Below are 230,686 nucleotides of genomic sequence, written 5' to 3' on the forward strand. Positions count from 1 at the left end.
CAAAGAATGGCACAAGAACCTGTATCCAAACAAAAAAATCTGGATAAAATATATGAATTGGTTGTGCTTAACCATACCTTTCTTTCGTCTTTGGCGTCATTCAGTACTTTTATCCAGAACAATCCTACTACTGAGGCTTCGTTAAAATTTAAAAATTTTATTTCTGAAATTGATGAAAATTTGGAGCAGGTACTTCATGCCTTAGAGAATTCAAAATCCGACCAGGCACCCATTGATCCCCATAACAATCAGTTCGCCAAGGAACAGCTTCCCTCCTTTGTACCCAAGAATATTGAACTTTCCTCTAGGGTAGACATAAAATTGGAGCGCGAACTTCAGGAAGCCCACTTGGTTACAGAACAATTGCACTGGCTATTTTCCTTAAGTGGAAAAATGTTAAGGCTGGTCTCAAAAATCGAGTTTGATTAGAAGATTCATAGAAGGTTATTAGTTACTGTTTGTTAATTAAATTGTAAAAATTGGGAATGGATAGCTACCTAATTTATACTTATCGGCTTCCTATGGAATTGATCCTTAGTAATAAGAGCACAAATTCTTTTTAAATCAAAATCTATGAATAATAGCCTTTCCATTGCTATTTAATGCATTTATGTATTTTTACATTTATGACCTTTTTGTTCACTCACATTTAAATTTTATGATCAAAAGAATTATTCTTACACCCTTTCAGAAATTCGTAAAAATAGAGAGTTTAAGTGGTATCCTATTATTTAGTGCTACACTCATTGCCATGATTTGGGCAAATTCCGGGTTTAGTGATTCCTACAATTCCTTATGGCAGTATAAAATTGGTGTCGGCTCTGAAACTTTTCAGCTTACAAAACCGCTTATTCTATGGATCAATGACGGCCTCATGGCTTTATTTTTCTTTCTGATCGGATTGGAAATTAAACGGGAGCTTCTGATAGGGGAACTTAACGGACTTCGAAAAGCAATGTTTCCTTTGTTCGCCGCAATCGGGGGAATGATCTTTCCTTTGTTGTTATTTCTTTTCTTAAATGACTCTCCCCAAACGGCCCAAGGCTGGGGTATTCCTATGGCAACTGATATTGCTTTTTCCTTAGCAATTTTGAAACTATTAGGGGATAGGGTTCCCCTAAGCCTTAAAATATTCCTTACTGCTTTCGCCATAGTGGATGATTTGGGGGCAGTAATGGTTATTGCCATTTTCTATAGCGGAGGGGTTGATTGGCTATTAATTTTATATGCATTGATTCCTTTGTTGATACTCTCTTTTATAGGGTTTAAGGGGGTCTATTCCAAGTACTGGACAGTAATTCTTGGGGTCATAATTTGGGTGCTTTTTTTAAAGTCGGGTATACATCCAACTATAGCGGGTGTACTTGTTGCCTTTACCGTGCCAATTCGGCAAAAGATAGATATGCAGTATTTTAAGGAGAATTTATCCAAAATCATGACCGGTATTGCCCAATCCAATAACGAGAATGTTCCTGTACTATCCAATGAACAAATAGGGCATATGGACGATTTGGAGGATTTGACCGATAAATTTACATCGCCCCTACAAAAATTGGAGCATCGACTTCATGGTTGGGTGGCCTATTTTATTATGCCCATTTTTGCCTTGGCCAATGCAGGAGTTGTATTTGGAACTAATATGGAATTGAATACTTCATTGATGATGAATATCGCTATAGCCTTGTTTTTGGGGAAATTGGTTGGTGTTACATTATTATCCTGGATAGGGATTAAATTAAAGATTGCTGTATTGCCAGAGGACATTAATTTCCTCCAGATTTCGGGAATAGCTATTTTGGCAGGAGTAGGTTTTACCATGTCCATTTTTATAGCCAATTTGGCGTTTGTAAGCAATGTAATATTTATTGATTCAGCCAAAGTTGGTATTTTAATTGGGTCTGTTGCTTCAGGTTTGGTCGGATATCTAATACTGCGTTGGAGTGGCGGAAAAGAAAAGGGCCACTAAAGGCCCTGTTTTAACTTAAAGATGTTGTAACCATATACAATGGGGTTTAGACAAATGCAGGCTGCTTCTTTTTCGCCTTTTTGGTTTTTAGTTTGTTGATCCAGATAAGGGTTCCTGTAATGGGCAAACTAGTGGCAATTAGGCAGGCAAGAAAGTAAATAATTTTAGAAAAGGTACCGTAAATAGTACCCAAATGTATGGGCTTGATCAAAGAGGCTATCTGAACGTTCAATGGCTTATTGGCAAAAAGTTCTTTATGTAGAAGGGTTCCATCCCTATCCAATATAAGCTTGTCGGTTATGACAGGTGAAAATCTGGAATTATTGTTTTTGGTAATGGTGTAGACCTCATTGTCCTTAGCCGGTATGGTAATAGTGGTCTCACCTTCATAGGCCAACTCCGCTGATGTAAGCTGTAGTATCTCCTCAAAGGTTTTTTGCGAGCTACCGGGCTCTAGTGCCGATTCAAACTGTGGACCACCACCGCGATTTCCGAAAACCTTGGTGCCCAATACCTTGCTGCCAGCGTCGCGATACCATTCAAAGGACCAAAATAGCCCGGTTAGCGACATGATGACCAAAAAGATACACGCATAAAATCCAAGTGTGTTGTGTAGGTCATGGTTTATCCGCTTCCAGTTTGCATTGAACTTAATTTTGAAGCCTGGCTTAAAATTCTTCCACTTCATCCTTTTGGGAAACCACAAGATAATTCCACTGACCGCCAAGAACAGAAAGATAAGGGTGGCAATGCCTACGATAGGTCTTCCTTCTTCGGTTTCCAACAATAACCACCTGTGCATTTTAAACATGGTCATAAAGAATCCGTCCAAATTGGATTTTTGAACTTTTTGGTATTTCCCGGAATATGGGTCAACGAAAAAGGTGGTGCCCCTTCTTTCCTTGGGTGAGGTTTTTATACTGAATTTAAAGGCTTCGTTCGTTTTTGCAGGGATGGTAACATTGCTTACGATTCCTTCCTTGGACAAAGATTCCGTCAGTTCCTTCATGGAAAGAGGGCTTCCCGTTGCATCGGCAACTACAAATTCTTTGGCAAAGAGCGACTTTAATTCCTCCTCAAAAGTTAATACCGTGCCACTTAAACAGACAAGGAATAAAATAATTCCACTGCCTATTCCCAACCAAAGATGCGCATCGTTTATAAATTTTCTGAAGGTATATTTTTTAGTTTTTTTGGACATGTTCGGGCTATTTTTTAGCTATTAAAGTGTATATCGTAATATTCCAGCAAAGGATCTAGGGTCGGTCTGGTTAATATAGCTGGTACGATAGGCGTTGTAACCAATTTGGTCAAAAACATTGTTTACCATTAGCCTAACATCCCAATGATGGTTGAACTTAAATCCTGCCTGAAGATTGGTCAAGGTATAAGCCTCTACATTGAATGGTTTTTCGTTGGGAACTATTCCCTGATGGGTAACTGCCCCGGACGACCAATCGTTGATAGGCCTTTCTCCAGTGTAGTAAACACCGCCTCCTAATGAAAGTCCTTGGAGCGGACCTTGAAATTTATAGTCCATATATACATTCGCAGTATGTTTAGGGGTGTTAAGTGGTGCCGAACCATAAACATAAGAGGTGTGTTCCTTGTACTGTGCATCAATGTAGGAATAACCGGCAACTGCAGTCAAATTTTCCAGTATACGCCCGGTAAGTTCCACCTCAACTCCCTGTCTTTGGTCGTTGCCACCTTTTTGGTAATAGCCCGTAGCTACCCAGTTCTCGTCGTATACAGGTAAGTTAATATTCTTATTGTTGATTTTAAAAAGGGTCAGGTTAAATCGCAGACGGTCGGCAAGCCAACTCGTTTTTACACCAGCTTCCAATTGGTCATATCGTTCATTCCCCAGAGCTTCGCCATTGACACTTAGCCGTGCAGCAGTTCTTGGATAGGCACTATTGGTGTAGGAGGCAAAAACGTTAATATTTTTGAAGGGATTGACTATGATGCCTCCCAGTGGGCTAAAGGCGTCACTTTTATCATTTTCTGTATCCGTAATGGTTTCCGTTGTACTATATCTGATTCCCAAAAATGTTTTGAACCATTCTGTCCAGGAAACCACGTCCTGTGCCACAAGGCCCAGGGATTTGCTTTCAGCACCTCCGGGATTCCCACTGTTGAGTGTTACATTGGGCAAAGTATTGGAATTGCTCTCAAAAACATTGATGGTGTCCAAGGCGCTAAGGGATTGACTAGTTGTACTATATTTTGAGGTTCTATAGTCGAACCCCACCTGAAAGGTATGATTGATGCTTCCAGTTTTAACATCATCACCAATTAGATCAATATGTAAAACACCATTATCATCGTTTCGGGTAGAGGTAGAGTAGCCTCTGGTGCGCAGATTGTATTGCTCCACATCATCTATGGAAACTACACTTCCAAGACTGGCACCTTTGTCGTCCAATTTTAAATGGGATTTATAAAAGGCGGTCTTCACAGTAAGTTTATCGTTCAAATGCCTGTCGAACCTCAGTGAATAGGTGGTATTTTTGGTAAGTGAACGGTCGTTTGCAAATCCTAGAAATTGATCTGTAGGCAGGTCATAAATGGCACTTACATCGTTGGAGGCCAGATTTACGGTTCCGAGATCGGGGGTTCTGCTATCGTCAAAATGATCAAACTCAAGGGTAATCTTCGTCCTATCGTCTATTTTCCATTGTAGGGAAGGATTGATATAGATGCGCTCGGAACTTACACCAGACCTAAAACTATCTGCCCGTTCCAAGGCACCATTGATACGGAAGGCTACAGACTGATTGTCATCTATAGGGCCATAAATATCGAAGGTAGGCCTTACCTGCCCAAAACTGCCGAAGCGTTGGGTAACCGTTCCCCCAAATTGGTAGATCGGTGTCTTGGTTACAATATTGATAACTCCTCCCGGACTTCCCAAATCTGTGGCAACCCCTTGGGTAATTGAAGCTGCGCCTTTTAATACCTGTATGTTGTCCACTCCCTGCATATCGGTCAAAATACCTACACCCCTAAAATCAGAATGGACCCTAACCCCATTCTTTAGGATGGGGATGCCTCTAAAACCTCGGGAGGACATACTCTCACGTTTGTTGCCATAGGTGGCAAAAGTATATACTCCGGGAACGTTTTTGGTAGCTTCTGAAATGGTAAGGGCACCTTGATTTGTTATTAGTTTCTCCGAAATGACCGATATACTCTGAATCTGTTCGTAAGGCTCCAAAGGAAGACGTGTAAGGGCCTCTATTTTATCTGGATGTGACAATCTTCTGCCAAATACTTCTACCTCGCTCAAAGGGTTGTCCATACTAAGCTTTATTACTTGATTATCGATATTGGCAGAGGATACGGTTATGGGAAATTTTATAGTCCTAAATCCTACCGAACTAACTTTAATTTGCCAATCCCCATAGGGTACTTCTGTTAGGGTATATTTTCCAAACTCATCGGCCATTCCACCTTTTTTTAGGTTTTCTATAAAAATATTGGCGAAAGGAACAGGATTGTTGTCACTGTCAAGTATAGTTCCGCTAACCGTCCCATAATTTTGGGCAAAAATGGAGGTGGCTATTAACAGATTGATTATTAGAAATAAATTTCTCATCTTATTTTAAATTAGACTGGTTATAAATAAGGTGCTAAAATAGAATGGAAATTTATCTTGTGCAAAACTATTTAGAATAATTTTAAATAAGAAATTGAAAATAATTGTTGAGGCCCTATTTTATGGGAATGGGCAACCGATAACATCCATACAGAAATTGTCAAATTCATCAACTCAATATAATTTTAAGAGTAATTCAACATGGGTTTCCAAAGGTAAGACCCAAAAAGAAGGTAAAGAAGATTAATAAAAAGGTTTAATCGTTAGCTGTAGGAATAAGGTCTATCGTGTAATTTTTGAAAGGACACAGCAAAGGAGAATCTCATATGTTCAGTATTCTGCAGGACAGCCTATAGTCCCCCAATGTTGAAACTTATTAATGGGATGGTAGTAGCAGACACCATTTTTTTTACCTTATCTTCTTGTAGGAATCTTTGGGAAAAGGAGTAGTCCTTTCGTTCCAACATAGCAAACATACTGGCATGGGCATTTTCCAAATACCTATTTAATCCTTCAAAAATGTCATCGTCAAATATCAGATCAAATTCCATTTTGTCATAAGCCACTTTTTGATATAGCATTTCTTTAAACCATTCCATCTGCTGACCACCGGCATATTCTGCACTGGTTGATATATGAACAACACTTATTTTAGAGTTGAATTTCTTAGCAATTTCCACAAGCCTATTGATGGCAAAAATGTCGGCCTGTTCAAAATCGGTGGCATAAACCATGCTTTGGAAATTTTCGAGGGTGAACATGGGCGGTACTGCCAAAACAGCGCAAGGAGCCTTTTTGATCAATGCTGTTGTTGCACTTCCCATAAAAAATTGCTTTACAGCACTTGTGCCTTTGGCCCCTAAAACAATGAGATCAATTTCAAGTTCTGTTGCTTTCTTCAAGATGTTTTGAACTACCGAAACGTTTTCTTCAACTATAAAATTAATATCGCCACCTTCCCAGGTATCACCCAGATGTTCCTTGCAAAACTCTTTCAGCTTGGATTTGTTTTCTATCAATAATCTTTTCTCCTTTTTTAAGTGGCTTATAGATACGGTACTCAGGGTTAGGGGAATATCAAAAACGTGCATTACAAACAATTTTGCGTCAAATTTTTTCGTCATTAGGTGGGCCAACTTTAAGGCAGCGACCGAATTTTGGGAATAGTCCGTTGCGTAGAGAATGGTTTTCATCATTTGCTGATTTCGATTTCTTTTCCCAAGCTACTGCATAAATTCCATGTTCAAAATGACCGTTGTCATGCATCACTTATAGGCACCTGATATATGTCATTTCCAAAGACCTGTGACTAAACTAATTTTAGGCTATAATCTTTAAAATTTAATATAATGGAACATACCGAAAGTAATAAGGACCACAAATATGTAAAGGACGGACCATGGTCCGAGTTGTATGTTTTAACGGAGCATTGGAAATCTGATTTGGAGTTTTATAAGGACGACCTGCGCTTTTTACACCATTTAATAGACAAATATTTTATGTGGATTACCAAGCCGGAAAATTTGGATATGGTAAAAGAACTAAAAGTTGGATTATTCGACCTAAAGAATAAATGCCAGGATTTATTGGAGAAAGTTCAAAGACATAGAACACAATTGGGTCAAATGGTGGAGGATTATAAGAAGGCCGATGCCAGTATAATAATTAGGGAACATGAACATCTTGAGGAGGAGGTTGCACATTTCGTAACATTGTTTCGCAGCAATAGGAAGGAGGCCTTTGCCATAACAGAATTTATAATTGATAGCGAGTCCCTTGCAAATTTGATGGACCATTGAACAAATACCTATGAGCTATAAGTATTGTTTATTTTTAATGTCAAAGGGGTAGATATGCGCATTGTATTGTTGTTGTTAATTATTCTACACGGCCTTATCCATCTGCTGGGTTTTGCCAAAGCCTTCCAATTTGGGGAGATGGAACAATTCACCAAGGAAATCTCCAGGCCCATGGGAATACTTTGGTTCTTGGCGGCCCTACTTTTTATAGTGACAGCATTTGGATTGCTTTCAAGAAAGGACTGGTGGCCAATACTTGGAATTGTAGTTGTGATTCTTTCACAAGGTTTAATTGTCACTACCTGGGCCGATGCCAAATATGGGACAATTGCGAATGTTATTATAATGGTGGTGGCCATTGTAGGTATGTCCAATTTGATATTTGAAAGAGGTTTTAAAGAGGATGTTGCTTCTGCCATGAACATAAAAGCCCCAACTCCTGAACTTCTAACTGAAGAGGATTTGGCTCCTTTGCCAATGTGCGTTCAAAAGTATCTGGTTTATGTAGGTGCGGTAGGAAAGCCTAAGATAAACAATGTTAAAATTGTGTTTAAAGGAGAAATGCGAGACAAGGGCAAGGATTGGTTCAAATTTACTTCGGAACAATATAATTTTTTCGTTTCGCCCAGCCGATTGTTCTTTATGAAGGCCCAGGTAATGGGTCTGCCCACTTATGGCTATCATAAGTACATAAATGAAGCGGCCAGCATGCAAATAAAACTCTTGTCCCTTTTTTCGGTGGTGGACCTTGCAGAACCGGAATTGTATCCCACGGAAACGGTGACCTTTTTTAATGATCTATGTCTATTTGCCCCAGCCGCTCTTATAGATGATAGAATAAGCTGGGAAACCTTGGATAACTTAAGCGCAAAAGCCACCTTTAATAACAACGGCACTATAATATCTGCTATTTTATACTTTAATGAAAAGGGACAGCTTGTTAATTTTGTTTCCAATGATCGTTATTCCGTTTCTGAAATGAAAGCGTTTCCTTTTTCAACTCCTGCAGGTAATTATAAAAATGTTAACGGCTACCAACTTCCTACCTATGGAGAAGCTACATGGCATTACCCAGATGGGGAATTCGTCTATGGAAAATTTGAGGTGGTTGATATTGCCTATAACGTTATTGACTAGTATTTACGGATTGTATGATTGGATAAGGAAAGGTTTTGGACAATAAAATGACCAGCGCATATGAAGGCAATGATATTGAATGGAGTAAGTAATTTAAAGGAAAATAGGAATCCTTTGACCATGGTAAATATTCCCGTTCCCGTACCTAAAGACATGGAAGTATTGATAAAGATTTCGGTTTGTGGGGTTTGTCATACGGAGCTGGATGAAATAGAGGGGAGAATAGCCACAATAGTTTTTCCTGTGGTACCCGGACATCAGGTGGTAGGAATTGTTGCTGAATTAGGAACTGGGACATCGAAATTTAAGATAGGAGATCGGGTAGGCGTGGCTTGGATTTATTCCGCTTGCGGCTTGTGCAAGTTTTGTTTGGATGGAAAAGAAAATCTTTGTGATCATTTTCTGGCCACGGGAAAGGATGTCAATGGCGGATATGCGGAGTACATGGCCGTTCCTGAAAAATATGCGCACAAGATCCCAGAATTTTTTTCCGATGCCGAGGCAGCTCCACTTCTTTGTGCAGGGGCAATAGGATATCGATCTTTACGGCTTGCACAATTAAAGGATGGTGACAATGTAGGACTTACCGGTTTTGGAGCCTCCGCACATCTTGTCTTAAAAATATTGAAGTATTCATACCCCAAGACCAAAATATTCGTATTTGCCAGAAAGGAGGAGGAACGGACTTTTGCAAAGGAATTGGGGGCGGAATGGGCCGGAGATACCTCAAATGCCTGCCCGGAGAAATTGGATGTTATCATAGACACCACGCCTGCCTGGAAACCCGTGGTGGAAGCTCTTGCCAATTTAAAAAAAGGAGGCAGGTTGGTCATCAATGCCATTCGAAAGGAAGGGACGGATAAAGGTTACCTACAAAATCTAAACTATCAAGACCATCTATGGATGGAGAAGGAAATTAAGTCGGTTGCCAATTTAACGGCCAAGGATGTTGAAGATTTTCTAATTTTGGCAGCTAATGCTTCCATTAGGCCAGAAGTTCAAATATTTTCCTTGGAGGAGGCCAATAAGGCGCTTCTTGAACTTAAAGAACGTCATGTTAAAGGAGCTAAAGTTTTGAAAATTGACTGATTAATGTATTTTGTCCACTTCCTTTTATATACAGATTCCATAATCTGATTTAAGCGGGTAGATCTCTATATATTTTGGGATTAAATCTTAATTTTGCCAGCTTATTGTTCGCAGTGGTTTTTTTTAATTTATCTATCACAGGACTACCTCAATTAATTTAATGGGCAAACTGTAAAACAGGGATTGAGTATGAAATTTAAGATCGATGGGTTTGTTCTGTCCATAATAGCTGTTATTGGTATAGCTTATATTTTTCCACAATGGGGTACGGCAGACAGTCGCGTTCCTATCGATACAATTAGTGCAATAGGAATTTCATTGATCTTCTTTTTTTATGGATTAAAATTGAGTCCCCAAAAATTAAAGGCCGGACTTAAGAACTGGAAGTTGCACTTGTTGGTGCAGGCATCTACCTTTTTGATATTTCCACTTATTGTTTTAACATTTTATCCGCTCATGAAAAATGAAGAACAGGAGACACTTTGGTTGGCCTTCTTTTTTTTGGCAGCCCTACCGTCCACGGTATCTTCCTCTGTTGTAATGGTCTCCATGGCCAAGGGAAACATCCCGGCAGCCATTTTTAACGCGAGTATTTCAGGTATTATAGGGATAGTGCTAACGCCAATATGGATGGGACTTTTTGTTCAGAATACCCAGGCAGATTTCGACTTCACGGAAATATACACAAAGCTTTTACTGCAAATTTTGGTCCCCGTCTTTTTAGGGCTTCTTCTGCAACGGTTTTTGGGGGTTTTGGCACAAAAATACAGTAGTCAATTGTCGCTTTTTGACAAGTCGATTATATTGCTCATTATTTACAAAAGTTTTGCGGAATCATTTGAGGCAAAAATATTCGGTTCGGTATCCCTTTTGGATTTGGTAATGCTTTTTATTGGGGTATTGGCCCTATTCTTTTTGGTGTTTTTTAGTACTGGAATTACGGCTAAAAAACTAAAATTCAATCTGGAAGATCAAATTACTGCCCAGTTCTGTGGGACAAAAAAGTCACTTGTACATGGTACTGTTTTTTCTAAAATTTTGTTTGGGAAGATGGCATCCATTGGAATTATTTTGTTGCCCCTAATGATATACCATGCTAGTCAGATTTTGATTATGAGTATTATAGCGGGAAAACTCGCACGCCGGAAAGCGGTAGGTTAGGGCTCTATATAGTGACTATGGTATGCATGGCCAATGTTATAGTAACTACTTCCAAGTAGCTTTGGTGCCCCAACTATTCCCTATCCGCCAATTGGTCCTTGCCCATAATTAGTTTGGACTGGTGCTCCTTGACCATACGGTCTATATCGGCAAGAATTTCTGGATGACTTGCTCCAATATCAAAGTTCTCTGATGGGTCTTCGCTTAAATTGTATAGGATTGGGATATCGTGAACTTCTTTTTCCCCAAATTGGCCATAAGATCCCTGGGTAATGTAATGGGCTTTATAATCTCCTAGTCGGGCAGCATATAGTTGTGTTCCCCTATAATAGAAAACTTCCTTTCGCGGGCTGGGTGTGTTCTTAAAAAGGGTGCCACTTAGGTCAAAACCGTCCATAACCCTGTCCTTGGGCAAGGGTACGCCGGCCAAGGCACTAAAGGTTGTGAAAAGGTCCATGGTGGTTCCCAGTTCGCTGACCACGGCCGGTTTAATGTTGGACGGCGACCAGAAAATGCAAGGCTCCCGCATTCCACCCTCCCAGGTCATGCCTTTTCCGGCCTTTAACAGACCGGCACTTCCGCCATTAATTCCGTAGGAAAGCCAAGGGCCATTGTCCGAGGTAAAGATTACGATGGTGTTTTTGTCCAATCCCTCTTCCTTTAGGGCAGCAATTATTTGTCCTATGCCATGATCAATTTCCTCCAATACATCGCCATATATTCCCCTTTTACTTTTACCCAAAAAATCCTCTGAGGCGAATAACGGAATATGGGGAAGATTGTGGGCCAAGTATATAAAGAAAGGATTATCCTTATTTCTTTTGATAAAAGAAATGGTTTCCTCTGCATATCTTTTGGTAATGGTATTTTGATTGGCAGGGCGTTCTATTATTTCCGTATTTCTTATTAAGGGCACATTAAAGTTTTCGGTGGGCAAACTCCCTTTAGATTCTTTGAAGGCCTTATAATCCCCCACAAAATCCATATCATTGGAGTAGGGGATACCAAAATAGTAATCAAACCCATTATTGGTAGGTAGGTATTCTTCCTTATGGCCCAAATGCCACTTGCCAACACAGGCTGTACTATAACCAACTTTTTTTAATTGTTCCGCCAAGGTAATCTCTGAGCTGGGTAGCCCGTATTTGGAGTCGGGGAACAACACCCTGTGCTTATCACTGGCCATACCACTTCTTACCGGCAATCTTCCAGTTAATAATGCCGCCCTACTGGGCGTACACACACTGGCACCTACGTAAAAATTTGTCCACTTTTGCCCCTCCGCGGCCATTTGATCCAGATGGGGTGTTTTAATGGTTGGGTGCCCATAGGTACCTAGGTCGCCATAGCCCAGATCGTCTGCAAAGATGATGATGAAATTAGGGGTTTTGCTAAGGTTTTCTTGGCCCCAGCCATTGCTGAAACAAGAGGATATTAATAGAAGGGTTAGCAAAGTTTTTAAATTTATGCTGGTTTTAAGCCACTGTTTCATCATTATTTTGGTTGTTGTTATTTGGATTTGAAGATAACAAAAAATGGCAAAGGAAGATTTAAGAACGCACAAAAGGTTTAAAAAAGGCGGTCCAATCTTTTTTTGGCGATGGCCATGTGCGTTATTTCCCCAAGCAGGTTTACTCCATCGATGAGTTTTGCAAAGCGCTGGTCATGAGTAAATCCTTTCTTATAGCGAAAGTATATTTGTTGGATGATTACTGCTATTTTGAACAGGCCGTAGACATAATAAAAGATTATATGATTTACTGTTTGTCCACTTTTTAGACTGTATTGATGCACCACCTCCTCCCGTGTAAGATTACCGGGAAGATGGGTCGGGGTAAGGTTTAGGGCCTTCATAAAGTCAGGGTCATTGGGGTTGACCCAATAGCCCAATGTGGTACCAAGATCCATCAATGGATTTCCTATAGTGGCCATTTCCCAATCCAGCACCGCATTAACTTTGGTCCAATCCTGGGAATCCAGCACCAAATTGTCGTATTTAAAATCGTTATGGATCAGGGAATAGTCTTTTGGTTCCTTGGGCATATTCTCTCCCAACCATTTCGCGGCAGCTTCAATTCTGGGAATTTCATCGGTTTTGGATTTGTAATATCGCCTGGTCCAACCTTCAATTTGACGTTGCATATATCCTTGGGGTTTACCAAAATCATCCAAACCTATTTCCTTTACATCCAGTTGATGAAGATCAACAAATGTATCTACAAAACTGTTCGATATGCCCTGCATCAGTACTTTGGAGGGAATCATTTCAACCGGCATTTTTGCCCTTAAAATAACCCCTTCCACCCGTTCCATCAAGTAGAAGGGGCAGCCTAGAATGGATTCGTCTTGGCAATAAAGTATTGGTGCCGGGACCTTACCGTAGTTGGGTTTTAAGGCCGTTAATATGTCGTATTCGCGCTTCATATCGTGACCGGATTTTATATTGGCACCAATGGGCGGTCTTCGCAATACATATTCCCTATTTCCCAATTGTACCAAATAGGTAAGGTTGGAAAAACCACTTGGAAATTGGGTAACTTTTAAATCGCCTTTGTGGGTAAAAAAATCTTGCAAATAGGATTGTAAATTCTCCATTTGCAATTCTTCCCCTTTACGGATGGTTGTGGATTTATCGTTCCATGGGTTCAACATAATTCTTAAATTCTGTATTCTTTTAAAATCTGTCTGGCCAAGCTGCTCTTATGCACCTCGTCGGCCCCATCATAAATTCGGGCAGCCCGTTCATGCCTATAGTAGAAAGCCAGAATGGTGTCGTCCGTTAGGCCTAAGGCACCATGGACCTGAATGGCACGGTCTACCACTTTTTGAAGCACGTTGGCACAAAAAAACTTAATGATAGAAATTTCCTTTCTGGTTTTATAAGCTCCCTGAGTATCAATTTTATGGGCAGCATCCTGGATCAATAATCGCGCAGCATTAATTTCGGCCCTGGATTCTGCAATCCAGTTTTGGATGGTCTGTTTATCGGCCAATGCTTTTCCATGTGCCAATTCCCTGGACACGGCCCGTTGGCACATTAGGTCAAAAGAGCGTTCACATATTCCCATCCAACGCATACAGTGGTGGATACGTCCCGGTCCCAATCGTTTTTGGGCAATGGTAAATCCTTCGCCATCTCCGCCCAATACATTCGTCAAGGGCACTTTTACAGTATGGAATTTAATTTCGGAATGACTTTCCCAGCCGTTACCTGCATGTCCCATTATGGGAATGTTTCTAATAAATTCCAGACCTGGGGTATTGATGGGGACAATAACTTGGCTTGCCTTTTTATGCGCTTCTGATGCTTCCGGATTGGTTACCAACATTACAATGGCAAAGGAGGCCCCATCAAAACCGGTGGTGAACCATTTATGACCGTTTATTATATAATGGCCATCCTTTTTAAAGGCCATTGTGCCCATATTTACAGGGTTGGAGCCTGCATAATCGGGTTCGGTCATGGCGAAACAGCTCCTAATATCTCCTGCTAGAAGAGGGTAGAGGTATGCCTCTTTCTGTTCCTTGGTCCCGAACTCGATCAATATTTCCATGTTGCCAGCATCAGGGGCCTGACAATTAAAACAATAATGTCCGTAGGGACTGGTACCTAAAATTTCGCTGATTTCCCCATGCTGGGTATTGCTTAGCCCTAAACCCCCGTATTCCTTTGGGACCTGGGGTAGCCAAAGTCCGCCGTCTTTTACTTTTTTTCGAAGTTCATTCAGCTTTGGTAATTTTTCATCCCAGCTACAATTTAATATCCAGGGTTCCAAAGGAAATAGTTCCTCCTTAACAAAGGCTTTTATCCTATTTTTTATATCGTCGAAATTCATTTGTTTAGTTTTTGGAAGTTTCGGTCTTTATATATAATCAGCTGGGGATATTTTTTGAATTCGGCAGCAACTGTAATAAAGTGTTATTTGCCTATAAATTTAGCGGGACGCTTTTCCAAAAAGGCATTGACACCTTCTGCAAAATCGCGACTCCCAAAAGTGGCAACTTGTTTTTCCGCTTCATAAGCAATGGTATCATATAGATCATGTCCCATGGCATAGAACATATCCTCTTTGGTAACACCAATAGCTAAAGTGGGCAGTTTGGCCAATTCATGGGCCCAATATTTGGCGGTTTTAAGCAAATCGGTATCGTCCTGTACCAATTTATTGGTGAGGCCAAGATCCAGGCATTCCGAAGCCATTATTTTTTTGCCTTCCACGGCTATTTGCAAGGCTTTGCTGTAACCCACCTGTCTTGCCAAAAGCCAACTGCCGCCACCGTCGGGGCCTAAGCCTATATTAATAAAGGCGTACAATAAAGCACTGCTTTTGGACATTACCCTAAAATCGCAGGCAAGGGCCAGGGAAGCTCCTACTCCGGCCGCAGTTCCGTTAATGGCCCCGATAATGGGTTTACGAAGGGTAAAAAGAGTGCGCATCAATGGTTGGTAGGTACTGGTAATATATGCCCTGCCTTCTTCGGGTGTAACTTGGCCGAAGACCGCCATATCCGCACCGGCACAAAAACCTTTTCCGGCTCCTGTAATAACCACTGCGCGAATGTCATCGTCCTTGCGGATTATGTTGATAGCGGCAGTAATTCCGTTCACGACATCGTCGGTAACCGCATTGTATCTTGACGGCCTGTTAAGGGTGATAATTCCAATATCGCCTTCCTTTTCAAAAAGAACACTCTCATTATTGTTGCTTTCAATTTTTTCTGGAGCGACCTTTTTAGGTGCCGAACTTGTTTTTTTACTATTTGGGTTTGCATAGGCTTGGGCAATAAACTCGGCTACGCAAGCCGGTTTTTCTTCCCCTTTAAGCTCAAATACAAGCTTTAATTTGTATTTGGCCCCGCCTTCAAAAGGGCTGAATTCCATTAAAGATACACGAGCCCTTAATAAGGCGCCCACAGGGGTGGCATTCATAAACCGCACTTTGTCCAATCCATAATTTACCCCCATCGCAATATCTTTTATCTTGAGGGTTTCAAAGCAGAATTTTGAGGCTAGGGAAAGGACCAAAAATCCATGTGCCACCGTTTTTTTATAGGGGGAATATTTGGCAGATTTTTCAGGATCCACGTGAATCCATTGATTATCGTCCGTTGTTCTGGCAAAGGTGTCGATCATATCCTGGGTTATAGTTATCCAATTGGATAGCCCCAATTCCTTGCCTAGGTAATGAGTCAGATCCGACAGTTGTGAAATTTCTGTGGAGTACGCCTTATTGATCGATTTTTCTTCTTCCATTTGGTTTGATTTATGTCCTTTTAAATAGTGTGGGATGTACTAAGCTTTGTCCAATGACTAATTGAAACCACCGGCAATCATATGCCCGCCATCGGCCGTAAAAACCGATCCAGTACAATAGCTGGAAGCATCAGAAGCCAAAAAACTGGCCAGGCCGGCCATTTCATCCGGAACGGCCATTCTTCCTGCAGGTAAATGACGGGTTACTTGATCCAATATTTTTTCGTTCTGCCATAGGGCCGAACTAAATTTGGTCTTGATGAGTCCTGGGCAGATGGCATTGGAACGGATTCCAAATTTGCCCCATTCCACTGCCTGTGATTTGGTCAACATGATCAAGGCCGCCTTACTAACACTGTACAATCCCAACCCAACACTTGGTTTCATTCCTTCCACCGAAGCAATATTAATGATACTCCCGCCTCCGCTTTTTTTCATAATGGGATAACATAGATTGGCCAAATGGAAAGGGGCCTTGGCATTTATGTCCATTATTTTGTCGAATAGGGCGTTCTCCATGGTGTCCAAGGGGCCATAAAACGGATTGGTGGCGGCATTGTTCACTAGGATGTCCACCCCTCCATAAGCGTTCATTGTTTCCTCAACCAATTTTTTTAATTGGTCTTCATCACCAACATGGCAGGCTATGCCCAAGGCATCGTACCCTTCCTTTTTTAAATTATTTGCCACTTGGTCTACGGCTTCTTGATTACGGGAACTAATGACCACCTTGGCTCCGTATTCGGCTAGACCTCTGGCAATGGATTCCCCAATACCTTTACTGGCACCGGTTACAATGGCAACTTTGTTCTTTAAATTGAATTTTTGTTTTACACTTGTTTGCATCCCACTGGTATTAATAATGTACTATTGGTATTTTGTATTTTCTTGGTTGTGCAATGGGCTTGTATTACATTGGCATGGCACCACCATTGGCATGCAAGGTATGCCCACTTATAAATCCGGCTTCCTTGGAAGCCAGGAAGAGATAGGCATGTCCCATATCTTCCGGGGTACCAATGCGTCCAACAGGAATCATTGAAATTCCTGCCTGTATGACATCTTGAGGCATGGAATCCGTCATTTCAGTTTTAATAAATCCTGGGGCAATGGCATTAACAGTAATATTGTATTTGCCAACTTCCCTGCACAGAGAATGTGTAAAGCCTACTATAGCAGCCTTACTGGCACTATAGTTGGTCTGTCCAAAGGCGCCTTGAAAGGCATTCACGGAGGAGGCGGAGATAATCCTGCCATAATTGGCCGTCTTCATATGGGGTACTACGGCTTTGGCGGTAATGTATAGGGAATCAACATTTACGCGCATAACTTGGTCCCATTCCTCACGACTCATTTTTAAAATAGATCGGTCACGAATTATTCCGGCGTTGTTAATGAGTACATCTATCTTTCCAAATTCGGAAATGACCTTGGCAACAGCCTTATCAACAGATTCTTGGCTGGAAACATCCACATTTTGGTAGAATATTTTACCACCGTTCTTAGCAATCCTGTCCGCGGTTTTTTGGCCTTCTTCCAGCACATCCCATAGGGCAACGGTGGCCCCCTCATTACAAAAGACTTTACAGATTCCTTCACCTATGCCTCTTGCCCCTCCGGTAATGATTACAACCTGCCCCTCTAGTTTTTTCATTTTTATTAATTATTTAACTGATTTTAATTCAGTAATTTAAAAAACTTTGAAGACAAACTCTAATGAAGTAACAAGTATTATTCTTAGGGGACAACAGTGGGAATTCCTTGTGGTAAACTGGATAATTAAAAGTTTGAAATTATTTATGGGTTCACTTTAAGCTACTATTAGAATGAAAATACCCTAGAAATCAAAGAACTTGATTCTAGGGTAGATGTTGTTTTAATTTTTAATCAGTTTTAGAACTGATACCTGATACCTAAGGCGATATCCAAATCCAGATCGTCCGAGTAGTCATCATTAAAACCAAGTTCTGGACGTATGTCCAAGGACAGCAAAAGCGGAAAATCAAAATTACACTCTATACCTATGTCACCTGCCACAAGGGCAAAGGCGCCATCTCCTCCAGGGGAATCGAAGGAGCCTATTCCTGCCCCTGCGCCCACATACCAGTTAAATAGTCCTTCTATTGGCATCACCCATTGATAGAGTCCAACCAATTTAAAAGCATCAACATTGTTGGAATCGCGCCAACCTAGATCAAACTCAAGTCTGTTATTGTCCGATACCGCCCTTTGATAGGATACTTCCCCTCCAAATCCGTCATTGTCTCCAAGCCTTAAACCTAGGGCGTTTTTAGAAATGGATTGGGCATTGGCGGCTACAATTGTCATTGTTACAACTGTTAAAACACTTAATATCTTCTTCATGATTATGACTGTTTTTATTTTTTACAAGAATAGATATTGTATGGCTACCGTATTGTCCCCATCAATATAAATTATAACTCCATTGGATTCATAGGCTTACTCTTTGGAAAAAGTCAATATTAAATGTGGTTGGAGCATTAATTAAAAATTGCATGCGCGTACTTTGTAGATAGTAGCTTATTTTTAATTTGATTATGGCCGACCGCAAACTGAAAAAAAGAATAGTTTGGATCATCACTGTTTCAGTAGTCCTGATACTGCTTTTGTTGACCATCCTACAATTGAGGGCCAAGAGTTATATTGAAAATTATCTGAGCCAACGAATACCGGATCATATGCATTTGACCTATGATCAAATTCAGGTAAATCTGATACGGGGTTCGGTAAGATTAACTGAGGTTGGGTTGGATATTTTGGAAAGGGATGCCAATTTTAGAAAAGCGGGGATGAGCCTCGAGGCTATTGACCTAAAGGGTATAGGCTTTTACCAAGCCATATTTGGAAACACAATAAGTATCCGTGAAATTCGATTGTTAAAGCCAATAACAGAATATTATCAAGGAGAACATCAAGTTAAAAACAATGGGATTGCAGCAACGGACAGTCCCATGGAAAGAACTTTGTCCATAGCCAAATTGTCCATTGAGGACGGCGAATTCAAGATTTTCGGAAAGGGCGGGGATTCTATAGTTTTCTCGGTGGAAAATTTGAATTTGTCCCTTGAAAATCTAAAATTGGATAAGGAAACTATAGAACTGGAAATACCATTTTCCTATGGGGATTACAATTTGAGTACGGGATTGGTATATGCGGATCTTGGACCATATGAGGCTGTAAACCTTGGCGGTATAAATATCAAGAACCAAGAAATGGAACTTAGTAATTTATACTTGAAGTCCAAGTATGATAAGATAACGCTTTCTAAAAAATTGGACAAAGAGCATGATTATATTGATTTGAAAATCCCCGAGCTTAGGATGGTCAATATGGACTTTGGATTTAATAAAGAGCGATTTTTTCTAAACTCCTCATCGTTGGCTCTCCAAAAACCAAAAATGGAAATATATCGCGACAAGCTTGTTCAGGATGACTATGAACAAAAAAAACTATACAGCCGTATGTTGCGGGAGTTGCCCATAGATCTAAATGTTTCGGAGGTTAAAATAAACAACGGATATATTGTGTATTCCGAATTGGTAAAAAGGGGTACAGTGCCTGGAGAGATTGTATTTGCCGATCTTGGGGCTACTATAGGAAATGTCTCCAATACTTATAAAAATGGAGAAAAGACCCAAATTAAAGTTATGGCCCAACTCATGGGTGAAGCCCCGATTGAGCTAACATGGAATTTTGATGCCAACAAGGAGAACGATGCATTTTATGTATCTGGCGTTGTCACAGATTTTAAATCCGAGAGCATCAATCAATTCTTAAGATCCAATCTCCGTACAGAGGCCGAAGGGGATGTACAAGAATTGTATTTTACAGTTAGTGGTGATGCAATTAGTTCTAGTGGCGATATGAAAATGAACTATGAGGATTTTCGATTTACCGTTCTTAAAAAGGATAGAATGGGAGTAAATAAACTGCTCACCTTCGTTGGTAATATTTTCACCAACGACGGCTCCAAAACGGACAAACAGGGCTACAGGTATGGGGAAATATATGCAGAGAGGGATAATACCAAATCATTTTTTAATTATTTATGGCTCAATGTAATGGACGGGATCGTCAACACACTTACCGGTGATGGCAAAAAGGAATAATTTACTCGATAATCGAGATTTTAATCTGCCTATCGGTAGACAGGCCTGCCTTTGTCGGTAGACAGGCTTGCCCCGAGGTAGTTTACTAGTAAGACAAAATCATACTAAAAATAGGATGGGACAGTCAGTTTTATATTCTTTTGGCTTGGTTCTACCAAAAATATGGGCATCATTTTAAAAGAGCAAAGCAAAAAATTGTTTCGATCAATGGTTCCGATGGAATGGCCTTAAATTGTTGTTATTAACAAAAGATAAAATCATTTATATATTATGGAAACAACACAAGCAACTATCGGAATAAAAAAAGACAATAGAAAGGCCGTAGTGGCCATGCTGGGCAAACTTTTGGCGGACGAGTATTTGCTGTATACCAAATTGAGAAATGCGCATTGGAATGTAGAGGGGATCGACTTCCATACCAAGCATGTATTTTTTGAGGAAGAATACAATAAAATAGAAAAAATTGTGGATGAGGTTGCCGAGAGAATACGTATGCTAGGTTTTTATTCCCCGGGGACTTTGAAGGAGTTTTTAGAGCTTTCACATTTGAAGGACGAAAGTCCAAAAAAGAACGATAGCGCTAGTTTTATGGAAGTTCTATTGGAGGACCATAATACAATTATCAAGTTCATTAGAAAAAGTATCAGTGAAAATGCAGAGGAACACAATGACGAAGGTACGGCCGATTTCATTACTGGAATCATGCAAATGCACGAGCAGATGTCGTGGATGCTAAGGGCTTCCTTGAAAATCTTTTAATAAGTAATTAGACACATTTACAACGTATTTGGGACGGCAGGAGATTTTCTCCTGCCGTTTTTTTGTTAAATAAGCTGTATATGATTATGGTTCCAAATCCAATAAATGAATATTCCCGCCAAAACTTTGACCAAGCTTGTTTAGCGGGAAAATATAGGTGGGCCAAAAAGTATGAATGTAGTATGAACAGGATTTAATAAACAAAAAGAGGCTGTCTAAAAAGTCAAGACAGCCTCTTTTTTATTCGGGTAGGTATCGGGGAACTATTCTCAAATACGCAAATTATGGAGGGGTTGAAATACTTTTTAGACGCCCTCGTGTAATTAAACTTAGCTATATATTAGGCTGTAACAGCTAACGAATTTTGATGGTCCTGATAATGCTTTGGACTACAATTGTATTTTTCTTTGAATATCTTGGAAAAATAACTTCTGCTAGTTAGGCCTACACTATACACAATTTCCGAAATATTGAGGTCTGTAGTTTTAATAAGATGTTCGGCAGTCTCTACCCTTACGTTCCTAATGTAATCTGTGACCGTTCTATCGAACAATAGTTTAAAACCTTCCTGAAGTTTGGCTGGTGAAAGACCGGATTTCTTACTTAGGTATTTAAGGCTGTATTGTATTTCAGGATAATTCTTGATAAAGCTGGATAGTTCTTTTATGTCATCCATCTCATCCTTGGTGAGGGATCCGAAGTTGTTTTTCGCATTCTTTTTATCCTCCTTATGTTGTTGGATTTCCATGGCCAAAATAACGTGCACAATACCTTTTATCAACAGATTTCTCACCAATCCCTTTTGGCTAATGGCACCCAACTGCTGCATTTTTTCGGCAATCTTTAGATTGTAGGATCCGGTATAGGCAAAAATATACTCCCCTGCTTTTGGTAAGAAGGTTCTTAACAACTGATTTCTCAGTAGATCGGTATTGTCATCATCTTGCTCAACTTCATGCGTGTCCACCATTATATTGGAAAGTTTAACAGCTTCATTTTTTCTAAAGAACAAAGTGGTATCCTGACTGGGGTCACAGGAAAAAATTCCCGTTTGGAATTGGTTCAGTAGTCTTTTTTCTCCTTTGATTCCGAAACTGTGGCTGATTTTTCCTTTAGCACAATACATAAAGTGAATAGGGTTGGTAATCGGCATGTTATTTATGAGAAGCATATCTTCCTTAAAGACAATGTCGTATTCAATAAAGGATATATTGTTCTTAAAGGAAACCCCGCTTATGACCCCGCTTACCAAATTATTGTGCAACTCTAGACTATACTCCTGTGGGCGAATTTTTAATTTTCCACCCAAGTCTTGTTGTAACTGATTAAATATGTTAGCTATATTGTTCGTTTTAAGATATACAATTTTCATGTTCCCGTTTTTTAGAATTATTACTTCATTTGTCTCTAATCACCCTGGTGATAAAAAGTACCACTGCAACTAGGAGTAGTAGATGTATCATTATGCCTATATCGAATATAAAAAAGCCTATAGCCCATAAAAAGAGCATTATAATAGCGACGATAATCAACATTTTCGACATTTTTTGTTTTATGATTATTAAAAGACCTCCTTGGTCTTCCGAATTAACCAAGTACTGAACTTAGTTGGATTTTAAATTGCTATTGGTCATGCCCAGGATAAAATTATCAGGGAGATCATAATTTTTGTTGTCATCGGCATCCAATGTCCAACTTTTGCCAATTTTTGAATTCAGTTGATATGGTTCAGTTGTCTTTTTCATGTTGGTTGTCTTTAAATTTCTAATTGTGTTTAACAAAGTTCGTTACTGAGGGTACCTTTTTTGTTATACAATTTTTGTATTCTGTTATATAATTTCACGAAATGGCCATTATTTCATTAAAAAAAGCAAGATTTTAATAGGTAGAATCAAAGTTTATGAAGAATAGTATTAGGTTTTATACTAGTATTTCCTTTAAATTTTAGTGAGTCCAAGTCCGGATATTTCTTCCAAAAGAACGAGTGGAGAGTTGGGACCAAGCTTTTAGTTAGACCTTGCTTTATACTGTATTAGGAATATGTGTTATGCAGAGGTATACCTATATCCAAGAGTGTACTTAATGCTTTTGGTTTCACTGTCAAAGTTAGCTGGGATCAGAATTGACTGTGAGAATATAAATAGTTTGGGAATTATGATTTGTCTAAACGGGTAAATAAATGTAAAAGCTAGCCCCTTTATTTACTTGTCCATGGGCCACAATATGCCCTTTGTGTTTTTCCACAATCTTCTTGCAAATAGCCAATCCTATTCCTGTACCCGAATATTCGTTTTTTTGATGAAGACGTTGGAACAGTTCAAATATTTTTTGGGCGTTTTCCTGCTCAAAACCAATGCCGTTATCCTTTACCGAAATGCAGTAATATTCCTTGGCTTTTTTATTAAAATCGTCAGGAATTGAATTGCGTTCCATTTTCTTGCAGGCGATTTCTATTTTTGGAGTATCTAGAATACTGTGATATTTAATGGAATTGGAAATCAGGTTGTTGAAGAGTTGCTCTAACTGAAAGGGGACACCTCTTACCTCGGGAAGGTCAGCAATAACAAATTCTACCCCGGACTCCCTGATCGGGGCCTCCAGATCTTCCTGTACTTTTTCCAGAACCAGATTCAGATCTACATGTACCAAGTCCTTTTTCTTTTTTCTAAGCCTTGAATAGGATAATAGGTACTTTATAAGGTTCTGCATACGGTTGGCAGAAGATTGTACTTTGCTAATGTATTGTGTTTGCTGTTCCGTAAAATAGGAGGAATCGGAATCTGTTATCCGAGAAATGAACATCTGAATTTTCCGTAACGGCTCCTGAAGATCATGACTGGCAATCCGGGTAAAGGATTCCAATTCACTATTAATGCGCTTAAGCTCTAAGTTCTTGTCTTTTAGTTTTTGTTCATTTTTTAGATCCTTGGTGATGTCCTTCACCACCCCAATAAATTCGTTCTTTAAAAAATGACCTGTATTCTGAAGGTGCTTTACTTTTCCGTTTTTGGTGATAACGCGATAAGTGAAATTACTGACTATTTTTTTCTCCAAGGCCAGATTTAGTTTTTCATCGTAAATCTTGAGGTCTTTTGGATGTACGAATGGCCTGTAATTTTGAGGTGCTGGAATAAACTCGTTTGGTTCGCAGTCCAATAACCTGAAAAAATTATCGGACATGGTAGCCTTTTCGGTTTCAATATTCCAACGGTAACTTCCAATTTTGGCAACAGCCTCCGCATCATTTAAAATGGAATTCTGCACCGTCAACTGTTCGTTGAGTTCCAATAAGCGTTGTTTGGCATTGATTATCTGGGTGCTGTCATAGGAAGTGAGGGTGATGCCATCGTCCAATTTATTTATTGTAGTGTTGACCCATACCCTTTTGCCTTTTAAAATATATTCGCTTTCATGCGTTTCAATGGTGCCTATGTTGGCACATTTTACCATTAGTTCGTATAATCCGGTATCATGAACAGAAGGATAGATTTTGGATATAGACTTTCCAATTACGTCCCCTACTTGTTTTCCGGTAAGGTTCTCACTTTCGGTGTTGGTAAATACATATATAAAATCTATTATTTTACCATTGGAGTCCCTTTCGGTAACAAGGTGGCTAACAGTGTTGCTAGTGCTTTCAAGGATATTGTTCAAGAATGACTTTGTTTCGGTCAAATCGCGATTTTGCTTTTCCAATTGTTCGTTCAAAACCCTTAAATTTTGCGTAAACTTTCTTTCCGATGTAGTATCCACCGAAGTAGTTAAAACTCCGTTCTCCATTTTTACGGCGGTGGTCTTGAACCAAAACTCCTTACCGTTATATTGAAAATGCTTTTCGAATTTACGGGTCTCCCCTTCATCAATAACTTTGGTCAATTCATCAAAAATGCCATTTTCAAAGTTAATGGGAACCAATTCTGACATTTTACGCTGCTCTATTTGGCTGGAATTTTGCCCAAGGACAGACTCTATTTTTTCATTGGTGAATACAATGGTAAAGTCTTTTACTGTGCCAGTGGTATTATATATTGGCTCAAAATAACTTATAATATTGTCTGTACTGCCCAAAATATTTTGAAGAAATTTCTCTGCTGTAGCCGTTTTTTTTCGCTGAGAATTGATCTGCAGAAATGAAATAATAAAGATAAATAACGCAAACATACCTAAGAGCAGAGTCATTAGGGGAGTAAAGAATATTTGCGATCTGTATTCTTCCTTACGCTTCGCGAGTTGTATCTGCTTTTCTTGATACATTTGGTTTCTGAGCAGATTTAGTTGGGTAATCGACTTTGAAACGTTTGTTATTTTTTCTCTATCCCTAGAAGAATAATTTGTTTTTTGAAAAGGAATGTTCGCTATAACCCTTAAAGAATTATAAAGACTGTCTTGCCAAGATTGGACCGATAGTAAAATTTTCTGTTGTACTGGATTGTCCTGGGTGAGTTCCCTTAGTTTTATAAAGGATTTCTGTACTTCGGGTTTGTAATTTTTAAAGGAAGAAATGCCCAAGGTATCATGGGACAGCAGATTTTTTAGCTCCGTGGATTGCATCTGGGCATAATAGGAAAAAAGTTGATTTATTTCCATATCCACTTCCAAAGTATGGGAAACCATATCTGCCGATTCTCCAAGCTGCACAATCTGCTTATAACTAATGCTTCCAAGGAACATGAGAAGGGCAATTGCCAAAACAAGGGAAACGGCAAGTACTTTTGGAGAGGATGTTATTTTTCTTTTTGGCATGCCTAAAATCCCTTTAGATCCTTAGTAAAAAATTATCCTTGTTCAAGGCCGAGGTATGGTATTGCCAATTGAGCTGTAAAACCTTTTCAATTGCTTGTTTTAGGGCCCCAAAGCTATTGGGCTTGTTAATGTAAATATTGGCGCCGTTCACAAAGGTCTCCTCAATATCGGCTTCAGAAGAGGAGGTTGAATATATGGCAACCAAAAGGTCCTGAAGTCTAGGGTGGTTTCTAATTTCATTGAGACATTGCATTCCATTTTTGATGGGCATATTTAAATCTAGAAATACTATTTCAGGTAAGATTACATTGGGCAGGGTCAAATAATCCATTAATTCTTTTCCATTGTTGAAAAGGGATAATTTGGTCTTAATTTTTATTTCGCTCATAGCTTCCTTGAATAATGTTCTATCATCTTCATCATCATCGGCCAGGGCTATGTTTAAGGTTTGTAGGGGCATATTTTGGCGGGGTTATTTTTGGTTTAAGGCTCTTTCTTTCCGTTTCAGGATTATTTTCTGAAAAGTGGAGGGAGTAAGTCCGGTCGTTTTTTTGAATTGAGCCGATAAATGTGATACACTGCTATAGTTAAGCTTATACGCTATTTCGGTTAAGGTTAGATTGTTTTGGAGTATTAAACTTTTGGCGAAATCTATTTTTTTTAAAATTACAAAGTTCTCGATTGAAGAGTAGGTAGCTTCAGAGAATATCGAGGACAAATAGGTATATGAATAATCCAGTTTTTCAGAAAGATAGGAAGAGAAATTATAAAGTTTAGGATTCTCCTCATCATTTATCCATTCGGAAATGGAATCTTTAATACGTTGAACCAAGGCCATTTGTTGATCATCCATAATTTCTATGCCATAATTTCCCAAGACCGAGGCCATTTCCTGTTCTTCTTCATTTGTAGGCCTTTTATCAAATTCAATTTCCCCAACACCATGAATGGTATAGTTCATTCCCAGGGCGTCCAGTTGTTCCTGTAGTACAGTTTTACAGATAAGGTTAAAATCAAATTTTAGATAGATTCTCATTAATTGCATATAATATGGGCCTGTAACATGGATTCCTATAAACTTGGAAAAACAATGTAGGCGTTATACACAAAGATGATGAATTTTTAATTTCAATTAAACTGCTCAGTGAATTTTTTATCAATTGTACACCTAATCGATATTATAGTTAAACTATACTACTAACTGTATCCTTCGCCCTTTTTGCATTCTGTGACATGTTCATAATGCCTTTTCCGTACCATTAGTTAACAAGAAGACAATTTCAGACCTTTCAAGCTGTAGCAGCTGTAATTGAGGGTATTGGTTTTTAGTTTGTTATATAGTTTTCTTCTGGAATTTCCTTAAAAAATTCAGCAGTTTCAATATTACTGGATGGACTATAATTGGCTAATACCGTTCCTTTACTGCCATCGTTCGTTTCCACAATATATAAGATTGACATGTCGGACGGATTGCTCATACCTTCGAAGCGATATTCCTTCAAAATGGTAACATTTTCAGGTGCGTACGCTATTTTTGTCTTCAAATCGATCAATTTCCTGTTATCTACCCGGTAGTTGCCATTAAATCCCTTTTTTTGATATTCATCAATAATTTCTTTTTCGTTCTTAGCAAAATCATTCTTCATTTCTATTATTTTTTAGATTAATAACGGATTATATTTTTAATTGAATCCCTGATAAAGGGTTCCCTGTTTTGAGCAACCAACAGTTATTGGTTTTACCCGCAACTTTCGGCTTTGTAGATGCTCAGATATTTTATGGATGAAATGAGAACGGACAAAATCCTCAGAGGAAAATGTCCGTCCATAACAAAATCTAACCAACCAAAGAGATTTTCTTAATTGTCGTCCGTGGCGTCATCTATTTCATCTCCAATTTCTTCCACACCTTCCTCAATGTCGTCACCTACTTGTTCTATTCCATCTTCAATTTTCTCACCTGCAGTTTTTTCTTCCCTGCAACTGCTAAAGGTGGCCAATGAAACAGTAAATAGAAGAGCGAATAAAAAGTATATTATCGATTTTTTCATTTTTATAGTTTTAGGATTATGTACGTAGTGTACTTAATATTGTTAAAGTTAATTTTTACTCGATAATCGAGATTAAAACCTGCCTGCCCGATTCGTATAGGCGGGCGTCGAAATGTTATTAGTAGTTTCCTTCAGATGCCTCAAGGGCTTGCCCAGAGGTAATTGACTAAGCTGTCTTTATTAGATCTTACTTCTTCCCGTAAATAATGATATTACAAAGAGAATCAAGAAAATAAAAAATAGGATTTTAGCAATACTGGCAGCTCCCGCTGCTATTCCCCCGAATCCGAAAATTGCGGCTATTATAGCTAATATTACAAATGTTACTGTCCATCGTAGCATATTATGTGTGTTTTTAAGGTTAATACTATCAACTGTCTTTTAAACAATCTCTATAACAAATCTCGGGATATTCAATCGCTTTGTTTAACGTAATCACGTTAATAGTTAACACAGATGGCTTTGTTGTAACTTGTTTTAATTCAATTGCTTGTAGGTTTTTCGAATTTGAAGTTTTCTGGAAAATCCAACGTACGTATTGGGAAGGGAATATTAATATTGTTATCGTCAAAGGCTTTCTTTATGGCTATCATCGCAATAGTTTTGGCCTTAAGTACCTCTAAGGAAGAGGTAGATTTAATCCAAAAGCGGGTTTCAAAATTTATGGAGCTATCGCCAAATTCTGTATACAGGAAAATTACTTCCTTGTCATTTTCTACGTTGTCAAAATTGGAGGAAATAGTCTTGCATACCAAATCCCGTACAAATTCCAAATTGGACGAATATGCAACACCGCATTTAAGGATTACACGGGATTGGGCAGTAGTGGAGAAGTTTCTTATTGGGTTCTCCAATACGAGTTTATTGGGAATATAAACCAAATTGTTGTCCGATTGTTTTATAGTTACGGCCCTTAGGTCTATATCGATTACCTCCCCCTCATAATCGTTGCTCTCTATCCAATCCCCAAATTTTATATGCTTAATATAGGACAGTACTATACCGGAATAGGTGTTGGCCAATGCCCCCTGCAATGCGAGACCTACAGCCAGACCTGCTACCCCTGCACCCGCTAAAATTGTGTTTAGGGTTTTGCTTAGATCCAAGATACCAAGCACCAAAAATAATCCTGTTAGAATGACCAAAACAGAAATTAATTTGGCAATTAAATTCTTCATGGATTTTTGTAAACTACTTTTATCCAATAGTTTCCACGTAAGTTTGGTGAAATATTTGGAAAGTAGAATTACGATGGTAAATACGAGCAGGGCTAAAACGATGTTGGGCAAGTTCACTATTAGACTATCTACCCAAGAAGCCAGTCTATTTATCATTTCTTCCCAGGCTTCGTCAATCTTTAAATCCATAACCGTACATTTAGTAGTTGTCCCAAAAGTTAAGAAGATTTTTAGGAATAATCCCATTATTATTACAGATACGGATATAATTGAAGTTGATCCAATAAAAATGGCTCCGATATTTAAGTGTATCGGAACCATTAATTAACAACCAACCTAACCATCTAAATTGAATTACAGCTGTAGTTCGCTGTAATTCAAAGAAGAATACGTTTATTCCCAAATATCCCCCGAAAATTTAGGTAAACCTGATTGCCATAATCGTCGTAGTGCAATCATCTTTATTTTTCTCTCGAGTCAAATTTATCGAAGGGGGTTAACATTTATGTGCTGTAATCTAAATAATATTAACTCTTATAGAAATAAGCATTTTTGGTGACAATTGTTGGTCTGTGCAATTCATTCAATTGTTTGCGCTATAATTTATTGGTATTGGGGTAGTCGTATAAAACGGATTAATTACCTTTAAACAACTCGTTAATTAATTCTACCATGTTTAAATATGCCATTAAAATATTGAAGGTGTTTTATCGTAGAGTGCTATTGAGTATTGCATTTTATCCTGTGCTTATTTCATTAGGGTTTTTTCTTTTGGCATTAATAGTATTGGAACTGGAAAGTTGGGAATTGGCCGAAACGCTCAAGGAACGGGTGCCTTATCTTTTTATAAAGGATTATGAAACAGCCCGTGCCATATTAACAACTTTGATTGGTGGCATTCTTTCTTTAACAGTGTTTAGCTTTACAATGGTCATGGTTGTACTCAGCCAGGCTTCCTCCAATTTTTCACCGAGATTATTGCCGAGTTTGGTTTCAAATAAAAGACATCAATTAATTCTTGGAGTATACATAGGTACTTTGCTGTATTGTATTATAATTCTAATTGTTCTAGGGGCCAACAATATTGAAACACATTCGGTAGGTTTCCCAACCATGTTGGCCGCAATTTCAGGAGTATTTTGTATAGGTTTGTTCGTTTATTTCATTCATAGCATATCCACATCCATTCAAATTCAGAATATTATAGATAACATATTTAGATCTAGTTCTAGATCTTTGGACAAGGATTATGAGGATTCCAGTAATTTAAAAGTTGGCTTGCAAGAATTTAGGATGGATGATTTTGAAACTATTTATTCGCATAAGTCGGGCTATTATAAAGGATTTGATAATTCCTTATTAAGCGATTCCTTGGTTGAACATTGCCATCAAGTTGAAATACTGCCATACGTTGGTAGTCATGTGTGGGAGGGAATGCCATTGTTAAAGGTTCAGAATATGATTGAAGATTGGGATTTGGAGGACCTTTTGTTGTGTGTAAATATTAGCAGCAACAGAAGCGATCACAACGAGGGATTTGATGGGGTTGTTAAATTGATGGAAATAGCAGTCAAAGCCATGTCACCAGGGATTAACGATCCGGGGACCGCTATTGACGCCATTAATAGATTGGCGCCACTACTTGTAAAAATTTTGAGATTTCCGAACAAAACATCGAGCTCCGTAAAGGAAGGCCAGATTATTATAGTTAGAACCAACGTTTCGGCAAAGGAACTAATGCAGGCAATTATTCAGCCAATAAGGTTGTATGCAAAAAAGGATAGTTCAGTTGTTCTTGCCTTGCTTGGGGCATTAAAATTTATGGAGCAAGATGTAAAGATTTCAAAGGAAAATAAGGAAGAAGTTCAAATGGAGCTACAGGCCCTAAAAATGGATATAGTGGATAGTATTGAAAATATTTATGATCGGGAAAGAATTGTGGCAATGTTTGAATAGAACCACTTTAAACGAGCAATACCACAAATAGTTAAAGTTATTGGGCTTTATCAATTGTACAAACCTTTTAACTTGCATTTTTTAATAATATAAAAATTCAATCGGATGGAATATATAGAGGCGGTAAACCCATATAACGGTAGGCCCTTGGATAAGTATAGAATATTTTCGGATAGTGATATAAAGTCGGTATTGGAAAAAGCCGAACTTGCTTTTGATAGTTGGAAAATTGAGAGCGTGGAACATAGGTCGGGACTGTTAAAGAAACTGGCCAAGACATTGTTAAAGAACAAAAAGTCCTATGCGGAGTTAATGACCAGGGAAATGGGAAAACCAATAAATCAGGGCATTGCTGAAATTGAAAAATGTGCATGGGCATGTGATTTTTACGCCAAGAATGCGGTTGGGTTTCTTTCTGACGATCTTATAGATACTGAGGCTGACGAAAGTTTTATAAGTTACGATCCCATTGGTTGTGTTTTGGCGGTTATGCCCTGGAACTTTCCATTTTGGCAGGTTATCCGATTCGCAGCACCTACGCTTACTGCCGGCAATACTGTAATATTAAAACATGCCAGTAATGTTCCTGGCTGTGCCGAAGCCATTCAGGAGCTGTTTCTTTCGGCAGGCTATCCCGAGGGCAGCTTTCAGTTTATTATTGCGGACCATCAACAGATTGAATCAGTCATAGGAAATTCTATTGTCCAGGGTGTAACCCTTACGGGAAGTGAGAGGGCAGGTAGAGCAATTGCGGCCCAGGCAGGAAAGCATTTAAAAAAATGTGTCATGGAACTAGGGGGCAATAATGCCTGTATTGTATGGGAAGATGCTGATTTGGACAAATATATGGACACCATGGTTATGGCCAGAATGCAGAATACCGGTCAAAGCTGTATAGCCGCAAAGAGATTCATAGTGGTTGAGGCTATATATGATGAATTTCTTATGAAATTTACCAAAAGAGTCCAAGCCCTTAAATCAGGAGATCCTTTGGATAAACATACAGATATAGGAGTAATGGCCAGAGAGGACTTGGCCAAAACCTTGGAACAACAGGTTGCGGATTCCTTGGACAAGGGGGCTCAAGTTAAGGTTGGAAATAAGAGGAACGCCGCTTATTATGAGCCTACAGTACTTACCGCAGTAGTTCCTGGTATGCCCGCCTTTGACGATGAGCTTTTTGGCCCAGTGGCAGCTGTGGTCAAGGTAAAAGATAGAAAGGAATCCGTTGTGATGGCGGCAAATTCTAAATTTGGTCTGGGGTCCATGCTGTTTACAGAGGATATAAAATCTGCGCGGAAAATAATTGGGGACATACCGGACGGGGCATTTTTTATCAATGAAATGGTAAAGTCCGATCCAAGGTTGCCTTTTGGAGGAACAAAGACATCGGGATTTGGTCGTGAGCTTTCCATGGAAGGGATATTGGAGTTTGTGAACAAAAAGACGGTCTATATTAGGAAATAGAATTTTAACTGGAATTTGCGAGGGTTACATATTATGGTCCATACCCCAACTATTTTTAAACGCGAATTGATTTTGGGGCATACGCTGCCGTTGGCTAATTTCTTTTTTCTGAAGTTTTTCGGGGAGATCATCCAGTTCCCCACCATAATAGCCCAGGGCAATTGCCGTTACAATGTGGAATTCTTCAGGAATATTGAAGATTTGTTGGGCTTCTTTATAGTCTAATCCGGCCATATGGTGCATGGCTATTCCCATATACTGGGCCTGTACTGTCATTGCACCCAGACCCATACCCAGGTCATGAAGGGCGTGGAAATTTTCTTTTCCCTTTTCGGTTTCTTTTTTATATGCCGTAAGCATTAAAAGGGGGGCATTTTTGGCCCATATCTTATTCGAATCTGTTAGGTTGTCCATAATTTTTTTATAGGCCTCTGAACCTTTTTCAGCATATAGGAATCGCCAAGGCTGCTGGTTATTGGAACTTGGGGCCCAACGCACAGCTTCAAAAAGTTGGTGCATATGTTGTTCGGTTATTTTTTTATCCTTAAAAATCCGAGGACTATATCGTTGTTTTAAAAGTGCAAATATTTCATAGTCGGAATCGGCAATGTTTTCTAGTTGAATTTGTTCCGGTGCTGTCATGATTTCTTTTTTTTAGCAATGTTTTATTAGTGAAACTCAATTTTGAGAAGTCAGTAAGACGTACTGAAAATTGAAAGTTGAACTAATCCCGCCTTTTTCGGCGGGATCTAGGTTCAATACCTCGACCCTTGGGTGGATTCCTATTATTGGGTTCAGGGCCTGCCTTTGTCAGACAGGCTTGCCCTAAGGTTTAATACCTTTTATTAATTGTTTTTTTTCATGAAACAACTCGGCTGCCGTAATAAATGATTCTGCTGAAGCAGCTTTTTTATTATGGCCACTCATTCTATGGTTTCGGGACTTGCTCTAGGGCTTAGCATAATTGTCTTCAAATTTTTATTAAATGGACCCTAACACAGCTCTGGTTTTACCAAGGGGCAATCTCTTAGGTCGAACACGGTAAACTAGTCTACTTTATTTCTAACTATTTTGATTTGTGTTTACCGCTGACAAAGGGTAATGTGTGCCTCTGATCCATTTATTTGTAGCATCCCTATAAGCATAGCCAACAAGGGAGTATAAACTGTGGAGGCTTTAAATATTATATCAATAATAATAAGTTATGGGATGCTTAATTGACTCAAAACCAATAATATTTGATTCTTTCCAAAATGGATTTTAGAGTTTTTTAGGGCTAATAACGATTTGCTGTGTTTATAGCTGTTGCAAAATGTCCAACAGGGATAGGGTCAAGGAAAATACGGTTGGTCACTAACGCCATAGGATTTCTATGGATAAACTCCTTGGGATTCCAGATTGACCGTGGTTAGATCCAAAATTTGCGTTTCATTCTTAGGAATCCGATAATAAAACAGATATACATCAATACGATCAGTGATAGGTGTATTCTTCTTATATGAACATATTCGTTTAATTGGTAGGTATAATTATAAAATCTGGAAGCCTTGATAGGGGCATAGCCCAGATAAAAAATTAAAAGCCCAATGCTTATCCATTTAATCCCGGTAAACCTATAGTCCAACTTTTTGGAGCTATTCCGGTGTTCCATGAAGAAGAGGATAATACATATCAAAATGGCAAAAGCTCCTGCCAAATAACTATATACCTGTGATTCTAGTTTGAAGCTTTGAAAAAACGGATTAATTAAGGAGACCAACAGATAATATATGGCAGCAAATATTATATATTTTTTATACTTTTTGTGGTCTATGTAGCTCCAATACACATAAAAAAAATAGCTAAAAAAGACCAAGTTGTATATATTGTAAATAATAACATTGTGCCTAATGAAGGAGGAAAAAATGGAAATATGGAATACCTCATAGTGCTTTGTAAAATAACCCAATAATTCTGTTAAGAAGGTGTACATTAAAAGTATTGGAAAATACTTTAATGGGGTAGTGTAATATTTGGGGTATTTAATTAAGGCTACTAATAAGGTTAGGGCATAGAGAGGTTGACTTGCATTCTCTAAAATAGTATCCAATATTTCCATTTTTGCTGCAATCTAGGGTTAATGAATCTTGTTAATCCTAGTGGTAAGGTGGTGGAACCATATTGGCCTCGTTCAACACTAGACTTTTATTTTTGACATTGAAGGGAGCAGGGGGTGCTGTTGGCATAAATGAAGCCTCGGATTTATTTTCCCCAGTTTGCTGCATCCTGTCCATGGCTTCATCTTTTTTTGGTTCCAAGTTATCAGTAAGCAAAATGGGGACATTTTTGCCATCGTCCTCTTCCCTGATATAGAACCCGTATTCCCGGTCGTTGTCCTTTACGGCAGGGATAATAAAAAATGAGTTTTGTTTCGGATGTTTTATTTCCCTACCATCTTCAAAGGTCTTTTTATCTGGATAATTGGAAAAATAAAAACGTAGGGAGGAAATCTCCACATTGGCCTTTTTAGCTTCTTGTTCAATATAGGTCATGTATTCCTTTATGGTATTGTAGTCATAATAGCCAAAGCGGGCCACGTCGAATTTCTTCTCAGGAGCAAGTTCATTTTCATATTTTTCAATTAAACCTACCCTGCGTTCGCCGTAGGCATCATACATGGTTTTTGCTTGTTCCACGCTAACAATCTGCTTTGGAGCGTTAATTTCCATAGGTTCAGGTTCTGTAACAGGTGTTTTTTCCTTTTTTTGCTCACAGGAAGCAAGGCCAAAAACAACAAGGATTCCAAGGCATAATTTTGCATGAATTCTTTTTAGGTTTTTCATAATTCAAATTTTTACAATTAGTTGTTAATTAAAGTAATTATTTAGTGGTAAGCGTTGGGGGAAAACACTTGTTAAATTAAATGTTAAAGTACTGATTATTGTACATCTAAAAAAATTGCTCAAAAAATAAATGTATTTTTCTTGGGGGTTGAAAACAAAAAAATCCCATCTGGTATTATAACCAAATGGGATTTTAAGTCTGTCCCTAATTTTTAGGGATTATGCATCTTGTGTTTATTGGTTCATGGTAAGCAAAAACTCTTCGTTGTTCTTGGTTTGCCTAAATCTTTGTTCAATAAATTCCATGGCCTCTACAGGATTCATGTCCGCTAAATACTTTCTCATGATCCACATTCTCTGAATGGTGTTTTCATCCAATAAAAGATCGTCCCTTCTTGTACTAGACGAAGTAAGATCGATGGCCGGGAATATTCTACGGTTGGATATTTTTCTATCCAATTGTAATTCCATGTTACCAGTTCCTTTGAATTCCTCAAAGATTACTTCATCCATTTTAGAGCCGGTTTCAGTAAGTGCTGTTGCAATAATGGTTAAGGAACCACCACCTTCAATATTACGCGCAGCTCCAAAGAAACGCTTTGGTTTATGAAGGGCGTTGGCATCGACACCACCACTCAAGACCTTTCCGGAGGCCGGTTGAACTGTATTGTAGGCACGGGCAAGACGGGTAATGGAATCCAACAGGATAACCACATCGTGTCCACATTCTACCAAACGTTTAGCTTTTTCCAAAACAATATTGGCAACCCTAACGTGTTCCGTCGCTTCCTTGTCAAAGGTAGAGGCAACAACCTCACCACGAACATTACGTTGCATGTCCGTAACTTCCTCTGGACGTTCATCTATCAAAAGGATAATTTGATAAACTTCTGGATGATTGGCAGCAATACCATTGGCTATATCCTTTAAAAGCATGGTCTTACCAGTTTTAGGCTGGGATACGATCATACCTCTCTGACCTTTTCCTATAGGACTGAATAGATCTATAATTCTTGTAGAAATGGTACTTTGTCTTTCCGCAAGATTGAATTTTTCCTGTGGGAATAAAGGGGTCAAGTGTTCAAAAGACACCCTATCCCTAACTATTTGGGGATCTATCCCGTTTATCTTATTTACCTTAATAAGCGGGAAATACTTCTCACCTTCTTTTGGTGGACGTACATTTCCAAGTACGGTATCTCCAGTTTTTAATCCAAATAATCTTATTTGGGACTGGGATACATATATATCATCTGGAGAAGAAAGATAGTTGTAATCCGAGGATCTTAAAAATCCGTAGCCATCCTGCATAATATCCAGGACCCCTTCACTTTCTATAATACTGTCGAACTCAAATTCCGGTTCTTTATATTTGTTTTTTAGGTCCTTATCAAAATTGCTGTTGTTTTTGTCAACATTACCTTTTTGATGGTGTGGATTTTTTTTATGTTGAGGTTTATTGGGTTGCGAAGTATTTTGCTGTGATGCATTTTGTTGTGGTGCACCTTTTTGAAATTCCTTTTTCGCCTGTACAGGATTATTGTGTTGGCGAGGTTTTCTTTCGCGTTTTGTATCCTCTTTTTTATCTTCAACCGCAGTGGAAGTTTCTTCTGGGGTACTCGATTTTTCTGTTGGTGCAACAGATTTCATCTCCGGTTTTCCGGGTGCGGGTGCCTTTGCTGCCGTTTCTTTTGGTTTAGACTTGATTATTCTGGACCTTTTGGGCTTGGCCGTACTGCTTTCTTCTGTAGTTGCCTCGGTTCTCTCTTGAACAATTTTTGGATTGGATGCTTGAACATCCAAAATTTGATAGACCAAATCGAGCTTTTTTAAAGTTTTAAATTTGGCAACATTTAGGCCCTGGGCGATTTCCTGAAGCTCAGGAAGCTTTTTTGATTTTAAATCTGAAATCTCAAACATTAAGTTTTGAATAAATTATACTTATTACGAAAATATGAAGTGTATGTTGTTCTTGTTTTTGGATAATAAAGGGAATGAAATCCCCTGTTGGTAAGTAATCTGACTTATAACGTAGCAATATTACAAATTATTTTCAATATTAGGGTGATAATTTTTAAAAAGACGCTTATTTTTGCCTCTCAATTGTATTAAAAAGCATGATTCAAAGAATTCAGACCCTTTATTTAATCGTAGTTATACTATTAGGTGCGGTTGTTCCGTTCTTTGTAAATCTATGGTCGGATGCTAGGGGAAATGAGATATTTGCGGAAAATGAAGTATTTGTTTCCATTGCTTTTTATGCCGTAGCAGTCCTAGGGCTGTTGGGGATAGTTTTATTTAAGAATAGACAAAATCAATTTGTTGTGAACAGATTGAATATGATATTGAATCTTTTTTTACTAGGATTTTTCGTTTACCGATCACTAAACTTATCCGGAGAGACTATTGTTTCAGAGAAGGGTATTGGGATGCTGATTCCTGTATTTTCTATCGTTTTTTTAGTCCTGGCCAACAGGGCAATAAAAAAGGATGAAGATCTTGTAAAATCTGTTGATCGATTGCGTTAAGCCTAACATCTTAGTAGTATTAGTGCGTGAACCCGGGGTAGTGCCCGGGTTTTTTTTGTATTGAAACTTAGGTTAAAAAAGGTTGCTTGCAACGAATTTAAAACTGTTGCTTGAGCTAATCCCGCTTTTTTTAGAGTGATATTGTATTTTGAGACTCTAGTATCACAGAAGTCACTTGCGAATCATCCCCTTTTGCCAAGCTCTATAATCTCCAGATCCTTGATATTTTCTTTGTCTATTTTAAACCTCAACATGGTGCGTACTTGATGAAAACCGTGAATTCCACAAGCTCCGGGGTTCATATGTAATAGGTTTAACTTTTTATCCCACATTACTTTTAGAATATGGGAGTGGCCGGAAATAAAAAGTTTTGGAGGATTCCTTTTAATCTCCTCCCTGATACGTATATTGTATTTGTTGGGATATCCACCTATATGGGTCATCCAGACGTCTACTTCCTCACATTTAAATCGGTTGTCCAAGGGATATTCCAACTGAATTTTATTTTCATCTATATTTCCGTAGACGCCTTTTACCGGCTTTATCTTTTCTAAGGTATCCATGAGTTCCAAATTACCAATATCCCCCGCATGCCATATTTCATCGGCCTCCCTGGCATATTTTAGAATTTTCTCGTCCATATGTCCGTGGGTATCGGAAAGAAGGAGTATTTTTTTCATGCGTTTAATTCTTTATGATTTCTTACCTAAAAAGCAATTAAATAATCTGGATAAACCTAAGGGGCCAACATTGGGGTTTTACAGCTGTAAACATAAGGCAATTGGACAAATGGACATAGTAATACTTTATGTCAATATTGTATTAAAACATTTCAGCTATCTGTTTTTCTCCATTAGAACAAGTATCTTTGCCAACTACAAAACTAAATTATTCATTTGAGATATTTCGTCCAATTTTCCTATCAGGGCAGGTCGTATCACGGTTGGCAAAAACAGCCCAATGCAATAAGCGTACAGGAGGTTTTGGAAAACGCCTTTTCCTTAATTTTACGGGAAACAGTGTCTTTGACGGGGGCAGGTAGAACAGATACAGGGGTCCATGCCAGGGAAATGTTTGCCCATTTTGATTCTGATGCGCTTTTTGAGGGAACGGAATTGGTTCATCGTTTAAACGCTTATCTGCCAGACGATATAGCCATTGTTTCTATTTCTAAAGTTTCTGCGGACGCACACGCCCGCTTCAATGCTACTGAGCGTACATACGAATATTGGATAGTGCAAAATAAGAATCCCTTTTTGGTAGATGGGGCCTATTATGTGAAATATCCGTTAAATATAGAGCAGATGAACAAAGCTGCAGCTATTTTAGTGGAACATAAGGATTTTGAATGTTTTTCAAAGTCTAATACCGATGTAAAAACCTACCTCTGCGATGTTAGAAAGGCACAATGGATTAAGGATGAAGAAAAGTTGGTTTTTACCATAAGTGCAGATAGATTTTTGAGGAATATGGTCCGTGCCATCGTTGGAACCCTATTGGATGTTGGTTTGGGCAAATCTTCCCATACGGACATGGAGTATGTTTTGGCCAGTAAGGATAGGGGCAAGGCCGGGGTATCGGTACCTGCAAAAGGATTATATTTGACATCAATTAAATATCCTAATAATATTTTCGATCACAATGGATAAGGATACAGGAAAAGCATTTGATTATAGATTGTTTAAGCGCTTGCTTAGGCATGTTAGGCCATATTTAATTACGTTTTATGGAGTCGCCATAGCAGCAATCCTACTCTCTGGGTTTGCAGTTTTAACGCCCATTTTGGTGGGGGAGATAGTTGACAATGCCATTACCAATAAGGATGGGCAAAAATTATTGACCTTGACCTTGGCCATGGTAGGGGTTTTGTTGGGCGAAGTTTTAAGTCAGCTTTATTTTAATTATTACGCTAATTGGTTGGGAGAATCCGTTATTAAGGATATTAGAATAAATCTCTTTAAACACCTTATGGGTTTTAAGATGAAGTATTATGACAATTCCTCCATAGGCGTTTTGGTTACCCGTGCGGTTACAGATATGCAAAGGATAGGTGAAATTTTTAGTGAAGGTTTCTTTGTCATCGTTTCCGATCTCCTTAAAATGTTGGTGGTGGCCATAGTAATGATCGTCACCAATTGGAAACTGTCTCTAATTGTATTTGCTGTATTGCCCATAATATTATACGCTACCAGACTGTTTCAAAAGGCAATGAAGGTTGCTTTTATTGAGGTTAGGGCGCAGGTTTCCAATCTAAATTCTTTTGTGCAGGAACGTATCACCGGAATGAAGATAGTACAGTTGTTTACTAGGGAAGAGATAGAGAAGGAAAAATTCAGGGAGATTAATGAGAAACACCAAAATGCCTGGTTAAAAACTGTATGGTATAACTCCATTTTTTTTCCGGTAGCTGAAATCGTATCCTCTATTACGGTAGGATTGATTGTTTGGTACGGGGGTCTGCAGAATGTTGCCAATATAGGCCAAGAGGAATATGGCACCATTTTCATGTTCATACTACTCTCAAGCATGTTGTTCCGTCCGCTTCGCCAAATTGCGGATAAATTCAATACCCTACAAATGGGAATGGTAGCTGCTAATAGGGTGTTTAAAATATTGGATACGGACAGCAATATTCAAGATGTAGGGACAATAGATAAAGACAGTGTCAAAGGGGAAATCGAGTTTAAAAATGTACGCTTTGGCTATTTGGAAAATGAGGAGGTACTGCATGGAATTTCCTTTAAGGTAAAGGCAGGAGAGACCATAGCCATAGTAGGGGCAACGGGAGCCGGAAAATCTACCATAATTAATTTACTCAATCGTTTCTACGAAATTAATTCAGGTGCTATTTTGATCGATGGAATCAATATAAGGGACTATAAGCTGAATTCTTTAAGGTCTAAAATTGCCGTGGTTTTGCAGGATGTATTTCTCTTTGCGGATACCATAGCCAATAATATTTCCCTAAAGAACGATGCCATAACCATAGAGCATATGGAGCATGCTGCCAAGCAAATAGGCGTCCATGAGTTTATTTCCAGTCTTCCCGGAGGTTATGCCTACAATATAAAGGAAAGAGGTACTATGCTTTCTAGTGGCCAAAGACAATTGATAGCTTTTTTAAGGGCCTATGTAAGTAATCCCAGTATTTTGGTATTGGATGAGGCTACATCTTCGGTAGATACCTATTCCGAACAGTTGATACAACGTGCAACGGAAAAGATTACCGAAGGGCGCACTTCCATTATAATAGCCCATCGTTTGGCTACAATTAAAAAGGCCGATAAGATATTGGTAATGCAGGACGGCTTGATGGTAGAGACCGGTACCCATAAAGAACTATTGAAACAAAAAGGGTATTATCAAAATTTATATGAGGCCCAATTTTTGGCCGAAGAGGTAGCCTAAGGTTTCCCTTAAGCTTATGCAGTTAAAGTAGGTCCGATTTTATTAGGCTGGAGAGCTCTTCCAAATCCTTGAACAATACAAATTCCCCATTTTTTATATAGGATATTAGCCCAGTTTCCTCACTTACAATGATGGCCAGGGCATCTGTTTTTTCTGTTATGCCTACCGCGGCCCTATGTCTAAGTCCAAATCGCAATGGTATGGAACGTTCATTGGAAACAGGGAGAATTACCCGGGTAGCCACTATAAAATTATCCTCAATAACGGCTGCACCGTCATGTAAGGGGCTGTTCTTATAGAAAATACTTTCCAGAATGGGCTGGGTTATTTCAATATACATTTTATCTCCGGTCGACTTAACAAAGTCCAAAGAATTATTTCTGGCAATAATGATGAGGGCACCAGTTTTGGTACTTCCCATTTTTTCACATGCTGCAACAATTGCATCTACATTGGTGCCTATGGTAAGTCCGTCTTCCTTAAGAAATTTAAAGTGTTTTAGAAAGTTGCGTTTGGAGGCCAAATTGGTTGAGCCCACCATTAACAGAAATTTTCTGATCTCTTGTTGGAAAACAATGATAAGGGCAATTAGTCCCACTTGCATAAAACCACCGACCATGCTACTGATCATTTTCATGTCCAAAACTTCGGTCAACTTCCAAAAGGCCCAAACAATAACGATACCAATAAATATATTAATGGCTACCGTTCCACGGACTAATTGGTATACATAATACATGAGTACAGCCACCAAAAAGATGTCTATAATATCTGTAACACTAAAATCTAAGAAGTTTAAAAAATCCAATCCTGTGGTTTTTGTAAAAATAGGAAATAAGCTATAACCTCAAATTAAATTCGAAAAAATGTTTTGGCTCTTTTTTGAACAATTTTTAAATAGCTTAGCATGAAAATTGGTTACAAATGATCCACGGAACCGTTAATGGCATTAAGCAATTGGATACATTCCATAGCCTCCTTAACATCATGTACCCTTAATATTTGCGTACCTTTGGCGAGCGCGTACATATGTAGGGCCGTACTGCCGTTTAAAGCATTTTTTGGATTGGTTTCCAGTAGTCTGTAAATCATGGATTTCCTACTGATACCGGTTAAAATTGGCAGGTCCATGGCGTGGAGCAAATTGAATTTTTTGAGAATTTCATAGTTCTGTTCCAAAGTTTTTGCGAATCCAAAACCGGGATCAATAATAATGTCGTTAATTCCGGCAGCCCGGGCCAAGGCTACTTTTTCCGAAAAATAATAGAGTATTTCTCCCAGAAGATTTTCGTAATTGCTCATGGCCTGCATAGTACTGGGAGTGCCTTTCATATGCATCATAATGTATGGTGCCCGGTGCTTCCCTGCTACTTCCATCATTTTTGGATCCAAATTGCCAGCGGAAATGTCGTTGATTATTGCCGCCCCAAGAGCCAGGCATTCATCGGCAACCCTACTTCTAAAGGTGTCTATGGAGATAAGGACGTTTGGGAAGGTCTTCAGCAATAGTTTTACAATAGGGATAATTCGGGCCAATTCCTCACTTTCATCAACGTATTCGGCACCCGGCCTGGAACTATATGCCCCTATATCTATAAAACTTGCCCCATTGGCCAACATAATTTCTACCTGCGCAATAATCTCCGTTTCGTCTTTGTATTTGCCACCATCATAGAAGGAGTCGGGAGTAATATTGATTATCCCCATCACTTTGGGAGTACTTAGGTCCAATAAATTTCCTTTGCAGTTAATGGTCATGTTTTTTATAAGATAAAGGGAAGTAAAACTTTTGGTAGTTAAGTTTAAATCTCGATTTTTGAATAGTTTAAAATTTTAAGCGAAATTTACACAAATTAGAAAGATTAAATGCATAATACTTCCGAGCAATACAATGCCGTCATTAAAATTTGTAGGGACCTTTTCCTGAAAAAGATGCAAGATTACGGTAGTGCATGGCGAATTTTAAGGCTTCCATCCCTTACAGATCAAATTTATATAAAGGCACAGCGCATTAGAAGTTTGCAGGAAAATGAAGTGCGCAAGGTGGATGAGGATGAGATTTCCGAGTTTATCGGAATTATTAATTATTCCATTATGGCCTTGATTCAAATCGAAAAAGGAATTGTTGACCAACCGGATCTTTCCGCTGAGGAAGCTGTTGCCTTGTTTGATAAGCACATTTCCATCACCAAGACCCTTATGGAAAATAAGAACCACGATTATGGCGAAGCCTGGCGGGAGATGAGGGTAAGTTCCCTTACAGATCTAATTTTGCAGAAGTTGCTACGTGTTAAGCAAATTGAGGATAATAAAGGAAAAACACTGGTCAGTGAAGGGATAGATGCCAACTATCAGGATATGATCAACTATGCTGTATTTGCAATGATACATCTTGGAGAAAAAACAACATCTTAATTCTATATTTTACTTAGGCTATTGAGGGATTATAAGTGATGATATCAATTAAATAATAAAAATCGGAATTGTATAGAATATGAAATATATAGTGACTTTGAGTCGTATTATTGTAGGCATTTTATTTATTATCAGCGGATTTATTAAATTGAACGATCCCGTTGGGTTTTCCTTTAAGTTGGAAGAATATTTCAGTCCAGGAGTACTGGATTTGGATTTTTTGATGCCCTATGCATTGGGGATCTCTATTTTTGTAGTAATCCTGGAGGTACTTTTGGGTATTATGTTATTAATCGGCTTTAGAGCCAGGATTACTGTCTGGAGCTTACTTTTGATGATCATTTTCTTTACATTTCTTACCTTTTATTCAGCATATTTTAACAAGGTTACCGATTGTGGCTGTTTTGGGGACGCCATAAAATTAACGCCTTGGGAATCCTTTACCAAGGATGTGGTTTTATTGGTGCTTATTGTTGTGCTCTTTCTGGGGGTAAAATATATTGGATCGCCTTTTGGTGATGGTTCCAAAAGACTTATTGTAGGGCTTAGTTTGTTGGTTAGTGCTATCTTTGCCTATTATGTGCTCCATCATTTACCGGCTTTGGATTTTAGACCTTATAAAATAGGTGCCAATATTGAGGAAGGCATGAGCGTTCCGGAAGACGCTCCGGTTGCCATTTTTGATTACAGTTGGAAATTTAATGTAGATGGAGAGGAAAAGGTAGTGGTTACCAATGGCGATTATCCAACTGTAGATGGGGAGTTTATTGGAGTGGAAACCAAGGAAATTCAAAAAGGATATGAACCTCCGATCCATGATTTCACCATTGAATTGGATGGTGAGGATATGGCTGCCTCCTTGTTACAGGAACCACAATTGGTTATGGTGATAGCCTATGATATGGCAAAGAGCAATTATCGCGCTTTTGCTGAGATAAAGGAGGTAACGGATAAAGCCATGAAGAACGGATATAAGGTTATAGGAATGTCCGCTTCAGGAAAGGATTATACCCAAAAATTGAAAAAGGAATATCAATTGGGTTTTGATTTTTATTTCACTGATGAAACCACTTTAAAAACAATTGTACGCTCCAATCCTGGGGTTTTGATTTTGGAAAAGGGTACCATTATTCAGAAAGTCCATTACAATGACTTGGAGGATCTGAAGTTTGAATAAATCTGAGGCAATGCCTCTAAACCTAAGTGCTTATTAGCCTTAATTATAATAAGGGAACAACATAAATTAGAATAAAAATGAGAAGTAAAATAGTAGCAGGGAATTGGAAAATGAACAAGGATTTAGCAGAAACAGAAGTTTTGTTGGCAGAACTTTCAGCTAAACTTCCAGATACCAAGGCAGAAGTAATGGTGGCGCCTACATTTGTGAATTTGAGCGCCGCGGTAGATAAATTAAAATCATCCAGTATCGAGGTAATTGCCCAGAACATGCATTTTGCCGAAAATGGCGCCTACACTGGTGAAATATCGGCCAATATGCTGTTAGGAATAGGGGTAGATACCGTAATTATAGGCCACTCGGAAAGAAGGGCATATTTTGGGGAGACCGATGAGATTTTGGCCAAGAAGGTAGTAGCTGCCTTGGCGAAGAATATGAGGGTAATGTTTTGCTTTGGAGAGGAATTGGAAGACCGTAAGTCTGGTAACCACTTTAAAATTGTGGAAAGCCAACTGAAAAATGCTTTATTTTCCTTGGATGCCTCGGCCTGGAGTAAAATTATCCTGGCCTATGAGCCAGTTTGGGCCATTGGTACCGGAGAAACCGCTTCACCAGAACAGGCACAGGAAATGCACGCTTTTATTCGTAAGACTATTACCAATGCTTACGATGCGGGTATAGCCAACAATGTCTCCATACTTTACGGCGGTAGTGTAAAACCAAATAATGCAGTAGAGATTTTCTCCAAGCCAGATGTAGATGGCGGTTTAATAGGGGGTGCTTCATTGGTTGCGGACGACTTTATTGCGATAATTAAAGGAATAGCATAAATAGCATAAGAAGCCAAGGATAAATATTTGGATTCAAATCCGGTGATAGTTATTTATTTACAAGGTTTAGCGGCAAATAAAATAATATAAAAGGCCCGTTGGAGTACCAACGGGTTCTTTTACTGTAAAAGGGTGTCTAATAAAGGTTTTTAACGAAATGTCGAATTCTATATATTTAGAGTATAATTTTAAGGTAACCCCCGTTCAACCCGCTTCGGATATTCTTATTGCGGAATTGGGAGAAGTGCAATTTGAAAGTTTTGTGGAAACGGAAGATGGGGTCCAGGCATACATTAAAAAGGAAGAGTGGTACCCAAATATTCTGGATGACCTACAGATTCTTTCCAACCCTTTGTTTAGTATTGATTATGATTTTTCGGAGATAGAACAGGAGAATTGGAACGCTACCTGGGAAAGTAATTTTAATCCTATTCAAGTTGGGCAACAGTGCGTCATTAGAGCGCCCTTTCATGAAAAGCCCAAGGTGGAGTATGACATTGTTATAGAACCGAAGATGAGTTTCGGGACTGGCCATCATGAAACTACCCACATGATGTTACAGCATATATTGGAACATGATTTTAAAGGGAAATCTGTTTTGGATATGGGAAGTGGAACAGGGGTTTTGGCTATTTTGGCGGCCATGAAAGGAGCGGCTGCCATAGATGCAATAGATATAGATAACTGGTGTTACCTTAATGCCATGGAAAATGTTGAGCGGAACAATTGCAACCATATTAATGTGTACGAAGGAACAGCCGACTTACTGGTAGATCAGCAATACGACATCATAATAGCCAATATAAATAGAAACATTTTGTTGGAAGATATCCCGACCTATGTGAAATGCCTAAAAAAGGGAGGTATATTATTTGTAAGTGGTTTTTATAAGGAGGATATTTCGCAGATTTCGGAAAGATGTAAGGAAGTAGGGTTAAAATTTGAAAAAAATCTGGAAAAGAATAATTGGGTTGCCGTAAAATACGTATTTTAGAAGGTATTAAAATTGAATTCTATGAGTACAAAGGAAAAAGTCTCGGAAGAATTACTTTTGGATGAGGAGACTGTAAAGCAAAATGAGATTGTTTTGTTCAATGATGAGGTTAATACTTTTGATCACGTTATTGAAACTTTAATAATGGCCTGCGACCATACTCCTGAACAGGCGGAGCAATGTTCCCTTATTGTACATTACAATGGTAAATGTACGGTTAAGACTGGGGAGTACAACGATTTAAAGCCTAGGTGTAGTAAGCTTTTAAAAGCTGGGTTAAGTGCCGAGATCGTTTAAACAGGAAATATAAACCAAAAAGCATTTCTTCTTTATTTTAACGAACCAACCCACTCTCTAATACAGAGAGCTGTTTGGCTTAAGCCCGTTACTATTAATTAGTGCTATAAAATGTGTAGGGCTAAGCTAAAATAACCACCAGTATTTTGGTCTATATGGCTTATTATATTAATGGGGCAATTTCTTCTGGAGTAGGCCGTAGGTAAAAGTGCCCAGTAGGGCAGCTGCAATTACAATAAACATACTAAAAACTCCTGTTCCCACTAAAATGTACATAGGTCCAGGGCAAGCACCCGCCAAGGCCCATCCAAAGCCAAAGATGGTACCGCCAAGAATATATCTTGCTACCCCTTTATCCTTTGGAACCAGATCTATCTCTTTGCCCTCAATACTTTTTACCTTATACTTCTTAAAGAGCCAAATAAATAGAACCCCTAGAAATACTGCAGACCCAATTATTCCGTACATATGAAAGGCTTGAAACTTGAACATTTCATAGATGCGGTACCAGGATACTGCTTCTGATTTCACCAGCACTATCCCAAAGAAGATACCTACCAACAAGAATTTTAAAAATTTCATTTTGTTTATTTTGTATATTTTTTACCGAAAATATTTTCTCCAGCCTTAAGTTTATTTGTTATTACAATAATTTATGAATCTTATGTTTAGCCTTGCATATTTATCGTGATCCAATTGAAATTTGTTTTTAAGATCCAAAAATTAAGGGTAGAATAAAAAAGGTCATTATAAGTCCACCTATAAAAAAACCTATTACGGCAATTAGGGAGGGCAATTGAAGGTTGCTTAGACCAGTTATGGCATGACCTGAAGTACATCCACCGGCATATCTTGTTCCGAAGCCAACTAAAAAGCCCGCAATGACCAAGATTGAAATCCCTTTTAGACTCAACACATTTTCCCAACTATAAATCTCTGGGGGTAGGAGGGTTTCCCCAACCTCATTAAATCCCAATGCATTTAAGTCCGAAATGGTTTCGACGCTTAAGGCAATTGCCGAACCATCCGATAAATATTGAGTAGCTATAAAGCCACCAAGAACCGCACCGAGAACAACGGTCAGATTCCAGCGTTGGGCTTTCCAATCGAACCGGAAATAGTCCGAATATTTTCCTGCGCCGCCAATGCTGCACAATGTCTGTAAATTGGACGACATCCCGAAAGTTTTACCAAAAAACACCAAAATAAGCATTACCAGGGCAATCAGAGGCCCGGACACATACCATGGCCAGGGTTGAAGTATATATTCCATATAATTTATTAAGATGCAAATATAAAGTTATCTAAAATTCTCTGTGTAACAATTGTTACACAAGAGATTTTGGAGCTTGCATTGTCAATTGTTTTTAGTTGAGGACTATTTCATCTACGAACAACCAACTTTTACCTCCTGGATTGGTATGCCAAGAAGGGTTCTTAAGTTGACTAATGACCTCCACTTTTACGAAAGTGGATTTGGTTGGGGGAATGTTAAGGTCGAAAAACTGGAACTTGGTATCGGAGTTGGGTTTTTCTGTCGGAACTTTTTCCGTATGGACAAGCTTGTAATTATTGCCATCCTGTGACACCCATACTTTGAAACCCGTCGGGTAAAAAATCCATTTCTCAGGAGAAGAAAATGCCCCGACCGATACCGTAGATATCAATTCTTCTTTCTGGAGTTTTAGAGTGGCGGCAAAACTACTGCCTTCATATCCTATCCAATTGCCGTCTACAAAGTTGCTGGTCCCTCTTTTTAGATCTATCAAAGTGTTTCCTCCATTTCCCTTGTATTTTTCGTTGGGCTTATTGTTTAGTGTAATGGAATTGGGCAGAATATTCGATTTTTTAAAACTGATGGTCTTAACGGGACTTAATTCCCAACCCGGTTTATGGCTAACAGCTTTGAGCTGGGTAGAGGCAGTCAATACAATGGGTTCTTTGTATCTTGTTGAAGTGGTGTCCGGTTCTGAACCGTCCAAGGTGTAGTAGAGTTCCACTCCCTTAAAAAAATAGTCCAAGGTTACTTCAATGGAATCCTTGAAGAAATCCGTATCTGCAATGATAGATGGTGCTTCCAAACTGGAAGGGGTAAATAGATCTTCGCTGATACTTACCACTGTTACACTATTATTTTTGTCGCTAAATTGATCCAGGGCTTTTTTGGTGATTTTGGAATTCCATGGATATAGAGTTTTTAAGCCACTAAGGTTGGTTAACTTTTCCAGACCCTTATCCGTAATATCCGTACCATAAATGTTTAGGGATTCCAAGTGTTTTAAATCCCCTATAGACTCCATGGATTTATCTGTGATCTTAGTATTTTGTAGCTGAAGTTTAGTGAGATTCTTGAAGGCAGCTAGATACGAAGAAATGGTGTCATTAAAATTGGAATTGCCCAGATTGAGTTCAACAATGTTTGCTGCATGTTTTTTTAATGCTTTTAGATCATCTTTTGCCAAACTTTTATTGCCGGACAGGTTTACTATCAAAAGTGGATTTTTTTCTGCCAATTTTGTGACAATAGGTCCGTTGATGTTTATAGAGGCCAACCAGTCTTCGGGAACCATGGTCACTTGTTTTGCAATAATCGCCCTAGTGGAGGTGTCCTCTTCCAATGAGTTTAAAATATCATTGATCTTTTCCGTTTTATCCAAAGTCCCGGCCACACAATCAAAACAGTTTTCATGACTTATCCACCATTCCAATAATTGAATTTCGGGACTGGTCAATTGAACTTTTCCATTTGGTGGCATATGGTCCTCGTCCTCCATGGGTAATTTAATATGGTGTATCAATCTTGGAGCTTGGTCCTTTTCCGCAATCAATAAACTGCCAGAGTCTCCCCCTGCAAGCAGTTGTTCCTTGTTGGTCATAATTAAGCCTCCCTTAACCTTATTAGGATTGTGGCAACTTACACACTTATCATCCAGAATTGGCATAATAATATCATTAAATACCAAAGCTTTGTCCACGTCCGTTATAACCATCTTTTTGGTCTTCTCATTTTTGTACAGATAGTCCTCTCCATGGGTCATGCTCCCGCCATAATGCCCTGTTAGTCCTAAGAGGCCCATAACACAAATAAAAAGGGGTAGGTAAATGTTTTTGGACCAGGGCTTGGGATACTTTTTAATAAAATATAGAAGGGTGCTGCCTACGGCCAAACCAACGGCCATCCAACGGTGCCTAAACAGCAAGGTCTCATCATAGCCCCCATCTTCACCCAATAACCAACCGCTGGCCACAGATAACACTGTAGTTGCCGCAGCAATGGCAAGGGTAAATTTGATAATATTGTTTTCCGTTTCGGAATCTTTCTTTCTAAAATATAGTTCCAATAGAAAGGCCAATACAAGAATGCCGATGGGCAGGTGTACCAATAGGGGGTGTAGGCGACCAAGACTTATAATCTGTAGTGTCATTTTTTGGTGTATAGGTTTAGGTTAGGATATCTTTTACAATATGGCCTTCCACATCTGTTAATCTAAACCTTCTACCTTGATATTTATAGGTTAATTTTTCATGGTCTATTCCCAATAAATGTAACATTGTAGCTTGGAAATCGTGCACATGTACCGGATCCTTTACAATGTTGTAACCAAAATCATCCGTTTCGCCATAGACGATACCAGGTTTAATACCTCCTCCGGCCATCCAAATCGTAAAAGATCTTGGATGATGGTCCCTTCCATAATTGGTATCTGTTAAAAGACCTTGGGAATAATTGGTTCTTCCAAATTCTCCTCCCCAAATCACTAGGGTATCTTCCAATAATCCACGTTGTTTTAGATCGGCCACAAGAGCGGCAGAAGCTTGGTCTACGTCTTTTGCCTGTTTGGCAATAGCCCCAGGAAGATTGTCGTGTTGATCCCAACCCATATGGTACAATTGGATAAAACGTACGTCCTGTTCCGCCAATCTTCTTGCCAAAAGGCAATTTGCGGCGTAGGTTCCTGGAATTTTAGCTTCGGGCCCGTACATTTCATAGATATAATCGGGTTCATTGGCGGTATCCATCACATTGGGGACGGAGGTTTGCATCCTGTACGCCATTTCATATTGGGCAATTCTACTCTTTATTTCCGGATCACCGGAATCCTGATAGTGCTTGTCGTTCAATGCCGCTAAATTGTCCAGCATTTCGCGTTTAACCTCCTTGGTAATGCCCTTTGGATCGTTCAGATACAATACGGGATCCTTGGCTGCCCTAAATTGAACACCTTGGTGCAGGGAATGTAAAAATCCATTGCCCCATAACCTTGTGTATAGAGGTTGTCCGTTGGGTCTTCCTGTACCCCGGGACAACAGGACTGTGAAAGCCGGAAGGTTTTCGTTTTCACTTCCCAAGCCATAGCTTAGCCACGATCCTATACTGGGCCTCCCAGGTTGTTGGGACCCTGTCTGAAAGAAGGTAACCGCAGGATCATGATTGATGGCCTCAGTATACATGGATTTTATGATGCATAGGTCGTCTACCATCTTGGCCGTGTATGGCAAAAGTTCACTTATGTGGGTACCGTTCTTACCGTGCTGATTGAAATTGAAAAGAGACCCTACCAGGGGAAAAGAATCCTGACCGGCAGTCATACCGGTAAGCCGTTGTCCATTTCTGATAGATTCCGGAAGATCTTCACCGCGCCTTTTATTCAAAAGTGGTTTATAGTCAAAAAGTTCCAATTGGGAAGGTCCTCCGCTTTGAAACAGATAGATTACCCTTTTAACTTTGGCCGGGTGGTGCAATGAATTTAAAATTCCCTTAACCCCTTCCAAGCTATCATCCTTGGTAAGTAGTCCATTTTCATCCTTTCTAAATAGGTTGGCACCTAAAAGGGATGCTAGGGCTACCCCACCTACGCCCAAGGCCGTTTTGCCTAGAAAGGACCTTCGGTTTAAAATCAAGGATCGTTCTTCTATAATTTTTTTTTCGCTCATGATCAACCCCTGGTTATAGTTTCGTCTAAGTTTAAAATGGCATGTGCCGTTAATGCCAATGCGGCCAATTGTTTTTTTGAATAGCTGCTATCTATTTCAAAATCTCCGATGGACAGATAGTCCTGTGGGTCTATGCCTTCTTCATCCACTTTTTGGAGCATACTATTGTAATAATTGTTCAACATGGACAGTTCTTCCTCATCCGGAGTTCTGGAAGTTGCCAGTTTGAAAATGTATTTTATTTGATCACCGATTTCTTTATTGCGATCTATGGCGTTTTTGGCAATGAGCCTGGACGCCTCTATGATTTGAGGGTCGTTTAATAATACCAATGCCTGTAGGGGGGTATTTGTTTCTTGCCGTTTTACCGTACATAGATCTCTGGATGCCGCATCAAAAGTCATCATACTTGGCGGGGGAACCGTCCTTTTCCAAAAGGTATATAGACTTTTTCTATAAAGATCTTTGCCAGTGCTGGTAATATAGGTGGCCGTACTGCCCCCTCCACCTCCAGTGGTTGCCTCCCAAATACCGGCGGGTTGGTAGGGCTTAACACTTGGGCCTCCCACTTCCGGATTGAGCAAACCGCTGATTTTCAAAGCTTGATCCCTTATGAGTTCTGCAGTTAGCCTTAATCTTGGGGCACGTGCCAACAGACGGTTTTCGGGGTCTAATTCCTGTAAATCTTTGGATACTTTGGTACTCTGTTGATAGGTAGCCGAAAGGGCCATATATTTTAATATTTTTCTTGTATCCCAACCTTCTTCCTTTAATTTGATGGCCAGAAAGTCCAGCAATTCGGGATGTGTTGGCAATGAGCCTTGATTGCCAAAATCGAAGGAAGATGCCACCAAGCCCGTGCCGAACATACGTTGCCAATACCTATTTACGGTTACCCTGGCAGTCAATGGATTGTCTTCATGGAACAGCCATTTTGCCAATCCCAATCGGTTTTTTGGATATTCCTCCGGGTAAGGAAGTATGGATTCGGGTGTATTGGGGTATACCTGTGTAGTGGGTTGGTCGTAAACGCCCCTGTTCAAGATATAGGACGGTCTAATTTCCTCCATCTCGTTCATAACCATTACGGGTACTTCCTTCATGGTCGATTTTTGGAGTTGAACAAAGCTCAATACACCATTTTTTTCCTTTTCTGTAATGGTCATATACGGCTTTGGAATTTTTCCAGCTCCCCCAGGGGTCAGTCCCAATTCATCAATATTGTTGAAGAAACTGAACAATTCAAAATGGTTTTTTTGACTTATGGGGTCATATTTGTGATCATGGCAGCGGGCACATTCAAAGGTTAGGCCCAGAAAAGCAGTTCCAAAGGTCACTGCCCTGTCCTCTACATACTCAATGCGATATTCTTCAGGTATTACCCCGCCCTCAAAAGTGATCTTATGATTTCTGTTAAAGCCCGTGGCAAGAACCTGTTCCGCATTGGCGTTGGGCATAAGATCTCCGGCCAATTGATAGGTCACAAATTGATCATAGGGCATGTTTTCCTTAAACGCGTGGATTACCCAATCTCGCCAAGGCCACATGATTCGTTCAAAATCGTCTTGGTATCCGTGGGTGTCCGCATATCGGGCAATATCCATCCATTCGGCAGACATGTGCTCTGCATAGTCTACTGTATTCAGAAGGGAATCTATAATTTCTTCATAGGCATTGGGAGAGTCGTTGTGCACGAAATTGTTTATCTGTTCCACACTTGGGGGTAAGCCGGTAAGGTCGAAGAACACCCTTCTTAGCAACTTTTCTTTTGTAGCTTTTTCATTGGGTTCCAAACCCTTTTGTTCCAGTTGGGATAAAACAAACTGATCAATTTCATTTTGTGCCCAGGTAGTATTGCTTGTTTTTGGTACAATTGGCTTTTCTGGAGCAATAAATGCCCAATGTTCTTTGTACTCCGCACCTTGTTCTATCCATTTTTTTAAAATTTCCTTTTCGTATTTGGTAACGGTAAGGTTGGATTCTGGCGGCGGCATCATTAAGGATTCGTCCGTAGTGTATAACCTATTGACCAATTCACTTTTTTCAACATCGCCGGGAACAATAGCGTAATGGTCTTTGTTTTTGCCCAAGGCCATATAGGCATCTTCGGCCGTGTTCAAGGATAGTCCGCCCTCTATGGCATTTTTATCGGGACCATGACATTTGAAACATCGGTCCGATAGGATTGGTTTTACATGAAAAGTAAAGTCTATTTTATCAGGAATTCGGCCGTTAATATCATTGTTAGCGGTCGTTTCGGAGGTTTGTACCCCAGTATTACAGCCATAAACTACTAAAACGGGAATGAATACCAATAGCGAATATAGCCCAGATAGGGATCGGGTAAGGCATTTACTTATGTGATGGGCTAACATTTGACTTTAGAAATTTTAATACCCTCTAAGTTAACGAGTTTACAGTTATTTAACGGTAAATTTCGACAAATGACAATCCAAGGTAGCTTAATGCAGCGAAAAAAAGGAAATTAAGTGTAATTATGACGGTTTATTCCAAATCGTCATTTAGAATTTTACTTTTTACTTCATTGAGGTAACTACGCCCAATGGTATATCTAATGCCTTGCACTTCCACACTGTTGCCCTCAATTGCGTCTATCTTATTAATGGCTATGGTATATGACCTGTGTATTCTGATAAATTTGTCCGCAGGGAGTTCTTCGGTAAAACTACTCAAGGTTTTATGAATGATATGTTTATTGGCTTTGGTCTTTATCCTGATGTAATCCTTTAGACTTTCAATGACGATAATATCATCCAAATAAATTTTTTGCAATTTTTTCTTATCAACCTTTACGAAAATGCTGGGATTGTCATTGATCGTATGCACTTCGTTTTTGGTAACTCCTTCCTTTAGATTAATAATTCTATTTACGGTCTTTAGAAACCTATGAAAAGGTATGGGTTTCACCAAATAGTCTATTGCCTCCAACTCAAAACTTTTAAGGGCATAATCTTCATGGGCCGTTGTCATAACTACCATGGCCTTGGAATTTACACTACCTAGAAGATCAAGCCCGGTCATTATGGGCATATTGATGTCCAGGAACACAATATCTACTTCATTTCTTTGTAAAAAAGTGGAAGCGTCAATGGCATTGGTGAAGGTTTGAACCAGCTCCAGTTCCTTGATCTGTTCAACATAGTTTTTTAATATATTGATTGCCAGGGGTTCATCGTCAATAATTATTACCTTAAAACTCATTTCACTTTTAATTTAAGAATAACGTTAAACATTTTGTCTTTTTCAAAGATGGACAAGTTGTAATCTTTGGGTTCGTAACCTAGTTCCAAACGTTTTTTTACATTGGAAAGTCCAATTCCCCCTACTTCTGGGTTTATTGGGTTACGCGATTTATTTTGTGGAATGTTGTTGCTGATTTCAAAATTTAGGACGTCATCAATAACTTCCAGATTTATTTTGATGTACATCTTGCCAATGTTTTTACTGGCGCCATGTTTAAAACTGTTTTCTATAAAGGGCATTAATAGCATGGGGGCAATACCCTTTCCTTCAATATCGCCCGAAATATTCATATCGATTTTTAAAGTATTGTCAAAACGGATACGTTCCAAATCGATATAGTTTTGGATACATTCAATTTCCTTTGTCAAATCTTGGTAGGGTTTGTCCGTAGCATATAGCAAATAACGCATTAATTCCGATAACCGGAGGACTACCTGAGGTGCTCTGTCCGATTTTTCCAATGTTAGGGAATATATGTTATTAAGCGTGTTAAAGAAGAAATGGGGGGAAACCTGCGATCTCAGGAATTTCAATTCAGTGGTCAACTGCCTTTTTTCCAGTTCGTGCAGTTTGCTGTTTTCATTTAACCAGTCCACCGTAATTTTTATGGCGGTTACGAACGACATCACATAAAGTTCTCCCAACATGGTTACTATGGCGTAATTCAAGGTGAGGCTTTCAACGTCTCCGGCTTCGGGCATTACGTTGTTGCTTACCAAATAATAAGTAAGGTTGAATTTAATCAATAGGCCTGTGAACAAGGAGGCCAGAAGTAAAAAGGAATAAGTGATATATCGTTTTGTGTAAACAAATTTTGGCATCAAAAAATAAATATTGAAGTATGCCAAGGCCATATGTATTGGGAATCCCAACAAGTTGGTTTTTATGGAATAGACAAAATCCTGGTGCAGATTTCCCCAGCGGAAAATATTGAATAGGATATATACGGCCCAAAAAATAATATGATGCCTGTAATTAATATTGAAATCACCGGAACTATTTCTGCCAAGTAATTTATGATTCAGGGTTTTGATTGGTATTAACATTGAAAACATTATTAAATTCTGAAAATTGGCGTTTGGCTTTACGGGCTGGTTGTTGGTCTAATTTTATTCCTCTTCCCGAAAAAAAATCAAATATTTAGTTCGGGAAAGCGAAATCCCCTTGTTGGTTTTTCTTTATATTTTGAATTACCGCCAATACAATCTTGAAAATTTGGGGAATTTATAAAAAAAATAAGAGTTGTTGTCCATGGGAGTGAAAAAACAGACGGCTGTGGTGTTTTTTTAACCTTTTAAAATTAGAAATCACTGCTTGATGAGCTTTTTGCTTCAATGTTAAAAAATAAAATTGAATGAATGTAATCGATATTGCAATTATAGTTGCCTATATAATACTGACCCTATTTGTAGGTATTTGGGTTTCAAAAAAAGCGTCCCAAGGGCTCAAGTCTTATTTTTTAGGCGGGAACAACATAAAGTGGTATTATCTGGGATTGAGTAATGGTTCTGGGATGTTCGATGTTTCCGGTACCGCCTGGATGGTAGGAATTCTATTTTTATACGGTGTAAAGAGTTTTATGTTCATGTGGCTATGGCCAATTTGGAACCAGATCTTTGTTATGATGTTTTTAGCCGTTTGGATTCGTAGGTCCAATATTATGACCGGATCGGAATGGATACTTACCCGGTTTGGCGACGATAGGGCTGGGAGGGCCTCCCATAGCATAGTTGCTGTATTTGCCATTGTTGCCGCGGTAGGCTTTATTGCTTATTTCTTTGAGGGTGTAGGTAAATTTTTGACCATTATATTGCCATGGGATATGGCTTTACATATAGGGGAGATGGTTTTGTTGAACTCCGAACAGTCCTATGCCATGATCATCATATTTTTGACCACGATCTATACCGTAAAGGGGGGTATGTTCTCGGTGGTAGCTACAGAAGTACTTCAATATATTATCATGGTTATAGCGGGGATACTCGTGGCTGGCTATGCTTTTTTTGCTTTCTCCGATGTAGAGATCAATTCGGTAATAAGCGCCGAATGGAAAAATGTATTCTTCGGATGGGAATTGGGAACCCATTGGGACAAGGAATTTCAGGCATTTAATGATTTGATCGATTCCGAGGGTTATAAGATGTTCGGGGCCTTGATAGGAATGACACTTTTTAAGGGTTTTTTTGCTAGTATAGCAGGACCTACCCCTAGTTATGATCTTCAGAGAATATTGTCTACCAGAACGGTCAAAGATGCTGCATTTATGAGTGGTTTCACCAATTTGGTGTTGTTTATTCCTAGGTATTTGCTTATCACCGGGATTGTGGTAATTGCCTTGGTGGTTCTAACACCGGAAATGATCGCTAACCCCGGGTTAACGGGTGCTGAGTTGGAGGTACTGCTTCCCAAGGTAATCAACTTTCATGTGCCGGTAGGAATAAAGGGCTTGTTGTTGGCGGGCTTGCTAGCAGCTTTTATGTCTACCTTCTCCGCTTTTGTAAATGCCGGTCCCGCTTATTTGGTCAATGATATCTATAAAAAATATTTTAGGCCGGAAGCATCGCATAAACATTATATTAAGGTGAGTCATATAGCGTCGTTTTTAGTGGTGATTTTAGGTGTTATTATGGGGTTTTTCGCAGATTCGATCAATTCGCTTACCCTGTGGATAACAAGTGCCCTGTTTGGAGGCTATGTGGCGGCCAATTTTTTAAAGTGGATCTGGTGGCGATTTAACGGCTGGGGATATTTTTGGGGTATGTTGTCCGGTTTGATCATTGCTTCCCTGCAATTTGTATTGGATAACAACAAGGCTAATTTTATGGAGGGTAGTTTATTGTACGATCTTTCCCATGTACACGCCATTTATCTTTTTCCAATTATTTTTGGGGTTTCCATGTTGGGATCATTTTTGGGAACCTATTTTAGTCCCGCTACCGACAAAGAAGTACTAAAGGCGTTCTATAAAAATGTGAAGCCCTGGGGTTGGTGGAATCCCGTTTATAAGGAATTGAAAGCAGAAGATCCCAATTTTCAAAAGAATAATGAGTTTTGGTGGGATATGATGAACTGTGCCATTGGCATCATTTGGCAGTCGAGCATGATAGTGCTGCCCATATATTTTATGATCAGGGATTATCCAAAAGCCATCATTGCTTTGGTTGTTTTTGGTATTACTTCCACAATTCTAAAATTCACTTGGTTGGATAAGGTTAGGAAAATACCCAATTAGTGTAAAATTGAAATGCCCTAGATTAAAACTATGAATAGTTTAAATTGGAGATAATAAAAGTTTAATTATAATTTATAAATTGAAATAAAGTGAGTAACATTCCATGGCAAGAAAGGCCTGCCCATAGTGCAGATGTAGTTTGGCGATATTCAGAGAATCCAGTTGTTAAGAGAGATGCAATTCCTTCTTCCAATAGTATTTTTAATAGTGCGGTTGTACCATTCAAGGATGGTTTTGCCGGGGTATTCCGTTGCGATAACAAAGCGGTGCAAATGAATATTTTTGCCGGTTTTAGTAAGAATGGGATAGATTGGGATATTAACCATGAGCCCATTCAGTTTCAAGCAGGTAATACCGATATGATCGAATCCGACTATAAATATGATCCCAGGGTAGTATTTATTGAGGATAGGTATTGGATAACCTGGTGCAATGGATACAACGGTCCGACCATAGGTATAGGGTATACCTTCGATTTTAAAGAATTTTTTCAATGTGAAAACGCCTTTTTGCCCTTTAATAGGAATGGCGTATTATTTCCAGAGAAAATAGACGGCAAATATGCCATGTTGAGTCGCCCAAGTGATAATGGACACACCCCTTTTGGAGACATATACATCAGTTATAGTCCGGATATGAAATATTGGGGGGAACACCGCTGTGTAATGAAGGTGACCCCTTTTGTGGATAGCGCATGGCAGTGTACCAAAATTGGGGCTGGACCAATTCCCATACTGACCGATGAGGGTTGGTTGACCTTTTATCATGGGGTTATAAATACCTGCAACGGATTTAGATATTCCATGGGAGCAGCTATATTGGACAAGGAGCGGCCAGATCAGGTGTTGTATAGAACCAAACCTTATTTGTTATCTCCTCAGACCAATTATGAATGCGTAGGCGATGTGCCCAACGTGGTGTTTCCATGTGCTGCATTGCATTCTATTGAAGAGGATAAGGTTGCTATATATTATGGAGCTGCGGATACGGTTACCGGCTTGGCCTTTGGACGCATATCTGAAATTGTAAAATTTACGAAGGAGAATAGTCTGTAATCCGTGTTTTTCCACACGGCCTGTACTGTTTAAACTGAAACCATAAAAATCAAAATATGAAGACCTCTATTTTCATTCAATCCAGAACATGCTCATTGGTGCTTTTGCTTTTATGCCTTGGCATTGCTACCATGTACGGCCAAGAGCTCGTGCCAAGAAACTACATTGCTTTTAAGGCAAGTGAAACACTGGCCATAGATGGGAAGGCGGATGATGCCTCTTGGCAAAAAGCACCTTGGTCACAGGATTATATCGATATCGAAGGAAAACTTATACCTGATTACGGGACCAGGATGAAAATGCTATGGGACAATGAGTACCTATATGTTTTTGCAGAAATGGAGGAGCCTCATGTATGGGCTACTTTAAAACAACGGGACACCGTTATTTTCTATAACAATGATTTTGAGATTTTTATAGACCCGGACGGGGATACCCACAATTATTATGAATATGAAATGAATGCCCATAATACATTATGGGACCTGTTTTTGACCAAGCCATATAGGAATCATGGCAAAGTGATAGACAGTTGGGATATTCAGGGGGTGAAATCGGCCGTAAGTATCGACGGAACCCTAAATGATTCCTCGGACACGGACAAAGGATGGACAGTGGAAATAGCTATTCCTTGGAATGTAATCACCGAAGCAAGCAACGGAGGCCAGGTGCCGGAGGACGATTTTTGGAGGATCAACTTCTCCAGGGTAAATTGGAAATTTGATCTAACGGATGGACGCTATTCCAGGAAAAAAGACGATAACGGCAAATTTATGCCCGAGTATAACTGGGTTTGGTCACCTCAGGGAGTTATAAATATGCATGAGCCCGAGCATTGGGGCTACGTATATTTTTCTTCCGAGGAAGCAGGTGGAAAGGCCAGTTTTTCAATTCCACAGGACGACTATATTAAATGGTATTTGTATTCACTTTACAGAGGAGTTCTACAAGGGAAAAAGGACGCTGAGAAGTTGGTGGCAATGCCCAAAACCATTTTTGAAAAGGCCATAAAACCAAGTCTGGACAAACATAGATTTGGATACAATATATGGGTAAAAAGTCCATTTACGGGAAAAATTTTGACAATCAAGGAAGATGGGGAATTCCGTAGTTTGGAAGAAAAGAAGTAAACCTTTCTTTAAAATATTAGAAGGGTTATTGGAAGAAGCAGTTTAAATAAAACTTAATCGGTTTCTAAATAATAAAGGAAGATAAATGAAAAAGATATTGTTTCAAGGGTTAGGGGTGTTTCTATTGGTTCTTGCCGTAGGATGTGGAGAGGAAAGCAAAACCATTTTTACGGAGAATGATATTAATATTGTTCCCAAGCCTTTGGAAATGAAATTGAACCAAGGGGCATTTAGGTTTACCAAGGACACAAAATTGGTAGCTGCCAATGATCAAACCCAGATCTTTGAGGTATTGCAAAATAAATTTGTTTCCGCGGCAGGATGGAATTTGGGAGTGGTAAACACGGCACCAAGTAGCAATTTTGTGCAATTATCTACAGATGTATCCTTGCCAGAGGAGGCTTACAACTTAAAGGTGACAGAGAATCAGGTGATTATTTATGCAAGTGGCCATAATGGATTTTTGTATGGTTTGGAAACCATTAGACAATTACTTCCAGTCGCCATAGAAAGTAAAAATGTTGTCAGCAATATGAATTGGGATATTCCCAATGTTGAAATCAAGGATAGCCCTCGTTTTAAATGGCGAGGTTTTATGTTGGATGTTTCCAGACATTTTTTCGATAAGGATTATGTTATGGAGACTATAGACCAATTGGCCTTTTTGAAAATGAACACCCTCCATCTCCATTTGGTAGATGACCAAGGCTGGCGCATAGAGATTAAGAAATATCCAAAATTAACTGAAGTAGGTGGCTTTAGAGTAGATCAAGAGGATAAGCCGTGGAACGCAAGATCAACACCAGAATTGGGGAAAGAGACGACTTATGGTGGATTCTATACGCAGGAAGATATTAAGGAAATAGTTGCTTATGCCGAGAGCAGGGGTATCACTGTAGTTCCGGAAATAGAAATGCCGGCCCACGTAATGAGCGCCATAGCTGCATATCCGGAGTTATCCTGTTTTCAAAAACCTATTATGGTCCCTTCTGGAGGGGTGTGGCCCATAACCGATATATACTGTCCAGGAAAAGAAACCACCTTTGAGTTTTTGGAAAACGTTTTATTGGAGGTGATGGAATTGTTTCCGTCCCAGTACATCCATGTGGGTGGGGATGAGGCTACCAAGACCAATTGGGAAAAATGTCCGGATTGCAAAAAGAGAATTCAGGTGGAAGGTCTTGAAAATGTTGAGGAGTTGCAAAGCTACTTTATTCGGCGTATGGAACGTTTTCTGAGCTCCAAAGGAAGGACCTTGCTGGGATGGGATGAAATATTGGAAGGCGGTTTGGCTCCGGGCCCTACCGTTATGAGTTGGCGCGGGGTAAAAGGAGGCTTGGAGGCCTCCGAAGCTGGTCATGATGTGGTTATGACCCCTAATTCACATTGTTATTTTGATTATTATCAAGGAGATCAGGATGCTGAACCTTTGGCTTGGGGAGGAAACCTGCCCCTGAGCAAGGTCTATCAATTCGACCCTGTGGTTGAGGGAATGAGCGAGGAGCAGGCCAAGCATGTTCTAGGTGGGCAGGCCAATTTGTGGACAGAATATGTTCCTACCAAAGCTCAGGCGGAGTATATGACCTATCCGCGTTTGGCCGCCTTGGCGGAAGCTGTTTGGAGTAGTAAGGATAATAGAAATTGGGACGATTTTTCAATCCGTGTAAGCAGTCTATTTCAAAGATATGGGATAATGGGAGTCAATTATGCCAAAAGTGCCTATCAGGTAACTACTGAAACTTCGGTCAATACTGAAAATGGTGCTATATCAATTGCCCTTAAATCAGAATTTTCCCAAGCGGATATTCGGTTTTCCCTAGATGGTAGTGATATTACTTCGGCCTCTAAAAAATATTCCGCTTCGGTAGATATTGATAGGACAACCAATATCAAAGCCCAGGTATTTAAAGATGGTGAACCTGTGGGTGCCATATTCGAGAAAACTATTAAATATCATAAGGCTGTGGGGAAACCTGTAACCTACATAAATAAATATCACGATAGTTATAAGGGAGCTGAGGATTTGGGGATGGTAAATGTAGTTCGCGGCTCCAAAAATTTTCACGATGGACAATGGCAAGGATGGTTAGATAACGATATGGAATTGGTAATCGATCTGGAATCTCCTACGGAATTGGAAAAGATATCCGTTGGTGCCTTGGAAAACCAAGGTTCTGGAATTTACTTTCCTATCCAAGTTGAGGTTTTCCTTTCGGATGATGGCAAAACTTTCAGAAGTGCGGGAAGCGTAAAACGGGAATATGCGGCAAACAATGGTTCGGAATTAAAGGATTTTGTGATCGAAATAGGGAAACAGATCGTTATATATATTAAGGTAAAGGCAACAAATTTGGGTACTGCGCCTACAGGAGGTGGCTCATGGGTGTTTATTGATGAGGTGGTCGTGGAATAATTTGAAGTCTTGGAAAAACACACCCTTAGCCTCCCGCTAAAAAGCCGGACAGGCACTCTCAAGAGGGGAATAGTAACGGTGATTAAAATATGAATCGTATTCCATGTGGAGTAGAATCTGGGAAGTAGAGATTTATTTCTTAATTCAATATTTCTTTGAAAATAATTGTAATAAATATGTTTTATTGAGAGGATAAACTTTATCAGTAGGGCACAGAGAACTCCCCTCTTGAGAGGGGTAGGGGGTGTGTGAATTTAAGATTGAAGCCTAATCAACATAGGCATAATTATCAAAAAAGAACAATGACATTACAACGTATAATATTATTAATACTGACAGTTTTTACCCTTGGAGCTTATGCACAAAAACAACCGGTAGATTTCGTGAACCCCTTCATAGGGACGTCAAATTTTGGGACTACCAATCCTGGGCCTATTGCGGTAAGGGGTATGGTTAGCGTATCCCCCTTTAATGTGGCTGGACCTAAAAATTTACCTTTGGAAAAAGACAGTCGATGGTTGTCCACGCCATATGTTCAGGAGAACACTTTTTTAACAGGATTCAGTCACGTTAATCTAAGTGGGGTAGGCTGTCCAGAACTTGGGGTAATTTTGGCCATGCCCACCGCAGGTGACCTTGAAGTTGATTATCTAAAATACGGCACCTCTTATTCCGATGAGGTTTCTAAAGTTGGATACTATTCCAATACCTTGGATGATTATAACATTAAAGTAGAGGCCACAGCAACAACTAGAGTAGGAGTAAGCAAGTATTTTTTTCCTAAAGGGGATGCCAATATTCTTATAAATCTAGGCTTGGGCCTTACCAATGAACAAGGAGCCTCTATCAGGGTAGTTTCGCCAACTGAAGTTGAAGGGGTTCGTTCTGTTGGTTCGTTTTGTTATTATAAGCCGGAGGAGGCATATCCGGTGTACTTTGTAGCACGGTTTTCCCGGCCTGCGGACGAATTTGGGGTTTGGAAAAAACCGACCACCTACAAAGGTGCCGAGGCAGAGTGGATGGGTTACAACGGAAAGACAAGGGTAATGCCGGGGTATGCCATGGAAGTTGTAGGCGATAGTATAGGTAGTTATATGAGGTATAATTTTAAAGAACCAACAGTAGTTGAAATGAAAGTTGGGATCTCCTATGTCAGCATTGAAAATGCCCGTGAAAATCTGGAAAAGGAAACATCGACGCGAAGCTTTGACCAAATTCTTGAAGAGTCCAAGAAAAATTGGAACCAATATTTGTCCAAAATTGAGGTAGAAGGAGGTGCCGAAGAGGATAAGATCAAGTTTTATTCGGCCCTGTACCATAGTTTAATACACCCCAGTACCCTAAATGATTATAATGGGGATTATCCCAAAATGAAAACCAGGGAAACTTTAAGGACCCAGGATACTAGATATACGGTGTTTTCTTTATGGGATACATATCGTAATTTGCATCAGCTTATGAGTTTGGTCTATCCACGGCAACAATCCAATATGGTGAAGAGTACGCTGCAGATCTATGATGAGAGCGGGTGGCTGCCAAAATGGGAGTTGAATGCCACGGAAACCACTACGATGGTTGGGGATCCGGCAGGTATTGTTATTGCTGATACCTATTTGAAGGGTATAAGGGATTTTGATGTGGAAAAGGCCTATGCAGCAATGGTCAAAAGTGCAGATCAGATTCAGGATAACCCCCTTCGCCCGGGACTAAAAGATTATTTGGAAAAGGGATATCTAACTACCAAAACAACCAATAGTGGATCTGTCTCTACCACTCAGGAGTACAATATTTCAGATTATGCCATAGCCCAATTGGCCAAGGCCTTGGGTAAAAAAGAAGATTATAAACGTTTTTCCCAAAGGTCCATTTCTTATAGGAATCTTTTCGACAAGGAATTTAATCTCTTAAGGCCTAGGAATGATGATGGATCATGGCTGACCCCTTATAACCCTGAAGCCGGAGCCAACTTTGTAAAAAATCTAGGATTCATTGAAGGCAATGCCTGGCAGTATTCATTTATGGTAACCCATGATACCAAAGGTCTTATGAAACTGATGGGCGGGGCAAAACCATTTACCAATAGATTGCAGGATGTCTTTGATAAGGGGCATTTTGATATGGCCAATGAACCGGATATTGCTTACCCCTATTTATTCAATTATGTAAAAGGTGAAGAAAGACGGACCCAGCAAATGGTTTCGGACTTGCTTGATACCTATTATAAGAATTCACCGGATGGACTACCTGGAAATGACGATACGGGTACCATGTCTGCCTGGGCCGTTTTTTCAATGATGGGGATATACCCTATAAGCCCTGCAAATGCAATTTATACCATAACAACTCCCCGGTTTAATAAGATAACCATACATTTGGATAGTGATTATTATCAACAGGAAAAAATTACTATAATTTCAAACTTTTCCGAGCACAACCGCTTTATTGAAAATATTAAGATCGAGGGAAAACCACACAAGGGATATTTTATAGGCCATGATGAATTGGTAAACGGAAAAACTCTGGAGTTGAAATTGAACAAATAGGTCAAAATCGCATTGAGAATGAAAATATTTAAGTCAAATTTCAGAATCCTAAGTCTCTTATTATTACTATTGATTTTCACCTCTTGTAATAGGGATGGAATTGAACTGGTTCATGATGGTCAGACAGACTACGAAATTGTTTTTATGGGCAATGCTACGGAGAGTCAGTATAAATCTGCCGAAATACTACAGCGTTACCTGAAAGAAATTAGTGGGGTAGAGTTGGAATTGGTAGATGAAAGCTCTCAGGATCTCAATAAGAATAAGATCTATTTGGGTAACATTGAGGGCGAAGATTTGAAACAGCAAGAAATTGCCATTCGGACAGAAAATAAGGACTTGTATATCTTGGGAGGGTCCGATAAGGCTACCAAATATGCCGTATACGAATTTCTGGAACGCTATTTAAATTGTAGGTGGTATGCTCCCGAAGTTGAAAAAATACCAGTTTCCAAAATTATTGATCTTCCTGCTTTGGACTATGTATATACCCCTGATATTACTACCAGAACGGTACATTCAAGATTGTTTTATGATAATCCTGACTATGCGGAACAGCAGAAGGTAACACAGGAATCCTTTCCTACCTATGTCCCCAGTGCCAGGGTACATACGTTCCACAAGTTTTTGCCCGAAGAAAAATTCTACAAATCACATCCGGAATATTTTGCCTTAAGGGGCGACCAAAGGCTGCCTACCCAATTGTGTTTGACCAATCCTGAGGTTTTGGCGATTGTTAAGGACTCGGTAGCTTCCTTGTTTGAACAATATCCACAGTCCAAGGTTATATCGGTGAGTCAGGATGATAACCAGCAGCATTGCCAGTGCGACAATTGTAGTAAAATTGATGAGGAAGAGGGTAGTGCGTCCGGTACCATGATACGATTTGTAAATGAAGTGGCGGCTAATTTTCCGGATAAAATGATCTCCACTCTGGCCTATCAATACACTAGAAAGCCATGTAAGACCAAGCCTTTGGAGAATGTATTGATTACACTAACTTCTATAGAATGCGACAGAAGTGCACCTATTGCAGAAAAATGTGCGGATTTTGCTAACGATTTAGTTGGATGGGGTAAATTGACCCAGAACATTAGGATTTGGGATTATACTACACAGTTTACCAATTTTTTTGCACCCTTTCCCAATATCCATACATTTCAGCCTAATATTCAATTGTTTCGGGACAACAATGCCAAGTGGGTTTTTGAACAGCACAGTAACAATCCTAGCGAACTTTTTGAACTTAGGTCTTATATAACTGCAAAACTACTCTGGAATCCGGATCAAAATTTTGATGCCTTGTTAACGGACTTTGCCTCAGGTTATTATGAGGAATCGGGCATTTATATAAAAGAGTACATCGATGAGATTCATGCCAAGTTAATGGAAGACAAGGATTTTTTTCTATTCCTCTACGGAGATCCATCAGAGGCATTTTCATCCTATTTAAGTCCGGAGATGCTTTCTAAGTATTCCCAACTATTTGATGATGCGGAAAAGGCAGTGGCCAAAAAACCCGAAATTTTGGCACGTGTAAAAGTGGCCCGCTTGGGGGTAGATTTTGCCGAATTGGAGGCCAGTAGGAAGAATTTTACGGACCGATATAGGCTTTTGATCCCTAATGATGAAGGTAAAAAAATAATAAATCCGTTGGTAACTACCTTACTGGATAATTTTAAGGCTATCACTGCCAAGAACAATATTACCTTAATGAATGAAATGGGTTTTACGGTGACCGAGTATTTGGCAAATTACATGTCGGCACTAGAGGTAATAAGAATGCCAAATGTTGCCATGGGCAAAAATGTGGTTACCAATACAAAGCCCAAAAAATATGCAAAGGAAGATCCCATGGCACTTACGGATGGGGCTTTGGGAGGAAGCAGTTTTTATGCCAACTGGTTGGGGTATGAGGGCAATGATATGGAGGTAGTGGTAGATTTAGGTGAGCCTATGGACATAAATACCATTTCCTTGGCCTTTTTACAGGTTACGAATCATGTTGTTTTTTTTCCCGAGAAGGTTACCTATTCTGGCTCCTTGGATAACGAGCATTTTGAGAATTTTGGAACTATTAATAATCCCTTTCCCTTAACCAAGGACAGCAAGGTCAACGACATTCAATTTTTTAAATTGAATTTTGAAAAAAGGAACACGCGGTATATTAAGGTGAGGGCTACAAATACACAAACACCCTATTGGCATCACGCTGCTGGATTGCCTTCGTGGATTTTTGCTGATGAAATAATAATTAATTAAACCCAGTATAAATGAATATAAAAATGTACAGATTAAGATCTCTTTTGATGCCGTTAACATTGACATTTATTTGTCAGTTAGTGGGTGCACAGGCCATTTACGAGGACGAGCGATATGTTCCCGAGACCGATCCCTTGGTACTTGAGAAATTGGAACAATGGCAGGATTTGAAATTTGGTCTTCTCATGCATTGGGGAACCTATAGTCAGTGGGGTATTGTGGAATCATGGTCCCTATGTCCCGAAGAATATGGTTGGTGCGAGCGGACCAAAGGCTCCAATCCCAGTGATTATAATACATATAAAAAGGAATATGAGGGCTTGCAAAAAACCTTCAATCCGGTGAAATTTGATCCGGATAAATGGGCCAAGGCGGCAAAGAATGCGGGGATGAAGTACGTGGTATTCACCACCAAGCACCATGATGGTTTTTCCATGTTCGATTCCAAATACACCGACTATAAAATAACGGATCCGAAGACCCCATTTTCCACTAATCCTAAAGCCAATATCACCAAGGAAATATTCAATTCCTTCAGAGAACAGGGATTATGGGCAGGAGCTTATTTTTCCAAGCCAGATTGGAATACCCCTACCTATTGGGATCCCTATTATCCTCCTAGGGATAGAAATGTTAATTATGAGCCAGAGGCAAACCCTGAAAAGTGGCAGTCTTATATAGATTTTACCCACAATCAAATTTTGGAATTGCTAACAGATTACGGCAAGGTAGATATATTGTGGTTGGATGGCGGCTGGGTGGCCAAAACACCAAAATCTGAAATTACCAATTGGTACGAGCAACAGTTGGTAAACAATGACAATGGGTATCTGAAGAATCGGATTGTTAATCAGGATATTAAGATGGATGAACTGGTAGTAAAGGCCAGGGAAAAGCAACCGGGGTTAATTGTAGTGGACCGTGCTGTTCATGGTAAAAATCAAAATTACTTAACACCGGAAAATAGGGTGCCGGAAAAACCACTTCCCTATCCTTGGGAATCCTGTATCATAGCTGGCGGTGGATGGTCCTATTCTTTCGATGCCAAGTACATGTCCGGACGGGAAGCCATTCACACCTTGGTGGATATTGTTGCCAAAGGGGGTAATTTGTTGTTGAATGTTGCTCCAAGCCCTGAAGGCGAGTGGGATGAAGGGGCGTATAAATTGTTGAATGAAATAGGGAATTGGATGTCGGTAAACAAGGAGGCCATTTATGGCACTAGATCTATGGCGCCATTTAAATTTGACAATGTTTGTGTTACTGCCAAGCCTGATGGTTCAGTATACCTCACTTATCTAGTAGAAAAAGGGCAGACTTCCCTGCCTACCGAGATTGTATTTCCAGATTTTAAACCAAAAAGGAGTGTTAAGGCGCAACTATTGGGGACCATGCAGAAATTGAAATGGACCCAAAAAGAAGATGGAATGGTTATTCAGCTGCCCAAGGATATGTCGGGTAAATTGTTGGATACCGAAGCATTTGTAATCAAAATTAAATAGTACAACAACTTTAACTTCAAGGGCTTATCCATTAAAAACATAAGTAGCCCCCTGTTTCATAAGAATGAATTAGGGGGCTACTTATTCGTAGGGCTGATAATGAAGTTGCGTAATATTATGCGAACATTGATACAATTTATGCTTTTGGAGATTATTTTTTTGCTCATTAATTGCGTTGTTCGGCTTTTGTCTTAAGTTGTTGGTCGAATTATTTTCTTCATTTAACTAATAATTGGAACATTTAGTATTTATTTAACTTTAGGGTAGCACTCTATAATTTTCAAATTAAACTAACTTAAAATTACTAGTATGATTAAAAAAATTCATTACTATTTTATGGTTCTGGCCATCTTCTGTGTTCAGGGATTAATGGCTCAGAATATTACGGTTACCGGGACGGTGACCGATGACCAGGGAGTTCCATTGCCTGGTGTAAACGTTGTGGAGAAGGGTACGTCCAATGGTACATCTTCCGATTTTGATGGTAACTATACTATAGTGGTTAGCAATGGGAATGGTGTTTTGGTTTTTTCTTCCCTTGGATTTTCCTCTAAGGAAATTTCGATTAATGGGCAGTCCACCGTTAACGTTTCTTTACTTGAAGATGCGGAACAACTTGGGGAAGTTGTGGTTACAGCTTTAGGTATTTCCAGGGAGAAAAAGTCCTTAGGTTATGCCATGACGGAACTCCAGTCTGATGAGATCAATACAGTAAAGAACTATAACGTAGCCAATTCCCTTGTGGGTAAGGTTGCCGGTTTAACGGTTAGTCAGTCCGGAGGCGTAGGTTCTGGATCTAGAATAGTTATTCGTGGAAATAACTCAATTACCGGTAGAAACCAGGCGCTTATTGTAGTGGATGGTATCCCAATCAATGATTCGGGTAACGAGTCTGGTGGTAGTGTATTCAATAGTTCTGTTTCCGGAGGAGGAATTACCGATATCAATCCAGAGGATATCGAATCGGTTTCTGTACTTAAAGGTCCAAACGCAGCGGCTCTTTATGGTTCTAGAGCGGCTTCCGGAGCAATTGTAATTACTACTAAGAGTGGTACACGTTCAAAAGGTATCGGAGTAACCCTTAATTCCAATATTACTGTGGAAAATCCTATGTTTTTGCCAGACTATCAAAATGAATATGGTCAAGGCACTAGTGGGACTGTATATCCGGATATGGGAAGTTTGGGAGGTTCTTCATGGGGATCAAGATTGGATGGTTCACCTGAAATTTATTTCGATGGTACAGAAAAACCTTATTTGGCCCAAGAAAATAATGTATCCGATTTTTTTGAAACAGGTGTTCAGAATATTAACTCCTTTGCACTTACTGGTGGCGGAGAGAAGTTCAACGCTAGGTTCTCTTATACCAATAACCATACAAATACTATTTTGCCCAATTCGGGACTTGAAAGCCATAACTTTAATTTAAGGGCAATGACAGATCTGACCGATAAATTGAGCTTTGATACCAAGGTGACCTATTTTACACAAAACCTTAATAATAGGATATCACTCGGTTCTGAAGGGGTTTTGGGTTATGTTTTTTATATGCCGCGTAACGTAAGAACTGCCGATCTTAAAAATTATCAAGTTGAAAATCCAAGCCTTTATGACCCGGATAACAATATTAGCGATTACGATGTTATTAGCTACACGGGTCAGGGAAATAGTACTGGAAACCCTTATTGGATTTTAAATGAGGATAGTAACAAGGAGTCAAGAAACCGCTTTTTAGGCTTGGCCAAGGTAAATTATAAGTTTAATGATTGGCTTTCCCTTTTCGTGCGTATGAGTGGTGATGTTACCAATATAAACAATGCACAGATAACAGCTGAAGGAAATCATTTTTCTCGATTTGGAGGTCTTTCTTTTTCGGAAACTAAGATTTCAGAATTGAATTCGGACTTTTTATTTACTTCCAATCTTGATATTACAGAAAAGTTGAATCTTTCGGCCAACCTTGGGGGTAACTTGTTTAAAACTTCTGCCCAGAGCATTGGTGTATCGGGGTCCCGTTTCAAGATACCTAACCGACATATTTTGGCTAATACCCAAGAGCAGACTACTAGCCACTCACCAAGTGCCATTAAAAAAGTAAATTCCTTATATGCAGCATTCAATTTTGCCTATGACGATTTTCTTTATCTTGATGTTACTGGAAGAAATGATTGGTCGTCTACCTTGCCAGAAGAAAATAGATCTTTCTTCTACCCTTCGGTTAACCTGTCGTTCTTGACGAACCGTTTTATCGATCCTGAAAGAAAGGTTTTGGACCTACTAAAGATCAGGGGAAGTTGGGCACAAGTGGGTAATGATACTGGAGCTTATCAACTTTCACAAACCTATCCTGTAAGTACGATCGGTTATTTGGGTTTAACTGTATTGGGTTTCCCAGATGTGAAATACAATCCAAATCTTAAACCGGAAAATGTGACTTCTTCTGAAATAGGTTTTGAGGCGCGGCTATTCCAAAATAGATTGTTTGCTGATTTCTCTTATTACAACATTGTTACCAAAGACATGATATTCAGGACTCCTGTTAATCCGGCTACCGGTTACAGTTTTTTCCTGGATAATTTTGGAGAGGTACAGAATAAGGGTATTGAATTACAATTTGGAGGTACACCTGTAAGAACGGATAATTTCTCATGGGATGTTAATTTAAATTACTCCAAGAATGAGAATACCGTAAACGAAATGATTCAGGAATTGGAAACAGTGACATTGAATACAACCAATAGCGGTAACGTGTCCATTAGAGCTCAGATTGATGGTGGTATAGGCGATATTTATGGAACGGTATGGGATACAGACGACAGTGGAAATTTATTGGTAAATGCCGAAGGATTGCCTATTGCCTCTTCGGAAACCGTATTGATAGGAAATTCACAACCGGATTGGCAAGGGGGAATTACCAATACGTTTACATACAAAAACTTGTCCATGCGCTTTTTAGTGGACGGAAGATTTGGAGGTAAGGTATATTCCGCCACTTCTGCATCCTTGGATGGTACTGGTGTTTCTGAAAGAAGTTTGGCCTTTAGGGAAGATGGTATTGTAGTTGATGCCATTAATACCGACACTGGTGCCCAGAATACAGTAAATGTATCTGGACAGCGTTATTGGGGAGCTATGTCAGGAATAGCTGAAAATTATATTTACGACCAAACCAATGTGCGTTTAAGGGAATTTTCTTTAACTTATAGTTTACCAAACAAGGTGTCAAAATCCTTAGGAGTAAATTCTGCTTCACTTGGATTAATAGGTAGAAATTTATTTTTCTTCCATAAAGATGCACCGGATATCGATCCAGAAGCTGTACTTGGAACTGGACTTAGTGGTCAAGGTATTTCACTCAACAACGTACCGACTATTAGAAGTATTGGTTTGAATTTTATTCTTAATTTCTAAAAAAAAACTATGAAAAGTATATTAAAAAAGATAGCCTTTATTTTTTTGGTGATTCTTGGATTTAACAGTTGTTCGGATTTTGACGAAATCAATGAAAATCCAAATGCCTTTACTTCGGATGAAGTGAGTGCCAAATTTTTTATGACGGAATTACAGATTCAGTTATATGCTCCAAACCGTTATCCTTATTGGAGGGCACAACTTATCCACGCGGATCGTTATGCCGGTCATTTTACCTTTGGGTTTAGCGGTAGTTGGTGGACAGATGCCTTGGGATATGATTACAATTCCGGTTATACGGATGCTGCATACGACTGGATGTCTGGGTATCTAGGTAAATTAAGTGGATTTATCAATTTTGTGAAAGAGGGTGGCGATCTTCAAAATGAGAAGTTCTATGCCATTGGGCTTATAATGAAGGGTCTATACTATCAAATGTATGTGGATACTTTTGGTATGGCTCCTTACACCGAAGCTTTCGATCCAGATAATATAACACCAAAATATGACGAACTATCCACCATTTATCAAGGGACGATTGCTGATTTGGATGAGGCCATGGCAATTATTGGAGATGCTGAAGTATCTGGAGAAGGGGTTGAATTGTTGACCAATAATGATCTTTTCTTTGGAGGTGATATGCAGAAATGGAAGAAATTGGCCAATACTTTAAAATTGAGAATGGCCTTAAGGGCTCAAGGGGCAGATGGGGCAACATTTGCGGAAGGCGCCATTGCTGAGGCTTTGGCAGCACCACTTTTGACCGCTTCCGATGAAAATGCATTGATGGAAAAGGATCCGGATATTAGCCAATGGGCCAACGCTGCCTATGGTGACGTATGGTGGAATTTTGGCACTGGTTCAAATTGGAATGTAGGTAAAACACTGATCGACTACCTAAGAAACAATAACGATCCTCGATTGACTTACTATGCAAAGCCGATAGATGGCGGGGATGTAGTCTTAACCCAGGATGCCGAAGGGGATTCTAGGGATCTATTTTCCAAGCATTCTGCTTTTATCTTGCAACAACTGGATGACGCTGGAGTGTCTTACACTTCTACTTCTGGGACTAAAACTGATGATGGGGTTACTATTGATACGGTAGGTATTTCCATAGCAGCAGGAGATTATTACGTAGGTCAGCCTACTCGCTTGAACGGATTTATCTATGGCCAGGTAAAGGAACAGCTATTTTCCAGACCGGCAGATATTGTAATTAATCCTAAAAACCAGGGTAAAGAGATTTTTCCTGAAGTGGTAATGACCGCCGCGGAAGGTAATTTTCTACAGGCAGAGGCAATTGTAAAAGGCTTGGCCTCAGGAGATGCCCAATCACTTTATCAGGAAGGTATTCGCCAGGCAATGGCCATGTGGGACGTGCCAGAAGGAGATATATCTACATTTCTAGGAACTGAGGATATGGCGCAATTGAACGGATCGGTAGACGAGAATCTTGAGAAGATTGCGATACAGCGATGGATTGTTTCATATACCGACGGTTTTGAAGCCTGGGCCATAGTTCGTGATACCGGATATCCGACTGAGTTGTATGAAGGAGTTAGTGATTTTGATATTTACGCAGCGGGAACTACCTTAAATGGTGCTTATCCCCAACGCATGCGCTATGGGAATGGTGCTTATAACACCAATGGTGACAATACAAATGCTGCACTACAACAACAAGGGCCAGATGTTCAGGGTACCAAACTCTGGTGGGCCAAATAGTAAAGTCATTTTTAGTTTGTTTAAATTTAAAGAAGAGGAGGGTTTGCCCTCCTCTTTTTTTTTGTGAAGTATTAAAGCTTGTATATTGTTAAGGTTTTTGCAGTTTCTTATTTCTTACTGCTGATATTATCCTTATCCGTATCACTTTATAGATATGTTTTCATTGGATAAAATCAAATCCGGTATCCAAAATCAAAAAATCCCATTACTATTATAATATTATTTTAACCTATAATAGTATTTTTTATACATTACTATCAAAATAGTATTTCGATTTACTACTAAAACGTTTTCGGAAAAGCGTCATTAGGCTTTCGGCAATTGTCATTAGTCGAATTAATTTCTTCACCTAGGCGGGAAAATCAAAATTTAGTAATTATTTAACATTGGGGGTAACTCCCTTAACATCTAATTAACTAACTAAAAATTATTAGTATGATTAAAAAATTTCATTACTATTTATTGCTGGCTTCATTTCTCGTTGTACAGGGAATGACGGCGCAGAACAAAACGGTTACCGGTACTGTATCCGATGATTTGGGCACCCCGCTACCAGGTGTCAACGTTGTGGTAAAAGGTACTTCAACAGGTACCTCTACAGATTTTGATGGCAATTTTTCCATTAATGTAGAAAACAATGCCACTTTGGTTTTTTCTTCTTTGGGTTTTACCAAAAAAGAAATAGCAGTGGGAGCACAGACTACTATTAAAGTTGTTCTTGAAGAAGATTCTGAACAATTAGGGGAAGTTGTTGTAACAGGATTGGGTATTACCAGGGAAAAGAAGGCCCTTGGTTATGCTACTGCAACTATTAGTGCAGAGGCTTTGACCGAAACTGCAACGCCCAACTTTGCAACTGCATTGTATGGAAAGGCTCCTGGGGTAAGTATAAATACCACTCCTGGTGGATCTACCAGTGCCTCCAACATTACTATCAGGGGGGTAGCCTCAATTACAGGTAGAAGTCAGCCATTAATTATTTTAGATGGTGTACCTATTAGGGATGGAGAAGTTTCCAACAACAACTATTGGGGAGACCAACGTTTAAGGGGTAATGGTCTTTTGGATATTAACCCTGAGGATATAGATAATATTTCCATTCTTAAGGGAGCATCTGCTGCAGCCCTCTATGGTTCTGAAGCGGTAAACGGGGTGGTTTTGATCACTACCAAAAGTGGTAAGAATAGAAAGAATGGTATGACCGTAGATCTAAGCTCTTCCTATAGTTTTGACAAAGTGGCTTATCTTCCAAGATACCAAACAGTGAGGGGGCCAGGTGCACCTTTGAACGTTTCTGACGGTGGACAGGATGCCGACGGTTTTATATATCATGATACGGATGGTGATGGTATAGCAGAAACTAGAGGAGTGTTAGGGTATAGTATCAACTTTGGACCAAAATTTGATGGGCAGCCAACTATTGGTTGGGATGGAATTGTAAGGCCTTATGAGGCTCAGGATGACCGCTATGGTGGCTTGTTCAACACTGCACACAATACAAGTGTTAATATGTCCATTACCAATGTTACGGACAACTCCAATTTAAGATTTTCGTATACCCGTCAGGATAACCAAGGTATCAGTATTGGATCTGAAGAGGAAAAGAATGTATTTAATTTAAATGCCACTTTTAAATGGGCAGACAATATGTCTACCGATGTAATTGTGAATTATGTGAATCAGTCCGTATTCAACAGACCTTATTCGGTAGACCGTTTAATGAACAACTTTACCGGTATGATGTCCCCATGGGATAGTGCCGATTGGTATTTGGATAGATATAAAACCAGTAGAGGGTATCGTTATGTTACAGGAACTGGTCAGAGTTTAACTCCAGAAGAAAATATTATTTATCCAGGATTTAAAGGAGATATTGCAGACTTCGTATGGAGGGTGAAAGAGAATCGTTTGGAAGAGCAAAGCAATAGGATCATAGGAACTATTACCAATAATTGGGATATAGCCACCGGTCTTAACTTAAGAGGTAGGATTTCAACAGATTTTACTAATAGAAGGTCCGAACAAAGTAATACTACCGAAAGACCATTGGCTTTCGGCAACTCTGGTGCGTTTAGCATGAGCAATAACAATTACAACTCTTTGTATGGTGAATTACTATTGAGGTATGAAACGCCAATTACAACGGATTTGACACTTGCCATGATGGCGGGTTATAATGCTACCAAGCAATCAGAATCCAATCTAAGCAGAGGAACCAATGGAGGTTTGAGTGTTGAAAACTGGTTTGATGTGTCTGCATCGGTAAACACTCCTAATTCTGGAAGTGGCCGTAACTCTATTGTAAAGGATGCATTTTTGGGTACTGTCAATCTTGATTACAAGGGGTACTTTTTCGTAGAGGGAACCATTCGTAAGGATAAGACCTCCACTATGAACCCAAACAACAATAGTTTTGTATATCCTTCCGTAAACTCTAGTTTAGTGCTTTCCGAGGCATTTGACCTACCACTTTTTATGAATTATTTCAAAATTCGTGGATCTTGGGGTATTGTGGGTAATTATCCTGATCCATATCAGGCCAACATCGCTTATAACCAGAATACTTTGGGATCTCAAGGCGGTAACCCGGTGCTTTACACAACCATCCCTTCCAGTTTTGGTAATGACGGAATTAGACCGGAAGAGAAACACGAGTACGAATTTGGTATGGAAATCAAATTTTTTCAGGGAAGGTTAGGTCTTGATGCCTCCTATTACAACGCCCAAGTTGTGGATCAGATCTTGCCATTGACACTTCCAAATAGCTCTGGAGCCGGTAATGTACTTACCAATATTGGAACCCTTAGAAACCAAGGTTTTGAATTTGGGGTGACAGGTACTCCAATAGATACAGGTTCCTTTAGATGGGATGCTATCGTAAACTTTGCCAAGAACAATAACAAGGTTGAGAAGTTGGCTCCTGGACTTGATGAATTGTTGCATGCAGATTATGATGGAAATGCGGCCCAATTGAAGTCGTTGGTAGGACAACCTATGGGGGATCTTTATGCCCACCCAGTAGCAACAGATGCACAGGGAAGAAGAATTGTGGATCCCAATGGAATGTACAAAGTAGATGCCGATAATATGGAAAAATTTGGTAACGCCATGCCAAAATGGACTGGTGGTGTTATGAACTCCTTTAGCTATAAGAACATTACCTTGGATGCCCTTGTGGATTTCCGTATAGGAGGCCATGTAATGCCAACAGCACTTAACTGGATGACCAGCCGTGGTCTAACAGAAGAGAGCACAAAGTTTATGGATACTGAAAGTGGTGGACTTAGCTATTACGAGGATGCCAGTGGAACCAGAATTCAGACAACTCCTGGTGCTACTGCAGGTCCTGGAGGAGAAGTGGTTTACCATGATGGTATTTTGTTGGATGGGGTTACCAATGATGGTCAACCTAACGATCAGATAGCTTCTGCAGCAGATTATTACTGGACCGTTTACAACTGGGGTGGACCTCAATATAGTCCAAACACCCGTTATGAACTATACATTAAAGAGAATACGTACTTTAAGATGAGAGAGCTTTCCATAGGCTACAAAATGCCAAGAAAAGTAATTGATAAGATAGGACTTAGTAAATTGCAATTCTCTGTTTTCGGTAGAAACTTGTTTTATCTATATAGAACAATTAAAGATATGGATGGGGAACAGACTACAGCTGGTTCTAGATGGTTCCAAAATGTTAATAATGTTGGTACCAACCCTTCAACCCGTTCTTTCGGTCTAATGGTAAGAGCTAGTTTATAATAATATAAATAAGAATTATATAAAAAGATATTTCATGAAAAAATTATCGATAATACTCGGTATAGTTATGGCCACGGCCATAAGCGGTTGTACTGAGGCAGATTTTAGCGAGAATTACGCAAACCCTTCAAAGGTATCTACAGCAACAGTAGAGAAGCAATTTGCTGGAATGTTGGTAGCCAATAAGGATTACGTACTTCCTGCCTATTGGAACTATTTTGTAGTATTAAGGACTACATTGACCAGATATACACAAGCTGTTGGTTGGATTAATACAGCTAATCAATATGTGCCTGGTGAGGCCGGTATTGGAGGACGTTGGGGAAATTACTATGATTTCTTGGCGCAATACAGGGAATTGGAGAAGATTTACAATAACCTTTCTCCAGAGGAGCAGGCAGATTTAAGGGTATATATGCTTACGGCCACTATTTACCTTTACGATCATACCCAAAGAGTAGTTGACCTACATGGTGATATACCATTTTCCGAAGCGGGTCGTTTGAGCCAAAATGGAGGTGATTATTTAAATTCACTACCTTCATATGATACTGCCGAAAGTATTTATACTACAATGTTGGATGGCCTAAAAGCCTTTTCAGACGAATTGAACAGCATCAATGTTAGCGCAGGAATCATGGTAGGGTTTCAGACCCAGGATTTTGTTAACGGAGGAGATTTAAGTGCTTGGAAAAAGTACTGTAATTCATTAAGGCTAAGAATGTTGACCAGAGTTTCAGGATCTTCTGAATTTCAGTCTAGGGCATCTTCGGAAATAGCTGCTATCTTGGCTAATCCGGGACAATATCCACTTGTGGAGGAAAATATCGAAAATATTCAGATCGATGTTGTTAGTTTGGATACGCCGATAAATTCCAAAGGTTTCAGAAGTGGATTGGAAGACTGGGACGGTAACTTGGCAGGGAAGGCCATGATCGATCATATGTTGGACAATACCGATCCTAGAATAAGAGCTATGTACGAGCCAGGAGAAAACGCTGGTGGTACCTATTCAGGCTTGGATCCATTGCTTGACGAAAATGATCAAACTACTTTGGTAGCTACTGGTACTTTGTCAAGATACAATCGTTCTACTTTAAGTAGAAATGAGTATTTCCCTGGGCTTTTGTTTACAGCTGCCGAAGTAAGTCTACTTAAAGCTGAATATTATTTGAATGCCAGCAATGATGCCATGGCACAAGCCAGTTATGAGGATGCTATTGAAAAATCAACCGAATTCTACTATGATCTTCGTGATTTGAGTGCCGATGGAACTGCAATAGATCTTGTTCCTACCAATGACACTGAAATTCAGGCTTATATTGACAGTGCCGATGTAAATTGGGACAATGCCACTACAGATGATGAGAAATTGTCTTTGATCGCAACCCAAAAATGGATACACTTTAGTGTGCTACAATTGCCAGATAGCTGGGCGGAACAAAGAAGGTTGAATTTACCTGAATTCGATTTCCAGGTAGATAATGCCAACGAACAAACATTGCCACCTAGCCGTTGGATTTACCCAAATAGTGAGCGTGTTTATAACACCGACAATTATAATACTGTTAGCGGTGAGGATAATTTGACCACTAAATTATTCTGGGACGTTAATTAAGGAATTGAGTTAGTTTTAATTTTGTTCCCTCAAAGCCCGATACAACATATGTATCGGGCTTATTCTTTTGGTATTAAGCCAAACCAATATGTAGTCCTTGGTGATGTATTAAAGCCTGGTTGAAAAGCGTAATGAGGTAGTGGCTGGTGATAAAATAATGGTTTAAAGCCTTGTTCGGCCAGCTATGATAATCGTTGAGTTGATAGTGTTGGAAGTTTTTTCCATGTATAGGTTTATGTATAAAAGAGTTTCTTTGAATAGTGCATTTTCAATTATTTCCCCATCATATTCTCAAAAAGAAAGACTCCGTTTTTATTGGCAATGACTACATCCGGTTTATGGTCCTTATTCATATCCTCAACCATAATATTCAGGCCGGCACCCGAATCATTGTCAATAATATGTTCTTGGAAATATGGAGCATTGTCGGGAGTAAACTCTAGGTAAAGTAGTATGGGAGCATCGCTGTCCCCGGCATCATTTCCGTTATGTGCCAAATATCTTTTTCCTGTAATTAATTCATTACTGCCATCTCCGTTTAAATCGGCCATAATAGTTGCATGGGTCTGTGCCGTTGTAGTGCTTATTAAATGGGTATTAAAGTTTTCCCCTTCTTGCCGTTCATGCCACCAAATGCCAAGGGCATGGGCCGAGGCAGTGACCACATCATTGTTGCTATCCCCATTGATGTCCAACACCTGCATATGGGAGCAGGGTTCGCTTATCTTGGTGGGTTGGAATTCCCAATTGCCACTAGTTTTATCGGTCTTGCCTTTAAACCATCCTTCCGCAATTAGGACATCATCAATTCCATCATTATTAACATCGCCTAGGCCAATACCGTGGGAAAAACGTTCAGTGCCAGGTACGTTTTCAGCACTGATAGGAAAACGCTTCCATTGCGTTTCTCCAGGATTCAGTGGTGCTTGAAGCCATACTATTTGTTTTTTTTCCACGTCCCCACAAAGAATATCCAACCTGCCATCTCCATCAATATCCACAAAACCTGGGGATTCGTTGGAGATGCCCATGCCCTCGGCAATAATATGTTTTTTCCATACTCCGGAATTGTTTTTCGGATTTTCGAACCAAAACCCTGGTTTTCCCGGGTAATCTATGATGATTACATCATCCCATCCATCAAGATTTACGTCCATACCCAAGTTCAGGAAAGATTCACAATACTCCTTCCATGGGTCAAAAGTACGTGAGGGTGCCATTTCATGACGTGTCCAATCAGGGGCTTCAAACCAGTAGTAACCTGCAACAATATCCATTTGGCCGTCCTTGTTCAAATCTGCCACAGCGACTCCTTCAGAAATAAAATCCCTTGTAAGAACGGTTTTTTTGAAATCTTTTGAGGTTTCGGTCTGGCCATAGGCCACCACAATACAGCCCATATATAAAATAAGTACACCTAAAAGCTGTCCAATAGTCTTAGTTGTTTTCCTTTTCATTTTATGGCCTGTTTGTAGTTCTAAAATTAGTTATTTTTAGTTGAAAATCCTTTACTATTGTTCACTTAATAAATTGTCAATGAGCATTATATGTGCCTGATTTCCTTTCTTGTCCCCATCTGTCAATTGTTCCTTGTAGTTTTTTAATAAATTTTTGGAATCCAAAGTATTCAATGCATCTATCCTTTGAAGCGTATAGGTTAAAATATTCGGAATCTGTGCTTTTTCCGCCAATTCAAGGGAACGCTCAGGGTCCAGGGGAATCAAGGGTTCGGTGGCGTACCATAACATTAAGGGCAGATTGTGATCGGCTACATCCTCACTTTTTTGAACTAAGGCCTCTAGAACTCTCCAACGAGTAGCGGGTTCCAAACGTAGCATGGCGGAACTTAGGTATAATCTGACTATGGCTGAGGCGTCGTTTTTGGCCAAGTCTACAAATCGGTCCAAAGTAGTCGGGGAAATCTTTTTATCCTCGGTCAACAACTGTATGGCCCAACTTCTAAGATATTCATTGTCGTTACTCAGTAAATGATTTAGTTCCTTTTCATTTATCCCTTGGGTAACATGTAGTGTCCATAGCGCCCTTAGTTTTCTGGTTACATCGGGATTGTTGGCCAGAATGTCCTTTAGGGCTTTATATACTTCAGGGCTACCGCCTCTTTCTTGCAGTATGGTCCTTGCCTGCCTTACAAAAAATTCGTTGGGATGTAATTGATAGTTGACCAGTTCCAGATCCGATGCTTTGTATAGATCTACCTGCACCCAGCGATCATTGTTATGGCTTATCTTAAAGATCCGTCCCAAGGTTTTGTCGTGTACATCTGGGTTGGAACTATGGCATTGGTTCTGATCGTACCAGTCTATGGCAAAGACAGATCCACTAGGATCGTACTTAAAGTTGAGCCATTGGGACCAAGAATCGTTCATCGCCAAAAAATCCTGATTATGGGAGCCAACATAACCGGAACCTGACCTTATGAGTTGGTCATTGTTAAGTTTAGATCCGTTGATGTTGTTCATAAAAATGGTATTTCGGTATTTTTTTGGCCAGGAATCTCCACCCAAATAAATCATGGCCCCGGCATGGGCATGACCGCCACCGGCTGCTGCCGACCTAAAATTGCCCGCATGGGGTCCACGGTCTCCCAACCAATGTACATGGTCGCCTATTGTTTTAATATCATCGTAAGTGTAGGGATTAAAATGTTCCCCGGCCTGCCGCTGGTATCGCGCGCCCTGGATTACATGATAGAGGTGTGGAATTACACAAACCGTTATAAAGGGATGTCCATAATCGTTAAAATCTATGCCCCAAGGATTACTGCTCCCTTCGGCAAATACTTCAAACTCATGTCGTGTTGGGTGATAGCGCCAGACCCCAGCATTGATCTTGGTTCTATTTTTGTCCGATGCTCCTGGTTTGCCAACATTGGAATGGGTAAAGACCCCTTGTACTCCATAGAGCCATCCATCAGGCCCCCAACGCAAATTATTTAAAACCTCATGGGTATCATCCAAGCCCCATCCGTCCAGTAATTTTTGAGGCGGACCGGCCGGCTTATCTTTTTCAGCATCAATGGGAATATACAGCAAATAGGGAGCGGCTCCCAGCCATACGCCACCCATACCTACTTCAATTCCGCTGACCAGATTTAAACCTTCGGTAAACACCTTTCTCTTATCCAATGTACCATCGCCATTGGTATCTTCAAAAATAAGTATTCGATCTCTCCCTTGGCCTTCAGGAGCCGGGGTGGGGTAGGTATGGGCTTCCACGACCCAAAGTCGCCCACGGGCATCCAAAGTAAAACTGATGGGGCGCACTACATCCGGCTCTGAGGCGGCCAAACTAATTTTAAAACCTTCGGGCATGGTCATGGCCTTGGCGGCTTCCTTACCGGAAAGTCCGGAATTTAGAATAGGGTCCAAAGGTGGTAGTACAATAATGTCGTCCTTATTCAATTCATTTGGAAAAAAGGGGCGAGAGGGATAGAACCTGAAGTCATCAAAATTTATATGTGCCCATTTATCATCTTTTATATAAGGAATTTGCGAAATACCTGTTTCGTTATCAATGATGCGGATAAAGATTTCCTTTTCCAAATAAGGTTCAAGTTCTACCACTACTGGTTGAAGGGTAGCCCTACCTTGGCCAGTAGAACTAAAGATAACCTTCTTGGTTTCTGCAAGGACTAATTCTACGCGGGTATCGGCCAAGGCACCTCCTGAAATCCTAAAGGAGGCATAGGGATGGGAGACCTTGAAGGGAATGGAATTTAATGTTCCAGTGAATTTGTAATTAGTGTTGCCCCCACTGCTTAGAAAATAATTGCCATCAAAAGAAATTTTAGCATCGGCTTCGTGTATGGGAGAAGGGTCTTGGTTATAGAGAGGTGTTTTAAAAGCATTGCCTGTGGCTGTCCAATCCAAAAGTGATCCCGCTTCAAAGCCCAGGTTGATTGGTTTATCATTTTTGGAGGGCAAGACTCCCGCGATTGTTGGTCCGGACAGATCTCCTTCCACTACTTCAAATTTACCCACCATTCCTGCTGCGCGATGTCCCGGTACTGTACAGAAATAAGTATCATTGTTCTTTGCCCAAAAGGAAATACTGGTGCTGGATCCTTTTTCCAGGAGAGTGCCACTCTTTATACCGAGTTTCTCCATGGCAATATCGTGGGTCATGGTTTCCCCGTTGGTTATTGTTATTCTAACACGATCTCCTTGGTTAGCCCTTAAGGTCGGGTTTCTGGTTCCGTCCTGGGCGAAATAGCCCAACATGGTAGCTTCCAAGGCATAGTCCCGGTCGATAATGGTGCTGTCCAGAACAATTTTGTCTGCAGTATCTTTTTCGTTTTTTGTTTTGCAACCTATCGTAAAGGCCATAAGGAACAATACAATGGAAGTATGGGTTAGTGATAATTGATTACTCATGGGGGTTATATTTAGAATGGTTGGTTATTTTGGCTGGGGTATGCTGTTTTATTTCAGTTCTTCAAGAATAATATCTTTAAAGGCAACCAGTGCTTTACCGTCACCGTGGATCTGAAGACCTATTAAGCCCGACTGTGGAATAGTGGTATCAGCTTCGGTATAATCAACCGTCATGTGACCATTGATGTAGAGGCGTATTCGTCGGTCTTCGGCCCTGATCTCATAATCGTTCCAGTCGCCCACCTTTATCCATTCGAGTACTTTTGTGGAATCTGGGGCCATCAACGTCTTGTTTCTACGGGATTCATCATAAAGGCTTGCCCAGTAGTTTTCTCCCCAATCGGCCTGATAGCCTGTCATTTCATAGGGTGGATCTATTAATCTTTTACTTCTAAATTGGATGCCCGAATTGATAAAACCTTCGTGCCCGGTTAATTTAATCTTTAGTTTCAGAATAAAATTGGCATAGGAACGCTCTGTGCATAGAAAATCATTGTGCGGGACCGTTTGGTCCAAAGAACCGCCCACAATAGTTCCATTTTTAATCCTCCATGTGGTTAGTGTATCTCCCTCCCAGCCAGCAAATGTCTTCCCGTCAAAAAGGGAAATTGCTTTCTTGTCGCTAGTATTTTTACATGCTATTATGAGAAGCAATAGGGCGAAAGAAGCTAAGAGTAAACGCTTCATAGAAATTAGATTTTAGTATGGCTCTTAAATTTCCCTTTAAATCACATATTCAAGGACATCATTAAGTTATGAATAATCCCGGTATTACAATGGTTCTAGTGCATTAAATAATAAAAATGTCCGTCCTCAGCTCCGATCAACAAATTAGGTTTCCCGTCCTTATCCCAATCCACCACGGTTGGACTGGTAGTATGACCGGCCAATTTGGTGTTGACCAAGTTGCCTCTTTTCTTAAAGATGGTATTTCCGTTGGTTTCCCCTATATTCTCGTACCATTCAATATTCTCACTATTGGCCAAAAGGTCAAGGTCTCCGTCCCCGTCCCAATCCGTGAATTGAATTTTTCTTCGGCCACTTCCACCGGCTTCCCGCTCCGTTAAGCGAAGCAAATCGTTGCCCATGGTGCCATCCGCATTTTTAAAGATGCGTTGTCCGGGTTTTAAATAAAGTTTACCTCGCTTTTTGAACCTTTCAAAAAACGTCAAATAACCCTCGTGATCCAACATAACCAAATCCATTAGTCCGTCCTTGTTCCAGTCTATGGCGTATGGTGTTGTTCTCCATTGGGTGGCCAATTCCTCTTTTTCTGGATTCCACCAGTTCCAAGCTGGTTTTGGAACCTTGTTTTTCTCCCAGGCCACCTTAACACCTCCCATTTTCATTAATTTGGGAGCGCCTGTGGTTCCAATATTTTTGTACCATTCCACTTTGCCAAAGATAGAATTCAGTACTATATCCTTTAGTCCGTCACCGTCCCAATCGGCAACTGTGAGTGTGGTATAACCCCATTTACGTTCGGCCGGACCTTGGATGGAACCGCTGTTTCCTGCCATTATCCTAATCACTTCCCCATCTGCTTCCAAATAGACAGGTTCTTTAAAATCGGGGTTTGTTCCCCCGTCCAAATTCTCAATAAAACCAATATAGCCAGCTGAATTGCCGCAAATCAAATCCTCGTCCCCGTCATCGTCCCAATCAACGCTGAACGGGGTAACCAAGGCTCCAAATTTTAGATTTTGGCTTTTCTGCTGAATGTATATGGGCGATTTAAAAATGGGCATATTCTCCTTTACGGTACCAGTATTTTCAATAAATACAACCCTCCCGTCTTCGTCACCCACCACTAGGTCGATGTGGTTGTCATTGTTCCAGTCTAGGGCCACGGGCCGCATCATTTCCAAATCCATTTCTAGTATACCGGATGCATTTTCCAGAAATCTACCTTTGTCGTAGGAGGGGTTTTCACGACTACCGGTGTTTTCAAAATAGGTAAATCGGTTTACAAATTCGCCACATATTATATCCAGATCCCCATCGCCATCAAAATCGGCCATATTGGGCGTAGTATTGCCGTATACGTCAATAGGTTGGTTTCCGGCCAATATTTTTCCATCGTTCCTATATTTTCCTTGGTCATTGGTCAATAAATATAAGTAACCCCTAAGGTCTCCATTGGTCCATTCCCCTTTTTCATTAAAGGCGTTATCCCAGCCATATTCACTCCAGTCATCTATACCAACGATAAGGTCCATATCCCCGTCATTGTCATAATCAACATATTTCCAGTCGCTAAATCGTTCTTTGTATAGATCCAGCAGTTCAGATGCCTGGTAAAGCCCAATAGGTCTGGTATATCCATATCTTCTGAAATTGTCATATTCCAAGCCCACTCCTAAGACCCTTGGTTCCCCATCTACATAGGAGATGGCCACGTTACGCATTCCGTCACCAATTTTAATAGGGGCATCAAATATGGGGTTTACGTTTTGGTCCTTGGTGCTATTCTTGAATAAAAAGGTGCCATTAAAGGGTACATCGGTACAGGAAATAATCAGATCTATGTCTCCATCTTGATCGTAATCCATGGGTAATGGGTTGGCCCAAAGTCCAACTGCCAGATCCTTGGTAGTGGTAGTGTCCTTGTATTGTAATCGTATTAATGTTTCGTTAGCGGACTGGCTGTAGGAAACAGTTGTACATGTTAAGAACATGAAAATGATTAATCGTTTAAGCATCATAGATGGATTTTGCTAAGTTTATTATAGTTTGATAGGTATGTGAATAAAAATTTCAAATTAGTGTTTATTTTTCAAATGACCAACACTATACAAAAGGTACCTTGTAGATGCTGGTCAATACCGGTGGATATCATTTAAAATTATAGGGAATTTTGAAATATACCTTCCGTCGACCCCGATATAAGGGGTGAGTAAAAAAAATCATTTTTTTGCCAAAAGTTTAGGGTTTAATTGTTTGATCTTTCCTATTTTTGCAATCTCATTTTCGGGATGTGGCGCAGTCCGGTAGCGTACACGGCTGGGGGCCGTGTGGTCGCAGGTTCAAATCCTGTCATCCCGACGAACCACCTTTCATGTGGTGGTAAAACACTGTTAATCAATTGATTTTCAGTGTTTTTAGTTTTTATGCATTTTCTTTGATATCATTTGATTTCATATAATATCAAGGGAAAAGGTGTAGAGTTCGGTTAATGGATTAGTAAGCAAGTTGTTGTAAATTTAGGTAGCATTAAAGGCTATTTATGGTCGTCTTTGCAAACAAGTTTTGTATAATTTAAAGGACGTGTATTATGCGCAGCAACAGCACTTTAGCAGTACTTATTTTTACCCGGGACATTACTTATAATCCCGAAAAACTCACTATTTATGCCCGGATTACCATCGATGGAAGGCGTGCGGAAATTAGTTTAAAACGTTACACCTCGGTGAATGTTTGGGATGTTTCCAAGGGAAGGGTCATTGGAACATCACAAAAGGCCCGACTATTAAATAGCTATTTAGATGAGGTATATGTGCAGATTATGGAGGCACATAGGCAATTACTCCAGGAAGGAAAGGTTATTACTGCACAGTCCGTAAAAGCAAGGTTTTTAGGTCAAGACGAACAACACAAAACATTGATGGAATTGGTGGAGTATCATAATAGTACTATGGTTTCGGTGTTGAAATATGGCACCATGAAAAATTACTATACTACCGAACGCTATTTAATAAAGTTTTTGAGGGATAAGTTCAATACTGCGGATATTAATTTGATACAACTGAATTACCGGTTTATAGTCGATTTTGAACAATATCTAAGAAATTACCGGCCTGAAAAGAAAAGGCGTACCTGTAGCAATAACGGAACGATGAAACATCTGGCAAGATTGATGAAAATGATCAACCTTGCGCTAAAATTGGAATGGTTGGAAAAAGATCCTTTCACAAAATTTAAACTAAATTTTCATAAGCACAATAGGTCTTATCTTTCAGAAAGAGAGTTGCAATTGGTTGAGGAAACTACTTTTAAAGGGGATGGATATGAGAAAGTTCGCAATGTCTTTATTTTTTCATGTTATACCGGCTTGTCCTATATCGATGTCAAGGAACTTATGCAGGAACAATTGGTAATGGGTATAGATGGTAACTATTGGCTGCATACTCAAAGGGCAAAGACGAATGAAATGGTAAAAATTCCATTACTTCCTAAAGCGATAGCCATTATAGAAAAGTATAAAGATGAAATGACTTGTATTTCAAATGGCAAATTACTTCCGGTGTTAAGTAATCAAAAAATAAACAGTTATTTAAAAGTGATAATGAAGGCTTGTGGTATACATAAGAATATTACTTTTCATGCAGCGAGGCATACTTTTGCCACAACTGTGACACTTTCTAATGGTGTGCCAATTGAAACTGTTTCCAAATTGTTGGGGCATACGAAACTTACCACCACACAAATTTATGCTAGAGTCCTCGAAAAGAAAGTAGGGGAGGATATGCACAATTTGATGTCCATACTCGAACACAAGGAGCAACAAAGAATCTTCTAAACCTATATAGATTTTGAATTGGTTGAATTCATTAAAGGTATTCAAAAACCGGTAGCGTAGCGTAGAAGGTTTGAATAGCAAGAGGGTAACACGCTAAAGCGGTGTTACGGTCGCTAAAATGTTGATTTACAGTATAATATTAACATATTAAATTTGAGGTATTGTCCTATTTTTAATGTAAATCCCCTCGAAATCCCTATAATCATTGAAGTTTTTACAGTAAATACTATCCTAGTGATGTTTTCCGGTCTTAAATGACTTGGCTCCTAATATCATATTGAATATTTTAGTCATTGGGTCAAAACCCTTATAAGTTCCTATTATATCTGGATCATTATGACCCAATCATCTTATTTGTACGTAACAGTATCTTCTTAAAATCTGTATAAAATTGTGGGTGATTAACCGTGTGCAAACGTTTATTATCGGATATTGGCTTAATTTTGGTATTGGCATTGTGCTCCTGAACAAAAGCACAATGCGCCCTAATTCGATTTTAATTATCGCTTATCCACCCGAACGCTATAAAATCGAATTAGGATCCATGCGCAGGTAAGTTATGGTAAGATTTGGGGTTGAAAAGGTTAATCGGTCAAAGGAAAAAATGAGCATAGTAGAAGATGAATCCATTTTTAAAAGTTAAATTATAAGTGGTTTTAAATGCACTGATTGATTGTTTAATTTGGGATTATCATTTTATTTCTAATATAATGAGCTGATATCCAGTCTTTACAATGAAGATATGTGTACAAATAATGGACATTTCATGTAAATATTTTTTACAGTAAAATGAAAATATTTTAAGTGCTTTGTTTGTAATAATCTGATTTTTTAATTACTTGTGTTCTTGGCATAATTTTGGGCCAAGAATCAACATTCTACGGATTTTTGTATTCAACCTCCAACGTTGACCAAAAGTCTCTTATGCTTACACATCTATCAAAAACTGGAATCATGTTCAAGAATTATCTAAAAATCGCATGGAGAACTGTTCTAAAGAATAAAATAAGCTCAGTAATTAACATAATAGGATTGTCCATTGGAATCAGTGCTTGTATGGCAATACTCATCTTTGTTAGTTATGAATCTACTTTTGACGAATATCACTCCAAGTCGGAACAGACCTACAGAGTGGTACAGCATAACAAGCTGCCAAATCAAACCCTATACTGGAACACTACGGCTTATCCTTTGGCAGAAGCCCTTAGAGACGATTTTCCTGAAATTGATCTTGTAACTCAAACATTGGGGCCTGTTAGCCAAGAATTCAGTATTGTCGACAATGAGACGGTTACCAAATTCGAAGAGCCCAAAGTCTTATATGTAGACACCTTCTATCCCAAAGCATTTGATATTAAATGGATATCAGGAAATCCTGATAGTGCATTGGATAATATTAATTCGGTAGTATTGACCGAAGAAATTGTCAAAAAGTATTATGGGGCCGACATTGAAAATTACGGGTCGATTTTGGGCAATACCATTTTATCTCTGGGGGATGATCCATTAACAATCACAGGAATCATAGAGAATGTCCCGGGGAATTCCAACCAGCGTTTTAATATGCTCATTCCTTACGGGTTTTTTAAGGCAAAAAATCCCGATATGGCTAGAAATTGGTCGGGGAACCATCAAGGAACGACATTTGTAGTCCTGCAAAATAGTGAGCTTAAAAAGACGCTGGAATCCAAAATCGGAACTTGGAAAAAAAAGTACCTCAAACCTTTAGATGATAACCGTATCTCCTATTTTCTACAACCCCTGACCGATATACATAATGAAACTTTGTATGGTAGCAATATCGGTGGATATGTTATGCCTTCGAACACCCTCTACATGCTCTCCGTTGTCGCCTTGTTCATCTTGATAATTGCCATCGTAAATTTCATCAATCTGCTGACCGCACAATCGGCATCGCGTTCAAAGGAAGTTGGTATACGAAAGGTTTTCGGTAGTAAAAAGGTAGATTTGGTATTCCAGTTCATTTTTGAAAATAGCATAGTCATACTTTGTTCGTTAGGTCTTTCTGTTGCTATTCTGAGTATTTCGCTGGATCAGCTTAATGAAAACTTGTCCGTTATCGACCTACAATTGACATTTGGTTGGGAACAGCTGGGCCTAATACTGCTGATTGGCTTTACAACTATTCTGTTAGCGGCAATTTATCCTGCATTTGTTCTTTCGGCATTCAGACCTATTCGAGCACTGAAGGACAAGATTAAGTTTTCAGGAAAAGATGGCGTTGGTGTGCGTAAGTCATTGGTTACATTCCAATTCGTAATTGTTCAGATTTTCGTTATTGCGGCCATTATCTTGGGGTCGCAAATGGAGTTCTTTAAAAATGAACCTATGGGTTTTTCGTCCGAGGCAGTTGTAATGACCCCTGCCCCGGAGTTTGACAAATTGGAGGTCTATAGGAACTCGCTCCTAGAAAGCAATGGGATTTCCAAAGTTTCCTTTGGTTCTGGACCTCCCATGGCCGTTGAAGGTCTTCAGATGGGTACCAGCTTTCGCCTTCCCCAGCAATCTGCAGAGGAAGCTTTGGATGCGGAAATAAAGATAGGGGACACGAATTATTTGGATTTTTATGATCTGAAACTTTTGGCCGGAAGAAATTTCACTACCAACAAGGAGGCTTTTGACGAGTTTATAGTCAACGAGACTCTTTTGAAGGCATATGGTTGGAATCCACAAGAAGCAATAGGTAAGAAAATCCAGACTAATGAAGGTCAGGCCACTATTGTCGGTGTTGTCAAGGACTACCATAATAATTCGCTTCAAAGTAATATATCCCCTTGCATTATTATGAATTGGACGTATTTTCTAAACCGGGCCTTTGTAAAGATCGGCAATTCCGAACCACTTGAATCCATAAAGGACAAATGGGAAAATACATTTACCTCTTCCGTATTTAGCTATAGCTTTTTAGATGATGCGATCAAAAAGGAATATGTTGTGGAACAATTAGTATTTAGCGGGTTTACCATTCTTTCACTTCTTGCCATATGTATCGGATGTTTGGGTCTTTTCGGATTGATATCCTTTATCGTTTCCAGCAAGAAAAAGGAGATGGGTATCCGAAAGGTATTGGGGGCAGGAATTATACAGATCTTTTCTTTTGTCGCCAAGGAATTCCTTCATTTGGTATTGTTGGCCTTTATTATTGCCTTACCCTTTGTTTATTACTTTGGAGCTATATGGCTGGAAAATTTTACCTATCATATCGAACTATCCGTTTGGATGTTTTTGAGCGGTGGTATTCTAACCCTAATTATTGCAATTATAACCTGTAGTTTTCAATCGTTGAATGCAGCTTGTGCTAATCCGATCAATTCCCTTCGGGAAGAATGAATGCCGTTCATTTTAGTCGCTTTGATAATTCGATTTTTAATACCATTTTGACCTTCAAATCATATTCTTTTCCCATTGTTATTGTAACCCTTCCCTCAATTTTTCCTCTCTATAATAAAGATTGAGGTCGTCCAAAAGTGCCTCTTCCCCTTGCGGTAATAACCTATTGGCAATTGTAAGTGCCTGACGGATATATTCCTTTTCATATCTTTCATTGATGTTATCGTACAATTCCGGGTCGATTGTCTTCATGGCTAAGTAAACCATGGCTCGGACGGTCAATACTAGGTCTACATGGTTATCTACATAAAAGAGACTTACCTCAAACTTGTTTTTAAAGAAGGAGTGGGGCTTTAATGTAGGGTGGTGATCCAGTGCCTGATACTTTAAGCTATTGATCAATTTTTCTTCGTTCGGGTTCATAGTTCATATTTATTCAGATGATTTTGTTTTGGCATTATCCAAACCGTTCAGCTTTTCGGTTACGTGGTCCATAAAATCCATTTGACTATGGGGCAGTATATTCAGGACCAGTTCCAATACCCTGCAAACGCTGTCATGTTTGGTTACATTTTGATTGTTTGGAGACAATAGCATTCCGTTCCCGTCCAAAGCAAATACACATACTTCCAGAAGGCTCGCTATGTTCAACAGCAGATCATTGTTATCCTTAACCTCCAAGAATACCTTATGATTTCCTAATGGATTACTAGGATCTTGCTTTAAAAGCTCCATAAGATTTTGGTGTACTTTATGGATGTAGTTCAGGGTTTTACTTCTTTTCTTTTTCATAGGCATATTTTATAGTTGTCATTAGGTTTCCCAATTGGGGAGCAAATTCCGGATCTTATCAAGGAATTCCATTTCCTCATAGGGTATCATATTGAGTATATACCCGAGTACTTCACGAATGTTCTGTTCGGGTTCTGGAACGACACTATTTGGGGTGCGTTCAGCATCCAACGCCGTGATGCATACCTTTAATAAACTGGAAATCATAAAGGAGGTTTCCAGATAGCCATCGGTGATAAGGTTTACGGTATAGAGTTCTTTTTTGGAGGGGTAGCGTTTTAAGGTATGATAATGTTCCTTGGCCAATTCCCTTATTTTATGCAAGATGTCTTTTTCCTCCGATTCCTGATGTTCCACTTGAGAAGTACTCTCATTAACAAACGTGTTTTCTTTGGTTGGTTCTCGATTTTCCAAATGCTTTCGGCATTCTTTATTTATTGCGTTTTGTTCACGTTTAATTATTTTCTTTCCCATAACTACCTTTATTGATTATTAATGAAAATCCTTGTCACCTTTCGAGGTTACCATCTATTCGTATCTATTATTAATACGTGAGTATAGAAATTCGTTACTAATGTATCTAAAATTGAACCAAATTCAAAACAAAAGTGTAATAATTTTATACAAGCGTATATACTTTCTAAATTTATGTAATCAAAAATTACATTTTAGATGACTAATTTGGGCTTATACTTAGCTAAAAAATCGATTAATAAGGCGGAGGTTGCCAGAAAAACTGGGTTGAGTAAATCTCGCTTGAGTCAATTAAGTTCTAATGAAACTACTAAACTACGCGCGGATGAGCTCTATTTGATTGCCTTGGCAATAGACATTGATCCTTGCGAATTATTGAAGGAAGTATTTAAAGGAATTAAACTACCTAAAGAGTGAAGACTGTTGGGCATAGATTTTTATTGTTTTATACCAATATAAGTATGTGGAATCCGAGTTTTACTAGATACTTTGAATATTCTGCATAGCATATGCATTCTTCTGAAATATAATTGTAAGGGGCTTGTAACAAGTAAATAATTTTAATTGTATAGGAGGCAATTATAATCTATCCTTTAATACATTGATTTGCTTGCTGTGTTTTTCAGGGTTTCTTCCCTTTAGTTTTTGTAAGTTCTGCAATTTCCATTGAACAGCAGGAAATTCTTTAAAATTGTATAGACTCCAATCAGGAGTAACATTTTCAAATTTCAATAGAAAATCTTTATCGGTAGCAGTCAAACTTTTATGGATGTTTTGAATTAGTAAATTCCGGGTGGCTTCAAAATCATCATATGTAAATGGTTCATTGCTCATTCCGTCGAATTGATTGGCTATCGCGGAACGCTGATCCAATAAGTTTGGGAACAACATTTCATATATAGGTCTCTTACTTGCTAAAAGGCAAAAAAGAAATCCTTTTTTTATTTCATCAGCAAACCCCTCATTTTCTAAAAGATATTTAACATCGAACAAATCCCTTGGGTGCTGACGGTCCAATGCAGCGCAAATTTTACCTCCATAGAGTTGCCCAATTGGTACCACATGAATGGAGCAATACGCATCAAACTCCGTTTGGGCTTTATCACACAATCCTATTTCTGTTGCCGGTGCTATTATGCCTCGCATCACTTGGCTTACCTCCAATTTTATTTGGGCTTGATTAGTGGCAATTAGGAGCTTGAGTTCCTTTTCTTTATGTGTTATTCGAGCATTTGGTATTATAGTTTCAATATTGGTTTTAATTCTCAAAAGTACTTCTGAAATATTAAATAAGGAAGTTTCCCTATCCTCCACAGGAATATAGGTTAAATCAATATCCACTGAAAGTCGAGGCATATCTCGAAGAAAGAGATTGATGGCAGTACCACCGTGAAGAGCAAAGTTATTTTCTTTAGCTACTTCGGGTAGTACGCTTAATAGTAATGAAACTTGGGATTTATAATTCTCCATTTGCTAGTTCAACTGGAACGGTTATTTTATATTTTGGGTCATAAACACCATTCTTTACGATACTGCGTTTTCCACTTCCCAAATTTATTTTATCTATGTTCAGATGTTTTACCCAGCTATGGTTGGCCTTTTCAGCTAGATACATAAATAGGCGGTTTACCTTGACAGAGGTACAGTTTTCCAATAAATTTTGGACAAGGTTGGGTCTTAGATTGTTTAACCCCTCCATTAGTTGGTAACACTCTACTAATTCCTGATTTTTTGGAACCAAAAACAGGCATTCCAACATAGCCCTTGCGGCACTGGACACTTTTATGGAGAATGTTTTGAGTTCTAGTTCAACAAGGCCTATATCAGCGGGTAGAAATGAAGAACTGTGATAATCCAATTTAACACCCCAGTCGTGTTTTATGCACCAGGTGGGCAGCTTTTCATGTTGTCCACCAAAAACGGTTACCTTATTTGGCGAAAGTTCCAAGTAATGGGATTTGCCTAGTAAGGATAAGGCCGTCTTACCCCCTGGATGAATATACAGGCCAGCTTGTTTTTGAAGGGCATAGATTGCCCCCTCGTAACCAACCTTGTCACCGGAACGTATCATGGCTCCCGTTCCTATAGAGGTAAACCAATCGCTATTTCGATAGCGTTTTTGTAGATCAAGGCTGTACCCTTGCTGTACCAGCCAAGAAGATAGGTACACTACACCTGAAGCATGTGTACTTAACAATTGGTTTATTTTTATTCTTTTATCGGTACTCACGGTACTAAATTAAGCTTTTTATTAAACTAATACACCAAATAGTTTAAAAATATTTCATTATAGGTACTTTTAGTAACGAAATTTAGTATTGAATAAACTTTTAAAATTTACTTGAACTGGTATTTTCGCAATTAAGATATTACCTTCCAATTTTATTGGTGTTATTTGATATAAAGAAAACACTTGTAAGCATTAACTTACTATAAAAATTAAACTTTATATTAGTAATCCTTTAGCAACTAAAAGAAAGGATTGTAATTCTTGAAAGTAAAATAATTAATTAAACTAATCACTGGTGGATATCAAATGACTGAACCTAAGCGGATTTCAAAGAGGAAATTTCTAAAAGAACTTAATGACTTTAAAAATTTAACCCAAAAAGAAAAGAGTGAAATTTTTCAGCTCGCGTGGGACTCGAGAAAATTTGAAATTGAGTTATACTGGAAACGAGCTGGCTATTTTTGGGCTTTTCAGGCATTGGCTATCGCCGGATACTTTACAATATCCTCTTCCAATGACTACCAAGAAAAAGTATATCATGAATTTTATAGCATCTGTTTAGGGTTAATAACTGCATTAGGTTGGTATTTAATAAATAAAGGCAGTAAATCATGGCAAAGACATTGGGAAAAAATAATAGATATTTTGGAAGATTATACTATAGGTAAACTCTATAAGACAGGTACAACCCCAACCACATTTTCCGTTTCAAAAATTAATGAACTTATTAGCTTATTTTTTACACTCTCGTGGTCTTTCTTATTTCTGAATCAACTTATAGAAAATCATTTAGCCAGTTGTTGGTCAAGCGATATGGATTTAAAGATTATAGTCCCTCTTACGATGGTCCTTCTGTTTGTATATTCAGCTTTTTGGGGCAAAGGAAGAGGTCGATTTGGAAAAAGGACAATTAAGTTTTATAGGAGAAAAATAAAGTTAAATTAAATGGAACATTTTTTTTACAAGGGAGAGGAAAACATTTTGCTAAAAGTTAGTGAATACCCGGAAAAGATAGGATTTGTTAGGAAGGAATTGTCTAAAATACTAGAAATAAGGAACTTATCTTTTTTGGTAGGTTCTGGCTGTTCCATTGGAAACAACGGTATCCCTACAATGCAAAAACTTGCGGATACTTTGTTTGTATCAAATGCAGAAAAAATAAAAGGTTTTTCAAAAATATTACAAGAACTATTATTCACAGATGAGCATAAAGCGATACTAAAGACACATAAAATAGATTATTTGAAAGAACCTTTTAGAAATAATCTTGAAACATTTCTTGGAACATTATATAATTTAAAATTTTATTTAGATCAGATTAAAAACGAAGCTGATTCCAAAGAGATTAATAAGGTCATTAAACAAACAAAAAATTTTATTTTATATCAATGCTTAAACGAAGAGAATAATGGTAAAGACTCTGCAGTCATTGATAACTATAAAAGCTTCTATCGTAAATTATCCCTTCGGGATAGTAATCTTCCAAAACCCAATGTAGTGACTACTAATTACGATTTATATTCGGAAAAGGCGATGGATCAATTGGGTATCTCATACACAAATGGATTTTCGGGATTTGTTGAACGTTATTTTAATCCATCTATTTTTAATTACGCACTAGCTGAGCAAATGGATATAAGTTCATTTAAGTGGAATATCATTGATAGTTTTGTTTACCTGTTCAAAATACATGGTTCGGTAAATTGGGTAGAAGTTGAGGAAACTTCTAAGTTGTTCAATGTTAAAGAGTTACAAAACATAACCTTCGACTACCTAAGTAGCCAGAAAAATGTAATGATTTATCCATCCCCTATCAAGCAAAATTCAAGTCTTGGTTCTCCATATTCAGACTTATTTAGAGAGTTCCAAAAAAGAATTGCGCAAAATCAAAGTGTTTTTATAACTATGGGATACAGTTTTAGTGATGAACATATCAACAATTTAATATACCAGGCACTGACCATACCTACTTTTAGACTAGTGGTATTTTGTAATACCCATTACCAAGCTGATGGGGATAATAAGGTGAGAATAAATATAGAAAAACTTAGAATGCTAAATGATCCTAGAATTTGGATTATTGGAAGTAATGATTCAGATAAAACACGTTCCGGTGAGAATTATCTTCATTATTTCAACACTATTGTTGATGATTTGTTACCGGATTGGAGTGAAAATAGAATTGAAACACAGAATACTAAAATAATTGAATTGATTAACAATTCAATTGAAATTAAATAGTAATACTTAATGTTAAGAGATGATAAACAAAGAGTAATAGGAAAGCTTATTACAATCAATTCTGAAAAATTCACCGTAGAGTTATTTAATCAATCTATCAACTTTACCATTAATGGATTTGATGATATTTATCAATATGCTCAGATAAATGGCTATGTTATCTTACCATATCAAGATTTTTATATAGTTGCTGAAATATATGGCGTTAGAGAAAAGGATGCTGATTTTAAATGGAAAGGAGAAAGGGAGCAAGTATTAAGTAAATCAAATTCAGTTAAATATATAGATATTTCTCCAATCGGTACCATTCAGGATAAGAGATTTAAGTATGGACTGTCTATTTTTCCTACTCTTTATTCAGATGTTTTGTACATTAAGAAGGAGGAGTTAGATTTAATTTTTGATGTGACCTACACTACAGAGCAAATTCCAGAAACAGATTTTACAAGACTAAAACTTTTAGAAGTTGGCAGTTCTACAATTTTTCCGGATTATAAAGTTAAGATTGACATAAATGGATTTTTTGGATCCCATTCTGCTGTTCTGGGAAATACAGGAAGTGGCAAATCCTGCACAATAGCTTCGATGATTCAAAATTTATTTCGAAAGGAAAGCTTTAGTGCGGTTGGAGCAACGTTTATTTTTTTTGATGTAAATGGAGAATATCATAAAGCATTCAGTCAAGTAGATAATATTGATATAGAGATTAAATACTTATCAATTAACGAAGTTAGGAATAAAACTAGTTTTAATTCTGTTTACGATGAGCTAAAAATTAACGATCGGATTATATATGAAGAATATAAATTACCTCATTGGTTTTTAAATATTGAAGAGTGGGCATTACTCCTTCAAGCAAGTGAAAAGACGCAACTACCAATACTTAGAAAAGCATTAGGGATAGCCTCTATAATATCTAATTTTGAAAACGGAGAAGAATATAATAAACAACTGAACTCAATTTTGGCAACTGCAATTGGTCAAGTATTGAGAGCAGATTTAGGAAGTCCTTCAAAACGAGATCGTATAGTTTCCATATTAAACAAATACAAAACAGATGATATAAATTTATCAAAGGCATTTAAATATTTTGATGAAGCTGGAAAGGAACACAGCCTAATTAAATATGATGACAGAAAACCACCCGTAGTCTGCACAATTGGCAATTGTTTAATGGTTCATTTTGGTGGACTAGTAGGAGCCGAGAACCTAATACAATATATAGAGAAAACTGATGACAGAGGATATCTTATTCTTGCTCCTCCTGAGGTGAAAATCCCTGAATTTTCTGATGACACCTATTTTTCCTTTGAATTGTTGGAAGATGCTTTGGATTTGGCAATCCTTCATGAAGAGGCTTATGGAAATAAGCAAATACGAGATTATTGTTCATCACTTATTACTAGATTTAAAAGTTTGAAAGCCAGAAGTGAATTTAAATTTTTAACTATTGCTGATAAGCAGGAAAACCAAAAAACGTATATAAACAATTTATTAGGATTAAGTACTAATGAAAATAAGAAAACACAAATTACAATTATTGACTTAAACTCTGTCGAAGATGAAATAGTTGAGGTTACTTCCTGTGTTTTATCAAGAATGATTTTTGATAAGCTAAAGAATTATAGTCCTAGAAATTCTTTTCCAGTTAATTTAATTTTAGAAGAAGCACATAGATATATATCAAATAATGAAATAACCTCTTTTGGTGATGCAAATCGAATTTTTGACAGGATAGCTAAAGAGGGTAGAAAGTATGGATTGTTTTTATTGATATCTTCACAACGGCCAAGTGAGCTATCCAAAACTGTATTATCTCAATGTAGTAATTTTGTTATTCATAGAATTCAGAACCCTGATGATTTATCTCAGATAAGACAAATGACGCCACATATCTCTAACAATATTCTAAGTCGATTACCATCTATTCCAAGACAACACGCGTTAGTATTTGGACAATCGGTTCAGATACCAACATTATTTAGAGTGTTGGATGCAAATCCCACACCTCATAGTTCTGACAATGATATTTCAAAAAATTGGTTTAAACCAAAACTTGTGGAATGAAATCAAGCAAATACAGTAATAACTCAATTGAGAATTTGAAAATCACCTATTATTTAGGGGCTGGAGCGAGCTATAATGCTGTGCCAATTTGGCAAGCTCAAAGCAAATCGATGATTCAAGTTGCAGACAATGTTGTTGGAGAGATAACTGATAAAGACTTAATTATTAAGGAAGATGGAAAACATCGGAATCTTTACAACGATAAAAAGCTTCTGAATATTTTCACAGGACTAAGAAAGTATGGTGAATTAGCAATGGAATATGGATCTATAGATATATATGCACGAAGGCTACATTTATTAGATAGAAAAGGTGAATTAAATGATTTAAAATTTTATTTGAGTATTTACTTTGATTTATGGGAAAATGAAATAGCACGTGGTAGGACTAAAAGTGGGCTAATTGAGAACAAGCAAGAGGTCTATACAAAAATTGATAAACGCTATTTCAGCTTATTATCGGTCTTATTAGAAAAGTGTGAAACTTTTCCAAAGTTGAACGAGAATGTATCGTTTATAAGTTGGAATTATGATTTGCAGCTCGAAAGGGCATTCGAGTCGTTTCTTTCGCAAAAAACTTCATCACTTGTTGAATTGAATGACTATTTCCATTTTATGGAAAGTAATCAAAGTTCATTCAATAATATTATTCATCTTAACGGATTTAGAGGAATGTTCAGATACCAAAAGAACTCTTATGAGACTGTTCAGGGAAAAAACTCAAAGAATCTTTATTCTTATTTAAATACTCTTATTGAGAATTATTCTGAGTTCAATAGAAGTATTATGGACTATCAAGACACAATTAAATATGCATGGGAAAAAGACTCAAAGAGCTTGGAAAATGCGAAAAAGAGAATGCATGAAACTAATATTCTTGTGATTATTGGATACTCTTTTCCTGCATTTAATAGAAAAATTGATCAAATTCTTATTGATGAGTTTGTTAAAGGAACCGATGTCAAAAGAGTTATTTACCAAGATCCAAATGCCAATGAGGATATTATAACTTCAATTTTTGGTGGTTCAGAAAATGTTAAATATGAAAAGTTAAACACAGAACAGTTTCATGTTCCACATGAATTTTTGTTTCCTAGAAGTACTAAGGAAATAATAATGTGAATGATGGAATTAATTGTGAGTAAGAAACGAAAAAGTGATTAGGAGGTTCGATTGACATAAATTGTATTAAATTTTTCATTAATTTTACGTTGTAAAAGACTCCAAAATAGGCTTTTAAATATGCCATTTTCAACCGAGTTAAGATATCGGTTAACCGTACTGAAAATTGAATGTAAGTAATTGATAATTAGCGTATTGAGATGTGGTTCTTAGGACTGTCATCCCGACCAAGCGGAAAAGTGATTTGCGAAAGTAGATCACTTTTTGATTTTCAGTGAGAGCCTATAATTTTGGTTCGAATCCGACCATTCTTTCAGAGCTCCAAGGTCCATTTAATATTTGGTATTGGGTTCTAAGTCAATATCTATCATATGCAACAGCTTAAAACCGGGTTGTTTTGTCCCTACACGGTCTAATGGTTCTAAATCGATGATTTCTTTTTCCTTAAATACCTTATATGGTGCTGGCTTTGTAAATCTGCCGCGATTGGAATCTTAGTATACATGCAGCTCCTTAAATCTTAAGCCGACGTACAATTGCTCATGAAAATTGGGATGGTATTCCTTGAATTTTGCCATTTGCTCTTCCGACAGCTTCGCAAAATATTGAGCATACATTTATTAAATATGGGCCCTGTTAATTTGGTAAACGCTACGTCATATGGCGTAGCAAAGTTATTTAGGTTACCCAAAACCATAATTTGATTTGTTTTAAGACTGTAAGTAAACCTTACAGCTCCATTTTCTAGTGCCGTTGTATTTTATTGAGCGGTCACCATGCCCACCAGAGCGACAGCAAATAGTGTAAAAAAAAAAGGGAGTAGAATTAATTCCACTCCCTTTTTCAATCTAACTTAAATTAATTCTCTAGCTTAATAACCTGGGTTTTGGGTAGTAAGTGCGTTGCCGCTTTCGTCTTTGCCTCCAGCATCGATTTGAGATTGAGGTATTGGCATATATTCATGCTTGCCTGCAACAAACGTAGCACCGGTTAAAAAGCCTCTGGCTATCTGTTCTTTTGCTAAATAGGTGTTTATAACATCTGCTGCTATACCCCACCTTACTAAATCAAAAAAGCGATGACCTTCGTGTGCCATTTCCAAACGACGTTCCGTTCTTAAGGCTATTGTAGCTTCTTCTTTTGAAGCAAAGGGATCATCATAGGTGTCGATCAAATAGTTGGCTGCATTTGCAGTGCCTTCGAGGTTTTGAATATAACTACCTGTTTTTGCACGCTCCCTTATCATATTTATATAAGTTCTTCCTTCTTCCAAATTCTCCAATTCTATTTCTGCTTCTGCTTTCCAAAGCAAAACATCGGCATATCTAATAATGCTATAGTTGGCAGCTGTTACATAAGGCCAAGATTGCAAATAAGCAGGATGATTTGCTGAGATTACTCTTTTCTTAGGTCCATATGGGCCATAAGTAGCTAGATCCCTGGCCCAACTTTCTTCATAGTTGATCTCTAAATCTTTGTAAGGAATCCCTGGTCTTCCAATGGTAACATCCAACCTTGGGTCAACATTATCACTTTCGGTAACATCATCATTTCCAATTATAGGCATTCCGTCAACATCTGTTTTATACGCATTTACCAAATTTTGGGAAGGACGTAAAAAGCCATATGCTGCATATCTTGGACCACCTGGAGGCATTAAACGATCACCTATAGACCCATTATAATTACTGGGTGAACCATCATTTATTGAATATTGAATGGCAAAAACAACTTCTTCACCATTGTCGTTTTCAGGAATAAATATTTCACTGAAATTAGGGGTTAAACTATAACCTCCTTTAGAAATAACTTCGTCTGCGGCATCACTGGCCAACTGCCATTCTCCCTGGTATAAATATGTTTTACTCAAGTATGCCCATGCAGCGTATTTGGTTGGTCTTCCTGGATCTGCCTGAGTTTCTGGTAATACGGCAATGGCTGCATTAAAATCATCTTCTATTTTTGTCCAAATTTCTTCAGGAGTAATTTGGGTGTTTGACAAGTAATTTCCATCCTCATCCGTATAGGAGATTCTATTGTAAAGTTTTTTAAGTTCAAAGTAAAAATGACCTCTTAAAAAACGCATTTCGGCAACGCGTTGCGTTTTGGTAGCCTCATCAAATTCGGTAGTATTTTTTAAGGCTTTTAAAACGGTATTTGCACGATAAACCCCTTCATAGAGTACGCTCCATTTTTGAACAACATCTATAATTTGTCCATCAATATTGTAAATCTCCATTCTGTGAATTTGGTTTTGGTCACCTGTACCGCCACCACCTTTATAGGCATCATCAGAAAGCACATCTCCAAAACTCCAGTTGGATGCTGGCGAGTTAAAAGCATTGGAGGCTTCATTACCTTGTCCATTTAATATGCTGTAAGCAGAGATTACCAAAGATTCTATGTTTTCGGGTAATTCAACCTGATCGTCCGTTAGCTCTCCAAATGGTTCTTTTTCCAAGAACTCATCGCTACAAGAGGCTAGTAACCCAATTAAGGCAAATAATATGATTATATTTTTCATTTTGTTATTTTTTTAAAAGTTGAAATTAAGACCTAATGTAAATGTCTGTGAACTTGGGTAAATACCTCTGTCTACACCAATATCCAAGTTACGGTCATCGGAATCGTAATTCTGTAATCCAATTTCCGGATCCAATCCTTCATATCCTGTAATGGTAAATAAATTGTAGGCTTCCAAATAAACTCTAATACGCGAAGCTTTTATTTTTTCAGCTACATTCTCTGGAAGGGTGTACCCCAATTGAAAAGTTTTTAAGCGTAAAAATGAACCGTCCTGTACATAATAAGAAGAAGGTCTAATATTGTTATTAGGGTCATTTAAAGAAACTCTAGCCAAATCGGTATTCGTATTTTGTGGTGTCCAAGCATTTAGAATACGATCATTCTTATTGTAGTTGGCCAAGTTGAAAAAATCAGTATAGTATCGCGACAAATCATAAATATCATTTCCTTGCGAACCTTGAAAGAACAATGTTAAATCCAATGCTTTGTAATTGGCCGTGAAGTTAATACCATAGGTGAAATCTGCGTGTGGAGAACCTATAAAAGTACGATCGCGATCATCAATAACATTATCGTTGTTGATGTCCTTAAATCTATAATCCCCAGCAACTGCACTCGACTGATTACTAGAGGCCGCTTCTGCATCGGAAGCAAAAATACCTTCTACTACATGACCATAGAACGAAGCTATTGGTTGTCCAACTGCAGTTCTTGAGGTACTCTGGTCAAAATTTACGCTATGTAAAACCCCAGGGTCTGTTTCTATGAAATTAATACCTTCTCCTAAAGACAATAATTCATTATCAATAACAGAGAAATTAACCCCTATATTAAAGTTAAAGTCCTTTGCACGGTCACTTTGATAATCTGCGGTAAACTCAAAACCTTTGTTTTCCATCTCGCCCACATTCTGCCATTGACCGCTATTTGAAAAACCTGCTTGATCTGGTGCCAAGGTTTTAAACAATAATAAATCTTCTGTGTTTTTATAAAAGTAGTCCGCAGAAAAAGTCAGGGCATCATTGAGAAAGCCAAAATCCAAACCAATATTGGTCTGTGTAGTTGTTTCCCATTTTAAATCGGGATTCGCAATTCTGGATAATGTAAAACCAGTTTGTGTGCTATTTTGAGCTCCATCAATGGCGTAATTGGAATAGTACGGATTACTGCAATATCCAGATAGTGTTTGGTAAGCAGGGATGTCCTGATTACCTGTTACGCCCCAGCCGGCACGTATTTTTAAGTTGGATATAACCCCTTCATTATTAAAGAAGTTTTCTTCGGATATTTTCCAGCCCGCTGATAGTGCAGGAAAAGTACCCCATCTATTATTTAACAATTTAGAAGTACCATCACGTCTCAAGGTAGCAGAAAACAAATATTTATTATCGTAGGTATAATTTAATTTACCGAAATACGAGAATAAGGAGTACTCTATTTTATCACCGCTATTCGTTTGTGTGCCTTGGTCACCTGCATTTAATATTCTAATGTTTAGTTCATTGGTAGGAAGATCATCAATAGAAGCGGTTGTAACTTCATATAGATTTTCTATGCTTTCAATCCCGACTAAGGCACTAAAATTATGTTTGTCGGCAAAAGTTTTTGTGTAATTCAAGGTATTCGACCAAACCCAGTCGAACTGCTTATTATTTCTGACAGATAAACTATTGATTACTCGCTGAGGATTTGGCTCCTTGTAAGTAGGACTAAATGATGTTCTGTCTGATGTAGTATAATTAAGTCCAAAATTAGTTTTGAATTTTAAGTCTTCAAAAAGTTGAATTTCGGTAAATACATTACCAAATACGCGTACCCTGTTTTCAATATTATCTTTATTTCGGTATAAATTACCCAATGGATTTTGGGTATCCGATAATGGATAACCAGTGAATTCTCCATTAATATCATAAACTGGAGCAATACTTGGAATTCTGAAGGCGTCGTAAACGGCATTGCCCAACAATGAATTAGTACTGGTGCCAACACTTTTGGAGTAGACAACGGTAAGGTTTTCGCCTATTGTTACAACATCATTGAACAATTTGTAGTCCGAATTTAAACGTGCGGTAATTCTACTAAAATCGGTGTATTTCAAGGTGCCTTCTTGATCAAAATAGCCTAAAGAGAACATACTATGCGACTTTTCACCTCCTTTGGCCAAACTTAGGTTGTAAGATTGAATAATGGCTGGATCAAAAATTTCGCCGACCCAATCCGTGTTGGCGGAAGGAATTGTATTTTCAGCATCCAAAAAATCAGGAATTACGGGTGTAGCACCGTTGCCATATATGGCATGGGCAGGTGTTATTCCATCATTGGCAAAACCTTGCCAATATACATTCCCATAATTTTCCGCACTTAAATTATTCGGTAAATTAGTAGTGTTCTGAATACCGGAATGCATGTTGATGGAAACTTTTGTTTCGTCAGATTTTCCTTTTTTTGTAGTAATGATCACAACACCATTTGCGGCCCTAGATCCGTAGATACTCGAAGATGATGCATCTTTTAATACTTGAAGGGACTCAATATCGTTAGGGTTGATAAGATTGATACCTGAAGTTGTAGGTACACCATCTATTACATAAAGAGGATCGTTATTTCGTATCGTACTATAACCTCTAATTCTAAGGCTGCTTGGGCCACCAGGAGAGGCCGAGCTTACCACGTTAACACCAGAAACCTGGCCCTGTAGCATATTGTCGACACTAGCAACAGGCTGGCTTACAACACCACCCATATCAACAATAGCGACGGCTCCAGTTAGATCACTTTTTCTTTCTGATGTATATCCTGTAACTACTACCTCGGATAATGCAGCGGCATTCTCCAATAAAGTTACAGAGATATTAGCCTCTCCGTTTAAGCTGACTTCTTGTGTGTTAAAACCTATATATGAAATGACCAAAACGGCATTTTCATCGGATACATCTATTGAGAAATTACCATCAAAATCAGTAGTAGTTCCGTTAGTGGTACCTTTTTCCATAATACTTGCACCTGGGAGCGGCTCTCCTAAATTATCTGTAATGGTACCTGATACTGTTTGTTGATACGCGCTATATTCAGCGTTTATAATATCGTTGTTTACATGTGCATAACTGTTGGAATATAGCGCAACGAATACTAGTAAAAACAACGAACCAATCTTTGTTCTTTGCGATTTTGAATACGAACATTTAATGTTCTGTCGAGGGTTTAGCATAATAAAAATAATAGAGTTTTGAATTTGTTTTTTTGTTTTGAATGTTATACTTCGCTGCCATATACTTCAGTTGTGTACTAATAAGTATAAAGGGCAAAAAGTACTTTGGGGTCCCAGTTTATCTGGAGAGTTTCACGTCATATTTAGCTCATTTAATTTTCAGGGTTTTTTTAAAAGCGCAAAATTGAAAATTTAAATGCGGGTTAAAAAGGACATTGTTATTGTTAAAGAAAGCTTAATAAATACATTATTAAAATTTAATATGGGAAGTGGTGGAATTGGACAAGCTTCACTTATTGGTTGGTTTGGTCTAGTGTGAATTCAGTAGAGAAATGGGTACTATGAACTGTTAAATCAAGTTAATAGGGAGGCTGTAGCCCTTTGTCTGGTAGGCAGTCTAAATCTTAGCTGTAAAAAATGAAAATAAACATTAGCTTAACATTGGCATCGAGTTTTAAGATTTATGGGATCAAAATGTGAGGAAGCAAGGGAAATTTGGAGAAGGTGCTTTCTGCCATATCAATTGATTCCATGCCGTGTAAGAGATCGGCTAAGCCCTAAGAATATATCTTCTTGATGGCATTAACAGATATCCTCCCTGTTAACAGCCCGACTGTTTGGCTTAATGCCATACCCAAATTTTTCGGCATAGTTATAGGTGAACTCGGCCCCAAAGAATAGGATCAGGCAGGAGTAGGAAACCCATAAGAGAATTAATACAATGGTACCAGCTGCCCCGTAGGTAGACCCTGGTTCTGCCAGTCCGAAATAATATCCCAGAGCCGATTTTCCCAATACGAATAGAAGTGCCGTTAAAACTGCGCCTATCTTCACCGAAGGCCATTTTACTTTGGCATCGGGAAGGTATTTGAACATAAGGCCAAAAAGTACCGATATTATGGCAATGGAAATCAGAAAATCAATTGTGTAGGCCGCATAGAGCAGCACATCGGGAAGAACCTCCCGTATAAAGTCGTTGAGGATCGATATGGCGGCCGTGACCATAAAACTGATGAGCAATAGAAAGCCGATCGCCAGGATGAAGGCAAAACTTAACACACGGTCTATGATCACTTTTTTTATTTTGGCCTGTGGGTCCGGTTTAATTCTCCAAATGGCATTCAATGAAATTTTTAAATGATAGACTACCCCGGTAGCTGCAAAAAGAAGTATGCCGATACCGATAATGGAGGATAGGGTACTTTTTTCTACGCTCTGCGTTTCCTCTATCATGGCCTGAATGGAGGTTGCAGCATCACTGCCAAGGGCCATTGAAAATTCGTCTGTAAGTTTTCCCTGTACTATTTCCGTTCCCCACACTGCCCCCACAAGATTTACAATAATTACTAAAAGGGCGGGCAGGGAGAGAATGGCGTAATAGGCCACAACCGCACTGGACCTAAAAGGGTCGTTGGACAACCATGACTTATAGGTGTCAACGATTAAACCAGGTAAGGCTTTTAAGGAAAATTGTCTGCTCTTATCTTTGCTCATGCTTATTTTAATTTCAACTGAAACTGCGGAGTAATCAACTTAATTCAAAGGGCAAATTTACCTTGACTTAAACCCATATATTTTTAACCCCGTTCCAATGGTGTTGCAACTTCTTTTTAAACGTGGATAATGAAGTTGCCGGCCGTTAGGTTGCGATTATCATAGGTATAGGTTTTGATGCATTTGTACAACAAGGTTTTAAGTTGGTTGAAGGAGCTGGGTTTTTTTAGATAGCAATTGGCCCCCATTTCCCGATATTTTCCAACTTCTTTTTTTTCGAAGCTTGTAGAATAGATAATGACCGGTATGGAACTGATACGCTCTGTTTCCCGAATTTTTGCTAAGCAATCCGCCCCGTCCATCAGGGGCATATTTATATCCAGGAAGATTATATCCGGCAAAGGTGTTTCCTTTACCACGAGCCTTCCCACAAGATATATGCCATCCCGGAAATTATAGATTTCACAGTTAATGGGCAATTCTGCCAATGCATCAGAGAAAAGTATTCTGTCCTCTTCGTCATCGTCGGCAAGATAAATTTTTATTTTTTTGCTTTCCTTGGTCATTGGTTTGGGTGGCATATTCAAAAATGATGTATTCAAGATAAAGCATTTTGTTCAATCTTAAAACCGTAATAGTCAATGAATTAAAAATTTATGCTTTGGCGTTATTTTTTCGGCATTGAAAAGGTCCCATTGCCCCATTGGTATAACAAATTATGGTCTACCCTTTATTCGCGGCAATATTAAATCCGATAGCGCAGCCCAAATTGCTATTTTTTAAATATGTTGAAGGTGAACTAAAAAAATAAAAAAAATGAATGTACAAGCGTATTTGGCATTTTCGGGAGACTGCATGAAGGCAATGAATTTCTATGCCGATTGTTTTAATGCCGAGATTACCAATAAACAAACTTATGAAGATTCCAAGATGGATATTCCAGAATCGTATAGGCGCAACTTGCAACATGCCGAGTTAAAAGGTAAGGGAATCCACTTAATGGCCTATGATGCTGCCCCGGATACACCGCTAAACAATGGAAATAAAATTCACTTGGCCATAGACATGGAAAATAGGGACAAAGCCAAGGAATTGTTCAGTAAGCTCTCCAGTGGGGGTCAGGTAAATCACAACTTTAGTGAAAAAGAGTGGGGAGCCATGTATGGCCGTTGCACCGATAAATTTGGAATTCATTGGATGGTAAATTGCAACCTGCAATAGAAGGGCCTACTAAAAAAAAACGGTAATCAATCCGATTATGATTTTCTTTTGAAAATAACTTGGTATATGAAAAAAGAAGAATTATTGGCGAAAGAATTGTTCAATGTGTATGCAATTGGCAAATAGGTAAGCCGTTACTTTGATGAAAGTGAAACTGGTTTTCTTTCCAAAAGAGTCCTAAAGATTCTAATTCAATATGTGAGGTTCTGCAAAACCAATAAAGAGCTGGTCTACAAAACTTTAAGAAATTTGGTCATTAACCCCGGAAATTCCACCGTTTCCATTGTACGGGAGATTACGGAAAACCTTCAAACAATTGCTACCCGGAAGGGGTGTGGCAATGAGGTAAGGAAGCTGGGCTATACCATGTCATTGAACCGTATTATAAGCTACCCTGAGGCCAATATTGATAATCTCGATTCTTGGAACCATGTTATGGTATAAAATCAACGTTTATTTTATAATTGAATGGGGTCCATTTGTATTTAATCCTTCTAGGGAGGATGCATAAAATATTGCATGGAGTTAATTTTCATATCGATAGCGATATGGTTTATTTTTTTTCTTAGCTAAATTGGTTACTAAGTGAAGGGGGGCGTCAACAGAATAATCAGGATATTATTTTGAAATGGACTATTGTATTCTTTATGCTGACTATTATAGCTGCTATTTTCGGTTTTGAGGTATTTCAACTCCTGTGGGCACCATAGCTAAAGGTTCTTTTCTTCGTTTACTTGATACGGGTAATTTATTATCAACCTAAAGCCTTAATTAGATGGATGCACAATCATTAAGAACCAGAGCGTTTATAGAGACTTATAAATTGATGCGATCCAAAAAAGGTGTGTTCAATTTGGGTACTGATTTTGAAAATACCCAAACCCCGGATATACAACCTTGCAAATTGGAGTATGATGAAGTTATGCCCCAGGCCAAAAACACCTTTTTAACGACATACGATCCACTTGAGAGTATATATTGATTGCCACTTGTAGTTGCGACAGGAGAACAGCATAAGACCCAAAATGCTACAACGCCCTTTTTGCTTTACAGTGCAATCTTAATATTGCAATAATTCTAAATTGTTAGCGGAATAAAACTAATATCCATTTTCGTCCACAGCAGGTTAATAGTGCAGCATATTTTAAACCTCGATTGCATTAATAAATTTAGCTATTGAATTACGTCCCGTTAATGGAATGGAATAACTTTAGATAGTTTGGAATCATATGGGCAGCCTCAGCTGAATATTTTATTCTGGACATAAATTTTAATAACTAAAACATTAAATTATGAGAAGCATACTTTGGTTGGTCGCTGTTATCTGTATTGTTATTTGGCTCTTGGGTTTCTTCGGTATAGTTGCCGGTATGGGAACCACTAATCTGATTCATATTCTTTTGGTAATCGCCATTATTGCCGTACTTTACAATATTATATCGGGCCGTAAGCCTCTTTAAAATTTTATTATATATTAGCTAGGAGCACTATATCCTTATAGGTGAGTTCCCAATTGGATATCCAATAATGCTGAAAGGCTAAGGTGGAGACCAAGCTGGGGAATCGATAGATTATGTATTTATAGAAATCGTAAGCTTGCGATTTGTTTTTGAATGTACTATAGTGTGGGATTATACCATACCCATGGATAATAAGGGTATTTGCTTAAATGATCAACTAGTAGATAATTACGATATAAAATCACTTTCCAACATAAATTGGCCCTATTTAATCTGGCAATAGAACTATGACGCAAATCAATCCCAAAGTAATCCGACAGGTATTTATCTTACTGCTCATAATTATGTTGGGAGGACTTATTTTTCAGGCAATTCTTCCTTATTTTTCGGGGGTTTTAGGGGCAATAACGATATATGTGCTTTTGCGCAGGCCAATGGAAAAACTTGTTGAAAAGGGATGGCACCCCAATCTAGCCGCTATTATCCTGCTCATAGGGTCTTTCGTATGTATTTTATTACCCATTTCAGGAATTGTGCTTATGCTGGGGAACAAGGTAGAGAGTGCCGTTCAAAATTCCGAAAAGGTGATTTCTGCCGTGGAAAACCAAATGGAAAAATGGGAAAACATGTTTGGATATGATTTTACATCCCAAATAGATGCAGGAGCCGTATCTACATGGTTGTCCAATAACCTTCAGGGCTTTGCCGGTGGAACCTTCAATATTTTTATTGCCGTCGCCATTATGTATTTCATGCTTTTTTATATGCTTACCAATCGTAGGGAATTGCGGGAATCTTTATTTGAGTACATTCCAATAAGCAAGGAAAATTTAAAAATAATAGGAGAGGAAGTTAGGGCTATGGTACGTTCCAATGCCCTTGGTATTCCACTAGTGGCCATGGCGCAAGGAATTATTGCGTTGATAGGGTTTTTGGTATTTGGGGTTCAAGCCCCCTTCTTCTGGGCGGTTATCGTTACCATTGGTTCTATGATTCCCTTTGTAGGTTCTTTGTTGGGAATCGTTCCAGTCTTTATATTGTCGCTCTCCGGAGGTAATACTTTTCAAGCATGGGGAATTTTACTGTACGGTTTTATTGTGGTAGGGGCTACGGATAACCTATTTCGACTTTTTGTTCTTAAAAAATTGGACAATGTACATCCGTTGATTACGCTGATCGGAGTAATTGTTGGAGTACCCATTTTTGGTTTTATTGGACTGATATTTGGTCCCCTTCTTATTAGTCTTTTCCTGATTATTGTACGAATGTATAAAAAGGAATACGCCAACGATAATAAGGAAAGGCTTTGATTTTCAATATAATTAGGTCTTTTTGAAACAGTTGGCTTCTTATTTTCCAATTAGCCTTTTATTTGCGTTAGTGACCGCGGCGGCATCCCCGCAGCAAAGCAAGGGATTAAGCCAAGGGCACGACCGACGAAGGAGGGAACGCCCAAAATAATTTAGCGAAACCCTATGGTAATATAATTTGCACCGATTTTGAGATACGGATTCTTCCGATTTTTATTAGTGAAACTCAATTTTGAGAAGTCAGTAAGACGCACTGAAAATTGAAAGTTAAACTAATCCCGCCTTTTTCGGCGGGATCTAGGTTCAATACCTCGACCCTTGGGTCGATTTCTATTATTGGGTTCAGGGCTTGCCCTGAGGTTTAATACCTCTTATACAATAAATTTTTTAGCTTCATTCTTTACAATTATTGAACAAAAAAACAACCCCCACAAGATTGTAAGGGTTGCTGATATGATATTTAAGCTTTTGAGTTCGACTCTATAGATTGTCGATCTCTTCTTTTAATTGCTCTTTTCTTTTTCCGGTCTTTTCTTGCAACCGGCCTAAGAATTCTTCAAACTTACCTTCTGAATAAGTTAGGTCATTGTCTGTAAGATCACCGTACTTTTGTTTGAACTTACCTTTGACTTGTTTCCATTTTCCTTCCAATTGATCACTGTTCATAGTATTTTTGTATTTATGGTCTGCAAAAAAAAGGCAGACAGGTTAATAATTCATTTTGAATAAAATTAGACCTAAATACCAATAGACAATAATTCAAAAGATTCCATTTTTGATCCATTTACTTGATAATGAATATTTTAGTATTTTATTAACAGGGTAGCTCCTTAAATTTTAGGAACCGTTAAAATGGGTATCCGATGGCGAAATTGAAGATGAGATTATTACTGCCCCCGTCAAAAAAAGGAATTCTGATACGTTCTCCTTCGGGCTGGTAGGGAACCTGTAAAGGAGAAGCTAAATCGAAGCGCAAGACAAAGCTTTGTATATCTACCCTTAGGCCCAAACCAAGGCCAATACCTAATTCCTTTGCCCAATCTGAGCCAAATTTTCCTTTGGCAAGCAATTCTTCGTTGAATTCGCGACTTTCTACAGATTCATCCTCTGAAATGTCTATTTCATTGGTCAACCATACGTTTCCGGCATCTGCAAAAATGGCTCCCTTAAAATAGGACCATATAGGAAATCTGTATTCCAGATTAGCCTCCAATTTTAGATTCCCAGACTGGTCGAAAAACGAAGAGGTGCCGTCTTCCACAGAATTGAAGGTGCCTGGTCCGAGCGATCTAATATTAAATGCCCTTACGCTATAGGGACCGCCAGAAAAGAATTGCTTTACAAAGGGTAGGGTGGAGGAGTTGCCATAGGGAATACCCCATCCGCCATAAAGTCTTGCCACCAGAGCCTGTTCTTTGGCCCATTTTATATAATACCGAAAATCAATATCGGCCTTGGCATATTGCGCATATTCAAGTCCAAAAATAGTTGTTTTTGAACCGCTAAGGAGATTTAAGGTGTTTCCGGCAATATCCAAATTTGTTGAGACGAAGATTGGATTTGTTTTATTGGGGTCTACCAATTCGTTATAGGTGAAGGTATAATTGAGTCCAGCAATGAACTGCTGCTCAAAACTTTGACTTAGAAAAGGATTATTTTCCAAAATGGCCGTAAATTCTTCCGTGGTATTGGAAAGGTTTACATAATTTACATTAATTGGATTGATTTCGTGATAAACAAATCTATTGGCATTCCAGGTATACCCAAAGGAGGTATTGAACGAGCTTAGGGTATATAATTTGCTTCTTTTCAGGAAATCCGTTCCCAAGCTTATTTTGGTTTTGGGTACGGCATATTTAAAACTTCTTGGCGAAAACGGAAGGAGGGAGGGTATTATGAGATCTATTTTCAATCCCCCTGCAATACTGCTTAGGCCAGTATTCTTTCCACCCGATAGCTGTGTCTCATAAGCGAAGTTTCCGGTTATGCCGAAGGTCTCGCCCCCTCTGAAAAGATTTCGGTTGTTGTAGGTTACTGCTAGCCCGGGACCGGCAAAACCATTGGATTTGGTTACTCCCTGCAATTCCGCACGAACCGACCTCTTGGTAAGGGGCGAAAGGTAAATGTCTGCGGACAAAGAACCTACACTATCGGTTGTTGAGGTATCTTTTTCATTGAATCTAATGTTTACGAATTTATAGGTACCTAGGGAGGATAGGCGATTACTGGTGAGGCTGGCCGTTCTTGAATTGTATTTATGACCTGGCCCGAATAAGATATAGGGCTCGAGTTTTTTAGGTTTAAAAAATTCTTCTTTCTGAAAAAAACTTATACCGTTGATCGTTGAGGTGCCGGGGGGAGCAAGGGTATCCGTATTGATCGAATAGTTGGGAAAAACGGAAATGGAATCAATAGTATAGGGAATTAGGGACTTTTTGGGAACGTTTTTTTTAAGCCTCAAAAAAAGATCGGACTTCTTGTTGTCATAGCGATTGGTGTCGACTTCAAAAATTAAAAAATCCGGATTAAAATTGTAATATCCTTTTTGTTTTAGTTCCTGGTCTATACGTTCCCTTTCGTATTTCATCAGTTCCAGATCGAAGCGTTTTCCTAGCTTAATCTCTGTTTGGGCCAGTGCCTTGGATATATCGTTATAAATTGGCAGGGAATCTTTATCCAACTTAAATTGTTCAAGGGTATAGGGTTTTTTTAGTTCCACTTGGTACTTAACCGATGCATGTTTTTGGGCACTGTCCAATTCGGATGTTGCTTTGCTGTAAAAAAAGCCACGATTGTCCAAACGGTTCAACATGAGTTGCTCTATACGTTGTGGATTTACATCGGATAAGTATACGGGTTCTTCTCCCAATTTTTTATTGAGCCATCGGTTTAAAAAACCTGGTCTTTTCTTCTGGGCTTTGTAGTGAAAGTATAGGCCTGGTCTTATTCCAAGGATTTTGGAATTTGGTTCAGGTTCAAGAAGGGTATGCAGTTCTTGGGAAACTTTTTTAGTGTTCCCTATGTCTTTATCGGCTTCAATGTTGATCTTGGAACCCGTATATAAAGCCTCCCCGTTAGGGATAAATTTACTTACACCGCAGGAATATAGACTTGCCGTTAATAGCAATATAAGCGTATAGTAATATGTTATGGTCGCCTTCAAAATTCTATTCTTTTTTTTGATCTTCCCTCTCCTTGTCCTCTGCTTTATTTGTCTCTTTCAGAGGGTTGAACAACTGACTAAACTTATTGAATTCCCTATTAAAAATAAGGGCTATTCCCGTGACGATCAATTGACCGTCTATAATATTTTCGTACTCGTTCTTTCTAAAGCCCCTTAGTCTATAACGCCCATCTTTGGTAAGTAAATACTCCAGACTTACGTTCCCAATTATTGGGGTTTCTTCTTGGCCTGATTGCGCACTCCCCTCCACATCCACAGCACTTCCTGCCGTTACCACCAGCCTGTCATCGAACAATTTTTTTTTCGCATTGATGTTCAATTGGGTCCGGTCCTGTGGACTATCTCCCTGGTAATCCGTAAAACTGTCCAAGTCAAAATCGACCTCAAATCCGGATTTGCCAAAAACCTTGTCCGAAAAGGCATTTATCTGCCCGGATAGGACCTTGTTTACATTGTCCCTGGCAATGGCCACCGTACCGCCACTACTACCATCGCTCCCGGAATCGGGGTAAAACCTATTAAGTGCCAACAAGGAAAAAACCTGTTTGTTCAACTCGGATTCTTGTTGGTTCAACTGTTGTACCCTACCGTAAACGGCTCCTCCAAGGGAGCCTTGTTCGTCTTCGGGCATATCCAGTCTAAAGGACAACTGCGGTTGCAACAATTCCCCTGCAACATTAAGGTATACCAAAAAGGGGAGTACTTGGCGGTATTTGTTGGTAACGCTTATATCTTCACCGGAAATAACGGAGGACATCAGGGGTGATGCCGAAGTTTCCACTTCGTATACCGCGGTTACGTCCAGTTTGGCGTCTGTTGGGTCGCCCTGCCAAACAATGGTACTACCAGGGTTGATTTCAAACCTTCGTTTTACCAGATTGTATAAGGAAGTCTCGTAATGCCCGGAATTTAGTTCGTACCGGCCCGATAGATTTGTTGAGCCGTTGGGTTCTATATTCAGATTTAGCGTAGCGTTTCCAGAAACTTTAAGGTTGTCACCAGTACGTTCATCTATGATGATATTAAAATCCGAATCGTCAGCGATTTCCAAAATAATATTGACGTACATTCCTGAAAAAAAAGCAGGGGTTTCTTCCTGTTCAATTCTGGTTAGGATGGCATCGGGATTTTCACGGTTTACAAAAAGAACTACTCCATCGCGCTCCTGTATATCCAATTGAGCTTTGGGGACTACATAGGTAATGTCTGTTATTTTTCGGACTCGGATCTTCCCTTCTATCACCGGGAGCTTTAAATAGCCTTTGACACTCAGGTCCAGATCAAAACTCGACTTGCCATAAAACAATTCGTTGTCCTCTTTGGTAGAGTTTAGGGCTTGAAATTGTTCGGCACTTAGGCTCAGATCAAATTTTGGATTTGTAAATTCTTCAGTGCCAATGGAACCATTCAAATTAAAATTACTGCCATTGGCGTCCGTAATCTGAAAATTGTCCATATAAATCCCTTTGTTATCAATTTTGAGGGTTTCATCGGAAATCTTAAAAACAGAATTCAAGGTAGCCACATTAAAATCGGTGTCCTTAAAATTGACGGAGCCGGAATACATGGGGGAAGCTGTTGTCCCGGAAACATCAATATTTCCGGAGAGCGTTCCATGGGAATCTTTCAAACTTCCCTGGGAGAATTTTTCTATAAACTGGAGGTCAATCCTATTTAGATCCAGATCCAAATTTAGTTGTGCACCAGTTTCGGATGCGGCATAATCCCCGTTGAGGTCAATATCTGCGCCCCCGCCTTTTAGGGCCAGATTAAAATCGTAGGTTCCATTGGTTACGGAATTGGCATTTAGACTTAGATTGCCAAGCGCATGTTCCAAAATTTCTAAATCGGTTACATTAAAATCTGCCACAATTCCGGTGGCTCCAAATAGATTTTCAAGGGTAAAATCCCCGTTCACAATCCCAGATGCCAAAGGCCTATCGGGGTTAAGCATGCCTATAAAGGTCTGTAGTCTAAATTGCTCAAAGTTTAGCCTAAGAGGTTTTTCCTCCGATTCGGATTCTACACTTACAAGGCTCAATTTTTGTGCATTTCTTTCCAAGGATACATTGTTGAATTCCAAAAAGTTTTCGCCAAAGGATATACGATTGTCCTCTGGAATGGTCCATTCCTTCTTATTAAATATTAATCCCAAGGGATTGATATGGAGTAGGGTGGTGTCCTTGGCCAAAGTTATTTCGGAAGCAATGTGCGTTATTTTTTCATTGCCATCATAAGAACTGAAATCCATTAATAATTTCTTACTGTCCAACCTGCCCTCCAATATGGTTCTTCCAAGGTCCACCGGATCGGCCAGGAGCTTGGCCAGACCTGCCTTAAAATTGAGATTGCTGGCATCTCCGTTTATAGAAAAGCTTAGACTATCCAGTGCCATGCCCTTATATCTGGCATAGGGTATTTGTAAGGCCGACACCAAGGTTCTTTTGGCCGCATCAAAATTTGCATGCGCACTAATGGAGTCTAATTGTTCCAAGTCCTTTAAAAATACCTTGGTGATAATGGAATTCGGAATCAATTTCATATCCATTTGTAGTTTTAAGGTGTCGGCAGGGGATGTATGTACTATTGAATCTTGAAAATAATTCTTAAAATATTGTTTTAAGGAAGTGTTTATGCTTTGGGGAGAACCGTTGGAATATAAATTCCCTGTTAGAAAATCGCTTATTATAGCAATCTCCGTATTTAGGGTGTCAATTTTGGATTTAATTTCCACTTCACCCATTTGGTATTGTTGCCCATCATATACGGCTACCCCATTTTTTACCGAAGCCCCCATTATAAAGTCTTTTGGGTTACCTATAAATTCAGCTTCCATTTCCAGCCCAGCCCTTATATTTTCGGTAGTAACCTCAAGGGCTTGAAGATCGGCACCAATTACATTTAGATTTAAGCTGTATTTAGAATTTGTGGAATCCAGATCTATAACTGTCTGGGAGGTGAAATTCAGGTTGTTATCTTTAAAATTGAGGTTTATGTTGCCTTTTCCGTCGCGGATTTTTCCATTGAGATCCAGCTTTGAAAAATCGTAATTTTTGAAGCTAAGCTGGTCGAATTTGGAATCTATTTCGGCGTTCAAGGTATTCAGGCTGCTGCCGCTTCCGGATGCATTTATAGTGAATGCCATGGTGCCCAGCTGATCATTTTGCAACAACTTGCCCAATTGTAGGTCGTTTACTTGAAGGTTGCCGTTGAAACTTATCGTCTCCAAATTGGAATAGTCGCCATTGATTTGGGCACTGCCTTCGGGAATTTTTACAAGGGCCTCCCCGGAGACGTTTGTTAAACTGCCCTTTGCCCGCGCCTCGACCACAATAGTTTTGGGCAATGAAATGTTCAGGTCCTTTTCGTTTACAAATAATTGTAGATCGGCAATGGTGGAGTTGGCCCTTAATGTTGAGATGTCAAAAGAAAGCGAATCGGGTTCAGTAAGCCGGAATAGGCGGCCTTCGCCAGTCAAGGCAGTATTGCTCCAGTTTAAATTTAATTCAGGCAAGTTCAAATCAGCCAAAGTGCCCTGTACACTTAAATTTCCATTAATGGGATGTTGTTGGCCAATGGTAAAATATTCATTCTGGGCAAGGTCGGGTTGAAAATAGAGGGCGTCCTGAAGTGCGAGTCTTATTCCGTTCAATTGCAGGTCAACCTTGGTGTTTTCTGGGAAATCTATCAGTTTTTGTATTGAAGGGTAGTCCAGTTTAAATTCGCCCGTTAAGGAACTTGAAGCAGTCTGCATTTTTAATCCGGAAATGGATGCCGAGGTATCATTTAAATGGGCATGCATAGCCATTTGGTTTAGAGCAAAGCCACTTTTTTCCACGAATGAAAACCGGTCTAACTTTAGGTTGATATTTTCAGGTTGATAATTGAGCTCCGTTGCGTTCAAAGTAAGATTGGACAGCCCTATATTGTTGGGGTTGAACTGCCCTACCTTTGATGGAGTGTTGTTTAAGAGGTATTGGACCGAATTGTTTTCGAGAGAAATTTTATCTGCCGTTAAGACGAAATCTGGCCATGAAAAGTCTGACTTTTTTGAGGCGATCGAGGTAGAATCAGTAACCTCCAGATCATCCCTTTGGAGTTGTAGGGAGAAGTCCGAGTTTTTTAGGGAGAGCAAATTTATGTCCACCTCGTTTTTTGCTAGATCTGCTTTGGGGAGATCCAGCTTGAATTCCCCCAATCTTACCACAGCCGTTATATTATCTGGAACGGAACTGTAATCCAATTGAATATTGTTCAAATTCAGGTCATTGACCACCAAGTAGGGAAGTGCAGTTTCGGGATCGTCCTGGGGAGCAAAGGCTTTGCTTTGTTTGTATTGGATTTTTGTATCCGATAGGGCCACTTGGTCCACCTCGTAATGCATGGTTTCAAGATCGGTCTTGTTGGCATCCAAATATAGCGTACCCAGTGTAAGTTTAGCCTCCAAGCCCGAAGCACTATCGTTATAAGATATCTTAAAGTCGGAAAAATCTAGAGTACCTATTTTCACCTTCATAGATGCTGCCTCCGGCTGTTGTGGAATGGAGTCTTCTGGGGCCAAGGCGTCAATGAGAAATTGGTAATTAAATTTCTCCGAATTGGAATTTCTAGCAATATAAGCACGTAAACCCTCCCACTTAACTGACTTTAAATTCAATTCATTATGGAAAAGCAGGGCTCTAAGAGGCACATTGGCCTCCAAGGTTTTGGAATAGAGTAGGGTATCCCCTTTTTTATCCTCCAGATATAATCCCTTCAAAAAAGCGTTCCCTGAATAAGTTATAAAAAGTCGGTCTATTTCAACCTTGGTATCGGTCTTGTCGGATATGTAATGTGTTACTTTGTTTACTATAAAATTCTGGGCCCATGGACTTCTAATGATAAGTACCAATGCGATAAAAAGCAAAGCAAGTACCAAAACAACTTTGGCGGCCCTTCTAAGAAATCGATATTTTGACTTGGTTGTTGTCATAGTTCGTAGCCCAAAGATCATCATTAGCGAAATAGAAAATGCGCTTTTACGACACTTATGCTAACTTATTAAATAAAATATACGGTTAAAGGGTATTAGTTCAAATATATTGGGCAATAATTGGCAGGTTTGGTTGATGGCTAAAAGCATATTGGGGCAAGATTGGATTTTATTGAGCCTGGATTTTTGGGGAAAAGGACCTATTCTTGTAATTAAAATGTAGGTGTAGAAATTATAAAATATATTTGCCGGCATGGAGCCGTAGTATTGGGGACAAAAAAAAGAATAGCGAAAAAAATAATATTAATTAATAGCGCGTAATTATATGGCATCAGGATTTTTTGCTTTGCTGGACGATATCGCCAGTTTAATGGATGATGTTGGGGCAATGACAAAAATTGCAGGTAAGAAAACGGCCGGCATTTTGGGAGATGATCTGGCGGTAAATGCCGAAAAGGCTTCTGGTTTTGTTTCCTCACGTGAAATTCCAGTGCTATGGGCCATTACAAAAGGGTCCATACTGAACAAATTGATCATTCTTCCCATAGCTTTTCTGCTCAGTGCTTTTGTGCCGGTTGCGGTCACGGTAATCTTGGTGTTGGGCGGACTTTATCTGGCCTATGAAGGGGCAGAGAAGATCTATGAATTTTTTGTACCCCACAAACACCTAAAGGAAGCGAAAGTAAAAACCTATTTGACCAAAAAAGAAATCTTGCTCTTGGAGAAGGAAAAAATTAAATCGGCCATTATAACCGATTTTATTCTCTCCGTAGAAATAGTAATCATAGCCCTGGGCACGGTTGTTCAGGAACCCATTTGGACCCAGGTAATGGTAGTCACCATAATAGCTCTGGTGGCAACGGCAGGGGTTTACGGTATAGTGGCGTTGATTGTTAGGATGGACGACTTTGGATTAAAGCTTATAGAGCTCAACGGTAAGAAGCACAGTATATCCGATTCTATTGGCAGGTTTTTAGTAGGAGCACTGCCTATAGTCATAAAAAGTTTATCGGTAATAGGAACCATTGCCTTGGTGCTGGTGGCCGGAGGCATTTTTGTACATAACCTGGAATTTCTTCATCATTGGCTAGAGGCCTTGCCGGCCATAGCGGGGGAATTTTTGGTCGGTCTGGTAATAGGTTTCCTTTGTTTATCGGTGGTAATGGCTTTTAAGAAGGTTTTACCCATGATATGGCCAAACCGCAAAATCGATCACAAATAAATACTGGTAAATATTCGATTTAAAACCAGGAAGAGGCCATTTTGCCGATTACTCCAAATTTGATTGCAGCACTAGATTATTTCTTAGCTCCATGTCCGATACCCATTGGAAATTAATTGGATACCACTGGTCCCTGGGGATTGATCCCTTTGAGGCTTGAACCATATTTCTTTTTAAGAAAACTTGATTGTTCTCCGAGAATACGTGCTGGGTTTCAATAACATCATGGCAGATGCAGCAAATGCTTTTAGTGTTATTTTTCATGTTATATATTCTTTTTATACCTATTCCTTCCCATATTAAAAATGCCTACTTTGACTCCTATTCCCGCGGAAAATCCGTTTATGTCCTTAATGGGGGCAAAGCTCTTGGCATCGTTGAATTTACTTGAAAATCGATATTTTATTCCAGCTTCCAATTGTAAGTACCTGGAAATGTTGAACAAGGCGTTTATCCCGGGTTCAACTATAAAAAAGGCCTGAGCGTTATCTTCAAATTCGTCCTCGTCAAAATCATGGTCGCTATAATTGTCATCTATATAGCCCATGCCGCCTGCACCTATCAACACCGGAAAAGAGAGGTTTACTCGGTGTTTACTAAATAAAATAGGTTCTAAATGTAGCCCTCCATAAGCACCGATAAGATCTTCGTCATACATGGATATTCCCCTATATACGTTTTGGTCCGAATAGAAGAAGGTGCCCACAAAACCTATTTCAAATTGTTGGTTGGCCACATAGGCCACTTTCAAACCTGTAAAGAAGGTGTCCTTGTCCTCAATTTCTCCATAGTGTGTAGTAAGACCTAAGTAGACCCCATGTACTACATTCTTTCGATCGTTAAACTCTACATAATCGCCAGAGGTGTCCTGGGCAAAAGTTGGAATAGTGAATCCCAATAAAAGGGGAAGTAAAATTACTTTGTTTAATTTCATGCTGTTTGATTTTTGATTGATGATGTTATAGTAGACAACAAATGCTGTAAAAAGTTGCATTTTTTTATACTTTTTTTTAAAGTTCCTTTAAAAGAATGACCCCTTTTTCACCTGTAATGGAAATGGAGCCCTGTTTGGAATTGCCATAGGTCGCTTTTATATCGCGTATTCTTTTTCCCTTATCTATCATTTGGGTTTCTACGTTTTCGAAGGTTTTTGGCAGGCGCAACAAGCCTTCTTCCAAGGTAGCATTAAACCTGAAGGAGAAATCCTGAACATTAAGGACAATTTCCGAAGATTGTTGCTGAATTTTGATCTTGGCATCGGCACTATGGATGTTCATTACTTTAAATTCCGCGATTTTCATGACCAGATCTATTTCATCATCCATATTCTCCAATGTTACGTTGGAGAATTCCAATGCCCCGTGTATGTCTTCCACGGCATCAATGGTAATTTCATCTTTGCTGGAATAGATTTCCAAGGAGGAAATCTCCTCCAAATCTATTGCTGAACCGCTACTGGTCAATCTTAGGTCCTTGGATTTACCAAGGGATAAACTGCCGTTTTTTAAATTTATACTGCCAAAGTTTATGTTTTTAGCCTTTAACTTGCCGTATTTTAAAGCGATGTCGGCGTTTTTAAGGTTTTTGTTGATCCAAATATCTCCATGCTGTACGTCTATTTTTAATTTTCCGGTCCAATCCTCCAGAATTACGTCACCAAACTTATTATTGATATCCACTACCGCATTGGCCGGTAAATAAATGGAATAGTTGATCTGTACATTACTTCGGTCAAAGTCGAACGGATTTGCCTTATTGAAATACTCCGCTAAAAAACCTTTGTTCTTTTCGGAAATTTCCGAAGTAATAGCCACAAAATCGGACATTGTCTTAATTCTAGGCTCAATACGATCCAATAGATTTTGTGCATTTTCCCTTTTTTTATGGGAAGTAACAATATCTACGGTAATCGCGATATTGTTCTTGGACCATCCGTGGATAGTTATGTTCCCATATTTGTTCTCTATTTGGAATTCTCCCGCATTGGTCATTTCAAAAGTCTCCGATATAGTTTTCGATACTCTTTCCTGGCCCATCATTAAATTGGCCATAAGGACCAAGGCTATGCATAATAGCGAGTTTTTACAAGGTGTATCCATAATCGTCATTTATCATTTTTGAATCGTTTATTTGCCTCAATAAGTTTTCTATGAGTTCAATCCTTTTTTTATAATTGCCAATAATGGCTTCAAGGACTCTTTCGTTGCCAAGGTTTTTTTTCATTTCCAATTTTAAAACTCCATATTCTTCATCCAATTCGTCCATAAACGATAGAAATTCATCTTTGTCTTCCTGGGATAGGTCGGGATGGTCTTTTACCAATTGTACCTGGTGCTGTACCAAGTTGCTATAATGCATATCAATGTCCAGAAGTTCTTGGGAGACCACGCTGTTCTGCCCGTCGGACTGGTATCCGCCATAGACCGTTATGCCTATTAGGGAAGTCAAAAGTAAGACCAATACAATACTGGCTGCCACACGAAATAACGGGGACTTCCATAATGGAACCACCTTTGGTTTCGTATTGGACAGTTCCGATTCTATTTTGGCCCACATTTTAGCTCTGTCCGCCTTGTGTTCATCGAACAATGCCTTGTTATCCCTTATATGTTTTTCAAAATAATCCATTACATTTCTTTTACAATTTCAAGTAACTTTTTCTTTGCCCTGTGGTACTGGGATTTGGAGGTGGATTTTGATATTTCCAATACTTCACCAATTTCTTCATGATCGAACCCTTCAATCAAGTATAGTTGTAGGATCTGTTGGTAACCCGGTGGAAGCTTTTTAATGCCTCTTTTCACCTTTTCAATATCTATCTCCTCTACATTTTCAATAGGTTCTTCAGTGAGATGGTATTCATGGTCCATCATTGGCACTAAAGGAATCCGTTTTAGTTTTAAATGGTTAATACTTCTATTGATGACAATTCGTTTTAGCCATGAACCAAATGTGCTCTCGTATCTAAAATTCTCCAAATTCTTAAAGGCTTCAACAAAACTGTCCTGCACGGTATCTTCAGCATCTTCCTTACTGCACAACATCCTCATACTAACATTGTACATAGCATCTACATATTGTTCGTACAATTGAAACTGTGAGTTACGGTCGCCCAACTTGCTCTTTTCAACAAGCTCCTGGTGTGTAAAACGGATATTGGTTTTCAACTAATAAAATGGTTTTAACGGTCAAATCAGGGGGGATTCAAAATAATAGACAAACAATGGTGGAAAAAGTTGCATCTATTTGGAAAAATATTTTTGTGCTCTATAATTTCATTCTTGGTCCTATACTGTACAAGGCCTTTAATAGCTGATTTTTTGGCTAAATAATCTTAGTCCTTGAAAATTGAATTTTTTTTTCGGGATCATGCAACCTTTATTTTTTTTGGTTGTCAATAGGCATATAATAATCATGAACATCCAAAATTGAAATCGAGTAATCAAAATAGCAATCAAGTCTTATTTATGTTAGGCAGTTAACTGTAAAAAGTGTTATAGCCAAAGATAGAGGTATGCCTAGGAGGTCCAAAAGGCATCTATATACAGGTAACGGATATACCTATAAATGCTGTTGGCCCTCATTAACTAAACCCAATATAGCTTCATGCCAAACTTAAACCCTAAAGAGAACGCCTCCTTAAAAATTAGGTTCGGATTTTCATTACGGAACGTTTGAAAGGAAATGAATGCACACTTTTGCCGCGGAATTATTGAAAGGATTTTGGCAGTCCCTTATTGAACCATCGGTTTATTGGGTTGGCCGTACCAGGGAAAAGACAATGTATACCTAGGCCAGAATTGTAATATGGATTTAGTCAGAGAAAAATAGATTTTAACCACTTAAACTATAAAGAGAATTAGATGTAGCAAAAAATTATCATGTAATCAGCAGAGGTACCCATTATACTTAGGAGGTTTATTCATCAATCAAAACTATAAGGTAACAGCATAGGGCTGTTTTGGGTACATAATCAAAAAAAAACGAACAATCAATAATGCAATAATCAAAGAATGAAAAATATTTTTCTAACATTTATAATATTCACCACAATTCTGTCTGCCCAGGAGAGGTATACGGTAAGTGGCACCATTACGGATGGGAGTAATGGGGAAACCCTTTTTGGGGCTTCTGTCTTTTTGGAGGGGACTACTATAGGTGTTACTACCAACGAATATGGTTTTTACTCTATCACCGCTCCAAAAGGGAATCACAATATTATTATTTCCTATATCGGTTTTACTGAATTAAAAAAGGGGATAGCCCTGGACAGGGATCAAAAATTGGATTTTGAAATCATGGAGTTTTCTACCCAACTGGATGAAATTGTGGTGACTGCAGAGGAACCGGAACGAGTTATCCTCAGAAAACCGGAGATGAGCGTTGCCAAACTGAACATTAAAACAGTGAGACAGATGCCGGTGGTATTGGGGGAGTTGGATATTATAAAATCCCTACAAATGCTTCCGGGAGTTACCAATAATGGTGAGGGCTCTAGTGGGTTTCATGTTAGAGGTGGTGCGGCCGACCAAAATTTGGTCCTTTTGGACGAGGCCATTATTTATAATACATCCCATTTACTGGGTTTCTTTTCGGTCTTTAATGCAGACGCAATCAAGGATATTAAACTTTACAAGGGCGGTATTCCTGCCCGATTCGGGGGAAGAACCTCTTCTGTTCTGGATGTACGTCAGAAGGATGGGAATAGCAAAAATTTTGCAATGACAGGGGGGATCGGAATTATTTCCAGCAGATTGGCCTTGGAAGGCCCTATGTTCAAGGAAAAGGGTTCTTTCTTAATTGCGGGAAGGGGATCTTACGCCCATTTGCTCTTGAAGGCTGCAGGGAAAGACAACAGTGCAAATTTTTATGATTTGAATTTAAAGACCAATTACAACCTTAATGAAAGTAACCAGCTCTTTCTTTCCGGATATTTTGGTAGGGATGCCTTTGAATTAGGTGAAAGTTTCAATAGCAGTTACGGAAACTTGTCGGGAAATTTACGCTGGAACCATATTTTTAACGATAGACTGTTCTCCAACCTATCATTAATCTATAGCAAGTACGACTATGATCTGGGTATTATAATTGAAGAGTTCGATTGGATTTCCTCCATAAACAACTACAATATAAAATATGATCTGAAGTATTATACCAGTGAAAAATTTAAACTGGATTTTGGGGCAAGTGGTATTTATTACGATTTTGATCCGGGGCAAATTCGGCCTACTTCAGAAACATCGGAAATCAATCCTTTGTCCCTGGACCGTAAAAAAGCCTTTGAAAGTGCCCTGTATATTAATGCGGAACATAAGCTAAGCGATAAGCTAACAGTACAGTACGGCCTTCGCTATAGTGCCTTTAGTCGTATGGGAGGACAGGCCATGAACGAATATGAGGATGATAAACCAGTGGTCTATAACCAATTATTCGGTATTTATGAAAGAGGTACGCCCGTAGGGGAAACCCCATATGGTAAAAGCGAAACTATTAAAACTTATGGCAATCTGGAACCAAGGGTTTCCCTTGCATATCAGTTGAACGATTTCTCATCCGTAAAGGCAGGCTATTCCCGTGCAGCACAGTATATACATTTACTGTCCAATACCACCTCGGTCACCCCTCTGGACGTTTGGACCCCTAGTGGCAAATTTGTAAAACCACAATTGTCGGATCAATTTGCCTTGGGCTATTTTAGAAATTTCGACGATAAAATGTATTCCATGGAGGTGGAAGCCTATTATAAGACCACGGATAATAGAATAGATTATATAGACGGATCCGACTTGATAGGGACAAATAATATAGAGACAGAAATATTGAGTGGCGAATCCAGGGCCTATGGGCTTGAATTTTTGGCTAGGAAAAATGAAGGTAAATTTACCGGATGGTTTGCCTACACCTTGGCAAAATCGGAACAGCGGACTCCAGGAGGCAATGCAGGAGGTTTGGGAATCAACGATGGTAAGTGGTACAATACCGCTTATGACAGGACCCATGATTTTTCCTTGACGGGGGCCTATGAATTAAATGAGAAATGGTCTTTTGGAACCAATCTGGTTTTTCAAACAGGGAGACCGGTTACTTATCCCAACGGTCAGTATACCTATGAAGACCAGTCCATTGCCATTTACTCGGATCGAAATTCCGATCGCTTGCCAGCCTATCACAGATTGGATATTTCGGCTACTTATAGACCCAATAGAAAACCTAACAATAGATGGAAAGGGGAGTGGGTCCTAGGTTTATATAACGTGTATAATCACAAAAACGCAGCTTCCATTTCCTTTGGTCAAAATGTGGATACGGGAGCCAATGAAGCCACCAGAACCGCAATTTTCGGCATTGTGCCATCAGTAACGTACAACTTTAAATTTTAATAGAAAATGAAGACATATATAAAGCTTGCAATTATTTCCATCCTTATCTCCTTTACTGCCTGTACCGATGTGATAGATGTTGAGGTGCAGACGGCAGAGGCAAGATTAACTATAGAAGCCTCCTTGGATTGGGAAAAAGGAACCTCAGGGAATGAACAAACTATTAAGCTTAGCACTTCTAGGCCCTATTTTGGGAGCCACACCAATTCCGGTGTAACCGGGGCCTCTGTAATAGTGACTAACAATGCCGACGGGGCAACATATGTGTTTGAGGACCAGAACAATGGGGACTATACCACTACATTATTTGTACCGGTTTTAAACGGGACTTATACTTTGGAGGTTATATATAATAATGAAACCTATACGGCTACGGAGAGATTAATGCCGGTAGTGGATATACAGGACCTGACCCAATCACGAAAAAAAGGTTTTAATGATGAAGATCTTGAAGTCAACATTATATTTACTGATCCCGAGGAGGAAGAGAATTTTTACCTCTTTAAGTTTAAGGAAAGGGACGATCTTTTGCCTCATCTGGAGGATGCGGATGACGAATTTTTTAACGGGAACGAAATTAGCTGGTATTTTGAGAAGGAGGAAGATAATAGCACGGATAAGATAGAGGCATTTGTTCCTGGAGATATTGTTGATATAGAGTTTTATGGCATCTCGGAACAGTATTCCAATTTTATAAGAATCCTCATTGAACAGTCTGGGGGTACTGGGCTTTTTAGTTCCACCCCAGTTCCCCTTAAAGGAAATTGTATCAATGTTAGCAATCCAGATAATTATGCATACGGATATTTTAGACTAACGGAGATGGTGAAAAAAAGTTATACCTTTCAATAACTTTGGTCAATTTAACAACAAGATGATAAAAGCAATAATTTTTGATCTTGATGGTACCCTGGTACATACGGAAATCTTAAAGGCGGAATCCTATGCCCAGGCCATTCAGATTTTGACCAAGGGGTCGGTGTTACAAAAAATGGTGATGGACAGTTTTGGGAAGTATATAGGGCTTTCCAGGGCTGGAGTTGTGGATGGACTTTTTGAGGAATACAAAAAGCCCTTATCGGAACATTTGGATGGCCTTGATACAGACACTGTAAAAGAACGGATTATTAAGAGCAGACTTGCCATATACCATCAAATGCTGAACGACAAAACTCTTTTATCAGGTCATTTTTGTAAGTATAACCTAGAGCTGCTGCGCAGAGTTCACATGGATGGCTTTCGAACGGTATTGGCCACTATGTCTCATTGCTTTGAGGCGGACAAGGTAATCGAGGCCATGGGAATCCGAGGCAAACTGGATTTGATCCTTACTAGCGTTGATATTGTCCAGGGAAAGCCGCATCCGGAGATATATCTCAAAGCCAAGGAATTGCTGAAAATTGAATCTGAAGAATGTTTGGTTATTGAAGATTCGTTAAATGGAATCAAAGCGGGACTTGCTGCAGGGATGAAGGTCTTTGCTGTAACCAACCACCTTACCAAAAGTCAGGTACATGCCGCAAATATACTTGCCCCTTCATTTATAGTAGATGACCCCAAGGAACTTATCAATAGGGTGTACCATTATATAGAGAAAAATCGTTAGTGCAGGGATACGGATTTGGAAAGGTGTTAAGGCCTGTGGTCAATGCAGGGTCTGTTGTAAGACCTCTTTGGTGGATTGCCGTTTAATTAGGCCTGTATCCAAGACGATGTCTTTATAAACAATGGGTTTTTTATTTTTTACTTGTTGCATTTCCTTGTAAAGTTGTTTAAAAGCAGCCTTACCCATTTCGTAACCTGGTTGGTCTATCGTGGTTAAACTTGGGGAAATTACGGATGACATAAACCAATTGCTAAATCCTACAACGGAAATATCTTCTGGAATTTTTACCCCTTGTGCATTAAATTCAGTTATGGCTCCAATGGCCACCATATCGGTATTTATAAAGATGCCATCTACGTCCTTGTGGTCTTTTAACAATTGGCGAGCGTTCATTTTTCCTTCTTCAAAACTCTGGTCTCCACATTGGCAGATGTACACCAATGAGGGATCATAGGGCATGTTGTTGTCCAATAAGGCCTTTTTGTAACCAAGAAACCGGTCAATGGAGTTTTGGGGCAGAAGGGCGCCTCTAAAATGGGCAATTCTTTTGCAGCCAGTATCTATTAAGTGCTGTGTTGCCGCATAAGCAGCCTGTCTGTCATCGATGATTACCTTAGAGCATTTTACTATTTTGGCAATCTTATCGAACATTACCAAGGGCTTATCCTGTGCAAGAACATCGGTAAGGTGATTATAATCGGCAGTGCCATTGGCAAGGGATATTAAAATACCGTCAACACGTTGTCTCAATAACAATTGGATCTGTTTTTTTTCCAATTCATAGGATTCATTGGACTGAAGTATGATAACCAGATATCCTTTTTTTTCTGCTTGGGCAACAATGCCCTTAATAACGCTGGAAAAAAAATGGTGTACAATTTCAGGAATTATAAGGCCAATGGTCTTGGATTCCTTGGTTCTTAGGTTTACGGCAAAGGCATTGGGCTTATAATTCAGAGTTTGGGCCAACTCTTTCACCAAGGCCTTGGTTTTTTTACTAATGTCCGGATAGTCCTTTAGCGCTTTTGAAACAGTGGTCACAGAAATATTAAGTTGTTCTGCTATTTCTTTTAAGGTAACAGGTTTCATCTTGAGTTTAGATTTATATTAAATATACTAAAAATTATAAAATCTAAAACGTTTTCGTTCATTTCGAAATCGTTTTCGTTAATCAATTTAATAATTAAAGCCAGTTTTAAATATATCTTACACCTAGATTGTTCCAATACATACTAAATATTGGAACTTCGAAATCGTTCAAAATCCCTTTATCAAATAGTCACTAACGAAAAGATGTTTGGTTGAATGGGATAGATTGTGAAAAGTTGTAAATAAATAGGTTGGAAACCATCTTTGCTTGATGGATTGGAAGGCTTAGGACGAAATATAGATTTTTTAGGTTGGTTGATTGTTTTTTCGATTGAAGTGTATTAGAGTTGATGTTTAGGTGACTAGGGTCAGCTCTTTTACTTTTCATCATTATTTCGTTTAAATTGATTCATGATATTCAAGGACTTTGTCCCATCTCAATGGGGATGACTTTTAAAAAAATCAAACAACATTGTCAGATGAAATGCATAGTTTTAGTAGGTTCTTTTAATTCAACATTATGGAGATAGCGCATATACTTTTAGGTGCTGTACCTGCTATTTGGATTGAAAGGATAAGCCTTAAGAAAGTTCCAATAAACTTTCTACATATTAAGAAAAATAGTATTTCTAACCTTCTTCAACAGACCTATGTTAAACAAACCTAAGTTAAGTTTCTGGCAAATTTGGAATATGAATTTCGGATTTCTGGGAATTCAGTTCGGATTCGGCCTTCAGCAGGCCAATATGAGTCCTATATACAGATATTTAGGGGCAGATGAGGCCCAAATACCTTGGCTGTGGCTGGCGGGACCCTTAACCGGTTTGTTGGTGCAGCCTATTATTGGAGCCATGAGCGATAAAACTTGGACCAAATTGGGGCGTCGGCGACCCTATTTCTTGGTAGGGGCCATTTTTGCGAGTATCGCCCTAATATTTATGCCCTATTCCTCTACACTTTGGATGGCTGCCGGATTGTTGTGGATTCTGGATGCCTCCATGAATATTGCCATGGAACCCTTTAGGGCTTTTATTGCGGATAAATTACCACATGAACAACGCACCCTAGGGTTTTCGGTACAGAGTTTCTTTGTTGGTCTGGGCCAGTTTTCGGCCAATATTATGCCTTGGCTACTTGGTTTATTGGGAATTATAACCCTTGGGGCATATGGCGAAATCGTAGAGCTGGAGAATGCCAACGGGATTCCGAATTTTATAAAATACTCCTTCGTCTTGGGAGCAATGGTCATGTTAGGCTCTGTGTTGTGGACCATTTTTACCACTGATGAATATCCACCAGAGGATATCGAAAAACTAAAGCGGGAAAAAGGAAGTGTGGCGAAAGTTTTTGTTGAAATAAAGGAGGCATTTCAGGATATGCCCAAAATAATGAAGCAGCTTTGGTGGGTCATGTTCTTTGTGTGGTACGGTTTGCCGCTAATGTGGCAATATCTTTCCTTGGCCATTTCACGCCACGTATTTGGTGCCGCATCACCGGAGCACCCGGATTTTGAAAAGGGGGCATTTTACGGGGGTATAAGTCTGGCTATCTTTAGTGTGGCCTGCTTTACAATTTCCTTTGCCATTCCTTGGATAGGAAAAAAATTGGGACATAGGTTAACGCATGCCGTTTTCCTGATGATAGGAGCCATAGGTTTTTTAACCATGCAAATTGCCACCACAACCAGCATGTTTTACATATGTATGTTTATGGTAGGTGTGGCCTGGGCGTCTATAATGGCGGTTCCCTATGTAATACTTTCGTATTCGGTACCCAAGGAGCGTATGGGGGTATATATGGGGATATTCAACATGTTTATAGTGGTTCCGCAATTTATAAGTATGGCTACAGTGCCGTTTTTTTATGATGCTTTGTTTCTGGGAGATCCAAGGAACGCCTTGGCTTTTGTTGGGGTATGTTTTATACTGGGGGCTATTTCCTGCTTCTTTATATCCAAGGATTATGCCAAGGTACAGGTTAACTAATTATTGGGTAAGTCCTTGAACCGTGGCTGATTTAAGGTAAGGGCATTTAAGATCTAGTTGATTACAAGAAAAATAAATTGAAAGATAATATGAGAAACATAGATATTCTATGTATTGGGGAAGTACTTGTAGATTTTATTGGGCATCAGACAGGGGTGAATATCAACGAAACTAGGGATTATCATAGATATTTGGGAGGTTCTCCAACCAATGTAGCCATGAATTCTGCCAGATTGGGACTAAAATCGGTATTGGTGGCTGCCGTAGGGAATGATGCCTTTGGGGAATATGTTTTTAAGCGGCTTGAAGAAGTAGGGGTCGATACAAAATATATCAAGACCGTAGAGGGCAAACCTACCAGTGTTATTTTTGTTTCGAGGACAGAAAGTACCCCAGATTTTATTCCCTTTCGCGAAGCCGATTATCGCATCACCCAAAACCAGGTCAATAAGCATATCCTTAAAGACACCACCATATTTCATACTACCTGTTTTGCATTAAGTAAAGACCCTGCCCAAACCACTATATTAAGAAAGGCGGAGGAAGCTTACAATTTGGGCTGTACATTGAGCATAGATGTAAATTATTCCAAAAAATTATGGGATAGTCAGGCCCAAGCACTAAAGGTGATTAAGGCCTACTGCAAGTTCGATCCTCTGGTAAAGATCAGCGAAGACGATATGCTAAGGCTTTTTGAGGAGGAATTGTCGCACGATGAAATATTTAATTTCTTTCATAGCGAAGGTGTGGGAACGGTATGCTTAACCTTGGGCAGCCGTGGGGTTAAATTATCGCAGAAAGGAAAAGGCATAATACAATTGCCAGCCATAAAGGTTGATAATGTAATGGATGCCACTGGCGCGGGAGACGCATTTTGGTCAGGTTTTTTGTTTGCCTATATCAAAGAAAAACCAATGGAAAAATGTTTGGAAGTGGCCTTGCAACTCGCAGCCCTAAAACTGCAGAACGTAGGCAGATTACCCGATAACATCAATATATTATCCGAACTTCTGTAATTCAAGAATACAAAAGGTAATTTAAACTTCCCAAAAATAAATGTCAAAAGAGATCAACGAAAATACATCAAACATTGGCAATGGGGTAATGCTGAATGCCTATCCCGATAGCATTGGCAACAATCTGCACGACCTGGTCAACATGTTGGAAAAACCGGAGTTTAAGGAGGTGTTTGACTTGCTTTACGTCCTGCCCACTTTTTTTAATAGTGATTTGGACAGGGGGTTTTCTATTGTAGATTACAATCTTAATAAGGATTTGGTTTCGGAAAAGGATCTAAAGGCATTGGAAAGCTTAAATATAGGGTTGAAGTTTGATATAGTTTTAAACCATTTATCGGTGGCATCTCCACAGTTTCAAGACTTGTTAAAGTACGGTGACGATTCTATATATAAAGATTTCTTTATCAATTGGAACGAGTTTTGGGAAGGCAATGGTAAAATGGGGGATGATGGCGTAATCATTCCCAAGGAAGAGTTTTTGTCCAAACTTTTTATGAGGAAATCCGGGCTGCCAGTTTTAAAAGTGGTTTTCCCGGACGGTACGGAAAGGCCCTATTGGAATACCTTCTATCAACATATTGGATATCATAAAATTGCCCCTAGCGCACTAAACAATTTAAAGGGGGTATCCCATGGGCAGGCTACCGCCGTGTGTGATTTGGTAAATGAAGCTATTGACGCAGATCTGGATCTTGACACCTTGAATTTTGGGGACTATAACCAATACAAAAGTGAGATATTGCAGATCGTAAAACGAAAGCCTTCCTATTTGGGACAAATGGATGTTAATGCAAAATCTCCCAAGGTGTGGGATTTTTACGAGGAAACCTTGGCAAAGCTAAAGGGCTTTGGCTGTAAAATTTTAAGGTTGGATGCCTTCGCATACCTCCATAAGGAAGTTGGTAAGACCAACTTTTTTAATACCCCGGGAACCTGGGAATATTTGGAACGCATTAGGCGGATAGCTCAAGAGAACGACTTAACATTACTGCCAGAGATTCACGCGGAATACGGACTACATTTACATGCTGAGGTGGCCGCGGAAGGCTATTATATCTACGATTTTTTCTTGCCTGGTCTCACCATTCACACCATAGAAAATGGGACCAACAAGGCATTGTTGGTATGGATCAACGAAATACTGGACAAGGGCTACAAAACAGTAAACATGTTGGGCTGCCATGACGGAATACCTGTATTGGATCTAAAGGGCAAGGAGGTTAATGGTATTTATAACAAAGGTTTGTTGAAGGACGCCGAGATAGAGGCAATCATGAATAAAATCATGGAGAGAGGGGGAAGGGTCAAAAACCTGTATGGAGCATCGGGTAAAAAGATTTCCTATTATCAGGTTAACGCCACCTTCTTCAGTGCCTTGGGTGAGGATGAACAAAAACTGTTATTGGCAAGAGCTATACAGCTATTTATGCCAGGGATTCCACAAGTGTGGTATTTGGATATTTTTGCAGGAAAAAACGATTATGAAGCTGCGGATAAGGGCGGCAGTGGGGGCCATAAGGAAATTAACAGAACAGGCTTGTCGTTGCAGGACGTTGAAATTGGCCTAAAAAAAGATGTTGTAATCGGTCAGTTGGCCATGATGAAGTTGAGAAATACGTCAAGGGCTTTTAAGGGTAGCGTGACAATTAATGATAGCCCGGAAAGTGGGTTGGACATAGTATGGAAAAATGGGAAGGAGTACGCACAATTGATAGCCAATCTAAAAACCCTTACTTTTACAATAAACTATACGCTGGATGGTATTGCCAAAAACATGGTATTTTAAATCTGGCAATTATTAAAATTATAAAGCCCTGAAAAAACCTGAAATCCCCCAAAACGAAGAGGAAAGAATAAAGGATTTGCGATCCTATTCCATCCTGGATACACTTCCGGAGTCCGATTATGACAATATAACCAAGATTGCTGCGGAAATATGTGGAACCCCAATTTCCCTTATTAGCCTAATTGATGATAAGCGCCAATGGTTTAAATCCCATCACGGTTTGGATGCCACCGAAACCCCTAAGGAATATGCCTTTTGTGGGCATGCAATCAATACCCCGAATGATGTATTTATAGTACAGGACGCCAGAAAGGACGAGCGTTTTCATGATAACCCATTGGTTACAGATGACCCACATGTTATTTTCTATGCTGGCGTACCATTGGTTAGTGAGGCCGGACTTCCGTTGGGCACTTTGTGCGTCATAGATCATAAGCCCAATTTGTTAAGTCAGAGTCAAATAAGTTCTTTGTCCGCCCTTTCCAACCAGGTGATCAATTTACTGGAACTCCGAAAAAGTAAGCAGCAATTGGAGAGGACCATAATGGAGCTGGAGGAAAAAAATGAGGGCTTGGAACGCTTTGCCGTTGTTGCGGCCCATGACCTTAAAACGCCTTTGATAAATATTTCAAGTTTGGCGCAGCTTTTTCAGAATCAATATAAGGATATCTTGGATAGTGAAGGTTTGGAAATGTTGGAAATGATTATTGGTTCTTCCGGGAATCTTATAGGGCTCATTGATGGTCTGCTACAATATAGTAAGTCCGAAAGTTTACTGCGGGAGGGGAAATCAGATATAGAACTACAGATGTTGAGAACCGATTTAGAGGGACTTTTCAATTATGATCACCAATTAAAATTGGTTTTAAAATCGGATTTGACCCAGATAAAAGCACATAAAACGGCGTTACATCAAATTCTCATTAATTTGATTACCAATGCCATTAAATACCATGATAAGGAGACCGTAGAAATTGAATTGGGAGTATCGGAATCGGATACCCATTTTCTCTTCTATGTCAAGGACAACGGACCGGGTATTGAAACAATTCATCAGGAAAGGATATTTAAAATTTTCGAGAAATTGGCCGCAACAGATAAATTCGGGGTTCGTGGAAATGGAATAGGTCTTGCAACGGTGAAGAAAATAGTGGAAAAATTAGGGGGAGCAATAAGGGTGGAATCAGATTTGGGAAAGGGAGCGAAGTTTATTTTTAGTTTGGAAAGGTAATTTTGTTGGGTTTGTATATTGGAAATTCGGCATTATTGGAAGCTCCAATATTTTTTGCAATTTAAGTTGCGCAGTAATTAATGATAATTGTATATTTGCAGCCGCTAAAGACAGAACTTGTCATAATTAGTGAATGGTGGCATAGCTCAGCTGGATAGAGCACCTGCCTTCTAAGCAGGCGGTCGAAGGTTCGAATCCTTCTGCCATCACCACCCGAAACCCTCAGTAAAAACTGGGGGTTTCGTTGTTTTAGAACTTTATGTAAAACAGTTAATCTTCCAAAATGTGCATACTTTGTGCATAGTTTTTTAATTTAACATTATTTTATTGTTTTTTGATGTCAATTGCACTGTTGTGAATGCAAATTGTTAAATATCAAGTTGTCCAATTGTTGTGTTCCTGGTTAGCTCAGGGATCAAGAACAATTGTTGTGTTTATGCAAATATTGTGGTTAATCTATAAAGGAAGAATTCTACGTTTTTGACTCCTCTGAATTGCGCTCTAAAAGCTTTTATTTTTGCATTGAATGATTCCGCCGATGCATTTGTACTCCTGTTTATAAAATAGTTCAGGATCGACCTATAATTGAGCGATATCGTATTAGCAATAGTATTGAAGGCCCTAAAGCCTGTGTTCTCTACGTCTTTGTACCAATGTGCCAGCTTTGTATATGCTGTTTGTATAGAAGTTGCCGTATTGAATATGTTCCTGAGCCCCTGTACCAGGTCGAAGGCCACCTTTATATCCGGATATTGGGCGAACAATATTTTGCTCCTTTCGGATTGGTTTTGCGTCCAATTGTTGGGCGATTTATAAAGGAGATACCTACTTCTGGCCAAGAGCTGTTTTCTAGTGTCCCCATTGCTAAATTCTTTTGGGACGAATGTCCCGTTCTTTGCCCTTGCTTGCTTTATCTGTTGGTTCTCCCGGTCTATGGCGTCCCACCTATGTTTGATGCGGATGTCCTGAAGGGCCTCCAGTGCCAGCTTCTGTACATGGAACCTGTCCGTTACCTGTATTGCTTTAGGGAAGCATTGTTTGGCGATGGTCTTCATGGAGTTGGCCATATCCAGGGTAATTTCCTTGACCTTGGCCCTTTTTTTGGCCGATATCTTTAGCAGCTGCTCTATGATCGGCTCCACCTTGGTGCCGGAGAATATGGCCACTATGGACCCTTTCCTGCCCTTGGCTTTTTTGTTGGTAATTATGGTGTAGAGCTCCCCCTTGGAGAGTGCCGTTTCGTCAATGGACAGATAAGGTCCCATATTCTCTGGGAATATGAGCCACTGTTTGGCATGTGGTCTCTCCTCCCATTGTTTGAACTCGCTTAAATAATCCCGAAACTGTCGCTGTAGTTTTTTGCCGTTGACCCCATAAAATCCGCCAATGGTATGGCAGTCATTAGCTTTGGTACTGACCAAGTACTTTTAAAAAAGCAGCGAACTCAACGGTCATACGAGTCCCCTGTGCCACTAGATCCCAATCTCTTTGCACGGCTTGGCCAGTGGCCTTGTCCAGCCAACGGCGGCGCTTAATGTGGAGATAAACTGACTTTCCCCTTAACGGAAAATCCTGGACGACGATCTCTTTGTGAAAACCATGGGCTATTAAAGTGCGATGTTTTTCCTCTTTCGGGGTATCTTTTTTTTCTTCAAAATATAAATGAAGCGCACCCTCTTGCATATTATGGGAGACTAGGTCAAAATGGGTCGTTAATACTTCTGGCAGTATAAACTTTAATAGGTCCAATGATAATTCCAATGCGATCGTTTTTCTGCAAAGATCTTATTCTATTTTCAATTCACACACAACTTTTAGGATTGATCCTAGCTCAGGCTCCTTAAATGGACTAATTTCCGGTTGAAATTTTCTTAGATGCCTATTATGGGATCAAGTACGATTTCTGGGTATTTGATATTTATGCAAACAACTGAGTCAATCTAAACAGGAAGAATTCTGTGTTTCTAACGCCTCTGAACTTTGCCCTGAATGCCTTTATTTTGGCATTGAACGATTATGTCCCGAAAGGACCGGAGCATTTAATATGTCTTACAGGTGATAACAAAACTTTTTTCTTAGGTATTTAAGTCAATATTTGAGTACTTTGTGTCTTTTATAGTATTAATTGCCACCTCCTGATTGATGTATTCGTAGCTTGTTTTCTGAGCAATCATGCCGTTGGACAATATTCGGTCCAAGTCCAGTCTCAGGAATGCTTAATGTATTGCTGGACATGAAAAATATACTGAACGATAGTTTTTGATCTTCCGAAGGAATCCTTATCCGATATAGAAATATTAAAAACCTGTATTTATCCGCTTAAGAAGAAATTGATGCCACTCTGTAAGGCCGGTGAAGGACCATGGATATTAACAGTATGGCACAAAACATTATAATTATATGGGTTTAATTCCCCACCCCTTGCCTCGATTTCAGGTAAAGTTTTCATTTAAAACAAAAATTTTATTACGCTAAATACCTTACTGGCTTGACAGAAGATTATTGGCTTTTATCTGAGCTAATAACTACATAAAACTTCTAAATGTTGTAGTGTAGATGCACAAAAAAATAAGCTCATGTTTAAATTCCAAATAGTTTTAGCCTATTTTAAGATTTTAGTAGTAAAAGTAGGGGTATATAAAAAGTTAAAGAGAAATGGCAGCCTTTTACCTAGCTTAAAAAGTTGTCGTTCAAAACATCTTATATTGATTAGTAATCTCCTACACCATTTTTTTAGTTTCGCTCCCAAACACGATTAACATAATCACCTCATATTTCCGACCTAATTTTTCCCTGAGAATTCCAAATGCCTTGGTGATTTGACCTTCCACCGTCTTTTTGGATACGTTCAGGTATTCAGATATTTCCATATTGGTCAGGCCTTCCTTTTTGCTCAAAAGAAAAATCTGTTTGCATTTAGGAGGCAATTCATGGATGGCATCGAAAAGTATGCCCAATATTTTTTGCTCTTGCATTTCATCCTTTTCTTCAACCGCCAACTCCAAGGCTTCTATATACTTTCTTTCGAGTGCCATTACGGCCTTGCCTTTTCTATACTGGTCAATGAATTTATTGTGAACGGATTTATAAAGGTAATTTTCCAAGGAAAAATCATGTTTAAGTTTATGCCTTTTTTCCCAGACCTGTACAAAGACATTTTGCACAATATCCTCTGCCATAAGATCGTCCCTAATCAGACTGTTGGCATAAACACATAGTCGATTGTGATAATATTCCACCAAATATACATAGGCATTTTCATTGCCTTTTTTCAAGTCTTCAATTAGAGTTGTTTGGTTTTCAAAATCCCACTTCATTTTACGATTTGGTTTTTATTGGTTTAAAATTATGGTAAATGTCAAAAAAAAATGTGAAAAAAGTAAGGGTTTCTTAATACAGCTTCGTATAAATGTGAATTGCATAACGAATGAAACCAAAAAAGGTACATAAATTAATAGCAAAATATATTACATCGTCAATTTCAGGTACGGAGTTGGATCTGTTAGAAATTGAACTGAAAAAGCCTTCAAACGATCAACTTTTTAACGATTATGTAAAATTAAATTATAGAATTGACCGCAAAATGAAAACCTATGATACAGATAAATCGAAACGCCTTTTGCTAGATAGAATTAAGAAGGATAAAGGCAATCGTGATAAGTTTAAATTCAGAAGTGTTTTTAGGTATGCAGCCATTATAATATTGTCTATGACTATAGGGTACTTTGTCAATGAAAAACTTGCCAATGAAGTCCCGTCAAATGAATTAGACCCTAAAGAGAACTTTATTACTTTAGAACGAGAAGATGGAAATATCCAAGTTATTTCCGAAGATGGCACTTCAGAAGTAATAGACTCAGAAGGCAATGTAGTTGGCTCCCAAGTAGGTAGCCAAATTGTATATACCAATTCAAACAAGACCATTTCTGAAGAACCTATATATAATACACTTCATGTGCCCTATGGCAAGCACTTTGAACTTAAGTTATCAGATGGTTCCGTGGCCTATTTAAATTCAGGCTCATCCCTAAAGTATCCTGTTGAATTTATTGAGGGAAAAGAACGCACCGTTTTCTTGACGGGAGAGGCATTTTTGGAAATAACAAAAGACACCGATCGTCCATTTATTGTAAATACCGATGATTTGGATATAAAGGTTTTTGGTACAAAGTTTAATGTTTCGGCCTATCCGGAAGATGAACTAAAGGAGGTGGTGTTGGTTGAGGGTTCTGTGGGAATGTATTCAAGAACAGAATCGGCGGATGACAATGAAGGAACTTTGCTTACTCCGGGCCATAAGGGGAGTTATGATAATGCACAGGGGAATATTACCACGGAACCGGTTGTTACCAGTATATATACTTCATGGGTTCAGGGGGTAATGGTATTTAGAAATATGACGTTCGAAAATATTCTTAAAAAACTGGAGCGACATTATGATGTAAAGATTATTAACAAAAATTCGAAAATAGCTTCGGCCGAATTCAATGCTAGTTTTGGCGACATGCCGATTGAAAGAATATTGGATTACTTTAAAGGGGAATACAATATTGATTATTCTGTAATTAATGAGAAGGAAATAATTGTAAACTAAACTACTAAAACTTAAATATATAGAGCCAATGAAGAACTAAAAAAAACCAAAAATCAACTTTGTGCCGACCTGGTAAAAGGTCATAAAAAAAATCGGAAAATGCGTCACCATTTTCCGATCGGTAGAAGTGATCAACATTTAAGTTTAACCACAATCAAACATTATAAAAGTATGAAAAAAATTCTTGACCAAAAGAGAAGGTCGTACCCATTGCTTAAACTCAGTTTAAAGATGAAAATCAGTATGTTATTCATGTTTTTGGTCTTGTTTACCATGCAGGCCAATTCATCCTATGCACAGCGTACGAAGATTACCCTAGACCTCAACAATGTAACGATCGAAAGGCTTATTGATGAAATTGAAAGCCAAACCGATTTTCATTTTGTATACCAGATAAAGGAAGTTGATCTAAATCGAGTTGTAAGTGTAAAAGCTAACAAAGAGCTCGTAACCAGTATTCTGAAAAGGATATTTGGAAATACAAGAACCACACACAATGTTGTGGATAAACAAATATTTCTAAAAGAACGTGGTGTTTCAGGGAGTACTGACAATTCAAAGCTCTTGCCTGGTTTCTATAAACTTCAATCCACGGTTTCTGGACAAATTGTAGATGACAATGGTGCCCCTTTACCTGGTGCAAACATCGTTGAAAAAGGAACAACCAATGGTGTTACAGCCGATTTTGATGGAAATTTCACTATAGAAGTTGCTAGTGAAAATGCCGTCCTGGTTGTATCCTATATCGGGTTTGCCTCCAAGGAAGTCCAGGTAAACGGACAGACAAGTCTTAGTGTAGTTTTAATGGAAAGTGCTGCAGGATTGGACGAGGTAGTATTAATAGGTTACGGTGAAGTTCGCAGAAAGGATTTGACTGGTTCCGTGAGTAAAGTTGGTGGGGCGGATTTGGAAAACCTTCCGGTAGCCAGGATAGACCAATCTTTGCAGGGAAGAGCTTCCGGTGTTCAGGTTTCACAAATTAGCGGAGAGCCAGGAGCGGCAACAACTATAAGGATACGTGGCGGAAATTCTATTCAAGGCAACAATGAACCGTTATGGGTCATAGATGGTGTTATCGTGGGGACCGACTACAATTTGAGCAATCTGAATACAAATGATATTCATTCCATAGATATTCTAAAAGATGCCGTTGCCGTTTCCATATATGGTACACGTGGCGCCAATGGGGTTATATTGGTAACAACAAAAAGCGGTGCCGGCGCTACTCCGGGTATACCCAACGTATCGGTTAATGCATATACTGGACTTCAGTCTATGGTAACCCAAGTAGATTTCCTTGATGGTCCCCAACATGCGGCCTATGCCAATGAGGATGCAGAATTTAGAAATGCCGCCTTACCGTTTCCCGATCTTGCCACTGTTCCCAATGTAGATTGGATAGATCAGGTAACACATACGGCCCCTGTGCAAAATATTGATGTATCCGTATCGGGGATTTCTGAAAATAGAAATATCAATTATTATGTGTCCGGGAATTATTTTGATCAAGAAGGTCTTGTTAGGGCCACAGGAATCAGTAAATATGTTTTCAGGACCAATTTGGATATTAAACTTTCTGAAAAGTTTAAAGTAGGAATGAGGGTAAATATTGCCAAATTGAAAAAGGAAAATAATAAATTCAGTTTGGATAACCTCTTTCTTTTCACCACTCCTACAAGAGCAATTTATGACGAAGAGGGTAATTATACGGCATTGGACCCGATCACTGATGGAATAGCATCGAATTATGAGGCGGATATACGATTAAAACAGGACCATAATTTGGAAACCAATATATTGGGGAACCTTTATATGGAATTCAGACCCTTCTCAAACTGGGTTTTCAAAACGACTTTTAGCCCCGAATTGAACAACTTTAAAAGAAATATTTTTAATCCCGGAGCCTTGCCCAACAATTTAATCGTTCAAAATGGAGGGAATGCCGAAGTGCGTAATTCTGTGAGAACAGGGTATATCAATGAGAATACCTTAACTTATAATAAGACCATTGGTCAGGACGACTACCTAACTGTTTTGGCGGGGTTTACCCTCCAAAAAACAGAGCTGGAGGAAAGCGTGGCGAGGGCATTTCAAATATCAAACGATGTTACGGGATATAATAATCTTGGATTTGGGTCCAATCCCACACGAAACGAAGTAGTTTCTGGTTATGATTCTTTTCAACTGGCCTCATGGTTGGGAAGAATAAATTATTCCCTGGACAATAAATACCTTTTCACGATAGTGGGGAGGGTAGATGGTTCCTCTCGTTTCGCCCCAGGTAACAAGTATGCATTTTTTCCTTCTGGAGCCTTCGCATGGAAATTAGCGGAAGAGGAATTTATTCAGGATCTTAATATTTTCAGCGAGCTTAAGTTTCGTACCAGTTATGGTAGATCTGGAAGTCAGGCAATACCTTCCTATAGGACTTTGGCTATTTTAAATGGTGCCAATACCACATTTAATGGGATAGAACAACCAGGAGTTGTTTTGGGAAGACCCGAAAATCCCGAATTAAAATGGGAGACTACCAAGCAGTTGGATATAGGTCTGGAAATGGGTTTCTTTAATAATCGACTATCAGTGGAGATTGATTATTACAAAAAAAATACCGAAGATCTTTTGCTCGATGCCCGATTACCTAGGCAAACCGGCTTTGTAAGCAAATTGCAAAACATTGGCAAGGTGGAAAATAAAGGAGTAGAGTTTATGGTCAATAGTGTTAACGTTTCAAACGACAATTTTAAGTGGACTTCATCTCTATCGTTATCTAGTAATAATAACAAGGTTGTAGACTTGGGAGGTGTTGATTTCATTAATCTTGCTACGCCTGCGCAACAGGGAGGAACCGGGGCGCGTCTTATAGTTGGCGAAAGTGCTCCTGTATTTACAGGGGTTCGTTATTTGGGAACATGGAAATCGCAAGAAGAGATTGATGCTGCTGGTCTAGGTGGTAGTCAAGATGTAGGTGGTCCCCATTTTGATGATACGAATGGAGATGGAGAGGTAAATGAAGATGACTTTGTGGTTTTGGGTAGTCCTCAGCCTGATTTCTATTACGGTCTTGGCAATACATTTTCATATAACAACTTTGATTTAGATTTTTTCTTTCAGGGTACCTATGGCAATGAAGTCTTCAATAGTCTTACCCAAACAGCATTTTTTGGCCGTTCGGAAACCACAAAATATGCTGAAACACTCAATAGATGGACACCTGAGAACCCAACTTCAGATATTCCAAGAGCGGGGGCTGTAGCCGCATTATCTGAAATATACAACAACTCCGCCATGATCGAAGATGGTTCCCATATTCGTCTTAAAAGTTTGAGATTGGGCTATAATATACCTGTGGATAATTTGGGCTTAAAGGGGTTTAAGGCAATCAATGTATATGTAACCGGAACCAATCTTTTCATTCTTTCCGATTTTAGATTAAAAGATCCGGAAACCAGTCAGTTTGATAGGGATCAGGAAAATCTTTCCATAGGATTCTCAAGAGGGCAATATCCCACTTCCAGAACAATTTCCGCAGGGGTTAAGGTAAATTTCTAAAAATAACAAGCTATGCATCATTTAGTAACAATATATAAGATTAAGAAAATGAAACAACATATTAATATTTTACTAATAGTCACGGTCATTACCTTACTTTTTGGCTGTGATAAATTTCTGGAGGAAGAACCTAGGGATTTGGCCTCACCGTCCAATTTTTTTAACACTCCTACGGAATTTGATTTGGCGATAGTGGGGTTGTATAATATATACAAAGACAATTCCCTACATGGAAAAATTGGATTAGACCGTTATTATGAGAACGGGGCCGATATAATTGGCCCCAATAGAATCTTTGGTCAGGTAGAACCAACGCAGGCCTATACCTTAAGTGAAAGTAATATTGGTGCAATAGACCAAGGAGCAGGTGCACCTTTAACTTGGCAAAACCTATATTCCATTATTCTTAATGCAAACACCATTCTAGAACAATTGGAATTGAATCAAACTTTAACGCAGGAGGAGAGGAACCTTTTTGAGGGACAAACTTTGTACTTACGTTCTTATGCCTATTACCATCTAACCAACCTCTGGGGGGACGTACCTTATTATAGGGACAATCTACCCATAAGTGAAATTCAGGTATTGCCCAGAGCGGATAAAACCATGATCAGAAACGAAATACTTGTGGATCTTCAAAAGGCACAGGACCTAATGCCCAATTCATTATCTGAAACGGACCAGGGAAAAGCCACCAAATGGGCCGCTGCCACAGTTATGGTAAAAATTCTTCTTACGCAAGAAAAATGGGAACAAGCACGGGATAAGGCAGTTGAGATAATTAATAATTCCCCACATGATTTATTGGATGATTACGCAGCCGTATTCGACCCCAACAACGAGTACAATGCTGAGAACATTTGGGAAATCGATTTTGTCCGGGACGTAAGAAGTAACGATTGGGTGGATCATTTTACCCCAAGGATCAGGGACGAACCTAAAGACCCCACACAACAGAATGCGCTGAGTGCTGCTTTGGGGGATAGAAGTGAAGGTTTCACCGGCTATGGCCTATCCATACCTTTACCGGGTTATGTCAATGATTTTCCGTTGGACGATCTAAGAAGATCACAGAATATAGTTACAGAATATCTTGGATTTGAGCTTAATTTCCCATACATGCCCAAAATGTGGAATCTGGACCAGGTAAATTCACCTAGGGGAAACCATGGGGACAATAAGATCATATTTAGATTGGCAGACGTGTACCTTATGGCTGCGGAAGCAGAAAATGAACTTAATGGCCCTGCTAGTGCCTACCAATACATTAATAAAGTTCGGGAAAGGGCCTATGAGCCAGACCAGCCATTGGCCAGTCTTACCCAGGAAACTTTCCGACAGGCTATTTATGACGAAAGGCGATGGGAGTTGGGCGGAGAAGGACACAGACGAATGGATTTAATTAGATGGGGGATACTTTTGGATGTGGTAAAAACCACGGAGTATAGAGTCTATAACCCAGCTGCCAATATACAGCCCCATCATATATTGCTTCCTATACCTCCGGAAGAATTTACTTTGAATCCGGCTCTTTTGGAATCGGACCCAACCAACAACGGGTATAGATAAGCATTTTTATAAAAGGCTGATTGGGTTTTCCTAAGCAGCCTTTTATATTTATATTCAAAAACTTCATATCATTAGTTAATGCAAAAGTGTATGGTTCCAAGGATACTTGTTTTTATACTCTGTACCCTACTTATTTCTTGTTTAGGGGTAAATAAGGACAAGGTACAAGAAATTCCATTGGCAAAGCCCAATGTAATTTTTATTAATGTAGACGATTTGGGATGGAAAGATACCGGTTTTATGGGAGGGGAATTTTTTGAAACCCCCAATATAGACCTGCTGGCTTCGGAAAGTATGGTTTTTCCAAGAAGCTATTCCGCAGCTGCCAATTGTGCACCGAGCAGGGCATGTTTAATGACAGGCCTAAATACTCCCAGACATGGGGTCTATACCGTAAGTCCATCGGCGAGAGGGAACAAAAAATCCCGAAAGTTGGTTCCCATTGAAAATACAGATTCCCTGTTGTTGAAAGATATTACCATGGCTGAGGTCTTTAAAAAAGCCGGATATACTACCGGGGTTTTTGGCAAATGGCATTTGGGCAAAGATCCTACAGAACAAGGTTTTGATGTTAATGTAGGCGGAGGTATCAGGGGAAATCCAGGTCGTGATGGCTATTTTAGTCCTTATAATGATTTGTCAAATCTAGAATCCGGGCCGGAAAGGGAGAACCTTACGGACCGATTAACACAAGAAAGTCTTCAATTTATCAGGGATAATAAGGACCGACCTTTTTTTGTATACCTGCCATTTTATGCAGTCCATACCCCTTTGCAGGCCAAACAAGAGCTTGTAACAAAATACGCGGGCAAATCTAATCCAAAGAAAATTTCATCTGTCTATGCGGCCATGGTGGAAACCGTGGACCAAAATGTGGGAAAGATATTAAAGAGTATAGCCGAACTGGGTTTGGAACAAAATACTATTTTAATATTTACCTCGGATAATGGAGGAATTAGGAGCATATCCACCCAAGAGCCCTTAAGGGCAGGTAAAGGTTCCTATTATGAGGGTGGAATAAGGGTGCCATGTACTATTAAATGGCCTGGAACAAATATGGCAGGCAAAATAATAGGGGAGCCAATCAGTAATTTGGATTTTTTTCCAACTTTCATGGAACTTTTGAATGTAGATATGCCCAATTATAGATCCGACGGCCAAAATTTGATGCCTTTATTGAAGGGTGGGACCATGGGCGAGCGACCCTTGTTCTGGCATTTTCCTATCTATTTGGAAGCGTACGACCCTAAAATGGATGATGGCCGCGATCCTATGTTTAGAACCCGACCGGGTTCCGTAGTGATGCAAGGCGATTGGAAACTGCATTACTACTATGAAGATAATGAAATTGAACTTTACAACCTTAGGGACGACCTTGGGGAAAGAAATAATTTGAACACTTCCAATCCCTCAAAAGCCAAGGAGTTATTAAACCTATTAAAAGTTTGGTTGAATGAAACAGGGGCACCCATACCCAAAGTTCCAAATCCAGACTATGATTCCTAAAAAAAACTAAATTAATTCATAAAAGATAAATGATGATCACTACAAAACTAATACCCTTTTACTATATCCTTATAGGTGTTGGTATACTATTTACATCCTGTAGGGAAGAAGCCAAAAATGAGGAGCCGAAAATTACCGAAGTTGGCAAGCCCAATATAATCTATATTTTGGCAGATGACCTTGGCTATGGCGACCTTAGCGTATACGGACAAAAAAAGTTTTCTACCCCCAATATAGACAGATTGGCCTCACAGGGAATCAGGTTTACCCAGCACTATTCCGGAAGTACGGTATGCGCCCCTTCACGCTCGGCCTTAATGACAGGGATGCATACAGGACATACCGTTGTAAGGGGAAATAAGGAAATTCAACCGGAGGGCCAGTATCCCATACCCGACAATACTTATACCCTGGCGGAGACCTTAAAAAAAGCCGGGTACGTTACAGGTGCCTTTGGAAAATGGGGCTTGGGCTTCCCAGGGTCGGAAGGAGATCCAATAAATCAAGGTTTTGATACTTTTTTTGGATATAATTGCCAACGTATGGGGCACAATTATTATCCATACCATCTTTGGTCCAATAGGGACTCGATAGTACTTAAAGAAAATTTGAATAAAGGTGATGGAAGCTATGCGCCAAAACTTATACATACCCAAACCTTACAGTTTATGGAAGACAACAAAGGGAAACCATTTTTTCTATACGTGCCGTCCATTATTCCCCATGCGGAACTAGTTGCGCCCGAAGATTATATGGAAAAACACAGAGGAAAATATCCTCCTGAAAAAGTGTATAAGGGAACCGATGATGGCCCTGAATTTAATCTAGGGCCTTATAGGTCCCAGAAGGAATCCCATGCTGCATTTGCAGCTATGGTCAGCTTATTGGACAATCAGGTGGGGGAAATTATGGATAAGGTGGAGGAATTGGGCCTGGGCAATAATACCATAATAGTATTTACATCCGATAATGGTCCGCATCAAGAAGGTGGGGCCGACCCGGAATACTTTGATAGCAATGGTCCTTTAAAGGGGTTTAAACGTGATCTTTACGAGGGTGGCATTAGGGTTCCTATGATTGTGCGCTGGCCCGGAAAGATAAAGGCCAACAGCCAAACAGACCATATATCAGCGTTTTGGGATGTCTTTCCCACCATATCCGAAATTGCCGGGGTATCCGTTCCCAACAATCTTGACGGTATTTCCTTTCTTCCTGCCCTTATGCAGAACGGGAATCAGAAACAACACGATTATCTTTATTGGGAATTTCATGAAAAAGGGGGGCGACAGGCTATAAGAAAAGGGGATTGGAAGGCTGTTAAATACGATGTATTGAAAAATGCCGATGCCCCAATGGAGCTTTATAATTTAAAAGAGGATTTGGGAGAGGAAAATAATGTTGCCCAATTGCACCCAGAGGTGGTATCGGAGATGCAGGCAATTTTTGATACTGCGCGTACGGATTCCGATGTTTTTACATTTTCTTCCGAGACCTATTTGTCCAAAAAATAAAATTTGTTGAGTTAGTTTAGTTGTAAAAGGAACAATGGGAAACTATTGTTCCTTTTTTCTTTATTGGTCTCAGGCTAGGGAGTAAAACCCTGCAATTTATTGCAGCACTTTAGTACTGCGAAAAAATACATAATTTAGGGGTATGGGTCATACATTGAGAAAGGGATCGCATACCGTTAGCCGGTTGACTTGTCATCTGGTTTGGGTTACCAAGTATAGATATAAGGTTTTAAGTGGTGATGTTCAGAAACGTTGTCGTGATCTTCTGATACAAATATGTGAAGCTGAAGGGGTTGAGATAATGAAAGGAGTGGTGAGCTCCGATCATGTCCATATGCACGTTGAATACGCCCCAAGGATGAATGTAAGTTCGATGGTCAAACAAATGAAAGCCAGGACATCGAGAAAGCTCCAACAGGAGTTTCCTCATTTAAAGGAACGCTATTGGGGTCAGCATTTTTGGGCGAGCGGTTATGGGGTCTGGAGTACGGGCAATGTAACCGATAAGATGGTCAATGACTATTTGGAGCATCATAGACGGGACGGTTCGGATAATTCCAATTTTATATTGGAATAGTCCCAGGGACTTTCAGTCCCTTGTAAAGAAAACCTCTGCACTTTCAGTGCAGAGTGGTTTAGTTTTCATTTTTCATTTTTCATTCTAAAAATAGTTTACAAGTCAAAAAGCAGGGGGTCAATAATTATGGTCAAGTAATATTTATAGCTACGATTACCATATAAATTGAGGTAATTGAATATGCCAATTTTCAGGTGCTAAGATAAACCCAATGAATCTGTCCAGGGGTGTTGTGGGAGGTGAGGTTTTTATCGAATAGGAAGGAAGGGTAGCCAAGTATAAGAAGGGATAGTGTCTCCTATTCGAATGTTATTGCAATAAAATTATTTTTGTCCCGTCCCAGTTTCAATGTGAATTTCCTTAGAATTTGAAGCTTGTTAAAGTAGTTTATGAGATCCAATGAAAAAATGGGCCTCCAAGAGATTGAAAGCCCAGTTCTTAGTATATCAAATTTGGATAACTACGGATTGAACCACCATATTGCTACGAACTAGGTTATATTACCTGGCATTATCCATTATAAAAAAGGTAACTTTAAATACCGCCTACTATAAATCAAATTTTATCCCCTGTGCCAATGGTAAATCTGTACTATAGTTTACCGTACAGGTCTGTCTTCTCATATAGGCTTTCCAGGAATCGGAACCACTTTCACGGCCACCACCTGTTTCTTTTTCACCGCCAAATGCTCCACCAATTTCCGCACCGGAGGTACCAATGTTAACATTGGCAATCCCACAATCGGAACCTGAGTGTGACAGAAAGGTCTCTGCTTTTCTCATATTCAGGGTAAAAATTGAAGAGGACAGTCCTTGGGGTACATTGTTTTGGATGTCAATTGCTTCATTCAGATCTTTATAGGAGGTAACATATAATATTGGAGCAAAAGTTTCCTGTTTCATTATGGCCATATCTGCTTTGGCTTTGATAATAGTGGGCATTACATAACATCCAGAAGTATACTTTTCACCTTCCAGTACTTGACCTCCATGAGCAAGTTCGCCCCCGTGTTCCTGGGCTGTTCTTACAGTATTTTTATATGCTTCCACTGCCATGGTATCAATTAGTGGCCCTACATGATTTTTTTGATCCAAGGGGTCACCTATACGCAGCTGTCCATAGGCTTGTTTTAGTTTCTCCAAAAGGGATTCGTATTGACTTTCATGGACGATCAAACGTCTTGTAGAGGTACAACGTTGGCCAGCTGTTCCAACGGCTCCAAAGACGATGGCGGGAACAGCATGGTTTAGATCGGCATCCTCCGCTACGATAATAGCATTGTTGCCACCTAGTTCCAAAATTGATTTTCCCAAACGCCTTCCCACAGTTTCGGCTACACTTTTACCCATTTTAGTAGAGCCGGTAGCTGAAACTAGTGCTATGTTCTGATCGGCAGCCATAGATTTTCCAATGGTACTATCTCCAATGATGAGGTTGGAAATACCTTCGGGAAGATTATTTGCTAAAAGGACCTTTTTAAATATTTCTTGGCAGGCCATAGACGAGAAAGGTGTTTTTTCCGAAGGCTTCCAGATACATACATTTCCGCAAACCCAAGCAATGGCAGCGTTCCATGCCCAAACTGCAACCGGAAAATTAAATGCCGAGATTATGCCAACTACCCCCAAAGGGTGCCATTGTTCGAACATTCTATGCCCAGGCCTTTCCGAATGCATTTGTAGCCCGTATAATTGGCGGGATAGCCCAACTGCAAAATCGCATATATCGATCATTTCTTGAACTTCTCCATAGCCTTCTTGAAGACTCTTGCCCATCTCATAGCTTACCAACTTTCCCAAGTTTTCCTTTTCCTGTCTCAGGGCATCCCCAAATTGCCTTACTATTTCGCCTCTATGCGGCGCCGGCATGGCCTTCCAAATGGGAAAAGCAATTTGAGCTTCGGCCATAAGTCGTTCATAATCTTTGTTATCAGCAAAGGTTACTTCCCCAATAAGTTGGCCATCTACTGGAGACTTTATATTGGTTTTGACACCATTTCCCAACCAATTTTTCTGTCCACTGCTTCCACTGTAAAAAGGTGTTTTTAACCCAAGATCTTTTATCACTTCATTCATATTTACACATTGTTAGTCTGTTCTCTATAAGTACTTTCAAATATTTTGTCGGCGTTGGCCGATTCAAATCCATCCCGCCTTTGTATTCTAGAAAAGTTTATTGTCTTACCATCATGATATGCCGGTAAAGGAAGGCGTTCCGCAAATTCCACATAGCTTCCTGGTATTTCGGCTTTCTCACCGTTCATAAATTCTGCATCCACCATTTTGGCGATAGTGCTGCTCTGTTTTAATAGTCCGTCTTTACTTGTTTTTATCTTGCCCCCAGAGGTATTCAATTTTATATCAAAGGACTCCAAAAAAGCGTTGAATTTTTCTATGGAGTTATAAGCTTCTGGAAGATCATGGACGCTTATGGTATAATGATTCAGATAATACCTATTATAGATTACCCAGGCGGCATATTCACTTTCATCTGCAAGGGTGTTATAATCTGCCAAACTGGGCATTTCCCATAATGGCTTATAAAAAAACTTGCCAACTTCTTTGGGGTCGTTCAGGTCAATATCATCCACTGGGTCTTTAGCAATATGCTGGGTATACTTTTTAATTATTTTCTGAGCTTCCTCTGAAAGTTCGGAAACCCTAAGTTCACTCATAAAAATTCGTGGATAATTGTCTGCAGGTGGAGCATACCAGTAGGCATCCAATTTCTTTCCTTCAAAATAATAATAGTCCCTTTTTTGGTATCCGTAATGCAAGAATATTTTTTCGAAAGAAGCTATTCCCAAATGGGGAATACCAAGGGTCCGAAAAGCGATATGATCGTTTACTATCTCACTTTCATCTTTAATAATGCCATGGGAAATCATGGCCTTACTTATTTTCTGGACATCTGGAACTCGTTCCATATATGGAATAAACAGGGCATTCAAAATTGTATCCAAGTCTTTATTGCTTTTGGTTTCCATAGTATTATTATTTTTTAGGAGAACAAATTTAATCGTACTTTTGATCTTTAACAATTCTTATTACTTCTCAAATGATAAGTATTACTAATCAAATAGAACTTCGGTCGCTACGCTATTTTTTGGTGTTGGCCGAAATCTTGCATTATAGAAAAGCTGCCGAAATCCTTTATATTTCGCAGTCGGCCCTTAGTCAGCAAATAAAACAGTTGGAAGGAATTTTGGGAGTTTCGTTATTTGATAGAACCAATAGAAAGGTGGCCCTTAGTAGGCCTGGACAACTTTTGGTAAGGGAGGTACAGCTAGTACTGAAACAGTTGGACGATTCTATGGAACGTTGGCAGTTGTCCCAGGAAGGAGTAATGGGACAATTGAAAATTGGATTTGTAGGTTCTGCCATGCAGATGTATTTACCTACCATTATCAAGAGGTTTGGAAACACACATCCCAAGATTAATTTTTATTTGGAGGAACTTACAAATACCGAACAGATAAAGGCACTGGAACAGGAACAATTGGATATTGGTTTCATGCGTTCCAATAGGGTATCATCGGAGCTGATGATCAAATCTGTTTACCAGGAAAATTTTACCTTGGTTTTGCCCGAGGATCATGCTATTACCAAGGATAATTTTCAAAATATGGGGCAATTGTCTGAGGAGTCCTTTATCCTTTTTCCCAATGAAAATAGTCCAATGTATTTTCAGCAGATTCAGAATTTATGCACCGATTATGGATTTAGCCCACGAATTTCACACAAATCAATTCACGGTCCTACAATATTTAAGTTAGTGGAAAATGGCATGGGAATATCCATTGTTCCCAATTCGCTACGTGATGAGCATAATTATAGGATAAGATATTTGGAACTGGACCAGGTTCCTTATAAGACAGAACTTTTCGCTGCATGGAAAAAAAACAATACAAACCCTTCCCTAAACTATTTTCTGGAAATGTTTTAGCGAATGCCGATCAATTTTAGGGAATCATCGTTCTTGGCAACCAAGTAAGAAGAATTTTGTGCATTCCCAATTCTAATAGCCTTAATTTTCTTGACGTCACCGTTTAAGAAAAGTCCACTTTTAGAAAATGGCACGGGCGTGAACATCGATGTGCCCGATCCCTTTAGGATCATACCTATACTGGCATCGTTTCTAGGGGTTTCTACCTCTGTCTGGTACAAGTTCCCTGCAACCAGGATATCATTTATTCCATCGCCATCAAAATCTTGAATGTGGATATTATTTATGGCCGATATCTGTACCTCATTGGGCAAGTTATGGTTATTGAACTGACCATTCCCTAAATTTTCCAAGTAGACAGATGCAAATGAAATGACTTTCAGATGCAGGGCTTCTTTTAATTTTTCTTTGTCATATACCTGATGAAGTTTGGCCGAACCAAAACTATCGTACGTTGGAAATTTTTCTTTTATAAAAGGCATTTGCTGGGAGGAACATTCACGGCCTCGTGAGGGAAATAAATCTCCTTGATCATAATATCCCAAAACAATATCATTCGTGCCATTATCGTCAAAATCTGTGGAGTACACTTCAAAAGGGGCATTTTTGGAGGCTTTGTACTTGGAATTCAATCCCAAGTTTCCTACCACGAAATCGATATCCCCATCACCATCCATATCCGATGCTTCAATGCAATTCCACCATCCCTTGCTTTGAGGTAAAATGTCTGGATTTAGCTCAAATTGTCCATTTTTATAATTGTAGAATTTAATGCCAGTCCATTCCCCAACTAAAATCAAATCTGTTTTATTGTCTCCGTCATAATCCGTCCATATGGCATCGGTGATCATTCCTGCATCCTCAAGGGCAGGTGCCTTTTCTAGAGTAACATCCTTAAAAATACCATTAACATTTTCCAATAATTTACTGGTCTGGGCGTAGGGATATTTTTGTGGAAACATGCGGCTGCCGACGAATAGATCCAAATCACCGTCTTCATCAAAATCGAAAGGTTTTACAGTACTGCCACTAATACTCATTTTGGGAAGTCTATCCGTCGATTTTTTGAATTGTCCACCATTATTAAGATAAAGTCGGTCTTGATACATATTGCTATTGGCTTCCCTTTCATTTCCGCCGCTTACTACATATAGGTCTAGGTCTCCATCACTGTCGGCATCAAAAAAGTGGGCATCCACATCTTCGTATTCCTTTTCCATGATCCAAGCACTGGGATTCATAGATGCAAAAGTTCCATTCTCCTTTTGTAGATAAATACCGCCAGCGTAACCCTTAGCGCCACCTATGAAAAAATCCTCCAGGCCATCATTATTTGCATCCCCAACGGCAAGGGCAGGACCAAATTGGGACATTTTGTGGGGAAGGAGAATTTCACCGGAAAAGTCATCGTATTCATTTTCAATATGTGCATGCTTAACTTTAACAACTTCTGTGATATCTTTAAAAATGGGCGATATACTGCTTTTAGGGTTTTGATCAACGCTTTCCGCATTCTTATATCCTACCCTTATTTTTTGATTTATGTTCGGATTCGTTATTGTTTCACTTTTCCCATCTGGCCACGTAACGATGGCATTTTTTATGGTCTTAGATTGGCCCAATCCGAAATGCAGTACCGGCTCTACCGCGGATTGATAGCCTCTTGTGGGGTAGTTTTCTGCAATTTGAAGACCTTCATCAGTTTCTAATAGGATTTTAGTGCCCACTCCAAATGGATTTTGGTCATTTCCTTCAAACTGAAATTGTAGATAGTTTGCTATAGAATTGTTTCTTAGAACCGTAGCTTCTTCATCGATGTTGCTGATAACCAAATCCAAATCCCCATCTAGGTCTAGATCAGCATATGCCGACCCGTTGGAAAAAGTTGGTATGTCCACACCCCAATGAGTCATTGCTTTTTCAAAAGTTAAGTCGCCATTATTTTTGAAAAAATAGTTGTGGGTTTTCCTCTGCGGTGTTTTATTTACCAGTTCCTCTATCACTTGGGCCATATTCTCACCATTTTTTTTGGCCTCCTCTAAGCGCTTAATTTTGTATTTTCTAAAGTCATTATTTCGGAAATCCCTTTTGAGTCCGTTGGAAATGAATAGGTCCTTTAGCCCATCATTGTCGAAATCGGCAAAAAGGGGACCCCAACTCCAATCTGTATTCGAAATTCCGGCTAATTGGGCCAAGTCTCCGAAAGTTCCGTTGCCATTGTTCATTTGTAAGGCATTGTACATATACTGATAATGGAACCCATTATTAACGGCATGTTGAAAAGCCTTTGGGTTCATTCCGCTCATACTGGTTTTTATCCCGTAATTATCCTCTGCCACCATATCAAGTGAAATAATGTCCAAAAGGCCATCATTGTTAAAATCGGCTATATCTGTCCCCATTGAGAAATGGGAGGTATGTCCCATTGATCGTTTTAGGCCTTCGGAAAATGTTCCATTTCCATTATTGTAGTATAAGTAATCCTGCTCTATATAATCATTGGCAACATATATATCTGGCCATCCATCTTGATTTAGGTCCCCTATGGAAACCCCTAGTCCGAAGCCCAGTGAATTCCCTAAAATACCGGCTTTACTGGAAATATCAATAAATTTACCTTGGTCATTTCGGAATAATCGGTCACCGGACAAGTAGTTCTTTTCTAGCTTGAAGTTTTCAGGATTATTGGTGGTGATCGGAGTTACATTGTGGTTCAACAAAAACATATCCAAGTCCCCGTCCTTGTCAAAATCGAAAAAGGAGGCTTGGGTACTATAACCAGAAAAGTTGAGTCCGTATTTCTTCGCTTCCTCGGTAAAGGAGCCGTTTTTATTATTTATGAATAAGAGATTTTCCCTGTTTTCTTCCTTGCCCTTACCCGACTTGCACACGTAGATATCCAACCAGCCATCGGCATTTACGTCTGCCATAGTAACACCTGTGGTCCACCCAAATGTTCCTTCTACTTTTGCTTTTTTGGAAATGTCCTCAAACTCAAAACTACCTTTGTTCCTATATAATTTATTCTCCTCAAGGTTGGCGGTAAAATAGATATCGGGTAGCCCATCATTGTCAATATCACCGATTGCCACACCTCCACCGTTATAATAATACTCATAGACCATGCTGTTCATAGCAGCGCTCTCAGGAATATGATTTATGAATTGTATACCTGTCTCCATTGCCGGGATTGAGGAGAACAAGGTCTTTTCATCAATTTCAATTACCTCGGTTTTGTTTTCTATCCCGTATTTACAGGATTGCAACGCAAAAATCATTGACAATACAATATAGAATTTAAAATTTTTAAAATATGGTTCCATCTTCAATAGGTTTTTACTACAGGGATAAAATGTAAACACCTAAAGATAATTAAACCTTTAGGCGTTCACGTCAAAAAAAACTAACTCAAAATCAACTCATTATTGTGTTTTGTTACCAGCCTGCATTTTGATTAAGGTTTGAATTGATATTCAATTCTTGCAAAGGTATTGGGTATACAATATGCTTATCGGTAAAATTGTCCGCATTGGGTTTGCCATGGTTTAGCAAAGTGGTTTTGATGGATTCGGTAGCAGTACTCCCACGCTGCCATCTATATAGGTCGAACCAACGTATACCAAACTCCATGGCCAATTCTACAGGACGTTCATGGTGCCTGATCTGATCTCTTAATGCCTCTTTACTCATGCTGCCCAAAGGAACCGCATTACTCCTGGCCCTTACCTTATTTATCTCGATTATAGCTTCGGGAGTCTTATTGTTTTCATTTAAGGCCTCTGCATACATTAAAAGCACATCTGCAAAACGGATGATAGTAATATTAGTGCCATTGTAAAAGTCTTCATCGGCATTGAAAGAGTATTTTTTAAAATATTTTGGATGGTTTAAATCCAAGGCCACATCACTGTAGGGAATGTTTTCTCCAGCTTCCATACTGTACATTTCAGAATTGGGGTCATCAAAGAAAATACTTTCATAAACCCGCTGACTAGGGTCACCGTTGGCATCGAGATCGGTTTTCATTTCATCTACAAGCCACTGCGATGGAAATAAAAGTTCCCAACCACCAAATGCAGCAGGGGCAATTTCAAAATTGAAAACTTGGCGTTCATCATTACCATTGGAACGATCACCTGAAAACTGTACTTCAAAAATACTCTCTGGCCCATTTTCTGAATTCCCATTGAAGTTATCTGCGTAGTTATCAAGTAGATCATAATCCATGCCCACAACTTCTGCCAATTTTGATTCCGCATCGCCCCATTTCTCTTGAAATAGATATGCCTTGCCCAACAGTGCTTTGGCCGCACCTTGGGTAGCTCTACCTTTCCATTCTGTAGGGTGATCTAACAACAATTTTGGTTCTGCCTCTGCGAGGTCCTTTTCTATTTGTGTCCAAACCTCGGTTTTAGAAGCTTGGTTTGGAAATAAATTATCCAAATCCACCTCAAAATTTGTCAAAAGAGGTACGTTTTCAAACCCTGTGGCCAACCAAAAATAATAATAAGCTCTCAAGAATTTTGCCTCGGCTACGATCACATCCTTAGTTTCCTGTGACAGGGCCTCCATTTCTGGTACTTTTTCCAGAATTTGATTGGCACGGCCAATGCCTGTATAGGCCGCTTTCCAAATGTTATATGGCCCACTTTCTTCTGTGGTATTGCTAAAACTAGCAAGAGTTCTCCCGTAAGTTTCTGCTGTATTGTTTATTATATCATCACCGCGGTATGCCATTGCAACATAGATTTCTTCAAAAAAGGTCCATTTGCTTCCATCGGCACCGTGTAAGGCACCATAAGTTGCGGTAAGCGCCTGTAAGGCGTGGCTTTCGGTTTGCCAAAAACTGGAATCGGTCAAGGTTTCCTTATTGGCCACTTCTATAAAATCGTCGCTACAGGATATCAATGAGCTTATAGTTAAAAAAGCAATCAGTATATATCTATTTTTTTTCATTATCGTGATTTTTAAAAATTTAATGCTGTCCATTAAAGCGATAGGTTTATACCTAAAATAAATGATTTGGATAGTGGGTAAAATCCTCTGTCCACTCCCTTGGTAAATGTGCCTCCATTTCCAAGTCCTGGATCGAAACCAGAATAGTCAGTAACCGTAAATACATTATTAGCAGTAAGGTATAACCTCATTTTGGAAATAGTCAATTTGTTAATTACCGATTCCGGCATGGTATATCCTATCTGAATGTTCTTTAACCTAAAATAGGAGCCGTCTTCCAAGAAGTAACTGGAAGGGCGAATATTGTTGTTAGGATCTCCAAAGGCATTTCTAGGAATAGAGCTTCCGGTATTCTGGGGTGTCCAGGCATTTAATAAATCTGGAGACATATTTTGTCTATCGGTTCTGTACAACCACATTTTTACACCGTTGTAAATTTCATTTCCTTGTGTACCTTGAAAAAACATACTGGCATCGAAATTTTTATAGCGACCAGTAAGGGTTATCCCATATTCGAAATCTGGAAGACCACTGCCCAAGAACTGTTTGTCATCATCATCCAGTGTACCATCCCCAGAAGTATCCAAAAATCTTAAATCCCCGGGAGCAGCATTGGGTTGTATAGCATGTGCATCAATTTCTGCCTGATTTTGAAAAATGCCATCAGCTTTAAATAAATAGAACCTTCCAATTTCTCCTCCAACTTCTGTGCGCGTAGTCGGGAAATTGTTGAATTCAATAAAACCATCAGTAAAGGATTCATTGGCAACTCCAAGTTTTGTTACCTTGTTTCTGGAACCACTTATATTCGCAGTTATATCATAAGAGAAATCCTTATTGTTTTCACTGCTATAAGTAGTCGAGAATTCCCAACCTTTGTTTTCCAGATTACCACCGTTGGTCAAGGGGAAAGTTGTAATACCTGAACTGGCAGGAATCGGTACCGATACCAACATATCAGAAGTTTTGGAAATAAAATAATCAAAGGAACCTTTAATACGGTTTTGTAAGAACCCAATATCCAAACCGATATTTGTTGTTGCCGTTTCTTCCCATCTTATGTCCGGGGTTGGTAATGAAGTACTAATGGCACCCACAACTATGGGCTGACTGGCGCCTTCACCAAATGGATAGTTTAGCTGTTGCCCGCCAGATGCAATCCTGGATAGAAATAAATGCTCTGGGATAAGTTGATTCCCCAAAGTTCCATAGCTAAACCTTGGCTTTAACATACTGATCAGGTCGGAAGAAAAAAAGTCCTCATTATGTACTGCCCATCCCAAGGATACGGAATAAAATGTTCCATATTTATTGGTTTTGCCAAATCGGGAAGATCCGTCGCGTCTTACACTTGTCTGTACATAGTATTTGTTGTCGAAGTCATAACTTAATCTTCCAAAATAGGATTGTAATGAATTTGTTGAATTAAATCCATAGGAAGATTCGTCTCCTATACCTGCACTCAATGCCAATAGTTGGTCAGAGGCAAGTTCATTGTTACTTCCGCCTACAGATCTAAACTCACTTTTTTCTCTGGAAATACCCAACAGTACATCGATGTCGTGCATCCCAAATGATTTATTATAATTTAAAGTGTTGTTTAAAGTCCAACTGGTTGTTCTGGATCTCGTTTCGGTAAGGAACGGATTTTCATTTACTGCCTGTGGGCCAAAGTTATATGTTGGTATAAAATCTGAGAAGTGTGTATTTTCTATGTTCGTACCATATTGAAATTGATAGCTTAGGCCTTCTATGATTTGAAGTGTAGCTGCAACATTGAATTGCATATAGTCATCCTGGTTTTTGCGGTCCTCCAATTCTGTTGTCCCAATAGGATTTCCAGATCCTAGTCCAGCTGCAGGCGTGGCAAATCCATTTGTGGAGTTTGGATCATATATGGCCTTGTGGGGTAATTGGGAATAAATGTCCAAAAACGGTGAAAAACTTGCGTTTCCACTTCCAATGGGCTCAAATATACCTTTGGTGTTTTCCCTAGTGTAACTAATGCCGGGAGCAATTTTAAGACGATCGTTGAGCAATTGAAAATCCATATTAAAACGAGTACTCAATCTATCAAATCCAGTATTGATGACCGTCCCGGAATTTTCAAAGTAACCGCCAGAGAAACTGTATTTCATTTTCTCCGTTCCACCGGAAATTCCCACATCGTGTTTTTGCTCAAAAGCATTTTGCAAGTAGGCTTCAACCCAATTTGAATCGGAAAATTGTTGATTACCGGTTAGATAGGGTGCTGGGGTCTCACCAACGTTGGAATACGCTTCCAACTTTATTTGATTGTGCTGATCCCTATTGGCCACATCCACATTGTTCTTTACGGATTGTGTACTTAGATAGGAATTAACGGTAACTCTTGGTTCTCCTGTTTTGCCCCTTTTTGTGGTTACGATTATTACTCCATTGGATGCTCTGGAGCCGTAAATGGTAGCTGCTGATGCATCCCTTAGGATACTGATGTTCTCTATATCCGCTGGATTTAGATAGGACAATTCCCCTGGTATTCCGTCTATAACAAATAAAGGATTGTTGTTTCCTATAGTCCCTAGTCCCCTTACGCGAATAACAGGATCCGCTCCAGGGGCTCCCGTAGCAGTAGAAACATTGAGTCCTGCAACCTGCCCTTGAAGGGAGGTTCCAACATCCGCTGTTGGAATTTTTTGGATTTCGGCCACATCTACAGAGGAAATGGCAGCAGTTACCTCGGTTTGTCTTTGGGTGCCATAACCTACCAAAATCACCTCTTCCAAACTTTGTGCATCCTCCTCCAGATTTACATTTATTACCGTTTGGTTGCCCACAAATACTTCCTTGGTAACAAAACCAAGATATCTAAAAACTAATGTGGTTTCCGGTCCAGGTACCTCGATGGTATAGTTGCCGTCAAAGTCGGACTGTACCCCAATGGTTTGATTAGCTTTAACGATAACAGAGGCACCTGGCAGTGCTACCCCAGTATTATCTGTAATAGTTCCGCTTACAACGGTGCTTTGTGCAAGGGATCTAGTGGTAAACCCGAACGAAGCAAGCATAAAAAGCAAGTAAAACAGACCGTTAAAACGATGGTTTTGATTTTTTGATTGTTTTTTTTTCATATTATTAAGTTTATGTTAGTCAACGCTCATAGTCCAAAATTTGGCATGAGCTTTAGTTTCATCAAATATTGTTTTATTATCATTCAAAACCTCAAAAATCACCTTTACTTGACCTTTACAGCACGCTTAAAGGCCCACTGCTTAAGGGTTAGAGAGGAAATGCATACAATTGAAAAGTGAAAAGGAAGTCGCGGTTTATATTAGAATCAATTATCTGCAAGGCAAGATCTGTGGATCTGCAGAGAAATAGTTGTTCTCCTGAAAAAAGGTAAAGTTGTATGTGCTTAAATTATGAAGGCTTAGATGTTTTCGAGAAAACTGACAAGATTTTCTTTTTTACCTATATTCAGCTTTTTCCTTAATCGATGTCTACCAATTTCAACAGAATTCGAAGAAATATTATTAATGTTTGCTATTTCTTTGGAGCTGAGTTTGAGCTTAACTTGTACGGCAAGTTGAATATCTTTATCAGTTAAATGAGGGTATTTCTCTTTAATTCTAAATAAGAAATCGCTTTGTAACGTTTCTACGTTAGTATGAAATCTTTGTATATCCTCATTAAAGTCAAACTTAAATGTATATTCCTTTATGAGTCTATTGATGTCTTTTTTTAATTGATTAATATCAGTAGAATTTAGGCTTTTAAAGGAATTTGTAAGGTCTTTGTAAATAGATGTTCTTTGGGATATAAACAAAGCTAGATTTGTAAGCTCTTTCATCCGAAATTCTAATTTGTGCTCAAGGTTCTCCCTTAAAAGCGATTGTGTTTTTAGTTTTTCTATGGACAGCTTTTGGTTTTGTTGGTATATAGCTTTTTTCTTTTTTATATTATTCCAAAGTGAAGCTATTATTAGAATTGCAATTATAACTAATAACAAAGAACCAATTGTAGGCTTCCCTAAAAATAGGACAGTATAAAATTCGAATTTATTAATTTTAAATTTTAACTGTCACATGAAAAGAACAAAATTTACGGAAAGCCAGATTGTCAAGGCACTAAGGGAAAACGAACAGGGAAGATCCGTTGGCGATATTTCCAGGGAACTGGGTATCGACAAAAGTACATTTTACTACTGGCGCAAGAAATACGGAGGTATGGAGCAGCAGCAACTGAAACGTCTAAAGGAGCTCGAAGAAGAGAACAATAGGCTAAAACAAATGTATGCGGATGTTAGTCTGGACAATAAAATGTTAAAGGACGTTTTGTCAAAAAAGTTCTAAGGCCTTCCGACAAGAGAGTTCGAGCAAAATATCTCATCAAACAATATACGGTTCCCATATTACGTGCGTGTAAACTTGTTGATTTAAGCAGATCAATGTGGTATTACCAAAGTAGACGGGATGACAGCGAAGTCATCGACAAGCTAACCGAGTTGGCCGAATCATATCCGACCCGGGGTTTTGATGAGTATTATCATAAGATCCGTCGTGAGGGCCTAAAATGGAATCGAAAGCGTGTGTTGCGTGTGTACCGCAATATGAAGCTGGGCCTTAGGCGCAAGCACAAGAAACGTTTGGTAAAACGTGTAAAGCAACCCTTGGAAGCACCTTCACAGCTCAATGAATGCTGGAGCATGGACTTTATGAGCGATGCGCTTAGCGATGGCAGAAAAGTACGCGTATTCAACGTTATTGACGACTGTAACCGTGAAGCTATCGCCATTGATGCCGGACTATCCTATCCGGCACGGGCGGTCATTGAAACATTGGAAAACCTGAAAGAAGATATAGGGACTCCCAAATATATAAGATGTGATAACGGACCGGAATTTATCTCAAAGACATTTATGAACTGGTGTAAAAAGAACTTTATAGAAATCAAATACACCCAACCTGGAAAACCGATGCAGAACGGATACATAGAACGGTTCAACCGCTTTTTTAGAGAAGACATATTGGACGCTTATTATTTTAATGACGTATATCAGCTCCAAAAGATAAGCGATAACTGGCGGGAGGACTATAATTTTAACCACCCACATAAATCTCTGGGCAATAAATCGCCCAAAGAATATATGCCCAGATTTGATGAAGAATTTAAATTCTTCATCAAATCTGACCTAAACAACAATTATTTATCGAATTTAGAGGTGTCCTAAAAAGGGGAAGGCTACACAATTAATAATGATTTCTTTTTTTGGGCCTCCAAATTTCTTTGTTGCTCCAATAGCTTAATTTGGGATGCTCTTCGTTCGTCTTCGTAGCGAATCCGCATATCGGTCAACTTTTCGCTTTTATTGCTGGAGAAAATTTCTGAATTCCCCTCAGCATATTTCTTAAAGTAATTTAATGCTTCCTTATAATCTTGTTTAGCCAGAAAATAATCGGACATAATCCTATCATTTTCAACTATCCATTCCTTATTGTCCATTAATCCCTCCATTAGGGATCTCGACTCCTTTAATTGCCGGTAAGATTTATCAAAATCACCTAGCTTAAGATTCACTATTGCAAGTTCGTTCAGAATATGGACCTTGTTCTGCTGGTCCTTAATTTCATTTGAAATGTCCAAGGAAGATTCCAAATAAACTGTGGCAGAGTCGGGTTCATTTATTTTACGATAACAAATACCTATGTTTTTCATGGTCTCTGCAATCCTGTCCTTATTATTGAACTCTTTCTTTAAATCCAATGAATTCTTGAAAAAAGATAGTGCCAAATTACAATCCCCTTTGCGTTCATGAATTAACCCCAAACTGTTATAGCTGTAGGCAATTCGTTGTTTATCCCCTATTTTTTCGTGAATTTTTAAAGTCTCCGTATGGTAATCAAGAGCCTTGTCAAAATAACCAATATCAAAGTATAACCATCCTAGGGTACGCAAGGTAAAAGCCAGATCATAAAGGTTATTCAAGTCTTTCCTGATCTCCAATGATTGTAATCCATATTGTAAGGCTTTATCATAAAAATCATTGAACAGATATCCTTGGCAAAGATTGATAAGCGCTAAACCTTCTTGTTCCTTATCATTGGATTCCCGGGATAAAAGCATAGCCTCATAGGCGTATTCTATGGTTTTGTTGGGGTCTATGGACCAATAAATTTCTGCAACCCTATTTAGTACTGGTGTTTTTTCCTTGCCACTAGTATATGGTAATATTGATAGGAGGCTATCTAATTCTATTTGGGAATCGCTCGGATTTTCATCCCATATATTGGTTTGAGAATGCACATTGAAACCTATGAGCAAGAGAATTATAAAAATAGGTCTTGTCAATTTTTTCATGTGCGGAGATTTATTCGTAAAAATTAATGTGCGTATGTGTACATACAGTTTTACTAGCGCTAGTGGTTACAAATATCTAAATTATAAACGGATATCCTTTTTACAAAAGTTAAAATGATAGGCCAAGTAAAGGTCAAGTAAAGGTAGTTTTTGGCTTATTTAAAGAAATTAATTCAATTTTTGTTCTTGTCCGATATGAAAAGAAAATTTAAACCCCTATATCAAAATTGAAACAATGGATTTTAGAAATGTAATTAAATGTTTTGTTGCTGTAGTATTGTTAATTGGTTGTAGGAATGCTATGAAGCCAACTGAACGCGACAGACAAATCCATGCATTAAATTTCAGTGAAGACATTTTGGATTTCCGAATTACACCAAAAGATTCGACGGATAAATCGGGTCTGATGTTTTCTGATCAAGGGGCTTGGTTCGGTTATGGTTTATCTGATTCAACTGAATTTTTGGGAGACTTTTCCGGGCCTTTTCTATTGACGCAGCAAAATGGAATTTGGTCAAGTAAATCCCTTGCATCGATTAGGATTGTTATCGGTGGACGTCCAGTATATTTTAAAAAGGAAAATATAATAGAACAGAAAAGTTATTCAAGCCATTTGGAGCAAACGTTTAGAGCAGATGGGGTTATACTAAAAAGTACACTTATTTATTTAAATGGTCATACGGCATTGATTAAATATGCTTTCACAAATAAGGAGGAATTCATAAAGCAACTAACTTATAATTGGACCAATGACCCTTTGTTGACCAATAGTTTAAACTTAGTTTCCAAAGGAAATAATCTCACAATAAGTTCAAGCAAATCAAATGCCTTGGGTATTATAACTTTTCCAAAACCTACTGTTGTCAGTACCTCTGATAAAGGTTATACTACAGCATCTCAGGAATTGGAACTTAACCCTGGTCAGACCAAGGAAATTGTGGTTGCACAAACATTTATTTTTCCTGAATATTCATGGGAGGAAGAAAAAAAGTCAATAGAAAACCAGAACTTCGACTCAATTTTTAATGCACGGCTACAGGAAAAAGATAGTCAACTAAAGGCACTTATTGAAAATAAAAAACCACAATTCAAGGAAAATAAATATTCCGTAGTATTGGCCAAAGCTCACCTGACCTTGCAGAACAATTGGCGTATTGCCGCAGGTCAATTAAAACATCAAGGATTGTTTCCGAGCTATCATTATGAATGGTTCCATGGGTTTTGGTCATGGGATTCCTGGAAGCATGCTGCGGGGCTTTCCCGATTTGCCCCCGACCTTGCCAAGGACCAAGTAAGGGCTATGTTCGATTATCAAACGGATGATGGATTTGTGTTGGATTGTATCTACAGGGACACTACTATTGAAAATTATAATTATAGGGATACTAAACCGCCCTTGGCTGCTTGGGCCGTAGCAGAAATTATTAAGAGGGATAAGGATTATGTTTTTTTGGAAGAAATCTATCCCAAGCTTATAAGATACCATAACTGGTGGTATGCCAAACGCGACCATGACAAAGATGGTTTATGTGAATATGGTTCAACCGATGGCACCGTTTTGGCAGCAAAATGGGAAAGTGGTATGGACAACGCAATTCGATTTGATTTCTCGGAAATTTTAAAAAATTCCCATGGAGCGTATTCCCTCAATCAAGAAAGTGTAGACTTGAATTCATATTTGTATGCAGAAAAGCTCTATTTGGCACAATTGGGAGAAATCTTAGGTAAAAATGAAGAGGCATATGAGCTTATGTCCGGTGCTTCAAAGTTGAAAAGTATGATCCAAGACCAATTTTATGATAAGGAGGATGGCTGGTTTTACGATACGAGTATAGACGGTTCCCATTTCATTAAGGGAGCAGGAAGTGAAGGTTGGACGGCCTTATGGGCCGAGGCTGCTTCTGTGGAACAAGCGGAGGCTGTAAAAGATAAGATGATGGATGAACAAAAGTTTTTTACCAAAGTCCCCTTTCAGACCATGTCCAAGGACCACCCCAAATTTGACCCCCTAAATGGGTATTGGCGTGGACCAAACTGGCTGGATCAAGCTTATTTTGGGATTAAGGGACTACGGAATTACGAATACGACACGGAAGCGGACAAGGCAACTCTTCAAATAATGGATGGTGCTACTGGACTTTTGGAAAAAGGGAAATCGATTAGGGAAAATTATCACCCTATAACAGGAGAGGGTAGGGAAGCTCAAAACTTTAGTTGGAGTGCGGCCCATATTATTTTGATGTTGACCGAGGACTAAAAAAGGATTTAATGGAATATAGCAAGATTAGAATAACTGTAGATCAGGCCATAAAAATTGCCCTTGAGAATTTTAACATTCAAGGTACGGCCAAGCCATTGCCAGGGGAAATCGATTTTAATTTTAAGATCGATGCAACGGACGGAGCGGAATATATTTTAAAAGTCTCCCGTCCAGACGAGAACGCGGATTATTTGGGTTTTCAACAGAAATTGCTGCTATATGCCAATGATCAAGCAAAGGATTTAACTGTACCTAAGGTTATTCGGGATAGACAGGGGAATCTGATTTCGGAAATTAAGGATGAATACGGAAATATTAGAAAGGTACGCCTTCTGTCCTGGATATCAGGTAGGGTGTGGAGCACGGTAAACCCACAATTGGATAATCTTCGGGAAAGTCTAGGGGGGCAATGTGGGAGACTTACCCGGGCATTGCAGGGTTTTGACCATCCCGAGGCCCATCGGAAATTTGTTTGGGATATAGCGGAAGGGGCTTGGACAACGGATTATCTCCACCTCTTTAGAAATGGTGACAAAGATGTTATTTCCTATTTTCAAAATCAATTTAAACAGGCACAGACCAACTATTCCATATTACGGAAGGCAGTGGTTCACAACGATGCCAACGACAATAATGTGATTGTTTCCCAGGACTTGGTCCATCCCAAAGTGGTCTCTGCCATAGATTTCGGGGATTCGGTATATACGCAGATAATCAATGACCTGGCCGTGGCCTGTGCCTATGCCATCATGGGGCACAATGATCCGTTGGAAGCGGCAATACCAATTGTACGGGGCTATCACCGTTCATTTCCTTTAGAAGAGAATGAATTGGAACATTTGTATATGGCCATCGCGATGCGCTTGGTGATATCCGTTACCAAATCGGCCATCAATAAAAAGGAGGAACCGGACAATACCTATCTCCTGATAAGTGAAAAACCGGCATGGGAGTTATTGCGGAAGTGGAAGGATGTAAACGCCGATTTTGCGCACTATAGTTTTAGGGAGGCATGTGGATTTACAGCACACCCAAAAGAAGAAACATTCGCGGCATGGGCCAAAAAGCAGAACCTTTCTCTGGATAAACTATTTCCCACTATAGGTTCCAACAGTATACATCCCCTAGATTTAAGTGTGTCCAGTAAATGGATAGGGCATGAAATGGACTTTAATGACCTGGATTTTTTTCAGTATAAGCTCAATAAATTGCAGCACAAACACCCTACAAGAATTTTGGCAGGAGGTTATTTGGAGCCGAGGCCCATTTACACTACATCCTCTTATGATAAAATAGGGAACACCGGAAGGGAGAGCAGGAGTATTCATTTAGGGGTCGATTTTTGGTTGCCGGCAGATACCCCTGTGCATGCCCTTTTTGACGGGGAAGTGGTTACCGCTTTCAATGATAAAGGGGATAAGGAATACGGCGGATTGGTCATTTTAAAACATCGGGAAGAAGGCTCGGAGTTTTATACGCTTTACGGGCATTTGTCCGTGGCCAGTGCTACAAATTATGAGGTTGGAACCAAAATAAAGGCTGGCGATGTCATAGGCGTTTTGGGGAACTGGCCAGAGAACGGTAATTGGGCCCCACATCTACATTTTCAGATCATGCTGTCCATGCTGCAATATAAGATCGATTTTCCCGGAGTGGCATACCAAAGCCAGCTTGCCGTATGGAAAAGTCTTTGTCCGGATCCCAATCTTTTGTTCAAGACCAAGGGTCTTGTGGAAAGGCAAGCTACCTCCAATTCGGACATCATCGACTATAGAAAACAACATTTGGGCAAAAGTCTGAGCCTGCAATACAAGGTGCCCATTAAAATGGTACGTGGGGCAGGACAGTACCTAATGGACCAATACGGAAGAAAATATCTGGACACCGTGAACAATGTGGCCCATGTGGGGCACGAACATCCTGATGTGGTAAGGGCAGGGCAGGAACAAATGGCCCTGATCAATACCAATAGCCGCTATTTGCACGAGAACATAAACGAGCTGGCCAAGGAACTGTTGGCGACCCTGCCACCAGAATTAGGTGTACTCCATTTTGTGAATTCGGGCAGTGAGGCCAATGAGCTGGCCATCCGTATGGTAAAGGCGGCCACTGGGGAAAAGGATATAATTGCCTCCGAAGTAGGCTACCACGGAAATACCAATATGTGCATCGATATAAGTTCCTATAAGTTTGATGGCAAAGGAGGCAGGGGCGCCCCGGAACACACCCATATTTTTCCCTTGCCCGATGCCTTTAGGGGAAAATACCGCGGGGAAAACACAGGCGAACCATATGCAGAGGAGGTGAAGGTGCAAATAGATAAGATTCATGCCAAGGGACGGGGAGTAGGGGCCTTTATCATAGAGCCGATTATTAGCTGTGGGGGACAGATAGAGTTACCGGAAGGATTCTTGGCCAAGGCCTATCAATACGTGAAGGAAGCGGGAGGCCTCTGTATCTCGGATGAGGTGCAGGTAGGTTGTGGGCGTATGGGCAGTACCTTTTGGGGCTTTCAACTACATGGGGTAGTTCCTGATATTGTTACCATAGGCAAACCTTTGGGCAATGGACATCCCCTGGCCGCGGTAGCCTGTACCCAAGAAGTAGCTGAAAAATTTGCCAACGGAATGGAGTATTTTAACACTTTTGGGGGAAATCCAGTTTCCTGTGCCATTGGTGCCGAGGTTCTAAGGGTGGTAAAACGGGAGAAGCTACAGGCACATGCCTTGGAGGTCGGAAACTATCTGAAGAAAGAACTTATGGACTTGGCATTGAACTTTCCAATTATCGGAGATGTAAGGGGACAGGGTCTTTTTTTAGGGATAGAGTTGGTGAACGCTAAAAGGAAACCTTTGGCGGCCCAGACCGATTATTTGGCCAACCGTATGAAGGACCACGGTATTCTTATGAGCACGGATGGCCCGGACAATAATGTATTAAAGATCAAACCTCCTATGGTCTTTAGTCAAAAAAATGCCGAGGAACTTATTTTTTACCTCAGAAAAATTTTGGCCGAAGATTTTATGATAACCTATTAATTATTTGATACCGTATTATTGATGAAATTACAACTTCTAATATTATCTTTTGCGCTCACTTTTTTGAGCTGCAAACAAAATCTATTGCCCTCTGTTCCAGAGCAATTAAACCATCACAATCATAAGGTTTTTGAGGAAAACAAATTACCACCTAGAGCTACTTTTTTTGGATTTGAAAATAAGTTAAAACCGGATAAGGAAAACTCAAGGCGTTTTTTGAGTTTAAATGGCGACTGGAAATTCAATTTTGTAAAAGACCCCAGGCTAAGACCTAGTACTTTTCAAAATGTAAAATTTGATGATAGTGATTGGGATACAATCCAAGTTCCCGCCAATTGGGAAGTGGAGGGTTACGATCATCCCATTTACTTGGATGAGCGTTATCCGTTTGATGCTCAATGGCCCAATGTGCCCAAGGATTACAACCCTGTGGGGACCTATCGCAAGGAAGTTTGGCTCGCCCATGAATTTTTGACGGAGGACGTTATTCTGCATTTTGGAGGGGCCAAATCTGCCATGTATGTATATGTCAATGGTCAATATGTGGGCTATTCCCAAGGTAGCAAGACACCAGCCGAATTCGATATTACCCAGCATTTAAAGGTTGGAAAGAATATTATCGCCTTGCAATTATTTAGGTGGAGTGATGCCAGTTATTTGGAAAGCCAGGATATGTTACGGATGAGCGGTATTGAAAGGGAAGTTTATCTTTATACCAGACCAAAGGTATTTATAACAGATTTTTACGCATATACCAATTTGGACGACACTTATACCCATGGAATATTTAGGGATACGGTGTTTCTTCAAAATAACTCTAAAGAATTGGCGCAAAGAAGCTTACGGATAGAACTTTTTGATGGTAAGGAGATAGTGTACAGATCTGAGGAAAAAATCCAAATTCCACCCTCATCCAAGATTAATTTTCAAACAGAAAAAGTTGTTGAAAATGTAAAAAAATGGTCAGCCGAACTACCCAATCTGTACCAACTTATTATTTCTTTGGAAGATTCTGAGAATTCCAATAACAATCAGTTCGTAAAACGTAATATTGGTTTTAAAAGGGTAGAAGTCAAGAACAGTCAAGTTCTTATAAACGGAAAGCAGATTTATATACGAGGTGTCAATAGACATGAAACCGACCCTTTGACAGGGCATGTAGTATCCAGGGCATCAATGGAAAAGGATATTAAGCTCATAAAGCAGAATAATATTAATGCCGTGCGCAGCTCACATTACCCAAACGATCCCTATTGGTTAGATCTGTGTGATACTTATGGTTTGTATGTGGTTGATGAAGCCAATATAGAAAGCCACCCATTGGCCATTGATAAGAATACCCAGATAGGAAATGAAATGAGTTGGTTACCTGCACATATGATGCGTACCCAACGCATGTATTTTCGTGATAGAAACCACCCCTCCATATACTCTTGGTCTTTGGGGAATGAAGCTGGGGAAGGGGAGATTTTTAGAACTATGTACAAATGGTTAAAAGATCAGGATGATAATAGAATAGTGCAATATGAGCCTGCCGGAAAGGAGGATTATACAGATTTGTACTGTCCAATGTACCCGAAACCCGAATATCTAATTGAACATGGAAATTCGGATTCGGACAAGCCGTCAATAATGATCGAATACGCACACGCCATGGGCAATTCTGTAGGTAATTTGCAGGACTATTGGGATATTATTGAAAAATACCCTAATCTACAGGGTGGGTATATTTGGGATTGGGTGGATCAAAGTCTAGAATATTTGGATAAGGATGGTAAACCCTATTTCGCTTATGGACATGATTACCATCCCGATTTACCAACAGACGGGAATTTTTTGAACAATGGATTGGTAGATCCATATCGTAATCCACATCCTCATCTTACAGAAGTTAAAAAGGTATATGAGCCAGTTCAGTTTGAATACTTGGAAAAAGGAATTATTGAGATAGAGAACAAAAATTTCTTTGCTGATTTGTCGGATAAAGAGTTGAAAATTAAAATTCTCAAAAATGGAGTAGAGGTATTTCAAGACTCTGAGAAAAATTTGGATGTAGCACCGCAGGAATCTAGAAAAATTCAAATTAATAATTTTCCTGATATCAATGATTCAGCCAAGGAATACATACTCGAAATAAGCCTTGTTCATAAAAATAATTCGCCCTTAATACCACAAGGTTATGAGGTGGCGTGGGATCAATTTGTACTTCAGAAGGGTGCATTTGGTCCAGCACCAACAACTGCTGGTACAATGATGACTATCAAAGAATCTGGAGAAACCATAATTATGGCCAATGACGAGGTCCACTTGGAAATTAATGGCAAAAGTGGAGAAATTATATCATGGATCTTTAAAGGGAACAATATTACAGACCAATCCATTCGTCCCAATTTTTGGAGGCCACCAACCGATAATGATCTAGGCAACGGTATGCATGAATGGGCCAAAATATGGCAGGATGCTAGCTATAACTATACAGCTAGATTATTAGCGCAGCCTTCAATATCCAATACAGGAATCGAATTTAAAGTCGCTTATATGTTGCCGAACAATGAGGCCGAAGTTACAGCCGATTATAAAATTTTCGCAACCGGCACTTTGAGCATAAACTATTATTTTGAACCTAACCATAAAAGTCTACCCGTTATTCCAAGATTGGGAATGTACTTGATACTGCCAAAAGATTACACCGAAGTGTCTTGGTATGGAAAAGGGCCTACCGAAAGTTATTGGGACAGGAAAACCGGACTTAAAATTGGCATCCACAAAGGAAAGGTTGAAGATCAATTCCATAGATATATGCGGCCTCAGGAAACTGGAAATAAAACAGAGGTTCGCTGGATGCAATTGACTTCAAATGAGTTGATCTTGACTCTGGAAAGCAATGTTTTGTTGAATTCCAGTGTTTGGCCTTTTGGAATGAAAGAAATAGACTTTAAAAGTGATCAAGCAGGAGTGTCAGCTTCAGGATTGGTTCCTGTTACCAAAAGACATGGTGCGGATATTAAGTTGGGAAAGTCTGTACAATGGAATATAGATCTGTTGCAAATGGGAGTAGGTGGAGATAATTCATGGGGAAGCAAGGTACATGACGAATATACGATTCATCCCATACCTTATAGTTACTCGTTTTCCATAGAACCAACTATAAGATAGCAGGGAGTATACAATTAGGCTGCAAGCTGATAGAAGGGAAGCTTCGCTAACCCTGTTTTAGGATAATATTTACCGGACTTGGTGGGAATTAATAACTATGGTCAGATAGCTATAGGATAAAATAATTTAGAATGACTGAAAAAGAAGAGGGGTTAAAAAGAAAAATAGGAACATGGGGTCTTAGTGCCAATTTGATAAACATCATGATAGGTGCGGGCATATTTGTATTGCCAGCAATTGTCGCGGCCGGACTGGGATCTGCAAGTGTTCTTGCCTATCTTTTTTGTGGTTTATTAATTGCTTTGGTAATGCTATGTTTTGCGGAAATAGGAAGTAAAATAACCCAAACAGGTGGAGCCTATGCATATATAGAACGAACCTTTGGCAAGTATTTAGGATTTATAGCAGCCATTCTTTTTTTAGTGGCAACCATATCTGCAGATGCTGCAGTGGCCAATACAATAGTGGATATATTGGGTACCTTAAACCCAATATTTGAGGTGAGAATTATAAAAATTTTCTTTTTTCTCGTTCTTTTTTCAGGTTTAGGTTATATCAATATCATTGGGGTGAAAGAAGGCATACGATTGGTGAAATTCATAACCATAGCCAAAATAGCTCCCTTATTGGTATTGATATGTTTATCATGGAGCAATGTGGAAATTGTAAATCTTGCGTGGGATAATACGCCAACTGTAATGGATGTGGGAGAGATATCTTTGATACTATTCTTTGCTTTTCAGGGTGCGGAATCCGGCCTTTCAGTCAGCGGTGAGGTAAGGTACCCCAATAGGACTATTCCTAGGGCAATACTTATAAGTATAACAGTAGTCTTACTTTTATATATTTTGATTCAAACAGCCGCGCAGGGAATATTGGGAGATACATTGTCCGATTTTAAAGAAAATCCATTGGGAGAAGTGGCAAGCAAAATATTTGGCCCAATTGGTTTCACATTGATCACTATAGGGGCCGTAGTTTCCATGTTCGGAAATTTGAGTAGCGAAATATTAAGTATGCCCAGGTTGCTCTTTAGGGCCGCAAAGGATAATGTAATACCAATAAAATTGGCATCTAGAGTACATGAAAAATTTGCCACTCCTTATCTAGCAATTATAATGTATGTTGGGCTTTGTTTTTTATTTGCTTCAATTGGGGGGTTTAGGCAGTTGGCCATTATATCCAGCGCGTCTATTTTACTAATATACCTGGGAGTAGCATTGGCAGTGATTAAATTGAGGAAATCGGGTGGGGGAGTTGTCCGTTCAAATTCCTTCAGAATACCTGGAGGATATCTTGTCCCAATTATAGCTGTTCTGGTTATTTTATTCTTTTTGTCCAATCTGTCATTTAATGAATTATTCGCCCTTGGCATTTTTATTGGGGTATTATCCATAATCTATTATATTATTGATAATGTAAGTCATAATAAAGAAGGGAATTAAAAGGGATTGTTTGGATAGATGTTTAGGATACAACAAGCTCATTGGCCTCATCCAATACATGGTTGGTGAAACTCTTTAAGTAGATCTGTGTTGTTTTAAGGGAGTTGTGACCCAATCCTTCACTGATTACCTCTGTGGGTATCCCCATGAATTTGGCTATGGTGGCCCAGGAATGGTTATTGGTATAGGTGGTAAAATGTTCTTCGATACCTGCATCCTTAGCAATAGTCTTGAGATGGCCGTTCATCCTTCTGCGCAGGGATTTGTATTTATCGTAATACTACTAATGCCATCATAATTTTCAACATTGAACATGAAGGATCACTGTAGGTAATCCTTCTGCCATCACAACACGAAACCTCATATAAACAGGGGGGGGTGTCATTTTTGTTAGAATAATTCTTTAAAATGTGTATAGTTATTGGATTTAAAATTACTTTTATACTTATTGATATCAATTGCACTATTTTGAATGCAAAATAGTGATCCCTAATTTTAAAGTCTTCAACCCCAGTCGTATTTATTCATTCCGGTTACACTGGAGATCAAGGACCTATCTGAATTTTAGACATGGGTACAATTGCAGTATAGGAATGGATTAAATCCTAAATCATAATTATTATGTACTCTTTTTCCTGAGCTAATCACTAGAATTTAATTGGAGAATTTACATGATTGTTTCCAATTTCATTAAGTTTACATTTTAACCCAACATTTAATGAGGTTCCAAAGCGTTTTTTTTCTTTTTATCGTGGTCTTTATTTCTTTATTCCACTCCTGTTCCTACCGGAATGATGAGGCGGAAATAAGGATTGGGTTTTCCCAAGCCATGATAGCCGACGAATGGAGGCAGTCCATGAACAATGCCATGGAGCTGCAGGCTTCTTTATATCCCAATGTAACTTTAAGTATTTCCAATGCAGACTATAACGTTGAAAATCAAATTAAACAGCTTAAGGAATTTATAGCGGCCGATGTGGATATTATAATAGTCTCCCCAATACAATCCAAGCCAATAACTCCTATTGTGGAAGAAGCAATGAAGGCCGGCATCCCTGTATTGGTAGTAGATAGAAAAACGGATAATCAAAAATATACCGCTTATGTGGGAGCAGATAACATTGAAGTGGGCAGAAATGCAGCAAAGATTATAGTTTCTAATTTGCCTGATTCACTAAAAGTTGTTGAAATCAGGGGCTTGTCCGGATCTTCACCTGCAGAGGAAAGGAGTCTGGGATTCCATCAGATTTTGGATAAATTCCCGAGTATAGAATTTATGGGAACCATTCAGGGTGATTGGGAGAAAGAGTCCATTACCGGAGGTTTTAAGGAACTCTTGCAGGAAATGGGACCGGTCGACTATGTTTTTGTCCACAACGATAGAATGGCCTTGGGTGCCTGGGAGGTAGCCAGGAATTTGGGTATTGAGGATCAAATTAAAATAATAGGTGTCGATGGTCTTAATGGGCCCAATGGAGGTATTCAATTGGTGAAGGAGGGAGTGCTGAACGCTACCATACTATATCCTACTGGAGGCGATGAGGCCATAAAGACAGCCTTGAAAATCTTGAATGATGAGATTGTACCTGTAAATAATATCCTTAGTACTACAGTAATCGATAGGTTTAATGCAGAAATAATGCAAAACCAGTTGAATAAGATAAATGAGCAGCAAACCCTCTTGGAATCACAGGTTACCGCGGTAAAAAGACAAAAGGAACTCTACTATTCACAAAATAATATTTTAAAGATCATACTGGGGTTTTCCTTTATTATTCTTGGTCTTGCTGTTTATAGCATATATTCCAAAATTGCGATTGCCAAGAAAAATAGGCAATTGGAGCTCACCAATAGAAAAATTACGGTCCAAAGAAATCAAATAGAGAAAATCGCCAACGAGGTAAAGGAAAGTAATGAGGCCAGGATGAATTTTTTTACAGGGCTGTCCCATGAGTTTAAGACACCTATTACATTAATTATGAGTTCAATAGAATCCTTAAGGGATTGGCAAAGGCAAAAAGGTTTTAAAACTGGGTTTGAAGTTGAGCTGATTCAAAATAATTCCAACCGGCTGCTCAGGTTGATAAATAATTTATTGGATTTTAGAAAGGTGGAGGACCAAAAATTCAATGTTAGGGCTTCAAAAACAAATATTTTTAAATTCTCCAATAATATATTTAGCGAGTTTAAAGTAGAGGCCAGAAAAAGAGGAATAAAATTTAATATTACTTCAAATAATGAAGATTTGGAGCTGTTTATAGACCGGAATTTAATGGATAAGGTCTACTTCAACCTTTTGTCCAACGCCTTTAAATTTACACCGGACAATGGACGGATCGATATTGAAATTCTTGACAATTTGGATGGGAGTTTGGTAACTATTCATTTTAAGGATAATGGCATAGGTATACCGGAAAACGAACTGGAGTTTGTGTTTACACCTTTTTTTAAGGGTTCCAATAATAGAAAAAATAGCTCAGGAGTTGGCTTGCATCTGAGCAAACAATTTGTAGAATTGCATCTTGGTAAAATAGAAGTCAAATCCCATCACGGGACGGAATTCATTATAACCCTCTTTAAAGGGGATACCCATTTTAATGAGGATCAAATTGTGGTAGATCCTGAATTAGTGGATACGACCCTTATCAATTTTTCGGATGAGATTAGCCTGGATGAAGGCTCAGTTGGGTTGGAGGGCCAAAATAGGGAGGAACAACATTCCATTCTGTTGATTGAGGATAATCGTGATTTAACATTTTTTTTGAACAACAAATTGGGCAGTGAGTACGAAATGTTAATTTCAGATGGAACCGATGGACTCACAATGGCATATGAACATATTCCCGATGTTATCTTGTGCGATGTTAATTTATCCGATAAGAGTGGATTCGAAATTTGCCAAATTCTTAAGAGCGATCTGCGAACCTCTCATATACCTATAATCCTCTTGACCGCTCTAAGCAACAAAGAATCATTTATAAAAGGGCTTGAATGTGGGGCCGATTTATATTTGACAAAGCCCTTCAATTACTCCATCTTAACCCAATCTATAAAGTCGTTGCTCTATAATAGGGAAAAATTAAGGTATTACTATACTAACAATATCCATAAAATAGACCAGGTACATTCCTTTGGCGATCCAGAGCAATTGTTTGTGAGACAATTAAATCAACAGATAAAGTCCAATTTGGACAACACCAATTTTTCCGTGGAGAATCTGGCCGATGCCCTGAACATTTCTAGAGTTCAATTGTATAGAAAGGTTAAGGCCATGTTAGGAATAAGCGTGAGCGATTATATTTCCAATTACAGACTGGAAAAGGCAAAATCTATGCTTGAATCCACTAATTATTCCATTTCTGAAATCGGGTACGCTACAGGTTTTTCTTCACCAAATTACTTTTCTACTGCCTTTAAAGGCAAATTTGGGGTAACTCCCGGGGCCTATAAAAAATCTCTTTAAGAAGTTTTTCGTTTTTGCTTCAATTTTAATGTATCAATTTTAGAGACACGGGTAACATCAGTGTAATTGACTAACTATGGGAATGTTAAATTAATTCACTTAAGTGTCTGATAATTAATATGTTAGTATTTTATATTGAAATGTTAACTAAATCATAACATATTGTAACATTGTTAAAATTACTCCCAATTTATTTGTAATAATATAGTCTTCATATTTAATAATTGTGATATGAAGAAAATATTGATATGGTCAATAACTGCGGCTCTGGCCGGATTCCTGTTTGGATTTGATACGGTAGTTATTTCTGGAGCCGACAAGAAATTACAGGTATTATGGGGTTCCTCTGATGTGTTTCACGGGACCGTTGTTATGGCAATGGCACTATGGGGAACTGTATTGGGTGCAATTCTGGGAGGTATACCTACCAATAGGTTGGGTAGAAAAAAGACTCTTTTCTGGATAGGTGTTTTTTACACCATTTCAGCGTTAGGCTCAGCATTTTCCAATGACCCTATTACCTTTGCATTCTTTAGATTTTTGGGCGGATTGGGTGTTGGAGCATCTACAATAGCAGCTCCTGCCTATATTTCTGAAATAGCCCCGGCCAAGGACAGGGGTAAATTAGTGGGGTTGTATCAATTTAATATTGTCTTCGGAATATTGGTAGCCTTCCTTTCCAATTACCTATTAAGTGGGATAGGTGAAAATGCCTGGCGTTGGATGCTAGGAGTAGAGGCTATACCTGCCATTATTTATACCCTGTTTGTTTTAAGTGTTCCCCAGAGTCCCAGATGGCTATTGACCAAACTAAGGAACGATGAAGCACGAAATGTACTTCAATTGATAAATCCAGGTCAGGATGTCGAAAAATTAATGTTGGAAATAAATCAGGAAAACGAAAATAAGGTTACAGGGGAGAATATATTTATAAAGAAATACCGCTTTCCATTGATTCTTGCCTTTTGTATAGCCTTCTTTAACCAGGCTTCAGGAATAAATGCTTTTCTATATTATGCCCCTAGAATTTTGGAGGAGGCCGGACTTGGGGAAAGTACCGCCTTATTGAGCAGTATTGGTATAGGGGTTACCAATTTACTATTTACACTCTTAGGAATTTTTCTTATTGATAGATTTGGAAGAAAGCAATTAATGTACCTAGGATCTATCGGGTATATAATATCTCTGACCTTGGTTTCCTGTGCTTTTTTCTTTGATTGGGAAGGTATGTCAGTCGCTATTTTTCTGTTTTTGTTCATAGCTGCGCATGCCATTGGCCAGGGTACAGTAATCTGGGTATTTATTTCAGAGATTTTCCCCAACCATTTAAGGGGTTCTGGACAATCTTTTGGAAGCTCGGTACATTGGATTTTGGCTGCAGTAATACCTTCATTGATACCTGTTCTGTTTACCTCTATAGGCGCTGGTACAGTGTTTGCCTTTTTTGCTTTTATGATGTTTTTGCAATTGCTCTTTGTGGCCTTTGTTATGCCGGAAACCAAAGGTATTTCATTGGAGGCATTGTCCAAGTCCTTGACCAGATCCAATAGTACTGTGGATGAAACCAAATTGAATATTGAAAAGAATAAATAGGTCTAATTATTAAATCAATTTTTAAGAATATGGAAAATTATAGATTAAGATTATTTGTCGCCATTTTGGGTCTTTGCGTTGTTTTGTCCTGCAAGGATCAAGGGCAAAAAGAGAATGTGGGAAATACTTCCCTAAGTGAAGTTTCTTTAGATACGGAAGAAGGATTGTACCGGCCTAATTTTCATTTTACCCCTAAGGTGGGCTGGATGAACGATCCCAACGGGATGTTCCATTACAATGGTTATTACCATTTGTATTATCAGCATTACCCCGATGGCAATAAATGGGGGCCCATGCATTGGGGCCATGCCATCAGTACGGATATGGTAAGTTGGAAGGAACAGCCAATTGCTTTATATCCGGACGACAAGGGATATATTTTCTCCGGAAGTGCCGTTGTGGATTTGGAAAATACCTCTGGCTTCGGTACAGGGGGGCAGGTGCCAATTATAGCCATATTTACCTATCATAATATGGACATTGAAAAGGCCAAGGGAATAGATGTAGAATCGCAGGCTATAGCCTATTCCTTAGATGAGGGGCTTACATGGACCAAATACTCGGGTAACCCTGTTATTCAGAATCCTGGAATAAGGGATTTTAGGGATCCCAAGGTTTCTTGGAACGAAGAACATGAAAAGTGGGTCATGGTCTTGGCGGCACAGGACAAAGTAATGTTCTATAGCTCCAAGGATCTTAAAAACTGGGAGCTATTATCGGATTTTGGTGCGGATTTTAATAAAGAGATCGGAACACACGGTGGCGTTTGGGAATGCCCTGACCTGTTCCCGATTCCAGTAGAGGGTACCGATGAGGTTAAATGGGTGCTCTATGTAAGCGTAAATCCAGGTGGCCCCAATGGCGGCAGTGCCACACAATATTTTATTGGAGATTTTGACGGTGCAAAATTTACCATGGATAAGGATTTTGAAGCGGTCCTAAACAAGGGTCAGAACCATTGGATAGACTTTGGGAAGGACAATTACGCTGGCGTTACATTTTCCAATATCACCTCAAAGGATGGCGGTAAATTTTATATGGGTTGGATGTCCAATTGGGAATATGCCAATGAAGTGCCCACGGAAACTTGGCGCAGTGCCATGACTGTGGCCAGGGAAGTAAAATTGATAAAAGACTCCCAGTCCTATAGATTGGCTTTTGATCCCGTTGATGAGATTGATGCCTATAAAGGGGTAAAGTATAAGAAAGAAAATATTGCAGTGGAGGGGGAATTGGAACTCATAAATTCAGAAAAAGTAAATCTTTCACGGGCTGCCATTAACTTCAATATTGCAGATATCAAAAAGGGTGGATTCACCTTTAAACTCGGAAATAAAAAAGGGGACGAATTATCCTTTGGTTATGATTCCATCGATAACGAATTTTTTATCGATCGTAGCAAATCGGGTCAAATTGGTTTTTCAGATACATTTTCAAGTAAGCAGAGTATTGCGCCTCGAATTTCAAGTAGCGAAAAGCTTTCCGGGACTATTCTTCTGGATAAGACATCCATAGAATTATTTTTTGATGAAGGGTCAACGGTAATGACGGAAATTTTCTTTCCCAATGCACCATTCGACACACTTTCAATAGAGACGGTCAATCAAGACTTTATTCTTGATAGCATAGAAATAAACGAACTTAATATTAACTAAATACAACTCAATTATGAAACTGAAACTCTTATTATTACTAATGACGTTTGTTCCTTTAGGGCTATTGGCCCAGGAACAGATAAAAGGTACTGTGACCTCCCAGGATGATGGAATGCCGTTACCAGGGGCCTCTGTGGTGGTGGCGGGTACTACCAATGGTACAACAACCGATTTTGATGGTAACTTTACATTGGATGAGGTGCCTTCGGACGCTACGCTTTCAATAAGTTATGTTGGTTTTTTAACCATGACGGTACAGGTAAATGGGCAGACAACTTTTAATATTGTATTGCAACCAGATGCACAAATGTTGGACGAGGTTGTGCTAACGGGCTATACCACAGAACGAAAGGCCGATTTAACCGGGGCCATAACCGTAGTGGAACTTGGTCCTGTGGAAGGTCAAAGTTTAAGCTCGGGTAATGCCATGCAGGCCTTACAGGGAAGGGTGCCTGGTCTTTTTGTTGAAAAGTCGGGTAACCCTAATGGTACAAGTAGCAGAATTCTAATTAGGGGGGTTACCACCTTGGGGAACAACGACCCCTTGTATGTAATAGATGGGGTGCCAACGGTTAGGCAAGAGGTTTTCTCGGGACTTAATCCCAGTACTATTGAATCTGTTCAGGTTTTGAAAGATGCATCAGCTTCTTCCATTTATGGTTCCAGGGCAGGTAATGGCGTTATCATTGTAACCACCAAGAACAGTACAAAAGCTGGTGGGGAAGAGAAATATAGGGTAAGTGTAAATTCTAACATTTCCGTACAATCCGAAAAAAAGCAGCGTTATGACATGCTGAATTCCCTACAAAGAGGTGAAGCATTATGGAGGGCATCCGTCAATGATGGTGCAGATCCAGCTGGGGGTTATGGGGAGATCTATAATTTTGATTGGAATGGGGACTTTAATAATCCAGTGCTAAACAGTGTAACGCTACAGCCCTTTGTTGGGGGAGATGCCAATGTACCTGCAGGCGATACAGATTGGCAGAAAGAAGCTTATGAAACGGGTTATGTGTACAATAATGAAGTTTCCGTTTCAGGTGGAACGGACAAGTCCTTTCATCTTATCAATTTGGGACATCTTAAGAATACCGGGATTCTAAAACATACAGGATATGAAAGATTTTCGGGGAAATTGAATTCCAATTTCAAATTGTTCAATGATAAATTGAAGATTGGCCTTAATACGGCTTTTACCAGCTCGGATGAAACATTGGCCTCTACAGATATCGGTAGCGCCCCAACTCCGGCATTGGCTATTAGCTTGGCGCCAACTATACCTTTGTTTGACAGTAATGGTAATTATGGTGGGCCTTTGGGAGCTGGTTACTCGGATCGTAACAACCCGGTTCTAATGCAATACTTAAATAGATGGGACAATACGGAAAGGACCAATATTTTTGGAAATGTATTTGCCGAATTACAGATATTGGACAATTTAACTTTTAGAACGAGTATTGGTCTTGATTTTGGCGACTATAAGCGCAAGGACATTGAGCCTAGGGTAGCCAATGGTTTTGTAAACAGGAGTAATAATAGGTTGATATTGGACACCAACAAATTTACCAGTGTTGTCTTTACCAATACCTTAAATTATAATTTGGAATTGGGCGATCATCGTTTTGGCCTGTTGGTGGGAGCAGAATCAATAAAAAATGATTTTGATTCGGTTACGGCCATCGCCGATGGCTTTGCGGTAGAGACCGAGTCCTATTTTGTATTGGATGCGGCTACTGGCGCTAGGACAAATACTGGACGTTCCAGTGGAAGTAGTCTGTTGTCCCAATTTGGGAAATTAAATTACGCTTTTGCGGATAAATATCTGGCTTCTGTTACCGTTCGTAGGGATGGTTCTTCACGATTTGGTGAAGAAAACAGGTATGGTGTTTTTCCGGCCGCAACTTTGGGTTGGAGAATTAGTAGGGAAGATTTTTTCAATGATGAAGGCGCGGTTTCGGATTTAAAATTTCGTGCCGGATACGGTGAAGTTGGTAACCAATCTATTGGTGACCTGGCCAGATTTGGTCTTTACGAATCAAGATATGGTCCCAACCAAGATCAATTTGTTCCTGATTTTTTCAACCAGTATTATAATGTAGGAACAGCATATGATTTAGGAGGTAATAATGGGGGGACATTGCCTTCAGGATTTGTTTCCATTCAAGCTGCGAACCCGGCGCTTAAATGGGAAACTACCAAGGAATTTAACTTTGGTGTAGACTTTGGACTTTTTAACAATGCAGTAGTAGGTACTTTCGATTACTTTACCAGAGAAACCAGTGACATCTTGATTACACCTCCAATCGCCTCAGTAATTGGCGAAGGACAACAGCGTGTTCTTAATGGGGCTACCACAGAAACAAAAGGATGGGAGCTTTCGGTGGCCTATTCCAAAACCTGGGACAGTGGATTTTCAATGGCTGTATCTACTAATTTTGGGGCTTTCAAAGACGAGATAACCTTTTTGCCCGAAGAAGTTAGGGCAGGTTTTCCGGGAACGGCCGAGAATTCTATCCTAGGTCAGTCACAATTTTCCATCTTCGGTTATAAAACAGATGGATTGTTCCAAAGTCAGGCCGATATCGATGCCAGTCCTGCACAAGTTGGGGCAAGACCTGGAGGATTGAAATTTCAAGACCTTAACGGCGATAATGTAATAGATAGCGATGATAGGGACTTTATTGGGAATACCTTGCCAGATCTGGAGTATGGAATTAGACTTGATCTTGGATATAAAAACTTTGATTTCTCCATTTTTGGATCAGGTGTAGCCGGAAGAATTGGTCAGGACCCTTATATTTTTTGGAATAATTTCACCCAAGGCCGCGAGAATGCAGGTCTAGGTGTTCTCAATGCATGGACTCCAACAAATACCGATACGGATATACCATCCCTGTCGTTGGCCTTCAACGATCAGAGGACTTCCGATTATTTATATAGAAAGAATTCCTATTTCAAAATAAGAAATTTACAGATAGGCTATTCTTTGCCTGAGGAGATGATTAGTAAATTTTGGGGGATGACCGGATTGCGCGTTTATTTTCAGGGTGAGAACCTATTTTGGTTTACCCCTAATGACTATATCGGATCAGATCCAGAGCGTACAAGTGTTGATAACATCCCTGTGCCAACTGTTTTATCATTGGGACTTAATTTGAACTTTTAAAAAATGAAAATCATGAAAAGAAATAAATTATATATAATAGGAGTGTTGGTTTCATTCCTTTTTGTCTCTTGTGACAAGGACTTTTTGGAATACGAACCTGAGGGAGTGCTGTCCAATGAAAATGTGGCCACTGCCGATAATGCAGAATCTTTGGTTGTTGCCGCTTACGCGGGAATTGCCAACGATGAAATGATAGGGCCCTTAACGCACCAATGGGTATATGGAAGTGTACGATCGGACGATGCCTACAAAGGCGGTGGAGGCCGAAGTGATGTTGATGTGGTAGACCGATATGAGCAGTACAATCTGACTATTCCCGATTTTGGGGATTGGATGGCGCCAAGAACTTGGACCAACTATTACAAGGCTATTTCTAGGGCTAATTTTGCGTTGACCGTGATCAATGATATACCTGATGAGGAATATGCAAATAAGACCTTAAGACAGGCCGAACTTAGATTTTTGAGAGCACATTCACATTTTATGTTGAAGCTTTTGTTCAAAAAAATTCCATATATCATAGAAGGTTTGTCTCAGGAAGAGACGGCTGCCATTTCCAATGATGTGTCCAACGATGAATTGTGGAACACTATAGCCGAAGATTTTATTTTTGCATATAACAATCTTCCCCAATCCCAGGACGAAGTGGGTAGGGCAGACAGAAATGCTGCTGCGGCCTATATGGCGAAACTTAGATTATACCAGGCCTATGAGCAAAATGACCAGCATCAGGTCACGGCCATTAATCCTGCCCGACTTCAGGAGGTAATAGATTATGCGGATGAGGTTACTGCTGGATTGGAAGCAGATTACGGCAATAACTTTTTGGACGGTTTTGATAACGGGCCAGAATCAATTTGGGCCGCTCAGTTTTCCATAAATGACGGTACCAAGGTGAGTAGGGTAAGTTTTGTTACTGGACTTAATTCTCCTCATGGATCTGCACTTTACGGATGCTGTGGTTTTCATTTGGCCAGTCAAAATATGGTAAATGCATTTAGAACCGATGCAGCTGGACTGCCCCTTTTGGATACTTTCAATGATGCGGATATTTTTACTACGCTAAATGGAGATGGTACTGTTACTCCAGCTGTGGGATTAACGGTAGACCCCAGGTTGGATCATACCGTAGGTATACCCGGACGTCCTTTTAAATATAGAAATACGGTTAATACAACCGGTGATATGGTTTATAACTTTAGCTGGGCCAGAGATCCGGGGGTTTATGGCTATTTTGGTAATATGAAGGAACAACAGGCGCCAGATTGCTCTTGTTATGTTAAGGAAGGACCGTTTGTTGGTACTTCCAAGAATGTTGATTTTATAAGATATGCAGATATTTTGCTGTTCAAGGCAGAAGCCTTGATACAATTGGACCGTTGGGATGAAGCTTTGCCTTTGATAAATCAGGTAAGGGCCCGTGCCGCCGTAAGTACCCAACGCCAGATCGATGCCGGTGCAACGGATATCTATAACATTCAACAGTACACGACCTTCCCTGATAAGGACTATGCCTGGAAAGCCTTGAAATTTGAAAGGAGATTGGAATTTGGTATGGAAGGACCACGTTTCTTTGATTTGGTAAGATGGGGTGAGGCAGCAACAGTGTTGAACGCTTATTTGGCCGAGGAAAAAACAAAGAGGGATTTCTTATCCAGTGCCGTTTTTACAGCTGGAAGGGATGAATACTATCCAATTCCTCAACGTGAAATAGATTTTACGGGTGGTCTCTATACGCAAAATCCTGGTTATTAATTTAATATAGAGTTGGTTTGAGTTAGTTATATAAAGGCATGGAGAGCTAATCCTCCGTGCCTTTTTTTAAATTAAAAAAATGATGAAAATAAAAGCAATTTGTTTTGGAGAAGTTTTATTTGACAATTTCCCAACTCATTCGAAGATTGGAGGAGCACCATTGAACGTTGCTTTGCGATTACAATCATATGGGGTAGAAGTATCCATGGTAAGTAGCGTAGGTGATGATAAGGAGGGGAATAAAATAATTAACTATTTAGGCAGTTCTGGTGTCAATACGGATGGAATACAGATTAGTCCCAATTATGGGACTGGACAGGTAAATGTTGTCTTAAATGACAAAGGGGTGGCATCTTATGATATTACCTACCCAGTTGCTTGGGATAAAATTTTGCCAAGAAAATATTATGAAAGCCAATTAAAGATATCGGATATCTTTATTTATGGTAGTTTAGCCTGTAGGGATAATACTTCTCGGACAACCTTAAAACAACTTTTGCATTTTGCTCAATACAAGGTTTTTGATGTTAATTTGAGAGCACCACACTATACCAAGGAACTACTCTTGGAATTAATGCAACCCGCCAATTTTGTGAAATTTAATGATGATGAATTGTATGAAGTGGCCGGATATCTTGGTTCCAAGTACAACTCCATGGAGCAGACTATTGCATTTGTTGCCGAAAAAACCCAAACGGAAACCATTTGTGTTACCAAAGGCGCCTACGGTGCCGTCTTATATCACCAAAAAATCTTTTATTATAATAGTGGCTATAGGATTAAAGTTCTTGATACGGTAGGATCCGGGGATTCTTTTCTAGCCTCTGTAATTTACAAGTTGTTTAGCGGTGAAGGCCCCCAGGCCGCTATCAATTTTGGTTGTGCTGTCGGTGCCATGGTTGCTAAAAGCGAAGGGGCCAATCCTATATTTACCATGCAGAAGATATCTAGGTTTATGAATCCTTAAAATTTTTGTTTCATAATGTTTATTGCATTTTAGAGGGTATTTTAGAAATATCCATGCATTTATAGAATTATATACTCATTGGGATATTTCACAAAATAAAACTCCTCCAAGGGACTAAGCCTAGGTCGGCCAACAAACTAAAATTTAGCCTTTTGAGGTTCTTAATATTGTGTTAATTAGAATTTGCAACATTGATGGAAGAGGATCACCGCAGGTAATCCTAAAGGGCTGCTAGCCCCCAAATTTTCTTTTCACAGAGCACTCATATTCTGAAACTAATTTCCAAAAATTTTCTTGCGATGATTAATGCCCCAAATATGCAATTCCGATATCACTTTTTTTAAAGTATTGGAATATTCCGTTGGCCTATATTCGGTTCGTACAGGAAAACCATTTATAACAGTTCTTGTAATCAATTGATTTGCTTCCATGTCTTTCAATTCACTTGACAATACTTTGGTGCTTAACTTTGGAATGCTTCGCTCTATTTCTCTGAAATGTTTATTGCCTTCCCAAATAGTAATTAGTATCAGAATTTTCCATTTACCACCAATGATATCCAATGTGTCCCTTACCGGTATGAGGGCGGACATACACTCTTTATGTTCCATTTTTTGCATCTTGTCCAATTTTTGATTACCCAGAGGTAACTGATTACCCAAAGGTAACTGATAACATTTAGTAATCAATAATAATTAATTTTGTATCCTAATTTTAAAATCATAAAATGAAAAACAAAATTCTTACAGGTCTAAGTATCCTATTCGCACTAATGATGGTTAATTCAGGTTTAAACAAATTTTTTAACTATATGCCTATGCCCGTTATGTCTGAAGAAATGATGCAAATTATGGGAGGGTTTCTGACTATAAAATGGATTCTCCCACTAGTGGCTGTGGTTGAAATCATTGCAGGAGCATTTATGGCCATGCCGAAAACAAGAGCCTTGGGAGTAATTATGATCTTTCCTGTCATGGTAGGGATCCTTGTGCATCACTTGGTTCACGATATATCAGGTATTGGAATAGCATTGCTATTATTTGGAATTAATACCTGGGCAATTATTGCCAATTGGAATAAATATGTGCCAATTTTAAAAGTTGAATAGGAAAGTTGCTTTAAAGAGGATAATGTATATTATTCGTTATAGAATATTGGCTCCTATATAAAGCCCACTAAATTTCAGCAAAAGCAACATTGTAAACGGCCTAAAATGGCCGTTTTTTCAATTAAGGCCATCGGTATAGGAAAATCTCAAAAACCTGTCATTTACAAAAGCTGCTTCGTGGCACATACATACCCTCTTTATACTCTCCATTAAAACTGAGCCTCGATGGTTCACGACCAGTCCATTGACTATCGATCCGTTATCTGTTCAGTCCAGAAATATATGTAGAAAAAACAAGTGTATAGGTATAAAAATAATATCCTAATTGTGTAATGTTACACCTAATTATAGTTATATTAAAAAACTATATCCCATTCTATGAGACCATTTTTATTGCTTACTTTTTTCGTTTTGTTGAATGCTTGTGCGGACCCATATGGTAAGTATAAAAAACCACCAGAATATATTTCCCAGGCTTCAGCTGCCAATGCAGCGTATTATGAAGCTTACGACGCGACCTTAGAATTATGGAATGTTCCTTTTGAGGAACTGTATATCCCTACCACCAACGGTATTGCCCATGTTATTGTAAGTGGCCCTGAAAATGCGGAAGCAGTGGTATTGCTCCACGGAATGAATGCCAGTTCTACCATGTGGTATCCAAATATTGAAGCCCTTGCCAAAAACCATAGGGTGTTTGCGATCGACTTTATCCTGGAACCGGGAAAGTCTCATTTGAATAATGATATTGAAAACGTAGATAAAGTTACCGCTTGGTACAAGGAAGTTTTATTTGCTTTGGAGTTGGATAGCTTTCATCTCATCGGCGCTTCCCGTGGGGGATGGTTGGCCGTTACCTTGGCCTTGAACGACCAGACAAAAATAAAAAGCCTCATATTATTGAGTCCGGCACAAACCTTTACCTGGATCAAGCCCAGTACGGATCTATTAAAAAATATTGTTAGGATATTTTCTTCCAAGGAAAAACAGATTGCGCAAAGCTTGGAGAGCATGTCCAGCAATGTGGGCAATATTAACGAAGCCTACCTAAGGCAATACAAACTGGGTATGGAATTGGATTCCGAAAACAAGTTTGTGACCAGCATGAAACCTTTTTCCAACAGCGAATTAAAGTCCTTACAAATGCCTGTTTTGGTTTTAATTGGGGATGACGATATGATCAATGAAAGAAGGACGGTGGAGATTGCCAATATGTTACCCAAGGGGAAGGGGGAAGTAATACATAATGCAGGACATTTTTTATCCATAGATCAGGCAGCAACAGTGAATAAAAAAATGCTGGACTTTCTACACATCCCTTGAGGATCTTAAAAATTACCTACACAAATAAGGCCGTACAAAAAAGTACATTTTGTACTGACTTAAGATTTATAGATTTCTTGTATTGTTAATACCTATTTTTACAAAAACATTGGCCCATGCTCCATTTAAAATTAGCAACAGACCCCCGTTGGGTCAATATTGTTGAAAAGAACATAGAAGAAATACTAACAGACCATGCATGGTGCGAACAAAAGGCCGCTACCAATGCCATTACTATTATAACCCTTAATTCCGAATACCCCGATCTGGTTACCGATCTACTCCTTTTGGCCCAGGAAGAACTGGAACATTTTCAGATGGTACACAATATCATTAAAAAGCGCGGTTACACCTTGGGCAGGGAGCGCAAGGACAGCTATGTCAACGAGCTATATAAGTTTATGAACAAAGGAGGCAGTAGACTGCAATCTATGGTAGATAGACTCTTATTTTCCGCTATGATTGAAGCCAGAAGTTGTGAACGTTTTAAACTGCTGTCCAAAGAATTAAAAGACCCGGAGCTTTCAAAATTCTACCACGATTTAATGGTCAGCGAAGCAGGCCATTACACTACTTTTATTGGTTTTGCCCGCAAATACGGCCAAGATATAGATGTAGACCAACGCTGGCAAGAGCTGGTTGAATTTGAAGCTGAGGTGATAAAAAACTACGGAAAGGAAGAAACAATACACGGATAAAATTAAGATGTGCTGCAACTGCGTAGTGCTTGGCCTATTGTTGTGGGGGGGGCACTCGTCACAGATGATGGTTATGGTGTCATTGTTGTTCCAACCCTATTCCTCTGGACAAGTTTAAGCTGGAGAATAGAAATTACTTTAGTTCTACTTCTTGGATGCTTTCCAGTCAAAATACTTTTTAGGATCTACTATAAGATTAACAATCAATAGCATTTTATCACATTTGGGGCATTCAATATCCAAGACCGCTTCGTGCAATTCTCCATTCGCCTCAGTTGCCTTACCTTTCCATCCACATTCGCAAGAGAGTAGGGGAGTACCTTCTTTAGCTTCATATTCGGATATATGCATGTGTTTCGCCATAAAAGGAATTTTGGTCTGGCTTAGAATTTTATTGACTTGTTTGAAGCATTGCTAAAATTTCTTCGCCAATGTTCTTATTTAATTTCTCGCCATCTAGAATATTCAGCTTTCCTAGTGCACATGTATGGTTGTCATCTCCCTCGAAAGGTACAAACTGGGGAATTTCGGTTTCTACAGATGGATATAACAACAATGCTTTAGTTGAATCCCAATATTCGTTGTACACGTACATCTGGCGCAAATCATTGGTAGAAGGTTTACTACCGCCGATATTCTTCCATTTTGTATCTATTACATAGGTTTTGTCCGACTTTTCAACTACGATATCAGGTCTAATCTTGATGCCCCTCCAAAACGGTTTTGATTCTTGGCCTTTCACCGCTATACCTTCAGCCGAAACTGATTTAAGCCTTGCCAATACATATTCTTCCCATAGACTGTTCATGTCAAAGAGCAAAGCGAGCATATTTTCTTTTCCACTTGAGATATTGGGAGCAAAATTTAAAATAATGAGTCGGGCAATTTCCAAGGCAGTTGTATAAGGTTGCGCCTTTCTATTGATAGTAAGTTTATTAAAAGTACTAGCATTTACCTTAACCCGAGAAACCTCGGGAAAACTGGTCTGAACCCGTTTACACTTCGAGTATAGATATGTACCTGAAGAAAACTGACCAATGATATCCAAAGCCAGTGCCAAAATTTGATGGACTTGGTGGTCATGGTCATAGACCTGATGGGAGGTGTAAAAGCGTTCTCTGTGTACTAAATTTTGATTTATATGGGTGGCAAATTCCAATTTTCCTTTTAAGGCTTTTATATTTCCCGTATTGGTCCGATACTGTTTAATCAAACCTTGCCGTACCAATAACTCTATCTCGTTCAGAAACCATTCAAAATAAATATCCAACAAGTGAATTTGCTGTTTACTTACGTTTGCTTGGCCCAAATTATTTACTTTTAATCGCTTGGTAGCACGCAGCATGCCAATCAATACAGTTTGCCACAATGCTTCATTGGAAGTACTTCCGTCTATTTTTGGCAAGATCTCAATGGTAAGTCCGTCTATCTGAATAACACCCACATATTGCGAGAATTTAATGCCTTTATGCAATACCGTGAAATATTCATTGTTATGAAGCTGGTTAAGCTTCGCAAGGGCGTCAAAGTGTTTTTCTTCAAAAGTTATATCGTTATACTCCCGGCCATAGTACACAGTGCTATACTCAAAAACTTGCAATATGTTTTTCTGCTTACTCATTTGAAGCACCCATAAGTTGACCAACGGCCTCTTCTATATCATCAATTTTGGATATCAACTCATAGACTGTTTCATTTTCCGGTTCTTGAATATTTTTAAACTTGGGGAAGATATTTGTCTTGGTTTCTTTCTCTTGCACAAACCCTGGTCCCAATACCAAGGCGATTTTCTCATAATCATTATAGAAGTACTCTTGCAGCAAGGGAATAATGTTGTTTTTAAAGACGTTTGAAAGGCCCACTGTATCACCACTTTTTAGTTTTATGAAGTAGGAATGACCAATGGTATGGTCCCTATCCAGTAAGGTTTCGATACGTATATTTATGGTTTCTAAGACTTCTTTTAAATCAAACTTGCTAAAGATGATTTCTTTTAAAAGCTTTGGTTTTGGCATCACTTCCCCAAAAACAAATCTTCTTCTAAGGGCAGTATCCAAGGCCTCAACACTTCTGTCAGCAGTGTTCATGGTGCCGATAATATGTAGGTTAGGAGGAACCCCAAAGGTTTCATCTTTCGAATAAGGTAATTTTAGGGTGATTTCTTCAGCCTCTCCTAAGCGTTTGTCAGGTTCCAACAAGGTTATTAGTTCACCAAAAATAGCAGATAGGTTACCGCGGTTAATTTCGTCAATAATCAACACGTAATTTTTTAAATCTTTTTCAGAAGAATTTGCCTCCGGTTTATAGCTTTTTAGTTTTGCCAAAATACCAGGATAATATATTCCAACCCCAGTTACTTTTACTTCTCTTTTGCCATAATAAACATCTCGCAAAGTTGATATACTCAGCGTATGACCTGTGCCTCCACTGGCTTTTTTAAAACGTATGGACCTATCCGAAAAACCCGTAATTGTAAAATCATACCCTTCCGTTCTTAATGGGAATTTCATCTCCTCATTTTCTTGCCATTCCTCTTCAAGCATCTCAAAAGCTTTGTCAAACGGTAGTTCTTTAGTTAGTCCTTTTTGAGAATCCCAATAATTGTCTTCGGCTTTTTTACAAATAGTTTTGAATATTCCAGACTCTACATTATAAACTAATTGTCCGTCATTAATAGTAACAGGTTTGATGCCTTCCACAAAATCCTCATAGGACATACTTTGATGAAAGGTTGTAAAAACAATACGGCCTTCTTCTGTCTTTTCATCATATTTGTTTTTAATGTCTGTTCGAGTTAGGTTTTCAGTACTAATGCCTAAAATCTTGAGAGCTGTTTCTTTAGTTTTATAGGTCTTTCCAGTACCTGGAGGCCCATACAATATTGTATTTAGTGGATAATCCATATTCACCGTTTTTTTAGCAGAAGATTGATTGCCGTTAATTATTGCCATTAGGCGCTCATGATAAGTACTATAATTGGTATCTGGCGAGGGGTAATCAGAAATATTGGTAAGCGTTTTTACCGCCAAATTATGACCTGCCTCCCAAAGTCCTTTCTTTTTCCAATTCATTTTACGGACATGCTTGAACTTATTTCTTGTGGAATCAAACAAATAATCCGATTCAACTACGCCATAACCTAAAAGTTTTGAAGTTCCCTTCTTAACAAATACCACATCTCCAATATTCATTTCAGACACAAAGTCGTAGTTCGCGGTAGCATCATTCTTTTTGGAACTATCCGTATTGAACAAATCTTGAAGGGCTTTAACTATTTCATCTTTTGAATTATATTTTGTTAAATCACCCAAATCATCCCAACCCAAGGCCATAATTCCCTGTTCATAAAAATCGTCCCATTCCTTGGCATTTTCACCTGGGGCATATAACCAATATTTAGGTAGCTCGGCAGTATAGGCAGAAGTTGAATAAATAAAGTCTTGGGTTAGTATATTAAAATCATCGTTTTTAAAAGAATTAGGGGTAAGTCTATTTTTGTGAATTTCCAATAACTCTTTGTCTTGAACCAGAATCTCTTTAACTAACAAGTTAACCTCATTATTGATTAGAATTTGATTTACTATATCGCCAGTTTTTGGCATATCAATTTCTAGGCGAGCACAGAACTTTTTTAAAACACCATGCTTAAATAGAAAATATTTTTCAGGTGCATGGAATGAAAGCAGCAGACTTATTGATCTGGCATCATGATAATGATGCTTGTTACTAGCTTTTCTTATAACATTATCTTCACTCAATAATTCATCCAATCCATTTTGATAGGCCAAAATTCTTTCATCCAACGGGGAGTTTTCATCAAAAAGATTTTTAAGAGCAGTCCTGACTTTTGGGGAATTGTTTTCTGCGAATGTTTTTAGCATGTTAATGGGGTAATAATTACGGCTCGTCCATAAATTATTATTTCCCGGGAAAGACCTGTCTATCATTGAGACCAGATCAGTGGCATTTAAATCCCAATGTTTTTGAAAATTCCCTACCGCTTCCCACTTATATACTTCATTATATTTGTCATGTGTTGTAATAATATGCTTGTACTTGGGTATTAGCGTTTTTATCACCTCATCTATTGGCTCTGTCTTATTGATGACAAGAAATCCCAATTCTTTAAAATATTTATTGGTACCCTCACCTCCGCCAGGTTGCCAGAAATATTCTCCAGTTGCATATTCATGAGCCAAACGGCCAACATCTTTGGGCGGGTATCTTTTACCTTGGTATACTATATCCCATTTTGTAGACGGTCTTATCCCTATGTCTTCATTGTCTATTTCCTTAAAGGCCTTTAATACATGTGAACGCTTTATTTTTTCTGGTTGGAATGGCATGAATACATGATTTTTTTATGAAATTAGTTTTAATTGTTTCGCAATATCTTGAGAATACTTTGCCATCGGTCTACGATTTATATCGTCTGGTTTACTGTAATTACCAATTAACAACCTGTCAATGATTGAAGGGTCTTTAAAAAGTTGTCCAAATTCTTTTTGCAAAATTATTCTGTATATTTTTGGATTTGCTTTCGCTTTTAACAATAATTCCTCCGCTACATCCATTTGGGTGTCGTAAAGTGCTTGAATTTGAAACAAATCGTTGTGATTTTCTAATAATTTTTGGTCAGAACAATTAAAAGAAACATCTAAATTTTCTTTTTTTAATGAAAGCCAGTATCTCAAAACTGACTTATCTGATAACCTGAAATTGAAAACATCTAAATCATCTGTTGTCGTGTATAGATTGAAAAGTGATTTTTTCTTACCTTTTGCTAGATTACAGTTCGCACATGTGGGGTAGAGATTAAACAATGAGGTAGCTAAAAACGGATATTGAGACTTTGGATAAAAATGATCTAATTGTAATTTTGCCGTTGTCTTTTTTACTGCTTTTTTCTTTTTATTGTAATATTTGGGCTCAATGACTAGAGTTGATTGAAGATTACAATACACGCACGTTTTTATATCAATGAAATTTAAGAATTGTAAAAACTCTTTTTCCCTTAAGTCCTCATACCTTAGTGCATATACTATTGCTTCATTAAAAGATAAAATTTTGTTTTTTCTAACACTTAGGTTTAATTGATTATTAGTTAAAATTCTATTAAACTCAAAAATCAATATCTCCATTTCTTTTGGAGACGCATTTAATATACGGGGATACTCATCAATTATTTTTTGAACATATTCCTTGTGTCTATTATATTTAGGTCTAAGTTCTTTAATTATTTTGTTCAGCCTATTTATTGGTAATTCAAAGTTTTTGTTTCTAGTTGAAACGAATAATTTCTTGTTGAAATTTTTAACGTAGTCTTCAAACTCTTTGGTTATTTTAATTTTTCTCATCTTTTAATTTTTTAAGAAGAATTTGAAACTCACTTATTTTCTTTTCTAATTCCTCTGCATTTTCATAAATAAATTTTTTATTATATAGTTCTTGCAACCTTTCTTTTATCATTGGCTCATCAACTATATTTATTACTTTCTGACCCAGTTCCCTTGACCATTTGGATTCTATTTTCCTCATGGGTAGGCTATCACTATCATGTTCATCTGGAGATAGGTAATTAATCAATTCCTTTATCCATCTCTCGGCAAATTCACCCATGAAACCATCGTCTAGAAAAAAGCTATCCGCTAATAAGTCGTGAACGTTGGCACCAAAAGATTTTTTATCACGATTGTCTGTAATGTAGGTATTGGCTTCTGCTTTTTCTTTGTCTAAATAAATAATATTCTGATTTGGAATATCCGACAACGTTAAAGGGTCATGGGTGGTAAAAACAATTTGAATATTTGGATTTTTTTGTTCACTATCAATTTGTTTTCCCGAAGCGGTATCAAAAAAAGTCGGCTTTATTTTTGAAAACAAAATTGGTAATGTTGCGGTTATCGCCTTGATAAATTTTTTCTTCCATAAAGGATGATAGCCCAGTTCTGGTTCATCTAGTAGCAACAAATAGTTTTCATTACATTGATGCGGTGTATTTCTGTACCTATCAACATAATTGTTCAGTGAAGCATAAAAATCTATAAGTGATTTTTCACCAGACGAAAGCTTTTTATTGGGCTTAAATTGAACAATTGATGGTGTAATAGGAAGGAATTGGAATGATTCCAATACCCTTTTATATTTATCTACTATCTGTGTGAAAATCGAAATATCATTTTTAACTATATTGAAAACCAAACGTCCTTTTTCAACTGGCAAAACTTTATTAATTATTAAATCTTTTAAATGCTCATAGAAGTCTTTTATTACCCAGAACATATCTAGGTCCCTTTTCATGCGTTCTTTGAGTTTATCTGTTTTGACGCCCTGGATACTCTCAAATTTGTCTTCGTTAATTATTTCAACTATACGTTCTTTATTATCAATAGTGATTTTTTCTAATTTTGTTTTAATTACATCTGAGAGTTTTTGATAAGTGCTTGATAAATAATACTCCATCAATATGTCTAGTTTTTCACTAAAACTTGAGTTAAGTAAACGCTCTCTTAAATCAAATCCTCCGTGCAGCCCTGTTTGTGGAAAAACTGCACCTAAAATGATATAACTAAGTAATGTAACTTCTAGGTTTTTAATAAAATCATCCCCATCGTGTGTATATTCAAATTCATTAGAACTTTTATACTCATCTAGTTCCCACAACCATTGAAATAGGGTAGTAAAGCTATCCCCTTCTAGTATTCGTCTAAAGTTAGTTAATAGTGCTAATACATCTGTTTTGGGATAAGCTACTTTGCTATCATTCTCGATGCGTAGAATTTCTCCGTTAACATAATTTATTGAAACATCTGCCTTATTGGGATTACCCAAATTAGAATCGATATACGTTTTCCTAAAATAAGATTTACTATGTTGGAGGATGCTTATGAAATATTTGTCATAAGCAGGAAAGTCTGGGTATACTTTCTTAATATCATTAAGTACTGGCTCATTTAAAAAAAGGATGTTTCTAGTAATTGAATCATAATAATGCTCCTCTAAATTACCCTTTGCATAATATACCAATGAAAAAGCAGAGTGGGTATCTTGTAGCTCATAATCCAGTACTGGCGAGTAATATTGCTTTTCAATATTATTAATAGAAAAATCTTTAGATACTATATTAAGTTGTGATTCAATAGCTTTAGTAGTCTCATTTAACAGGTAAATGAAATCGTCCTTATCATCTTCTTCGAAAATGTGAACTACACTAATATGCTTAATATCTGATTCCTGATTTATAGCCCTTAAAATTGTAGTCTTGCCTGTGCCATTTCTTCCCACAATGGCACTTACCAAGGATATGCCGTCACCCCAAAATTTATTTATGAAGCCTTCATTTAATTTTCTTTCATTTATTATTATCTGCCCTTCATTTTCATCTATTTCATACAAATATTTTCCGCCAAAATTAATAGTTTGCCCCTGGTGTTCTTTACCAAATATGTAGGGTAAGGAGTTATTTGGAATAAAAATAGCAGCTAACCTCATTTCTTTAAATTAATTTAATCTATAATTATCTAATCCCATAGCAATAATAAATTTCCTCACCTCACCAACAACTTTAATTGCACCAATAACCCCAAGGCCGGTGAATGTGTTAATGGCACATAAGGCTTAAAACTTGCGGTTTTAAATTCCCTTAATTCTTTATAAGCTCGGAGTACCTGCTTCAAGTCCATGGACCACTCTTTGGCTGTGGAAGTTCTGACAAAATGTAGTTTACTTCCCTCTATTTTTTTTATAATATACTCATGGCCCTACACACTCAAAAATGATGCTATTGGCCCAATTAATTTTAAAAAGTCAATGTATAGAATATCAGGATGGGTTTTCTTGTACATTACTTACGAAGTTTATAGTTACCAGCTTCCTCCGCAACCATCCCCAAATCATTCCTTAATTCCGCATTCGTAATTCCTAATTCATCATTCGAAATTGTTACCTGTCCATTCATTAACATAGGCAATAACCAATCCCGGAGCTCTGAGAGTTTTTGGTTTTCTTTTTGAATTAATTCTAATTTATCTAAAATTGGATTCATTTTATTTGAAAAAGAATCAATAGTAATTTTATTAGGAAGAATAAATTTACAGTCTTTTAAAGTTCCATGTCTCACTCCTTTATGTATACTTCCAGCAGATACATTTTTAGTATATGCTTTTATATAATCTCCAGATAGAAACATATATAAAAATTCAGAGCTTACTTTTTTAAAATCAGGTCTTATTGTGAAAACGGATTCATTTATATTCCAATTAGTTGGTTTGCTACGTAATAGATACGTTGTACCAACTGGCTCTATACTTGTATATAGGATATCTCCAACTCTTAAATCCGACCTATTATTTATAATATCTAGAGATTCATCTGAAATTTTATCACATTTATCATCTAATACAATTTGTCCTTGATTTATGTTTTTTATTGTAACGTAATAATTCTCTCCTTCTCCTAAAACAAAGTGTTTTCTTGGATTAAGACCTGTTCCTGTTTTAGCAACAACATCCCCTAGCAAACAAGCTTCCCACTCTTCAGGAATCTCACGTTTCAATACCTCATTAAAAACCATTTTGCCACCAGACGATTTATAAGGTTTACCATTAGCATCTGGAAAATCAAATTGTACAAACCAATAATCGTAAAGCGTTCTTGCCATCGCTTCTAACTCTTGGTTTATTTTGTTGTTGACTTCTATTTTGGCGTCTAAATCGGAAAGGACTTTGGCTATTTGTTTTTGGGTCCTTATATTGTAATGTGGTATTCTTAACTCTTTTAAAACGGGTATTCTAAGATTACTTACTATTGAGCCTGTTCCATTGCTTTTATTAATTTGCTCTTGAACATATTCTGAAAGCAAAGCATAAAGCAAAAATTTATTGTTTGTTAATTTATTGTTTGGTTTGATTAAAACCATTCTTTGCCCAAGACAACATTCAAGTCCATCGGGTATTATACAAACTTCCTGAACTTGCAACAAAAAACGGGACAAAAAGTTAAGCTACATTTTTAAATTGCATTATTTGTTCAAATTCTAGTATTGTGCGGTTACCCAGAGCTGAATGTCTTCTGTTTCGGTTATACCAGGTTTCTATCCACTCGAACACAGATATAGCGGCCTGTTCTTTTCTCTTATAACGGGTCCTGTATATGAGTTCTACCTTTATGGATTTAAAGAAGCTTTCCGCAACGGCATTGTCCCAACAGTTCCCTTTCCTGCTCATACTCTGCTGAACTCCTTCATAACTGCCCAATAGGTTTCTAAAGGCATTGCAGGCATATTGTACGCCCCTATCCGAATGGAATATCAATTTTCCCGAAAGCGGTCTGTTTTTAACAGCCATTCTCCATGCGGCCATACAAGTGTTTGCGGCACTCAGATCGCTACTGAGTGACCAACCTATGACCTTACGGTCGAAAAGGTCAATAATTATCGTTAAGTAAAGCCATCCCCTCCCGGTCTTTATGTAGGTGATGTCCGATACCCAGGCCCGGGCCTTAGCTTGCGCTGAAAAGTTTCTGTCCAATTTATTTTCTGCTACCGGATATTTGTGTTTGGAATCGGTGGTGACCACAAACTTTTTAGCATGCACGGCCCGTATACCTTTTTGTTTCATCAGCCGGGCCACCCGTGGCCTGGACACATCGAATCCTTGGGCCCTGAGCTCATCGGTTATCCGCGGGCTTCCGTAGGTCGCCTTACTTTTCTGGTGTATCCGCCCAATTTGAAAAAGTAGCATCCGGTTCTCATTGTCCCGGTCGCAAGGAAGCATTCTTTGACTTCTGTAAAACCCACTTTTGCTCACTTTAAAAACTTTGCACATCTTCCCAACATGAAATTCCAATCGGTGGTCCTTCATGAATTTGTAGATTTCCTGTCGCTCGCGGAGAAGATGCCTATCGCCTTTTTTAAGATATCCCGCTCCATGGTTACATCGGCGAGCTCCCTTTTTAACCTGGCAACTTCTTTTGCTTCCGGGGTGAGCTGTTTATTCCCGTTGCCACTAAAGGACAGGGAAGGATCATGGGCAAACTCTCGTCTCCAGCGATAGAGAAGTTCCGATCTGACACCCAGTTCACGGGCAATATCGTTCACATTGCCACGAACGTGGCTCAATTCCACCGCCTTTTGTTTAAATTCTTTACTGTAGATTCTTCTGTTTTCTTTCATCGTTTTAACAAGTTAAGGATTTTTCAATATTGCCCTTAACTAAGTGTCCCAACAAATGTAGCAAGACCATCCCCCATAGGAGCTTCCCTTGTAATGATTAAATCACCTTCACATGGAACCTCTCTTGCAATTCTTTGATTAAAATGTAAATTATCGGTATATGATAAGTTGTCCAACAACATTCTACCATTTTTAATATTAAAATTTCTTATCACAATTTTACCTTTATCTAAATATAAAGGAGTCGAATGATGACAATCTGTTATTGATTCACATATTTTCTCTAACTCAATTGTTTCACCTTTGAAAGAAGCTCTATAGTTATTCATACTTCAAACTTTTCAAGTTTTCTTGAATCTCTTTTTCCAAACTTTTGGACACTGAAAATAAATTTTCCAAGTCACTTTTATAACTATTTATTTTAGAAGAAAACACTTCCGCGGTAATATCTGTATATTCAATCTTTATCTCAAAATATTGTCCTGCACTTAGGCTGTAGTTATTGTCTTTTATGTAGTCATAAGAAACCACGACAGAGAAATCGTCCTTGGCTTCTTTGGCATTAAATACATCTATAATCTGTTGTTCTTCGGCTTCGCTCAATACAGTTTTTTGGTTTTTACCTTCTTTTACTTTTGTCCCCAAATTAGAGGCATCTACCAATACCACATCCCCTTTGTTTTCTTTATCCAAAAACAAAATACTTACGTTGGTACCCGTAGTGGCGAAAATATTGGAGGGCATACTTACCACCCCGGCCAACATTTTCTCCTTAACCAGTTTTTGCCTTATCTTTTTATCAATACCACTCTGGGCCGTAATAAAACCTGTGGGCACCACAATAGCTGCTTTTCCTTTGGCACTTAAACTGTGCATAATATGCTGTATAAACAGCAGGTAAATGGCCATGGATTCCTTCTTTTTAGCCGGCACTTTTGGGATGCCCGCAAAAAAGCGTTCCTTATTGGCTTTACTGTCCAGATCGGCACTGTAATCGGAAAAATCCAATTTAAACGGTGGGTTGGAGACGATGTAGTCGAACTTTTCAAGTTGCCCATTTTCCTGTTTGTGGTATGGGGTTAAAATGGTATTTCCTTGTATAATGTTCTGTATGGAGTGTACCAGATTGTTCAGAATAAGATTCAAACGCAATAAGGCGGATGACTTTTGGGAAATGTCCTGGGAGTAGATGGTACACTTATCCTCGCCTATGGCATGGGCCAGGTTCATCAACAGTGTCCCCGACCCTGCACTGGGATCATAGCAGGTTACATTGTTTACATTTTCATCCGTGACCAAACAGGCGGCCATAATCTTGGCCACCGCATGGGGTGTAAAGTATTCCGCATATTTACCCCCGCTATTGGAGTTGTAGTCCTTTATGAGATACTCAAAAATGGTAGCAAAGAAGTCGAACTTCTGGGTAAAAATATGCTCAAAACTAAAGCCCACCAGTTTGTTTACCAAGGCCTTGCAAAAGGCATCCCTGTTATCAGAAACATATTTACTCAGATTTTCGAACAGGACTATTTTTTCACCCCCTTGGGTAAGTACCGAGAAAATGTCGCTATTGGCTTTGGCCACATCCATCAAGGTCTGGTCAAATATATCGGCAAATTTGTCCTTGTTCTGTTGCTCGAACAAGCGGGACAAAAAGTTTTGGGGAGCAATATGTGCCGTATTCTCGCTAATCTGCATACCCAACAATTCCAACTCATCTTCGGAGTACTTTTTTAGGGCTGCATCAAAGTCTTCTGCTTTGGCCAGGTCCGGCTCCAACTGTTTTAGTTCATAAACATATTTGTCGTTCAAGAACTTATATAAAAATATCTGGGTAATGATTTTAAATTCATTCCCGTCATTTCCCAAACCGTAATTGGCACATACGCTTTTAAGGTCGTCTATAAGTGCTTTGGTCTGGGTTTCAAATTGTGCTGTGCTTGTCATGTATTCAATGTTCAATTATGAATTACGAATTCTCAATTGCGAATTCTCAATGTTCAATTATGAATTGCGAATTGTTTTTTGGTTGCTGCCAATAATTCGCAACAATTCTTCTATATCTTCCAATAATATTCTACTTGTTTCCTTATCTAAATATTTAGTGTCTGTTAATAGTCTTATCCAATATTTTGTTTCTCTTGGTTCTTTATAAGCAATGGTTAGTTTGACGAAAAAATCCTTACGGCTCTGACCGCCAATGGCCTCTTCTATATTGGCTCCAATAGAGGTGCCCGCCCTTAATAACTGTCTGCTTAAAACAAACTCTTTACTGTCCTGTTGTAATACCTTAAACGTATTGACTATTTTAATTGCGAATGCATACGACTTCACTTGGACTATATTCTCTTTCATAATTCGTCATTCGTAATTCTCCATTCCTAATTCTCAATTGATTATATTTCTGTTTAATACGCTAATTACCAAGCGTGTTACCGTTTGCATTTCTTCTGGTTTACTGGCAGCAATGAACAACGTTAAACTTGCTAAGGTGTCGTTGCTTATAATGGGTTGTTTGTGACTATTGAAAAGCATGTCGTTCTGCTGCAAAAATTTAAGAAAACATGCTGCCGCTATGCGTTTGTTACCGTCTACAAAAGAATGGTTCTTTACCACTAGATACAAGAGCATAGCTGCTTTTTCCTCTAGTGTTGGGTAAAAATCAGCTTCTCCAAATCCTTTTCCAATTTGGGCAATAGAGCTTTGAAAGCTTTTATCTTTTTCCTTCCCAAAAACATCCGAATCAAACTCGGTCATCATTTCGTTAATGAGTTCTTGATAATCTACCAAACTTGGATAATTGACTTCTTTTGTAGTTAATCCTTTGGTGTCCAGTTGCTCATGATCATAATCATCTAATAAACTTAAGCCCTTAGTGAAAACGGTAAGCCATTGATTGTCTTCAATTTTTTCTTCAATAGCCCTGCTTAAAATATGAATACCGTCTTTTAATAACTTTACTTCTTGTTCTTTTTGAGCTAAACGTTTCTCGTTAAGAGCATATCCTTTAACCAAATAGTCTTTTAATGTTTTATTGGCCCATATCCTAAACTGTGTACCTTGTTTTGATTTTACTCTGTAACCTACAGATATAATGACATCTAGGTTATAAAATTTAACGTTTTTGGATTGTGTCTTTCCTTTAATAGCGCCGTGTTGAGTGGTATGTCGGAAATCCCGACACACCATTTCTTCAATTAATTCCCCTTCTTTGAAAACATTGGAAATGTGCTCTGTTATGGTTGTTCTTCCCTTATTAAAAAGTACTGCCATTTGGGCCTGGGTAAGCCAAACAGTTTCCTCCTCCAACTGTACATCAATTTGAGTAGAACCATCTTGGGCCTGATAAATTTCTATTTGATTTTTTATCTCCATATATTTTCAACTATCTCAAAATATGCGATAGTTGCTTTTTCATTTTCATTATGCAACGTAACCGTTGTATTCGTTCATATATTCTTTAACTATGATACTATTAATGCGTTTTACGTCAGAAGTATTAATGTTAATATGTTGTTCTTTTTTAAACTGGTTCACCACCAAACGCATTACCATTCTTTCCACATAACTCTCATTCTCCAATATCTTGGAATTTTGCATAATTTCTTTGTCCACCGCAGATTTTAATCCGATCAAGGCATCGAACAATTTTCTTTCGCTTTCGGTCAAAGGGTCCTTTTCCATCAGCCGTTTATGTATGCGGGCATACTTGGCATCATAATCATATTTGGCCTTTAGTAATTGGTTTTCCCGCTCCAGTTTTTTGGCCTTATCATAAATATCATTTAAGGCCTTAATATTGGCTTCCATTTCTTCTTTGGTAACCTCACTTAAATTTTTCTTTTTAAAGAGTCGTTCCAACTCTTCTTTTAAGGAAATAAAAATAGGGTCCTTCTGGTCAAAGTTACCTCCCAACATCTCACGGGTTCGCCGCAAGGTGTTTTTCAACTCATCTGCCAATACCATTTCTTCTTCCTTCACCTTGGTGAAAGCAAAAATAACATCTTCCAGGGCAGTGTTTAAAATATTATCCGTACCAACATTGTTCTCTAAGGCAATCTTGGTATTGATAAGTGCTAGTCTATCATTGGTTAGTCTGGAAAGTACCGATAATTTTCTGAAATCCAGTTTTTCCAGTAATTCAAAATTACCGGAAAGACGAATAAGATTGTACAGTTCTTTGGCATTGTTTAACGCTTTGGCTATAAGCCGTATTTCGGTGCGTTCGTTTATTTCGGAAATTTGCTCCCCAAAAACGGTAGCATTTACGGTATTGAATTTGAAGAGAATATCCTTTATTTCCTCTATCTCCTCCTTTATTTCATGCTCTGGCTTCAAAAGATTGGAATAATGCTGCATTTCATCCCCAAGCTCGGATTGTAGCTCGTTAAAGTAATCCTGATTGGTCTTCTCGAACTCTTTTTGAATATCTGCAAAGTCCACCACAAAACCGTATTTATGGTTCTTGTATGTTCTGTTGACACGAGTTAGGGTTTGTAGCAAATTGTGCGACTTTATTTTGCGTCCTATGTAGAGCTTCTTTAGCCGCTTTGCATCAAAACCGGTAAGTAACATGTTATACACAAACAGGAGGTCCAATTTACCGGCCTTGAAGTCGGACACCCAATCTTTACGTTCTTGTTTGGTACCAATATCATGAAGAATAACCTTGGCAGTTTTAACATCGCTGGCTTCTTTCTTTTTGGTAGTGTAGGTGATAGGTTCCTCGGCTGCCAGATTCAAATTCGGTTCAGTCTTATCAGCGTAATTCTCCTGAAAGATGTCGAACATCATCTTCGCCTGATCCGAAGAGTCACAGACCACCATACCTCCAATGCTATTGTCGTTCATAGCAATTCTGGCCTGCTCCATATCTTTTACAATATAGTCTAGCATGGGCTCCACAAACTTATAGTGGGCAAAGACCTTCTTTTTGTCCGTATTACCTTGTAATATTTTAATTTCTTCCAAGGTTTTCTGTAGGGCAAGCTTATAATTGGTCTCTATTTCTTCTCGAATCAACCGTAAGGTATAGCCATCCTTAATGGAGAGATTGTAGTAGTATTTATGGATATAGTCGCCGAATAAGGTTTTGGAATTGTATTCATTTCCCAATAGGGGGGTGCCTGTTAGTCCAATCTTTATAGAGTGTGTGTCCGCCAGTTCCAGGTTAGCTAAAAAACTTCCTTTTGGGTTGTAGCTGCGATGTACTTCATCCAAAAAGAATACCCGTTGTACACTTAAGTTGTAGTCGTTGTTTTTTATGACATCGGGGTCGTCCTTAAACTTCTGAATGTTCACCACAGTAATTTCAGCCTTACCGGAACTATTGTGGATTACCTCGGTAGATTTAATGTCCTTGGTAAAAGCTTCCCTTGAATCTATTTTATGAACCACAAGACCACGAGCCGTAAATTCTTTTGCGGCCTGAGTCAATAAATCCAATCGGTCTACAATAAAATAGAACTTAGGGATAATGCTCTTCTTCTGGTAATAATCCGTTAAATACTTAATGTTGAAAAAAGCCAAAGCTGTTTTTCCGGAACCTTGGGTGTGCCAGATAATACCTTTTTTAATTCCCTTCTCCAACTTTTTTTCTATTGCCTTTGTTGCAAATAATTGTGGATAGCGCATCACGTGTTTTTCCAAACCTTTTTCTTCCTCCACGTATGCGAAAGCGTATTGTAAAAGGAATTTTAAGCGCTTCTTTTGAAACAGGGAGGTGGAAATAGAGTTGGTAGCCGTGTTCGGGTTTTTGTTGGAGGTATACTCTTGTGAGTTTTTTATACTCAATAAATTGGTATCCTTTAGTACAAAGTTCTCCTCATCCAGAGTGATGGGCTGTAGAATAGTTTGTAAGTCAAAGGTTTCTTCTTCCCTGAAATAGTTGAAACTGGGCTTATAATAATTTGTAGTGCTATAAAATGCTCCTTCCAACATTTGCGAATCATCATCACTATAATTCATGTTATTTGAAAACACCATGAGTTGGGTAAGGTTGATGAATTTGCGGAATTTTTTATTCTGAAAACGGGTCTGCATGCGCTTATGCTCTGCTAAAATGCCATCCCTATTGTTTGGCTTTTTTACCTCTACAAATACCAAGGGCATCCCATTGATCAATAAAATAATGTCTGGCCTAAAGTTTTCGTCATCTTTTTGATAGGGCAATTCCGTTACCACATGGAAAGAATTATTCTCCTCAAAGTTTTCGAAGTCGATTAATTTAATTCCCGACTGATCTATTAACTTGTGATAAAAGGCACGGCCCAGATCTTCATTTTCCAGAGAAAGGGAAACTTCATCATAAACCTTTTGAATATCGGTATGGGATATCCCATTATTGATAGTAGTAATTTGCTTGTGAAATATATCAGTGAATATATTGGTACCCTCATCCCAGGTATTATCCTTTAATGATAAGTACTGATACCCCAATTGCATTAAGTGTAAAATAGAAGGTATTTTTACTCTAGAATCTTCGTTGAAAATCATTAACAATAAAATTTCTTTAATGCATTAAGCGGGGAACTTTTGCAAAACTTTAAATATAGCCTTTTAATATAAAAATCCTACAAGTAAATAGAGCCAAAATATTAATATCCCGATAAACTACATTGCGGTTTTCCGCAAAGCGTCCTCGTCTTAATACTCAACATATAAATGCATAATACCAAAGTTATGTATATAAGGTCTGTGGCGTTGTAGGCATCATAACCAGACTGATTTATGCCCAATCTTCTAAAATACCTCGATTATTGTTTTAACAAAAAATTAACCCAATAGAGAAATACATATAATATTGTTTCAATATGTTTGATAGCTGGTGGATATTGCCCTGTAACATGTTAATATTCCATTATTAAATGAGAATTTAAACCAAGCTTTGGAGACCATTCATTGGTAAATTGGAAAATTTACAACAAGAGGCAAGAGTGGTGTCTATTTTAAAAATATAAACTTATGGCGTAACTTACCTAAGAAGGAAATTATGTTGACCAATAGAAATGATTTTAAATCTGAATAATTCCCCGACGGCTATGCCTCGGGCCTGCCTGTTCGTCAGGCAGGGCTTCCAATTTACCTCTCCTTTGGAGAGGTCAGAACTGCCATTTTCTGCAGTTCTGGGTGAGGTAAATTACAAAATTTCAAGAATTTTTTAATAATAATGGGTATACAATTAGTGAATAAAAGAACCCTGTTTATACTGCTTTTTTTATCCCTATCCCTGCAGCTGTTGGCCCATGGGGACTTAAGTATGCGCATCGCTGAAAAAACGGTAGCCATATCCGAAAATCCCAACAATGCTGAACTGTACTACGAAAGAGGCCTTCTATACCAACAGCATATAGAGTACAGCAATGCCTTGGAAGATTACCATAAATCCCAAGCTTTGGGAAATACCGACAAGGCCGTATATTACAGTATTGCTGAGGTTCACTTTTTAACCGAAGACTACAACGAAGCCTTAAAAAGTATAGGCTCATATTTGCAAGTGGATAGCATAGATGTTAGGGCCAAAAAATTGGAGGCCCAAATACTGTATCAGCTGCAAGCCTACAAGAAATCCCTGGAGGCCTACCGTTATGTGATCCATACTATGACCGACACCCGCCCCGAGGATATATTGGAATATTGTGACATCATTCTGGCCGAAAACCATAAAAACTACAAGGCTACCCTGGAGGCCATCCAAGCTGGGCTGGACCAACTGGGGCCCCACACTTTATCACTTCAACTTAAGAAATTGGACTACTTAAAAGAGTCCGGGCAGACCGAAAAAGCCTTGGAACAATACAATTATTTTATTCTTCAGTACAACAGAAAAGAGTTCTGGTATTATAAAAAAGCGAAGTATTTAGCGGAAATACATAAACCCCATGAGGCCTTCATATCCCTAAAGCTGGCTACGGTTGCTATTGAGCAATTGGAACCAAAGTTTAAAAATATGAGCCCGGTAATAAAATTAAAAGAACAAATAAATAGCTTGGAAAGCTCCATTAACAACCAAAAATCATGATCAACAAAAGTACCTTTTTACTAGCCGCCCTATGTTCGGCCTATTCATTTGCCCAAACCTCTGTTGTAGACCTTCCTAATGTCAATGCCGTTGCGGTGACCAACAAGGTGGAGCTATCTCAGAGCCCTGCTGCGGTAACAGTACAAAGGGGGCCTTATCTGCAAAGTGGTACCCCCACCTCGGTGGTAGTAAAATGGAGGACGGATATAGCTACTGAATCCGTGGTGCATTACGGAAAAAAGTTAAATTCATTGTCAAAAAAAGCAAGTAGCAATACCTTGACCACCGAGCACCAAGTTGCCTTAACCGGTCTAAGCCCAAACACAAAGTATTATTTCAATATCGGTAATAAGGAAGGCGTACTTTCCGAAAGTACTTCCGGTGATATGTACGTAATAACAGCACCGCTTGCAGGTACCAAACAATTTGTGCGTGCCTGGATTTTGGGGGATGCCGGTACGGCCAATAACAATCAGAGGGATGTACGTGATGCCTATTACGATTATGTGGACGCGGCTCCCAAAAATACCGGTAAAACGGATATGATGTTGTTTTTAGGGGATAATGCCTACGGCAGTGGTACGGATGAGGAATATCAAAATGCCCTGTTCGAAATCTATGACGATATGTTGAAGAAATCCGTGGCATGGTCCTGCTTGGGAAACCATGATGGGAAGTCGGCCGATTCTGCAACACAGTCCGGGCCTTATTATGATATATTTACCTTCCCTACCGCTGCCCAGGCCGGGGGAACTGCCTCTGGGACAGAGGCCTATTATTCTTTTGATTATGCCAATGTTCACTTTATAATACTGGACTCCCATCATACCAGTCGCGAGGTAGGAGGAGCTATGTATAATTGGACCTTGACCGATATACAGAACACCAAACAGGATTGGATAGTGACCTTGTTTCATCATCCGGTATACACAAAAGGTTCGCATGACTCGGATACCGAAGACCGACTTATAGAAATGCGGGAAAACTTTATGCCTATGATGGAGGCCAACGGGGTGGATCTTATTTTAAATGGGCATAGCCATTCTTATGAACGTTCCTATTTCTTGAACGGACACTATGGATTTGCCAATACGTTTAACCCGGATGAAATTACCGAGGGTGGTAATACCGTGGGCCCTAATGGAAATGGGGATGGTAAGGCGGATAGCGATGGTGCCTACCAAAAAACGGCTATGGCTACGGAAGGTGCCGTATATATTACTACGGGTTCTGCCGGTAAAATATCCGGAGGGGACCTGAACCATCAAGCCATGTCCGTTTCCTTGAACCAACTGGGATCCTGTGTTATGGAGGTGGAAGATGACGGTAGGGGAGGACAAAACCTGACCGTAAAGTTTTTAAGGGAAACCGATGAGGTTGAAGATTATTTCACCATCAACAAAACAGCTTTGGATCTTAAAGGGGAAACCAATGTACGGGGATCAAAAAGTGCAGGGCTATCCTATGATGCCGGCAAGGCTTTGGTCAACCTTAAGGTGGACCAAAACGAGCGACTAAAGAAGGTGAAATTCTATAACAATATTGGTAAATTGGTGATGAAGAGCAGAAAGAAAAGCATCAATGTGGGCAAGTTGCCTAAAGGCGTCTATGTTATTGAAGTAATTACCAATAAAAATGGGTATACCGAATCTATAACGATAGAATAGTTTAGCGGAATGAGATCTGTTGAAATGGCCCTTCCATAGTAACCCATTGAAGGGAATTGTCCACAATAGGAGAGCTAGGCTAGAGGTATTAAAAAGCCCATAAAATGGTAAAAAGCGGGGGTTGAACATGAAAAAGTCGAGCATTTTATTGGGATCTATTTTTATTTTCCTGTTGCTGTTGTCCGGGAGGAAGTCGGTAAGCGCGTATCAAAAGTATACGGTTCCGGAAAAGGTAGCGGCATTATACGCGGCCAATTTTCAAAAATTTCAAAATGAGGTGAATTCCTTGGTAGCCCTTGCCAATACTACAACTTCTTTAGACGAATGGGAGGCATTGAAAAAGCAGGTGGAAAATACTCGGTTGGTCTATAAGGAGATCGAGTTTATTTTTGATTATTACCAAACCTTCTACAATGGTACTTATATCAATGGAGCACCTTTGCCCAAGGTAAGCGAGTATTTTGAAGCCGATAAAGTGATTCCGCCTGGCGGTTTACAGGCATTGGACGAAGCCGTTTATGAAGTGGCTTCAATTGAAAATTTGCAACACATAAAAGTATTGGCCAACGGACTCAAAGAGCGGGTAGATTTTATTGCGAAAATACATTTGCCTATAAATTTGAAGTCGAGCCAGATCATTGAGTGCATCCGCTCCGGCATCGTCAGGATCTTTACCCTAGGGGTAACGGGCTTTGACACTCCGGGGTCTGTAAATGGGTTGCAAGAGAGTTATGTGAGTTGGCAAAGTATGGAAACCACATTTCTATATTTTAATGCAGGGATTTCCCCAGAGGCCAAGACCGAATTTGTAGCTATCAAAAAACTTTTTAGCCAGGGCAAGAAGGTGTTGAACGCCAATACCCATTTTAACGACTTTGATAGATTGTCATTTTTAAAGGAGGTGGTCAATCCTTTGTATGCGGCCCTGTTGGAATTTCAAAACTTGAATAACATTAGGCTGGAGCCCTATAAAAAGCATGCCCAGAACTATCAGGCCAAGAATATATTTGATGTCGATTTCCTAAACACGGATTTTTATGCAGAACTGGTCTATCTGCCTCTGGACAACCCCAAGACCATAGTCTTGGGTGAATTGTTGTTCCAAGATCCACAGCTTTCCAAGGACAATGTGATGTCCTGCGCCAGCTGTCATAATCCCAACAAAGGTTTTTCCGATGGATTGCCCAAAAGTGTATCCAATCAACAAGGGGTTTTTACCGAAAGAAATGCCCAAACATTGATGGATGCAGGCTATTCCACACGATATTTTTGGGACATGCGCGCTTCTGATCTTGAAAGGCAGGTGATACATGTAATAGACAACGATTTGGAATTCAATACCGATTTTGATGCTATTGTAAATAAACTCAATAAAAACCCCAACTATAATAAGCTATTTAAAGAGGCTTATGGAGGGATAAACAAAGAGGATATCAATGAGCGTTCCATTAGCAATGCCATTGCGGCCTATGTAAACTCTTTAAAATCTTTTAATAGTCCGTTCGATAAATATGTGCGGAACGAAACCTCGGAGTATCCCGAGAATGCGAAACGCGGATTTAATTTGTTTATGGGGAAAGCGGCCTGCGGCAGTTGTCATTTTGCCCCGGTGTTCAATGGTACCATACCTCCTTTTTATCTGGAATCGGAATCGGAGGTTTTGGGCATTACCCAGGGTTTTGATTCCATAGCCCCAAGGTTGGATACGGATTTGGGGCGAATGGCCAATGGTCTAAAATTGGACAATCACCCTTTTCTTAAAAATTCCTTCAAAACGGTTACTGTCAGAAATGCTGCCTTAACAGCACCCTATATGCACAATGGCTTATTTGATACCCTGGAAGAGGTTTTGGCATTCTACAAACTTGGCGGTGGCGCAGGGATGGGTTTGGAGGTAGAGAACCAAACCCTGCCCGATGCTCCCTTGGATCTGTCCCAGCAGGAAATTGCGGATATTATTGCCTTTATGGAGACACTAACGGATACTAGTGGATACGGGGATAGAGGGGAATGATTGGTTCATGATTAATTGTAGTTCTTCTGTCACCTCGAGCGGAGTCGAGAGGTCATGGGCAGTAAAATCTTTAGATTGAGGTCTCGACTCCGCTCGACCTGACAAACCCCGACTCCTCTTGACCTGACAAACCTCGTCTCCTCTCGACCTGACAAACCTGGGCTCCGCTATCCAGACAACATCAACCTAAACAATTCATTGTATTTAACTTCAAGGACCGATGCCCTGGCTAAATTACTTGCAAGGCAGTCAATTAATCCAGGTTACTATTTTTGTCACCTCGAGCCTGCCCGGCGGCAGACGGGCGGAGTCGAGAGGTCATGGGCACTTATATCTTTAGATTGAGGTCTCGACTCCGCTACCATTGACGTCTTTATTAATAGTCTCAATATGAATGATATGAATTGGTAACGATAGTCACTTCGACAGAGTCCTTTTTTTGGGACTTCCGATGATTATTGGGAGAGAAGTTGCACACGCTGAGTATTGGTAAAGGCACTGGCAAGGTATGAGTTTGTTGAGAAATTTGGAGATTATATCATGTTTTGGTTGAGCTATATGTGTGATTTCTCCTCACTGTCGCTCGTTACCATTGACGTCTTTATTAATAGTCTCAATATGAATGATATGAATTGGTAACGATAGTCACTTCGACAGAGTCCCTTTTCGGGACGACGAGAAGTCACACATACTGGCCGGGAGCTAGATAGATGTGCGATTTCTCATATGCATTCGAAATGACGATCTGGAAACCTTCAGTTTATAACTCATACCTTTAACTGTCTCTCTACCTGTATCATATTTGATATTTACCCCAAAATCAAATTTTTAAAATAATGTCATTTTATCCGCTTGAAAAATAAAATTTCTTGGGTCTCGACCTGACAAACCTAGACTGGGTTAAACCTGATAAACCCGGGCTCCGCTATCCAAACAACATCAACCTAAACAATTAATTGTATTTAACTTTATGGACCTAATTATTTTCAAGGCAGTCAATTAATCCAGGTTACTATTTTTGTCACCTCGCGCTTTTCTATTGTTTATTCTGGGATGTCTACTGTCACCTCGAGCGGAGTCGAGAGGTTATCGGAAGAGAGGTTATAGGTAGTTGTATCTTTAGATTGAGGTCTCGACTCCGCTCGACCTGACAATCCTAGACTGGGTTAAACCTGATAAACCCGGGCTCCGTTCATTCAGATATAACTATACTCGGCTCTACCCAACACACCTAGACTATAAATCTCAACAGAGAATCATTGACATATGTGTCATGAATAGTCATTATTCCAAAAAAGAATACTAACTTAATCAGCAGCAATGTCCGGTCGAGCGGAGTCGAGACCTATTCAACCCGAGCATTATGAAATAATGACTTAGGTATTACCTGACTAGTTCAGGAATTATAGACCCTATAATCATGGACATATGTGTCATGAATAGGCATTATTCCAAATAAGAATATTAACTTAATCAGCAGCAATGTCCGGTCGAGCGGAGTCGAGACCTATTCAACCCGAGCATTATGAAATCATGACTTAGGTATTACCTGACTAGTTCAGGAATTATAGACCCTATAATCATAGATATTTGTGTAATCAATCCGCATTAATTCAAAAAAGAATACTAACTTAATCAGCAGCAATGTCCGTAGCGGAGTCGAGACCTATTCAACCCGATCATTATGAAATTTTATTATGTGTACATATTGCTTTGTTCTGATGGGTTAACCTATACCGGCATAACAAATAACCTGGCAAGAAGAATCCAAGAGCACCAAATGGGATTGAATAGAACTTGTTTTACATATAAAAGGAGGCCGGTCAAATTAATCTTTGAGCAAGAATTCAATGATGTTAAACAAGCCATATATTTTGAAAAAAAATTAAAAAAATGGAGTGGTAAAAAGAAACTGGCATTGGCCAGGGGCCAATATGATGTCCTACAGCTACTAGCGGAATGCAGAAACGGAACACATTCCGATAATAAACCTGAAAATGATGGTTAATGAGGTCTCGACTCCGCTCGACCTGACAAACCTCGTCTCCTCTCGACCTGACAATCCTAGACTGGGCTAAACCTGATAAACCCGGGCTCCGCTATCCAAACAACATCAACCTAAACAATTAATTGTATTTAACTTCAAGGACCGATGCCATGGTCTAAATTACTTGCAAGGCAGTCAATTAATCCAGGTTACTATTTTTGTCACCTCGCGCTTTTCTATTGTTTATTCTGGGATGTCTACGGTCACCTCGAGCGGAGTCGAGAGGTTATAGGTAGTTGTATCTTTAGATTGAGGTCTCTCCCGATAACCATCGGGATCCGCTACCATTGACGTCTATCATAGAAAACTGTTAATCAGCACTTTGCATTTTCAATGGAGTTATCCCCAACCCTAGTTCTTGTGCCATTCTTGTTACCGCCCTTTGTTTGTTCAAGAGCATTTTCTCTTGGTATTTTTGGATACCGTTCTCCACATACTCCAGTCCCTTTACAAACAATTTCCAGTACAGTTCGGCCAATTTCCTGGCCACTGCCTTTATGGCCACCAATCCTCCCTTTTTGGCCCGTATCTTTCTGCCGAAAGCGCCCAATGCAATGTGCTTGCTGTTGAGCAGGCCTACTGCTGCCTGTTTGAAGATCAGACCTGCCCTTGGGGCTCCCTTGGGTTTGTAATTGCGTTTCATTTTTCCCGAATTGTGTTGTTTTGGGGCAAGCCCCAACCAAGAGGTGAAATGTTTTTCCGATTTCCATTTCCCAAGATCGGTGCCCACCTCCGAAAGCAGTTGCATCCAGTTATAATCTGTAATTCCGGGAAGGACGGTAGCATCCTTTCCCTCAAAGATCCCCAACAAGTGTCCTCCCATATTCTCTATATCCGGTCTATTGTGACGGATTGCTTTTCTTGTTCCCTTGGACCTTGGCTTTGGTGTACCGTCCAGGTCCATCTTCTTCAACACCTCCTCCAGCTTTATGTCGCACATGGCAATTTGTTCCCCATAGAAATCATAACAGGCCACGGCTTGGCCCAGTTCGAACAATGCGGCTTCCGAATAATGCCCCTTTAATGATCTTATCACCCATTCCTTTTTTGTTTTAAGTATCCTTTGATCACATAGCAATGCCAGTTTTTCGGCATTCCTTTCGCCTGATAGGATAGCGCGGACAATCCGCATCCCACTTGTCCCGTGGATCTGGCTTATTACTTCCTTCAGCCGGATATTCATCAGTATCAATGCCTTTTGCATATGGCCGATGTGCATCGCACCACTACGGATGTGGTCCTCGCGAAGGCGTTGATAGGCGCGCAGTTCCTGTATCCGGATATCGGGCACGAAACATTTGTTCAGCAGCCCATAACTATGTAATTGCTGTATCCATTGGCAATCCTTTACGTCGGTCTTTCTGCCGGGAACCTGTTTGGTGCCCGCTCCATCGACCAGCCAAACATCCAGACCTTGGGACACCAGTATATCGTACAAAATGACCCAATAGACGCCCGTAGCCTCCATGGCCACAGTTTCTATGCCATGGGCCACCAGATAAACGCCCAGAGCCTCCAGGTCCTGGGTAAAGGTATCGAAGCTTTTTACAGGCAGGTCCTCGATACTCACATACACTTTTTTTGCCCCAATGTCGATACCTGCGGCATGGGTTCTGATCTTTTTCATAGCTATATGATTATAAAACCAAATTGCCTTCAAAAAAAACAAGCTTGCAAGACTACCATACGGACATCAATTATAGAAATTGAGTACCAGATTCGCTTTCCAAATTTTTGAAAATCATGCTCGAACACAGGTAAATAACACTATTCCGACTACGATTATTTTGCAATTCGGTAGATTATGATCCAATTTACGTCATTATTACCGCTTGAAAAATAAAATTTCTTGGGTCTCAACCTGACAAACCCCGACTCCTCTTGACCGTACAAACCCCGACTCCGCTAGACCTGACAATCCTAGACTGGATTAAACCTGATAAACCTCGGCTACGCTATCCACACATCATCAACCTAAACAATTAATTGTATCTAACTTTATGGACCTAATTATTTTCAAGGCAGTCAATTGATCCAGATCAATGCTTCTGTCCCCTGTACCGTGCTGCAAATAGCGATGGTTTAACCCCGCCTGGCTATAAGAGCAGGCTAAAACAGCACAGTACAGGATGCGTTTATTTGGAATGGGGGGTATTATTGTTTTATAAGACCATATTTTATAATTTCTAAGGCAGAATATCCATGAAGACCAGACTTACGCTCCTTTTTATTATCCTCTTTACAGTAGGCAATTCCTATTCCCAAAACGGGGATTCAAAAGCCCTTTCCATACATGAGCCTAGGGTGGAATATCACGAAAATCCAGAAGGCATCGATGTGCTGCAACCCCGATTTAGTTGGATATTAAAGGGGGAAGGTAGAAACAGGGCACAATCGGCCTATCAAATTACAGTGGCTTCTTCCTTGGAAAAACTTTCTCAGGACCAGACCGATATTTGGGATAGCGGCAAGGTGATTTCCAACCACACCAATCAAATCGTATACGAAGGCATTCCGCTGGTGTCCGCCACCAAATATTATTGGAAAGTACGGGTTTGGGACGAATCGGATATAATTTCCACCTGGAGCACTCCTGCCTACTGGTCCATGGGTCTATTAAAATTTTCCAATTGGCAAGGACTCTTTATAGGCCATGATGTGGGTTATAATAAGGCCGATAAATACGATAGTCTATACCTGCCACCTGCCCGCTACCTGCGCAAATCCTTTAATTTGAACAAGAAAATAAAAAAGGCAACGGCCTATACTACTGCCTTGGGACTTTATGAACTGCGCTTAAACGGCAACAAAGTAGGGGAGGCCAATTTTTTACCGGGATGGACGGACTATGACAAACGATTATACTACCAAACATTCGATGTTACCAATAACCTATGGGAAGGGGAGAATGTAATAGGAGCGGTTATTGCCGATGGTTGGTATGCTGGCTACATCGGTTATGCCCTGTTGGTGCGTTTGGATAAGGTACGGGAGTTCTATGGGGTAAATCCATCTTTTATGGGGCAAATACAGATTGAATATGAAGATGGCAGTATGGAGACCATTGCTTCGGACCAAACGTGGAAATCCAACCAAGGAGCCATCCGGGAGGCGGATATCATTATGGGCGAGACCTATGACGCCCGCTTGGAAAATACAGGCTGGGATGCGCCCAACTTTGATGATAGTCAATGGAAAAGGCCTAAAGTCTACACCTATCCCAATGGAAAACTGGAAGCCTATCCCGGAACCCAGGTCAAGAATACGGAGATATTGAAGCCCATAGCAATGACAGAACCAAGTCCGGGAACCTATGTCTTTGATCTTGGAAAGAACATTGCCGGTATTGCCGAACTCAAGGTACAGGGACCCAAGGGCACAAAGGTCCAACTCCGCTTTGGGGAAATTTTAAAGAGCGATGGTCAGATACAGACCGAAAACTTACGACAGGCAAGGGCTACCGATACCTATATTTTGAAAGGGGAAGGCTTGGAAGTATGGAAGCCAAAATTCACCTATCACGGCTTTCAATATGTTGAAGTCACCGGATTCCCGGGTAAGCCCACTCTGGAGATCATTACGGGCCACGTTTTGAGTTCTATAGAGACCAATGCCAGTACTTTTGGTTCTTCCAATGCCATGAACAATACGCTTTTCAAAAATATCAAAACCACCCAAAGTGCCAATTTCTTTGAAATACCTACAGATTGTCCGCAAAGGGATGAACGTTTGGGATGGACGGGAGATGCCGAGATCTACATGCGTTCTGCTACCTATAATGCCGATGTAGCAGCCTTTATGACCAAGTTTTTGATCGATTTGGATGATGCCCAACGCTGGTATGGGGCCTATCCCAACTTTGCGCCTTTTCCGTACTCAAGGCCAAATCAATACGCCCCTGCTTGGATGGATGCTGGGGTTATTATTCCTTACAATATGTACAAGGTCTATAATGATACCCGCATTGTAGAATATATGTACAAGGGGATGGAAAAATTTATGCAGTTTCAGGAAGATGCCAGCACCGATTATTTAAGGCCTGGCGGAGGAAATAATTGGGGGGATTGGCTTGCCGTCAACGAAGAGACCAGTCACGATTTTATTGGCGCTTCCTTTTACGGATATGATGCAAAACTGATGGCGGAAATGGCAGAAGCATTGGGAAAAACCGAAGATGCCGCAAAGTACGGCAAGCTCTTTGAAAATATTAAAAAGGCCTTTGCACAGAAATATATTTTGGACGACGGCCGCACTTCCGAAGATACACAGACCAGCTATGCGCTGGCTCTTTGTTTTAATTTGTACCCCAGGGATCTGGCACCAAAAGGAGCTGCTATATTGGCGGAAAAAATAGAAAAAAACGGATTTAAATTCTCAACGGGATTCCTAGGAACAAAACACGTAATGTTGGCCTTGTCCAAATATGGTTATGACGATATCTCCTATAAAATTTTCCAGCAGACCGAATATCCCAGTTGGGGATATTCCGTGGAAAATGGAAGCACCTCCATATGGGAGCGATGGAACAGTTATACCAAGGATGATGCGGAGAACTCCGACCTCAATGCCAAGATGAATTCCTTTAGCCACTATGCATTTGGTTCGGTGGCGGAATGGATGTTTCAACATGCCATAGGCATAGATATCGAGGATGACGGCTATCGCAATATCATCATAAAACCATCCATTAGTAAGGAGATGGATTATATAAATGGGAGTTATAAAAGTATATGCGGCACTATATCATCGGCTTGGAACTGGAAAGGGAAGGAAGTGCTAATGAATATCGAAATTCCTGTGAACACCACAGCCAAAGTTCATATTCCCACTGCGGAGATATCCAGCATTAAGGAAGGAAATAAAACATTATCCAAGGTGGCATCCGTTACTATTTTGGAATCCAACGATCAGGAAACCATACTTGAAATTGGTTCGGGAACCTATTCCTTTAGGGTGAAGGGGGTAAGGTAAGTTTTTTGGTGGAAATTTGTGCCAGAGTAGAGTCAGATACCTTGATAATGTGTGAGTAAATAATTATCACTGATACAATATTAATTATCTGTTAGAAATTATTGCTCGTCGGATTAAGATAAACTTGTTTTGTTGTTGTCCATATCTTGTGTATTGCCTGAAAATTATTGCGAAATAAGACGGGATACCATATAAATTAACTAGGCTGTGTTTTAAGGGAGTCATTCAGTCTTAAAAAAAGTTTGTTTAATACTTGAAAATGAGACAATTAAATAATGTAATCCATCCTATCGTAAGCTCCTTCCTAAATATGTTTTCGTCAATTGTTAGTACAACTTGTTTGGAAATATATAAAAAGTATTAATTCTTCATTCTCGAACCCTTTACGAATTTTTTTGAATGCTATTCCCATTTGGGATTCCACAGTTTTAATGGAAATACCTAACCTCTTAGCTATCTCTTTATTTTTTAAACCATCTCTTTTGCTAAGCAGCAAAATTTCCCTACATCGACATGGTAATTCTTCTATCAACTTATTGATTTTTTCCAATTTATACTGTTGAGATGATAAATCTTCTTCAATCTGATCTTGAAGAATTTCATATTTAAGGTCATCTACAGATCCTTCTATTTTTTTAATTTTTCGAACACTTTGCATACATTCATTGTAAACTGATCTATATAAATACGCTTTTATAGAGGTGTTTACATTCAACTCTGTACGTTTAGTCCAAAGCTTAATAAATATAGTTTGAACAATATCTTCGGCATCTGGCAGCCGGCTAGAAAACTGCAAGGCATAAACACATAATGGTCTGTAGTGCAAATCGAAAAGTATTTTTAGGGCATGGTTATCATTTTGTTGTATACATTCCCATATTTCTTCCTCACTCATTCTTAACCATTAATTATTTTTAACATTAATAAATAGTGCCAACATGCATGAAAATTAAGACTAATACTGTGGATATTATAATTATTCTGCAAAAAAATTATTGATGAACATGCATGAATTCAAATTTTTATAGTCCCAAATGACCTGCACAAATAGTTCTAATACTGTACTTAATATTAATTTTATACAATTTGAAAGCTTAATCGTAACCACGAACCTAAACCAGGAATATAATTAGCAATAACATAACGAAGCATAGGGCAAATATGAGTTCCATAAATTTCAAAAGTTTCTTAATCGAAGCCTAGATTAAGCACCCTGTAGCCGTTATTTTATCAATTATTTGGTTCAACTTCCTATATATGGGCTGTTATTTGCAAAACTAACATACATTGAAAATTGGGAGTTTTTATAATAATATCAAAAAAAAAACAAAATTTTTTTAGGGGTATATTATTTTTTAAGCATCATACTTAAGAATGTAATAAATAAAACTTCAGTATATTGAAAACTTTAGTGATTAAATACTTTACTAATACAATCTCGGAGGAAGAATTGCTTTCTCTGAAGATATGGTTGAAAAAACCGGAAAACAGAGCCTATTTTAAGGAAATCATACAATCCAATCAAGAGTTAGACCTCGCGTTTAGACAAATTGATACTGAGAAGGCGTATCGCCATATTATAGATGAAACATCAGAAAAAGAAAGTATAATTCGTAATGTATATATCCCTGTACTAAAATACGCCGCGGTAATAATACTACTATTAGCCACTACCTTCTTAATATACACTAATGTAGATTTAGTCCAAAAAGCAGAGACGAATACTGATACCAATACGCCTAAATCTCAACAATCCCAAATTACCTTAGAATTAGGTGATGGTAGCGTTGAAATTCTTAATGAAAACATAAACCAAACAATTTCTAATAAGCAAGGTAGCGCTATAGTGGCTAAACAAGAAAAAGATAAACTTAAATATGAGTCTGTTGGTGCCAATAATAAAGAATTAATTTATAATAGATTGACAGTACCTTTTGGAAAGCGTTTTGAGATTGAGCTATCAGATGGTACAGTGGTACAACTTAATTCAGGGACAATACTGAAATACCCCGTGACTTTTACAGATCCCAATAGCAGGGATGTTTTTCTGGAAGGTGAAGCATTTTTTACTGTTCAGGAAAATCCAGATCATCCTTTTATAGTCCATACGAAAAAAATGAATGTTCGTGTTCTTGGAACAAAGTTCAATGTTTCCAGTTATGAAAATGAAGACACTTCTTCAGCAGTATTATTAGAGGGAAGTGTAAAGGTATTTAAACCAAATGAAAAGGATAATCTAGAGGTTGGTACAATAATATCTCCTAAACAGCAGGCAGTCATTCAAAATGGCGAGTTTTCAGTGCAAGAAGTTGATGTGCAAAAATATATAGCTTGGACAAAAGGAATATTATACTTTGATAATGACAGATTCGCAGATATTGTGAAGGAACTTGAAAGGCATTATAACTTAAAAATTCTAAATAATTATCAGGAATTGCAAAGCGTACGCTATACGGGTACATTTCAGTACAAAACTATTTGAACTTGCAACAAAAAACGGGACAAAAAGTTAAGCTACATTTTTAAATTGCATTATTTGTTCAAATTCTAGTATTGTGCGGTTACCCAGAGCTGAATGTCTTCTGTTTCGGTTATACCAGGTTTCTATCCACTCGAACACAGATATAGCGGCCTGTTCTTTTCTCTTATAACGGGTCCTGTATATGAGTTCTACCTTTATGGATTTAAAGAAGCTTTCCGCAACGGCATTGTCCCAACAGTTCCCTTTCCTGCTCATACTCTGCTGAACTCCTTCATAACTGCCCAATAGGTTTCTAAAGGCATTGCAGGCATATTGTACGCCCCTATCCGAATGGAATATCAATTTTCCCGAAAGCGGTCTGTTTTTAACAGCCATTCTCCATGCGGCCATACAAGTGTTTGCGGCACTCAGATCGCTACTGAGTGACCAACCTATGACCTTACGGTCGAAAAGGTCAATAATTATCGTTAAGTAAAGCCATCCCCTCCCGGTCTTTATGTAGGTGATGTCCGATACCCAGGCCCGGGCCTTAGCTTGCGCTGAAAAGTTTCTGTCCAATTTATTTTCTGCTACCGGATATTTGTGTTTGGAATCGGTGGTGACCACAAACTTTTTAGCATGCACGGCCCGTATACCTTTTTGTTTCATCAGCCGGGCCACCCGTGGCCTGGACACATCGAATCCTTGGGCCCTGAGCTCATCGGTTATCCGCGGGCTTCCGTAGGTCGCCTTACTTTTCTGGTGTATCCGCCCAATTTGAAAAAGTAGCATCCGGTTCTCATTGTCCCGGTCGCAAGGAAGCATTCTTTGACTTCTGTAAAACCCACTTTTGCTCACTTTAAAAACTTTGCACATCTTCCCAACATGAAATTCCAATCGGTGGTCCTTCATGAATTTGTAGATTTCCTGTCGCTCGCGGAGAAGATGCCTATCGCCTTTTTTAAGATATCCCGCTCCATGGTTACATCGGCGAGCTCCCTTTTTAACCTGGCAACTTCTTTTGCTTCCGGGGTGAGCTGTTTATTCCCGTTGCCACTAAAGGACAGGGAAGGATCATGGGCAAACTCTCGTCTCCAGCGATAGAGAAGTTCCGATCTGACACCCAGTTCACGGGCAATATCGTTCACATTGCCACGAACGTGGCTCAATTCCACCGCCTTTTGTTTAAATTCTTTACTGTAGATTCTTCTGTTTTCTTTCATCGTTTTAACAAGTTAAGGATTTTTCAATATTGCCCTTAACTAAGTGTCCCAACAAATGTAGCAAGACCAATTTCCCAAGTTTTGGAAGTGTTTAAAAGGAATACAAAATTCGAATATGAATTAAATAACGATACGATTACTATAGAACCAAGTTTATAGTTAAAAGATAAAATCAAGACCATCCTAAACACTCAATAAAATACCCGTGCCAATGAATTAGACCACATTAGAAAATTGATAAAAAATCGGGAAATGCGTCAACATTTCCCGATCAATAAATTTGATTTTACATCAGTCCTTTTAACCAACTAAAAAATCATTCAAAATTATGAAAAAAACCAATGCCAAGGAATTGTCCTATGGAACAATTCCGAAACTCGATTTAAAAATGCGGATAACCTTCCTTCTCCTAATTGTCACATTTTTTCAACTTAAGGCCAGTTCGGGATATGGCCAAAAGACCATAATCAGTCTTAACTTAACAGAAGTCCCAATTAAAGCAGCATTCGCTGAAATAGAGAGTTTAACAGAATTTAGATTTTTTTATAAAAATATCGATTTGGATTTGAATCGCAAGGTAACTTTAAAATTCAAAAAAAAACCCATCAATTCAATTTTAGAAGAGCTCTTTAAAGATCAAAAAATCGACTTCGAAGTTTTTGATACTCAAATAGTTCTAAAAAAATCCTCGGAGAGAACTAATACACTCCAAAAATCAAATTCAACTACAACACAGCCTCAACAATTTAAAGTGAATGGAACCATTACTGACGATAGCGGCACTCCTTTACCAGGTGCAACTATTGTTGAAAAGGGCACATTAAATGGAACGCAGTCGGATTTTGATGGTAATTACGATTTAGAGGTAAACAATGACGCCATTTTAATAATTTCCTATATCGGATTTGTGACCAAAGAGATATCCGTAGGCACACAACAGACTATAAACGTAACACTCTCAGAAAATACCGCAGCTCTTGATGAAGTTGTGGTCGTAGGATATGGTACCAAAAGAAAGAAAGATATTATATCCGCAGTTTCCGTAGTGGACCTTGAAGAAGTAGCGGATGTTCCGGCTGCTGGTATTTCAAGGTTATTATTGGGGCAGGCTCCTGGTGTTAACGTGGCATCTAGTTCAGGACGTCCTGGCCAGAATCTTGATATTTCCATTAGAGGTTTAGGGTCACTTGGTGCAGGAAATGATCCGCTATGGGTAATTGATGGTTTTCCTCTTGAATCATCCGATGGTTTAAATCCTAATGAAATAGAATCTATTTCTATATTGAAAGATGCGGCTTCAACAGCAATATACGGGGCAAGAGGCTCAAATGGTGTTATTCTCGTTACAACCAAAAAAGGAAAAGTAGGTAAGACCAGTGTCACATTAGATGTTACTACCGGTTTTCAGAATGTTCCGAAAGATCGTAGAGTTGATATGATGAATGCCGTGGAATTTGGAGAATTTCAAAAATCAAGTTGGATTGATCGATACATTGCCAGTAATGGATCGGAACCTTCCGAAAGTGAAATTCCAGAAGGTATTCGTAATCCGGAGAATAACACAATATCCACGGATTGGATGGATGAGATATTGGCTAATAGTCCCTTGTTTACGAAATACGATCTTTCAATCGCATCAGGTAACGAAAAGACACAGTCATTAATAACCTTAGGCTATATGGATCAAGATGGGGTTGTTATCAAAACAAATTTTGAACGTTTCAATGTAAGGGCTAAAATCGACAATAAGATTACTGATAACATCACCGTTGGGCTGAATTTATCCGGATCCAGGACAAATGAACGAATTATTGGTGCCGGAAATAGACATACCCCTGTGGGACTTGCATTATGGGTAGACCCTCGGGAACCTGTTTATAATGAAGATGGAAGTTTTAATGCCTATTTAGGTGATAAGGATACTCCAGGTGATTTGATTTTTAATAGTGCCAATCCTGTACAGATCTTGCATGAACAAAAAACCACTCTCAACACAAACAGGCTGCTAGCCAACAGTTACGCAGAGTTCAAGTTTTTAAAGGATTTTACATTCAAATCAACTCTTAATGCAAGTTTGGTGAATTCTAGATATAATCAGTTTACGCCATCGACCTTGTCAGGCTTTTCTTGGAATCAGCCTGCACCAAATAACGCTGTCCTAAACGAGCGATATGACGAAACCTTCAATTGGTCTGCAGACCAACTGCTTTCCTATTCAAAGGTATTAAACGAAGTTCACAATGTTAACGCCTTATTAGGGTATACTTCACAGGAGTCTACTTTTCGGGCTATTGGAGGAAATGGATCAAAATTTCCCGATGATGATGTTCGATTTTTGCAACAGGCCGAATCTATTGGAGTGGATTCTCAAGAATCCAGTTGGAGTCTTTTAGCCTATTTTGCGCAGATCAACTATACTTTTAAAAATAAATATTTAGTTTCTGCTACATATCGTAGGGAAGGAAGTTCAAGGTTTGGCTCTAACAATAGATGGGGTAATTTTCCAGCTATTTCAGCAGGTTGGAGAATTTCTGAAGAGGCACCTTTGAAAGATACATCATGGCTGAATGATTTAAAGCTACGAGCAAGTTTTGGTGCCACGGGAAACAATGATATTGGTAATTATCCTAGTTTATCAACTCTTTCAACTACGAACTATATTTTTGGGGGGAGTTTTCAACCTGGTAAGATCCTAAACTCACTATCCAATCCGAACCTCGGTTGGGAGAAATCCGAACAATTTGATTATGGTATCGACTTAACAATGTTCAACAATCGCCTAAGCTTTGTAGCGGAATATTATAAAAAAACTACCACTGACATGCTTTTACCAGTGAATATACCTGTAATAACTGGTTTTGAGACCACCTTTACGAATATTGGTAAAGTAGAAAATACAGGTATTGAATTAGGGTTGAATTATAGAACTAATATTACCGAAGACTTAAAGTTCCGTAGTAATTTCAATATTTCGTTCAATAAAAACAAGGTACTCGAAATAGATGGGGATAACGACGAAATCAGAACTGGTGGTATTTATGGTGCACATCATGTTTCTCAGGTAGGCAGGCCCATTGCTATGTTGCATGGCTTTAGAAACCTTGGAGTGTTCCAATCTCAGGCGGAAATTGATGCATCACCTATTCAGGATGGTGCTGTACCAGGTTCGTTCAAGTATTGGGATGCTAATGGAGATGGTGAGGTTACATATGATTTTCAAGATTTTGTTGAAATTGGTAATCCACATCCAGAATTCGTTTATGCTTTCAATATGGGGCTTGATTACAAAGCGTTTGATTTGAATGTAGTTTTCACTGGAGCACAAAACTATGAAGTTTTTACAGAAATAGAACATACCACAATGAATATGGACGGAGTATTCAATGTAGAGGTGAGAGCAGCGGATAGATTTAGGTATACTACCATGTCTGGTGATGCAGGTCCTACTTCCAATTTTTGGAAATGGGAACGTGAAGGGAACAGTTGGTATATTTCAGACGCTAGCCATGTATGGTTGAGAAGTTTATCCTTAGGTTATACTATTCCTACCAATGAAAATTCCTTTGTTGACGGAGTCAGAGTTTATGTTAATGGGGACAACCTTCTCCTCTTTACGGGTTATGAATATGGTAATCCTCAACCCAATGATCGTGGTGAGTTAAGGCCTGGAGTGGATGAAACACCATACCCGCTAGCACGTACAGTTTCTCTGGGAGCAACATTCAAATTTTAATATTTAAAAAACTACAGAATGAAAAATTTAATCAAGATATTTATAAGTTTATCGGTGGTTTTGTCCATGTTTTCGTGTAGCGATGATTTTTTGGACAAACCTAACCCTAATCAATTAGGGGAAAGCAGTTTTTATCAAAACGAAAAGCAAGTGACTCAAGCTATTGTCGGAGTATATGGACAATTGCAGAATATTACAGGTAATCAGTGGCTTTACAGCGAGATGATCACAGACAACACCACTGTTCACTTTGATGAAGGGAATAGGGGGAATGCACCCAATATTGAATCCTTTGAATACTGGCAGTATAATTCCGGTACCGGTAGAATGTATGACCTCTATAGAGATACATACAACGCCATGGGAAATATCAACTTAACTTTGGCCAAACTAGAGGAAGCAGACATAGATGCTAGCGCAAAGTCCCAATTCGAAGGAGAGTTGCGATTTTTTAGAGCATATTATTACTTTCTTTTAACCCAATATTATGGTGATGTAGTTCTTATTACCGAACCATTAACTAATCCTTCCGCTGCCTTTGAATTAGAGCGATCCCCAATTTCAGCCGTCTATGCTCAAATTGAAAGTGATCTAGATATTGCAATAGCGTCGTTACCTATCACCACTGTTGCCGGAAGATTGACAAAGGGTGCTGCACTTACACTTTCTGGTAAATTTTGGTTAACAAGAAAAGATTATGCAATGGCTAAGACAGTTCTTGATCAAGTCGTAAATTCTAACCTATACGACTTATTGCCCGATTATGCCGATGTTTTTGACCCCAATAACAAAAACCATATTGAATCTATTTTTGAAGTACAATTTCAAGGAGGAAATGATCTAGGAGAACAAAGCGGATTCATTTATAATTTTTACCCTAAGTTTACAAATGGTGAGGTCACAGGCTTCCCTGGAATAAGCGGAGGTGGATGGAATATTCCTACATTGGATATCATTGGAGATTATGAGGATGGTGATTTACGCAAGTCCATTTCATTGAGCGAAGGGTATACCAATATGAATACTGGAGATTTTGTCGCAATTCCCTTTATAGAAAAGTTTCGTTATGAACATTCCATTCAAGGCCGTCCCGATAATAATTGGCCTATTTACAGATATGCTGATGTATTATTAATGCTTGCCGAAGCAATCAATGAGCAGTCTGGGCCAAATGATGTGGCTTATGGTTATCTTAACCAAGTAAGAGATAGAGCGGATTTACTCCCTGTCTCGGGGCTTTCCCAAGATGAGTTCAGAACAGTCTTACTTCATGAAAGAAGGATTGAATTAGCATTTGAAAATCATCGTTGGTTTGACTTGAGAAGAACCTTGAGTACTACAGAACTTGTTGCACATTTAAATGCCCACGGGGCCTCGGAAAAAGCCAACCAAACAACTCCTAGGGGGTCGGTAGGATTTTCAGCTGGGGATTATATATTTGACACACATGAAATATTATTTCCCATACCAGAAAGGGAGCGGGTTGTAAATCCAGAGTTAGGGCAAAACGAAGGATATTAAAATTATACCTCGAACTAAAGAACATTGGCTGATTTTAGTATTCAGGACCACATTGATGTATTGTTGGACCTGAATACTATTGCCATTGGCATTTTAAAGATTAACACAATAGATGGAAGATATTAATTGGATATTTCAGCTTTTAGGCCGCTTGCATCCCTTGTTAGTGCATTTCCCGATAGGATTGTTGGTTGTAGCCTTTATTTTTGAACTATTTACGATTGGAGGAAAACGCCAAGGATTGCGGGATGGAATTTATTGGATGCTTATTGTTGGAGCGGCCACGGCTACAATTGCCGCTTTAATGGGCTGGTTGCTTGGTACATACGATGATTATACCGGCGACTTAGTGTCCTACCATCAATATACAGGACTGGCGACTGCCTTTTTTGCCGTTGCAACATTATTATTACTACGAAATGTGGTAAATAAAAAATTGCATGATTATCGTATATATCGATTAGGACTTTTCTTAACTGTCTTTTTCCTTTCCATTGCAGGACATTTAGGGGCAAGCCTCACCCACGGCGAAGACTATCTTACGAGTGTCCTACCCGGCAATAACAATACTTATGACAATAGTAAATCACTGGCCCTACTTACAGAGTTAAAAAAAACGGATTCATTGTCGTTGGAGCAGAAGGACAAACTGAACCTGGAGGTTCGTGCTATTTTTGCCCATAATTGCTATCAATGCCATAGTGAGAATAAGCAAAAAGGTGAATTAATGTTGGACAGCAAAGAAGGAGTTTTCAAAGGAGGGGAATCTGGACTGGTTGTTGTTGCCGGAAAACCTGCAGAAAGTGAATTATATAAAAGGATAACGCTATCGCCGAATGATGACAACGTTATGCCAAAAAAAGGAAAGGTGCTAAAAGAAAATGAAATTTCGTTGATCAAATTATGGATACAAAACGGAGCCCATTGGACCGATCAAGCTTTAAAAGTATTTCCAGAAGCAGAGTTGGCCCTTGAAAAACCTGATCTGCCAAAAACTGAAATTCAGACCCACCCAGTAGACAAATTAATCGAATCGTACTTTGAAAAAAATAACATTGACTGGCCTGAGGTGGTTGATGACAGGACATTTATTAGACGTTCTTACATGGATATAATCGGGCTACTTCCGGAGCCAAAGGACCTAGAAGAATTCGTAGTTGATCCCAACCCCAACAAAAGAGATGTACTAATAGATGAGCTGCTCAATGACACCCATAATTACACCCAAAATTGGTTAAGTTTTTGGAACGATCTTTTACGTAACGATTATAGCGGAACCGGATTCATAACCGGAGGAAGAAAACAGATCACCCAATGGTTATATGCCTCCTTGGAAGAAAATAAGTCCTATGATAAAATGGTGAAGGAACTGGTGAATCCGACAGAGGTATCTGAGGGTTTTATAAAAGGAATTGAATGGAGAGGAGTAGTCAATGCCAGTCAGCGCACCGAAATGCAGGCAGCCCAAAACATTGGTCAGTCTTTAATGGGTGTTAATGTAAAATGTGCTTCATGCCATAATAGCTTTGTAAGTAATCTGACCTTAGAACAATCCTATGGTTTTGCATCTATTTTTGCCGACTCCGTAATGGAATTGAACCGTTGTGACAAACCTATTGGTAAAATGGCAAAGGTGAATTTCCTTTATCCCGAATTGGGCGATGTGGAAGCGGAAAGTCTTAAAGAACGATTACTTAAACTATCGGAGGTGATCGTAAAACCTGAAAATGGCAGGTTGTACCGAACCATTACCAATCGATTTTGGGACCGTTTGATGGGCAGGGGCATTATCGAACCATTGGATGAGATGGACCATGAGCCTTGGGACGCAGATCTGCTAGATTGGTTGGCATCCGATTTTGTGGAATCCGGTTACGACCTTAAACATTTGATCAAACGGATAATGACCTCCAAGGTGTATCAATTTCCTAACGTCAACTATAAAAATATAGAGGATGTTAAGTCAAATTATGTATTTAAGGGGCCAATTCTTAAGCGCATGAGTGCTGAACAATTCTCTGACGCCGTAAGCCAATTGATCAAACCAGTGTATGCCGCCGTAGCCTATAACCCAAAAGGTAATGCGCTGCCATCCTCCAGGGTCTGGCATAGGGAAATAAAGTTCGACCGTGATGTACTGCCCGAACCCGGTAAAAGATACTTTAGAAAGACGTTCTCACTCCATGA

164 protein-coding genes, 2 tRNA genes and 1 pseudogene (2 of these 167 running past the window's edge) are annotated in these 230,686 nt (G+C 39.0%); 82 read left to right on the top strand and 85 right to left on the bottom strand.

The features are described from left to right. A protein-coding gene (locus U735_RS0106560; protein WP_031443061.1) for an FUSC family protein crosses the window boundary here: on the top strand, window positions 1-429 show its final stretch. It extends 1,806 nt beyond the left edge of the window; the window shows 429 of its 2,235 coding nt (coding positions 1,807-2,235); the start codon falls outside the window, past its left edge; the stop codon is at window positions 427-429. 229 nt (window positions 430-658) lie between these two features. Further along, on the top strand, window positions 659-1,966 hold the full coding sequence (gene nhaA, locus U735_RS0106565; protein ID WP_031443062.1) for a Na+/H+ antiporter NhaA: 1,308 nt from the start codon (window positions 659-661) through the stop codon (window positions 1,964-1,966). 46 nt (window positions 1,967-2,012) lie between these two features. On the opposite strand, the gene U735_RS0106570 is transcribed toward nhaA, so the two are convergent. The 3 genes from U735_RS0106570 to U735_RS0106580 all read right to left on the bottom strand — a co-directional run bounded on the left by U735_RS0106570 (window position 2,013) and on the right by U735_RS0106580 (window position 6,763). Beyond that, on the bottom strand, window positions 2,013-3,167 hold the full coding sequence (locus U735_RS0106570) for a PepSY-associated TM helix domain-containing protein (protein ID WP_031443063.1): 1,155 nt from the start codon (window positions 3,165-3,167) through the stop codon (window positions 2,013-2,015). 21 nt (window positions 3,168-3,188) lie between these two features. After that, window positions 3,189-5,567 (bottom strand): TonB-dependent receptor, encoded by a 2,379-nt coding sequence (locus tag U735_RS0106575; protein ID WP_031443064.1) that lies wholly within the window; start codon window positions 5,565-5,567, stop codon window positions 3,189-3,191. 350 nt (window positions 5,568-5,917) lie between these two features. Beyond that, a complete protein-coding gene (locus U735_RS0106580) occupies window positions 5,918-6,763 on the bottom strand; it encodes a universal stress protein (RefSeq protein WP_031443065.1) in 846 nt (281 codons plus the stop codon). A gap of 153 nt (window positions 6,764-6,916) precedes the next feature. Here U735_RS0106580 and U735_RS0106585 point away from each other — a divergent pair, with 153 nt between their 5' ends. The 4 genes from U735_RS0106585 to U735_RS0106600 all read left to right on the top strand — a co-directional run bounded on the left by U735_RS0106585 (window position 6,917) and on the right by U735_RS0106600 (window position 10,753). Next, on the top strand, window positions 6,917-7,366 hold the full coding sequence (locus U735_RS0106585) for a hypothetical protein (RefSeq protein WP_031443066.1): 450 nt from the start codon (window positions 6,917-6,919) through the stop codon (window positions 7,364-7,366). A gap of 54 nt (window positions 7,367-7,420) precedes the next feature. Next, entirely contained in the window at window positions 7,421-8,503 is a 1,083-nt protein-coding gene (locus U735_RS24465; protein WP_034248277.1) for a DUF6544 family protein, read from the top strand. A gap of 60 nt (window positions 8,504-8,563) precedes the next feature. Next, window positions 8,564-9,592: a zinc-dependent alcohol dehydrogenase family protein gene (locus U735_RS0106595; RefSeq protein ID WP_031443068.1), complete on the top strand. Its 1,029-nt coding sequence runs from the start codon at window positions 8,564-8,566 to the stop codon at window positions 9,590-9,592. Window positions 9,593-9,781: 189 nt separating this feature from the next. Beyond that, window positions 9,782-10,753, top strand: coding sequence for a bile acid:sodium symporter family protein (locus tag U735_RS0106600; RefSeq protein WP_031443069.1), 972 nt, complete (start codon window positions 9,782-9,784; stop codon window positions 10,751-10,753). Window positions 10,754-10,826: 73 nt separating this feature from the next. On the opposite strand, the gene U735_RS0106605 is transcribed toward U735_RS0106600, so the two are convergent. The 7 genes from U735_RS0106605 to U735_RS0106635 form a co-directional block, all read right to left on the bottom strand. Further along, a complete protein-coding gene (locus tag U735_RS0106605) occupies window positions 10,827-12,248 on the bottom strand; it encodes a sulfatase family protein (RefSeq protein ID WP_232233191.1) in 1,422 nt (473 codons plus the stop codon). 74 nt (window positions 12,249-12,322) lie between these two features. Continuing rightward, window positions 12,323-13,405: a phosphotransferase family protein gene (locus tag U735_RS0106610; protein ID WP_031443071.1), complete on the bottom strand. Its 1,083-nt coding sequence runs from the start codon at window positions 13,403-13,405 to the stop codon at window positions 12,323-12,325. A 5-nt stretch (window positions 13,406-13,410) separates the two neighbouring features. Beyond that, window positions 13,411-14,589 carry an acyl-CoA dehydrogenase family protein gene (locus U735_RS0106615; protein WP_031443072.1) on the bottom strand — a complete coding sequence of 393 codons (1,179 nt, stop codon included), beginning with the start codon at window positions 14,587-14,589 and terminating at the stop codon, window positions 13,411-13,413. A gap of 83 nt (window positions 14,590-14,672) precedes the next feature. Next, the gene (locus U735_RS24925; RefSeq protein ID WP_051891893.1) at window positions 14,673-16,007 is read right to left on the bottom strand and encodes an enoyl-CoA hydratase-related protein; all 1,335 of its coding nucleotides are present in this window, start codon (window positions 16,005-16,007) and stop codon (window positions 14,673-14,675) included. Window positions 16,008-16,064: 57 nt separating this feature from the next. Next, window positions 16,065-16,853, bottom strand: coding sequence for a glucose 1-dehydrogenase (locus U735_RS0106625; protein ID WP_031443074.1), 789 nt, complete (start codon window positions 16,851-16,853; stop codon window positions 16,065-16,067). A 64-nt stretch (window positions 16,854-16,917) separates the two neighbouring features. After that, window positions 16,918-17,661, bottom strand: a complete 744-nt coding sequence (locus tag U735_RS0106630) for an SDR family NAD(P)-dependent oxidoreductase (protein ID WP_031443075.1) — start codon at window positions 17,659-17,661, stop codon at window positions 16,918-16,920. A gap of 239 nt (window positions 17,662-17,900) precedes the next feature. Then, window positions 17,901-18,371, bottom strand: a complete 471-nt coding sequence (locus tag U735_RS0106635; protein ID WP_031443076.1) for a hypothetical protein — start codon at window positions 18,369-18,371, stop codon at window positions 17,901-17,903. A 194-nt stretch (window positions 18,372-18,565) separates the two neighbouring features. Between U735_RS0106635 and U735_RS0106640 the strand changes: the two genes are divergently transcribed. Together U735_RS0106640 and U735_RS0106645 are read left to right on the top strand one after the other, a co-directional pair. After that, a complete protein-coding gene (locus tag U735_RS0106640; RefSeq protein ID WP_031443077.1) occupies window positions 18,566-20,137 on the top strand; it encodes a hypothetical protein in 1,572 nt (523 codons plus the stop codon). Between the two features lie 270 nt (window positions 20,138-20,407). Further along, window positions 20,408-20,896: a Dps family protein gene (locus tag U735_RS0106645; protein ID WP_031443078.1), complete on the top strand. Its 489-nt coding sequence runs from the start codon at window positions 20,408-20,410 to the stop codon at window positions 20,894-20,896. A 340-nt stretch (window positions 20,897-21,236) separates the two neighbouring features. On the opposite strand, the gene U735_RS0106655 is transcribed toward U735_RS0106645, so the two are convergent. The 10 genes from U735_RS0106655 to U735_RS0106700 all read right to left on the bottom strand — a co-directional run bounded on the left by U735_RS0106655 (window position 21,237) and on the right by U735_RS0106700 (window position 29,056). Further along, complete coding sequence (locus U735_RS0106655; protein ID WP_031443079.1) at window positions 21,237-22,268, bottom strand: helix-turn-helix domain-containing protein; 1,032 nt, start codon at window positions 22,266-22,268, stop codon at window positions 21,237-21,239. A 25-nt stretch (window positions 22,269-22,293) separates the two neighbouring features. Continuing rightward, window positions 22,294-22,440 carry a lmo0937 family membrane protein gene (locus U735_RS26185; protein ID WP_146032804.1) on the bottom strand — a complete coding sequence of 49 codons (147 nt, stop codon included), beginning with the start codon at window positions 22,438-22,440 and terminating at the stop codon, window positions 22,294-22,296. Between the two features lie 60 nt (window positions 22,441-22,500). After that, window positions 22,501-22,641, bottom strand: coding sequence for a hypothetical protein (locus tag U735_RS25520; RefSeq protein WP_157365009.1), 141 nt, complete (start codon window positions 22,639-22,641; stop codon window positions 22,501-22,503). Between the two features lie 418 nt (window positions 22,642-23,059). After that, window positions 23,060-25,639, bottom strand: a complete 2,580-nt coding sequence (locus U735_RS24930; protein WP_051891894.1) for an ATP-binding protein — start codon at window positions 25,637-25,639, stop codon at window positions 23,060-23,062. Between the two features lie 13 nt (window positions 25,640-25,652). Further along, window positions 25,653-26,099, bottom strand: coding sequence for a response regulator (locus U735_RS0106675; protein ID WP_031443081.1), 447 nt, complete (start codon window positions 26,097-26,099; stop codon window positions 25,653-25,655). A 12-nt stretch (window positions 26,100-26,111) separates the two neighbouring features. Continuing rightward, complete coding sequence (locus U735_RS0106680; protein WP_031443082.1) at window positions 26,112-26,675, bottom strand: helix-turn-helix domain-containing protein; 564 nt, start codon at window positions 26,673-26,675, stop codon at window positions 26,112-26,114. Window positions 26,676-26,964: 289 nt separating this feature from the next. Continuing rightward, window positions 26,965-27,285 (bottom strand): hypothetical protein, encoded by a 321-nt coding sequence (locus U735_RS0106685; RefSeq protein ID WP_031443083.1) that lies wholly within the window; start codon window positions 27,283-27,285, stop codon window positions 26,965-26,967. A gap of 212 nt (window positions 27,286-27,497) precedes the next feature. Then, on the bottom strand, window positions 27,498-27,689 hold the full coding sequence (locus tag U735_RS0106690) for a hypothetical protein (protein WP_031443084.1): 192 nt from the start codon (window positions 27,687-27,689) through the stop codon (window positions 27,498-27,500). Between the two features lie 180 nt (window positions 27,690-27,869). Continuing rightward, entirely contained in the window at window positions 27,870-28,031 is a 162-nt protein-coding gene (locus U735_RS25230; RefSeq protein WP_031443085.1) for a DUF1328 family protein, read from the bottom strand. Between the two features lie 140 nt (window positions 28,032-28,171). Beyond that, complete coding sequence (locus U735_RS0106700) at window positions 28,172-29,056, bottom strand: mechanosensitive ion channel family protein (protein ID WP_031443086.1); 885 nt, start codon at window positions 29,054-29,056, stop codon at window positions 28,172-28,174. A gap of 483 nt (window positions 29,057-29,539) precedes the next feature. Here U735_RS0106700 and U735_RS0106705 point away from each other — a divergent pair, with 483 nt between their 5' ends. Further along, window positions 29,540-30,823, top strand: coding sequence for a DUF2254 domain-containing protein (locus U735_RS0106705; RefSeq protein ID WP_031443087.1), 1,284 nt, complete (start codon window positions 29,540-29,542; stop codon window positions 30,821-30,823). Between the two features lie 105 nt (window positions 30,824-30,928). Further along, a complete protein-coding gene (locus tag U735_RS0106710) occupies window positions 30,929-32,290 on the top strand; it encodes an NAD-dependent succinate-semialdehyde dehydrogenase (RefSeq protein WP_031443088.1) in 1,362 nt (453 codons plus the stop codon). A 24-nt stretch (window positions 32,291-32,314) separates the two neighbouring features. Here U735_RS0106710 and U735_RS0106715 read toward each other — a convergent pair whose 3' ends face one another. From U735_RS0106715 to rho, 4 genes are all read right to left on the bottom strand, one after another. Further along, window positions 32,315-32,932, bottom strand: a complete 618-nt coding sequence (locus tag U735_RS0106715; RefSeq protein WP_031443089.1) for a nitroreductase family protein — start codon at window positions 32,930-32,932, stop codon at window positions 32,315-32,317. A gap of 766 nt (window positions 32,933-33,698) precedes the next feature. Then, window positions 33,699-34,388: a hypothetical protein gene (locus U735_RS0106725; protein WP_031443090.1), complete on the bottom strand. Its 690-nt coding sequence runs from the start codon at window positions 34,386-34,388 to the stop codon at window positions 33,699-33,701. Window positions 34,389-34,425: 37 nt separating this feature from the next. Next, window positions 34,426-35,112, bottom strand: coding sequence for a hypothetical protein (locus U735_RS0106730; protein WP_031443091.1), 687 nt, complete (start codon window positions 35,110-35,112; stop codon window positions 34,426-34,428). 234 nt (window positions 35,113-35,346) lie between these two features. Then, on the bottom strand, window positions 35,347-37,032 hold the full coding sequence (gene rho / locus U735_RS0106735) for a transcription termination factor Rho (protein ID WP_031443092.1): 1,686 nt from the start codon (window positions 37,030-37,032) through the stop codon (window positions 35,347-35,349). 197 nt (window positions 37,033-37,229) lie between these two features. On the opposite strand from rho, the gene U735_RS0106740 reads away from it, so the two are divergent. Further along, window positions 37,230-37,640 (top strand): DUF4293 domain-containing protein, encoded by a 411-nt coding sequence (locus U735_RS0106740; RefSeq protein ID WP_031443093.1) that lies wholly within the window; start codon window positions 37,230-37,232, stop codon window positions 37,638-37,640. Between the two features lie 182 nt (window positions 37,641-37,822). On the opposite strand, the gene U735_RS0106745 is transcribed toward U735_RS0106740, so the two are convergent. Next, on the bottom strand, window positions 37,823-38,320 hold the full coding sequence (locus tag U735_RS0106745; RefSeq protein WP_031443094.1) for a metallophosphoesterase family protein: 498 nt from the start codon (window positions 38,318-38,320) through the stop codon (window positions 37,823-37,825). Between the two features lie 216 nt (window positions 38,321-38,536). On the opposite strand from U735_RS0106745, the gene truA reads away from it, so the two are divergent. Beyond that, window positions 38,537-39,289 carry a tRNA pseudouridine(38-40) synthase TruA gene (truA, locus tag U735_RS0106755; RefSeq protein WP_031443096.1) on the top strand — a complete coding sequence of 251 codons (753 nt, stop codon included), beginning with the start codon at window positions 38,537-38,539 and terminating at the stop codon, window positions 39,287-39,289. Then, window positions 39,282-41,048, top strand: a complete 1,767-nt coding sequence (locus U735_RS0106760) for an ABC transporter ATP-binding protein (RefSeq protein WP_031443097.1) — start codon at window positions 39,282-39,284, stop codon at window positions 41,046-41,048. The genes truA and U735_RS0106760 overlap by 8 nt, the downstream gene beginning before the upstream one ends. Window positions 41,049-41,070: 22 nt before the next feature. Here the strand turns inward: U735_RS0106760 and U735_RS0106765 are convergent, their stop codons facing one another. Beyond that, window positions 41,071-41,856: a diadenylate cyclase gene (locus tag U735_RS0106765; RefSeq protein WP_031443098.1), complete on the bottom strand. Its 786-nt coding sequence runs from the start codon at window positions 41,854-41,856 to the stop codon at window positions 41,071-41,073. Window positions 41,857-41,966: 110 nt separating this feature from the next. Continuing rightward, window positions 41,967-42,806: a dihydropteroate synthase gene (gene folP / locus U735_RS0106770; RefSeq protein ID WP_031443099.1), complete on the bottom strand. Its 840-nt coding sequence runs from the start codon at window positions 42,804-42,806 to the stop codon at window positions 41,967-41,969. A 108-nt stretch (window positions 42,807-42,914) separates the two neighbouring features. Here folP and U735_RS0106775 point away from each other — a divergent pair, with 108 nt between their 5' ends. The 5 genes from U735_RS0106775 to U735_RS0106795 all read left to right on the top strand — a co-directional run bounded on the left by U735_RS0106775 (window position 42,915) and on the right by U735_RS0106795 (window position 46,761). Beyond that, window positions 42,915-43,463 carry a DUF1599 domain-containing protein gene (locus U735_RS0106775; protein ID WP_031443100.1) on the top strand — a complete coding sequence of 183 codons (549 nt, stop codon included), beginning with the start codon at window positions 42,915-42,917 and terminating at the stop codon, window positions 43,461-43,463. Window positions 43,464-43,542: 79 nt separating this feature from the next. Next, window positions 43,543-44,640: a BT_3928 family protein gene (locus tag U735_RS0106780; RefSeq protein ID WP_031443101.1), complete on the top strand. Its 1,098-nt coding sequence runs from the start codon at window positions 43,543-43,545 to the stop codon at window positions 44,638-44,640. Between the two features lie 77 nt (window positions 44,641-44,717). Then, window positions 44,718-45,470 carry a triose-phosphate isomerase gene (gene tpiA / locus U735_RS0106785; protein WP_031443102.1) on the top strand — a complete coding sequence of 251 codons (753 nt, stop codon included), beginning with the start codon at window positions 44,718-44,720 and terminating at the stop codon, window positions 45,468-45,470. Between the two features lie 157 nt (window positions 45,471-45,627). Then, window positions 45,628-46,464 carry a 50S ribosomal protein L11 methyltransferase gene (prmA, locus tag U735_RS0106790; protein WP_031443103.1) on the top strand — a complete coding sequence of 279 codons (837 nt, stop codon included), beginning with the start codon at window positions 45,628-45,630 and terminating at the stop codon, window positions 46,462-46,464. Between the two features lie 21 nt (window positions 46,465-46,485). Then, window positions 46,486-46,761 carry an ATP-dependent Clp protease adaptor ClpS gene (locus U735_RS0106795; RefSeq protein ID WP_031443104.1) on the top strand — a complete coding sequence of 92 codons (276 nt, stop codon included), beginning with the start codon at window positions 46,486-46,488 and terminating at the stop codon, window positions 46,759-46,761. Between the two features lie 168 nt (window positions 46,762-46,929). Here the strand turns inward: U735_RS0106795 and U735_RS0106800 are convergent, their stop codons facing one another. From U735_RS0106800 to U735_RS0106830, 7 genes are all read right to left on the bottom strand, one after another. Then, window positions 46,930-47,343, bottom strand: a complete 414-nt coding sequence (locus U735_RS0106800) for a DUF6691 family protein (protein ID WP_031443105.1) — start codon at window positions 47,341-47,343, stop codon at window positions 46,930-46,932. 127 nt (window positions 47,344-47,470) lie between these two features. Next, window positions 47,471-48,034 carry a YeeE/YedE family protein gene (locus tag U735_RS0106805; protein ID WP_031443106.1) on the bottom strand — a complete coding sequence of 188 codons (564 nt, stop codon included), beginning with the start codon at window positions 48,032-48,034 and terminating at the stop codon, window positions 47,471-47,473. Window positions 48,035-48,128: 94 nt separating this feature from the next. Continuing rightward, complete coding sequence (locus U735_RS0106810; protein ID WP_069858461.1) at window positions 48,129-50,186, bottom strand: FN3 associated domain-containing protein; 2,058 nt, start codon at window positions 50,184-50,186, stop codon at window positions 48,129-48,131. Between the two features lie 16 nt (window positions 50,187-50,202). Further along, on the bottom strand, window positions 50,203-51,696 hold the full coding sequence (locus U735_RS0106815; protein ID WP_031443108.1) for a DUF1501 domain-containing protein: 1,494 nt from the start codon (window positions 51,694-51,696) through the stop codon (window positions 50,203-50,205). Between the two features lie 2 nt (window positions 51,697-51,698). After that, the gene (locus U735_RS0106820) at window positions 51,699-54,071 is read right to left on the bottom strand and encodes a PSD1 and planctomycete cytochrome C domain-containing protein (protein WP_051891895.1); all 2,373 of its coding nucleotides are present in this window, start codon (window positions 54,069-54,071) and stop codon (window positions 51,699-51,701) included. A gap of 130 nt (window positions 54,072-54,201) precedes the next feature. Then, window positions 54,202-54,918 (bottom strand): LytR/AlgR family response regulator transcription factor, encoded by a 717-nt coding sequence (locus U735_RS0106825; protein WP_031443110.1) that lies wholly within the window; start codon window positions 54,916-54,918, stop codon window positions 54,202-54,204. Further along, window positions 54,915-56,006 (bottom strand): sensor histidine kinase, encoded by a 1,092-nt coding sequence (locus U735_RS0106830; RefSeq protein ID WP_051891896.1) that lies wholly within the window; start codon window positions 56,004-56,006, stop codon window positions 54,915-54,917. The genes U735_RS0106825 and U735_RS0106830 overlap by 4 nt, the downstream gene beginning before the upstream one ends. 308 nt (window positions 56,007-56,314) lie before the next feature. Between U735_RS0106830 and U735_RS0106835 the strand changes: the two genes are divergently transcribed. The 11 genes from U735_RS0106835 (at window position 56,315) to U735_RS0106885 (ending at window position 79,616) form a co-directional block, all read left to right on the top strand. Further along, window positions 56,315-58,192: a sodium:solute symporter family protein gene (locus U735_RS0106835; protein ID WP_031443112.1), complete on the top strand. Its 1,878-nt coding sequence runs from the start codon at window positions 56,315-56,317 to the stop codon at window positions 58,190-58,192. Window positions 58,193-58,281: 89 nt separating this feature from the next. Next, on the top strand, window positions 58,282-59,247 hold the full coding sequence (locus U735_RS0106840) for a glycoside hydrolase family 130 protein (RefSeq protein WP_031443113.1): 966 nt from the start codon (window positions 58,282-58,284) through the stop codon (window positions 59,245-59,247). Between the two features lie 56 nt (window positions 59,248-59,303). After that, the gene (locus U735_RS0106845) at window positions 59,304-60,377 is read left to right on the top strand and encodes a carbohydrate-binding family 9-like protein (protein WP_051891897.1); all 1,074 of its coding nucleotides are present in this window, start codon (window positions 59,304-59,306) and stop codon (window positions 60,375-60,377) included. Between the two features lie 85 nt (window positions 60,378-60,462). Further along, the gene (locus tag U735_RS0106850) at window positions 60,463-62,790 is read left to right on the top strand and encodes a family 20 glycosylhydrolase (protein WP_031443115.1); all 2,328 of its coding nucleotides are present in this window, start codon (window positions 60,463-60,465) and stop codon (window positions 62,788-62,790) included. Window positions 62,791-63,092: 302 nt separating this feature from the next. Beyond that, window positions 63,093-65,333, top strand: coding sequence for a GH92 family glycosyl hydrolase (locus U735_RS0106855; RefSeq protein WP_031443116.1), 2,241 nt, complete (start codon window positions 63,093-63,095; stop codon window positions 65,331-65,333). Between the two features lie 18 nt (window positions 65,334-65,351). Beyond that, the gene (locus U735_RS0106860) at window positions 65,352-67,595 is read left to right on the top strand and encodes a DUF4838 domain-containing protein (RefSeq protein WP_031443117.1); all 2,244 of its coding nucleotides are present in this window, start codon (window positions 65,352-65,354) and stop codon (window positions 67,593-67,595) included. Between the two features lie 11 nt (window positions 67,596-67,606). Then, entirely contained in the window at window positions 67,607-69,097 is a 1,491-nt protein-coding gene (locus tag U735_RS0106865; protein WP_031443118.1) for an alpha-L-fucosidase, read from the top strand. Between the two features lie 309 nt (window positions 69,098-69,406). Beyond that, the gene (locus tag U735_RS0106870; protein ID WP_031443119.1) at window positions 69,407-72,508 is read left to right on the top strand and encodes a SusC/RagA family TonB-linked outer membrane protein; all 3,102 of its coding nucleotides are present in this window, start codon (window positions 69,407-69,409) and stop codon (window positions 72,506-72,508) included. A gap of 9 nt (window positions 72,509-72,517) precedes the next feature. Then, window positions 72,518-74,236 carry a SusD/RagB family nutrient-binding outer membrane lipoprotein gene (locus U735_RS0106875; RefSeq protein WP_031443120.1) on the top strand — a complete coding sequence of 573 codons (1,719 nt, stop codon included), beginning with the start codon at window positions 72,518-72,520 and terminating at the stop codon, window positions 74,234-74,236. A gap of 435 nt (window positions 74,237-74,671) precedes the next feature. Beyond that, the gene (locus tag U735_RS0106880) at window positions 74,672-77,998 is read left to right on the top strand and encodes a SusC/RagA family TonB-linked outer membrane protein (protein ID WP_031443121.1); all 3,327 of its coding nucleotides are present in this window, start codon (window positions 74,672-74,674) and stop codon (window positions 77,996-77,998) included. 34 nt (window positions 77,999-78,032) lie between these two features. Next, a complete protein-coding gene (locus U735_RS0106885) occupies window positions 78,033-79,616 on the top strand; it encodes a SusD/RagB family nutrient-binding outer membrane lipoprotein (protein ID WP_031443122.1) in 1,584 nt (527 codons plus the stop codon). Window positions 79,617-79,888: 272 nt separating this feature from the next. On the opposite strand, the gene U735_RS0106890 is transcribed toward U735_RS0106885, so the two are convergent. The 4 genes from U735_RS0106890 to U735_RS0106905 form a co-directional block, all read right to left on the bottom strand. Continuing rightward, window positions 79,889-81,073, bottom strand: coding sequence for an FG-GAP repeat domain-containing protein (locus tag U735_RS0106890; protein ID WP_031443123.1), 1,185 nt, complete (start codon window positions 81,071-81,073; stop codon window positions 79,889-79,891). A 54-nt stretch (window positions 81,074-81,127) separates the two neighbouring features. Next, entirely contained in the window at window positions 81,128-84,010 is a 2,883-nt protein-coding gene (locus U735_RS0106895; protein ID WP_034248078.1) for a PVC-type heme-binding CxxCH protein, read from the bottom strand. A 48-nt stretch (window positions 84,011-84,058) separates the two neighbouring features. Beyond that, window positions 84,059-84,697, bottom strand: a complete 639-nt coding sequence (locus U735_RS0106900) for a 3-keto-disaccharide hydrolase (protein ID WP_031443125.1) — start codon at window positions 84,695-84,697, stop codon at window positions 84,059-84,061. Between the two features lie 95 nt (window positions 84,698-84,792). Continuing rightward, window positions 84,793-86,688: an FG-GAP repeat domain-containing protein gene (locus tag U735_RS0106905; RefSeq protein ID WP_198036616.1), complete on the bottom strand. Its 1,896-nt coding sequence runs from the start codon at window positions 86,686-86,688 to the stop codon at window positions 84,793-84,795. A gap of 293 nt (window positions 86,689-86,981) precedes the next feature. On the opposite strand from U735_RS0106905, the gene U735_RS0106915 reads away from it, so the two are divergent. The 3 genes from U735_RS0106915 (at window position 86,982) to U735_RS0106925 (ending at window position 91,880) form a co-directional block, all read left to right on the top strand. After that, a tRNA-Pro gene (locus tag U735_RS0106915) sits at window positions 86,982-87,055 on the top strand. 229 nt (window positions 87,056-87,284) lie between these two features. Then, window positions 87,285-88,529, top strand: coding sequence for a site-specific integrase (locus tag U735_RS0106920; RefSeq protein ID WP_031443127.1), 1,245 nt, complete (start codon window positions 87,285-87,287; stop codon window positions 88,527-88,529). A gap of 954 nt (window positions 88,530-89,483) precedes the next feature. Continuing rightward, window positions 89,484-91,880 (top strand): ABC transporter permease, encoded by a 2,397-nt coding sequence (locus U735_RS0106925; protein ID WP_180994025.1) that lies wholly within the window; start codon window positions 89,484-89,486, stop codon window positions 91,878-91,880. Window positions 91,881-91,958: 78 nt separating this feature from the next. Here the strand turns inward: U735_RS0106925 and U735_RS0106930 are convergent, their stop codons facing one another. From U735_RS0106930 to U735_RS0106940, 3 genes are read right to left on the bottom strand one after another with little or no spacing between them, the layout of a single operon-like run. Further along, window positions 91,959-92,303 carry a hypothetical protein gene (locus tag U735_RS0106930; protein ID WP_031443129.1) on the bottom strand — a complete coding sequence of 115 codons (345 nt, stop codon included), beginning with the start codon at window positions 92,301-92,303 and terminating at the stop codon, window positions 91,959-91,961. A 9-nt stretch (window positions 92,304-92,312) separates the two neighbouring features. Then, window positions 92,313-92,672 carry a hypothetical protein gene (locus U735_RS0106935; protein WP_031443130.1) on the bottom strand — a complete coding sequence of 120 codons (360 nt, stop codon included), beginning with the start codon at window positions 92,670-92,672 and terminating at the stop codon, window positions 92,313-92,315. A gap of 21 nt (window positions 92,673-92,693) precedes the next feature. Further along, window positions 92,694-93,146, bottom strand: coding sequence for a hypothetical protein (locus tag U735_RS0106940; protein ID WP_031443131.1), 453 nt, complete (start codon window positions 93,144-93,146; stop codon window positions 92,694-92,696). A 198-nt stretch (window positions 93,147-93,344) separates the two neighbouring features. Between U735_RS0106940 and U735_RS0106945 the strand changes: the two genes are divergently transcribed. After that, on the top strand, window positions 93,345-93,563 hold the full coding sequence (locus U735_RS0106945; RefSeq protein WP_031443132.1) for a helix-turn-helix domain-containing protein: 219 nt from the start codon (window positions 93,345-93,347) through the stop codon (window positions 93,561-93,563). 162 nt (window positions 93,564-93,725) lie between these two features. Here U735_RS0106945 and U735_RS0106950 read toward each other — a convergent pair whose 3' ends face one another. Both U735_RS0106950 and U735_RS0106955 read right to left on the bottom strand, forming a co-directional pair. Then, the gene (locus U735_RS0106950; RefSeq protein WP_031443133.1) at window positions 93,726-94,616 is read right to left on the bottom strand and encodes a nucleotidyl transferase AbiEii/AbiGii toxin family protein; all 891 of its coding nucleotides are present in this window, start codon (window positions 94,614-94,616) and stop codon (window positions 93,726-93,728) included. Beyond that, window positions 94,603-95,376, bottom strand: coding sequence for a type IV toxin-antitoxin system AbiEi family antitoxin (locus U735_RS0106955; protein WP_031443134.1), 774 nt, complete (start codon window positions 95,374-95,376; stop codon window positions 94,603-94,605). Before U735_RS0106955 ends, U735_RS0106950 begins: the two co-directional genes overlap by 14 nt. Before the next feature lie 306 nt (window positions 95,377-95,682). Here U735_RS0106955 and U735_RS24475 point away from each other — a divergent pair, with 306 nt between their 5' ends. Genes U735_RS24475 through U735_RS0106975 form a run of 4 tightly spaced genes read left to right on the top strand, consistent with a single transcriptional unit; the run spans window position 95,683 to window position 100,805 of the window. Beyond that, entirely contained in the window at window positions 95,683-96,321 is a 639-nt protein-coding gene (locus U735_RS24475) for a RipA family octameric membrane protein (RefSeq protein ID WP_034248079.1), read from the top strand. Further along, complete coding sequence (locus U735_RS0106965) at window positions 96,322-97,617, top strand: SIR2 family protein (RefSeq protein WP_031443136.1); 1,296 nt, start codon at window positions 96,322-96,324, stop codon at window positions 97,615-97,617. A 9-nt stretch (window positions 97,618-97,626) separates the two neighbouring features. After that, window positions 97,627-99,684, top strand: a complete 2,058-nt coding sequence (locus U735_RS0106970) for an ATP-binding protein (protein WP_031443137.1) — start codon at window positions 97,627-97,629, stop codon at window positions 99,682-99,684. Next, a complete protein-coding gene (locus tag U735_RS0106975; RefSeq protein ID WP_031443138.1) occupies window positions 99,681-100,805 on the top strand; it encodes a hypothetical protein in 1,125 nt (374 codons plus the stop codon). The genes U735_RS0106970 and U735_RS0106975 overlap by 4 nt, the downstream gene beginning before the upstream one ends. 871 nt (window positions 100,806-101,676) lie before the next feature. On the opposite strand, the gene U735_RS0106985 is transcribed toward U735_RS0106975, so the two are convergent. The 4 genes from U735_RS0106985 to U735_RS0107005 form a co-directional block, all read right to left on the bottom strand. Next, window positions 101,677-103,329: a RagB/SusD family nutrient uptake outer membrane protein gene (locus U735_RS0106985; RefSeq protein WP_031443139.1), complete on the bottom strand. Its 1,653-nt coding sequence runs from the start codon at window positions 103,327-103,329 to the stop codon at window positions 101,677-101,679. A gap of 12 nt (window positions 103,330-103,341) precedes the next feature. Continuing rightward, window positions 103,342-106,473, bottom strand: coding sequence for a SusC/RagA family TonB-linked outer membrane protein (locus U735_RS0106990; RefSeq protein ID WP_198036617.1), 3,132 nt, complete (start codon window positions 106,471-106,473; stop codon window positions 103,342-103,344). Between the two features lie 648 nt (window positions 106,474-107,121). Beyond that, window positions 107,122-108,033 (bottom strand): YihY/virulence factor BrkB family protein, encoded by a 912-nt coding sequence (locus U735_RS0107000; RefSeq protein ID WP_031443141.1) that lies wholly within the window; start codon window positions 108,031-108,033, stop codon window positions 107,122-107,124. A 116-nt stretch (window positions 108,034-108,149) separates the two neighbouring features. After that, on the bottom strand, window positions 108,150-108,635 hold the full coding sequence (locus U735_RS0107005) for a response regulator (protein WP_142189475.1): 486 nt from the start codon (window positions 108,633-108,635) through the stop codon (window positions 108,150-108,152). Between the two features lie 214 nt (window positions 108,636-108,849). On the opposite strand from U735_RS0107005, the gene U735_RS0107010 reads away from it, so the two are divergent. From U735_RS0107010 to U735_RS0107030, 5 genes are all read left to right on the top strand, one after another. Beyond that, window positions 108,850-109,254, top strand: a complete 405-nt coding sequence (locus tag U735_RS0107010) for a VOC family protein (protein ID WP_031443143.1) — start codon at window positions 108,850-108,852, stop codon at window positions 109,252-109,254. Window positions 109,255-109,452: 198 nt separating this feature from the next. Then, complete coding sequence (locus U735_RS0107015) at window positions 109,453-109,698, top strand: hypothetical protein (protein WP_031443144.1); 246 nt, start codon at window positions 109,453-109,455, stop codon at window positions 109,696-109,698. 331 nt (window positions 109,699-110,029) lie between these two features. Then, window positions 110,030-110,236 (top strand): hypothetical protein, encoded by a 207-nt coding sequence (locus U735_RS0107020; protein ID WP_031443145.1) that lies wholly within the window; start codon window positions 110,030-110,032, stop codon window positions 110,234-110,236. Window positions 110,237-110,546: 310 nt separating this feature from the next. Further along, the gene (locus U735_RS25525; protein WP_103103992.1) at window positions 110,547-110,714 is read left to right on the top strand and encodes a lmo0937 family membrane protein; all 168 of its coding nucleotides are present in this window, start codon (window positions 110,547-110,549) and stop codon (window positions 110,712-110,714) included. A gap of 287 nt (window positions 110,715-111,001) precedes the next feature. After that, window positions 111,002-112,024, top strand: coding sequence for an AI-2E family transporter (locus U735_RS0107030; protein WP_031443146.1), 1,023 nt, complete (start codon window positions 111,002-111,004; stop codon window positions 112,022-112,024). Window positions 112,025-112,504: 480 nt separating this feature from the next. Here U735_RS0107030 and U735_RS0107035 read toward each other — a convergent pair whose 3' ends face one another. The 3 genes from U735_RS0107035 to U735_RS0107045 all read right to left on the bottom strand — a co-directional run bounded on the left by U735_RS0107035 (window position 112,505) and on the right by U735_RS0107045 (window position 120,180). Beyond that, window positions 112,505-112,690 (bottom strand): CsbD family protein, encoded by a 186-nt coding sequence (locus U735_RS0107035; RefSeq protein WP_031443147.1) that lies wholly within the window; start codon window positions 112,688-112,690, stop codon window positions 112,505-112,507. Window positions 112,691-112,871: 181 nt separating this feature from the next. Beyond that, entirely contained in the window at window positions 112,872-115,187 is a 2,316-nt protein-coding gene (gene tamL / locus U735_RS0107040) for a translocation and assembly module lipoprotein TamL (RefSeq protein ID WP_031443148.1), read from the bottom strand. Between the two features lie 4 nt (window positions 115,188-115,191). Continuing rightward, complete coding sequence (locus U735_RS0107045; RefSeq protein WP_031443149.1) at window positions 115,192-120,180, bottom strand: translocation/assembly module TamB domain-containing protein; 4,989 nt, start codon at window positions 120,178-120,180, stop codon at window positions 115,192-115,194. Between the two features lie 325 nt (window positions 120,181-120,505). Between U735_RS0107045 and U735_RS0107055 the strand changes: the two genes are divergently transcribed. After that, on the top strand, window positions 120,506-121,402 hold the full coding sequence (locus U735_RS0107055; RefSeq protein ID WP_031443151.1) for a DUF808 domain-containing protein: 897 nt from the start codon (window positions 120,506-120,508) through the stop codon (window positions 121,400-121,402). Between the two features lie 48 nt (window positions 121,403-121,450). On the opposite strand, the gene U735_RS25530 is transcribed toward U735_RS0107055, so the two are convergent. From U735_RS25530 to U735_RS0107075, 5 genes are all read right to left on the bottom strand, one after another. Further along, entirely contained in the window at window positions 121,451-121,666 is a 216-nt protein-coding gene (locus U735_RS25530; protein WP_069859068.1) for a hypothetical protein, read from the bottom strand. 1 nt (window position 121,667) lies between these two features. Continuing rightward, entirely contained in the window at window positions 121,668-122,336 is a 669-nt protein-coding gene (locus tag U735_RS0107060; protein ID WP_146032832.1) for a hypothetical protein, read from the bottom strand. A gap of 76 nt (window positions 122,337-122,412) precedes the next feature. Continuing rightward, window positions 122,413-123,501, bottom strand: a complete 1,089-nt coding sequence (locus tag U735_RS0107065) for a hypothetical protein (RefSeq protein ID WP_146032833.1) — start codon at window positions 123,499-123,501, stop codon at window positions 122,413-122,415. Beyond that, a complete protein-coding gene (locus U735_RS0107070) occupies window positions 123,485-124,030 on the bottom strand; it encodes a hypothetical protein (RefSeq protein WP_031443154.1) in 546 nt (181 codons plus the stop codon). Before U735_RS0107070 ends, U735_RS0107065 begins: the two co-directional genes overlap by 17 nt. Then, window positions 124,030-124,569: an RNA polymerase sigma factor gene (locus tag U735_RS0107075; protein ID WP_031443155.1), complete on the bottom strand. Its 540-nt coding sequence runs from the start codon at window positions 124,567-124,569 to the stop codon at window positions 124,030-124,032. The genes U735_RS0107070 and U735_RS0107075 overlap by 1 nt, the downstream gene beginning before the upstream one ends. Window positions 124,570-125,415: 846 nt before the next feature. Here U735_RS0107075 and U735_RS0107090 point away from each other — a divergent pair. Genes U735_RS0107090 through U735_RS0107100 form a run of 3 tightly spaced genes read left to right on the top strand, consistent with a single transcriptional unit; the run spans window position 125,416 to window position 129,388 of the window. Continuing rightward, window positions 125,416-127,782 carry a TonB-dependent receptor gene (locus tag U735_RS0107090; protein WP_031443156.1) on the top strand — a complete coding sequence of 789 codons (2,367 nt, stop codon included), beginning with the start codon at window positions 125,416-125,418 and terminating at the stop codon, window positions 127,780-127,782. Window positions 127,783-127,788: 6 nt separating this feature from the next. Further along, window positions 127,789-128,634 carry a DUF4249 domain-containing protein gene (locus U735_RS0107095; RefSeq protein WP_031443157.1) on the top strand — a complete coding sequence of 282 codons (846 nt, stop codon included), beginning with the start codon at window positions 127,789-127,791 and terminating at the stop codon, window positions 128,632-128,634. Window positions 128,635-128,656: 22 nt separating this feature from the next. Further along, window positions 128,657-129,388: an HAD family hydrolase gene (locus tag U735_RS0107100; protein ID WP_031443158.1), complete on the top strand. Its 732-nt coding sequence runs from the start codon at window positions 128,657-128,659 to the stop codon at window positions 129,386-129,388. Window positions 129,389-129,427: 39 nt separating this feature from the next. Here U735_RS0107100 and U735_RS0107105 read toward each other — a convergent pair whose 3' ends face one another. Beyond that, complete coding sequence (locus tag U735_RS0107105) at window positions 129,428-130,477, bottom strand: LacI family DNA-binding transcriptional regulator (protein ID WP_031443159.1); 1,050 nt, start codon at window positions 130,475-130,477, stop codon at window positions 129,428-129,430. Window positions 130,478-131,169: 692 nt separating this feature from the next. On the opposite strand from U735_RS0107105, the gene U735_RS0107115 reads away from it, so the two are divergent. The 5 genes from U735_RS0107115 to U735_RS0107135 all read left to right on the top strand — a co-directional run bounded on the left by U735_RS0107115 (window position 131,170) and on the right by U735_RS0107135 (window position 136,710). Then, window positions 131,170-132,462 (top strand): MFS transporter, encoded by a 1,293-nt coding sequence (locus U735_RS0107115; RefSeq protein ID WP_198036618.1) that lies wholly within the window; start codon window positions 131,170-131,172, stop codon window positions 132,460-132,462. Between the two features lie 89 nt (window positions 132,463-132,551). Next, entirely contained in the window at window positions 132,552-133,478 is a 927-nt protein-coding gene (locus U735_RS0107120; RefSeq protein WP_031443161.1) for a carbohydrate kinase family protein, read from the top strand. 40 nt (window positions 133,479-133,518) lie between these two features. Beyond that, entirely contained in the window at window positions 133,519-135,267 is a 1,749-nt protein-coding gene (locus U735_RS0107125; protein ID WP_031443162.1) for an alpha-amylase family protein, read from the top strand. A 76-nt stretch (window positions 135,268-135,343) separates the two neighbouring features. Then, window positions 135,344-136,498, top strand: coding sequence for a sensor histidine kinase (locus U735_RS0107130; protein ID WP_232233192.1), 1,155 nt, complete (start codon window positions 135,344-135,346; stop codon window positions 136,496-136,498). Window positions 136,499-136,633: 135 nt separating this feature from the next. After that, window positions 136,634-136,710 (top strand) — tRNA-Arg (locus U735_RS0107135). A gap of 222 nt (window positions 136,711-136,932) precedes the next feature. Here the strand turns inward: U735_RS0107135 and U735_RS0107140 are convergent. The 5 genes and pseudogenes from U735_RS0107140 to U735_RS0107150 all read right to left on the bottom strand — a co-directional run bounded on the left by U735_RS0107140 (window position 136,933) and on the right by U735_RS0107150 (window position 139,815). Continuing rightward, window positions 136,933-137,919: an ISAon1 family transposase gene (locus U735_RS0107140; RefSeq protein WP_051891899.1), complete on the bottom strand. Its 987-nt coding sequence runs from the start codon at window positions 137,917-137,919 to the stop codon at window positions 136,933-136,935. Further along, window positions 137,900-138,259 (bottom strand): ISAon1 family transposase N-terminal region protein, encoded by a 360-nt coding sequence (locus U735_RS0107145; RefSeq protein ID WP_031443165.1) that lies wholly within the window; start codon window positions 138,257-138,259, stop codon window positions 137,900-137,902. The genes U735_RS0107140 and U735_RS0107145 overlap by 20 nt, the downstream gene beginning before the upstream one ends. 157 nt (window positions 138,260-138,416) lie before the next feature. Then, window positions 138,417-138,512: pseudogene (locus U735_RS26190) on the bottom strand (transposase); the annotation flags it as partial. Window positions 138,513-138,809: 297 nt separating this feature from the next. After that, window positions 138,810-138,947 (bottom strand): hypothetical protein, encoded by a 138-nt coding sequence (locus U735_RS25535; RefSeq protein ID WP_157365011.1) that lies wholly within the window; start codon window positions 138,945-138,947, stop codon window positions 138,810-138,812. A 271-nt stretch (window positions 138,948-139,218) separates the two neighbouring features. Further along, window positions 139,219-139,815 (bottom strand): RNA polymerase sigma factor, encoded by a 597-nt coding sequence (locus U735_RS0107150; protein ID WP_031443166.1) that lies wholly within the window; start codon window positions 139,813-139,815, stop codon window positions 139,219-139,221. A gap of 110 nt (window positions 139,816-139,925) precedes the next feature. On the opposite strand from U735_RS0107150, the gene U735_RS0107155 reads away from it, so the two are divergent. The 6 genes from U735_RS0107155 to tnpA all read left to right on the top strand — a co-directional run bounded on the left by U735_RS0107155 (window position 139,926) and on the right by tnpA (window position 149,807). After that, a complete protein-coding gene (locus tag U735_RS0107155; RefSeq protein WP_031443167.1) occupies window positions 139,926-141,092 on the top strand; it encodes a FecR family protein in 1,167 nt (388 codons plus the stop codon). Between the two features lie 171 nt (window positions 141,093-141,263). Further along, complete coding sequence (locus tag U735_RS0107160) at window positions 141,264-144,644, top strand: SusC/RagA family TonB-linked outer membrane protein (protein ID WP_232233193.1); 3,381 nt, start codon at window positions 141,264-141,266, stop codon at window positions 144,642-144,644. Window positions 144,645-144,692: 48 nt separating this feature from the next. Then, window positions 144,693-146,213, top strand: a complete 1,521-nt coding sequence (locus U735_RS0107165; RefSeq protein ID WP_031443169.1) for a RagB/SusD family nutrient uptake outer membrane protein — start codon at window positions 144,693-144,695, stop codon at window positions 146,211-146,213. A 90-nt stretch (window positions 146,214-146,303) separates the two neighbouring features. After that, on the top strand, window positions 146,304-147,719 hold the full coding sequence (locus tag U735_RS0107170) for a sulfatase (RefSeq protein WP_031443170.1): 1,416 nt from the start codon (window positions 146,304-146,306) through the stop codon (window positions 147,717-147,719). Between the two features lie 29 nt (window positions 147,720-147,748). Then, entirely contained in the window at window positions 147,749-149,230 is a 1,482-nt protein-coding gene (locus U735_RS0107175) for an arylsulfatase (RefSeq protein WP_031443171.1), read from the top strand. Window positions 149,231-149,372: 142 nt separating this feature from the next. Next, window positions 149,373-149,807 carry an IS200/IS605 family transposase gene (gene tnpA / locus U735_RS0107180; RefSeq protein ID WP_031443172.1) on the top strand — a complete coding sequence of 145 codons (435 nt, stop codon included), beginning with the start codon at window positions 149,373-149,375 and terminating at the stop codon, window positions 149,805-149,807. Between the two features lie 548 nt (window positions 149,808-150,355). On the opposite strand, the gene amaB is transcribed toward tnpA, so the two are convergent. Next, entirely contained in the window at window positions 150,356-151,882 is a 1,527-nt protein-coding gene (gene amaB / locus U735_RS0107185) for an L-piperidine-6-carboxylate dehydrogenase (protein WP_031443173.1), read from the bottom strand. A gap of 2 nt (window positions 151,883-151,884) precedes the next feature. Then, a complete protein-coding gene (locus U735_RS0107190; protein WP_031443174.1) occupies window positions 151,885-152,793 on the bottom strand; it encodes a DUF1338 domain-containing protein in 909 nt (302 codons plus the stop codon). A gap of 71 nt (window positions 152,794-152,864) precedes the next feature. On the opposite strand from U735_RS0107190, the gene U735_RS0107195 reads away from it, so the two are divergent. Beyond that, a complete protein-coding gene (locus U735_RS0107195) occupies window positions 152,865-153,752 on the top strand; it encodes a LysR family transcriptional regulator (RefSeq protein WP_031443175.1) in 888 nt (295 codons plus the stop codon). Here the strand turns inward: U735_RS0107195 and U735_RS0107200 are convergent. The 4 genes from U735_RS0107200 to U735_RS0107215 all read right to left on the bottom strand — a co-directional run bounded on the left by U735_RS0107200 (window position 153,749) and on the right by U735_RS0107215 (window position 162,696). Next, window positions 153,749-157,075: a VCBS repeat-containing protein gene (locus U735_RS0107200; protein WP_083260684.1), complete on the bottom strand. Its 3,327-nt coding sequence runs from the start codon at window positions 157,073-157,075 to the stop codon at window positions 153,749-153,751. The genes U735_RS0107195 and U735_RS0107200 overlap by 4 nt on opposite strands. Window positions 157,076-157,187: 112 nt before the next feature. Continuing rightward, entirely contained in the window at window positions 157,188-158,708 is a 1,521-nt protein-coding gene (locus U735_RS0107205) for a RagB/SusD family nutrient uptake outer membrane protein (RefSeq protein WP_180994050.1), read from the bottom strand. Between the two features lie 32 nt (window positions 158,709-158,740). Further along, entirely contained in the window at window positions 158,741-161,818 is a 3,078-nt protein-coding gene (locus U735_RS0107210; protein ID WP_031443178.1) for a SusC/RagA family TonB-linked outer membrane protein, read from the bottom strand. A 299-nt stretch (window positions 161,819-162,117) separates the two neighbouring features. Continuing rightward, a complete protein-coding gene (locus U735_RS0107215; RefSeq protein WP_031443179.1) occupies window positions 162,118-162,696 on the bottom strand; it encodes a helix-turn-helix transcriptional regulator in 579 nt (192 codons plus the stop codon). 76 nt (window positions 162,697-162,772) lie between these two features. On the opposite strand from U735_RS0107215, the gene U735_RS25700 reads away from it, so the two are divergent. Both U735_RS25700 and U735_RS25540 read left to right on the top strand, forming a co-directional pair. After that, a complete protein-coding gene (locus U735_RS25700; RefSeq protein WP_031443010.1) occupies window positions 162,773-163,039 on the top strand; it encodes a transposase in 267 nt (88 codons plus the stop codon). 35 nt (window positions 163,040-163,074) lie between these two features. Next, the gene (locus U735_RS25540; protein WP_232233225.1) at window positions 163,075-163,917 is read left to right on the top strand and encodes an IS3 family transposase; all 843 of its coding nucleotides are present in this window, start codon (window positions 163,075-163,077) and stop codon (window positions 163,915-163,917) included. A gap of 11 nt (window positions 163,918-163,928) precedes the next feature. Here U735_RS25540 and U735_RS0107230 read toward each other — a convergent pair whose 3' ends face one another. Continuing rightward, window positions 163,929-165,044, bottom strand: a complete 1,116-nt coding sequence (locus U735_RS0107230) for a tetratricopeptide repeat protein (RefSeq protein ID WP_031443180.1) — start codon at window positions 165,042-165,044, stop codon at window positions 163,929-163,931. 235 nt (window positions 165,045-165,279) lie between these two features. On the opposite strand from U735_RS0107230, the gene U735_RS0107235 reads away from it, so the two are divergent. From U735_RS0107235 to U735_RS0107250, 4 genes are all read left to right on the top strand, one after another. Beyond that, a complete protein-coding gene (locus U735_RS0107235) occupies window positions 165,280-167,301 on the top strand; it encodes an MGH1-like glycoside hydrolase domain-containing protein (protein ID WP_051891900.1) in 2,022 nt (673 codons plus the stop codon). Between the two features lie 11 nt (window positions 167,302-167,312). Continuing rightward, complete coding sequence (locus U735_RS0107240; protein WP_031443182.1) at window positions 167,313-170,342, top strand: aminotransferase class III-fold pyridoxal phosphate-dependent enzyme; 3,030 nt, start codon at window positions 167,313-167,315, stop codon at window positions 170,340-170,342. 21 nt (window positions 170,343-170,363) lie between these two features. After that, window positions 170,364-173,498 (top strand): glycoside hydrolase family 2 TIM barrel-domain containing protein, encoded by a 3,135-nt coding sequence (locus U735_RS0107245; RefSeq protein ID WP_031443183.1) that lies wholly within the window; start codon window positions 170,364-170,366, stop codon window positions 173,496-173,498. Between the two features lie 131 nt (window positions 173,499-173,629). After that, window positions 173,630-174,943: an APC family permease gene (locus U735_RS0107250; RefSeq protein ID WP_031443184.1), complete on the top strand. Its 1,314-nt coding sequence runs from the start codon at window positions 173,630-173,632 to the stop codon at window positions 174,941-174,943. Between the two features lie 22 nt (window positions 174,944-174,965). Here U735_RS0107250 and U735_RS0107255 read toward each other — a convergent pair whose 3' ends face one another. Further along, window positions 174,966-175,190 (bottom strand): tyrosine-type recombinase/integrase, encoded by a 225-nt coding sequence (locus tag U735_RS0107255; RefSeq protein ID WP_031443185.1) that lies wholly within the window; start codon window positions 175,188-175,190, stop codon window positions 174,966-174,968. A 471-nt stretch (window positions 175,191-175,661) separates the two neighbouring features. On the opposite strand from U735_RS0107255, the gene U735_RS0107260 reads away from it, so the two are divergent. The 6 genes from U735_RS0107260 (at window position 175,662) to U735_RS0107285 (ending at window position 187,542) form a co-directional block, all read left to right on the top strand. Then, window positions 175,662-178,406, top strand: coding sequence for a substrate-binding domain-containing protein (locus U735_RS0107260; protein WP_031443186.1), 2,745 nt, complete (start codon window positions 175,662-175,664; stop codon window positions 178,404-178,406). Between the two features lie 231 nt (window positions 178,407-178,637). Beyond that, entirely contained in the window at window positions 178,638-179,999 is a 1,362-nt protein-coding gene (locus U735_RS0107265; protein WP_051891902.1) for a sugar porter family MFS transporter, read from the top strand. A 29-nt stretch (window positions 180,000-180,028) separates the two neighbouring features. Further along, entirely contained in the window at window positions 180,029-181,654 is a 1,626-nt protein-coding gene (locus U735_RS0107270; RefSeq protein WP_031443188.1) for a glycoside hydrolase family 32 protein, read from the top strand. Between the two features lie 13 nt (window positions 181,655-181,667). Next, on the top strand, window positions 181,668-184,820 hold the full coding sequence (locus tag U735_RS0107275; protein WP_031443189.1) for a SusC/RagA family TonB-linked outer membrane protein: 3,153 nt from the start codon (window positions 181,668-181,670) through the stop codon (window positions 184,818-184,820). Window positions 184,821-184,832: 12 nt separating this feature from the next. Beyond that, a complete protein-coding gene (locus tag U735_RS0107280) occupies window positions 184,833-186,575 on the top strand; it encodes a RagB/SusD family nutrient uptake outer membrane protein (RefSeq protein ID WP_031443190.1) in 1,743 nt (580 codons plus the stop codon). Window positions 186,576-186,654: 79 nt separating this feature from the next. Next, on the top strand, window positions 186,655-187,542 hold the full coding sequence (locus tag U735_RS0107285) for a carbohydrate kinase family protein (RefSeq protein WP_316933005.1): 888 nt from the start codon (window positions 186,655-186,657) through the stop codon (window positions 187,540-187,542). Window positions 187,543-187,817: 275 nt separating this feature from the next. On the opposite strand, the gene U735_RS0107290 is transcribed toward U735_RS0107285, so the two are convergent. Then, window positions 187,818-188,162, bottom strand: a complete 345-nt coding sequence (locus U735_RS0107290) for a winged helix-turn-helix transcriptional regulator (protein WP_031443192.1) — start codon at window positions 188,160-188,162, stop codon at window positions 187,818-187,820. Between the two features lie 107 nt (window positions 188,163-188,269). Between U735_RS0107290 and U735_RS0107295 the strand changes: the two genes are divergently transcribed. From U735_RS0107295 to miaE, 3 genes are all read left to right on the top strand, one after another. Next, the gene (locus U735_RS0107295; RefSeq protein ID WP_031443193.1) at window positions 188,270-188,650 is read left to right on the top strand and encodes a DoxX family protein; all 381 of its coding nucleotides are present in this window, start codon (window positions 188,270-188,272) and stop codon (window positions 188,648-188,650) included. A gap of 378 nt (window positions 188,651-189,028) precedes the next feature. Further along, window positions 189,029-189,973 (top strand): alpha/beta fold hydrolase, encoded by a 945-nt coding sequence (locus U735_RS0107300; protein WP_031443194.1) that lies wholly within the window; start codon window positions 189,029-189,031, stop codon window positions 189,971-189,973. Between the two features lie 116 nt (window positions 189,974-190,089). Beyond that, on the top strand, window positions 190,090-190,671 hold the full coding sequence (gene miaE / locus U735_RS0107305) for a tRNA-(ms[2]io[6]A)-hydroxylase (protein WP_031443195.1): 582 nt from the start codon (window positions 190,090-190,092) through the stop codon (window positions 190,669-190,671). Window positions 190,672-190,815: 144 nt separating this feature from the next. Here miaE and U735_RS0107310 read toward each other — a convergent pair whose 3' ends face one another. The 12 genes from U735_RS0107310 to U735_RS0107375 all read right to left on the bottom strand — a co-directional run bounded on the left by U735_RS0107310 (window position 190,816) and on the right by U735_RS0107375 (window position 207,337). Continuing rightward, window positions 190,816-191,034, bottom strand: coding sequence for a hypothetical protein (locus U735_RS0107310; protein WP_146032838.1), 219 nt, complete (start codon window positions 191,032-191,034; stop codon window positions 190,816-190,818). Window positions 191,035-191,062: 28 nt separating this feature from the next. After that, window positions 191,063-192,292 (bottom strand): McrC family protein, encoded by a 1,230-nt coding sequence (locus tag U735_RS0107315; RefSeq protein ID WP_031443197.1) that lies wholly within the window; start codon window positions 192,290-192,292, stop codon window positions 191,063-191,065. Next, the gene (locus U735_RS24935; protein ID WP_051891903.1) at window positions 192,285-195,017 is read right to left on the bottom strand and encodes an AAA family ATPase; all 2,733 of its coding nucleotides are present in this window, start codon (window positions 195,015-195,017) and stop codon (window positions 192,285-192,287) included. Before U735_RS24935 ends, U735_RS0107315 begins: the two co-directional genes overlap by 8 nt. 15 nt (window positions 195,018-195,032) lie before the next feature. Further along, complete coding sequence (locus tag U735_RS0107325) at window positions 195,033-196,028, bottom strand: hypothetical protein (protein ID WP_031443199.1); 996 nt, start codon at window positions 196,026-196,028, stop codon at window positions 195,033-195,035. Further along, complete coding sequence (locus U735_RS0107330) at window positions 196,015-198,162, bottom strand: AAA family ATPase (protein WP_031443200.1); 2,148 nt, start codon at window positions 198,160-198,162, stop codon at window positions 196,015-196,017. Before U735_RS0107330 ends, U735_RS0107325 begins: the two co-directional genes overlap by 14 nt. A gap of 352 nt (window positions 198,163-198,514) precedes the next feature. Continuing rightward, window positions 198,515-199,663, bottom strand: coding sequence for a restriction endonuclease subunit S (locus U735_RS0107340; RefSeq protein ID WP_316933006.1), 1,149 nt, complete (start codon window positions 199,661-199,663; stop codon window positions 198,515-198,517). A gap of 4 nt (window positions 199,664-199,667) precedes the next feature. Continuing rightward, window positions 199,668-200,842, bottom strand: a protein-coding gene (locus U735_RS0107345) for an IS3 family transposase (protein WP_232233195.1) whose coding sequence is annotated in 2 segments (ribosomal slippage) — window positions 199,668-200,587 and window positions 200,587-200,842 — 1,176 coding nt in all. Because the reading frame shifts where the segments join, the coding sequence is not laid out codon by codon here. Between the two features lie 35 nt (window positions 200,843-200,877). Further along, the gene (locus tag U735_RS0107355; RefSeq protein WP_031443204.1) at window positions 200,878-201,171 is read right to left on the bottom strand and encodes a restriction endonuclease subunit S domain-containing protein; all 294 of its coding nucleotides are present in this window, start codon (window positions 201,169-201,171) and stop codon (window positions 200,878-200,880) included. Continuing rightward, window positions 201,164-202,789 (bottom strand): HsdM family class I SAM-dependent methyltransferase, encoded by a 1,626-nt coding sequence (locus U735_RS0107360; protein ID WP_031443205.1) that lies wholly within the window; start codon window positions 202,787-202,789, stop codon window positions 201,164-201,166. The genes U735_RS0107355 and U735_RS0107360 overlap by 8 nt, the downstream gene beginning before the upstream one ends. Before the next feature lie 57 nt (window positions 202,790-202,846). After that, entirely contained in the window at window positions 202,847-203,197 is a 351-nt protein-coding gene (locus U735_RS0107365; protein ID WP_031443206.1) for a four helix bundle protein, read from the bottom strand. A gap of 33 nt (window positions 203,198-203,230) precedes the next feature. Beyond that, the gene (gene rhuM, locus U735_RS0107370; RefSeq protein ID WP_031443207.1) at window positions 203,231-204,217 is read right to left on the bottom strand and encodes a virulence protein RhuM/Fic/DOC family protein; all 987 of its coding nucleotides are present in this window, start codon (window positions 204,215-204,217) and stop codon (window positions 203,231-203,233) included. Window positions 204,218-204,265: 48 nt separating this feature from the next. Beyond that, window positions 204,266-207,337, bottom strand: coding sequence for a type I restriction endonuclease subunit R (locus tag U735_RS0107375; RefSeq protein WP_031443208.1), 3,072 nt, complete (start codon window positions 207,335-207,337; stop codon window positions 204,266-204,268). Window positions 207,338-208,010: 673 nt separating this feature from the next. Here U735_RS0107375 and U735_RS0107380 point away from each other — a divergent pair. The 4 genes from U735_RS0107380 (at window position 208,011) to U735_RS0107395 (ending at window position 214,551) form a co-directional block, all read left to right on the top strand. Beyond that, a complete protein-coding gene (locus tag U735_RS0107380; RefSeq protein ID WP_031443209.1) occupies window positions 208,011-208,862 on the top strand; it encodes a tetratricopeptide repeat protein in 852 nt (283 codons plus the stop codon). Then, a complete protein-coding gene (locus U735_RS0107385; RefSeq protein ID WP_051891905.1) occupies window positions 208,859-210,529 on the top strand; it encodes a metallophosphoesterase in 1,671 nt (556 codons plus the stop codon). Before U735_RS0107380 ends, U735_RS0107385 begins: the two co-directional genes overlap by 4 nt. A gap of 127 nt (window positions 210,530-210,656) precedes the next feature. Further along, window positions 210,657-212,543 carry a cytochrome-c peroxidase gene (locus tag U735_RS0107390; protein ID WP_034248084.1) on the top strand — a complete coding sequence of 629 codons (1,887 nt, stop codon included), beginning with the start codon at window positions 210,657-210,659 and terminating at the stop codon, window positions 212,541-212,543. A gap of 1,684 nt (window positions 212,544-214,227) precedes the next feature. After that, the gene (locus U735_RS0107395; RefSeq protein WP_031443212.1) at window positions 214,228-214,551 is read left to right on the top strand and encodes a GIY-YIG nuclease family protein; all 324 of its coding nucleotides are present in this window, start codon (window positions 214,228-214,230) and stop codon (window positions 214,549-214,551) included. Window positions 214,552-214,900: 349 nt separating this feature from the next. Here U735_RS0107395 and U735_RS0107400 read toward each other — a convergent pair whose 3' ends face one another. Beyond that, on the bottom strand, window positions 214,901-216,217 hold the full coding sequence (locus U735_RS0107400; protein WP_031443213.1) for an IS110 family RNA-guided transposase: 1,317 nt from the start codon (window positions 216,215-216,217) through the stop codon (window positions 214,901-214,903). 575 nt (window positions 216,218-216,792) lie between these two features. Here U735_RS0107400 and U735_RS0107405 point away from each other — a divergent pair. Next, on the top strand, window positions 216,793-219,561 hold the full coding sequence (locus U735_RS0107405) for an alpha-L-rhamnosidase (RefSeq protein ID WP_051891906.1): 2,769 nt from the start codon (window positions 216,793-216,795) through the stop codon (window positions 219,559-219,561). 319 nt (window positions 219,562-219,880) lie between these two features. Here U735_RS0107405 and U735_RS0107410 read toward each other — a convergent pair whose 3' ends face one another. Next, window positions 219,881-220,456 (bottom strand): RNA polymerase sigma factor, encoded by a 576-nt coding sequence (locus U735_RS0107410; RefSeq protein ID WP_031443215.1) that lies wholly within the window; start codon window positions 220,454-220,456, stop codon window positions 219,881-219,883. Between the two features lie 504 nt (window positions 220,457-220,960). Here U735_RS0107410 and U735_RS0107415 point away from each other — a divergent pair. Then, on the top strand, window positions 220,961-222,043 hold the full coding sequence (locus tag U735_RS0107415) for a FecR family protein (RefSeq protein ID WP_031443216.1): 1,083 nt from the start codon (window positions 220,961-220,963) through the stop codon (window positions 222,041-222,043). Window positions 222,044-222,070: 27 nt separating this feature from the next. Here the strand turns inward: U735_RS0107415 and U735_RS0107420 are convergent. Continuing rightward, window positions 222,071-223,245 (bottom strand): IS3 family transposase gene (locus tag U735_RS0107420; RefSeq protein ID WP_232233195.1). Its coding sequence is split into 2 segments (ribosomal slippage): window positions 222,071-222,990 and window positions 222,990-223,245, totalling 1,176 coding nucleotides; the frame shifts between segments, so codons are not numbered across the junction. Between the two features lie 328 nt (window positions 223,246-223,573). Here U735_RS0107420 and U735_RS0107430 point away from each other — a divergent pair. The 3 genes from U735_RS0107430 to U735_RS0107440 all read left to right on the top strand — a co-directional run. Then, complete coding sequence (locus tag U735_RS0107430; RefSeq protein WP_051891908.1) at window positions 223,574-226,978, top strand: SusC/RagA family TonB-linked outer membrane protein; 3,405 nt, start codon at window positions 223,574-223,576, stop codon at window positions 226,976-226,978. An 18-nt stretch (window positions 226,979-226,996) separates the two neighbouring features. Next, window positions 226,997-228,499 carry a RagB/SusD family nutrient uptake outer membrane protein gene (locus tag U735_RS0107435; protein ID WP_031443218.1) on the top strand — a complete coding sequence of 501 codons (1,503 nt, stop codon included), beginning with the start codon at window positions 226,997-226,999 and terminating at the stop codon, window positions 228,497-228,499. 112 nt (window positions 228,500-228,611) lie between these two features. Then, window positions 228,612-230,686 carry the 5' portion of a DUF1549 domain-containing protein gene (locus U735_RS0107440; RefSeq protein WP_031443219.1) on the top strand. It continues 763 nt past the right edge of the window, so 2,075 of the gene's 2,838 nt are visible here — the first part of the coding sequence; its start codon is at window positions 228,612-228,614; the stop codon falls past the right edge of the window.

The organism is Arenibacter algicola (assembly GCF_000733925.1).
Lineage (GTDB): Bacteria > Bacteroidota > Bacteroidia > Flavobacteriales > Flavobacteriaceae > Arenibacter > Arenibacter algicola.

Coding starts and splice junctions, on each gene's coding strand:
- U735_RS0106820 (WP_051891895.1), bottom strand. CDS start 54,071: ATGTTAGCCCATCACATAAGTAAATGCCTTACCCGATCCCTATCTGGG.
- U735_RS0107195 (WP_031443175.1), top strand. CDS start 152,865: ATGATAAGTATTACTAATCAAATAGAACTTCGGTCGCTACGCTATTTT.
- U735_RS0106985 (WP_031443139.1), bottom strand. CDS start 103,329: ATGAAAAATATAATCATATTATTTGCCTTAATTGGGTTACTAGCCTCT.
- U735_RS25530 (WP_069859068.1), bottom strand. CDS start 121,666: ATGAAAAATAACACTAAAAGCATTTGCTGCATCTGCCATGATGTTATT.
- U735_RS0107010 (WP_031443143.1), top strand. CDS start 108,850: ATGAATGTACAAGCGTATTTGGCATTTTCGGGAGACTGCATGAAGGCA.
- U735_RS0107395 (WP_031443212.1), top strand. CDS start 214,228: ATGAAATTTTATTATGTGTACATATTGCTTTGTTCTGATGGGTTAACC.
- U735_RS0107260 (WP_031443186.1), top strand. CDS start 175,662: ATGAGGTTCCAAAGCGTTTTTTTTCTTTTTATCGTGGTCTTTATTTCT.
- U735_RS0106885 (WP_031443122.1), top strand. CDS start 78,033: ATGAAAAAATTATCGATAATACTCGGTATAGTTATGGCCACGGCCATA.
- U735_RS25525 (WP_103103992.1), top strand. CDS start 110,547: ATGAGAAGCATACTTTGGTTGGTCGCTGTTATCTGTATTGTTATTTGG.
- U735_RS24930 (WP_051891894.1), bottom strand. CDS start 25,639: ATGCCAAAAAGAAAAATAACATCCTCTCCAAAAGTACTTGCCGTTTCC.
- U735_RS0107310 (WP_146032838.1), bottom strand. CDS start 191,034: ATGGCGAAACACATGCATATATCCGAATATGAAGCTAAAGAAGGTACT.
- U735_RS26185 (WP_146032804.1), bottom strand. CDS start 22,440: ATGTCGAAAATGTTGATTATCGTCGCTATTATAATGCTCTTTTTATGG.
- U735_RS0106810 (WP_069858461.1), bottom strand. CDS start 50,186: ATGACACTACAGATTATAAGTCTTGGTCGCCTACACCCCCTATTGGTA.
- miaE (WP_031443195.1), top strand. CDS start 190,090: ATGCTCCATTTAAAATTAGCAACAGACCCCCGTTGGGTCAATATTGTT.
- U735_RS0106805 (WP_031443106.1), bottom strand. CDS start 48,034: ATGGAATATATACTTCAACCCTGGCCATGGTATGTGTCCGGGCCTCTG.
- U735_RS0107275 (WP_031443189.1), top strand. CDS start 181,668: ATGAAACTGAAACTCTTATTATTACTAATGACGTTTGTTCCTTTAGGG.
- U735_RS0106845 (WP_051891897.1), top strand. CDS start 59,304: ATGAAGACCTCTATTTTCATTCAATCCAGAACATGCTCATTGGTGCTT.
- U735_RS0107405 (WP_051891906.1), top strand. CDS start 216,793: ATGAAGACCAGACTTACGCTCCTTTTTATTATCCTCTTTACAGTAGGC.
- U735_RS0107240 (WP_031443182.1), top strand. CDS start 167,313: ATGGAATATAGCAAGATTAGAATAACTGTAGATCAGGCCATAAAAATT.
- U735_RS0106950 (WP_031443133.1), bottom strand. CDS start 94,616: ATGGAGAATTATAAATCCCAAGTTTCATTACTATTAAGCGTACTACCC.
- U735_RS0106860 (WP_031443117.1), top strand. CDS start 65,352: ATGAAAATATTTAAGTCAAATTTCAGAATCCTAAGTCTCTTATTATTA.
- U735_RS0107355 (WP_031443204.1), bottom strand. CDS start 201,171: ATGAATAACTATAGAGCTTCTTTCAAAGGTGAAACAATTGAGTTAGAG.
- U735_RS0106825 (WP_031443110.1), bottom strand. CDS start 54,918: ATGAGTTTTAAGGTAATAATTATTGACGATGAACCCCTGGCAATCAAT.
- U735_RS0107435 (WP_031443218.1), top strand. CDS start 226,997: ATGAAAAATTTAATCAAGATATTTATAAGTTTATCGGTGGTTTTGTCC.
- U735_RS0106830 (WP_051891896.1), bottom strand. CDS start 56,006: ATGTTAATACCAATCAAAACCCTGAATCATAAATTACTTGGCAGAAAT.
- U735_RS0106965 (WP_031443136.1), top strand. CDS start 96,322: ATGGAACATTTTTTTTACAAGGGAGAGGAAAACATTTTGCTAAAAGTT.
- U735_RS0107380 (WP_031443209.1), top strand. CDS start 208,011: ATGGGTATACAATTAGTGAATAAAAGAACCCTGTTTATACTGCTTTTT.
- U735_RS0107045 (WP_031443149.1), bottom strand. CDS start 120,180: ATGACAACAACCAAGTCAAAATATCGATTTCTTAGAAGGGCCGCCAAA.
- U735_RS0107000 (WP_031443141.1), bottom strand. CDS start 108,033: ATGAGCAAAGATAAGAGCAGACAATTTTCCTTAAAAGCCTTACCTGGT.
- U735_RS0107155 (WP_031443167.1), top strand. CDS start 139,926: ATGAAACCAAAAAAGGTACATAAATTAATAGCAAAATATATTACATCG.
- U735_RS24935 (WP_051891903.1), bottom strand. CDS start 195,017: ATGCCATTCCAACCAGAAAAAATAAAGCGTTCACATGTATTAAAGGCC.
- U735_RS0106745 (WP_031443094.1), bottom strand. CDS start 38,320: ATGAAAAAAATACTCCTTCTTTCCGATACCCACGGACATATGGACGAG.
- U735_RS0106635 (WP_031443076.1), bottom strand. CDS start 18,371: ATGAAGAAGATATTAAGTGTTTTAACAGTTGTAACAATGACAATTGTA.
- U735_RS0107325 (WP_031443199.1), bottom strand. CDS start 196,028: ATGAGAAAAATTAAAATAACCAAAGAGTTTGAAGACTACGTTAAAAAT.
- U735_RS0107410 (WP_031443215.1), bottom strand. CDS start 220,456: ATGAGTGAGGAAGAAATATGGGAATGTATACAACAAAATGATAACCAT.
- U735_RS0107165 (WP_031443169.1), top strand. CDS start 144,693: ATGAAACAACATATTAATATTTTACTAATAGTCACGGTCATTACCTTA.
- U735_RS0106775 (WP_031443100.1), top strand. CDS start 42,915: ATGCATAATACTTCCGAGCAATACAATGCCGTCATTAAAATTTGTAGG.
- U735_RS0107245 (WP_031443183.1), top strand. CDS start 170,364: ATGAAATTACAACTTCTAATATTATCTTTTGCGCTCACTTTTTTGAGC.
- U735_RS0107385 (WP_051891905.1), top strand. CDS start 208,859: ATGATCAACAAAAGTACCTTTTTACTAGCCGCCCTATGTTCGGCCTAT.
- U735_RS0107365 (WP_031443206.1), bottom strand. CDS start 203,197: ATGAAAGAGAATATAGTCCAAGTGAAGTCGTATGCATTCGCAATTAAA.
- U735_RS0106795 (WP_031443104.1), top strand. CDS start 46,486: ATGAGTACAAAGGAAAAAGTCTCGGAAGAATTACTTTTGGATGAGGAG.
- U735_RS0107430 (WP_051891908.1), top strand. CDS start 223,574: ATGAAAAAAACCAATGCCAAGGAATTGTCCTATGGAACAATTCCGAAA.
- U735_RS0106575 (WP_031443064.1), bottom strand. CDS start 5,567: ATGAGAAATTTATTTCTAATAATCAATCTGTTAATAGCCACCTCCATT.
- U735_RS0106680 (WP_031443082.1), bottom strand. CDS start 26,675: ATGAGAATCTATCTAAAATTTGATTTTAACCTTATCTGTAAAACTGTA.
- U735_RS0106930 (WP_031443129.1), bottom strand. CDS start 92,303: ATGAACCCGAACGAAGAAAAATTGATCAATAGCTTAAAGTATCAGGCA.
- U735_RS0107170 (WP_031443170.1), top strand. CDS start 146,304: ATGGTTCCAAGGATACTTGTTTTTATACTCTGTACCCTACTTATTTCT.
- U735_RS25230 (WP_031443085.1), bottom strand. CDS start 28,031: ATGCTACGATGGACAGTAACATTTGTAATATTAGCTATAATAGCCGCA.
- U735_RS0106865 (WP_031443118.1), top strand. CDS start 67,607: ATGAATATAAAAATGTACAGATTAAGATCTCTTTTGATGCCGTTAACA.
- U735_RS24925 (WP_051891893.1), bottom strand. CDS start 16,007: ATGGAAGAAGAAAAATCGATCAATAAGGCGTACTCCACAGAAATTTCA.
- prmA (WP_031443103.1), top strand. CDS start 45,628: ATGTCGAATTCTATATATTTAGAGTATAATTTTAAGGTAACCCCCGTT.
- U735_RS0106920 (WP_031443127.1), top strand. CDS start 87,285: ATGCGCAGCAACAGCACTTTAGCAGTACTTATTTTTACCCGGGACATT.
- U735_RS0106690 (WP_031443084.1), bottom strand. CDS start 27,689: ATGAAAAAATCGATAATATACTTTTTATTCGCTCTTCTATTTACTGTT.
- U735_RS0106730 (WP_031443091.1), bottom strand. CDS start 35,112: ATGAAAAACCTAAAAAGAATTCATGCAAAATTATGCCTTGGAATCCTT.
- U735_RS24465 (WP_034248277.1), top strand. CDS start 7,421: ATGCGCATTGTATTGTTGTTGTTAATTATTCTACACGGCCTTATCCAT.
- U735_RS0106710 (WP_031443088.1), top strand. CDS start 30,929: ATGGAATATATAGAGGCGGTAAACCCATATAACGGTAGGCCCTTGGAT.
- tnpA (WP_031443172.1), top strand. CDS start 149,373: ATGGGTCATACATTGAGAAAGGGATCGCATACCGTTAGCCGGTTGACT.
- U735_RS0106760 (WP_031443097.1), top strand. CDS start 39,282: ATGGATAAGGATACAGGAAAAGCATTTGATTATAGATTGTTTAAGCGC.
- U735_RS0107125 (WP_031443162.1), top strand. CDS start 133,519: ATGTCAAAAGAGATCAACGAAAATACATCAAACATTGGCAATGGGGTA.
- U735_RS0107120 (WP_031443161.1), top strand. CDS start 132,552: ATGAGAAACATAGATATTCTATGTATTGGGGAAGTACTTGTAGATTTT.
- U735_RS0106625 (WP_031443074.1), bottom strand. CDS start 16,853: ATGCAAACAAGTGTAAAACAAAAATTCAATTTAAAGAACAAAGTTGCC.
- U735_RS25520 (WP_157365009.1), bottom strand. CDS start 22,641: ATGAAAAAGACAACTGAACCATATCAACTGAATTCAAAAATTGGCAAA.
- U735_RS0107230 (WP_031443180.1), bottom strand. CDS start 165,044: ATGAAAAAATTGACAAGACCTATTTTTATAATTCTCTTGCTCATAGGT.
- U735_RS25535 (WP_157365011.1), bottom strand. CDS start 138,947: ATGAAAACTTTACCTGAAATCGAGGCAAGGGGTGGGGAATTAAACCCA.
- U735_RS0107360 (WP_031443205.1), bottom strand. CDS start 202,789: ATGACAAGCACAGCACAATTTGAAACCCAGACCAAAGCACTTATAGAC.
- U735_RS0107295 (WP_031443193.1), top strand. CDS start 188,270: ATGAAAAACAAAATTCTTACAGGTCTAAGTATCCTATTCGCACTAATG.
- amaB (WP_031443173.1), bottom strand. CDS start 151,882: ATGAATGAAGTGATAAAAGATCTTGGGTTAAAAACACCTTTTTACAGT.
- U735_RS0106925 (WP_180994025.1), top strand. CDS start 89,484: ATGTTCAAGAATTATCTAAAAATCGCATGGAGAACTGTTCTAAAGAAT.
- U735_RS0107115 (WP_198036618.1), top strand. CDS start 131,170: ATGAATTTCGGATTTCTGGGAATTCAGTTCGGATTCGGCCTTCAGCAG.
- U735_RS0107070 (WP_031443154.1), bottom strand. CDS start 124,030: ATGGATTATTTTGAAAAACATATAAGGGATAACAAGGCATTGTTCGAT.
- U735_RS0107100 (WP_031443158.1), top strand. CDS start 128,657: ATGATAAAAGCAATAATTTTTGATCTTGATGGTACCCTGGTACATACG.
- U735_RS0107270 (WP_031443188.1), top strand. CDS start 180,029: ATGGAAAATTATAGATTAAGATTATTTGTCGCCATTTTGGGTCTTTGC.
- U735_RS0107055 (WP_031443151.1), top strand. CDS start 120,506: ATGGCATCAGGATTTTTTGCTTTGCTGGACGATATCGCCAGTTTAATG.
- U735_RS25700 (WP_031443010.1), top strand. CDS start 162,773: ATGAAAAGAACAAAATTTACGGAAAGCCAGATTGTCAAGGCACTAAGG.
- folP (WP_031443099.1), bottom strand. CDS start 42,806: ATGACCATTAACTGCAAAGGAAATTTATTGGACCTAAGTACTCCCAAA.
- U735_RS0107315 (WP_031443197.1), bottom strand. CDS start 192,292: ATGAGTAAGCAGAAAAACATATTGCAAGTTTTTGAGTATAGCACTGTG.
- U735_RS0106640 (WP_031443077.1), top strand. CDS start 18,566: ATGGCCGACCGCAAACTGAAAAAAAGAATAGTTTGGATCATCACTGTT.
- nhaA (WP_031443062.1), top strand. CDS start 659: ATGATCAAAAGAATTATTCTTACACCCTTTCAGAAATTCGTAAAAATA.
- U735_RS0106890 (WP_031443123.1), bottom strand. CDS start 81,073: ATGAAAAGGAAAACAACTAAGACTATTGGACAGCTTTTAGGTGTACTT.
- U735_RS0107290 (WP_031443192.1), bottom strand. CDS start 188,162: ATGCAAAAAATGGAACATAAAGAGTGTATGTCCGCCCTCATACCGGTA.
- U735_RS0107235 (WP_051891900.1), top strand. CDS start 165,280: ATGGATTTTAGAAATGTAATTAAATGTTTTGTTGCTGTAGTATTGTTA.
- U735_RS0107200 (WP_083260684.1), bottom strand. CDS start 157,075: ATGGAACCATATTTTAAAAATTTTAAATTCTATATTGTATTGTCAATG.
- U735_RS0107190 (WP_031443174.1), bottom strand. CDS start 152,793: ATGGAAACCAAAAGCAATAAAGACTTGGATACAATTTTGAATGCCCTG.
- U735_RS0107035 (WP_031443147.1), bottom strand. CDS start 112,690: ATGAACAGTGATCAATTGGAAGGAAAATGGAAACAAGTCAAAGGTAAG.
- U735_RS0106880 (WP_031443121.1), top strand. CDS start 74,672: ATGATTAAAAAATTTCATTACTATTTATTGCTGGCTTCATTTCTCGTT.
- U735_RS0106850 (WP_031443115.1), top strand. CDS start 60,463: ATGAAAAAGATATTGTTTCAAGGGTTAGGGGTGTTTCTATTGGTTCTT.
- U735_RS0107250 (WP_031443184.1), top strand. CDS start 173,630: ATGACTGAAAAAGAAGAGGGGTTAAAAAGAAAAATAGGAACATGGGGT.
- U735_RS0106600 (WP_031443069.1), top strand. CDS start 9,782: ATGAAATTTAAGATCGATGGGTTTGTTCTGTCCATAATAGCTGTTATT.
- U735_RS0106945 (WP_031443132.1), top strand. CDS start 93,345: ATGACTAATTTGGGCTTATACTTAGCTAAAAAATCGATTAATAAGGCG.
- U735_RS0106725 (WP_031443090.1), bottom strand. CDS start 34,388: ATGGAAATATTGGATACTATTTTAGAGAATGCAAGTCAACCTCTCTAT.
- U735_RS0107390 (WP_034248084.1), top strand. CDS start 210,657: ATGAAAAAGTCGAGCATTTTATTGGGATCTATTTTTATTTTCCTGTTG.
- U735_RS0107065 (WP_146032833.1), bottom strand. CDS start 123,501: ATGGATACACCTTGTAAAAACTCGCTATTATGCATAGCCTTGGTCCTT.
- U735_RS0106935 (WP_031443130.1), bottom strand. CDS start 92,672: ATGAAAAAGAAAAGAAGTAAAACCCTGAACTACATCCATAAAGTACAC.
- U735_RS0106815 (WP_031443108.1), bottom strand. CDS start 51,696: ATGAGCGAAAAAAAAATTATAGAAGAACGATCCTTGATTTTAAACCGA.
- U735_RS0106855 (WP_031443116.1), top strand. CDS start 63,093: ATGACATTACAACGTATAATATTATTAATACTGACAGTTTTTACCCTT.
- U735_RS0107020 (WP_031443145.1), top strand. CDS start 110,030: ATGGATGCACAATCATTAAGAACCAGAGCGTTTATAGAGACTTATAAA.
- U735_RS0106705 (WP_031443087.1), top strand. CDS start 29,540: ATGTTTAAATATGCCATTAAAATATTGAAGGTGTTTTATCGTAGAGTG.
- U735_RS0107205 (WP_180994050.1), bottom strand. CDS start 158,708: ATGAAAAAAAATAGATATATACTGATTGCTTTTTTAACTATAAGCTCA.
- U735_RS0107285 (WP_316933005.1), top strand. CDS start 186,655: ATGATGAAAATAAAAGCAATTTGTTTTGGAGAAGTTTTATTTGACAAT.
- U735_RS0106905 (WP_198036616.1), bottom strand. CDS start 86,688: ATGTTCTTAACATGTACAACTGTTTCCTACAGCCAGTCCGCTAACGAA.
- U735_RS0107255 (WP_031443185.1), bottom strand. CDS start 175,190: ATGAACGGCCATCTCAAGACTATTGCTAAGGATGCAGGTATCGAAGAA.
- U735_RS0107300 (WP_031443194.1), top strand. CDS start 189,029: ATGAGACCATTTTTATTGCTTACTTTTTTCGTTTTGTTGAATGCTTGT.
- U735_RS0106715 (WP_031443089.1), bottom strand. CDS start 32,932: ATGACAGCACCGGAACAAATTCAACTAGAAAACATTGCCGATTCCGAC.
- U735_RS0107280 (WP_031443190.1), top strand. CDS start 184,833: ATGAAAAGAAATAAATTATATATAATAGGAGTGTTGGTTTCATTCCTT.
- U735_RS0106940 (WP_031443131.1), bottom strand. CDS start 93,146: ATGGGAAAGAAAATAATTAAACGTGAACAAAACGCAATAAATAAAGAA.
- U735_RS0106970 (WP_031443137.1), top strand. CDS start 97,627: ATGTTAAGAGATGATAAACAAAGAGTAATAGGAAAGCTTATTACAATC.
- U735_RS0106675 (WP_031443081.1), bottom strand. CDS start 26,099: ATGCCCCTACAAACCTTAAACATAGCCCTGGCCGATGATGATGAAGAT.
- U735_RS0107060 (WP_146032832.1), bottom strand. CDS start 122,336: ATGAAATTAAACAAAGTAATTTTACTTCCCCTTTTATTGGGATTCACT.
- U735_RS0106740 (WP_031443093.1), top strand. CDS start 37,230: ATGATTCAAAGAATTCAGACCCTTTATTTAATCGTAGTTATACTATTA.
- U735_RS0107105 (WP_031443159.1), bottom strand. CDS start 130,477: ATGAAACCTGTTACCTTAAAAGAAATAGCAGAACAACTTAATATTTCT.
- U735_RS0106630 (WP_031443075.1), bottom strand. CDS start 17,661: ATGAAAAAACTAGAGGGGCAGGTTGTAATCATTACCGGAGGGGCAAGA.
- U735_RS0107090 (WP_031443156.1), top strand. CDS start 125,416: ATGAAAAATATTTTTCTAACATTTATAATATTCACCACAATTCTGTCT.
- U735_RS0107400 (WP_031443213.1), bottom strand. CDS start 216,217: ATGAAAAAGATCAGAACCCATGCCGCAGGTATCGACATTGGGGCAAAA.
- U735_RS0106610 (WP_031443071.1), bottom strand. CDS start 13,405: ATGTTGAACCCATGGAACGATAAATCCACAACCATCCGTAAAGGGGAA.
- U735_RS0107175 (WP_031443171.1), top strand. CDS start 147,749: ATGATGATCACTACAAAACTAATACCCTTTTACTATATCCTTATAGGT.
- U735_RS0106615 (WP_031443072.1), bottom strand. CDS start 14,589: ATGAATTTCGACGATATAAAAAATAGGATAAAAGCCTTTGTTAAGGAG.
- U735_RS0106605 (WP_232233191.1), bottom strand. CDS start 12,248: ATGATGAAACAGTGGCTTAAAACCAGCATAAATTTAAAAACTTTGCTA.
- U735_RS0106975 (WP_031443138.1), top strand. CDS start 99,681: ATGAAATCAAGCAAATACAGTAATAACTCAATTGAGAATTTGAAAATC.
- U735_RS0107210 (WP_031443178.1), bottom strand. CDS start 161,818: ATGAAAAAAAAACAATCAAAAAATCAAAACCATCGTTTTAACGGTCTG.
- U735_RS0106780 (WP_031443101.1), top strand. CDS start 43,543: ATGAAATATATAGTGACTTTGAGTCGTATTATTGTAGGCATTTTATTT.
- U735_RS0106595 (WP_031443068.1), top strand. CDS start 8,564: ATGAAGGCAATGATATTGAATGGAGTAAGTAATTTAAAGGAAAATAGG.
- U735_RS0106900 (WP_031443125.1), bottom strand. CDS start 84,697: ATGAAGCGTTTACTCTTAGCTTCTTTCGCCCTATTGCTTCTCATAATA.
- U735_RS0106580 (WP_031443065.1), bottom strand. CDS start 6,763: ATGATGAAAACCATTCTCTACGCAACGGACTATTCCCAAAATTCGGTC.
- rho (WP_031443092.1), bottom strand. CDS start 37,032: ATGTTTGAGATTTCAGATTTAAAATCAAAAAAGCTTCCTGAGCTTCAG.
- U735_RS0106700 (WP_031443086.1), bottom strand. CDS start 29,056: ATGGATTTAAAGATTGACGAAGCCTGGGAAGAAATGATAAATAGACTG.
- tpiA (WP_031443102.1), top strand. CDS start 44,718: ATGAGAAGTAAAATAGTAGCAGGGAATTGGAAAATGAACAAGGATTTA.
- U735_RS24475 (WP_034248079.1), top strand. CDS start 95,683: ATGACTGAACCTAAGCGGATTTCAAAGAGGAAATTTCTAAAAGAACTT.
- U735_RS0107265 (WP_051891902.1), top strand. CDS start 178,638: ATGAAGAAAATATTGATATGGTCAATAACTGCGGCTCTGGCCGGATTC.
- U735_RS0107160 (WP_232233193.1), top strand. CDS start 141,264: ATGAAAAAAATTCTTGACCAAAAGAGAAGGTCGTACCCATTGCTTAAA.
- U735_RS0107150 (WP_031443166.1), bottom strand. CDS start 139,815: ATGAAGTGGGATTTTGAAAACCAAACAACTCTAATTGAAGACTTGAAA.
- U735_RS0107330 (WP_031443200.1), bottom strand. CDS start 198,162: ATGAGGTTAGCTGCTATTTTTATTCCAAATAACTCCTTACCCTACATA.
- U735_RS0107095 (WP_031443157.1), top strand. CDS start 127,789: ATGAAGACATATATAAAGCTTGCAATTATTTCCATCCTTATCTCCTTT.
- U735_RS0106585 (WP_031443066.1), top strand. CDS start 6,917: ATGGAACATACCGAAAGTAATAAGGACCACAAATATGTAAAGGACGGA.
- U735_RS0106895 (WP_034248078.1), bottom strand. CDS start 84,010: ATGAGTAATCAATTATCACTAACCCATACTTCCATTGTATTGTTCCTT.
- U735_RS0106645 (WP_031443078.1), top strand. CDS start 20,408: ATGGAAACAACACAAGCAACTATCGGAATAAAAAAAGACAATAGAAAG.
- U735_RS0106835 (WP_031443112.1), top strand. CDS start 56,315: ATGAATGTAATCGATATTGCAATTATAGTTGCCTATATAATACTGACC.
- U735_RS0106870 (WP_031443119.1), top strand. CDS start 69,407: ATGATTAAAAAAATTCATTACTATTTTATGGTTCTGGCCATCTTCTGT.
- U735_RS0106655 (WP_031443079.1), bottom strand. CDS start 22,268: ATGAAAATTGTATATCTTAAAACGAACAATATAGCTAACATATTTAAT.
- U735_RS0106570 (WP_031443063.1), bottom strand. CDS start 3,167: ATGTCCAAAAAAACTAAAAAATATACCTTCAGAAAATTTATAAACGAT.
- U735_RS0106800 (WP_031443105.1), bottom strand. CDS start 47,343: ATGAAATTTTTAAAATTCTTGTTGGTAGGTATCTTCTTTGGGATAGTG.
- U735_RS0106685 (WP_031443083.1), bottom strand. CDS start 27,285: ATGAAGAATGATTTTGCTAAGAACGAAAAAGAAATTATTGATGAATAT.
- rhuM (WP_031443207.1), bottom strand. CDS start 204,217: ATGGAGATAAAAAATCAAATAGAAATTTATCAGGCCCAAGATGGTTCT.
- U735_RS0107030 (WP_031443146.1), top strand. CDS start 111,002: ATGACGCAAATCAATCCCAAAGTAATCCGACAGGTATTTATCTTACTG.
- U735_RS0106875 (WP_031443120.1), top strand. CDS start 72,518: ATGAAAAGTATATTAAAAAAGATAGCCTTTATTTTTTTGGTGATTCTT.
- U735_RS0107375 (WP_031443208.1), bottom strand. CDS start 207,337: ATGATTTTCAACGAAGATTCTAGAGTAAAAATACCTTCTATTTTACAC.